Origin of the sequence: Streptococcus sp. 20925_1_22 (assembly GCF_041431685.1) — a bacterium.
In the GTDB taxonomy this organism is placed as follows: domain Bacteria; phylum Bacillota; class Bacilli; order Lactobacillales; family Streptococcaceae; genus Streptococcus.
Window position 1 is genome coordinate 57,672 of the sequence record NZ_JAPVYE010000005.1, and the last position, 230,686, is coordinate 288,357.

General features: G+C 42.8%; 235 protein-coding genes, 4 pseudogenes and 1 other annotated feature (2 of these 240 only partly in view). Of the genes and pseudogenes, 34 read left to right on the plus strand and 205 right to left on the minus strand.

What is annotated here, in order from left to right; translation table 11 throughout:
* From glgA to O3621_RS08040, 7 genes are all read right to left on the minus strand, one after another.
* Nucleotides 1-396: the 5' portion of a glycogen synthase GlgA gene (glgA, locus tag O3621_RS08010; protein WP_371514044.1), read on the minus strand. The gene continues 1,035 nt to the left of window position 1, outside the view; only the first 396 of its 1,431 coding nucleotides appear in the window; it begins with the start codon at nt 394-396; its stop codon lies off the left edge, out of view.
* Complete coding sequence (gene glgD, locus O3621_RS08015; protein ID WP_002925406.1) at nt 393-1,532, minus strand: glucose-1-phosphate adenylyltransferase subunit GlgD; 1,140 nt, start codon at nt 1,530-1,532, stop codon at nt 393-395. The genes glgA and glgD overlap by 4 nt, the downstream gene beginning before the upstream one ends.
* On the minus strand, nt 1,522-2,664 hold the full coding sequence (locus O3621_RS08020) for a glucose-1-phosphate adenylyltransferase (protein WP_002904142.1): 1,143 nt from the start codon (nt 2,662-2,664) through the stop codon (nt 1,522-1,524). The genes glgD and O3621_RS08020 overlap by 11 nt, the downstream gene beginning before the upstream one ends.
* A gap of 6 nt (nt 2,665-2,670) precedes the next feature.
* Complete coding sequence (gene glgB, locus O3621_RS08025; RefSeq protein ID WP_002897915.1) at nt 2,671-4,581, minus strand: 1,4-alpha-glucan branching protein GlgB; 1,911 nt, start codon at nt 4,579-4,581, stop codon at nt 2,671-2,673.
* A gap of 385 nt (nt 4,582-4,966) precedes the next feature.
* Nucleotides 4,967-6,391 carry an NADP-dependent glyceraldehyde-3-phosphate dehydrogenase gene (locus tag O3621_RS08030; RefSeq protein WP_048771677.1) on the minus strand — a complete coding sequence of 475 codons (1,425 nt, stop codon included), beginning with the start codon at nt 6,389-6,391 and terminating at the stop codon, nt 4,967-4,969.
* A gap of 235 nt (nt 6,392-6,626) precedes the next feature.
* On the minus strand, nt 6,627-8,360 hold the full coding sequence (gene ptsP / locus O3621_RS08035) for a phosphoenolpyruvate--protein phosphotransferase (protein ID WP_002896016.1): 1,734 nt from the start codon (nt 8,358-8,360) through the stop codon (nt 6,627-6,629).
* A 1-nt stretch (nt 8,361) separates the two neighbouring features.
* Entirely contained in the window at nt 8,362-8,625 is a 264-nt protein-coding gene (locus O3621_RS08040; protein WP_002896017.1) for a phosphocarrier protein HPr, read from the minus strand.
* 599 nt (nt 8,626-9,224) lie between these two features.
* Between O3621_RS08040 and nrdH the strand changes: the two genes are divergently transcribed.
* From nrdH to nrdF, 3 genes are all read left to right on the plus strand, one after another.
* Nucleotides 9,225-9,443, plus strand: coding sequence for a glutaredoxin-like protein NrdH (gene nrdH / locus O3621_RS08045; RefSeq protein ID WP_002897920.1), 219 nt, complete (start codon nt 9,225-9,227; stop codon nt 9,441-9,443).
* A 162-nt stretch (nt 9,444-9,605) separates the two neighbouring features.
* Nucleotides 9,606-11,765: a class 1b ribonucleoside-diphosphate reductase subunit alpha gene (gene nrdE / locus O3621_RS08050; protein WP_314448332.1), complete on the plus strand. Its 2,160-nt coding sequence runs from the start codon at nt 9,606-9,608 to the stop codon at nt 11,763-11,765.
* Between the two features lie 156 nt (nt 11,766-11,921).
* Nucleotides 11,922-12,881, plus strand: coding sequence for a class 1b ribonucleoside-diphosphate reductase subunit beta (gene nrdF / locus O3621_RS08055; protein ID WP_002910202.1), 960 nt, complete (start codon nt 11,922-11,924; stop codon nt 12,879-12,881).
* 58 nt (nt 12,882-12,939) lie between these two features.
* On the opposite strand, the gene O3621_RS08060 is transcribed toward nrdF, so the two are convergent.
* The 34 genes and pseudogenes from O3621_RS08060 to O3621_RS08225 form a co-directional block, all read right to left on the minus strand.
* On the minus strand, nt 12,940-13,245 hold the full coding sequence (locus O3621_RS08060; RefSeq protein ID WP_002900763.1) for a hypothetical protein: 306 nt from the start codon (nt 13,243-13,245) through the stop codon (nt 12,940-12,942).
* A gap of 77 nt (nt 13,246-13,322) precedes the next feature.
* Nucleotides 13,323-13,937 carry a DUF6287 domain-containing protein gene (locus O3621_RS08065; RefSeq protein WP_002900765.1) on the minus strand — a complete coding sequence of 205 codons (615 nt, stop codon included), beginning with the start codon at nt 13,935-13,937 and terminating at the stop codon, nt 13,323-13,325.
* Nucleotides 13,938-14,031: 94 nt separating this feature from the next.
* Nucleotides 14,032-16,455 carry a GBS Bsp-like repeat-containing protein gene (locus O3621_RS08070; RefSeq protein ID WP_002902691.1) on the minus strand — a complete coding sequence of 808 codons (2,424 nt, stop codon included), beginning with the start codon at nt 16,453-16,455 and terminating at the stop codon, nt 14,032-14,034.
* A 181-nt stretch (nt 16,456-16,636) separates the two neighbouring features.
* A complete protein-coding gene (locus O3621_RS08075; protein WP_002904132.1) occupies nt 16,637-17,572 on the minus strand; it encodes an XRE family transcriptional regulator in 936 nt (311 codons plus the stop codon).
* 352 nt (nt 17,573-17,924) lie between these two features.
* Nucleotides 17,925-18,842, minus strand: a complete 918-nt coding sequence (locus O3621_RS08080) for a diacylglycerol kinase family protein (RefSeq protein WP_009659911.1) — start codon at nt 18,840-18,842, stop codon at nt 17,925-17,927.
* Nucleotides 18,843-19,003: 161 nt separating this feature from the next.
* Nucleotides 19,004-19,657 (minus strand): lysostaphin resistance A-like protein, encoded by a 654-nt coding sequence (locus tag O3621_RS08085; protein ID WP_371514045.1) that lies wholly within the window; start codon nt 19,655-19,657, stop codon nt 19,004-19,006.
* Between the two features lie 21 nt (nt 19,658-19,678).
* Nucleotides 19,679-20,380: a CPBP family intramembrane glutamic endopeptidase gene (locus O3621_RS08090; RefSeq protein ID WP_002921799.1), complete on the minus strand. Its 702-nt coding sequence runs from the start codon at nt 20,378-20,380 to the stop codon at nt 19,679-19,681.
* Complete coding sequence (locus O3621_RS08095) at nt 20,377-20,919, minus strand: DUF3267 domain-containing protein (protein ID WP_002921805.1); 543 nt, start codon at nt 20,917-20,919, stop codon at nt 20,377-20,379. Before O3621_RS08095 ends, O3621_RS08090 begins: the two co-directional genes overlap by 4 nt.
* A 28-nt stretch (nt 20,920-20,947) precedes the next feature.
* A complete protein-coding gene (locus O3621_RS08100) occupies nt 20,948-21,712 on the minus strand; it encodes a DUF3169 family protein (RefSeq protein ID WP_002921806.1) in 765 nt (254 codons plus the stop codon).
* Nucleotides 21,713-21,803: 91 nt separating this feature from the next.
* Nucleotides 21,804-22,013 carry a helix-turn-helix transcriptional regulator gene (locus tag O3621_RS08105; protein ID WP_002921807.1) on the minus strand — a complete coding sequence of 70 codons (210 nt, stop codon included), beginning with the start codon at nt 22,011-22,013 and terminating at the stop codon, nt 21,804-21,806.
* 18 nt (nt 22,014-22,031) lie between these two features.
* The gene (locus tag O3621_RS08110) at nt 22,032-22,364 is read right to left on the minus strand and encodes a hypothetical protein (protein WP_002921810.1); all 333 of its coding nucleotides are present in this window, start codon (nt 22,362-22,364) and stop codon (nt 22,032-22,034) included.
* A gap of 146 nt (nt 22,365-22,510) precedes the next feature.
* Nucleotides 22,511-23,653, minus strand: a complete 1,143-nt coding sequence (locus tag O3621_RS08115) for an acetylornithine transaminase (protein WP_314448347.1) — start codon at nt 23,651-23,653, stop codon at nt 22,511-22,513.
* Nucleotides 23,654-23,655: 2 nt separating this feature from the next.
* The gene (gene argB / locus O3621_RS08120; RefSeq protein WP_061592683.1) at nt 23,656-24,393 is read right to left on the minus strand and encodes an acetylglutamate kinase; all 738 of its coding nucleotides are present in this window, start codon (nt 24,391-24,393) and stop codon (nt 23,656-23,658) included.
* Between the two features lie 11 nt (nt 24,394-24,404).
* Nucleotides 24,405-25,598, minus strand: coding sequence for a bifunctional glutamate N-acetyltransferase/amino-acid acetyltransferase ArgJ (gene argJ / locus O3621_RS08125; RefSeq protein ID WP_061592682.1), 1,194 nt, complete (start codon nt 25,596-25,598; stop codon nt 24,405-24,407).
* A 17-nt stretch (nt 25,599-25,615) separates the two neighbouring features.
* Nucleotides 25,616-26,638, minus strand: a complete 1,023-nt coding sequence (gene argC, locus O3621_RS08130; protein WP_061592681.1) for an N-acetyl-gamma-glutamyl-phosphate reductase — start codon at nt 26,636-26,638, stop codon at nt 25,616-25,618.
* Between the two features lie 241 nt (nt 26,639-26,879).
* Complete coding sequence (gene alaS / locus O3621_RS08135; protein ID WP_125340768.1) at nt 26,880-29,498, minus strand: alanine--tRNA ligase; 2,619 nt, start codon at nt 29,496-29,498, stop codon at nt 26,880-26,882.
* A gap of 38 nt (nt 29,499-29,536) precedes the next feature.
* On the minus strand, nt 29,537-30,118 hold the full coding sequence (locus tag O3621_RS08140; RefSeq protein WP_314448352.1) for an LURP-one-related family protein: 582 nt from the start codon (nt 30,116-30,118) through the stop codon (nt 29,537-29,539).
* 140 nt (nt 30,119-30,258) lie between these two features.
* A complete protein-coding gene (gene prsA / locus O3621_RS08145) occupies nt 30,259-31,266 on the minus strand; it encodes a peptidylprolyl isomerase PrsA (protein WP_002897941.1) in 1,008 nt (335 codons plus the stop codon).
* 113 nt (nt 31,267-31,379) lie between these two features.
* Nucleotides 31,380-32,063 (minus strand): O-methyltransferase, encoded by a 684-nt coding sequence (locus tag O3621_RS08150; RefSeq protein WP_314448356.1) that lies wholly within the window; start codon nt 32,061-32,063, stop codon nt 31,380-31,382.
* Between the two features lies 1 nt (nt 32,064).
* Nucleotides 32,065-33,867, minus strand: coding sequence for an oligoendopeptidase F (gene pepF / locus O3621_RS08155; RefSeq protein WP_371514046.1), 1,803 nt, complete (start codon nt 33,865-33,867; stop codon nt 32,065-32,067).
* A gap of 189 nt (nt 33,868-34,056) precedes the next feature.
* A pseudogene (locus tag O3621_RS08160) lies at nt 34,057-34,442 on the minus strand (DUF1310 family protein).
* Nucleotides 34,443-34,758: 316 nt separating this feature from the next.
* Nucleotides 34,759-35,145 (minus strand): DUF1310 family protein, encoded by a 387-nt coding sequence (locus O3621_RS08165; RefSeq protein ID WP_314448361.1) that lies wholly within the window; start codon nt 35,143-35,145, stop codon nt 34,759-34,761.
* A gap of 152 nt (nt 35,146-35,297) precedes the next feature.
* Complete coding sequence (locus tag O3621_RS08170; protein WP_314448363.1) at nt 35,298-35,705, minus strand: DUF1310 family protein; 408 nt, start codon at nt 35,703-35,705, stop codon at nt 35,298-35,300.
* A gap of 203 nt (nt 35,706-35,908) precedes the next feature.
* Entirely contained in the window at nt 35,909-36,031 is a 123-nt protein-coding gene (locus O3621_RS08175) for a hypothetical protein (RefSeq protein ID WP_265333619.1), read from the minus strand.
* 9 nt (nt 36,032-36,040) lie between these two features.
* Entirely contained in the window at nt 36,041-36,436 is a 396-nt protein-coding gene (locus O3621_RS08180; RefSeq protein ID WP_125340745.1) for a DUF1310 family protein, read from the minus strand.
* A gap of 210 nt (nt 36,437-36,646) precedes the next feature.
* A complete protein-coding gene (locus O3621_RS08185) occupies nt 36,647-37,033 on the minus strand; it encodes a DUF1310 family protein (protein WP_314448367.1) in 387 nt (128 codons plus the stop codon).
* Between the two features lie 160 nt (nt 37,034-37,193).
* On the minus strand, nt 37,194-38,153 hold the full coding sequence (locus tag O3621_RS08190) for a competence protein CoiA family protein (protein ID WP_314448369.1): 960 nt from the start codon (nt 38,151-38,153) through the stop codon (nt 37,194-37,196).
* Nucleotides 38,154-38,252: 99 nt separating this feature from the next.
* Entirely contained in the window at nt 38,253-39,602 is a 1,350-nt protein-coding gene (gene celB / locus O3621_RS08195) for a PTS cellobiose transporter subunit IIC (protein ID WP_314448372.1), read from the minus strand.
* A 43-nt stretch (nt 39,603-39,645) separates the two neighbouring features.
* Nucleotides 39,646-40,149 carry a hypothetical protein gene (locus O3621_RS08200; protein ID WP_314448373.1) on the minus strand — a complete coding sequence of 168 codons (504 nt, stop codon included), beginning with the start codon at nt 40,147-40,149 and terminating at the stop codon, nt 39,646-39,648.
* 9 nt (nt 40,150-40,158) lie between these two features.
* Entirely contained in the window at nt 40,159-40,485 is a 327-nt protein-coding gene (locus O3621_RS08205) for a PTS cellobiose transporter subunit IIA (RefSeq protein ID WP_125330545.1), read from the minus strand.
* A 67-nt stretch (nt 40,486-40,552) separates the two neighbouring features.
* On the minus strand, nt 40,553-42,544 hold the full coding sequence (locus O3621_RS08210; RefSeq protein WP_314448376.1) for a PRD domain-containing protein: 1,992 nt from the start codon (nt 42,542-42,544) through the stop codon (nt 40,553-40,555).
* A gap of 48 nt (nt 42,545-42,592) precedes the next feature.
* Nucleotides 42,593-42,907 carry a PTS cellobiose transporter subunit IIB gene (locus tag O3621_RS08215; protein WP_314448378.1) on the minus strand — a complete coding sequence of 105 codons (315 nt, stop codon included), beginning with the start codon at nt 42,905-42,907 and terminating at the stop codon, nt 42,593-42,595.
* Between the two features lie 113 nt (nt 42,908-43,020).
* Nucleotides 43,021-43,260, minus strand: coding sequence for a SemiSWEET transporter (locus O3621_RS08220; protein ID WP_314448379.1), 240 nt, complete (start codon nt 43,258-43,260; stop codon nt 43,021-43,023).
* 89 nt (nt 43,261-43,349) lie between these two features.
* Nucleotides 43,350-44,783: a 6-phospho-beta-glucosidase gene (locus tag O3621_RS08225; protein WP_314448382.1), complete on the minus strand. Its 1,434-nt coding sequence runs from the start codon at nt 44,781-44,783 to the stop codon at nt 43,350-43,352.
* A 195-nt stretch (nt 44,784-44,978) separates the two neighbouring features.
* Here O3621_RS08225 and O3621_RS08230 point away from each other — a divergent pair, with 195 nt between their 5' ends.
* Nucleotides 44,979-45,338 (plus strand): hypothetical protein, encoded by a 360-nt coding sequence (locus tag O3621_RS08230; protein ID WP_314448385.1) that lies wholly within the window; start codon nt 44,979-44,981, stop codon nt 45,336-45,338.
* 127 nt (nt 45,339-45,465) lie between these two features.
* Here O3621_RS08230 and O3621_RS08235 read toward each other — a convergent pair whose 3' ends face one another.
* The 3 genes from O3621_RS08235 to O3621_RS08245 form a co-directional block, all read right to left on the minus strand.
* The gene (locus tag O3621_RS08235; protein ID WP_314448387.1) at nt 45,466-46,635 is read right to left on the minus strand and encodes an MFS transporter; all 1,170 of its coding nucleotides are present in this window, start codon (nt 46,633-46,635) and stop codon (nt 45,466-45,468) included.
* Nucleotides 46,636-46,729: 94 nt separating this feature from the next.
* Nucleotides 46,730-48,085 (minus strand): DUF1958 domain-containing protein, encoded by a 1,356-nt coding sequence (locus O3621_RS08240; RefSeq protein WP_371514047.1) that lies wholly within the window; start codon nt 48,083-48,085, stop codon nt 46,730-46,732.
* Nucleotides 48,086-48,235: 150 nt separating this feature from the next.
* Nucleotides 48,236-48,943 carry a glucosamine-6-phosphate deaminase gene (locus tag O3621_RS08245; RefSeq protein WP_314448390.1) on the minus strand — a complete coding sequence of 236 codons (708 nt, stop codon included), beginning with the start codon at nt 48,941-48,943 and terminating at the stop codon, nt 48,236-48,238.
* Nucleotides 48,944-49,077: 134 nt separating this feature from the next.
* Here O3621_RS08245 and O3621_RS08250 point away from each other — a divergent pair, with 134 nt between their 5' ends.
* From O3621_RS08250 to O3621_RS08260, 3 genes are read left to right on the plus strand one after another with little or no spacing between them, the layout of a single operon-like run.
* The gene (locus O3621_RS08250) at nt 49,078-49,257 is read left to right on the plus strand and encodes a hypothetical protein (protein WP_314448393.1); all 180 of its coding nucleotides are present in this window, start codon (nt 49,078-49,080) and stop codon (nt 49,255-49,257) included.
* A gap of 9 nt (nt 49,258-49,266) precedes the next feature.
* The gene (gene queA, locus O3621_RS08255) at nt 49,267-50,295 is read left to right on the plus strand and encodes a tRNA preQ1(34) S-adenosylmethionine ribosyltransferase-isomerase QueA (RefSeq protein WP_314448397.1); all 1,029 of its coding nucleotides are present in this window, start codon (nt 49,267-49,269) and stop codon (nt 50,293-50,295) included.
* Between the two features lie 16 nt (nt 50,296-50,311).
* Nucleotides 50,312-50,782, plus strand: a complete 471-nt coding sequence (locus O3621_RS08260; protein ID WP_002929798.1) for an arginine repressor — start codon at nt 50,312-50,314, stop codon at nt 50,780-50,782.
* Between the two features lie 140 nt (nt 50,783-50,922).
* Here the strand turns inward: O3621_RS08260 and O3621_RS08265 are convergent, their stop codons facing one another.
* The 17 genes from O3621_RS08265 to O3621_RS08345 all read right to left on the minus strand — a co-directional run bounded on the left by O3621_RS08265 (nt 50,923) and on the right by O3621_RS08345 (nt 68,981).
* Complete coding sequence (locus tag O3621_RS08265) at nt 50,923-52,260, minus strand: dipeptidase (protein WP_314448402.1); 1,338 nt, start codon at nt 52,258-52,260, stop codon at nt 50,923-50,925.
* 21 nt (nt 52,261-52,281) lie between these two features.
* A complete protein-coding gene (locus O3621_RS08270; protein ID WP_314448404.1) occupies nt 52,282-53,793 on the minus strand; it encodes a YfcC family protein in 1,512 nt (503 codons plus the stop codon).
* Nucleotides 53,794-53,996: 203 nt separating this feature from the next.
* The gene (arcC, locus tag O3621_RS08275; protein WP_314448407.1) at nt 53,997-54,944 is read right to left on the minus strand and encodes a carbamate kinase; all 948 of its coding nucleotides are present in this window, start codon (nt 54,942-54,944) and stop codon (nt 53,997-53,999) included.
* 166 nt (nt 54,945-55,110) lie between these two features.
* A complete protein-coding gene (gene argF / locus O3621_RS08280) occupies nt 55,111-56,127 on the minus strand; it encodes an ornithine carbamoyltransferase (protein ID WP_314448410.1) in 1,017 nt (338 codons plus the stop codon).
* A 50-nt stretch (nt 56,128-56,177) separates the two neighbouring features.
* Entirely contained in the window at nt 56,178-57,407 is a 1,230-nt protein-coding gene (arcA, locus tag O3621_RS08285; protein ID WP_002897955.1) for an arginine deiminase, read from the minus strand.
* 289 nt (nt 57,408-57,696) lie between these two features.
* Entirely contained in the window at nt 57,697-58,383 is a 687-nt protein-coding gene (locus O3621_RS08290) for a Crp/Fnr family transcriptional regulator (protein WP_314448417.1), read from the minus strand.
* 47 nt (nt 58,384-58,430) lie between these two features.
* A complete protein-coding gene (locus O3621_RS08295; protein WP_314448419.1) occupies nt 58,431-58,928 on the minus strand; it encodes a DUF1648 domain-containing protein in 498 nt (165 codons plus the stop codon).
* Nucleotides 58,915-59,196 (minus strand): autorepressor SdpR family transcription factor, encoded by a 282-nt coding sequence (locus O3621_RS08300; protein ID WP_002900829.1) that lies wholly within the window; start codon nt 59,194-59,196, stop codon nt 58,915-58,917. The genes O3621_RS08295 and O3621_RS08300 overlap by 14 nt, the downstream gene beginning before the upstream one ends.
* Nucleotides 59,174-59,962 carry a YhfC family intramembrane metalloprotease gene (locus tag O3621_RS08305; protein WP_032913370.1) on the minus strand — a complete coding sequence of 263 codons (789 nt, stop codon included), beginning with the start codon at nt 59,960-59,962 and terminating at the stop codon, nt 59,174-59,176. The genes O3621_RS08300 and O3621_RS08305 overlap by 23 nt, the downstream gene beginning before the upstream one ends.
* A gap of 190 nt (nt 59,963-60,152) precedes the next feature.
* A complete protein-coding gene (locus O3621_RS08310) occupies nt 60,153-61,232 on the minus strand; it encodes a serine hydrolase (protein ID WP_312022685.1) in 1,080 nt (359 codons plus the stop codon).
* A 135-nt stretch (nt 61,233-61,367) separates the two neighbouring features.
* Nucleotides 61,368-61,973 (minus strand): superoxide dismutase SodA, encoded by a 606-nt coding sequence (gene sodA, locus O3621_RS08315; RefSeq protein ID WP_002896081.1) that lies wholly within the window; start codon nt 61,971-61,973, stop codon nt 61,368-61,370.
* Nucleotides 61,974-62,035: 62 nt separating this feature from the next.
* A complete protein-coding gene (gene holA, locus O3621_RS08320) occupies nt 62,036-63,082 on the minus strand; it encodes a DNA polymerase III subunit delta (RefSeq protein WP_061592069.1) in 1,047 nt (348 codons plus the stop codon).
* Between the two features lie 250 nt (nt 63,083-63,332).
* Nucleotides 63,333-64,442, minus strand: a complete 1,110-nt coding sequence (locus O3621_RS08325) for a DUF805 domain-containing protein (RefSeq protein ID WP_314448422.1) — start codon at nt 64,440-64,442, stop codon at nt 63,333-63,335.
* 124 nt (nt 64,443-64,566) lie between these two features.
* Nucleotides 64,567-66,807 (minus strand): DNA internalization-related competence protein ComEC/Rec2, encoded by a 2,241-nt coding sequence (locus tag O3621_RS08330; protein WP_314448423.1) that lies wholly within the window; start codon nt 66,805-66,807, stop codon nt 64,567-64,569.
* A complete protein-coding gene (locus O3621_RS08335; protein ID WP_314448424.1) occupies nt 66,791-67,471 on the minus strand; it encodes a helix-hairpin-helix domain-containing protein in 681 nt (226 codons plus the stop codon). The genes O3621_RS08330 and O3621_RS08335 overlap by 17 nt, the downstream gene beginning before the upstream one ends.
* 148 nt (nt 67,472-67,619) lie before the next feature.
* Nucleotides 67,620-68,168: an HXXEE domain-containing protein gene (locus O3621_RS08340; RefSeq protein WP_032905510.1), complete on the minus strand. Its 549-nt coding sequence runs from the start codon at nt 68,166-68,168 to the stop codon at nt 67,620-67,622.
* A gap of 72 nt (nt 68,169-68,240) precedes the next feature.
* Entirely contained in the window at nt 68,241-68,981 is a 741-nt protein-coding gene (locus O3621_RS08345; protein ID WP_002897977.1) for a 1-acyl-sn-glycerol-3-phosphate acyltransferase, read from the minus strand.
* A gap of 157 nt (nt 68,982-69,138) precedes the next feature.
* Here O3621_RS08345 and O3621_RS08350 point away from each other — a divergent pair, with 157 nt between their 5' ends.
* The 4 genes from O3621_RS08350 to O3621_RS08365 all read left to right on the plus strand — a co-directional run bounded on the left by O3621_RS08350 (nt 69,139) and on the right by O3621_RS08365 (nt 73,467).
* Nucleotides 69,139-71,478 carry a cation-translocating P-type ATPase gene (locus O3621_RS08350; protein WP_314448428.1) on the plus strand — a complete coding sequence of 780 codons (2,340 nt, stop codon included), beginning with the start codon at nt 69,139-69,141 and terminating at the stop codon, nt 71,476-71,478.
* 130 nt (nt 71,479-71,608) lie between these two features.
* Nucleotides 71,609-72,355, plus strand: a complete 747-nt coding sequence (locus O3621_RS08355; RefSeq protein WP_004187770.1) for a tRNA1(Val) (adenine(37)-N6)-methyltransferase — start codon at nt 71,609-71,611, stop codon at nt 72,353-72,355.
* The gene (locus O3621_RS08360) at nt 72,345-72,608 is read left to right on the plus strand and encodes a GIY-YIG nuclease family protein (protein ID WP_004187779.1); all 264 of its coding nucleotides are present in this window, start codon (nt 72,345-72,347) and stop codon (nt 72,606-72,608) included. Before O3621_RS08355 ends, O3621_RS08360 begins: the two co-directional genes overlap by 11 nt.
* The gene (locus tag O3621_RS08365) at nt 72,601-73,467 is read left to right on the plus strand and encodes a DapH/DapD/GlmU-related protein (RefSeq protein ID WP_004187782.1); all 867 of its coding nucleotides are present in this window, start codon (nt 72,601-72,603) and stop codon (nt 73,465-73,467) included. Before O3621_RS08360 ends, O3621_RS08365 begins: the two co-directional genes overlap by 8 nt.
* Before the next feature lie 45 nt (nt 73,468-73,512).
* Here O3621_RS08365 and O3621_RS08370 read toward each other — a convergent pair whose 3' ends face one another.
* The 3 genes from O3621_RS08370 to O3621_RS08380 form a co-directional block, all read right to left on the minus strand.
* Nucleotides 73,513-74,046 (minus strand): isoprenylcysteine carboxyl methyltransferase family protein, encoded by a 534-nt coding sequence (locus O3621_RS08370; protein WP_314448433.1) that lies wholly within the window; start codon nt 74,044-74,046, stop codon nt 73,513-73,515.
* 182 nt (nt 74,047-74,228) lie between these two features.
* Nucleotides 74,229-74,975, minus strand: coding sequence for a DeoR/GlpR family DNA-binding transcription regulator (locus tag O3621_RS08375; RefSeq protein WP_002897983.1), 747 nt, complete (start codon nt 74,973-74,975; stop codon nt 74,229-74,231).
* A gap of 385 nt (nt 74,976-75,360) precedes the next feature.
* Complete coding sequence (locus O3621_RS08380; RefSeq protein WP_371514048.1) at nt 75,361-76,932, minus strand: DEAD/DEAH box helicase; 1,572 nt, start codon at nt 76,930-76,932, stop codon at nt 75,361-75,363.
* A gap of 357 nt (nt 76,933-77,289) precedes the next feature.
* Here O3621_RS08380 and O3621_RS08385 point away from each other — a divergent pair, with 357 nt between their 5' ends.
* On the plus strand, nt 77,290-77,688 hold the full coding sequence (locus O3621_RS08385) for a hypothetical protein (protein WP_371514049.1): 399 nt from the start codon (nt 77,290-77,292) through the stop codon (nt 77,686-77,688).
* A 31-nt stretch (nt 77,689-77,719) separates the two neighbouring features.
* Here O3621_RS08385 and icd read toward each other — a convergent pair whose 3' ends face one another.
* From icd to O3621_RS08555, 34 genes and pseudogenes are all read right to left on the minus strand, one after another.
* Nucleotides 77,720-78,916, minus strand: coding sequence for an NADP-dependent isocitrate dehydrogenase (icd, locus tag O3621_RS08390; protein ID WP_371514050.1), 1,197 nt, complete (start codon nt 78,914-78,916; stop codon nt 77,720-77,722).
* Nucleotide 78,917: 1 nt separating this feature from the next.
* Nucleotides 78,918-80,036: a citrate synthase gene (locus tag O3621_RS08395; protein ID WP_002900853.1), complete on the minus strand. Its 1,119-nt coding sequence runs from the start codon at nt 80,034-80,036 to the stop codon at nt 78,918-78,920.
* Nucleotides 80,037-80,038: 2 nt separating this feature from the next.
* Nucleotides 80,039-82,702: an aconitate hydratase AcnA gene (acnA, locus tag O3621_RS08400; protein ID WP_371514051.1), complete on the minus strand. Its 2,664-nt coding sequence runs from the start codon at nt 82,700-82,702 to the stop codon at nt 80,039-80,041.
* 212 nt (nt 82,703-82,914) lie between these two features.
* A complete protein-coding gene (locus tag O3621_RS08405) occupies nt 82,915-83,823 on the minus strand; it encodes a magnesium transporter CorA family protein (protein WP_314448449.1) in 909 nt (302 codons plus the stop codon).
* 169 nt (nt 83,824-83,992) lie between these two features.
* Nucleotides 83,993-84,727: a hypothetical protein gene (locus O3621_RS08410; protein ID WP_314448450.1), complete on the minus strand. Its 735-nt coding sequence runs from the start codon at nt 84,725-84,727 to the stop codon at nt 83,993-83,995.
* A gap of 1 nt (nt 84,728) precedes the next feature.
* On the minus strand, nt 84,729-85,412 hold the full coding sequence (locus O3621_RS08415) for a DarT ssDNA thymidine ADP-ribosyltransferase family protein (RefSeq protein ID WP_125445238.1): 684 nt from the start codon (nt 85,410-85,412) through the stop codon (nt 84,729-84,731).
* A gap of 12 nt (nt 85,413-85,424) precedes the next feature.
* The gene (locus O3621_RS08420; protein WP_125445239.1) at nt 85,425-86,789 is read right to left on the minus strand and encodes a UvrD-helicase domain-containing protein; all 1,365 of its coding nucleotides are present in this window, start codon (nt 86,787-86,789) and stop codon (nt 85,425-85,427) included.
* A gap of 53 nt (nt 86,790-86,842) precedes the next feature.
* Entirely contained in the window at nt 86,843-88,387 is a 1,545-nt protein-coding gene (locus tag O3621_RS08425; protein WP_371514052.1) for a peptide chain release factor 3, read from the minus strand.
* A gap of 172 nt (nt 88,388-88,559) precedes the next feature.
* A pseudogene (locus O3621_RS08430) lies at nt 88,560-88,853 on the minus strand (hypothetical protein).
* Nucleotides 88,854-88,920: 67 nt separating this feature from the next.
* On the minus strand, nt 88,921-89,607 hold the full coding sequence (locus O3621_RS08435; RefSeq protein WP_002896107.1) for a TIGR02206 family membrane protein: 687 nt from the start codon (nt 89,605-89,607) through the stop codon (nt 88,921-88,923).
* 18 nt (nt 89,608-89,625) lie between these two features.
* Nucleotides 89,626-90,312, minus strand: a complete 687-nt coding sequence (locus tag O3621_RS08440) for a TIGR02206 family membrane protein (RefSeq protein WP_371514053.1) — start codon at nt 90,310-90,312, stop codon at nt 89,626-89,628.
* Nucleotides 90,313-90,419: 107 nt separating this feature from the next.
* A complete protein-coding gene (locus O3621_RS08445) occupies nt 90,420-91,031 on the minus strand; it encodes an NUDIX hydrolase N-terminal domain-containing protein (protein WP_371514054.1) in 612 nt (203 codons plus the stop codon).
* Entirely contained in the window at nt 91,021-92,391 is a 1,371-nt protein-coding gene (murF, locus tag O3621_RS08450) for a UDP-N-acetylmuramoyl-tripeptide--D-alanyl-D-alanine ligase (RefSeq protein ID WP_371514055.1), read from the minus strand. The genes O3621_RS08445 and murF overlap by 11 nt, the downstream gene beginning before the upstream one ends.
* A gap of 75 nt (nt 92,392-92,466) precedes the next feature.
* Entirely contained in the window at nt 92,467-93,513 is a 1,047-nt protein-coding gene (locus O3621_RS08455; protein WP_032910468.1) for a D-alanine--D-alanine ligase, read from the minus strand.
* Between the two features lie 218 nt (nt 93,514-93,731).
* The gene (recR, locus tag O3621_RS08460) at nt 93,732-94,328 is read right to left on the minus strand and encodes a recombination mediator RecR (protein WP_002897999.1); all 597 of its coding nucleotides are present in this window, start codon (nt 94,326-94,328) and stop codon (nt 93,732-93,734) included.
* A 103-nt stretch (nt 94,329-94,431) separates the two neighbouring features.
* Nucleotides 94,432-96,498 (minus strand): penicillin-binding protein PBP2B, encoded by a 2,067-nt coding sequence (gene pbp2b, locus O3621_RS08465; protein WP_293834980.1) that lies wholly within the window; start codon nt 96,496-96,498, stop codon nt 94,432-94,434.
* A gap of 208 nt (nt 96,499-96,706) precedes the next feature.
* On the minus strand, nt 96,707-97,399 hold the full coding sequence (locus O3621_RS08470) for a phosphoglycerate mutase (RefSeq protein WP_002898001.1): 693 nt from the start codon (nt 97,397-97,399) through the stop codon (nt 96,707-96,709).
* A 149-nt stretch (nt 97,400-97,548) separates the two neighbouring features.
* Nucleotides 97,549-98,292 (minus strand): hypothetical protein, encoded by a 744-nt coding sequence (locus O3621_RS08475; RefSeq protein ID WP_314448469.1) that lies wholly within the window; start codon nt 98,290-98,292, stop codon nt 97,549-97,551.
* Between the two features lie 468 nt (nt 98,293-98,760).
* Entirely contained in the window at nt 98,761-99,204 is a 444-nt protein-coding gene (locus tag O3621_RS08480; protein ID WP_371514056.1) for a Fur family transcriptional regulator, read from the minus strand.
* Between the two features lie 203 nt (nt 99,205-99,407).
* The gene (locus O3621_RS08485; protein WP_002896121.1) at nt 99,408-99,728 is read right to left on the minus strand and encodes a hypothetical protein; all 321 of its coding nucleotides are present in this window, start codon (nt 99,726-99,728) and stop codon (nt 99,408-99,410) included.
* Between the two features lie 238 nt (nt 99,729-99,966).
* Nucleotides 99,967-100,116: a hypothetical protein gene (locus O3621_RS08490; RefSeq protein ID WP_185761232.1), complete on the minus strand. Its 150-nt coding sequence runs from the start codon at nt 100,114-100,116 to the stop codon at nt 99,967-99,969.
* Nucleotides 100,117-100,349: 233 nt separating this feature from the next.
* A complete protein-coding gene (locus O3621_RS08495) occupies nt 100,350-100,625 on the minus strand; it encodes an HU family DNA-binding protein (RefSeq protein ID WP_002896125.1) in 276 nt (91 codons plus the stop codon).
* A gap of 112 nt (nt 100,626-100,737) precedes the next feature.
* The gene (locus O3621_RS08500; protein WP_314449725.1) at nt 100,738-101,571 is read right to left on the minus strand and encodes a DegV family protein; all 834 of its coding nucleotides are present in this window, start codon (nt 101,569-101,571) and stop codon (nt 100,738-100,740) included.
* 283 nt (nt 101,572-101,854) lie between these two features.
* Nucleotides 101,855-102,583, minus strand: a complete 729-nt coding sequence (locus O3621_RS08505; RefSeq protein WP_314449724.1) for a metallophosphoesterase — start codon at nt 102,581-102,583, stop codon at nt 101,855-101,857.
* Between the two features lie 51 nt (nt 102,584-102,634).
* A complete protein-coding gene (gene recN, locus O3621_RS08510; RefSeq protein ID WP_314449723.1) occupies nt 102,635-104,293 on the minus strand; it encodes a DNA repair protein RecN in 1,659 nt (552 codons plus the stop codon).
* Nucleotides 104,294-104,301: 8 nt separating this feature from the next.
* Nucleotides 104,302-104,733, minus strand: a complete 432-nt coding sequence (locus O3621_RS08515; RefSeq protein WP_002915680.1) for an arginine repressor — start codon at nt 104,731-104,733, stop codon at nt 104,302-104,304.
* Nucleotides 104,726-105,541 carry a TlyA family RNA methyltransferase gene (locus tag O3621_RS08520; protein WP_314449722.1) on the minus strand — a complete coding sequence of 272 codons (816 nt, stop codon included), beginning with the start codon at nt 105,539-105,541 and terminating at the stop codon, nt 104,726-104,728. The genes O3621_RS08515 and O3621_RS08520 overlap by 8 nt, the downstream gene beginning before the upstream one ends.
* Nucleotides 105,534-106,409 carry a farnesyl diphosphate synthase gene (locus O3621_RS08525; RefSeq protein ID WP_314449721.1) on the minus strand — a complete coding sequence of 292 codons (876 nt, stop codon included), beginning with the start codon at nt 106,407-106,409 and terminating at the stop codon, nt 105,534-105,536. The genes O3621_RS08520 and O3621_RS08525 overlap by 8 nt, the downstream gene beginning before the upstream one ends.
* Nucleotides 106,406-106,618: an exodeoxyribonuclease VII small subunit gene (locus tag O3621_RS08530; protein ID WP_002896137.1), complete on the minus strand. Its 213-nt coding sequence runs from the start codon at nt 106,616-106,618 to the stop codon at nt 106,406-106,408. Before O3621_RS08530 ends, O3621_RS08525 begins: the two co-directional genes overlap by 4 nt.
* Nucleotides 106,596-107,936 carry an exodeoxyribonuclease VII large subunit gene (xseA, locus tag O3621_RS08535; protein WP_371514057.1) on the minus strand — a complete coding sequence of 447 codons (1,341 nt, stop codon included), beginning with the start codon at nt 107,934-107,936 and terminating at the stop codon, nt 106,596-106,598. Before xseA ends, O3621_RS08530 begins: the two co-directional genes overlap by 23 nt.
* Before the next feature lie 155 nt (nt 107,937-108,091).
* A complete protein-coding gene (locus tag O3621_RS08540; protein WP_371514058.1) occupies nt 108,092-108,934 on the minus strand; it encodes an NAD(P)H-hydrate dehydratase in 843 nt (280 codons plus the stop codon).
* A 107-nt stretch (nt 108,935-109,041) separates the two neighbouring features.
* Entirely contained in the window at nt 109,042-109,815 is a 774-nt protein-coding gene (locus O3621_RS08545) for an HAD hydrolase family protein (protein WP_371514059.1), read from the minus strand.
* Nucleotides 109,812-110,666: a bifunctional methylenetetrahydrofolate dehydrogenase/methenyltetrahydrofolate cyclohydrolase gene (locus O3621_RS08550; protein WP_371514060.1), complete on the minus strand. Its 855-nt coding sequence runs from the start codon at nt 110,664-110,666 to the stop codon at nt 109,812-109,814. The genes O3621_RS08545 and O3621_RS08550 overlap by 4 nt, the downstream gene beginning before the upstream one ends.
* Before the next feature lie 189 nt (nt 110,667-110,855).
* On the minus strand, nt 110,856-111,086 hold the full coding sequence (locus O3621_RS08555) for a DUF1797 family protein (RefSeq protein ID WP_002896146.1): 231 nt from the start codon (nt 111,084-111,086) through the stop codon (nt 110,856-110,858).
* A 249-nt stretch (nt 111,087-111,335) separates the two neighbouring features.
* Between O3621_RS08555 and O3621_RS08560 the strand changes: the two genes are divergently transcribed.
* A complete protein-coding gene (locus O3621_RS08560) occupies nt 111,336-113,606 on the plus strand; it encodes an ATP-dependent Clp protease ATP-binding subunit (RefSeq protein WP_314449717.1) in 2,271 nt (756 codons plus the stop codon).
* A gap of 48 nt (nt 113,607-113,654) precedes the next feature.
* On the opposite strand, the gene O3621_RS08565 is transcribed toward O3621_RS08560, so the two are convergent.
* Entirely contained in the window at nt 113,655-114,269 is a 615-nt protein-coding gene (locus O3621_RS08565; RefSeq protein ID WP_314449716.1) for a GyrI-like domain-containing protein, read from the minus strand.
* Between the two features lie 59 nt (nt 114,270-114,328).
* Nucleotides 114,329-115,228, minus strand: a complete 900-nt coding sequence (locus O3621_RS08570) for a YafY family protein (protein WP_314449715.1) — start codon at nt 115,226-115,228, stop codon at nt 114,329-114,331.
* 224 nt (nt 115,229-115,452) lie between these two features.
* On the opposite strand from O3621_RS08570, the gene O3621_RS08575 reads away from it, so the two are divergent.
* Nucleotides 115,453-115,902 carry an NUDIX hydrolase gene (locus O3621_RS08575; protein WP_002929704.1) on the plus strand — a complete coding sequence of 150 codons (450 nt, stop codon included), beginning with the start codon at nt 115,453-115,455 and terminating at the stop codon, nt 115,900-115,902.
* A gap of 67 nt (nt 115,903-115,969) precedes the next feature.
* On the plus strand, nt 115,970-116,272 hold the full coding sequence (locus O3621_RS08580; protein ID WP_002898025.1) for a DUF1827 family protein: 303 nt from the start codon (nt 115,970-115,972) through the stop codon (nt 116,270-116,272).
* A gap of 25 nt (nt 116,273-116,297) precedes the next feature.
* Here the strand turns inward: O3621_RS08580 and O3621_RS08585 are convergent, their stop codons facing one another.
* Nucleotides 116,298-116,732 (minus strand): GNAT family N-acetyltransferase, encoded by a 435-nt coding sequence (locus tag O3621_RS08585; protein WP_314449714.1) that lies wholly within the window; start codon nt 116,730-116,732, stop codon nt 116,298-116,300.
* 22 nt (nt 116,733-116,754) lie between these two features.
* On the opposite strand from O3621_RS08585, the gene O3621_RS08590 reads away from it, so the two are divergent.
* Complete coding sequence (locus O3621_RS08590; protein WP_314449713.1) at nt 116,755-117,210, plus strand: MarR family transcriptional regulator; 456 nt, start codon at nt 116,755-116,757, stop codon at nt 117,208-117,210.
* Between the two features lie 148 nt (nt 117,211-117,358).
* Here O3621_RS08590 and ileS read toward each other — a convergent pair whose 3' ends face one another.
* The 13 genes from ileS to typA form a co-directional block, all read right to left on the minus strand.
* Nucleotides 117,359-120,151: an isoleucine--tRNA ligase gene (gene ileS / locus O3621_RS08595; RefSeq protein WP_371514061.1), complete on the minus strand. Its 2,793-nt coding sequence runs from the start codon at nt 120,149-120,151 to the stop codon at nt 117,359-117,361.
* 282 nt (nt 120,152-120,433) lie between these two features.
* A complete protein-coding gene (locus O3621_RS08600) occupies nt 120,434-121,228 on the minus strand; it encodes a DivIVA domain-containing protein (protein ID WP_002907042.1) in 795 nt (264 codons plus the stop codon).
* Between the two features lie 9 nt (nt 121,229-121,237).
* On the minus strand, nt 121,238-122,023 hold the full coding sequence (locus O3621_RS08605; protein ID WP_371514062.1) for an RNA-binding protein: 786 nt from the start codon (nt 122,021-122,023) through the stop codon (nt 121,238-121,240).
* Nucleotides 122,020-122,295 (minus strand): YggT family protein, encoded by a 276-nt coding sequence (locus O3621_RS08610; RefSeq protein WP_002929696.1) that lies wholly within the window; start codon nt 122,293-122,295, stop codon nt 122,020-122,022. Before O3621_RS08610 ends, O3621_RS08605 begins: the two co-directional genes overlap by 4 nt.
* A gap of 5 nt (nt 122,296-122,300) precedes the next feature.
* On the minus strand, nt 122,301-122,888 hold the full coding sequence (locus O3621_RS08615; RefSeq protein ID WP_002896164.1) for a cell division protein SepF: 588 nt from the start codon (nt 122,886-122,888) through the stop codon (nt 122,301-122,303).
* Nucleotides 122,889-122,897: 9 nt separating this feature from the next.
* Nucleotides 122,898-123,569 carry a YggS family pyridoxal phosphate-dependent enzyme gene (locus O3621_RS08620; RefSeq protein WP_002915703.1) on the minus strand — a complete coding sequence of 224 codons (672 nt, stop codon included), beginning with the start codon at nt 123,567-123,569 and terminating at the stop codon, nt 122,898-122,900.
* A gap of 8 nt (nt 123,570-123,577) precedes the next feature.
* Nucleotides 123,578-124,855: a cell division protein FtsZ gene (gene ftsZ, locus O3621_RS08625; RefSeq protein ID WP_011836648.1), complete on the minus strand. Its 1,278-nt coding sequence runs from the start codon at nt 124,853-124,855 to the stop codon at nt 123,578-123,580.
* Nucleotides 124,856-124,871: 16 nt separating this feature from the next.
* Complete coding sequence (ftsA, locus tag O3621_RS08630; RefSeq protein ID WP_314449710.1) at nt 124,872-126,230, minus strand: cell division protein FtsA; 1,359 nt, start codon at nt 126,228-126,230, stop codon at nt 124,872-124,874.
* A gap of 121 nt (nt 126,231-126,351) precedes the next feature.
* Nucleotides 126,352-127,563, minus strand: a complete 1,212-nt coding sequence (locus O3621_RS08635) for a cell division protein FtsQ/DivIB (protein WP_061592101.1) — start codon at nt 127,561-127,563, stop codon at nt 126,352-126,354.
* Nucleotides 127,560-128,630, minus strand: coding sequence for a UDP-N-acetylglucosamine--N-acetylmuramyl-(pentapeptide) pyrophosphoryl-undecaprenol N-acetylglucosamine transferase (locus O3621_RS08640; protein ID WP_371514063.1), 1,071 nt, complete (start codon nt 128,628-128,630; stop codon nt 127,560-127,562). Before O3621_RS08640 ends, O3621_RS08635 begins: the two co-directional genes overlap by 4 nt.
* A gap of 1 nt (nt 128,631) precedes the next feature.
* On the minus strand, nt 128,632-129,984 hold the full coding sequence (murD, locus tag O3621_RS08645) for a UDP-N-acetylmuramoyl-L-alanine--D-glutamate ligase (RefSeq protein WP_101771132.1): 1,353 nt from the start codon (nt 129,982-129,984) through the stop codon (nt 128,632-128,634).
* A 230-nt stretch (nt 129,985-130,214) separates the two neighbouring features.
* Entirely contained in the window at nt 130,215-130,484 is a 270-nt protein-coding gene (locus O3621_RS08650) for a DUF3165 family protein (protein WP_002898040.1), read from the minus strand.
* Between the two features lie 23 nt (nt 130,485-130,507).
* A complete protein-coding gene (gene typA, locus O3621_RS08655; protein WP_002932699.1) occupies nt 130,508-132,355 on the minus strand; it encodes a translational GTPase TypA in 1,848 nt (615 codons plus the stop codon).
* Between the two features lie 180 nt (nt 132,356-132,535).
* Here typA and O3621_RS08660 point away from each other — a divergent pair, with 180 nt between their 5' ends.
* The gene (locus O3621_RS08660; protein ID WP_125330355.1) at nt 132,536-133,261 is read left to right on the plus strand and encodes a pseudouridine synthase; all 726 of its coding nucleotides are present in this window, start codon (nt 132,536-132,538) and stop codon (nt 133,259-133,261) included.
* 32 nt (nt 133,262-133,293) lie between these two features.
* Here the strand turns inward: O3621_RS08660 and O3621_RS08665 are convergent, their stop codons facing one another.
* The 4 genes from O3621_RS08665 to O3621_RS08680 all read right to left on the minus strand — a co-directional run bounded on the left by O3621_RS08665 (nt 133,294) and on the right by O3621_RS08680 (nt 134,830).
* Nucleotides 133,294-133,533, minus strand: coding sequence for a DUF4190 domain-containing protein (locus O3621_RS08665; RefSeq protein ID WP_101771131.1), 240 nt, complete (start codon nt 133,531-133,533; stop codon nt 133,294-133,296).
* 89 nt (nt 133,534-133,622) lie between these two features.
* Complete coding sequence (locus O3621_RS08670) at nt 133,623-134,003, minus strand: rhodanese-like domain-containing protein (RefSeq protein WP_002900929.1); 381 nt, start codon at nt 134,001-134,003, stop codon at nt 133,623-133,625.
* A gap of 1 nt (nt 134,004) precedes the next feature.
* Nucleotides 134,005-134,223 carry a YqgQ family protein gene (locus tag O3621_RS08675; RefSeq protein ID WP_002898045.1) on the minus strand — a complete coding sequence of 73 codons (219 nt, stop codon included), beginning with the start codon at nt 134,221-134,223 and terminating at the stop codon, nt 134,005-134,007.
* Between the two features lie 91 nt (nt 134,224-134,314).
* A complete protein-coding gene (locus tag O3621_RS08680; protein ID WP_061592105.1) occupies nt 134,315-134,830 on the minus strand; it encodes a DNA starvation/stationary phase protection protein in 516 nt (171 codons plus the stop codon).
* A gap of 166 nt (nt 134,831-134,996) precedes the next feature.
* Here O3621_RS08680 and O3621_RS08685 point away from each other — a divergent pair, with 166 nt between their 5' ends.
* Entirely contained in the window at nt 134,997-135,659 is a 663-nt protein-coding gene (locus O3621_RS08685) for an A24 family peptidase (RefSeq protein WP_061592106.1), read from the plus strand.
* On the opposite strand, the gene O3621_RS08690 is transcribed toward O3621_RS08685, so the two are convergent.
* Complete coding sequence (locus O3621_RS08690) at nt 135,653-136,102, minus strand: effector binding domain-containing protein (protein WP_081102952.1); 450 nt, start codon at nt 136,100-136,102, stop codon at nt 135,653-135,655. The genes O3621_RS08685 and O3621_RS08690 overlap by 7 nt on opposite strands.
* A 78-nt stretch (nt 136,103-136,180) precedes the next feature.
* On the opposite strand from O3621_RS08690, the gene O3621_RS08695 reads away from it, so the two are divergent.
* A complete protein-coding gene (locus tag O3621_RS08695; RefSeq protein ID WP_061592108.1) occupies nt 136,181-137,080 on the plus strand; it encodes a YafY family protein in 900 nt (299 codons plus the stop codon).
* 205 nt (nt 137,081-137,285) lie between these two features.
* Here the strand turns inward: O3621_RS08695 and trpA are convergent, their stop codons facing one another.
* The 15 genes from trpA to O3621_RS08770 form a co-directional block, all read right to left on the minus strand.
* Nucleotides 137,286-138,065 carry a tryptophan synthase subunit alpha gene (gene trpA / locus O3621_RS08700; RefSeq protein WP_061592109.1) on the minus strand — a complete coding sequence of 260 codons (780 nt, stop codon included), beginning with the start codon at nt 138,063-138,065 and terminating at the stop codon, nt 137,286-137,288.
* Nucleotides 138,058-139,281 (minus strand): tryptophan synthase subunit beta, encoded by a 1,224-nt coding sequence (gene trpB, locus O3621_RS08705; protein ID WP_061592110.1) that lies wholly within the window; start codon nt 139,279-139,281, stop codon nt 138,058-138,060. Before trpB (O3621_RS08705) ends, trpA begins: the two co-directional genes overlap by 8 nt.
* Nucleotides 139,271-139,858: a phosphoribosylanthranilate isomerase gene (locus O3621_RS08710; RefSeq protein ID WP_004187907.1), complete on the minus strand. Its 588-nt coding sequence runs from the start codon at nt 139,856-139,858 to the stop codon at nt 139,271-139,273. The genes trpB (O3621_RS08705) and O3621_RS08710 overlap by 11 nt, the downstream gene beginning before the upstream one ends.
* Nucleotides 139,845-140,612, minus strand: a complete 768-nt coding sequence (trpC, locus tag O3621_RS08715; protein ID WP_011836635.1) for an indole-3-glycerol phosphate synthase TrpC — start codon at nt 140,610-140,612, stop codon at nt 139,845-139,847. The genes O3621_RS08710 and trpC overlap by 14 nt, the downstream gene beginning before the upstream one ends.
* Entirely contained in the window at nt 140,609-141,613 is a 1,005-nt protein-coding gene (gene trpD, locus O3621_RS08720; protein WP_002911946.1) for an anthranilate phosphoribosyltransferase, read from the minus strand. The genes trpC and trpD overlap by 4 nt, the downstream gene beginning before the upstream one ends.
* A gap of 10 nt (nt 141,614-141,623) precedes the next feature.
* Nucleotides 141,624-142,187, minus strand: coding sequence for an aminodeoxychorismate/anthranilate synthase component II (locus O3621_RS08725; RefSeq protein WP_011836634.1), 564 nt, complete (start codon nt 142,185-142,187; stop codon nt 141,624-141,626).
* Nucleotides 142,184-143,542, minus strand: coding sequence for an anthranilate synthase component I (trpE, locus tag O3621_RS08730; protein WP_314448889.1), 1,359 nt, complete (start codon nt 143,540-143,542; stop codon nt 142,184-142,186). Before trpE ends, O3621_RS08725 begins: the two co-directional genes overlap by 4 nt.
* Before the next feature lie 401 nt (nt 143,543-143,943).
* Complete coding sequence (gene trpB, locus O3621_RS08735; protein WP_061592114.1) at nt 143,944-145,125, minus strand: tryptophan synthase subunit beta; 1,182 nt, start codon at nt 145,123-145,125, stop codon at nt 143,944-143,946.
* 61 nt (nt 145,126-145,186) lie between these two features.
* Nucleotides 145,187-145,422 (minus strand) — a binding site (T-box leader).
* Between the two features lie 69 nt (nt 145,423-145,491).
* Complete coding sequence (locus O3621_RS08740; protein ID WP_061592115.1) at nt 145,492-146,031, minus strand: VanZ family protein; 540 nt, start codon at nt 146,029-146,031, stop codon at nt 145,492-145,494.
* Nucleotides 146,018-147,106 (minus strand): 23S rRNA (adenine(2503)-C(2))-methyltransferase RlmN, encoded by a 1,089-nt coding sequence (gene rlmN, locus O3621_RS08745; RefSeq protein WP_002911938.1) that lies wholly within the window; start codon nt 147,104-147,106, stop codon nt 146,018-146,020. Before rlmN ends, O3621_RS08740 begins: the two co-directional genes overlap by 14 nt.
* Nucleotides 147,103-147,684 (minus strand): YutD-like domain-containing protein, encoded by a 582-nt coding sequence (locus O3621_RS08750; protein WP_002900949.1) that lies wholly within the window; start codon nt 147,682-147,684, stop codon nt 147,103-147,105. The genes rlmN and O3621_RS08750 overlap by 4 nt, the downstream gene beginning before the upstream one ends.
* A 181-nt stretch (nt 147,685-147,865) precedes the next feature.
* Nucleotides 147,866-148,909 (minus strand): SepM family pheromone-processing serine protease, encoded by a 1,044-nt coding sequence (locus O3621_RS08755; RefSeq protein WP_002925587.1) that lies wholly within the window; start codon nt 148,907-148,909, stop codon nt 147,866-147,868.
* Nucleotides 148,896-149,390 (minus strand): pantetheine-phosphate adenylyltransferase, encoded by a 495-nt coding sequence (coaD, locus tag O3621_RS08760; protein WP_061592116.1) that lies wholly within the window; start codon nt 149,388-149,390, stop codon nt 148,896-148,898. Before coaD ends, O3621_RS08755 begins: the two co-directional genes overlap by 14 nt.
* Nucleotides 149,380-149,928 (minus strand): 16S rRNA (guanine(966)-N(2))-methyltransferase RsmD, encoded by a 549-nt coding sequence (gene rsmD / locus O3621_RS08765; RefSeq protein ID WP_061592117.1) that lies wholly within the window; start codon nt 149,926-149,928, stop codon nt 149,380-149,382. Before rsmD ends, coaD begins: the two co-directional genes overlap by 11 nt.
* 69 nt (nt 149,929-149,997) lie before the next feature.
* Complete coding sequence (locus O3621_RS08770) at nt 149,998-150,486, minus strand: YcxB family protein (protein ID WP_061592118.1); 489 nt, start codon at nt 150,484-150,486, stop codon at nt 149,998-150,000.
* Nucleotides 150,487-150,628: 142 nt separating this feature from the next.
* Here O3621_RS08770 and O3621_RS08775 point away from each other — a divergent pair, with 142 nt between their 5' ends.
* Genes O3621_RS08775 through O3621_RS08790 form a run of 4 tightly spaced genes read left to right on the plus strand, consistent with a single transcriptional unit; the run spans nt 150,629 to nt 153,368 of the window.
* The gene (locus tag O3621_RS08775) at nt 150,629-151,306 is read left to right on the plus strand and encodes an XRE family transcriptional regulator (RefSeq protein ID WP_061592119.1); all 678 of its coding nucleotides are present in this window, start codon (nt 150,629-150,631) and stop codon (nt 151,304-151,306) included.
* Between the two features lie 4 nt (nt 151,307-151,310).
* Nucleotides 151,311-152,726 carry a Y-family DNA polymerase gene (locus tag O3621_RS08780; protein WP_314448901.1) on the plus strand — a complete coding sequence of 472 codons (1,416 nt, stop codon included), beginning with the start codon at nt 151,311-151,313 and terminating at the stop codon, nt 152,724-152,726.
* Entirely contained in the window at nt 152,723-153,097 is a 375-nt protein-coding gene (locus O3621_RS08785; protein WP_314448903.1) for a hypothetical protein, read from the plus strand. Before O3621_RS08780 ends, O3621_RS08785 begins: the two co-directional genes overlap by 4 nt.
* Nucleotides 153,075-153,368, plus strand: a complete 294-nt coding sequence (locus O3621_RS08790; RefSeq protein ID WP_223310843.1) for a DUF5960 family protein — start codon at nt 153,075-153,077, stop codon at nt 153,366-153,368. The genes O3621_RS08785 and O3621_RS08790 overlap by 23 nt, the downstream gene beginning before the upstream one ends.
* A gap of 305 nt (nt 153,369-153,673) precedes the next feature.
* On the opposite strand, the gene O3621_RS08795 is transcribed toward O3621_RS08790, so the two are convergent.
* Nucleotides 153,674-154,204 carry a DUF177 domain-containing protein gene (locus O3621_RS08795; protein ID WP_295345325.1) on the minus strand — a complete coding sequence of 177 codons (531 nt, stop codon included), beginning with the start codon at nt 154,202-154,204 and terminating at the stop codon, nt 153,674-153,676.
* Between the two features lie 98 nt (nt 154,205-154,302).
* Here O3621_RS08795 and O3621_RS08800 point away from each other — a divergent pair, with 98 nt between their 5' ends.
* On the plus strand, nt 154,303-155,172 hold the full coding sequence (locus O3621_RS08800) for an Rgg/GadR/MutR family transcriptional regulator (RefSeq protein ID WP_295345327.1): 870 nt from the start codon (nt 154,303-154,305) through the stop codon (nt 155,170-155,172).
* Between the two features lie 349 nt (nt 155,173-155,521).
* The gene (locus O3621_RS08805; protein WP_314448915.1) at nt 155,522-156,766 is read left to right on the plus strand and encodes a transporter; all 1,245 of its coding nucleotides are present in this window, start codon (nt 155,522-155,524) and stop codon (nt 156,764-156,766) included.
* A gap of 133 nt (nt 156,767-156,899) precedes the next feature.
* On the opposite strand, the gene O3621_RS08810 is transcribed toward O3621_RS08805, so the two are convergent.
* From O3621_RS08810 to O3621_RS08825, 4 genes are all read right to left on the minus strand, one after another.
* Nucleotides 156,900-161,417, minus strand: a complete 4,518-nt coding sequence (locus O3621_RS08810) for a glycoside hydrolase family 70 protein (RefSeq protein ID WP_314448918.1) — start codon at nt 161,415-161,417, stop codon at nt 156,900-156,902.
* 69 nt (nt 161,418-161,486) lie between these two features.
* Nucleotides 161,487-162,368, minus strand: a complete 882-nt coding sequence (locus O3621_RS08815; protein WP_002896237.1) for a helix-turn-helix domain-containing protein — start codon at nt 162,366-162,368, stop codon at nt 161,487-161,489.
* A 459-nt stretch (nt 162,369-162,827) separates the two neighbouring features.
* On the minus strand, nt 162,828-163,724 hold the full coding sequence (htpX, locus tag O3621_RS08820; RefSeq protein ID WP_111676219.1) for a zinc metalloprotease HtpX: 897 nt from the start codon (nt 163,722-163,724) through the stop codon (nt 162,828-162,830).
* Nucleotide 163,725: 1 nt separating this feature from the next.
* The gene (locus O3621_RS08825) at nt 163,726-164,295 is read right to left on the minus strand and encodes a LemA family protein (protein WP_002915741.1); all 570 of its coding nucleotides are present in this window, start codon (nt 164,293-164,295) and stop codon (nt 163,726-163,728) included.
* Nucleotides 164,296-164,448: 153 nt separating this feature from the next.
* Between O3621_RS08825 and O3621_RS08830 the strand changes: the two genes are divergently transcribed.
* The 5 genes from O3621_RS08830 to rsmG all read left to right on the plus strand — a co-directional run bounded on the left by O3621_RS08830 (nt 164,449) and on the right by rsmG (nt 170,319).
* Nucleotides 164,449-165,066 carry a TetR/AcrR family transcriptional regulator gene (locus O3621_RS08830; RefSeq protein WP_314448928.1) on the plus strand — a complete coding sequence of 206 codons (618 nt, stop codon included), beginning with the start codon at nt 164,449-164,451 and terminating at the stop codon, nt 165,064-165,066.
* A gap of 62 nt (nt 165,067-165,128) precedes the next feature.
* Nucleotides 165,129-166,412 (plus strand): MFS transporter, encoded by a 1,284-nt coding sequence (locus tag O3621_RS08835; protein ID WP_314448930.1) that lies wholly within the window; start codon nt 165,129-165,131, stop codon nt 166,410-166,412.
* Nucleotides 166,387-168,723, plus strand: coding sequence for an FtsX-like permease family protein (locus O3621_RS08840; protein ID WP_314448932.1), 2,337 nt, complete (start codon nt 166,387-166,389; stop codon nt 168,721-168,723). The genes O3621_RS08835 and O3621_RS08840 overlap by 26 nt, the downstream gene beginning before the upstream one ends.
* 57 nt (nt 168,724-168,780) lie before the next feature.
* Nucleotides 168,781-169,524 (plus strand): ABC transporter ATP-binding protein, encoded by a 744-nt coding sequence (locus tag O3621_RS08845; protein WP_314448934.1) that lies wholly within the window; start codon nt 168,781-168,783, stop codon nt 169,522-169,524.
* Nucleotides 169,525-169,605: 81 nt separating this feature from the next.
* A complete protein-coding gene (rsmG, locus tag O3621_RS08850; RefSeq protein ID WP_314448937.1) occupies nt 169,606-170,319 on the plus strand; it encodes a 16S rRNA (guanine(527)-N(7))-methyltransferase RsmG in 714 nt (237 codons plus the stop codon).
* An 85-nt stretch (nt 170,320-170,404) separates the two neighbouring features.
* Here rsmG and O3621_RS08855 read toward each other — a convergent pair whose 3' ends face one another.
* The 23 genes from O3621_RS08855 to O3621_RS08965 all read right to left on the minus strand — a co-directional run bounded on the left by O3621_RS08855 (nt 170,405) and on the right by O3621_RS08965 (nt 189,104).
* The gene (locus O3621_RS08855; RefSeq protein ID WP_314448942.1) at nt 170,405-171,256 is read right to left on the minus strand and encodes a CPBP family intramembrane glutamic endopeptidase; all 852 of its coding nucleotides are present in this window, start codon (nt 171,254-171,256) and stop codon (nt 170,405-170,407) included.
* Between the two features lie 19 nt (nt 171,257-171,275).
* Nucleotides 171,276-172,112: an energy-coupling factor transporter transmembrane component T gene (locus tag O3621_RS08860; RefSeq protein WP_314448944.1), complete on the minus strand. Its 837-nt coding sequence runs from the start codon at nt 172,110-172,112 to the stop codon at nt 171,276-171,278.
* Nucleotides 172,105-173,790, minus strand: coding sequence for an ABC transporter ATP-binding protein (locus O3621_RS08865; protein ID WP_314448946.1), 1,686 nt, complete (start codon nt 173,788-173,790; stop codon nt 172,105-172,107). Before O3621_RS08865 ends, O3621_RS08860 begins: the two co-directional genes overlap by 8 nt.
* A gap of 9 nt (nt 173,791-173,799) precedes the next feature.
* The gene (locus tag O3621_RS08870; RefSeq protein ID WP_314448949.1) at nt 173,800-174,561 is read right to left on the minus strand and encodes a nucleoside phosphorylase; all 762 of its coding nucleotides are present in this window, start codon (nt 174,559-174,561) and stop codon (nt 173,800-173,802) included.
* A 218-nt stretch (nt 174,562-174,779) separates the two neighbouring features.
* Nucleotides 174,780-175,040, minus strand: coding sequence for a SemiSWEET family transporter (locus O3621_RS08875; RefSeq protein ID WP_002898091.1), 261 nt, complete (start codon nt 175,038-175,040; stop codon nt 174,780-174,782).
* Nucleotides 175,041-175,220: 180 nt separating this feature from the next.
* Complete coding sequence (locus O3621_RS08880; protein WP_314448951.1) at nt 175,221-176,138, minus strand: DUF4299 family protein; 918 nt, start codon at nt 176,136-176,138, stop codon at nt 175,221-175,223.
* Between the two features lie 294 nt (nt 176,139-176,432).
* Nucleotides 176,433-176,792: a TfoX/Sxy family protein gene (locus O3621_RS08885; protein ID WP_314448953.1), complete on the minus strand. Its 360-nt coding sequence runs from the start codon at nt 176,790-176,792 to the stop codon at nt 176,433-176,435.
* A gap of 9 nt (nt 176,793-176,801) precedes the next feature.
* On the minus strand, nt 176,802-177,215 hold the full coding sequence (locus tag O3621_RS08890; RefSeq protein WP_002919495.1) for a VOC family protein: 414 nt from the start codon (nt 177,213-177,215) through the stop codon (nt 176,802-176,804).
* Between the two features lie 56 nt (nt 177,216-177,271).
* A complete protein-coding gene (locus O3621_RS08895) occupies nt 177,272-178,075 on the minus strand; it encodes an AraC family transcriptional regulator (RefSeq protein WP_314448956.1) in 804 nt (267 codons plus the stop codon).
* A gap of 238 nt (nt 178,076-178,313) precedes the next feature.
* Complete coding sequence (locus O3621_RS08900; RefSeq protein ID WP_002903981.1) at nt 178,314-178,622, minus strand: putative quinol monooxygenase; 309 nt, start codon at nt 178,620-178,622, stop codon at nt 178,314-178,316.
* Nucleotides 178,623-178,637: 15 nt separating this feature from the next.
* Nucleotides 178,638-179,624 (minus strand): rhodanese-related sulfurtransferase, encoded by a 987-nt coding sequence (locus O3621_RS08905; RefSeq protein ID WP_002915762.1) that lies wholly within the window; start codon nt 179,622-179,624, stop codon nt 178,638-178,640.
* Between the two features lie 138 nt (nt 179,625-179,762).
* Complete coding sequence (locus O3621_RS08910) at nt 179,763-180,254, minus strand: DUF6773 family protein (protein WP_314448960.1); 492 nt, start codon at nt 180,252-180,254, stop codon at nt 179,763-179,765.
* 14 nt (nt 180,255-180,268) lie between these two features.
* Nucleotides 180,269-180,466, minus strand: coding sequence for a helix-turn-helix transcriptional regulator (locus O3621_RS08915; protein ID WP_125434198.1), 198 nt, complete (start codon nt 180,464-180,466; stop codon nt 180,269-180,271).
* A complete protein-coding gene (locus O3621_RS08920) occupies nt 180,450-180,647 on the minus strand; it encodes a hypothetical protein (RefSeq protein ID WP_125434199.1) in 198 nt (65 codons plus the stop codon). Before O3621_RS08920 ends, O3621_RS08915 begins: the two co-directional genes overlap by 17 nt.
* A 135-nt stretch (nt 180,648-180,782) precedes the next feature.
* Nucleotides 180,783-181,325: an ECF-type riboflavin transporter substrate-binding protein gene (locus tag O3621_RS08925; RefSeq protein ID WP_002900998.1), complete on the minus strand. Its 543-nt coding sequence runs from the start codon at nt 181,323-181,325 to the stop codon at nt 180,783-180,785.
* An 11-nt stretch (nt 181,326-181,336) separates the two neighbouring features.
* A complete protein-coding gene (locus O3621_RS08930) occupies nt 181,337-182,182 on the minus strand; it encodes an S-adenosyl-l-methionine hydroxide adenosyltransferase family protein (protein ID WP_002911906.1) in 846 nt (281 codons plus the stop codon).
* Between the two features lie 31 nt (nt 182,183-182,213).
* A complete protein-coding gene (locus O3621_RS08935) occupies nt 182,214-182,807 on the minus strand; it encodes an MptD family putative ECF transporter S component (RefSeq protein WP_268697786.1) in 594 nt (197 codons plus the stop codon).
* A 16-nt stretch (nt 182,808-182,823) separates the two neighbouring features.
* Entirely contained in the window at nt 182,824-184,206 is a 1,383-nt protein-coding gene (locus tag O3621_RS08940; RefSeq protein WP_268697787.1) for a M20/M25/M40 family metallo-hydrolase, read from the minus strand.
* A 117-nt stretch (nt 184,207-184,323) separates the two neighbouring features.
* Nucleotides 184,324-185,151 (minus strand): amino acid ABC transporter substrate-binding protein, encoded by an 828-nt coding sequence (locus O3621_RS08945; RefSeq protein WP_314448969.1) that lies wholly within the window; start codon nt 185,149-185,151, stop codon nt 184,324-184,326.
* Between the two features lie 118 nt (nt 185,152-185,269).
* Entirely contained in the window at nt 185,270-186,412 is a 1,143-nt protein-coding gene (locus O3621_RS08950) for a M20 peptidase aminoacylase family protein (RefSeq protein ID WP_314448972.1), read from the minus strand.
* A 112-nt stretch (nt 186,413-186,524) separates the two neighbouring features.
* The gene (locus O3621_RS08955) at nt 186,525-187,631 is read right to left on the minus strand and encodes a DUF4352 domain-containing protein (RefSeq protein WP_185760137.1); all 1,107 of its coding nucleotides are present in this window, start codon (nt 187,629-187,631) and stop codon (nt 186,525-186,527) included.
* Nucleotides 187,632-187,754: 123 nt separating this feature from the next.
* Nucleotides 187,755-188,471 (minus strand): YebC/PmpR family DNA-binding transcriptional regulator, encoded by a 717-nt coding sequence (locus O3621_RS08960; RefSeq protein WP_002901009.1) that lies wholly within the window; start codon nt 188,469-188,471, stop codon nt 187,755-187,757.
* A gap of 267 nt (nt 188,472-188,738) precedes the next feature.
* Nucleotides 188,739-189,104 (minus strand): hypothetical protein, encoded by a 366-nt coding sequence (locus O3621_RS08965; RefSeq protein ID WP_002919499.1) that lies wholly within the window; start codon nt 189,102-189,104, stop codon nt 188,739-188,741.
* On the opposite strand from O3621_RS08965, the gene O3621_RS08970 reads away from it, so the two are divergent.
* Nucleotides 189,103-189,255, plus strand: coding sequence for a hypothetical protein (locus O3621_RS08970; RefSeq protein ID WP_002919500.1), 153 nt, complete (start codon nt 189,103-189,105; stop codon nt 189,253-189,255). The genes O3621_RS08965 and O3621_RS08970 overlap by 2 nt on opposite strands.
* A gap of 75 nt (nt 189,256-189,330) precedes the next feature.
* Here O3621_RS08970 and O3621_RS08975 read toward each other — a convergent pair whose 3' ends face one another.
* The 11 genes from O3621_RS08975 to O3621_RS09025 all read right to left on the minus strand — a co-directional run bounded on the left by O3621_RS08975 (nt 189,331) and on the right by O3621_RS09025 (nt 197,284).
* Nucleotides 189,331-190,134, minus strand: coding sequence for a DUF6612 family protein (locus O3621_RS08975; protein WP_004187994.1), 804 nt, complete (start codon nt 190,132-190,134; stop codon nt 189,331-189,333).
* 205 nt (nt 190,135-190,339) lie between these two features.
* Nucleotides 190,340-191,434: a nucleotidyltransferase gene (locus tag O3621_RS08980; RefSeq protein ID WP_371514064.1), complete on the minus strand. Its 1,095-nt coding sequence runs from the start codon at nt 191,432-191,434 to the stop codon at nt 190,340-190,342.
* Nucleotide 191,435: 1 nt separating this feature from the next.
* Nucleotides 191,436-192,170: a class I SAM-dependent methyltransferase gene (locus O3621_RS08985; protein WP_125330659.1), complete on the minus strand. Its 735-nt coding sequence runs from the start codon at nt 192,168-192,170 to the stop codon at nt 191,436-191,438.
* A 74-nt stretch (nt 192,171-192,244) separates the two neighbouring features.
* Nucleotides 192,245-192,610, minus strand: coding sequence for a ribosome silencing factor (gene rsfS / locus O3621_RS08990; RefSeq protein ID WP_371514065.1), 366 nt, complete (start codon nt 192,608-192,610; stop codon nt 192,245-192,247).
* 9 nt (nt 192,611-192,619) lie between these two features.
* Nucleotides 192,620-193,123, minus strand: coding sequence for a cysteine hydrolase family protein (locus O3621_RS08995; protein WP_371514066.1), 504 nt, complete (start codon nt 193,121-193,123; stop codon nt 192,620-192,622).
* Entirely contained in the window at nt 193,120-193,719 is a 600-nt protein-coding gene (gene yqeK, locus O3621_RS09000) for a bis(5'-nucleosyl)-tetraphosphatase (symmetrical) YqeK (RefSeq protein WP_371514067.1), read from the minus strand. Before yqeK ends, O3621_RS08995 begins: the two co-directional genes overlap by 4 nt.
* Nucleotides 193,716-194,348 (minus strand): nicotinate-nucleotide adenylyltransferase, encoded by a 633-nt coding sequence (locus tag O3621_RS09005; RefSeq protein ID WP_371514068.1) that lies wholly within the window; start codon nt 194,346-194,348, stop codon nt 193,716-193,718. Before O3621_RS09005 ends, yqeK begins: the two co-directional genes overlap by 4 nt.
* Nucleotides 194,349-194,376: 28 nt before the next feature.
* On the minus strand, nt 194,377-194,688 hold the full coding sequence (gene yhbY, locus O3621_RS09010; RefSeq protein ID WP_125330663.1) for a ribosome assembly RNA-binding protein YhbY: 312 nt from the start codon (nt 194,686-194,688) through the stop codon (nt 194,377-194,379).
* Nucleotides 194,689-194,795: 107 nt separating this feature from the next.
* A complete protein-coding gene (yqeH, locus tag O3621_RS09015) occupies nt 194,796-195,902 on the minus strand; it encodes a ribosome biogenesis GTPase YqeH (protein ID WP_371514069.1) in 1,107 nt (368 codons plus the stop codon).
* A 2-nt stretch (nt 195,903-195,904) separates the two neighbouring features.
* A complete protein-coding gene (locus O3621_RS09020) occupies nt 195,905-196,432 on the minus strand; it encodes a YqeG family HAD IIIA-type phosphatase (RefSeq protein WP_005592391.1) in 528 nt (175 codons plus the stop codon).
* Between the two features lie 183 nt (nt 196,433-196,615).
* Nucleotides 196,616-197,284 carry a hypothetical protein gene (locus O3621_RS09025; RefSeq protein WP_260468379.1) on the minus strand — a complete coding sequence of 223 codons (669 nt, stop codon included), beginning with the start codon at nt 197,282-197,284 and terminating at the stop codon, nt 196,616-196,618.
* A gap of 196 nt (nt 197,285-197,480) precedes the next feature.
* Here O3621_RS09025 and O3621_RS09030 point away from each other — a divergent pair, with 196 nt between their 5' ends.
* The gene (locus O3621_RS09030; protein ID WP_126435846.1) at nt 197,481-198,107 is read left to right on the plus strand and encodes a TVP38/TMEM64 family protein; all 627 of its coding nucleotides are present in this window, start codon (nt 197,481-197,483) and stop codon (nt 198,105-198,107) included.
* A 45-nt stretch (nt 198,108-198,152) separates the two neighbouring features.
* Here O3621_RS09030 and O3621_RS09035 read toward each other — a convergent pair.
* The 15 genes and pseudogenes from O3621_RS09035 to O3621_RS09105 form a co-directional block, all read right to left on the minus strand.
* A protein-coding gene (locus O3621_RS09035; protein ID WP_371514070.1) for an IS3 family transposase occupies nt 198,153-199,504 on the minus strand; the annotation gives its coding sequence in 2 pieces (ribosomal slippage) (nt 198,153-199,063 and nt 199,063-199,504; 1,353 coding nt in all).
* Nucleotides 199,505-199,615: 111 nt separating this feature from the next.
* A pseudogene (locus O3621_RS09040) lies at nt 199,616-200,537 on the minus strand (DMT family transporter).
* A gap of 97 nt (nt 200,538-200,634) precedes the next feature.
* Complete coding sequence (locus O3621_RS09045) at nt 200,635-201,681, minus strand: 2,3-butanediol dehydrogenase (protein WP_125330666.1); 1,047 nt, start codon at nt 201,679-201,681, stop codon at nt 200,635-200,637.
* Between the two features lie 121 nt (nt 201,682-201,802).
* Nucleotides 201,803-202,159 (minus strand): hypothetical protein, encoded by a 357-nt coding sequence (locus O3621_RS09050; RefSeq protein WP_125330667.1) that lies wholly within the window; start codon nt 202,157-202,159, stop codon nt 201,803-201,805.
* Nucleotides 202,120-202,503, minus strand: a complete 384-nt coding sequence (locus O3621_RS09055) for a hypothetical protein (protein WP_260468384.1) — start codon at nt 202,501-202,503, stop codon at nt 202,120-202,122. The genes O3621_RS09050 and O3621_RS09055 overlap by 40 nt, the downstream gene beginning before the upstream one ends.
* The gene (locus tag O3621_RS09060) at nt 202,503-203,765 is read right to left on the minus strand and encodes a hypothetical protein (protein ID WP_126435847.1); all 1,263 of its coding nucleotides are present in this window, start codon (nt 203,763-203,765) and stop codon (nt 202,503-202,505) included. The genes O3621_RS09055 and O3621_RS09060 overlap by 1 nt, the downstream gene beginning before the upstream one ends.
* 940 nt (nt 203,766-204,705) lie before the next feature.
* Nucleotides 204,706-205,107, minus strand: a pseudogene (locus O3621_RS09065) (transposase); the annotation flags it as partial.
* Between the two features lie 305 nt (nt 205,108-205,412).
* Nucleotides 205,413-206,846 (minus strand): Asp-tRNA(Asn)/Glu-tRNA(Gln) amidotransferase subunit GatB, encoded by a 1,434-nt coding sequence (gene gatB, locus O3621_RS09070; protein ID WP_125331190.1) that lies wholly within the window; start codon nt 206,844-206,846, stop codon nt 205,413-205,415.
* Complete coding sequence (gene gatA / locus O3621_RS09075; protein ID WP_371514071.1) at nt 206,846-208,312, minus strand: Asp-tRNA(Asn)/Glu-tRNA(Gln) amidotransferase subunit GatA; 1,467 nt, start codon at nt 208,310-208,312, stop codon at nt 206,846-206,848. The genes gatB and gatA overlap by 1 nt, the downstream gene beginning before the upstream one ends.
* Nucleotides 208,312-208,614 carry an Asp-tRNA(Asn)/Glu-tRNA(Gln) amidotransferase subunit GatC gene (gene gatC, locus O3621_RS09080; protein ID WP_242758750.1) on the minus strand — a complete coding sequence of 101 codons (303 nt, stop codon included), beginning with the start codon at nt 208,612-208,614 and terminating at the stop codon, nt 208,312-208,314. The genes gatA and gatC overlap by 1 nt, the downstream gene beginning before the upstream one ends.
* A gap of 203 nt (nt 208,615-208,817) precedes the next feature.
* Nucleotides 208,818-210,554 (minus strand): aspartate--tRNA ligase, encoded by a 1,737-nt coding sequence (aspS, locus tag O3621_RS09085; protein WP_371514072.1) that lies wholly within the window; start codon nt 210,552-210,554, stop codon nt 208,818-208,820.
* Nucleotides 210,555-210,865: 311 nt separating this feature from the next.
* Nucleotides 210,866-211,423, minus strand: coding sequence for a cysteine hydrolase family protein (locus tag O3621_RS09090; RefSeq protein WP_002913844.1), 558 nt, complete (start codon nt 211,421-211,423; stop codon nt 210,866-210,868).
* The gene (gene codY, locus O3621_RS09095; protein WP_002896308.1) at nt 211,423-212,211 is read right to left on the minus strand and encodes a GTP-sensing pleiotropic transcriptional regulator CodY; all 789 of its coding nucleotides are present in this window, start codon (nt 212,209-212,211) and stop codon (nt 211,423-211,425) included. The genes O3621_RS09090 and codY overlap by 1 nt, the downstream gene beginning before the upstream one ends.
* A 201-nt stretch (nt 212,212-212,412) precedes the next feature.
* Nucleotides 212,413-214,998, minus strand: a complete 2,586-nt coding sequence (locus tag O3621_RS09100) for an SEC10/PgrA surface exclusion domain-containing protein (RefSeq protein ID WP_371514073.1) — start codon at nt 214,996-214,998, stop codon at nt 212,413-212,415.
* Nucleotides 214,999-215,318: 320 nt separating this feature from the next.
* A complete protein-coding gene (locus O3621_RS09105) occupies nt 215,319-216,533 on the minus strand; it encodes a pyridoxal phosphate-dependent aminotransferase (protein ID WP_223323192.1) in 1,215 nt (404 codons plus the stop codon).
* Nucleotides 216,534-216,876: 343 nt separating this feature from the next.
* On the opposite strand from O3621_RS09105, the gene O3621_RS09110 reads away from it, so the two are divergent.
* Complete coding sequence (locus O3621_RS09110) at nt 216,877-217,329, plus strand: universal stress protein (protein ID WP_002896311.1); 453 nt, start codon at nt 216,877-216,879, stop codon at nt 217,327-217,329.
* Between the two features lie 200 nt (nt 217,330-217,529).
* On the opposite strand, the gene O3621_RS09115 is transcribed toward O3621_RS09110, so the two are convergent.
* The 15 genes from O3621_RS09115 to O3621_RS09185 all read right to left on the minus strand — a co-directional run bounded on the left by O3621_RS09115 (nt 217,530) and on the right by O3621_RS09185 (nt 226,532).
* Nucleotides 217,530-217,829, minus strand: a complete 300-nt coding sequence (locus O3621_RS09115) for a hypothetical protein (RefSeq protein WP_002910434.1) — start codon at nt 217,827-217,829, stop codon at nt 217,530-217,532.
* A 12-nt stretch (nt 217,830-217,841) separates the two neighbouring features.
* Nucleotides 217,842-218,135, minus strand: a complete 294-nt coding sequence (locus tag O3621_RS09120; RefSeq protein ID WP_032912520.1) for a hypothetical protein — start codon at nt 218,133-218,135, stop codon at nt 217,842-217,844.
* A gap of 130 nt (nt 218,136-218,265) precedes the next feature.
* A complete protein-coding gene (locus tag O3621_RS09125; RefSeq protein ID WP_125342768.1) occupies nt 218,266-218,646 on the minus strand; it encodes a hypothetical protein in 381 nt (126 codons plus the stop codon).
* Nucleotides 218,647-218,668: 22 nt separating this feature from the next.
* Nucleotides 218,669-218,803, minus strand: coding sequence for an EndoU domain-containing protein (locus O3621_RS09130; protein WP_080556616.1), 135 nt, complete (start codon nt 218,801-218,803; stop codon nt 218,669-218,671).
* Between the two features lie 5 nt (nt 218,804-218,808).
* Nucleotides 218,809-219,054 (minus strand): hypothetical protein, encoded by a 246-nt coding sequence (locus tag O3621_RS09135; protein WP_002910442.1) that lies wholly within the window; start codon nt 219,052-219,054, stop codon nt 218,809-218,811.
* A 199-nt stretch (nt 219,055-219,253) separates the two neighbouring features.
* The gene (locus tag O3621_RS09140) at nt 219,254-219,688 is read right to left on the minus strand and encodes an NADAR family protein (RefSeq protein WP_002910445.1); all 435 of its coding nucleotides are present in this window, start codon (nt 219,686-219,688) and stop codon (nt 219,254-219,256) included.
* Nucleotides 219,675-220,319, minus strand: a complete 645-nt coding sequence (locus O3621_RS09145) for a hypothetical protein (RefSeq protein WP_002910447.1) — start codon at nt 220,317-220,319, stop codon at nt 219,675-219,677. Before O3621_RS09145 ends, O3621_RS09140 begins: the two co-directional genes overlap by 14 nt.
* A 9-nt stretch (nt 220,320-220,328) precedes the next feature.
* Nucleotides 220,329-221,087, minus strand: coding sequence for a hypothetical protein (locus O3621_RS09150; protein ID WP_239683260.1), 759 nt, complete (start codon nt 221,085-221,087; stop codon nt 220,329-220,331).
* Nucleotides 221,088-221,324: 237 nt separating this feature from the next.
* A complete protein-coding gene (locus O3621_RS09155) occupies nt 221,325-221,753 on the minus strand; it encodes a DUF4304 domain-containing protein (protein WP_002898143.1) in 429 nt (142 codons plus the stop codon).
* A 6-nt stretch (nt 221,754-221,759) separates the two neighbouring features.
* The gene (locus O3621_RS09160) at nt 221,760-222,182 is read right to left on the minus strand and encodes a DUF4304 domain-containing protein (RefSeq protein WP_002910450.1); all 423 of its coding nucleotides are present in this window, start codon (nt 222,180-222,182) and stop codon (nt 221,760-221,762) included.
* A 60-nt stretch (nt 222,183-222,242) separates the two neighbouring features.
* Entirely contained in the window at nt 222,243-222,566 is a 324-nt protein-coding gene (locus O3621_RS09165) for a hypothetical protein (RefSeq protein ID WP_002898147.1), read from the minus strand.
* 11 nt (nt 222,567-222,577) lie between these two features.
* On the minus strand, nt 222,578-224,353 hold the full coding sequence (locus O3621_RS09170; RefSeq protein WP_002910451.1) for a hypothetical protein: 1,776 nt from the start codon (nt 224,351-224,353) through the stop codon (nt 222,578-222,580).
* A 2-nt stretch (nt 224,354-224,355) separates the two neighbouring features.
* On the minus strand, nt 224,356-224,703 hold the full coding sequence (locus tag O3621_RS09175) for a DUF3958 family protein (protein ID WP_002910452.1): 348 nt from the start codon (nt 224,701-224,703) through the stop codon (nt 224,356-224,358).
* Between the two features lie 3 nt (nt 224,704-224,706).
* Nucleotides 224,707-225,057: a TIGR04197 family type VII secretion effector gene (locus O3621_RS09180; RefSeq protein WP_002910455.1), complete on the minus strand. Its 351-nt coding sequence runs from the start codon at nt 225,055-225,057 to the stop codon at nt 224,707-224,709.
* 77 nt (nt 225,058-225,134) lie between these two features.
* Complete coding sequence (locus O3621_RS09185; RefSeq protein WP_048774157.1) at nt 225,135-226,532, minus strand: Cof-type HAD-IIB family hydrolase; 1,398 nt, start codon at nt 226,530-226,532, stop codon at nt 225,135-225,137.
* Between the two features lie 180 nt (nt 226,533-226,712).
* On the opposite strand from O3621_RS09185, the gene O3621_RS09190 reads away from it, so the two are divergent.
* Nucleotides 226,713-227,675 (plus strand): asparaginase, encoded by a 963-nt coding sequence (locus O3621_RS09190; RefSeq protein ID WP_125435120.1) that lies wholly within the window; start codon nt 226,713-226,715, stop codon nt 227,673-227,675.
* Between the two features lie 716 nt (nt 227,676-228,391).
* Here O3621_RS09190 and recG read toward each other — a convergent pair.
* A complete protein-coding gene (gene recG / locus O3621_RS09195; RefSeq protein ID WP_371514074.1) occupies nt 228,392-230,407 on the minus strand; it encodes an ATP-dependent DNA helicase RecG in 2,016 nt (671 codons plus the stop codon).
* A gap of 105 nt (nt 230,408-230,512) precedes the next feature.
* Nucleotides 230,513-230,686 carry the 3' end of an alanine racemase gene (gene alr / locus O3621_RS09200; protein WP_032912074.1) on the minus strand. 933 nt of this gene lie beyond the right edge of the window, so only the last 174 of its 1,107 coding nucleotides appear in the window; the start codon falls outside the window, past its right edge; the stop codon is at nt 230,513-230,515.

Sequence of the window (230,686 nt, forward strand, 5' to 3'; positions counted from 1 at the left end):
GTGAACATGCAGAACATCTGGAATGAAATCAATCCGCTCCATCAACTCTACGGCTGCTAACTGGAAGTAAGCAAAGCGCTCACCGTCATCAAAGTCCCCGTAAACATGGCCGCGGAAGAAATAATGCTGATTGTCAATAAAATAGAAGGACACACCATTCAAGACCAGTCGCTTGACCCCAACGTATTGGCGACGCCAGCCAACACTGACTTCAAAGTAGAAAAGGTCTTCCACCTGATCGCCAAATTTGGCATCAGTCATGTCATAGTAAGGCAGAATGACACCAACTTCATGGCCAGCCTTGACCAGTGATTTGGGGAGAGCGCCGATAACGTCTCCCAAACCACCTGTCTTAGAAAATGGGGCTCCTTCTGCTGCTGCAAATAAAATCTTCATCGAATTATGTCCTCTGTAACTTTTTGGCCCTTCTTGACTACGATTGGATCTTCCGCAGTTCCGCGAATCACCACTCCTTCGCCAATTTCAACACCCTTGTCCACAATCGCGTACTCGACAGTTGCATTTTCTCCAACTTTCACTCGAGGGAAGAGAACACTGTGTTTGACACTGCTTCCAGTCTTAATCTTGGTATTCCGTGAAATCACAGAATCGATGACCTCACCTTCCACAATGCTTCCTGACGCAAACTGGGAGCGAGATACTTTTGAAGACTCAGCATAGTAAGTTGGCTCTTCATTCTTAACCTTGGTGTAAATCTTTTGGTTCGGACTGAAGAGAGAGTAGAATTTCTTACTTTCAAGCATATCGATATTGGATCTGTAGTAGGTCTCTACAGAATAGATATTCGCCAGATAGCCTGTATATTCGTAGGCAAATGCCCCTTCCTGAGTCGCTAAATCACGCAGAACATAGCGCAGTTTTTGTGGATGCTCTTTCTTGGCTTCTTCTTCCAGCTTTTCAATCAGCCATGGAGTATCCACCACAAAGATGTCTGTAGACATATTAAAGAGCTCAGCATCTTCTCGACCATCAAAGAGTTTATGCCCTCTGACATGGTCTGTCTCATCAATATCTAGGACAGCATTTACATCTGAGATATTTTCCTTATGCAATTTCTTGTAGACAACTGTAATCGGCTGTTCTGTTGTATTGTGCAAATGGAAAACTTGATTGAGGTCAATATTGACCAAGATATCGCAGTTAAGAGCGACCGTTTGGTTGGAACCAGAGCGTTTCAGGTAGGTCAAAAGCTGATCATAGTATTCCTCACCGACTGTAGAGCTTTCAACACGGGTATTGTAGATTCCCAAGTAATAGTGGCTAAGCAAAGTAGACAGACCCCACTCACGGCCAGAACGAATGTGGTCAAAGACAGAGCTGATATTGTCCTGCTGGAAGATACCAAAGACACTGCGGATACCAGCATTGGCAAGACTTGAAAGCGGGAAGTCAATCAAGCGGTATTTCCCACCGAATGGCAAGCTGGCTACTGGACGATGATTTGTCAGAGTTGACATATCATGGAAGCCGACTGTGTTTCCTAAAATTGCTGAGTATTTATCAATCTTCATCTTTTGGTACCCCCACTTTCTCGTTGTATCCGACAACATATACTTCCTCTGTACCATCAATCTCTACACCATCAGAGATGATAGCACCTTCGCCGATAATGGCCCGCTTAATCTTAGCGTCTTTGCCAATAACAGCTCCACTCATGATGACAGAGTCTTCAATAACTGCGCCCTTTTTAACTTGAGCACCAGTAGAAAGAATAGAGTGTTTTACTGTACCGTCAACGAAACATCCATCAACGACCAGCGAATCTTCTACATGGGAATTTTCACTGATAAAGTTTGGCGGAGAAATCAAGTTGCGAGAATAAATCTTCCAGCGACGATTGCGGCTGTCTAGAGCATTTTCTGGGCTGATGTATTCCATGTTGGCTTCCCAGAGAGACTCTACTGTACCAACGTCTTTCCAATAGCCTGCAAAGTCATAAGCATAAACGCTTTCACCAGATTCAAGATAGTTAGGGATAACATTCTTACCAAAGTCAGACATATCCACATTACTCTTCTCAGCAGCTACCAGCATATTACGCAGACGCTGCCAGTCAAAGATATAAATCCCCATAGAAGCCTTGGTGGACTTAGGATTTTCTGGTTTTTCTTCAAATTCAACAATCCGATTATTAGCATCTGTATTCATGATACCAAAACGGCTGGCTTCTTTGAGAGGCACATCCAGAACGGCAACTGTCAAGCTGGCATTGTTGTCCTTGTGAGATTGAAGCATGTCATCATAGTCCATCTTATAGATATGGTCCCCAGACAAAATCAGGACATACTCAGGATTGATGCTGTCGATATAGTCGATATTTTGATAAATCGCATGGCTGGTACCTTCAAACCAACGATTTCCTTCGCTCGCAGAATAAGGCTGAAGAATGGACACGCCTGAGTTTATACCATCGAGACCCCAGCTAGAACCATTTCCGATATGACTGTTCAGAGCTAGTGGTTGGTATTGAGTAATGACACCGACATTGTGAATACCGGAGTTGGCACAGTTAGACAAGGCGAAGTCAATAATACGATAGCGACCGCCAAACTGTACCGCAGGTTTTGCGATACTCTGTGTGAGCTTTCCAAGACGAGTTCCTTGCCCGCCGGCAAGAATCAAAGCTAGCATTTCATTCTTCATAGACTACTACTCCTTTGTGGAATCTTTTTTAACATTTTTGCGAGCAATCCGACGCTTGATCTTCCAGATGCTGGCCCCAAGAGCCGGCAAGGTAAAGGTCAAGGTCTGTGGATAATCTTTCCAAAGTCCTTCTTGAGACTGAACTGTTTCGTTATGTTCCTTCCAAACACCTCCCCATTCTTCTAATTCAGTGTTCCATACTTCTTCATAAATGGCTTCCACTGGAACACCAATGGTAAAGTTCTTCCGCTCTACCGGCGCCATATTGAATACACAAACTAACATATCTCCTTTTTCCGTCTTACGGATGAAGGAGAGGACACTTTGATCGGTATTATCCGCATCAATGATTTCGATGCCATCGTAGCTCAAATCAATTTCCCAAAGCGGACGATTGTCTTTATAGAAGGCATTGAGTGCAGCAGTGAAGCCCTGCATCTTCTTGTTCATCTGATCGTCCAGATTAGACCATTCTAGCTGCTCTTCCGACTTCCATTCTAGGAACTGACCAAATTCTGATCCCATAAAGAGCAATTTCTTACCCGGATGACAGATTTGGTAAGTCAGCAAGTTGCGGAGCCCTGCAAATTGATTGTAACGGTCACCCCACATCTTGTGCATGAGACTCTTCTTACCGTGAACCACTTCGTCGTGCGAGAATGGCAGGAGGAAGTTTTCAGAGAAAGCGTACATAAAGCTAAAGGTCACTAGATTAAAATCGTACTTACGATAAATCGGATCTTCTTCGTAGAAACGAAGGATATCATTCATCCAGCCCATATTCCACTTGTAGTCAAATCCAAGACCACCCAACTCTCTCATACCAGTAATCTTGGTTTCTGAGGAGCTTTCCTCTGCAATCATCATGACATCAGGATGAGCTAATTTGATAACCGTATTGAGGCGCTGCAGGAAGTAATAACCTTCATAGTTGCGATTACCGCCATCTTTATTTGGCTGCCATGGACCGCTGTCATAGTCCAGATAGAGCATATTGCTGACCGCATCAACCCGAATCCCATCCAAATGATAGAAATCAATCCAGAATTTAATACTGGAAATCAAGAAAGACTGAACTTGATTCTTGCCCAAATCAAAGTTGAGAGCTCCCCAGCCATAGTTATGAGCCCGGTCGTGATCCTGATACTCGAAAGTCGGTGTCCCATCATAGTAGGCCAGAGCATCATCATTAATAGTGAAGTGACCTGGCACCCAGTCCACAATGACCCCGATATTGTTCAAGTGACATTCTTCGACAAAGTCCTGAAATTGCTCAGGCGTCCCGTAGGTGTGCTCGAAGGCGAAGTAGCCCATAAGCTGATAGCCCCAGCTAAGTCCCAGCGGATGAGCCATAAGCGGCATGAATTCCACATGTGTGTAGTTCATTTCCACCAGATAAGGAATCAAGTCTTCTTTTAACTGGGCAAAGCTATAAGGACTGCCGTCTTCATTGCGTTTCCACGATCCGGCATGCACTTCATAGATATTGACCGGCCGAGAGAAGAAGCCCCAACGCTTCCGGCGTGCCAGCCAAAGACCGTCTTTCCACTTCTTCTCGGGAATGGTGCGAATAACCGCTCCCGTTCCCGGACGTTCTTCCAGATAAATAGCCAACGGATCAATTTTCAAAATTTCCTGACCGCTGCTGCGCTTGATATTGTACTTGTAAATATCTCCTTCCTTAGGCAGCTCTGTGAAGACTTCCCAAACACCCGCTTCATTTCGGACCATAGGGATCTGCTCTTCATACCAATTGGTGAAATCTCCAATCAAATGGACACTCTGAGCATTAGGCGCCCAAACTCGGAAAGAATAGCCAGACTTGCCGTCCACTTCATCCTGATGCGCCCCTAGATAATGCTGTAAATGAAAGTTTTCACCTGTTGTAAAGGTTCTTAATGCTTCGTTCTTATCCATGCAATCACCTTTCTATTTGTAAGCGTTTTCTATAATACTATTCTACATTATTTTTATCTCTTTTTCAAGTAAATTTCAAATATCCTTACGGAAAATTACTAAAACCGAACATTAGCTGAAATTAGTAATAAATGAGAGAGAAAACACTGCATTTTGTGTCTCTCGATATGTTTTAATTCCTTTTTCACTAAATATAGGAGCTATCCAAAACAAGAAAAAGATGAAAATTTTCATAAAGATATAGACCAATATGTAAATTTACATTTTAAAATAATAAGCAATTAAACATATAAATGATTAATTCTTTTAAAATCATGATGTAATCTTATTAGATTTACAAGTTCATCAAGGTAAGAAAAAAGACCGCACAAAGCCGCCTTTCTCATTATTTCACATCAAACACGATGGATTTCACTTGTGTCATCGCTTCGATACTGTAACGAATCCCTTGCACTCCTGCTCCAGATCCCTTAACACCAAGGAATGGGAAGTTATCTGGACCACGTTGGGTCTTATTATTGATGTGTACAGTACCCACTTCCAGTTTCTCAGCAATTTCAAATGCTTTAGGGAAATCATTTGTAAAGACTGAAGATTGAAGACCAAACTCTGACTGGTTACAGATCTGAATAGCCTCTTCAACGGAAGTCACACGAATAATCGGAAGAACAGGACCAAATGGCTCTTCCCAAGCTAATTTCATATCCAGTGTCACATGGTCAAACAAGGCAGGCCAGATGAGATTTGCTTCACGTTTGATTTCTGTCAAGGCTGACGCTCCTTTTTCTTGAGCATCTTCAATCAAGCCCCAGATGAAATCTGCTGATGCATTATCAATGACTGGTGTGATATCCGCATTATCAAAGGGATCACCAACCGTCAGTTTCTCTACCTCTGCCTTAATCAGCGCCGCTAATTTATCTGCTACGCTCTCCATGACAATGACACGTTTAATAGCCGTACAGCGCTGACCGGAATAACTGTATGCCCCGCCAACAATTTGCTTAGCTGCATGCTCCAAGTCAGCATCTTCCAGTACAACTGCAGCATCCTTACCACCCAATTCTAGCATAATTGGACGCATACCAGCCAACTTACCGATGCGTTCACCGATTGGAGTAGAGCCAGTAAAGTTAATGTAGTTTACTTCCTTATGCTCAATGATGTAATCCCCGATTTCTGAACCGCGACCAGTGATGGTATTGAAAACACCAGCAGGCAGACCAGCCTCAGCAAAAGCCTGAGCCAAGAGCAGACCAGAGATTGAACCTTGAGTAGGTGGCTTAAACATCACGACGTTTCCGCCGATAAGGGCAGGAGCAATCTTAGAACCAGACAAGTTGACTGGGTAGTTAAATGGCGCAATGGCTAGTACAACTCCTACAGGCTCACGACGAACCACAGCCAATTTTTTCTTGCTGGCAGCTTCAAAGCCGCCGCCTTCCATAACCTGACCGTGAATACGAATGCCCTCTTCAGCCGCATAGCGAATCAAGTCTGCTGTCCGGACTACCTCTCCGACTGCCGCTTTGATCCCCTTGGCAACTTCTTTTGCAAGAATTTCGCCAATCTTCTCCTGATCGCGCTCCAAAATATCCGCAACCTTATGCAAATAAGCTGCACGCTCAACTGCTGAAAGAGCTCGCCAAGCTGGCAAAGCCGCACGAGCGCTCTCCATCGCATAGTCAACCTCTGCCTGAGTCATGGCAGGCACAGTTCCTAAAATCTCATTGTTGATAGGAGATGAGATGGTAATTTCATTTTCAGAAACTTTCCACTCTCCATTTATATAGTTTTTATATTGTGTCACTTGTCCCCTCCAAAATGTTATTAAATATTATTTTACCAAATTTTCTGAAAATTTCAACCAAAAGTTATAAATTTAAAGAATTTTTTCACAATTAAGATAGATTATCTAAGTTTGTTCATATTAGATCTGCTTATTTTCTGTTTTCTTTGATTTCAACTTTCTTCACAAACTTCACTATTCCCTTGAAGAAAACTAAAAAAGACCAGGAAAATCTCCCTGATCTTAATTTTTCAGATTAATCGAAGTCTAGATATTCTTTTTCAAGTTCAAGAACTTCTTCCATTGTTGCACATTCAGTCAGTGCACGCTGAGCCAGTTCTTCCATCTTCTTCGTATCCAGCTTCTTCATGAGGCTACGAGTCCGAAGAACTGAAGTCGCACTCATAGAGAATTCATCCAAGCCCATACCTACGAGCAATGGCACCGCTGTTTGGTCACCGGCCATTTCTCCACACATACCTGCCCACTTGCCTTCAGCATGAGCTGCCTTGATAACATTGTTAATCAAGCGAAGGATAGATGGGTTGTAAGGTTGATAGAGGTAAGAGACTTGCTCATTCATCCGGTCAGCTGCCATAGTGTACTGGATCAAGTCGTTGGTACCGATAGAGAAGAAGTCAACTTCCTTGGCAAATTGATCCGCCAACATAGCTGCTGCTGGGATTTCAATCATGATACCCACTTGGATATTGTCTGCTACTGCAACGCCTTCAGCTTGCAGCTTAGCTTTTTCTTCGTCATAAACCGCTTTAGCTTTGCGGAATTCTGTCAGAAGGGCTACCATTGGGAACATGATACGCAATTGTCCGTGTACAGAAGCGCGCAAGAGTGCGCGGATTTGTGTACGGAACATAGCATCGCCAGTTTCAGAGATAGAGATACGCAAAGCACGGAAACCAAGGAATGGATTCATTTCATGTGGCATATCGAAATAAGGAAGTTCCTTATCTCCACCAATGTCCATCGTACGAACAACAACTGGTTTTCCATTCATGCCTTCAAGCACAGCCTTGTATGCTTCATACTGCTCATCTTCTGTCGGGAAGTCTTGAGAGTCCATATAAAGGAACTCAGTCCGGTAAAGACCAACTGCTTCTGCACCGTTAGCATTGACACCTTCAACGTCTTTTGGTGTACCGATATTAGCTGCCAATTCGAAGTGCTTGCCATCTGCAGTCACAGTCTGAGCATCTTTAAGCAATTCCCATTCAGCTTTTTGCTTAGCATAAGCCTCACCAGCTGCTTTAAATGCTGCGATTTGCTCTTCAGTTGGGTTGATAATCACTTCACCAGTGATACCGTTAGCTGCAATCACATCGCCGTCTTTTACAAGCTCAGTAATGTTATTAGTTCCCAATACTGCTGCGATTTCAAGCGTACGTGCCATGATAGCAGAGTGGCTTGTACGGCCGCCGATATTAGTTACAAAAGCTTTAACAAATTTCTTATCCAGCTGTGCTGTATCAGAAGGAGTCAAGTCATGAGCAATCACAACTGATTCTTCATTGATAGACGCTGGGTTTGGCAATTTCTTGCCCAGAAGGTTAGCAAGAACACGTTTTGTCACGTCGCGGATATCTGCTGCACGTTCCTGCATATATGGATTGTCGTCCATGTTTTCAAAGAGAGTGATAAACATGTCCGTTACTTCTTTCAGACCAGCTTCTGCATTGGTCTTTTTCGCACGGATTGTTTCTTTGATTTGCCCAACCATTTCAGGGTCAGCAAGTACCATTAAGTGAGCGTCAAACACCTGAGCGGCTTCCTCACCAAGGCTATCTACTGCTTTCTCACGGATAACAGAAAGCTCGTTCTGTGAAGCTTCAAGAGCTGCATCCAAACGAGCCTCTTCTGCATTCGTATCTTCGACTGAAACAGTCTCAAATGATAAATCCGGTTGAACTAATAGATATGCCTTAGCAACGGCAACACCGTCAGATGCTGCAATTCCTTTAAGCATTTCTGTCATATTAAGCCAATCCTTCTTTTTCCATTGTTTCAGAGATTGCAGCGATAGCATCGTCTGCATCTGCACCTTCAGCTGAGATCTTAACATCAGCTCCTTGGCCAACACCGAGACTCATAACACCCATGATAGATTTCAAGTTTACTGATTTACCTTTGTATTCAAGCGTAATGTCTGAAGCGAATTTGCTAGCAGTTTGAACCAACAAAGTTGCTGGACGTGCGTGAATACCTGTTTCTGCTACAATGTGGAAATCTTTAGAAGCCATAGTTAGACTCTCCTTTTAAATAATTCTTTTTGAGTTATTGTGATAACCCTTACAAGTTGATATTATATCACCTTTTGAAATCTTTTTCAAGAATTTTATAGCCCGCTTACAAAATATTTCTTAGGAAATGAAAACTCTTCTTATTATATTGAAGAGAGAATTTTCGAGCTAAATCCCACATTCCCCAAGCTTTATTCAAAAATGGCTTCCACTAAGTTTTTAATCATAAATTTCTTATTTTTATAGTAGTTAATTTCCATAAATTAAGAATATAAACTCCTCCCTCCACTCCTGCTAGTGATTACCTAAATTCTGTAACACAAGATATTGGATTTTGGTTTTTGAGAGGAAAAGCCACCAGTCATTTGTCTAAAGTTTTAAGACTTGTTTAAGCATTGCTGCATCAGCATTTTGCTCCTTTTCTGCAATTTTTCACTTCTTTTCACCGCTTATACAAACACTATATATTGTATTGTAATCTATCCTATAACAAAATATCACACAATATTTAGTTCAAAACTATTGACATTCTATTTTCTTTTAGATATACTAGTTTCGTATTATTTAAAAGAAAAAACGAAAGTTTAGAGGAATTTTTAATGGTAACTATTTACTCAAAAAACAACTGCGTTCAGTGCAAAATGACCAAGCGCTTCTTAGATACTAATCATGTAGAATACCGCGAAATCAACTTGGATGAACAGCCAGAATTCATTGACCATGTCAAAGATCTTGGTTTCAATGCTGCTCCTGTGATTCAGACAGCAACTGAGGCATTTTCTGGTTTCCAACCTGGTAAATTGAAAAAACTGTCTTAATGTAGTTTATTTTGAGGGCAGCGCGCCTTGATCGGGAGATAAACTAAAAGACAGATTATCAGGGCAAACTGCAGCTCCTATGCTCATAGGAGCCGTTTCTTTTGTAAGGCGGAACTTTTTCTGCCAGCTAAATAATCATTACTTATATAGAAAAGGAAAAACATGGGACTCAAACATTTAGAGGATGTGACATACTTCCGACTCAACAACGAAATCAACCGTCCAGTTAATGGTCAGATTATGCTTCATAAAGATCAAGAAGCCTTAAAAGCTTTTTTTAAAGAAAACGTTGAGCCGAACACCAAGCAATTTTCTTCTATTACAGAAAAGATTGAATATTTAATAGAAGAAAACTATTTGGAGAAGGAATTTATCCAGCTCTACTCTCCGGAATACATCGAGGAGCTGACTGCTTTTATCCATGCTCAAGATTTCAAGTTTAAATCTTTCATGGCTGCTTATAAGTTCTACAACCAGTATGCACTGAAGACCAATGATGGTGAATACTATCTGGAAAGCATGGAAGATCGGGTACTCTTCAACGCCCTCTACTTTGCCAACGGAGATGAAGCTATTGCCAAGGATATTGCTAATGAAATCATCCACCAGCGCTATCAACCGGCGACACCAAGCTTCCTTAACGCTGGTCGGGCTCGTCGCGGCGAATTGGTGTCCTGCTTCCTCATCCAAGTAACCGATGATATGAACTCAATCGGCCGCTCCATCAACTCTGCCCTGCAATTGTCTCGTATCGGAGGCGGGGTCGGTATTTCCCTCAGCAATCTGCGGGAAGCTGGAGCACCTATCAAGGGTTATGAAGGAGCTGCATCTGGCGTTGTGCCTGTTATGAAACTCTTTGAGGACAGCTTCTCCTACTCTAACCAGCTGGGCCAACGTCAGGGAGCTGGGGTTGTTTACCTCAATGTCTTCCACCCAGATATCATCGCCTTCCTTTCTACTAAGAAAGAAAATGCTGACGAAAAAGTTCGGGTTAAAACCCTCTCACTCGGTGTCGTCATTCCAGATAAGTTCTACGAGTTGGCGCGTAAAAATGAAGAAATGTACCTCTTCAGCCCGTATTCTGTTGAACGTGAGTACGGTGTGCCATTTGCCTACCTTGATATCACTGAAAAATACGATGAGTTGGTCGCTAATCCAAATATCACTAAGACCAAAATCAAGGCCCGTGATTTGGAAACAGAAATCTCTAAACTCCAACAAGAATCTGGCTATCCTTATGTCGTAAACATTGATACGGCCAATCGTTCAAATCCAATTGACGGTAAAATCGTCATGAGTAACCTTTGCTCTGAAATCCTGCAGGTACAAGAGCCTAGCCTTTTGAATGATGCGCAAGAGTATCTCCACTTGGGAACAGATGTGTCATGTAACTTAGGCTCTACCAACGTTGTCAACATGATGACTTCGCCCGACTTTGGAAAATCCATCCGGACTATGACACGCGCCCTGACCTTTGTCACAGACAGCTCACACATCACAGCTGTGCCATCTATCGACAATGGTAACAGTCTGGCACATACCTTTGGTCTGGGAGCTATGGGACTGCACAGCTACTTAGCACAGCAGTTGATTGACTATGGATCAGCGGAAGCTGTAGAGTTCACCAGCATCTACTTTATGCTCATGAACTACTGGACCTTGGTTGAGTCTAATAATATCGCTCGCGAGCGCGGTGTGACCTTCCATAACTTTGAAAAATCTGACTATGCTAATGGCACTTACTTTGACAAATACCTGACGGGTGAATTTGTACCTAAGTCTGACCGTGTCAAAGAACTCTTCGCAGGTATCTTTATCCCGTCTGCAGAAGATTGGGCAGAGTTGCGCGACAAGGTCAAGGCTGATGGTCTCTACCACCAAAACCGCCTGGCCGTTGCGCCAAATGGCTCTATCAGCTACATCAATGATGTTTCTGCTTCAATCCATCCAATTACTCAGCGAATCGAAGAACGTCAAGAAAAGAAAATCGGTAAGATCTACTATCCTGCTGCTGGTCTGTCAACTGAGACTATTCCTTACTACACCAGTGCCTATGACATGGACATGCGAAAGGTTATCGATGTCTATGCAGCCGCAACTGAGCACGTGGACCAAGGTCTTTCCCTGACTCTCTTTATGCGCAGCGATATTCCTAAAGGCCTCTACGAATGGAAAAAAGAAAGCAAGCAAACAACCCGCGACCTTTCTATCCTGCGTAACTATGCCTTCAACAAGGGTATCAAGTCCATCTACTACGTCCGCACCTTCACTGATGATGGGGGCGAAGTAGGTGCCAACCATTGTGAAAGCTGTGTCATCTAGCAAGAGATTTTAGAAAAAGAAAAGGAAATTCGACCATGTCATAATTTTACTTTCCTCATTATGGACAGGAAGGTAAAATCGTGGAGTATTGGGGTAGTATCCAAGAAGTGATAGCTGATACCCCATCAGGTCGTACCATCTACTAAAGGAGAAAGAATGCAAACTTACTACAAAGCCATTAACTGGAACGCTATCGAAGATGTCATCGATAAGTCCACCTGGGAAAAACTGACTGAGCAATTTTGGCTGGATACGCGGATTCCCTTATCCAATGACCTGGATGACTGGAGAAAGCTGTCCCACAAGGAAAAAGACCTAGTCGGCAAGGTCTTCGGTGGCCTGACCCTGCTGGATACCCTCCAGTCTGAGTCTGGTGTGGATGCCCTGCGCAAGGATGTCCGCACAGCCCACGAAGAAGCTGTCTTCAACAACATCCAATTTATGGAGTCCGTTCACGCCAAGTCCTACTCTTCTATCTTTTCTACGCTCAACACCAAGTCAGAAATCGATGAAATCTTTGACTGGACCAACACCAATCCATACCTGCAAAAGAAAGCTGAGATTATCAATGAGATTTACCTGAACGGTACAGCTCTGGAAAAGAAAATAGCCAGCGTTTTCTTGGAAACCTTCCTCTTCTACTCTGGTTTCTTCACTCCGCTCTACTATCTGGGTAATAACAAACTGGCCAACGTTGCTGAAATTATCAAGCTGATTATCCGTGACGAGTCTGTCCATGGAACCTATATCGGCTACAAGTTCCAGCTAGCCTTTAACGAGCTGCCAGAAGACGAGCAAGAAAAACTCAAAGAATGGATGTACGACCTGCTCTACACCCTCTATGAAAATGAAGAAGGCTACACTGAAAGCCTCTATGACACAGTCGGCTGGACTGAAGAAGTCAAGACCTTCCTGCGCTACAATGCCAACAAGGCTCTGATGAATCTAGGGCAAGATCCGCTCTTCCCTGACTCAGCAGACGATGTCAATCCTATCGTCATGAACGGTATCTCAACCGGTACTTCCAACCATGACTTCTTCTCCCAAGTGGGTAACGGCTACCTGCTAGGCGAAGTTGAAGCCATGCAGGATGACGACTATAATTACGGTTTATAAGACAAAGACCCCCTCTTTCCAAAATACGGAAAGAGGGGGTCTTTGACTGACTATTAATCTATTGACTATCATAGATATATTCTTCCAGATGTTCTGCGACTGTAATCTCAACTCCAACATCAGATGTTAGATAAATCACGGTACAGTCATGAGCTGGGACAATAGGAAATAAAAAGGGCTTCATATTTTGATAAATTCTATACATCCGCCTTTGACTCGTTGGATTTTCAAGATAAAGCTTGCTGTCACCACCAGAAAAGTCAGCTGGCAGAAGGGCATAATAAGCTACCAAAGCTCCATTTTCATCCAATACTCTAGTCTTATTTAAATCCTCAGCTATTTTTTTCATCATTAAAGTAGCCATCTTTTCCTCCCTTCATGTTTTTTATCCAAATAAAGGTGGAGCTAGGAACATCATCCCTAACTCCACTTATGCAGTCACTAATTAGATACGCGATAATACGGATGCTGGGAAGCAGTGATAGCATCTTGTCCAACTCGAATCTGTGCTTTAGGATTCTCGTTTCCAGTATCAGGCAAAACAGCTCCTTCTGGAATTACTAAAAAGGTTGCGCTACTGCTACCAGCAGTATAAGCAAGAGTAGATACATAACTACCATCGCTTACTTGACCTTTTAGTAAAGTATAATCGCTGGATTCTTTTCCATTCAGAGTATGAGAAACGACCCCTTGATTATTCAATACTATCGCATCCCCCAAATCATTTTGCCAAGTACCGGCTACAGTCGAAAAATCTCCTGCTGCCAAAGCATTGACATCGATACCCGCTGCTGGAGTGGCTGGGTCTTTCGTGTCAGACTTTGTTTCATTTTTAGGCTGAGCTTCAGAAGATACTGACGCTGCATCAGTTTCATCTGGGCTAGCTGATGGAACAGCTTTCGCTTCAGACTTAGAATCTGATTTAGAAGTTTGAACTGTTTGGCTAGAGCTATTACTTTGAGATGTTTGCTTGTCCTGCTGTTTACTGCAAGCACCAAGCAAGATAATGGAAGAAGTGAGTGCAGTCGCAAGAAACATTAATTTTGCATTTTTCATAAAAGAGGCCTCCTCATGAATTAATACCTTTTTGTAATCTTATTGTAACATTTTGAATTAATAAAATCAATAATCATATTGAAATATTATAAAATTAATTTATTGCTACATAACGACGGCTACCACTATACCCAACATAGCTAATCCACTGATGACCATCTGCAATAAAAGTTTGATCATAAAAGACTGTGCTCCCTTTGTCAAAGTTTGCTAGTTCTGGACTTGATATTTTAGCTTCAGACCGAATAGAAGCATAGCCTTGAAAAACGTAATTCCCTTTTGATGGAATAGATATAGTTGGTAATGCGACTTCCGTAGTAGCTGAGCCGGCACCTACAAGTTTTCCATCATCCTGAACGTAGTACAGGTGGACGTTGTATTTCCCTGTGGAATTTTTATGATCACTTACTTTAATAGTCTGTTTGTAAGTCCCATCTGGTTGCTTGCTAGCAGTGTACCAAACCACGTCATCCTGGTCATTGGCAGCAGACCATGTAGGTACCTTTACTTCTTTTACACCACCAGGATTAGAAACATTAGACACAATAATATCAAAGGTACCTGTCTTTGAAGTATTATTCCGAATAGTAATAGTTCCTGTCGGCCGGATTAATTCCTTATCCAAGGAGACTTCTGTCGTCGTTCCTGTTACACAAATCATTTGGCCATTATTTTGAACATAGTATAAATGCACATTATATTTTCCAGTGGAATATTTATGATCGCTAGCCTTTATTGTCAATTTGTAAGTGCCATCCGATTGTCTTTTAGGAGTATACCAAATAATATCATCTTGATCATTCGCACTAGACCATGTAGGTACTTTTACTTCTTTTACACCACCAGGATTGGAAATGTTAGATATAACAACATCAAAGGTTCCTGTTTTTGAATTATTATTTTGAATAGTAATTTTCCCTTCAGGCTTCTTAATAGAAACGGTAGTCTTCGTTCCCCCAGCTCCAACCATTTCCCCATTATTTTGAACATAATATAGATGGATATTATACTCTCCCGTAGAACCTTTATGTTTATTTGCATTGACAGTTATTTTATATGTTCCATTAGGCTGTTTAGCAGCAGTGTACCAAACAATATCATCTTGTCCATTTTCACTTGACCAAGTTGGTAATTTCACTTCTTTCACACCATACGGGCTAGAGACATCAGATACAATGACATCAAAAGTCCCTGTCTGAGCATTATTGTTTTGGATAGTCAAGGTTCCCTTTAAAGGAGCCTTTGTCTTTGTTACTCCAATGGCAATATATCTACGATTTCCAGCAAAGGAGAGATAGCTAATCCATTGATGGCCATCTGCTTCCAATTTACGATCATATGTAACAGTTTGTCCTGCATCATAATAAGCTAATTCAGGACTAGACATCTTAGGCTCAGCTTTAATGGAGGCTCTTTGAGTGAAATGATACACTCCACTGGCAGGGATTCCTTGATTATCAGAAGGCTGGGAAATCGGTGTGGATGTACCTCCAATGATATCTTTAAAATGTATAAAGCCTGAGATTGAACTTGCAGCAACTACTCTGCGATTATAACTTTTACTCCAAGCATAGTTATATTCTTCAATTTCTACATTATTTCCCAATACATTGGACACCCATGCTACATGTCCGTAACTTCCATCATCAATCCAAGCGACTGAGCCAAGAGCTGGATGATTATCTACCCTATATCCTTCTCTTCTTGCCCGATATCCCCATTCACCGCCATTTCCGTACGCACGAGGAATGTTAAAACCATTAACTGAACTTAATCTATAAGCAGTAAATGAAGTACAATTTTTAACAATAAGTCCCCAATCGTCCGCAGCATAATCAGGGAGATTTTTAAACCTTACTGGATAATCATCGCCTCGAGCGATTGAACCATTCCCTGTAGCCAGTAAAGTCGTATGTCCAGTCCCGTTTGCAACTTTACCAACAGTTGTTTTGAGAGTTGTTTTTTCTTCTTTAGTTGCACGGCGGCGGCTGACATCATTAACAATTGAGGTGGCTGGCTTATCTACATTCGAAGCGGCATAGCCACGTGTTACTAAATGTTTAGGATTAGTAGGATCATCTATAACTGGATTTATTTCAACAGTTTTCTGTTTTTCATTAACTGTTGAAGTTTGATCAGAAACAGGCTCAGTGTTGATTGGAATATCATTTGCATTTGTCGCTTTATTTTCAGTTTCTAGTGGTTCAGGAACTTCAGAAGTTACTCCATTTTCAATACTAACTAAATTGTTATTTACAGCATTTTTTGTTTCCGATTCAATATCAGAACTTACTGTTGCATTTGACTTTTCTGAAACACTCTGATTTGTGTCCACAGCTATGTCAGAAGGTGCTGTAGAAACTACTGAATCAGTACCAGTTGGCGAAATTACTTGATCAGCAGCAACTGTTTGAGTCCCTGCAAATAATAATGTTCCTAGAAGCACTGAAACTGCTCCTAGAGAATATTTACGAATAGAAAAACGTTGAACCTGCTTATTAAAAAATTGATTTTTCATTTTATTTGCTCCCTTTATTAATCTTTGTGCACGACAACATTTAATTTCCTAAAGCCAAAACCAAATCATGGCGAGATAATAAGAAATCCTAAACATGTGATTCTCTCCTTTCCTATTTAACTTTTTCCATGTTTCAATTATAGACTCAATTACAAATAAAAAACAGGACATAGATGTCCTGCTAGCCTTGATGATAGAGCCGAAGTTCTTTATTCCACTCCTCAGCCATTTTTTTAGATAGAAAAGTATGACCTAACAATCTTGCCAGTGTCAGTCCCTCTTCATAGTATTGTTGAGCTTTTTTCTCGTCCTTGTGTACGAAAAGCTCATATTCTCCCTCTAACATTCTTATCAGCGGTTTCTTTTGATAGTCCTCTGTCAATTCCATGATTACATTAAGTTTGTTGAGCGTATCTTTTGTATAAATGAACTCTTTTCGCTCGCACTCAATACCTGGGATTGTCAGTAGAGCATCTCGCATGAGAAAGAGATATTCATTTGGAATATAGTCAACTGACTGCAGTAATCGCTGAGCGATTCTTGCATATAATTCCTTATCAAACTTAGCTGACCGAATCTCCTCTTCATCTCCCACATAGATCTGATAGAGCTGGATGTAGAGTAAATCATTCACGTCATAATGCTTTTTACTCTGCAAATCGTCCAAATGCTGGGCAAAGAGAGTCATTCCATACTTATGGAATTTCTCAGAAGTATAAGTATAAATCTTTGATTGCAAGATATCCATTACATTCTGCTCAGCTTCTGGCAAATCATCATAATAAACTTCAAAAATTTCATCTATGATATGCTCCAATTCGAACAAAGCTTCGGTATTGCCATAAGTGGTCGTCCGAATCAGCTTATACTTCAAGCGCTGATAGTCAGTAGGTAGAGCTACATCTTCTTTTTTACTTCCTGTCAAAGTTGTCAAATCGACCTCTAGACAGAAAGCCAGATATTCTAAAGTAGAAAGAGTAGGCTGGGAAATGCCTGACTCCAAACGGGTTAACTGCCGTATAGAAAGCTTTGACTCATCACCACACAATTGCTCCTTAGTCCAGCCCCTATTTAATCGAAGCTGTTTCAAATGCTGTCCAAATTCTTTTCCTTGCATCGTCAATCCCCTCCCAAATAAATCAGGAAACTTTTGGTTATGTTATCATGTTATTCTAGATTTATTATAGCATAATTGGAAAGATTTTACTAATAAAATTCCAAAAAGATTACTTCCTTTTCTCAGTGATGAAATCTACCTAACTGTTGCAACAGTTAGGTAGAGCGGAGCTATTGAGACCTTAGGCTCAATAGCTAGTCATGGAACTCTGCAGGAGGTCGCTGACATCCGCCATCACTTGAGAAAAGCATGTAAATCTAAAAATTAGTATATTACAAGTATTAAAGGACCCCAAACTTAAAAGTTTAGAGTCCTTCTACCATATTCTTTTTTGAGTCTAAACACAAAAAAACTAGTAATACACATTCAAGTGAGAAGGCAAGACACGAATCGTTACTGGCAGTTGGTCACCCTCATCTCCGTCAACGTTGACGCTGAGCTCTGCCTTGTCATCAGCCAACTCAACTGTGATTTCCCTAAAGGTCAGATACTCGATATTATCACTTTCTTCTCCATTGCCCGAAATCAAATCCGGCACAGAAACCAAGGTGTCCAAGAGATTTTTATCCTTAAGATACAAAAGATGGAGCAAGCCGTCATTGACAGTAGCTTCAGGGAGAATGCTCTCGAAACCTCCGATAGAGTTGGTAGAGCCAATCAAGAGTGTACTGCTCTTTATCGTACGCTCTTCTCCATCAATATTTAAGTGAAATTCGTAAAAACTAGTATCCATCAACTGCTTGAAACCAGAGATAAAGTAGGCAAACTTGCCCCACTTGGTCTTGTCTTCTGAATCTACGTTGTTGATTGACTCAGGAATAGTTCCAATGGCAACCACATTCATAAAGTACTGGTCATTAATCTTGCCGATATCAAGTGGCTTGACTTTGTTGATATCCAGATTCTGAATGGCTTCTTCAGCGTCTAGAGGAATGCCGAGAGCACGCGCCAAATCATTGACTGTACCAAGTGGAAAGAAACCAAAAGTCGGACGATAGTCTAGTTCAGCCAGGCCGCTGATTCCTTCATTGACTGTTCCATCGCCGCCCATGACAAAGACGCTATCATAATGGTCTTCTGCTGCTTGCTTAGCAAAAGCTGCTGCGTCTCCGCCTTTTTCAGTATGCTTGACCACTACCTCATCGAAACATTTTGCCAGCTTTTCCCTTGCCAAGTCTTCATAGGACTTGGCTTTTTCGCCTCCCGAGCTAGGGTTGACAATTAATAGGACTTTAGACATAAGGAAACCTCTTTTCATTTGATAGCTCATTATACCATCTGGAAAACACTTTCACAAGAATTTGAAACTGCTGGCTTTCGAGAGACCAGAAAAGCAGTTTAGCATTTAAACGCCATTCCACAGAAAAACACTTCTGCTGTTAGATTTTTCTGTCTAACTTTAGAAGTGCTGTCTTATATTTCGTTTTTCTATTAAAAGAAGACAATGAGAACAAAGGCAATTAGGTTATTGACCAGATGTAGACCCATTGAGTAGCGCAGGTCCTTCTTAGCTAGATAGCCTAGGCCGAAAATTGCTCCCAAGATGAAGTAAACCAGAAACTGGACAAGATTGCCCGGCATGTGCAGAAGAGAGAAAAAGCTGGCAGATACAGTTAAATAAAGCAGAATTTTTGCCAAGCTATTTTGGTCGGGAAAGAGAAACTTAGCCAAAAACCCTCTTGTCAGCAACTCCTCAAGAATAGGAGCAAAGATTACCATGTATAGGAAGGCAAAGGCTGGCTGCTGCTGAATCAATTGTACAGCAGAATTCTGATTGGCAGAAGATTCAATAGGAACGAGCTGCTGGAAGATGATAAAAGTAAGCAAGAGGGCGCTGGGAAGCCAGATAGAGCTGGTCAGCTTGGTATTTTTGATTTCCAGTTTCAAATCTTTCTGGTACCATTTCCACATGGCAAAAGAATAGAGACTGGCAAGTATGACAAAAATCGGCAAAATCAATAGTTGAGAAGATCCCCCTGTCAGAGAACCTATAGTGAAGACAACTATAGCCGAAAAGATATAGGAATAGGCCAAGAGGACAAGAATATAAAGGCCAAAATTAGTAAAGAAAGTTTTTAATTTCATAGTGATTCCTTATAGATTGATTTACTTAAACATAGCTAGCAGCAGTATTATAGCCATGGGGAGATTGTTCAGGATATGAACCAACATGGAATCTTTTATATTCCCCCGACGAGCATAGGATAAATAAAGAACCAGCCCAAGTGCGAAATAAATTGGAAACTCAGTCAATTGGGTGATATGAGGCAGGGTGAAGACCACAGAAGTCACAATGGCAGCCAAAACTTTTTGATTATTTTTGAAAAAGAAGGCAGTCCCAAAACCGCGGAAAATTAATTCTTCCATGATAGGAGCGATAAAAGCAATCGTTGCAACAAAGAGCAAGGCAAAAAAGATATGCTGCGAAGACATCATTCCCCCTAGCCCTTGTATGGCGCTGTCATTACTGGTCTGGGAATTGCCGCTCAGGATGAGATTGAGATAAACACCGACAATAGCAGCCACTCTGGCAAGGAAAAAGAATAGAAAAGCAAAACCGATGTCCTTGCCAGACTGTTTGAATTTTTTCTTTTCTTCAGGCACATGCTTCTGATAACGCCGCCACAAGCTACGAAAAATCAGGAAAACTAAAATCAGATACAAGGCTACCAATAAGATTTCTGCATATATAGGTAAACTCTTCCCGAGCCTCAAGAATAGCATCGGAGCAATATTTATAAGGAGGCTAAGAGCAATTAAGCCTATCCATTTTACAAGTCCTAAAGCAGTTGATTTGAAGTTGTTCATTTTGTACTCTCCTTTTGATAAATATTAATACCGACTTCCGTATCCTCAACAGCGATATCACCCTTCTGCCGGAGAATAGCGACAGCCAGAAAAAAATCTCCTGCACAGCCGGCTGCATGGAAGCTAGCAAGAACGATATAAGAGGTCGCAGTCAGAATATGCAAGGCATAGATCAAGGTCAGGGCTAGGCTAATCAGAAAGAATGGTGCCAGGATAATGACGAGCATCCTTTTCCGACTGTAACGACTGCCTGGGCTAGTCGCATAGGCCATGCCGCTCTTAAAACCAAACTTGACCTTGGTATTTTCATCCCCCAAGACCTTAAAGAAAAAGCCGTGGATCAGCTCATGGATGACCATTAGAACAAGGAGGTAGAATAAGTCAAAGAAATGAAAAACTTCGCTGCCCTTGCCATACATTAGAATAGCAATCCAGGTAAAGAGGGCTAGAAAAGGGAAGATCAGCAATACGGCCGTTATATTCAGAGCCAGATTGACCTTTTTATTATGGATAAAATCAAGTTCTTTCAGTAGTTTCATAATTTCCGCCTTTCATCGGGAAATAAGCTTATTTGAAATATTTTCTTACCATTGGATAATACATAAGATTGATATAGATATGGATCACCACTAGGACGACAAAACCAGAAACGACATTGAGGGGTGTGAAAGTTCCCACTATCCCTAAAATAACATAGAGGGCTGGCAGAAGTCTCTGATTTACATTAAAGAGAATAAGATAGCACTGTTCATAATTGGCTTGCAGCTCTGATTCATCATAAGAGAGCACAAATTCTTTTATTTCCTCAGTAGTCGGGAAGGCTGATAACTTATAGTGCCGCACCTTCTGAACTGTCTTTAAAAAGACAACTTGCAAAATAAAATAAAGAAAGGCAATCGAATAATCTACAAGACTCCACTGAAGCGGGCTCTTATGATTAGTGATATTTCCGATATAAACGACTCCAACTAAAATCGTAAAAAGAACGATAGCACTGCTGATATTAAAGACAATAGTCGAGTATTCCAAATTTTTAAATGTTAAACAGTACCATTCATAATTCTTATCCTCATCTGCTTCTTTTTCATAGGCTTCATTGTATTTACGAGTCCGATAAATCAAGAAAAAGGTTAAAGGATAAAGAATAATTAGACTAGCCCGACCTAACTGTCGCAGCAGTTGAACAGTAAAAATAGTCGACCAACTGATATTTTTTAGCAGACCAGTTTCAGAAAACAAAATAGACAGACCACCTATAAAAGCTCCAGCTAGCAATATAAGGACATTATATAAAACTCTTTTCTGTTTAGATATACGTTTTTGCTCTTTCACGACTTCTTCTCCTTTATTTTTTTACAATAGATGATACAGGAAGGCAGATAGACTATTTTAGTTCCTGTTGAAATGAATCTCAATTGCTTCTTCATTCTTCTTCCTCCACCAGCCGAAAGACATTCTCAACATTTTCGTTGAAAATATGGGCAATCTTAAGGGCAATCACAATCGATGGGGTATATTCGCCTCTCTCTATAAGGCTGATTGTCTGCCTGGAAACACCGGCCAGCTTAGCCAGTTCTGTCTGGTTGAGACCGTCACGCGCCCTCAACTCCTTGAGTCGATTTCTTAATTTCATTAAAATCCCCCACTTCTCCTAAAGCTCGATAGACCGAATGTCTTCAATACGAATCAGCTTGGTCTTGGTCTGACCTTTTTTATCTGTCATGCTCAGCTTGACCCATTCTTCATCCACATCCACTACCAGCCAGTTTACCAGCCAGTTATTGGTTCCAATTGACTCGCTCATAATTGTCGGCTTCTTTCCAATCATTTCTTTTAAAAATTGTGACATTGTTTTGTTCCCCTTTCTTTTTCTTTCTAAAGACTTTATCCGTCCCTGCATCCGTTTTAGCTTATTGGAAGAATCAATCCCAAAGATAAAAACCATAAAAGTCATCGGAAGCAAGAACCATAAGAATGCATTCATAAGCGTCCCTCCATTTCCTGTTCAAAAGTATTGTAACAGATTCTTTTCTTTTTGACAAGTATCTTTGTCAAAAAAATAATAATCATTGTCAAAAACGCTATTACCATAGACAAAAAAGAATCCAGCTCAAACTGAATCCTTTTCCTTTATTCATCTACTTGAGAAAATACTTCTTTTAAAATAGCAATCCCCTGCTGAATTTCCTCCCTGCTGACAGTCAAAGGCGGCAGGAGACGGATAACATTCTCTCCGGCGGTCAGGATAATCAATCCCTTCTGACGAGCGGCTTCAACAATCTTTGACAGACTGGCACTTGTTTCAATCCCAATCATCATGCCCAGACCTCGAACAGCAGAAATCTTTGGATGGTCCTGAAAAGCAAGCTGCAGCTGCTCCAATAAGATATCACTCTTAGACCTGACTTCTTCTAGAAAGCCCGCTTCTTTCATGATATGCAAGGTCTCCAAGGCGGCTGCCATGGCTAATTTATTGCCACCAAAGGTAGAGCCGTGACTGCCAGGTCCAAAAGCTGGAGCCAAGCTAGATTTTCCTAATAGAGCGCCAGCGGGCAGGCCATTGGCCAGACCCTTAGCCAGTGTCACAATATCCGGTATAATCCCATAATGCTCAAAGGAATAAAGCTGACCAGTGCGCCCCATACCTGTCTGGACCTCATCAACAATCAGCAAAATCCCCTCTCGTTGGCAAAAATCAGCCAAGTCTTTGACAAGGGTTACTTCTGCTGGACGAACCCCCGATTCTCCTTGGACTAATTCCAGCATGACAGCTGCCGTATCCTGATTGACTAGCTTTTCTACGCTGGCTAAATCATTGTAAACCGCATAGCTGAAATGGGGAACCCCATCACCAAATCCTTCCTTGATCTTATCCTGTCCTGTTGCGGCCATAGCGCCAAAGGTCCGACCGTGAAAGGATTGCTGAAAAGTGATAATGCCTTGCTTGCCAGTAGCTTTGCGGGCTAGCTTAATAGCTGCTTCATTGGCTTCCGCTCCGCTATTGCAGAAAAATGCCAAATAATCATAAGAACCAGCCAGTTCCTGAGCCACCTGCTCTTGCAGAGAGCTAAGATAGAGATTGGGACTGTGCCAGATGCGCCCGGCCTGCTGGATCAAAGCCTGCTGGACCTGCGGTTGAAAGCCAAGATTGGTTACGCCAATCCCCGACGAAAAGTCCAAATAAGCCTTTCCCTCACTGTCAATCAGATAGGAGCCCTCTGCTTTAACAAACTCAATGGGTGCCCTCTTGTAGTTTTCAAATAAATAAGTCATCGTTATCCCTCTGCTATCAAGGTGCCCGTCAAAAGATTATCGCCAATCAAAACCTGCCCGACACCGGAAAGCACAGTCTGAACAGCACTCTCGATCTTAGGAATCATGCCGCCCTTGATGACACCTGTCTGAATCTTCTTGGAAACCTGACTGGTCAGAAGCTGGGGCAGGACTTTTTTGTCCTCTAGAACTCCTTCTATATCTGTCATCAGGATTAGCTTCTCTGCCTGCAAGCTGCTAGCAACTGCCGCAGCCAAATAGTCTGCATTGATATTTAAGAGCTCACCAGCATCATTTTCCCCCAGCGAAGCCAGCACCGGTACCATGTCCGCAGCCAGCAGCTGCTCTAGATAGGCAGTTTGAATCGTCTTCACCTGACCGACATAGCCATAGAGGTCTTTATCGATAAAATCTGCCGAAACTGTCTTTCCCAAATGTGAAACCAGCTGAAGACTTTCAATATCTGAGTCGTTCAGTTCTTGTGTCAGCGTTCGGCCGACTTGACCTAGCAAGGCCTGCTCAATGATAGGCAAGTCAGACTTAGCTGTCACCCGTAACCCCTTAACCTTGCGAGTAGGCAGCTGGCGCTCTTTCATAAGTTGGTTAATGACCAGACCGCCCCCGTGAACGACTACAATTTTCTTACCAGCTGCTACCCACGCTTGCATTTGCTTGATAAACTTAGTAGACAGCTTTTGCGCAGCAACACCGCCAATTTTTATAACAATCACATCTTTCATTGCATTTCTCCTTAGGTTCTATAGAGGGCATTGATTTTCACATAATCATAGGACAAATCGCAGCCCCAGGCCTGAGCTTCAGCGGCCCCATCGTGTAGGTCAATGGTCAAGGTCAGCAGCTCCCCAGCCATGGCATCACTAGTCTCCTCTGGGTCAAAAGCCACAGGGCTAGAAGTCTGCATAACTGGAATCCCCTCAATCCAAATATCAATGTCATCAACCGAGACATCTGCTCCCGCATAGCCGATAGCTGCTAAGATTCGACCCCAATTGGGATCTTGACCAAAAATGGCGGTTTTAACCAAGCTAGAGCCAACAACACTCTTGGCAATCATACGGCCACTCTGTTCATCCTTGGCATGCCGAACATTGACTTCAATCAGCTTGGTCGCTCCCTCGCCATCCTTGGCAATTTTCTTAGCCAAGTCAGCCATAAGATAGTGGAGCATCTTAGAAAACTTTTCAAATTCTTCCGTATCTGGCAGAATTTCTTCATTTTGCCGGCAGCCATTCGCCATGACTAGCACCATGTCATTAGTCGATGTATCTCCATCCACCGTGATTTGGTTGAAAGTTGTCTCCACATGCTGGCTGAGAGCCGCTTGCAAGGTAGCACTGGAAATATTAGCATCACAGGTGATAAAGGCCAGCATGGTCGCCATATTCGGATGAATCATGCCCGAGCCCTTGGCTACTCCCGCCATCGTCACCAGATCTGAGCCAAACTCTTCTGTGACTACACAGGTCTTGGTACAAGTATCCGTCGTCAAGATAGCCTCAGCAAAATCTTCTGCCTTACCACTCACCAAAATCTTTGACAGGCCATTTTTCAGAGCATCCATTGGAAGCTGCTCGCCTATGACTCCTGTAGAAGCCAGACCTACCAACTCGGGCTCAACCTCCAGCTTTTGGGCAGTCAATCGCTGCATCTCATAGGCGGCGTCCAGTCCCTGCTGACCTGTACAGGAATTGGCAACACCAGAATTAACTACTATTGCTTGCAATTTCTGGCTCTTTTGGATCGATGCTTTAGTCACTAGAAGCGGAGCAGCAATGACCTTATTGGTCGTATAGACTCCTGCCACACTGGCTGGTACTTCTGAGACAATCCAGCCAAAATCCAACTTCTTTTTCTTAAAGCCAGCGTGTAAACCGTCAGCCGAAAAGCCTAGCGGACTGGCAATTGTTCCATCAATAATCTTCATATCTAACCCTTTCTCATCTAGACATAGGACGGTTGACTGAGCAGGCCATCTGTTTCAGGAAAGCCCAGCATCAGATTCATATTTTGAACTGCCTGACCAGCAGCCCCCTTGATTAGGTTATCCAGCACAGCTACGACAGTTAAAATATTTGTCACAGGATTATAGTCAAAACCAATATCTGTATGATTAGTACCAACAACCTGGTGCAGACTCGGCAGAGCAGCTTGGATACGAACAAAAGGCTTGTCCTGATAGCATTCCTGATAAATAGCAGTCAGTTTTTCCCTAGTCAAAGGTTCTTTTAACTTGCTGTAAACCGTTGCTACGATGCCACGATTGACGGGAATGAGGGAAGTTGAAAACTGAATCTGCTGCAATCCCTCATCAAAACGCTGTAACTGCTGCACAATCTCAGGAATATGCTGATGTTGATTCAGCTTATAAGTCACATAGTTGTCGTGCACATGGACAAAATGGCTGGATGCAGCTGGATTTTTCCCTGCCCCTGTCAAACCGCTCTTGGCATCGACAATAATAGAGTCCAGCTCAATAGCCCGAGCCTGTAACAAGGGAATCAAGGCCAACTCTGTAGCCGTCGCATAACAGCCAGGATTGGCAATAAATCGCTTCCCTCTGATATCTGTAAACTCTGACAGCCCATAAATAAACTCTTTTTGAACATGATCTTCAGCCGGCTCTTTCTGATACCATTTTTTATAAATATTCTCTGGCAAACGATGATCGCCAGATAGGTCAATAACTGGAAATCCCGCTTCTACAAAATCTTTTGACAAATCTTTAGCCACTCCGCTTGACGTTGCAAAGAAAACAAGATTTGCTCGTCGCATAATTTCCTGACTGTCGAAAGCTTCTATTTTCAGGTCGCAAATCCCCTTCAAATGAGGATAAAGCTCTGACACAGGAGCCTCAATATCTTGGCTGGCATGAAGGGAAACGACTTCTGCCTGCGGATGCTGCAGTAAAATACGAAGGAGTTCCATACCTGAGTAACCAGTAATTCCTACAATCGAAATTCGCATATTTTTAAAAAACCTCCGTATAAATATGCGTTTTATTTTACTCGTATATTTTCCCTTTGTCAAGTATTTTCTGTATTTTTATGCAATATTTTTGAAAATATCATTATTTATTCTAAAACAATTCATAATTTCTTGCCGAAAAGCGGCCTATTTGCTTCTCATATAGAGAAGTAAGAAATCTAAGAGCACAGAAAAAGATCTGCCCAAAGAGGAGACCTTTTCATCTATCTTTTATCTAATATTACAACTTCTCAGCCACCGCTGCTAGCAAGTCTGAAATAGCTGATTGCTTGCCGCCGCCGGCCATAGCCATGTCTGGCTTACCGCCGCCTCGACCATCTACAATTGGTGCCAATTCCTTAATCAGATTACCAGCATGGATGTCCTTGGTCTTGCTGGCTGCAAGAACATTGACCTTGTCACCAATTGCTGCGACCAGTATAAGAACATCTGAATAGTCCTTCTGCTTCCAAGTGTCCGCAAAGGTACGCAGGGCACCTGCATCAGAAACAGAGACCTGACTAGCAATAAAGCTATGTCCATTTGCTTCTTGAACATTCTTGAAAACTTCACCAGAGGCCGCTGCTGCTGCCTTTTCCTTGAGCTCTGCATTCTCTTTTTGCAGTTGACGCAGCTGCTCTTGCAGCGCTTCTACCTTGTGAGGTACTTCCTTGATTTGCGGTGCCTTGAGAGTCGCAGCGATAGCCTTGAGCGCCTCTTCTTCCTCACGGTAGGCTTCAAAGGCTTCCTTACCAGTCACTGCCAAGATACGACGAGTACCTGAACCAATACCTTCTTCTTTGACAATCTTGAAAATACCGATTTCAGAAGTATTGCCTACGTGGGTTCCTCCGCAAAGCTCAACAGAGTAGTCGCCGATGGTTACGACGCGAACTTCTTTACCATATTTTTCTCCAAAGAGCGCCATGGCACCCATTTCCTTAGCCGCGTCAATATCTGTCTCTACTGTCTCTATGGCAAGGGCTTCCCAGATTTTCTCATTGACTTCTTGCTCGATAGCACGCAGCTCTTCTGCTGTCACCGCTTGGAAATGCGTAAAGTCAAAGCGCAGGAATTCTACTTCGTTCAGAGAACCAGCCTGGGTTGCATGGTTACCAAGAACATTATGCAGGGCTGCATGTAAGAGGTGAGTCGCCGTATGGTTCTTCATAACACGATGGCGACGGCTGTGGTCAATTTCTAGTTTATAGCTTTGACCTAGAGCCAAAGGGGCCAAGACTTCTACAGTATGCAACGGCTGACCATTTGGTGCCTTTTGTACATCCCTTACTTTCGCTACCAGATTGCCTGCCCCATCAAAGATTTGACCGCGGTCGGCCACCTGACCACCCATTTCTGCGTAGAATGGCGTTTCTGCAAAGATGAGGGCAGCTGAGCCTGTCTCAACAGACTCCACTGCTGCATCATCTGCTACAATAGCAAGGAGTTCAGCAGTCAGCTCTTCTTTTTCGTAGTTAAAGACACTCTCTACAGTGATGGCCTGCAGGGTTTCATTTTGCATGCCCATTGATCCGCCCTTGACAACAGAAGCACGTGCCCGATCTTGCTGCTCTTTCATAGCCGCTTCAAAGCCAGCCCGGTCCACAGTCATGCCTGCTTCTTCAGCGATTTCTTCGGTCAACTCCAGCGGGAAACCGTAAGTATCGTAGAGTTTAAAGGCATCTTGACCAGCAATAACAGTTTGTCCCTTAGCTTTCAAATCTGCCACGATTGTTTCTGCAAAATGTTGACCAGAGTGCAGAGTACGAGCAAAAGATTCTTCTTCACTCTTGATAATCTTTTCGATAAATTCTTGCTTTTCAAGAACTTCTGGATAGTAGCTTTCCATAATCTTGCCCACAGTTGGTACGAGTTTGTAAAGGAAAGGCTCATTGATCCCCAGCTTTTGACCATGCATTGAAGCACGACGAAGCAGACGGCGAAGGACATAGCCACGGCCTTCATTTCCAGGAAGAGCGCCATCACCAATGGCAAAGGAGAGCGAGCGGATATGGTCTGCGATAACCTTGAAACTCATATTGTCGCCATCTTGGTCATAGACCTTGCCAGACAGCTTCTCTACTTCGCGAATGATTGGCATGAAGAGGTCGGTCTCAAAGTTGGTCTTAGCCCCTTGGATGACAGCCACCAAACGCTCCAAACCTGCGCCCGTATCAATGTTCTTATGTGGCAATTCCTTGTACTCGCTACGTGGTACAGCAGGGTCAGCATTGAATTGTGACAAGACGATATTCCAGATTTCGATATAACGGTCGTTCTCAATATCTTCTTCTAAGAGACGAACTCCAATATTTTCTGGATCAAAAGCCTCACCCCGGTCAAAGAAAATCTCTGTATCCGGCCCAGAAGGTCCCGCACCGATTTCCCAGAAGTTGTCCTCAATCGGAATCAAATGACTAGGCTCAACGCCCATAGCAATCCAGCGGTTGTAAGAGTCCTTATCGTCTGGATAGTAGGTCATGTAGAGCTTGTCTTTGGGAAAATCAAACCACTCAGGGCTAGTCAAAAGCTCGTAAGCCCACTCAATCGCTTCATCACGGAAATAATCACCGATAGAGAAGTTACCCAGCATTTCAAACATAGTATGGTGGCGGGCAGTCTTTCCGACATTTTCAATATCGTTGGTCCGAATGGCCTTTTGAGCATTGGTAATTCGAGGATTCTCTGGAATAATGGTTCCGTCAAAGTATTTCTTGAGCGTCGCTACACCAGAGTTAATCCAGAGCAAGGTTGGATCATTGACTGGCACCAAGCTGACAGATGGTTCTACTGCATGACCTTTAGTTGCCCAAAAATCCAGCCACATTTGACGAACCTGAGCACTTGACATTTGTTTCATGATTTTTTCTCCTTAAATTTTTTCTAAAAATAATTGCATTATGAGGACGAACTTTCCAGCATTTCAACATAATCAATAGCGACACAGAGGGAAATGACCAAATCTGAATAAGTCTCATCATAGACACTCACCTGATAAGTAGAGGTTAGATGGAAGAGCTCCTTGGTAATCTCTGCAACGACTTGATTGCTGTTATCCAGCAGACGAAAGTTTAAATCCCAGATGTTCCCTTCAACTCGTAGACCCAAATTATCAAATTTATATTTATCACGCAAAAAAGAGAATTTCTTACGGATATAAAAGCTATGCCCGCTGCTGAGTTTGATTTCAAACTGGGGCAGGAGGGTTATAAGGGTCTTGGTAATCTGACTGACGATTTGACCCTGACTATCATAGATAGTAAAGGTCTTAGGAATCTGGAAGAAAGAGCCTTCCACTTGATAATCCACATTTCCTCGATCGTCCTTGATATCAAAGCGTTCGCCGCCTAAGCGAAATTTCTGTTTGACAAGATAGGTTTTCATTATGTTACCTCCATAGTCAACATAAAAGACAAGTTCCTTGTCCGAAGGGCGAAAAACCGCGGTACCACCTTCATTCAATGAACTTGTCATTCTCATTTCGTATTCTATTTTGCTAGATGAGTAGCATGATTCTCCGTCTCAGATGGCTCGCAGCACCGCCAATTCTCTGAACTAAGAACTTGAAAAATCAATTCTCACCAGTCTTATTATACTTGCTTATTGTCTTTTCGTCAACCTTATTCTGCGGCTGATGATGAAGCTTCTGCTGAACTGCTTTCAGCTGCTGAGCTAGACTCAGAAGTCTTTGAGCTGCTAGCAGCACTTGATGAAGAAGTTGAAGAACCTGTCGTTTCGATATACTGAGCAAAGACAGATTGGAAAGCACTATCCTTAACCTTGATGTTGGCATCTTTCAGCTCTTTAGCCACAACGCTTTGGATGAAGCTAGTATCTTTTTCTTTTTGCGCAATGATAATCTTTTTCAGCTTGTCTTTGTAATCTTTCCAGTTAGAAGATTTCTCTGACTTCTTGACCAGCTTAACAATATAGTAGCTTGCTGAGTATTGTGAATCTGGCACAGTCACAAGGTCTGAAACGCCATTTTCTTCCAAAGCAAAGGCAGCTTTTTTGACTGCATCTGGAACATCAGTAGAGCCAGAGTCAAACTTGATTTCTCCGCCTTTTTCCTTAGTGGCAGCATCAGTAGAATTTTCCTTAGCGATTTGACTGAAGTCTGCGCCTTCTGCTTTAGCTTTTTCGAGAACTTCCTTACCTTTGTCTTCGCTGTCAACCTTGATGATTTGAGCTGTTACTTCTGGCGTGTAGTTTTCAAAGGCAGCCTTGTAGTTTTCGTCAGTCAGCTCTTTTTCAGCAGCCTTCTTAACGGCATGCTCTACCAGCATATTGGTGCGGATTTGCTCCTTGTAGGCATCTTCGGTCAAGCCGTTTTGAGCCAAGACTTGGGCAAAAGCTGTACCATAAGCCGTTTTAGACTTTTCGAAAGCATCCTTAACATCCTTGTCTTTGACGTCTTTGCCGTATTTTTCTTCAAAGATGTCTTTGATAGCCATCTGCAGCAAGACCTGCTGAGCTGCACCATTGTTTTTCACTTGATCGTAGAATTCATTGACAGTAATCGTGTTTCCTTTCATGGTCACGATGTCCTTGCCTTCTGAGTTAGAACATGCTGCTAATACAGCGACTGACAAGAGTGTCACAGCTCCTGCAAATATTTTTTTCTTCATTTTATATTGACTCCTTATTCTTAAAAGTTCACGTTTTCTATTGTAGCACAAATTTGAATTGATATCTTAAATTTTACTAAAAATTTTTGGAAATTAGGAAAAAATCAGAGATGTCATTTTTTTCTAATCATAAGCAGTCCATCTCCCAAGGGAAGCAGACTAGAAGTTAAATCTGGACTGTCCAAAGTTGCGTCAAAAAGACTATGCAGACCTCGGTAAATAGCCCGTTGGCCACGCTTAATATCCTCAAAAGGCTTGGCAACATCTCCTCCTTGGAAGATATCATCAATGAGGACTAGGCCACCAGGATTGAGGCGCTTGAGGACTTGGGGCAGAAAGACCACATACTTGGACTTGGCAGAGTCCATAAAGACAAGGTCGTAGGAATCCTCTAGTGTCTCAAGCAAATCCATCGCATCACCTTCCAGCAGAGTGATCTGCTGACGGCTGTCATATTTTGCAAAATTAGCCTTGGCCAACTCAATCATCTCTGGATTGCGGTCAATAGTTGTAATCTGAGCCCGAGGCGCATGCTCCGCCATCAAAAGGGCCGAAAAACCAATAGCCGTACCGATTTCTAAAATCTTCTCTGGCTGAAGACTTTCGAGTAGCAGGCGGAAGTAAGCCACTGTCTCATGAGGAATAACGGGCACATTTTCAGCTCTGGCAAAATCCTCCAGCTCCTTGAGTCCACCAGTGACCTGCTGGAGACGCTGTCTCATAAAGTCTACAATTTCTTCTTTGACCACTGGCCGGCGCATATTGGGATTAGAGTTTTGATTATAAGTTTCGACCATTTTATGCCAGTCCCAACTTTTCTACCAAGGCTTCGAATTCATCCAGACGACGCTCAAAGACAGCAAAAGCAGCATTTAGGTAGTCTTCTTTTTCCATATCCACCCCTGCTTTTTTGATGACATTGAGGGGATAGTCAGAGTTCCCAGCTTTCAGATAGTCCAGATACTTGTCCTTGTCTTCCTGACTGCCATGGACAATCTTTTCAGCCAAGGCAGAAGCCGCTGAAAATCCTGTCGAATATTGGAAAACATAGTAATCATAGTAGAAATGCGGAATCCGAGCCCATTCGTACTGAATCTGCGGATTGTCTTCTTTATTCAAACCGTAGTATTTCTCGTTCAAATCAGCATAGAGTTCATTGAGAAACTCGCTGGTCAGAACTTGACCTTCTTGGTCAGCCTTGTGGATAGCGTGCTCAAACTCCGCAAACTGGGTTTGACGGAAGACTGTGCCCCGGAAGCCATCCAAGAAGTGATTGAGGATAGCAAAGCGGGTCGTATCGTCTTCTACTTCTTCCAAGAGCTTCTCTGTCAGGATGTTTTCGTTAGTCGTCGAAGCAATCTCAGCTAGGAAGATAGAGTAGTCTTCATAGACATAAGGCTGGGTCTCACGGGTGTAGCTGGAATGCATACTGTGGCCTGTCTCATGCACCAAGGTAAAGAGATTGTCCAGCGTGTCCTGCCAGTTGAGCAACATAAAAGCATTGGTATCATAAGAACCGCCTGAGTATGCTCCTGAGCGCTTGCCTTGATTTTCATGAACATCAATCCAGCGCTCTGAAAAAGCTGTCTTCACTCGGCTCAAATAATCCTCACCCAGAATAGCCAGAACTTCCTCAGATTTAGCCAAGGCTTCCTCATAAGTGAACTTGTAGTCTGTCTCTGACAAAGGTGTGTACATATCATACATCTTCAAGTCAGAAATGCCTAAAATCTTCGCTCGTAAAGCGATATAACGTTGCAAGAGAGGCAAATGCTTATTGACAGCTGAAACTAGGCTGTCATAAACACTTTCTGGAATAAAGTCAGCTGACAAGGCTGCTTCACGGGCAGATGAAAACTTGCGGGCTTTCGCATTGTAATTGTGAACCTTGACATTGGTCTGCAGAGTCTTAGCATAGGTATGCTGGTACTGCTCGTAGACGCTGTAGAGAGCCTCATAAGCTTCCTTACGGACCTCTCGATTTTTAGACTCGACCAAGGTGATATAGTTGCCGTGGCTGAGCTGAACTTCATTTCCATCTTCGTCATGCACCATCGGAAAGACAATATCCGCATTATCCAAGATAGCAAAGGTTTCGCCCGCTGCGCCAAAGATTTCACCAGCACCGGCCAATAGCTCCTCTTCGCGCTGTGTCAGGATGTGGGCTTTCTTTTTCAAAAGCTTGTCAAAATAATGCTGATACAGCTTCAGGGGTGGCTGCTCAGCCAAGAAAGCCTGGTACTGCTCTTCTGTAATCGCCATAAATTCGGGCTCATAGAAGGCAAAGCTTTGACCAAAATCGCTGTAAAGAGTCATGCCTTTGGCCTGATACTCTTGGTACTTAGCCACACGTGTATCCTGGTCATTCTTCATGTGAGCATAAGAATAAAGCTTTTCAATACGACGCATCAAGTCTAACTGTACTTCAGTCGTTGTTAAGAGACTGTCCGCTGAATCCAGCAAATGCCCAGCCAGACTAGCTGCTTCCTTCACTTCTTCTGAAACCTGCGCCAATTCTGCTTCAAAGGCTTCATCTGTTGGGAAAATGGTCCTCAAATCCCAAGTATATTTTTCTTCAATTTCATTTCTTTGTTTTGCCATAAAAAAATCCTCCGACTCCCCTATTCTATCACAAAATTCCACTTTTTATAAAACTCAAGTACCAAAATCACATAGTAGCTAGGCAGACTGACTTAGTTTTAAAAAACTCTTTGAACCTAATTCCTGACCAAACAAAAATTAGATTCCAAAGAGTTCATTTTTTCTTATCACTTAATGCTTTATCATATGTCATTCTCCCCTCAACTTCTTTGCAAGCTCACCAGAAATTACGTACCCTGTATGTTCTAACTTCCCATCAGACTCTTCCATCAATGTTGTGGTAATTGTTAATTCCGGGTCATCGTTTATTATAAGCTCAACTATTAAGCCACCCATTGGATTATATTTAAGATTTTTTTCATTTATTGTATATTTTTTTATTATCCCCTTTTCTTTTAATGCTTTAGAATCTTCCTGTCTCACTAATTCTTCTATTGCTCTCTGCGCTTTCTTCCCCTCCACAATCCGAATCATTTCTTCTTTTTCGACCGACTGCTTTTCATACTGCAGCCTCCTAAAATAATGCCTGAACTGACCGTGATGATACTCAGAAAAATGACAAAATATTTCTTCATGATAGCACCTTTCACTTCTCCTCTTTGCTAAAACTGATGCCTTAATGAAAATGAGAAACCAATTTTAGATTAACGTCTTATATTAATTGTTATACTATTTTTCCAAAGAATATGAAAGCGGAATTATTTTTAAAGATTCGTAAAGATAAAAGCTTGTTCTTCATTGTCATGTGCATTATCGTATACCTGAGAAAGATTACCAATGTATCAATTCTTACCTGCTATTGGGTAATTTTTCCCAAATTCTAATTCACGATACTCTACCAAAGCTACTGCAACATTCTGCTTATCGTTGTACTCTGCCTTATTAGCCATGTTAATCCTCTCCTAATAACTCACTCAATTCTTGTGGAATACCATATGATACAACTTCATATTCTCCAATATCTTCTTCTTGAACAGTCATATTTATATATAGTTTTTCTTCCCCGTTAATTATTATATAAACATTTAGTCCACCCATAGGATTATAATCTAACTTATTCTTTTGAATTTCATAGGATTGAATCTTTCCTTCTGGCGTCAAAGCTTTAGGATCCAATTCCTTAAGAAGATCTTCCAAGGCTTTCTTCATCTTTTTACTTTCCGCAATCTGAATCATTTCTTCTTGTTCTGACCTACTATTTAGCATACTGCAGCCTCCTAAAAACATAGCTGAACTGATCACGATGATACTCAGAAAAATGACAAATATTTTCTTCATGATGGCTCCTTTCGCTTCTCATTTTTGATAAAACCAATGCCTTAACAAAAGCGAGAAGGCGAATTTAGATTAATTTTTTATATTAATTATTATACTATTTTTCCAAAGAACATAATAGCGCAATCATTGTTAGGAAGTTATCTAGAAAAACCTTATTCTTCATTGCCATTTACATTTTCTTCATCCATTAGTTTTGTAAGCTTCGGTGAGCACACAGTCCCATCTCTGTGAAATTTCCCATTTTCGTCCTCTCCAATGACATATCCTAGTGTTACTTCTTCGTCGCCATTAATGATTAAATCAAACATTAATCCTCCCATTGGGTTCTGAGTTAGTGACTTCTTATTAATTTCATAACTTTTAATTTTCCCTTCAGGTGTTAATGCTTGAGGGTCAATCTTTTTCAGCCCTTCCTCAATAACACTCTTCATCTTTTTACTTTCTGCAATCTGAATCAGTTCTTCTTGTTCTGACCTACTATTTAGAATACTGCAGCCTCCTAAAAACGTGGCTGAACTTAGCGTGATGATAGTCAGAAAGATGACAAAAATTTTCTTCATGGCGGCTCCTTTAACTTGTTATTTTTACTAAAGCTGATGCCTTAACGAAATGGGAAACTGGATTTGAATCAAAGTTTATATTATCATTGTTATACTATTTTTTTAAAGTTCCAAGGACTACGCTACGTATAAAGAGTTGTAAAGACAAAAACTCATTCTCTCTCACCCTTAATATTGTCGTAAATTTGGGAGACCGTGCCAACTTAGGTTTCACTCCCCTCTTCCCTAATTACCTCATCTTTAGTTTTCGAATCAATATGATATTTTTTTAATGTAAAATCCACATGTTGGTTATCATTTAATTTTTCGTCCTCTATTAATACCATGCTAAACTCCTATCTTTCCAATGCTTGAGATAACTTATCAGAATAAGTGGCACTTGTGCTTTCTATCTCTCCATCACTATTTTTATTTATATTGCAGCTAATAATAAAATCAGAATCTCCATTTATTATAATATCGAAATCTATCCCGCTCATTGGATTTTTTGAAATTGAGTTTCTATCTATTTCATAACTTTGTATAAAGCCTTCTTTTTTAAATGCTTGAGGATCAACATAAGTGAACCAATGATAAAATGCTTTTTCAGCCTCTTTACTTTCTACAAGTTTAATCATTTGACTATTTTCATTTTCTTTCTCTGAACGACTGCTTGGCATACTGCAGCCTCCTAAAATAATGCCTGAAATAATCGTGATGATACTCAGAAATATTACAAAACTTTTCTTCATGACAGCTCCTTTCGTTTCTTGTCTTTGCTAAAGCGGATGCCTTAACGAAAATGGGAAAATGGATTTGGATTAATGTTTGATATTATCATTTTTATACTATTTTTTTAACATTGCGAGAGCGCCACTACGGATAAAGAGATATAAAGACAAAAACTCGTTCTCCATCATCTTTTATACTGTTGTAAATTTGAGACACGGAGACTATGTATTCTATTTCACCAATAGATCACTAAGTTTCGGACTTCTTGAATTTGTGGCAATTTCATAGTTACCAGTAGTTGAATCTTCTACTACTGTTACACTTAAACTTATATTCTTATCTCCGTTAATAAACATTTGAATCATTATCCCTCCCATGGGATTATAATCTAACCTATCCTTTTGAATTTCATAGGATTTAATCTTTCCTTCTGGTGTCAAAGCTTTGGGATCCAATTCCTTAAGAAAATCTTCCAAGGCTCTCTTCATCTTTTTACTCTCCGCAATCTGAAGCATTTCTTCTTTCTCTGAACGACTGCTTAGCATACTGCACCCTCCTAGAAATATAGCTGAACTGAGCGTGATGATAGTCAGAAGAATGACAAAAATTTTCTTCATAATGGTTCCTTTCGCTTCTTATCTTTGCTAAAGCCTGCTGGATTAGCACGATTTAGAATTTTTAACTGTCTAACTTATTACTTTATTATATTATACAGGATTCTAAAATATTCTAAAACTGAAAGGATAGCTAAAAGTTTATGGCTTCATCAATGGGAAACTAACGATACTTAGCATTTTCTCTTATCATCTCATAAAAAGCCGGTGGATAAACAATTTGCAAATTTTTTTGCTGGAGATTGGCATAATAGTTCCCAAACTGCTGGTAATAGCCAGTCAGGTTAGTAGTTATCTGACAGAAGGAGGCTGCTTGTATTGGCCGAATCTGTGGATAGAAATCCTCTGCAGTCTTAGTCAAGAGATTATCGCCATTCTGGTAGAGCTGGGCCTGCAACCGCATCCATCTAGGCTGCTGGTAATAAAGCTGACGACGGATATAGCTGCAGATGTGCGGATCTTGCTGGGCCAGAAAGCTGTTCATCTCCTGCTTTTGAAAGGGCAAACGTAAAATATCCAAAAGCCGACCGTGACCAAAGGGAAAGTTCTTGGTCTTGTGCTGGACTTTTCCATGCAGATCCTCGTGAATCAGGTATTTGAGACGCAGAACTTGCTTTTCTTGATCCAGCTCCCAGATATGAAAGCCCATATTTTTACTAAAATAGAGAAAATCCTTCTGCAGGCGGGTTAGGGAATCCTTGAGCCAAAGTTTTCGCCCCAAGAGCCAGAGGACCTGATAGCCATGCTGGCGGTAAGAAAGCGTCCGTTCCTGCAGCCGTTCTATACTTAGGGGACTGCACTGGACTTCAAGCGCAAGTTTCCCGTCAACCAGCAGATCAGCAATCTGCTGCAGTGCAGGCAAAAAAGCCTCCACCTCAACTTCTTCTGTCTGGACAGCCCAGCGAAAAAGCTCTGCCTTAAGGTTCAGGTGCTCAGCGCTCTCATTTTCCCTATAAAAGCTACACTCTTCTAGCGAGACATGCGCAAAATGCGGCTGCATAACTTTACCTTTTTTAAAACGGACTGCCCCCGAACAAGCTGGGCAGACAAAATCAGCCCCCTTCTCAATCTTCTCCTCTAGAGCATTACACAAAACCCCCTTATGATTTCGCGCCACAAACATATCCTAGCCCCCTCTAAAATTTCTCTCTTTTACTAAAATATTCGCAAAAGAAAAGAGAAACCTCAAAGGAGATTTCTCTTTGTAATTGATAAGATAACATTAGCTAATAGCTGACTCTGCAGCGATTTCCATCTCTTCCTTATGAAGCTTAGTGTCATACATTCTGATGAATGGATACCAGATGACGAAAGCTGCTACAGCACAGATGATTGCAACGATAAATGCTCCTAAACTTCCGCCTGAACCTACATAGGCTCCTAAACCAACAGGAGTTGGCCATGGTGTTTGGGCAATAGCTTTACCAGCAATACCAAGTTGAACAGCCCAGTAGCCAATAGAGGCTGATACAACTGGTGCTAAAATAAATGGAATCGTTAAGATTGGGTTATAAACAATTGGAAGACCAAAGATAATTGGCTCATTTATATTAAAGATGGCAGGCCCCATTGATGCTTTCCCAAGCATACGAAGCTGCTCTGATTTAGCACGGAAAGCAATATAAATACATAGAAGTAAAGTTGCCCCAGAACCACCAATAGTTACATAGGAGTTCGTAAATTCACCAGCGTAAGCAATGAATTTTCCGTCAACATTTTGCGCCATGTTAGCCAGAAGTATTGGATTTACCAGTCCCATTACAATGTTGGCACCATGGATACCAACAATCCAAAGTGCGTGCACTAAAAGGTAAATGATAACAATGCCAAACCAAGTATTTGTAATATGACTTACAAAAGCAAAAGGAACCGCAATAACTTTATAAATATCTGTACCAAACATGATAAAGATACCGTTTATGAAAAGCACCACAAATGCAATCATAAAACCAGGAATCAATGCTGTAAACGAACGAGAAACCCCTTCTGGAACAGCTTCAGGCATTTTTATAACCCAGTTCTTTTTCACACAAAGCTTGTAAAGCTGCACAGCCAAAATAGACATCAAAATAGCTGTAAACATACCCGATGTAGAAAGACGAGTCAGACTATCTCCACCAACAGTCCATCCATTAATTGTTGATTCGCCAGTCACCGCTGAAATAGCGCCTTTAGAAAAAGCTAATTCTGGTATGGTTAAGAAATAAGCAAATACTGCCAAAAGTCCACCATTGAGAGGATTGAGATTCAAGCCTTCCTCTTCTACATATATCTTTGTATATTCATAACCGATTACTACTGCAAAGTAGAGAGACAAAATCCCCATTGTACACTTATAGGCTAACAAGTATAAGGCTTGAATTTTATCAAAAGAATTGGCCCATAAATCAATAATAAATTGTATATTAAAGGCTTGCGGAATAACGCTTAGAACCAAGAAGGCTGATCCTACAATGGTAAAGGGAATACTGGCCATACCAGCAGCCACGATAGCACGAACAGGACGCCAGGTCGAAACCTTACCCATAGGTCCCATAAGATATTTTTCTAAAAATGCAAACATTTTATCCATTACATTTCTCCTCTGATATTGATAGACTTAGTATTTTTTCTTACTACTGAAGGCTGGCCATATACTTTTGAATGCGTTGATATTGTTTATCAGCCCTGTGACTAATACGATTCAATTTAGCAAGCATTAAAAGGTTTAAAAGGATGCCAACTGAAAGAATCATAATTAAAAAGACTTGCGTTGCTGATCTGGCTGTAAAGAAAGGGTATAGCAATGAAAATCTATTCAAAAGAACCAGCAAAATAAGCAGCACATTTAGTGAAAGAGAGATACCATAAAAAAGTTTAGTCAGTTTTGCCTCTCTTTGATTTATAGTGTACATTCGCGTCTGCTCCCACATAGCTAGAGCTGCAAAGAGAGCAACTGCCATCGGCAGCATCATAGCCAATCTGGCATTTGAAAGATAGAGCATCAAGGTCCAGTAAAGATTGACAAAAAAGAAAGCAGCTGTCGCATACCGAACGGAAAAGTACCGAGTATAGTACATGGTTTTTAAAGCTGATTCTTTCCTCCTTGCTTCTAATTCTTGTTTTTCCTTATCCGTCATCTTCTTCTCCTAGCTGTTGGTCTCTTCTACCTTACGGTAGAGGTTGAGCATTTCAAGTGCAACTTCGCGCAGGGTCATGGTCGTCATGAGATGATCCTGAGCATGCACCATGATGATTTCAATCCTAATTTCAATTCCGCTAGCATAGTCCTGTAAGAGCTTAGTCTGGGCATGATGAGCTTCCAGCAGAGATTCATTGGAGGTTTCCAGCTTTTCTGCTGCTGCATCATAGCGACCTTCACGCATATCAGCAAAGGCTTCATGAACAATGGTGCGGGCTGTCCCGCTGTGAAGAATAATTTCAAAAGCGGCAACTTGCAACTCTTCTTGGTTCATAGATTCATTCCTTTCTTGAAATCTTGTTAGTCTCAGCAGTTTATCTCAGAAAAAACTGCTCAGATTTTTATTTGATACTTAAGAATATTTGTTTAAATTCTTCAAAGGTCTGACTGGCTCGTATCTGCTGCTGCAGGTCTGGCTCTTCCAGCAAATCAACAATTTTGGAAGTCAACCTGTCCATCCCTTCATTGTCATAGATGGATGGCGAAGCTAGAAAAATCAAGCTAATCTCAGGATAATCCTCAGACCAGTTCAGGCCTGACTGGACGATTGCCAGTCCAATCCTGTGCTTCTTGGCGCAAGGCTTGATAGGGTGAGGAACAGCTATAGTATCCGAAAAGACAACGGAACTCATGCGCTCGCGCTGCTCCATCAAGCTGCGCATTTGAGCTGGGAATTCTTCCTCTTCTCCAACTGCCATTTTCTCCAAAAGCTCTGTCAAAGCTTCGTCCTTATCGGCTTGATCCAATACTATAAAGCACTCCGGCGAGAAATAATCGTCAAAGACCGCTTCCAAGTCTGACACTTCCTCTAAGCCCTTAATATCCATCCGACAGCCTTTCGTAGTCTTCAAATTTGCCATCTTCTGCTTGATTTCCTTAATTTCCTCGGGTTTGAGGAAAATACTAACCGTAAAGACGGGCATTGTAAAGACCAGATTGGACAAGTCGATTGAAGAGATGATAAAGTCAATATTATTGAGACGTTCATCATTGAGCTCATAGTAACCAATCACATCTACGATGTGAACAAGATTTCCCAACTCATGGTCAATCCGATTTTTCAGCATCTGAGCTGAACCATAACCAGTTGCGCAGATGACGAGGATGTTGAACTTCTGCTTCTCCTTATGTCGCTCCATAGCAGCCATAAAATGCAGAGCAACATAAGCAACCTCATCATCTGGCAACTCCTCGTCACCAAACAAAGGCATGGCCGCCAGAAGGTCCCGTGTCATAGCCAGCACAGGTGAATATTGCTGCTGAATATCTGCCAACAAAGGATTATCCATTCTGACATGATTTTTCAGGCGGATAAGCAAGGTGGAGAGATGGGTGACCAGACCTTCCACCAGCTGAAAGTCGGACTGAAAGGCATAATCCCTAAGAGCTTCCTCTTCTTCCAGTGCTCTTGAAAGCTGAGCACGCAGCTGATCTACTATGTCCCCTTTTTCCTGCTTGTCTAGCTTCAAACCAGCCTTGGAAATCAAATGCAAGGTGATATAATCCACCTCTTCTTTGGGAAATTCTAAGCCTGTTGCCAGATGAATCCGATCCAAAATTCGCTGCGCAATCCGACTTTCTGCACTATAGTCTTTTAGATTGCAGCCGTCCAGCTGGCTAATTTGAAAACCTTCACCAATGCGCTTAAGGGACAGCGCGATATGGATGACCAGATTTTGAATAACAAAGTCCGACACTCTCAGCTGGCCTTCACGGCATTCGTCCAACACGATAATAGTCAACTCTTCCAGACTAATCGGCCGGCCAGAAATCTCGATAGCGATATAGTTATGCAAGACATGAAAGAAATTATCATGGAAAAAATAATCCATAATAAAGCGGCGGATATTGCGCTCGCTGCCTTTAACATAAACACCGCGCTTGGCCTTGCTTTCAATCTGCAAATCGTACTTGGCCAAATCCTGCCGAATCTTTTTGAAGTCCGAAGACAAGGTCGAGCGACTGACAAAGAGTTCGCTGACTAAATCATCAAAATAAACTTCTTCTTGCTCAAACAAGAGCTTGTTCAAGATATAATTATAACGGTCTTCGATGCCTTCCAAATTAGTCTGCGCAGCTTCCATCAAAACCTCAGCTTTGAGAAATTCCTGATAGATTTCTCTATCACTGATTTTCAACTGGTAACCATAGCCCTGTTTGGCCGTGATGACCCAGCCAGTCTGCTCAGGCTTCATAGCCATCAAAATTTTAAGGTAGCTTCTTACTGTACGGTCCGAACAAGATAAATGGGCAGCCAATTCCTTGCTAGTGACGAATTGGTCCCTATTGTCCATCAAATACTGAAGAATGTGTTTTTCCTTTTGATGCAACACACTTCTTCCTCCTTCCGTCTATGACAAGTTACTACCTTTATTATACTATTAAATATTTTCCTTAATCAAGTTAGCCATTTTTTCAATACCCATAGGGATAGGAATATAGGCCTGAGGGGGGATTTGGGCGATGGGATTGCCAACCTTGGCAGCCGCTTCTTCAAACTGCTTATAGTACATCTTGGTCTGCGGACTGATGAGATAGAGATCAAATTCAGCTGCCGCTATGGCCTTACCGCCTTCTGTCGCGCTGATCGCATCCACCTCGATATCATCGCCCTTGCTTTTAAAAAATTCTGTCGTTTTCTTCGCCATAAGTGAAGAAGACATGCCTGCTGCGCAGATAATCAATGCTTTAGCCATAAGAGTTTCTCCTTATAAAATAATTTTATTGACACTTTAATTATAAATGAAAACGCTATCAAACTCCATCTTGTTTTTTTCCGTATTGAAACGGAAGTAGTTCCTAAATAACTTTACTTATATTTAATCTTATATGCTAAAATAGTGGCTGATAATATCAGTGATATACTGTTGGCCGCAATTAAAGGCAAATCTTGAATGACCAATCCATGCACCAACCAAAGACCAATACCAACTACTTGCATGAGATACATACCAAGCGCTATGGATTCGGTATCTTTAGTTTTGATGATCTTAATGACCTGGGGCAAAAATGCGAAGGTTGTTAAAACCGCTGCAATACTTCCAATCATGTTTTTCTCCTAATTTTTCCAAAAAAAGAGGCGGAAAGCAGCAAACTTGCCATCTCCTCCTCTGTATTTTTTAGTTTTCCTATACTCAACTATAGACTAGCCCCATTTGATGCAATGACTTCCTTATACCAGTTAAAGGACTTCTTCGGTGAACGTTCATACGTTCCCTCACCATCGTCATCCTTGTCGACATAGATAAATCCGTAGCGTTTGCGCATTTCACCCGTACCTGCTGATACTAGGTCAATACAGCCCCAAGGCGTGTAGCCCATGAGATCCACACCATCTTCTACTACGGCCTTTTTCATCTCGCGGATATGGGCACCCAAATAGTCAATCCGGTAATCATCGTGTACCATACCATCTTCTTCCACCTGGTCAATAGCTCCAAAGCCATTTTCCACAATGAAAAGCGGTAGATGGTAATGATCGGTAAACCAATTGAGAGCATAGCGCAGACCTTCTGGGTCAATCTGCCATTCCCATTCAGAAGCCTCTACGAAGTTATTTTTAACCAAATCTTCAGTCTCTATATAGTCGAAGTAAGGGTTATTCTCTCGATGGGAGTCAATAGCAAAGGACATGTAGTAGCTAAATCCAATATAGTCAACAGTGCCCGCCAGCAAGTCTTCCTGATCCTGCTCGCTAAAGTCCACCTTGTTTCCCTTTCTTTCCCAGTATTTGAGAATATGCTCAGGATAGCGACCAAAGACATGCACATCAGTGAAGTAATAGCGCTTCTGCATAGCTTTCATAGCCATGAGAATATCCTTCGGATTGCAAGTAGCCGGATAAATAGGGCACATGGCAATCATACAACCAATTTGGAAGTCAGGATTGATTTCGTGACCAACCTTAACCGCTCGTGCTGAAGCTATCAACTCATAGTGAGCAGCCTGGTACATGATTGCTTCGCGATCATCGCCTTCCTTGTAGACAATCCCAGAGTTAGTGAAGGGAGCAAAATCCTCCTGATAATTAGCTTGGTTATTGATTTCATTGAAAGTCATCCAGTATTTGACTTTATCCTTATAACGCTCAAAAACAACTTCTGCAAAGCGAACAAAGAAATCGATCACCTGACGGTTTTTCCAACCGCCATACTCAGTTACCAAATGATAAGGCATTTCAAAGTGAGACAAAGTGATGACAGGCTCAATACCATACTTGAGGCATTCATCAAAAAGGTCGTCGTAAAATTGCAGGCCGGCTTCATTAGGCTCCGTTTCGTCTCCTTTAGGGAAAATCCGCGTCCAGGCAATGGAAGTCCGGAAACACTTGAAGCCCATCTCTGCAAAAAGAGAAATATCTCCCTTGTAACGATGATAAAAATCAATAGCCTCATGGTTAGGATAGTACTTGCCTTCTAAGACGCCCGGCGTAATTTCCCGAGGCACTCCATGGCGAGCTGCAGTCATAACATCAGCCACGCTGATCCCCTTCCCACCTTCTTTCCAGCCGCCTTCCAGTTGGTGGGCTGCAACAGCTCCACCCCAGAGAAATCCATCTTTAAATGTTGACATGCTGTATTTCCTCCTGATATTTGATACTACAATTATAAGTTAAGAAAGCGCTTTTTTGAATAGCGAGAATTTCCGCAGCGAAGCGGAAAATCTTCTCTATAACTTTCTTTTTAGAGCTCTGTTCTTTTTGTTGACAACGCTTACAAACAGGCGTATAATAATCCAATAAGCTAGATAAAGAAAGGAGTTTTCAATATGTCAATGTTGATTTTTATTGCCAGTTTTTTAGGAATGGTTATCTTGGTTCCAGCCATCTGGTATGGCCTCTTTCGACTTGGGATTTTTCTGCGAGCCAATATTCTTGCTCGGGGAAAATTCATCTATACTCTGATTCATTTTCAACATCTAGATAGCAAACCCCAGCTGATGGATAATCCAAACTTTCTCAAGACGGGCAAATGGGAATATATCCCAGAAGCTGATTATTACAAGGGATTTTCAAAACTTTCAGACCGTGACTTGCGGCTCTGGCTACAAAACGAATACCAACTCAAACCTGAACAAGTTATTATTACTGTGCCAGAAAGCATGAAAGTCGCTTCTGCCGGCTTCTAATCCTCTTCGAGAATGGCTTTAAATCGTGCCAGCATAAACTTTAGCTAACTCATTAGTCTCTTATTGATTTTCAATAGCTACACCACCAAAAACGAGTCGAGAGAACATCTCTCCGACTCGTTTTTCATTATCCAAATAATTGATTTCCTTTTCGTTCTGGCAATTTTAGAAAGAGGGACAACAAGCAGACTAGACAGATGACAGCAGCTAGAAATAAGTTCATCCCTTCATAACCCCAACTGTCCAGAAAGTGACCCGCAAGATTTTGAATGAGAATGGTCCCTAAACTGCGGGCTGTCTGGACCAGAGCAATGGCAGTGACCAAGTATTTTTCATCAACCAATCTAGCTACGATTTTCAGGGTCACCATAATCAAAACCATGCCTGTCACGTGCTTGGAAAGGAGAGTCATCCCGATTTTCGAAATCAAACCTAGGTCTAAAGCATAGACGCTGTACTGGAGAAAGATGATTCCCAGACAGATATAAAGAAGCTTTTTCATCGAAATCTTGTCCATAAAGAGATAGGAATAAAAGATAAAAGGCGCTTCAACCAGAACTGATAAGGCAACGACAGTCGAAGCCATATCTACCTCTAAGCCACTATGCTGTAGCATGGCAGGGATATAGGTATGACCAGTATTCCCCACCCCAGAGTAGAGGGCAACCAAAAGCAGGTAAAAGAGATAGGTTTTGTTGGTCAAGAGCTTCCCCAGACCTATCTGCTTGTGAATGTCTTTTTTATCTAGGGCTGCTCGGTCGTGCTTGGGCTGGATTCCCAAAAGTCCTACGCTGCTGATAAGCATCATACCAATAAAGACTGGGAAAATAGCCTGCGGTGCGACTCTTTGATAGATCAATCCTGCCAGCTGAGAGCCTAGTGCATAGCCAATGGTTCCCCAAATCCGAATCTTACCATAAGTATAAGGACTTTGAGCCGCCAGAACATCCATGACTGGATTGACTCCGTTGATTAACATGAGCACTAGACTATACCAGACCAAGAGCTGCCAAAGCTGAGTCGCTTTCATGAAAAATACGGCCCCGACCATCATGGCTAGAAAGCTAAAAAGGAAGATCTTTTTAATCCCCAAAGCATCACTGAGAACTCCAAAAATCGGCTGAGCCAACATGGAAGCAAAGAAGGAAGCTGACACTACCATCGATACTTGGGCATTAGAATAGCCTAAGTCCTGCATATAGACTGATATCAGAGTCGAAAAAAGAGAATAGGCTAGAAAGAAAAAATTAAAGAGTAAAAAATGAGCTAGATAGCTGTTGTGAAACTTTTTTCGCATGAAAATCTCCTTAAAACAGAAAGAAAACTCAGAAAAAGAACTGAGTTTTAGCTTGGAAAGTCATTCCGTTCGTATATGATAGAGGACATTCCATTTATTCAACATCTGTATTTCTGCGACGTTCCTGCTTTGCAGCCTTGCGTTTTTGACGACTGCGGTATTCAAAGTACAGAATGATTAGCAGGATGCCAACAGGTAGCAGAATCAACATCTTATCGCTGAAGAACACGCCATACCAAGGCTTGCTTTCTGATTTGCTGCCAGTCACATTTTCAATAGCCTGAGCAACTGGATTCTCAACTTTCTCGACTTTCATTTCATCAGAGATCTTGCTCGACAAGGTCTTCAAGCCATTTTCAGCCTTGAGAACATTGTTTTCAACCTTGACTTTAGGCTCGGTTCCCTTTTTAACAGTAGCGTAGAAATCCTCAGGCAGCTTATATTTCTGTCCATCAATCTCCTGCTCACCCTTGGATAAGAGTTTTTTGTACTCATAGTCCGTATAAGCCTTCTCAATCAAAGCATTACCAAAAGGATGGCGGTAATACTCACCGTCTTGGTCAGACCAGTCACCGACTCCCATAATCACAGCAATCATGCGCTGATCTCCACGCTTAATGGTCGCGATATAGTTGAAAGCACCGTTAGGACTAGAGCCCGTCTTCATACCATCTACGCCCTTGAGCGCGTATTTAGCACCCGGCAGAGAGTAATTATAGGTTTCAAAGGTCTCCTCGTAAGGAGTTCCAGCTTTAACCGTAACCTTGGCTTTATTAGTATAGTTTAGAATTTCAGGATGGTGATTGACAAAGTTATAAGCCAGAATCGCCAAATCACGGGCTGTTGTTTGATTGCTGGCATAATTATCGTAGTTTTGAGGGTTATAATAGCCCTTAAAAGAAACCGCCGCTGCACCGCTGGCATTGAACCACTTGGTATTGGTCATGCCCAGCTCTTGAGCCTTGGCATTCATCCGATCCAAAAAAGCATCTGGATCATTGTCAGATAGATAATTGGCCAGCATGACAGTTGTCGCATTGGATGACGGCACGATTGTCATGGTAATCAGCTCAGATACGGTATAGTCCACACCAGCGACAATTTTATTATTAGAAATTTCATAAATATTAGCGGTAGCCTGATCCTGAGGTGTAGCTGTAATAACCGTCTTTTCGCTGATTTTTCCTTCCTTAATCGCTTCAAAGACTAGGTAAAGGGTCATGAGCTTACTCATACTGGCTGGGTCACGCACCTCATCGACATTATCCTCCCATACAACATCACCTGTACTGCCGTCAATAACGAGAGAAGACTTGGGACGATTAATCGCCTGAACATTATCATGCGGATACATCTTTTTAGCCATATCCACCAATTCATCAGCCCTAGCAGCTAGTGGTGCTAACGAGGTCAGAAACACAATTCCCAATAACAAAAGCTTTTTCTTCACAGGATCCTCCAAAGAACAATTATACCTATCTAGTATATCATATTTTACGCAAAGTCAACCATAAATCTAAAAATCCTACCTAAAAAATAGATAGGAAATTAAGAGACTTTTATCTGGCAAAGCTAGTTTTATAGCAACAACATTAAAATCTTAGTGTTTTAACAAGCTAAGTGCTTCCTTATCAGCGATAATTACAACATCCGGATGCTTCTGGAGAGCACTGCCTGGCAGCTCCTCTGTCACCTCACCCTCAACAGTCCCTGCTATGGCTTTGGCCTTAGCAGAACCATAAGCAAAGAGAATGATGGACTTAGCATTGAGAATGTTGCCAATCCCCATGGAAATAGCCTGAGTCGGAACATCTTCCATCTTGTCGAAGAATCGAGCATTGGACTGAATGGTGGACGGTGTCAGATCTACTAAATGAGTCTGACTGTCGAAACTGGTTCCCGGCTCATTAAAACCGATATGACCATTCGTACCGATTCCCAAAATCTGCAAATCAGCTGGATGCTCTGCTAGAAGATGATTGTACCGCGCCACTTCTGCTTCTAAATCTTTCGCTGCGCCATTGGGCAGGAAGCTTGCTTTAAAAGGCTTTTGGTTAAAGAGGTGCTGGTTCATGAAATAGCGATAAGACTGAGGATCGTTCTCTTGCAAACCAACATATTCATCCAGATTGACACTGAACATCTCTGAAAAATCAAGGTCGCTCTCAACAATCTGCTTGTAAAATTCTTCTGGGCTGCTGCCTGTAGCTAAGCCTAAAGTTTTTGCCCCCTGAGCCAGCTTTTCTTTGAGCAGCTCGAGAGCCACTTTACCACCTTCTACTTGGTTTTCCACTTGAATAATTTTCATTTTCCACCTCCGCATCTTTTCTTAATTCTATTATATGGTATAGACCAATTTTTGTCAAGAAAAAGTATGTAAAATAGACATACTTTCTAGTCGTGCTCGCTTCCTTTTGCAGGAAATCGTGTTATAATAGAGACATGTTTTTACTGATTGTTTTATTGATTTTATTTTTTGTCGGAGTCTTACTCTGCAGCTTGAGTTTCCTCATAAAAAAACAGCGAGGCTGGCAGATCTTAACCTTGATTTTGGGTGGCTTGCTTACAGCTAGTCCCTTCCTACTAGCCGCCTACCTACTCTGGCTAATGAAAACAATATAAGGAGATACGATGAATACCGCTGATTTTGATTTTGACTTGCCCGAAGAACTGATTGCCCAGACGCCTTTAGAGAAAAGGGATGCTTCCCGCTTGCTAGTGGTCGATAAAGAAACGGGAGCCTTCTCCGACCAACACTTTGACCAGATTATTGATCAACTCCAGCCCGGCGATGCCCTAGTTATGAATAATACGCGTGTCCTGCCTGCCCGCCTTTATGGTATCAAACCTGAGACAGGGGGCCATGTCGAGCTGCTGCTGCTGAAAAATGTCCAGGGTGATGACTGGGAAGTGCTAGCCAAGCCGGCCAAGCGCCTCAGAGTGGGTGCTCAGATTTCCTTTGGCGATGGCCGCTTAACTGCTACTGTGGTAGAGGAGCTTGAGCATGGCGGTCGAATCGTGCGCTTTGGCTACGAAGGGATTTTCCTAGAAGTCCTGGAAAGTTTGGGAGAAATGCCGCTTCCGCCCTATATCCACGAAAAACTGTCAGACCGCGAACGCTACCAGACTGTCTATGCCAAGGAAAACGGCTCTGCCGCTGCGCCAACTGCTGGACTTCATTTCACAGAAGAGCTGCTGGAGCAGATTGCTGCCAAGGGAGTCAAACTGGTCTATCTGACCCTTCATGTCGGACTGGGAACTTTCCGACCAGTTTCTGTGGACAGCTTAGATGATCACGAGATGCACTCCGAATTTTACAGTCTGTCCGAGGAAGCTGCCCATACACTCCGTCAGGTCAAGGCAAATGGCGGTCGTGTCATTGCAGTCGGCACAACATCTATCCGCACCTTGGAGACAATTGGCAGTAAATTCCAGGGGCAGATTCAGGCTGACTCTGGCTGGACCAATATTTTTATCAAGCCGGGATACGATTGGAAGGTCGTTGATGCTTTTTCAACCAACTTCCACCTGCCCAAGTCAACTCTTGTCATGTTAGTCTCTGCCTTTGCCGGACGTTCCTTAACACTTGAAGCTTATGAGCACGCTATTGCTGAGCGCTATCGCTTCTTCAGCTTTGGTGATGCTATGTTTATCAAATAACTATAGGTGAAAATTTATGAATAAAATTGAAAGCAGACACCGTCTCATCCGCTCCTTAATCATGGAGAAAAAAATCCATACCCAGCAAGAACTTCAGGAGCATTTGGAAGCAAACGGCGTCATTGTAACCCAGTCCACTCTTTCACGAGATATGAAAGCACTCAATCTGGTCAAGGTCAGTGAAAACGATACTTCCTACTATATCATCAACAGCATCGCACCATCCCGTTGGGAAAAACGCCTTCGTTTCTATATGGAGGATGCTTTGGTCATGCTACGACCAGTTCAAAATCAAGTCGTCATGAAAACCCTGCCTGGGTTGGCCCAGTCTTTCGGTGCCATCTTAGATGCCTTAGAGCTGCCACAGATTGTTGCTACTGTCTGTGGAGATGACGTCTGTCTGATTATCTGCGAGGATAATCAAGGTGCTCTGGACTGCTTTGAGAAGCTCAAAGAATTTACCCCACCATTTTTCTTTAGTAAATAAAAGCTGAGACAAAATTGCCTCAGCTTTTTTCTATTTTCGATTTTTGTCTCAGTGAAACCCATTAGTAACTCAGCAAGCCATACTTGACTAAAGCAATGCTGTACAAATAAGATTTGAAGATGCTTTCAAAAAGGCAGCATTTAAGGTGTCGTAGCCAAACGATAAATGGCTTCCGCGTAAATATCCATGGCCCGATACAGATCATCTAAGAGCAATCGTTCATTGACCTGATGCTCTGTCTGATCAGCTCCCGGAAAGAGAGCGCCGAAAGCAACACAGTTAGGCATAGTACGAGCAAAGGTCGCTCCACCTGAAGACATAGCTGGACTGTTGTCTCCTGTTTTCTCCTGATAAATTGCCATCAGGGTGCTGACCAACTCACTGTCCAAAGGTACGTAGAGCGGAGCCAAGTAGTCAAACTCCTGATAAGTCAGCTCGTATTGACTGGCTATTTCTGCTAGCTTTTCAACCAGCTTTTCCTTGTCTGCCAAGACCGGAATCCGCATGTCAATCCGAATCTCAGAGCGGTCAGAGGTTAAAGTCAGACCAGCAACATTAAAGGAAAGAAAGCCCGTCGGTTCATCAGACACAGGCCCAAAAAGATGACCGCCTGTCGCATCTTCACCAACCGCCTGAGCCAGAAAGGCGAGAGCCGGATGCGAATCCAAGGGCTGCAAGACCTTGGCTAGGCGAATAATGGCATTGACTCCTTGGGCGGCATCCTTGGCGTGCTTGGGCAAGCCAATAACCGTTACTTCTTCTGCCGTTCGCTCATATTCATAGCCTAAATCTTCCAAGCCAGCAACGACGGACTCCAGTAGGCTGCCTGAATAGGAAGCCTTGGCAGGAACGACATTAAAAGCTTGGCCAGCTTCGAGCTCTAAAGTATCAGAGCCCGGCCCCACCAACTTAAGCTGCAGAAGCCCTTTCTCAGCATAGGTCAAAGGGAAGGAAGAGTCCGGCGCAAAGCCAAGTGCAGCCTGCTCTTCTAGCTGGTTATACCTACCCATACAGCGCCAAAGCGTCTCCTCATCTGTACCAAAGATAAAGCGAACCCGCTTTTTAAATTCCACTCCGCTATCCAGCAATGCTTTTACAGCATAAAGAGCGGCCATAGAAGGTCCCTTATCGTCCTGAACCCCACGACCGAAAATCCAGCCATCTTTGACAGTGGCTTCAAAGGGAGGTGTCTGCCAGTCCGACTCATCACCTGATGGAACAACATCCAAATGACAGAGAACGGCCAGGAGCTGGGCTCCATGACCGATTTCTGCATATCCGTAATAACCTTTAGGGTCGAGGTAGGTTGTAAAACCTAGCCCTCGACAGATTTCTAAAGTTTTTTCTAGGACATCTTGGATAGCTTGTCCAAAAGGTGTTCCATTTTGACCTTCATTCAGTACTGAAGGATAAGAAACGATTGTTTTCAAAGATTCAAGAAAATCTTCTTTAACCTCTTCTGTTATAAAATTTTTCATGGAATCACCTCAGCTTCTAGCTTATAGGAACGGTAAGAAAGTTCCTAGGAGTAAGAGACCAATACTGATAGCAATGATAGCTACAATCAGCTTGCCGATAAATTTCCACCAAGTACCGATATTGATACGTCCAAGTGCCAAAGCTCCCATAACGATACCAGAAGTTGGTGCAACCAGATTCAGCACACCTGAAGCAGACTGATAAGCTGTGATGATCAAGCTAGCCTTGACATTGACAAATTCTCCCAAAGGAGCCATGATTCCCATAGTCGCACTGGCCAGACCTGATGATGATGGGATAAGGAAGGACATCGGCAGGTAGAAAATGTAAGTCAAGACGATAAATACTTGTGATGATAGACCGCTGAGTCCTTGTTTACCCCAATTGAGGATAGTGTCTGTAATCATACCATCATTCATGATAACTTGGATACCACGGGCGATTGCTACGATCAGGGCTACGCTAAGCAGATCAGCTGCACCGTTCATAAAGGCTGAGATAATCTTGTCTTCCTTGAGACCGTAAACAGCGCCAATCAAGATTCCCATGAAGGCAAAGAGCATAGCTCCTTCCGGGAAATACCAAGTCCCCAGTGCGGAAGTAGATGAGCCAATAATCTTACCGAGTACTGGAAGACCTGTCAGCCAGGTATTGACGTCCTTAAAGATAGTAATACCGAGATCTGTCCAAGGAATGAAACTCAATACCATAAGGACAAATGTCATAATGAACAGGAATAGAACTGTTCTTTGTTTTTTGCTCAGAGTTGACTCAACAGATGAAGAAGTTTCAACATTAAAGTGTTTCAAATCTTCTTCGCGAGTGCTGTAAACCAATGACTTGGTCGGATCTTTTTGAATCTTATCTGCATAGCGGTAAACAAACCAAGTGCTGAGAGCAGTCATGACAACCAAGAAGATGAGACGAAGGACAATCCCTTCACCAGTTCCAACACCAGCAGTCTCTGAAGCGATAACAGTTGCAAATGGATTTAGCGTAGAAGCCAAACATCCGATTTGCGAACCAAGCAAGATAATAGCCACCCCAGTCAGACTGTCAAAACCAACCGCCATCATCACCGGTACCAAAAGCGGATAGAAGGCCATGGTTTCCTCACCCATACCATAGGTAGTACCTCCGAGGGCAAAGAGAGGCATCAAGACAACAATCAGCATCTTTTCGCGCCCCTTGTACTTCTTAACGATGGAGGCAATTCCCACATCCAAAGCACCAGTTTCATTGACAACACCAAGGAAACCACCGACCATAAGGATGAAGAAGGCAACATCTATCGCAGCAGTAGTCTCCTTGATCAAGGAGCCTTTCTCAGGATGCGTACCCAGCATAGCACGAATCGGTGCCATCAGAACATCCCAAATTCCTTGCGGATTTTGCGCTTGTTTTTGATACACACCATCTATAAAAGCCCCAGCCGGGATAATCCAAGTCAGCACTGCCATAATGGCAATGATTATCAACAATACGGTGTAAGATGAAGGCATCTTAAACCCTTTTTTTATTTTTTCACTCATTTGTTTTTCCTCCTAAACGTTTTTTACGAGGTTACAAACCTGCATTTCCCTGCATGAGCAAACAAGAAAACGCTTACTTTATTTATATTTTACCATATTAACATTGAAAAAGCCAGTGTTTTTGAAAATAATCAAAGATTTTCAGGAAAAGACTTCCATCAGCAATAGAGATTACTTGCTATCGCTTTTCAGTCAATTCTATGCTATCCTTTTTCAATAATCGTGCCGCTCTCAGACTCAATCAGAGCACCCAGATTTTCCAGAGATGTGATAACTGCTTTACCTTCTGGACGGCCGTTAACAAAGGCGATAGCTGCTTCTACTTTTGGAAGCATGCTGCCTGGTGCAAATTGTTCTTGCTTGATGTATTCTTCCAATTGAGCAACATTCACATGTTCCAGCTTTGCTTGGTCAGGTTTGTTGTAGTTAACAAAGACATAGTCCACACCAGTCAAGACGATGAAGAGGTCTGCATCAACCAACTCTGCTAAGCACTGAGAAGCAAAGTCCTTGTCAATAACGGCTTCAACACCAGTAAGATGGCCATTCTCTTCTTTGACGACAGGAATTCCGCCGCCACCCGCAGCTACTACTACTTGACCTTGATTCAAAAGCGTACGGATTGTTTCAATTTCCTTGATATCCACTGGTTTTGGTGAAGCAACAACCTTACGCCAACCGCGGCCAGCATCTTCTTTGAAAGTCGCTCCGCTCTTTTCAGCTTCTGCTTTAGCTTCTTCTTCTGAGTAGAAAGGACCGATTGGCTTGCTGAGGTTGACAAAGGCTGGATCGTTCTTATCCACCACTACTTGCGTCACAACAGAAGCGACATTCTTTTCGATTCCTTCATCCAAGAGAGCATTTTGCAAAGCATTTTGTAGCCAAAAGCCAATGCTTCCTTCTGTCATAGCCACAAGAGAGTCTAGTGGGAAAGCAGGATTCTTCTCAGAGTTCGCTGCCAACTGTTGCAGCAGCAAGTTCCCTACTTGCGGACCATTTCCATGGGTGATGATAAGGTCATCCCCGTTTTTAATCAATTTCACCAAGTGTTTAGCAGTTTCCACCAAGGCTTCCTGCTGTGCTTTCGCAGATGGGTCAGATGAAAGGATGGCGTTTCCTCCCAAGGCTACAACTATTTTACGATTTGCCATTTAATTTTCCTTTATTGCACTCCAAAGAATGCACTTCCAATTTATTATAGTAGATTTTCAAATTTTTGATAAGGAAATAAGCATTTCTTATCATATAAAAGAGGGCCGGACTAAAGCTATTAGTCGCAGCCCTCATAGCTGTTGGTAGACGGTTTCTTATGTAAGATTATACTTTTGGAATGTAGAGGTTTCCAAGAGTTGCAGCCATAACCGCTTTGATTGTGTGCATACGGTTTTCTGCTTGGTCGAAATGACGAGCATATTTGCTGCGGAAGACTTCGTCTGTTACTTCCATTTCCTCTACACCGAATTTTTCAGCGACATCTTTACCGTAAACAGTATTTGTATCGTGGAATGCAGGTAAGCAGTGCAAGAAGATAAGATCTTCATTGTCAGTTTTCTTCACCAAATCCATGTTTACTTGGTAAGGTTTGAGGAGGGCAACGCGTTCTGCAAACTTGTCTTCTTCACCCATTGATACCCAAACGTCTGTGTAAAGAACATCTGCACCTTTAACTGCTTCGTCAGCATCTTCTGTAATCAATACACGAGCGCCGCTTTCTTTAGCAAAGCCTTCTGCCAATTCAACGATTTCTTTTTCTGGGAAGAGTTCTTTTGGTGAGAAGATGTGAACGTTTACGCCAAGGATAGCTCCTGTCACCAGCAAGCTGTTGGCAACGTTGTTACGTCCATCACCACAGTATACCAATGTCAAGCCTTCCAGACGGCCAAAGTTTTCTTGAACAGTCAAGTAGTCAGCCAACATTTGAGTTGGGTGCCATTCGTCAGTCAGACCATTCCATACTGGAACACCTGAGAATTCTGCCAATTCTTCTACCATACGTTGGCTGAAGCCGCGGAATTCAATCCCGTCAAACATACGGCCCAAAACTTTCGCAGTATCTTCTGTAGATTCTTTCTTACCAAGCTGGATATCGTTAGCACCAAGATATTCTGGATGTGCTCCCAGGTCAATGGCTGCTGTTGTAAAAGCTGCCCGAGTACGAGTAGATGTTTTTTCAAACAAGAGAGCGATATTCTTACCAGCAAGATAATGGTGTTGAACATTGCGTTTTTTCAAATCTTTCAAGTGAGCTGAAAGACCGATAAGGTATTCTAACTCAGCACGGCTAAAGTCTTTTTCTGCTAAGAAGCTACGTCCTTGGAATACTGAATGTGTCATTCTATTATTTCCTCTTTCTTTTCTTTATGTATTTGTTAGCACTTGTATGCTTAAATTTCTTCACGTTCAAACGGCATAGACATACAGCGTGGTCCACCACGACCGCGAACCAATTCACTTCCGCGGATCTTAATCAAACGCAAGCCGTATTCTTCCAAAATCTTGTTAGTAACTGTATTGCGGTCATACACCACTACCACACCAGGTGCGATGGTCAAGGTGTTAGAACCGTCATTCCATTGCTCACGCGCAGCAGCTACGATATTGCCACCGCCACAGCGAATCAGATGAACTTTTTCCACACCAAGGTTTTCTGCCAATATTTCTGCCAAATCACCTTTTTCTTCAACAATCTTAAGTTTGTCATCAACATAAGTCACAGAGTAAACGCGAAGATCACCTTCGATTTCTGGGTGAATCGTGAACTTGTCATAGTCAACCATAGTGAAGACAGTGTCCAAGTGCATGAACTTACGGTTGTTAGCAAATTCAAAGGCCAAAACTTTCTTGAAGCCAACATTTTTCTTGAAGATATTGACCAAGAGTTTTTCGATAGAAGCTGCGTCTGTACGTTGTGAAATACCAACTGCCAGCACATCTTTTGAAAGAACCAACTCGTCCCCACCTTCGATACGTGTATCTTCTTCACGGTTGTAAACAAGTTCAACATTTCCACCGTATACTGGGTGATGTTTGAAGATGTATTTACCGTAGAGAGTTTCACGATTACGAGTGTCTGCATACATGTGATTGAGCGATACAGCATTACCAATTGTAGCAAATGGGTCACGAGTGAAGTAAAGGTTTGGCATTGGATCAATAGCAAATGGATAATCAGATTCTACCAAGTCCGTCAAGCCTTTTGCTTCTTCAGGAATTTCTGGTAATTCAACTTTTTGAACTCCTGCCATCGTTTTTTCAACCAACTCTCGGTTATCTTTGATACCACGGAGCAGTTCGCGAATAGCCTTCTTGGTTTCACGGCCACGAATATTGGCTTCTTCCAGATATTCTTCGATGAATTGCTCGCGGATTTCTGGAGAAGTCAGTGACTCAGCAGCCAGCTGCTCAAGATAGAGCACCTCAACTCCTTCATTACGAAGCGCTTGAGCAAAGTTATCATGTTCTTTTTGTGCATCTTCCAAGAAAGGAATATCGTCAAAAAGAAGACGTTCTAAGTAGTCCGGCTGCAAGTTTTCCAACTCCTTGCCAGGACGGTGCAACATAACTTTTTTCAGTTTTCCAATTTCTGAGAAAACACGAATTGGATGTGTAGACATCTACTATCCTCCTTTTTCTTTGCGGTTTAGGTTTTTCTAAGCCCGTTTACATGTACTATTCTAGCATTTAATGCTACCGCTTTCAAGAAAAAGCCTACATTACAAATGCCAAATCCTTTGCTTTTTTCTATTTTTATTTTTATAATATTCTTCTTTAAAGCGTTTTCTTTGAATATTTTACGCATTATATTATTTTTGTGAATATTTATTTTTTAAAATAAAATTAGTACACGGTTAATATTAGAATATTTTGAATTTATTAAGCAAAAAAGAAGCTAATCAGAACCGATTAGCTTCCAGCAAGGTATTTCATGAAATACTCTTTCTCTTTAAAAGTTAATTTTTTATGTTGGTATTCAATCCGACCTTCATCTAAGAGCTTTTTCAGAACTTGATTGACCGTTTCCCGAGTTGTGGCTCCTAGCTTAGCAAGTTCTTTCATGCTGATAGGAAAGGGCAGGCTATCTCCTACCTTGCACAAATCCATGCAGAGCAGAGACAAGGACTGAACCACACGCTCGCTGGCACTAGCTGCTACGACATTACGCAATCTCAATTCCTGAAATTCCAAGATTTGCGATAGCCGCTTGGTAATGAACAAAAGCTGATCCACACTCTTCTTTGAATAATCTTCAAACAAATCGATAGGAATGGACAAATATTCGACATTGGTGACAGCGCTGGCTGTGTAATGATAGCGCTCATCAAAAAACATACCTCCATAGGGGAAAACACTGTCTTTCTTGACATAATCCATATAAGAAAATGTGTCTGTCGAATCATACTGCTCAATCCGCACATAACCTTGAGACAAGAGGAAAAGACGCTCACGCCGATCTCCTGCAAAAAAGATAATTTGTCCTTTAGGAATCTTGCGATACTGAATCTCCACTGCTAATTTATCGAAAAGCTCCACTGGCAGATTGACAAAGGCAGGGTGCTGCCGGATATATTGATAATGCTCCTTGGTAATCATGATAACCCTTTTATTTGATACTTGATACCATTATAGCATAAATCCGCTTACAAATAGAAAATGCTGACTATAAAAGTAAGAAATCCTAACAAAACAAAGAGGTGTGCCCATTTTCTATTCATGGAATTTCTGTCAGCCTGTACTTTTTTGGGCAAGTAATTGCCTACAATTATGAAAACCAAAGCAACCACCATTGCTGCTGTTTTACGGATATCAAATTCCTCATTTAAGCCCCGATAAATAGTAGCTAGATAGAGCGAAACAAAGGTAAGAGGAAACATCCAGCGAATAAGGTGTTTAAAGGTTCTATTTAAGATATCTTTGGCAATGGTTGTCCAATAGATCATAACTTCTAGCAGCATCATGACAATTGGAAAAGCCGAAACTACTAAAAACTTAGGTAAAAAAGCATTTCCTTTTCCAGATAAGTCAAAGTGAATAGCCAAGTTTTCTGGTAATGTTTGATAGACCCAGATGGCATATAAAACTGGCAAGAGCATGACGCCAAGCGCCCAACCTAATTCTTGTAAACTATTTTTTTTCATTTTCGTTTCCTCCTCCAAGAGATTGAAACCAGGCAAGAATTTCTTCAAAAACAGTGACATCTAAGCTGTAATAAATAAAGTTCTTCTGCTTTTCTTCTATGAGCAGACCGGCTTTCTTTAGCTGAGAGAGGTGGTAGGATACCGTCGCAGGAGTCAGCTCAAAAGCTTGGGCAATTTCCCCTGCAGACTTCGGACCATGCTTGAGCATTTCCAGAATCCCCCTTCGAACTGGGTCAGCTAGAGCTTTAAGCGTTTGACTGATCCCCATGATTAGACCTTTCTTTCAGGTAAACTTTCAAAATTTTCTTGGTCAGAAAGACTAGTGCCACTACCTCTACCAAGAGCAGAGCTTCAACTGCAAGTGGCGGAAGAACGCCTACCTGAGCCAGAGCAGGCGCTAAGTCAATCAGGGCGTGAAGTCCCAGAGCGGCTAAAAAATACACTGGAGCCTTCTCCTTGACCGCTTTCCAAACCCAGAAGGTCAGAAGGATTTGAATGAGAATAGCCAAGATCCGTTCAAAAGCCAAAAGATAGATGCTGCCAGCGTTCATGGAACGGACATTGTCAATAATTGCTTGAGGAATTTGAGCCAGCGTCTGAGCATTCCCCTGAGTTACTACTTGAGCTATAACCCAAAAGTTTAAGAGACTGACAATACCAACAAACAGAGCCTCAATACCACCATGCCCCAAGCCATAGGCTATACCATCCCTAAAGGTCAGTGGGCGCTTCTTTTGCAACCAGTAAAAGATGACCCAGCGGGCTGTTTCTTCAAAAATAGCTGCCGCAGCAATAGCATAAAGAACGTATAGCCAAGGATTTTCCGTCTGCAAAGCGATAGTTCCATCAGCCTGAGGCTGTAAAACGATACGATGCAAAATATTTTCCAGAACCTGACTAGAAAGATAAAAGCCGACCCCCCCTAAAAGAAAGACTAATAGAGAAATGTGCTTGGTCTTTTTAAAATAAACCAAAGGAACAAGGACTGCTCCTAAAATAAGCAGCATAGCAATCAAGATATGAATGGAAATCATCGTTTTTCTCCTGAACTGTTTAGATTTTTTTCTAAATAGATTATACATCTTTCCTTTCTTTCTGTCAAATCTATTTTGATTTTTTTCTAAATAGATTTCAATCTAAAAGTCATCAAGCTTTACTGCATTTTAAAACAAAAAATACGCCCAGATTTTCATCTAAAGCGTATTTTTTCTGATTTCTATTAGATTAGTTCATATTAACCCGATGCCATTCATTGATGACGTAGGCTAACTGACCAACTTGCTCAATTCCGACACCACTGATCTCATCACTGGCCTCGGTGCTACCACCTAAATAAGCCGTATAGAGAGCTATAATATAGGGCTTCTCTTCCATGACTAGAGCATCCACATTGAGCGCTTCACGAACATATCCTGGCTTTTGATAAATGGTAATGTCACGCAGATAGCGCTTATAATACTCACCTGGGAAGGATTCGCCTATATAATAAAGGATATCCTTGTACTTTTCCTGATTTTTAGACAAATACTCAAGGACCTGAATATAGTAGTCCGTCGTGGTCTTATTATTCTCACGGCTGATCGTCTTAATATCAGCCTTGGACTGACCGTAGCGACTAAACATATCATAGGCCTTTTCCATGCCGCCTAGACGCTCTGCTAAAGCGTAGGCTGGAGTATTTTCAGAATAAACCAAGGAATATTCCTGCATGTCTGATATTCTCATAGCACCGTTGAAAGCACCAACATAGTTATCATGCTCGCCCCTATATTCATAGTTTGTATTGGTAATATCAAACCGCTCGTCCATAGAAAGTTTGCCCGCAGCAACTTCGTCAACTACCAGCATATTAAGAGGGAGCTTGTAGGTCGATCCCGCAGTCATAGGCTGGGTATCATTCATTGCAAAGGTCTTGCCAGTCGTCAAATCCTTATATGAAAATGCAACCTGGGAGGGTTCAATTCCCATTTCAGTCATATAAGCCTGAATGACCTGAGTCAAATCCAAATTTGCATAGTCAAATCGAAGTCCTAAAGCATCCATAGTCGGGCCGTCCGCCTCCATGACCTTCTGCTTCTCCTCTGGACTTTTTTCAACAGGCTTGGGCTTTTCTTCAACTGGTTTGGAATCAGGCTTGACTTTCTCTTCTTCCTGTTCTTGCTCGCCAGACTTTGCAAGTTGGGCAGCCTCTTGTGCTTTCTTTTCAATAGCCTTATTTCGTTGGGTTATAAAAAGGAAGATGAAGCCCAGCAGACAAAGACAAGAAAGGACAGCTACGATAATCGTTACAATTTTTTTACTCAAAACATTTCTCCTAGCATTTGTATTATAAAAAATTATGAGGAAAATAACAAGTGAAACCCAGAAAAAAGGCATTTTAAGCATCAAAAAAGGCAAATCATTAATCGATTCGCCTTTTTATCTATTGAAACTGCCTGTTTATTTAGCAGCAGCGTAAAGTTCGTCAACCTTTTTCCAGTTAATAACTGAGAAGAAAGCTTGGATGTAGTTCGGACGAAGATTGCGGTATTTCACATAGTAAGCATGTTCCCAAACATCCAGTCCCAAGATTGGAGTTTTACCTTCTGAAATAGGAGTATCCTGATTTGCTGTTGAAGTTACTTCCAACTTGCCTTCTTTGTTGACAACCAACCAAGCCCAGCCAGAACCAAAACGAGTTGTAGCCGCTGCAGTGAAAGCTGCTTTAAAGTCTTCAAATGATCCAAAAGTAGCTTCGATATCCGCTGCCAACTCTGCAGATGGTGATGTTTCTGCTGGTGTCATCAATTCCCAGAAAAGAGCGTGGTTAAGATGACCACCACCGTTGTTGATGACTGCCTGACGGATATCAGCTGGGATAGACTCCACATCAGCCAATAATTTTTCCAAGTCTTCACCAATTTCAGGATGTTTTTCAAGCGCAGCATTAACATTCGTTACATAGGTATTGTGGTGCTTGTCATGATGCAAGTGCATTGTTTCTTCATCAATGTAAGGCTCTAACGCATCGTAAGCGTAAGGAAGATCAGGTAAGATAATTGCCATTTGATAGACCTCTTTTTCTATATGATTATAAAAATGATAACGCAATCATTAGAATTTTTCAACTATTTTGCTTGTAGCTCACCCGTCGCAATCTTGAGCAGAGCCAAATCAAACAGGTAATCTTTATCATACAGCCCCGACTTAATCTGGTAATCTGTTTCGATTAGACAAGCCATGGTCTTTTTAAGAAAGGCTAAACTCAGTGAGCGAGCATCCTTTAAAGCAAACTTGACTTGATAAGGATTAACCTTGCGGCCTAGATAATCGGACAAATCAGACACAATCTGACTCTCAGCTCTGCCATTTTCCGCTAAAACCTTAACCTGCGTAAAGATACGAAACTGCCCCAGCATAATGGCAATAAGCTTGATTTCATCCTCACCTTGAAGAGTCAAATCTCGTACCAAGGTTCTGGCTTCATCAATCTTCTGTTGCAAAATCAGCTGGGTCAGGTCAAAAATATTGTCCTGAAGAGTCTTGGGAATAGCCTCGGCAATGTCTTCTAAACCAATCTGACCAGACTCTTTATAACCTTTCAGAAAGGCTAAATTTTTACTAACTTCACTGAACTGAAAACCTGATTTCAGCAGCAACTGATCGAAAGCTGTCGGAGCAAATTGTAATCCTTCTGCCTGCGCTTCCTTGCTGAAATAAGCCCGTAGATCTGCTTCCTTGAGTTCTGCAGCCTCAAAAATTTTCCCGTCCCGTTTCAGTAGTTTAACCAGACGGCGCTTGCTATCCAACTTACCTTCTGCGAAGATAACCAGACGAGTTGTATCCGCTGGATTTTCCAGATAATTTTCAAAAGATTTGAGTTCTTCATCAGTCAGATAGCGCTTCTTAGCTGTTGTCAAATCAGCAAAATGATCCAAAATCACGATTTTTTCATCTGCAAAAAAAGGCAGACTGACCAAGTCCAACTCCACATCCTGGTAGTTTGCTTCTTTCATATCAAAAATAGCTGTGTTCAAATCACCTGCTTGAAACTGAATCTGGCGGAGAAACTGCTCTTTCAGCAACTCAAACTGACCCATGTCATCTCCAGCCAAAATGGTCAAAGCAGGAAGGTTACTTGGCGTGATTTTTTTAATTTCCTCAATAGCTAACACAGAAAGTCTCCTCTGCTTTATATTTCTTGTCAATTTTTTTCATGTATTGATTGTAACAAAAAAGAGTCGGAAAGTCTGCTATTTTCTTTCCAAACAAAATCTAATTTTTGAGTATATCTGCTATATACATATGAACTGTTAGTAGCTTCATTTTTCTTTGTTATGAAAAGCAATCAATGCCTCGTTCTGTTAAAACTTTTCTGCGAGCGATAGAACAAAAAGAGCTGGAAAAATTCCAACTCTTCTTTGTTTATTCTTGATTTTCAGTTGTATCCTCTACACTGTTTTCAGCTGGAGTAGAAGCCTGCTCCTCTTGAACCGATGAAACAAAAGGATTATCTTGAACAGGTGCTTGAGTTCCAAAATCCTGAGGTGTTGACTGCTCAGGTGTTTCAGCAGTAAATGGATTTTGAACTGGTTCTGCTTGCTCCACCGCTTGACTTTGATCAGAAACAGGTTGTTGTGGCTGTTGACCAAACTGCTGTTCTTGGAAGCTACCTTGCTGTGGTTGTTGACCAAATGGTTGATTTTGGACAGGTTGCTGTGGTTGCTGACCAAACTGTTGTCCTTGGAAACCACCTTGTTGTGGTTGTTGGCCAAATTGCTGATCTCGGAAACCACCTTGCTGTGGCTGTTGGCCAAATGGTTGGTTTTGGACAGGTTGTTGTGACTGACCAAACTGTTGGCCTTGGAAACCACCTTGTTGTGGCTGTTGACCAAATGGTTGGTTTTGGACAGGTTGCTGTGGTTGTTGACCAAATTGCTGACCTTGGAAACCACCTTGCTGTGGCTGTTGACCAAACTGCTGACCTTGGAAACCACCTTGCTGTGGCTGTTGGCCAAACTGTTGTCCTTGGAAGTTTTGCTGGCCATATTGCTGACCGTTTGAATTTCCAACCATTTCAGGCTTAGATCCTTGACAAAGCAAAACAATCAAAGCAATACTACATGGAAGAGATACTATTCCTGCAATAATATTTAGAACTGGAATAAATGATAGAAAAAAAGGACCAACATACAAGAAAAGGAAAGCCCAATGATAACCAGCATCACGTAAACGACGGACAATGATAGCCAAATTAGGTACAAAAGTTGCCAGAGCATATAGAATTAAGATGAAAATAAAGATTACAGCGAATCCTGCTCCAGCCAAGATTGCTGATGGATCTGATTCATATCCATATGTTGAGTCTTGAACTGCTGCTGAAAGAATACTTCCAAAAGCAGATGCCCAAAAAATGATAAATAGCGGTGCAGTAACAATAACATGGCATAAAACTACCCACCAATAGTCTGACCGGCTAGACCGGCTTGAAAAATCAGCATAATGTGTCCAGAATTTTTTATATGCAGCAAACATAAAATTCTCCTCTATAATTTTTTATACCCATTATCTTATCACAAATGCATAAATAAATCAATATGACTTCCTGACTGAAGCTAAGCAGTCTACAAAGTATGAGTTGGCATCTTTAGCGCTGCTATCAACGAACCGTTTCAATCCTCCAGGAATTCCAACCAGTAAACCGAATGGCCCCCTGCTGGTCAGTTCGATAGATAGCTGTATTAAACTTCTCAAATCTTTGCAAGGTTTCCTGATGGGGATGACGATAACGATTATTCTGACCGGCTGATATCAAGGCCAGTTTCGGCTGAATTTGCTCTAAAAACTCTGGACTGGACGAGCCTTTGGAACCATGGTGCCCTGCTTTTAAGACATCTGCTTTCAGCTGAGGGAAGCGCTGCAGCAGTTCGGTTTCTCCTTGTCTTTCCAAATCACCTGTAAACAAAAATTTTGTCTGAAAGAACTCTCCGTAGAGTACAATCGAATCATCATTTCCACCGTCGCCTGTCCCGCTGGGATAGAGAACCCGCAAAGCTGAGTCAAATACCGGAATCTCATCTCCAACTTTTACGACATGGACAGAAGTTTCTATCTGCTCCAGCTTTTGAACAAAATCAGGCTGAGTCAAACTTCCTTTGGAAACATAGATTTCCTTGATGGAAAAATGCTTAGCTACCTCCAGCATATCGCCCATGTGGTCGGTATCGGTATGAGTCAGGACCAATACATCCAGACTAGCAACACCACGATTTTTGAGATAGGGAATCAAGGTCTTTTCTGCATTGGATGAAGTCTGTCGCTCCTGCCAAGCCTCCTTCTTTCCTATCTCGACTCGTCCTCCTACGTCAATCAAAATCGTCCTGCCCTGCCAGTCCCTGAGAAAAATGCTATCACCTTGACCAATATCCACCACTGTAATCTCATTTTGCAGCGGATGCTTTGTTAGGAAAAATAAGAGAAGAGCTAGGAAACTAAAAGACAAAAGCCAGCTTTTCTTTCTCCGAAAGTCATAGATTAAAGCCAAAACTAAAAGGAGGGCAACAAGTAGCCAGAGGTTGGGCTTCCCAAAAATCAAAGGACGCGGAGCAAAATCAGCTACCCAACGAATCACATCTTCTAGCAACTCAAAGAAAAAATTGACTTGAGTGATTTTTAAAAGTGGCGACAAAATAAAAATGAGGGTTAAGCCTGGCAGCATCAGCAGATCAAAGAGTAGTGAAAATAGAAAAGTTAAAATCACGGACCAAGGCTGAAATTCAGAAAAATAGTAGATTAGTATAGGCAAAATCCCCAATGAAATAGTCAGACTTTCCGCTAAAAGCTTACGAATCGGCGGTAACTTTTCAAAATCCATCATAGAAATCAAAAAGGCATAGGCGCAGGACAAGACACCGCCTGCTGTCAGAAGAAAATTGGGCATGATGATAAAGAGAACCATCAGTGTCAGAGCAAAGTTATCTAATCTGGTCAGTCCTTGCTGGGCCAACAACTTCTGAACTAAGCTTCTGACGACAGAAACAGAAAAGCCTGTCAGTCCAGCGTAGATAAATGAAAAAGGTAGCTGCAAGGCGTTTACTGTCTCCCTCTTCATCCCCAAACGTAGAAGAATCCTGCGAAAACCATCCAAAAAGAAACCTACCTGCATACCAGACAAGGCAAACAAGTGGATGATACCCAAGCTAGAATACAGATTGCTCATTTCCGCAAACTCCGTATCTAAGTCACCAAACAAGAGTCCTGTCATGTAATGGCTCATTGGACTAGGAAAATTACTTCGAATATAGACCAGCGCTTTTCTGCGCCAGACAGACAGCCAATCCAGTGGATTCAGGCTGGAAATTGGTCTTAGTGACTGAATCTTATTGATTTTTAAGGTACGGTAAATTCCCTGACTCTTTAAATAAGCCTGATAGTCAAAGCCCGAAAAATTTCGTTGTTGCTGGGCATGTTCAAACTCTCCTTCAATATCAAGTACGACCAAATCTGTCAAATGCTGAAAAGCTTTCTTTTCACTGGCTGATTTGATCTTGTAGAAGACCTGATAAAGCCGACCGTCCGTTCGCCCTCGAAAGGATAGGGAATCTCCATTGACTTTGATCGTATCCGGCAAAACTTGAACCGAGCTAGCTGAAGGAGGTTCCTGCCTAAAGGCCTGCTCTGCCATTTCCCGACGAAGCAAGAAAAAGAGGACAAAAAGGGACAGGAATGCCAAAGCAGCTAGACTTTTTTTGAGGGGATAGCTGAAAAAGAGACGAAGCAAAAGGACACCCAGCCCTAAATAAGCCAAGGAACTGCCAGAATAGACTGCAAAATAGGCCCATACAAGGATGAAAGCTAGAAAGATAGGGGTGAGGGGTAGCTTTTTAATCCACTGTGACATATTCTTTCAGCTTTTCTAAGGTCTTATCTCCAATCCCTGACACTTTTTTCAGATCATCTACTGACTTGAAGCGGCCATTGCTTTCGCGATAGGCGATGATGTCTGAAGCCCGCTTCTGCCCGATGCCTGAAATAGTCTGCAGTTCAGTCTCTGTCGCCGTATTTAGATTGACCTTGTCCGACTTTCCACCACTGGCACCAGCAGAATCAGAAGATCCTGCTTGATGCTGGCCAGTCTGTGTGACATCAGCTCCTTCTTCACCAATCTTTGCAACATAGATTACTGCTTCATCCGTTAATTTTTGTGCCTGATTAATGGACTTAGCCTCGGCGTCTGCTGTCAATCCGCCAGCTTTTTGGATGGCTTCATGGACTCTCGCTCCTGCTCTCAGCTCATAGACACCAGGATTCTTAACTGCGCCTTTAATATCCACAGTGACTTGCTCGCTCTCCTCTTCGTCCGACTTAGCCTTAGAAACAATCCTTTCGCTTTCTTCATCAGCTGAGCTGGATGAGGAAGTTAGCTCTTGGCTCAAGGCGGCTACCTGATTTTGTGGCTGGTGATTTCCTTTGATGAGGAAAAAGCCACCTAGCATAGCGCCAACTACTGCCAGACCGACAAAGAGCTTGTATTCTTTCAGCTTTTCAATGATTTCTTCAAGCATATTTTTCTCCTTTGTCTTTTTATTCGTAAAAGATTGCAAAAAAATAAAACAAGCCGAGAATATTTTCAGCTTGTCATATTTTAAAATCTTTATTTTGCAAGAAGTCGTATAGATAGAAGGGTCATTGATGAAAATAGGAGCTATAATATCAATCTACTTTTCTTATCCTGTATATCCAAGCTTCTAACTTTTGAGCTCTGCTATGCAAAAAAGCAAGATTTGCCAAAAGAAAAGCCATCACTAGCACGCTTAGAATCAGAAGCAGCGGCCAAGAAACTGACTGCTGACATAGATAAAGGATGAAGACTAAGATGAGTATAGGAAAAGTCGTCAAAGCTGTGAAGCCGCCCGGTACCCAGCGACGAAAGCGAAACACTTGCATGATATGGCCCAGCAGATGGAGAGTATGACAGAAGCCAATAGCCAGAGCCAGCTCGGGAATGCGAAATAGAATCGCAAGCAGCAAGAGTATAAAAGCCAGCAGAAATTCCTCCGCAATCATCAGAGCAATGCTTTCAGCAGAAAGATAACTTCCTCTTCTAGCAATGAACATCTCCTTTTGATAGCCTTGATGGTCTTGATTCTGAGAAATCCAAGGCCGAACCAGGATAATCTCATCAAACTCGTGCAGCATAAACAGTGATAAGGTTACAAAAGATAAAAAAGCAAGAGACATAGCATCCTCCTTATAAAACATACCTACATTATAACTCACTCACATACAAAAATCAGCTCCCAAGCAAGATTGCTCAGGAAGCTGATTAGTATCTTATTTTCTATGCTTATCTGGATCCCAGACAAAGCTAGCAAAAAAGCTGAAAATGATGGTCAAAATTCCAATCAAAATAGCAGGAATAAAGACAAAGGCACGTAAAATCCGTAAGAAGATATTGCCTTTCTTTTGTGTCTGGTAAGGGGCCACTTCAGCATCCAGACGATCAAACTCAGCATGAATACGGCGAGCTACTTCCTCAACTCCCTCATCGTTCATCTTCTTAATGTCTGAAATATCAATTGGATTACCAAAATTCATGTCCACACGCTCCCCAGCCGCCAAGCCTTTAAGGCTCATGGGACCAGCATAGACTACTGGCATGATACGAACTTTAGCCATCTTAGCGATCACTGCCACTCCTCCCTTGACATCCGTAGAATGGCGACTGCCGCTTGGGAACATAATCAGGGAACGATTGCTCTTTTTCAGCATATTGACAGGGTATTTGATAGCTGACGGACCAGGATTTTCCCGGTCAATAGGAAAGGCACCACACATGCGAATCCACCAGCCGAACACCCGATTTTCAAAAAGCTGTTTCTTGGCCATGAAAATGAACTGCTTGGGCTTGGTCGCAAAAGCCATGTAAACTGGATCCCACCATGTCCGGTGAGGGGCAACCAAGATATAATTTTCATCTTTTGAAGGAATCTTTTCTTTATTGTGGTAATGTGCATTGCCGTTCAAGGTCCACAGGATAAAAATCACTAAACCTCGCAAATAAGTATAAAACATAAACTCTCCTTATTTCAAACCAAAATTATACTTGAAATTTATTACATCCTTTCCCATTATACCCTATCCCATTATAGTCTGCAATATTTTTCCAAACTTTGGCTGTAACAGCTGATTCTGATAGCCATTTCCATAAAAAAATGGTATCATTAATCTCATGAACAAGAAAGAATTAATCGGTTTAAACCAAACCCAAGTAGATGAAAAAATTTCGCAGGGCTTGACCAACGATTTTACAAGTGACACCAGTACTAGTAACTGGCAAATCGTTAAGCGGAATGTTTTCACCCTTTTTAATGCCCTTAACTTTGTTATTGCTGTAGCCTTGGTCTCTGTCCAAGCCTGGAGCAATCTAGTCTTCTTCGCAGTAATCAGCTTTAACGCCGTCACTGGTATTATTACGGAACTGCGAGCCAAACGCATGATTGACAAGCTCAATCTGGTCAGCCGAGAGCTGGTCACAGTCATCCGCGAAGGCCAGGAAGTCAAGATTCAGCCAGAAGAAATTGTACTGGGCGATCTGATCAAGCTGTCAGCTGGTGAGCAAATTCCCAGTGATGCCCGTGTGGTAGAGGGGGTTGCCGAGGCCAATGAAGCCATGCTGACAGGGGAGAGCGACTTGGTTCTCAAGGAAGAAGGCGCTGAGCTGCTGTCTGGTAGCTTTCTGGCTAGTGGGCAGATTTATGCTGAGGTACACCATGTCGGCGCGGACAACTATGCCAACAAGCTCATGACTGAGGCTAAAACACTCAAGCCTATCAACTCGCGCATTCTATACAATCTTGCGAAAATTTCCCGCTTTACTGGAAAAATCATCATTCCTTTCGGATTGGCTCTCTTCTTTGAAGCCCTAATGATAAAGGGACTGCCTGTCAAAAACTCTGTCATTACCAGCTCGACAGCCCTTTTGGGTATGCTACCTAAGGGAATCGCCCTGCTGACAGTCACGTCACTTCTGACAGCTGTCATCAAGCTAGGTATGCGCAAGGTTCTTGTTCAGGAAATGTATTCTGTTGAAACTCTGGCTCGGGTGGATACTCTCTGCCTGGACAAGACCGGGACAATTACCCAAGGTAAGATGACTGTTGAAGCCTTACATAGCCTTTCAGATAAGTTTTCTGATGAGACCGTCAGTCAAATCTTAGCAGCCTACTTCCAAACCAGCGAGGATAATAACCCAACAGCTCAGGCTATCCGCAAGGGCTACGGCCATTTAGAGCACACCTATACTAGCGACAATGTCATCCCATTTTCTAGTGACCGAAAATGGGGCGCTATGCATTTATCAAGTGTCGGAACTATCTTTCTGGGAGCTCCCGAAATGCTACTGGACAGCAATCCTGCAGCGGTTGGAGAGGCTCAAAAACGCGGATCTCGGGTTTTGGTACTGGCTCACAGCGACCAAGTGCTAGACAAACACAGTATCCAATTGCCTGAAGATATGACTGCTCTGGCTGTTCTGGAAATCACTGACCCTATTCGTGAGGGAGCGGCCGAGACACTGGACTACCTACGCTCTCAGGATGTTGATCTGAAAATCATCTCTGGTGACAATCCTGTGACCGTTTCTCATATCGCAAGCCAGGCTGGATTTGCCAACTACGACAGCTACATCGACTGCTCTAAAATCAGCGACCAAGAACTGGTTGAGCAGGCCGAAGAAACAGCTATCTTCGGCCGTGTTTCTCCCCATCAAAAGAAGCTGCTCATCCAGACTCTTAAGGCCGCTGGTCGGACAACAGCCATGACCGGAGATGGGGTTAATGATATCTTGGCCTTGCGTGAAGCAGACTGCTCCATCGTCATGGCCGAGGGCGACCCCGCAACTCGGCAAATTGCCAACTTGGTCCTTCTTAACTCCGACTTTAACGATGTCCCTGAGATTCTTTTTGAAGGTCGCCGAGTCGTTAACAATATCGGCCGGATTGCTCCGATTTTCTTCATCAAGACCATCTATTCCTTTATCCTAGCTATCATCTGTATCGCCAGTATCCTGCTCGGAAAACCTGAATACCTCTTGATTTTCCCATTCATCCCAATTCAGATCACCTTGATTGACCAGTTTGTCGAAGGTTTCCCACCCTTTGTCCTCACCTTTGAGCGCAATATTAAGCCGGTTGAAAAGCACTTCCTCAAACGCTCCCTGCAGCTGGCTCTGCCAAGCTCCCTCATGATTGTCTTCAGCGTGCTATTTGTCCGCATCTGGGGCAGCAGTCATGGCTGGAGAGATATAGAAATGGCAACCCTGACCTATTACTTGCTAGGCAGCATCAGCTTCCTGTCCGTCATTCGGGCCTGTCTGCCACTCAACCTCTGGCGCAGCCTGCTCATTATCTTCTCTGTCTTTGGCTTCTATCTATCAGCCTTTGTCCTGCAGCACCTTTTGGAAATTGCAACGCTGACAGCCGCAACTTTGCCAGTCTATCTGATTCTCATGGTCGTTTTCGGGCTTGTCTTTGTTGCCTGCACCATCAAGCAGAAATACAGATTTGATTAAGGGCTAGCTAAAAATAGAATTAGCATTTAAGCTCATGGAAACATGCGAGAACCCTCGCATGTTTTTTTGATTGTGCAAAAACTTCCCATATCCCTTTGGAATCCTTGCTAAATCATGCTATAATTGACTTATGAACGAAGCAAAACTAAAAGACGGAGAACGCGTCAACCAGCTCTTTTCGACGGATGTCAAGATTATTCAAAACAGTGAGGTCTTCAGCTATTCAGTAGACAGCGTGCTGCTTTCCCGCTTTCCCAAGCTGCCTCAGCGGGGTCTAATCGTTGATCTCTGTGCTGGAAATGGCGCTGTTGGACTTTTTGCCAGCACTCGCACCAAGGCCAAGATTCTAGCAGTCGAGATCCAGGAACGCCTGGCAGACATGGCCGAGCGCTCCATTGAGCTCAATGATTTGACTCAGCAAATGCAGGTCATTCAGGACGATTTGAAAAACCTAGGACGCTATATCACTGGCAGCAAGGTTGATATGATTCTCTGCAATCCGCCATATTTCAAGGTTGACAAGAAATCCAATCTCAATGAAAGCCAGCACTACCTTTTAGCCCGCCATGAAATTTCAACCAATCTGGAAGAGATTTGCAAGATCGCCCAGCGAATCCTCAAATCCAATGGTCGCCTTGCTATGGTTCATCGACCAGAACGATTTTTAGATATTTTAGATACCATGCAAGCCCACAACCTGGCTCCCAAGCGCATCCAGTTTGTCTATCCAAAGCTGGGTAAAGAGGCCAATATGCTGCTTATCGAAGCTATTAAAGATGGTTCCCGCGATGGTCTCAAAATCCTGCCCCCTCTCTTTATTCACAATCAGGACGGCAGCTACACTCCGGAGATTCACGAGATTTACTATGGAAAATAAAGCCTATATGTACGTGCTTAAATGTAGGGACGGCTCCCTCTATACCGGCTACACAACAGATGTCCAAGCCCGACTCAAAAAACATCAGGCTGGCAAAGGTGCTAAATACACTCGCGCTCGACTGCCAGTTACCTTACTTTACCAAGAGGAACACCCTAGCAAGCCGGCTGCCATGTCGGCTGAAGCACTCTTTAAAAAGAAAACTAGACAAGCCAAACTGGCTTACATCAAAGAAAGGACTCAAAATGCCTGAAATCCAGTTTAAAGGCGACTTTCATCATATCGAAATTTCCCCAGATGCCCAGCTTGATATCGGCCAAGATGTCATCTTCCAATCTTTTACTAGCCTAAATGTAGCAAGTGGCGCACAACTCAAGCTAGGAACCCGGGTTTTCTTTAACGACCACTGCACTGTCCGCTGTCAGCACTCTATCGAAATCGGCAAGGACACCATGTTTGGTGATGGCGTCCGTATTTTTGACCACAATCATCAGTATTCTAATTACCATATCGAGAAGATTGATTATAGTGTTGCGCCAGTCAAGATTGGAGCTAACTGCTGGATTGGGGCCAATACTGTGATTCTCAAAGGTGTGACCATTGGTGATAATGTCATCATTGGAGCCAACAGCTTGATTTTCCAAGATATTCCCAGCAACTCTATCGCTATGAGCAAGGAAGAGCTTAGCATCAAGGAGCGTCCACAGGGCAATTTCCATGCCTTTACGCTGACGGCTTCTGATACTTTGGAACAACTGGCCTATTTAGCAGAAAATCTGCCAGAATTAGAATTTCACATAGCTGCTAAGACCAATATTTCTCCTTACTTGGCTAGCTTTAAGGACTATCCCAATATCAACCTCTACACCAATATCCACCAGGATGACTTTATTGAAGACTTGCTCGATAGGGCGGATATTTACTTGGATATCAATCACTGGGGAGAGGTCGACCAGATTGTTCAAAGAGCTATCAGCAAGGGGAAGCCAGTTTTAGCTTTCAGCCAAACTGCCCACCAGCCTGAAGAAAATACTTTACTTTTCGAATCGGACCAACCCCAGCAAATGGCTGATGAAATACGAAAATTAATGCAAGAAAAGTCTAGGACATAAAGATCCTAGACTTTTCTTTTGCAGTCGATATGTATTTTATTAACTTTATTCACCAGCAATTCCATTTGGAATGATAACTTCCTTGAGTAACTGCTCTTCTTCTTTGATACGGACATAGAGGGTGATACAGTAGAGCGGGAAGAGGATGAACAGAGCAAAGTAGGCATGACTGAGCAGGGCCAAGCCCACCAATTCTGGTACAACATTCAGGAAATAATTAGGGTGTTTGACATTACGAAAGAGCCAGTGGTCAACAAACTTATGATCCTTAACCAGCATGAGCTTGATGGTCCAAACTGGTCCTAAAAGCTTGGCAACAAGGTAGAGCATAAACATAGAAAAGAGCAACAAAATAGCTCCCAATAGGCTCACCAAGCCAAAAGCTGGCTTTTTCAGCAGCAATTCCAGAAAGCAAACCGCATAAAAAAGCATGTGCAGGTACTTCATGATAGTTGAGTTTTTCACCCCGTACTCCATGCCACCCTTAGCCAGAATATCCTGCTCATTCTGAGAGGATTTCCTCAAAAACACCAAACGAAAAAGCGACACAGCCACAAAAATCACTATATTGATTGTCATAAGACCTCCTAAAATTTAATAATACATTTTATTATATAAGGAATTCCGCGGCAAAGTCAAGACTGTTGTTTACAAAATCGACTAAGATATAAAAAGGCTGTGACCGGAATTTCTAGACAAAATCCCAGTCACAGCATCTATAAATTATTCATTTGAGCCAGGTTTCTCTCATCGGTCAGACATCACAAAATTTCAACATAGGTGCTGTATTTTTCCTTGACTTTCGGAGCGATATTATCGTCCGTCACAACTGCACTGAGGTTGTCCAGCCGGTAAAAAGAATAGAAAGAATAGCTGTCAAACTTGCTGTTATCGGCTACAATATATTTGCTGATGGCATTGTTAAGGATAATCGCATCGCCATTACCTTCCTCTTCATTGCTTGTCGTAACATTATGACCGTCAATGCCATTCGCCCCAATAAAGGCCTTAGAAACCTTGATTTCTTTCAAAAGATTATTGGCAAACTGACCGACAAAGGTTTGAGTCTTAGCCCGATAACGTCCGCCAATCAGAATTAAATCTAAATTGGCTCTTTCTTTTAACTTTTCAAAAATTGGCAGCGAATTGGTGACAATGCTGATATTCTTGCCATCCAAATAGTCTCCGATAAAATCCGTTGTGGTTCCTGAACCAATAAAGACCGTATCCCCGTCAGCAATCAAATCCGCACATTTACGGGCAATCTGCTTCTTCTCCTCTACATTCAGCATTTGCTTTTCTGAGTGGGAAATCTCGTTGAGGGCATTCTTGACCTTCTTATGGGCTCCGCCATGAACACGGGTCAGCATTCCCTGCTTCTCCAAGTCAATCAAATCCCGACGGATGGTCATATCCGTGACGCCCAGCATTTCTTTGAGATTTTTGACAGCAACCACACCTGTTTGATCCAGTTCTTGCAGAATGATTCTATGTCTACTTTCTTTCATTTTACATTCTCCTTTTGCTCCTGAATTTCTTACAGACTCACCTTCACTTTATTATACAACAGTTCCAGCATATAAACAAAGATTTGTGAATTTTTTTATTTTAAATAGCTGATATGTTGAATTTTGATGTCGAAATTAGTTGAAATACTTTGAATCCTGTTCTATAGCAAGAAGACCAAGAACTGTTCACAGCAGAAGTAAGGGGACTATAATTTACTTTGAAAAACAGGGCAAGTTCAATCAGCATGATTAAGGAAACTACATTGGCTCATACATATATTTCGGCAGGACTGAGAATAAGAAGATTTATTGAACAAACAAAAAGAGAGAACTTATACTCTCTCTCGACGCTAAAATTGTCGCCAACTCTAGTTAACACCTCGCTTTATTTATCACCCTTGTTACGGATAACAAAGCCGGTTTTCTTTTCGCTAGAAGTATTGCGTGGCTTCTTGTGGTCCTTGCGGTAGCGATTTTCTTTATCAAACCGCTCTTCTTTACGACCTTTCTTAAATTGGTCGCGACGGCCACCTCGGTCACGGCGATTGTCATTGTTGCGACGGTTGCTATTTCCGCCACGACCGCCCTTGCCTTTTCCGCCAAAGCCACCGCCAGACGGTTTAAATGGCAATGGTTTTTCACGGGCAATTTCTACTTCAGGAAGAGCATCTGGATCCTGCACCGTCAAGCTGAGGATATACATAGCCAGCTCTTCTGGGCTGAATTCTGCTGCCAGCTTGCGGGCATCCTTGCCGAATTTCTCAAAGTTAGAACGGATGCTTTCATCCGCAAAATCGCGTTCAATCTTCTTAAGAGCAACTTTTTTCTTAGCTTGGAAAGCTTCCTCTGCAGTCGCTGGCTTAAGGCCTTTCATACGCTTCTTGGTCAGATTTTCGATGATCTGCAGATAGCCCATTTCATTTGGCGCCACGAAAGTGATAGACTGACCTGACTTACCGGCACGACCTGTCCGGCCAATCCGGTGAACATAGCTTTCTGGATCCTGAGGAATATCATAGTTGTAGACATGGGTCACACCAGAAATGTCCAATCCACGCGCGGCTACATCTGTCGCCACCAAGACATCCAAATTGCCGTTTTTAAAGTCGCGCAGAACGCGGAGGCGCTTGCCTTGGTCCAAATCACCATGGATACCTTCTGCTCGGAAACCGCGGATTTTTAGGCCACGAGTCAGCTCGTCCACCCGACGCTTGGTCCGGCCAAAGACGATTGACAGCTCTGGCTGCTCCACGTCCATCAGGCGGGTCATGGTATCAAATTTTTCATTTTCCTTGACACGGATATAATACTGATCCACCAGCTCCGTCGTCAGCTCTTTAGCAGCAATCTTGACATGCTCAGGCTCCTTCATGAACTTGACACCGATGCGCTTGATAGCATCCGGCATGGTCGCTGAAAAGAGCAAGGTCTGACGCTCTTCTGGCACACGGGAAATGATAGACTCAATATCTTCCAAAAATCCCATGTTAAGCATTTCATCCGCTTCGTCCAAGATTAAGGTTTCAATCTGATTCAGCTTAAGTGCCTTGCGCTTTATTAAATCCAAGAGACGACCAGGTGTTCCTACGACGATATGAGCACCTGATTTGAGGGCCTTGATTTGTTTTTCGATGCTGGAGCCACCATAGACAGAACGCACCTTGACGCCCTTGCTGCGGCCAAAACGGAAAAGCTCTTCCTGACTCTGCACTGCCAATTCACGGGTTGGGGCAATAATCAAAGCCTGCACAGCAGAATTATCTGTATCAATCTTCTCCAAAGTCGGGAAGCCAAAGGCCGCTGTCTTTCCTGTCCCTGTCTGGGCCTGACCAATGACATCCTTACCTGCCATAGCAAGTGGAATCGTCTGCTCTTGAATGGGGCTTGCTTCTACAAAGCCAGCTTTTTCAATCTCTGCTAGTAATTCAGTAGATAAATGTAATTCATTAAATTTCAATGTTCTTCTTCTTTCTAAAGGCGGTGCGAAGCCACCTTATAAGGCTTTTGATACTCACCTATCGAAACATCCCAAGTTCTTTTCCCTTGCTAAATCTCGATTTTCTGAGAGTATTCGCTCTTCTCTTCATAAATATGGGCTCTCAAGTCCAGGCACTAAAAAAGCGCCGACTCGGTCGCTAGCTCCCACTGAATAGAAAAACTGTATTTCTGCAACTAATCTAGTATACCACAAAAGCACCTAAAAAGATAGGACTTGCCTGTAAAATATTTTATTAGAGCTTTCTTTTGTAAAAAATGAAAACTTGAAAATCATTTTCAAAAACATTATAATCTACAAATAAGAAAGGAGACAGGTATGAATAAATTTTTACGAGTGACTTTCATTTTACTGATCTTAGCTATGCTGGGCGCAGCTATGATCCAGATTTTCCAGCCCCTGCTATTGGGCAATGAGTCCATCTATGGCCTAGCTCCCTACTGGCAGCGGGAAATTGGTTTCTGGAATCTGGCTATTCTGCCTTTAGTCATTGCCGCCAACATAAAGTATGATTGGTTCTATCTGCGTATGACCTTGCTAGCACTGATTCTGGGCGGGCTGGGCTTTGGCACCAACCATCTGCTAGGCTATCTGGAAAAGGCGAATCAAGCGAATCTACTGGGCTGGATTGAAAATTATCTGCTCGTCTTTTGCTGGATCATCGGCTGGGGACTGGAATATCGAAAAAGACAAAAAAGTGATGAAGAGGCTTCCTAAATAGACAGCTTCTCCATCGCTTTTTTCTTCATTATGAACACTTCTCTATATTAGCCAGTAGCTCCTCGGCAAATTGACTAGTGGTCAAAGCCGGCACCCCTTCCAGCTGACTGGCAAAATCGCCTGTCACTTTTTGCTCAAAGAGAGCCTTCTCAATAGCCTTAGTCAGGAGCTGAGAGACCTCTGACCAACCAATATGATCAAAGAGCATGGCGCCCGATAAGAGAAGAGAACAGGGATTAGCCCTATTTTGACCCGCTATATCTGGCGCCGTCCCATGAGTAGCTTCAAAAATAGCATGACCGGTCTCGTAATTGATATTGGCTCCTGGCGCAATACCAATCCCGCCCACCTGAGCAGCCAAGGCATCGCTGGCATAGTCACCATTTAGATTGGTCAAGGCGACAACATCAAATTTCTCTGGATAGAGCAAAATCTGTTGCAGAAAATTATCCGCAATGATGTCCTGAATAACTAGTTTTCCAGAAGCTAGCTCGTCCACATACTCTCTTTGAGCTAGTTCATAGCCCCATTTCCGAAAACCGCCCTCTGTAAATTTCTGGATATTGCCCTTGTGGACCAGAGTCACCCGGCTCAGTCCTTTGGCTAGTGCATAGTCAATAGCCGCCCGTATCAGCCGCTCGCTTCCTTGCTTAGAGATAGGCTTAATCCCTATAGCAGAGCTTTCTGGAAAGCGAATCTTGTCAACCTGCATATCCTCCTGCAGGAAATCGATAACTTTTTTGACTGCATCCGTTCCACTCTCCCACTCAATCCCTGCATAGATGTCTTCTGTATTTTCCCGAAAAATCGTGATATCAGTCTTCTCGGGGTGCTTGAGCGGACTGGGAACTCCCTTAAAATAACGAACCGGCCGCAGACAAGCATAGAGATCCAATTCCTGTCTCAGGGCCACATTCAAGGAACGAATCCCTTCTCCGACTGGGGTTTCTAGCGGGCCCTTAATGGACACTAGATGGCTCTTAATCGTTGTCAGCGTTTCATCCGGCAGCCAGTTACCCGTCAGGTCTGCTGCTTTTTTCCCAGCCAAAACTTCCTTCCAAACAACCTTTTTCTGGCCGCCATAAGCCTTTTCCACTGCCTTATCAAAGACCAGCTGGGCATTTTCCCAGATATCAACCCCAATCCCGTCACCTTGGATGTAAGGAATAATAGGAGCATCCGGTACCAGCAACCGCCCTTTCTTAAACAAAATCTTATCTGCCATTTTATCTCCTTCCTATGGGAAGATACTCCAAACCTTGAGCACCAATATAGTTAGAACGTGGCCGAATCAGCTTATTGTTCTTGCGCTGTTCCTGAATATGGGCAATCCAGCCAGCCACCCGGCTCATAGCAAAAATCAGGGTGTAGATACTGCTGTCAATGCCCAGTACATGGTAAACCGTAGCCGAATAAAAATCGACATTCGGTATCAGGTGCTTGGCATGCTTCATATAAGCTTCAATTTCCTCTGAAAGCTGATACCAGACTTCGTCCTTGGTTCCCTGTGTCAAGTCTTTGGCCATTTTACGCAGGTATTTTTCACGCGGATCTTGGGTCTTGTAAACCCGGTGACCAAAGCCCATAATCTTCTCGTGAGAGGCCAGCTTGCGGTCTAGATAGGCCTGGCAATTTCCTTCTGCTCTAATCTCTTTCAGCATATCAAAGACACATTCATTAGCGCCGCCATGAAGCGAGCCCTTGAGCGCTCCAACAGCTGCTGTCACGCAGGAATAAATATCGGTCAAGGTTGAGGCGCAGACTCGAGCCGCAAAAGTTGAAGCATTGAGCTCATGGTCGGCATGGAGCACCAAGGCACAGTTAAAGGCTTTGACTTCAAGCTCACTCGCCTCTTGTCCTTTGAGCATATAGAGGAAATTGGCCGCAAATCCCAAATCCTCCCGTGGCTCTATCGGAGTCTGACCTGACCTCAGTCTGGCAAAAGCCGCAATAATAGTCGGCATCTTTGCCATAAGCTGGATGCTCTGCTCATAGGTCGCTTCTAGAGAAGCTTCCTCAGCATGGACATTATAAACCCCTAGAAGACTGACTGTTGAGCGCAAGACACTCATAGGATGAAGGTGCTTGCGGGACTGTATAAGGATGCACTGCTCCACCGCATCGCTAATGGCATAATTAGCTCGCAGATCTTCTTCAAAATGCTTAAGCTCAATCTGAGTCGGCAAATGCAAATGCCACAGCAGATAAATCACCTCTTCAAAACTCGCATGGTGCTCTACCAATTCAGAAATATTGTAGCCTGCATAAGACAAAGAATCATCCACAATCTGGCTAATCCTGGTATCACAGGCAATGGTATTTTTCAAACCGTCCGTCTGACTCATGCTCACACCTCCTCTAATTTCTTTCTAACGACCATGGGCAAAATCCCCCCATTTTCATAGTAACGGATATCCGCCTCTGCATCAAAGCGCAGCCGAGCTTGAAAAGCTATTTCTTCAACACCTTTCCGAGCTATCACATCAACTAGCTGACCAACTTGAGGATTCTGTGGCAGATTGATGTCGAAAGTCTCCTTGCCTGTTAAGCCCAGACTAGCCGCATTATCGCCATCTAGATACTGCAGAGGAAGAATCCCCATCATGACCAGATTGGACCGGTGGATGCGCTCAAAACTCTCTGCCAGCACCACCTTGACACCCAAAAGATTAGCCCCCTTAGCTGCCCAATCACGGCTGGAGCCCATACCGTAGTCTTTGCCAGCTAGGACAATGGTGTCAATTTGCTCTTCTTTGTAACGCATGGCCGCCTCATAAATGGATAGCAGCTCTCCTTTATAATCTGTGTAACCACCAATTTTCCCATCCGCCAGTTCGTTTTTTATTCGAATATTGGCAAAAGTCCCCCGCATCATAACCTCATGATTACCCCGACGGCTTCCATAGGAATTAAACTCTTGGTAATCCACTCCATGCTCCATCAAATAGGAAGCTGCTGGGCTGTTTCTGGCAATATTTCCTGCTGGGGAGATATGGTCTGTCGTCACCGTATCCCCAAATTTTGCCAGCACAGCAAGATTTTTCAGTGGCTGAATGACTAAATCATCAGCCAAGCCATCAAAGTAAGGTGGATTTTGAATATAGGTCGAAGCCTGATTCCACTGATAATTTTGAGAAGAGGATGTCGGAATCTGATTCCATTTTTCATTGTCATCAAACACATGGGCATATTCTTTTTCAAAAAGCTGGCGCGTCACATATTTTTGAACATAGTCAGCTACCAAGTCGTGCTCCGGCATCAAATCCATCAAATAAACTGGCTGCCCCTTTTGATCATAACCTAGCGGCTCGCTGGTCAGATCAATATTGGTATTTCCAGCTAGAGCATAGGCAACTACCAAGGGCGGACTAGCTAGGAAATTAGCCTTGACCAGTGGATTAATCCGTCCTTCAAAATTCCGATTTCCTGAAAGAACAGCACTAGCCAGCAAGTCAGTATCCGTAATCGCCTGAGCCACTTCCGGTCGGAGATCGCCTGAATTTCCAATACAAGTGGTGCAGCCATAGCCGACAAGATTGAAACCAAGCTGATCCAGATAGGACTGAAGACCACTCTTCTTGAGGTAGCCTGTGACCACCTTGCTGCCCGGAGCCAAAGAAGTCTTGACAGTCTTTGAAACCTGTAAGCCTTTTTCTACTGCTTTCTTGGCTAAAAGTCCTGCCGCCATCAGGACATAGGGATTGGATGTATTGGTACAGCTAGTAATGGCAGCGATAGCCACATGACCGGTCTTAATCGTCTCCTCATGATCAGAAAATTGGACTACTGCTGACTTTTCCAGCTCGCTCTCATCTAGACCAAAGCCTCGGACCCCCGCTTCTCTGACTAGACTAGCTTGAAACTCCTCTTTAGCAGCTGTTAATTCAATCAAATCTTGGGGACGCTTGGGGCCTGAGATGCTCGGCACAATGCTGGACAAATCTATTTCGACTACCTTGGTATAGTTCGGCTCAATCTTTTCGTCATAGAAAAGGTGATTTTTTTGAGCATAGAGATGGGTCAGCTCGATATGATCTTCTGATCGATTGGTCAGACGCATGTAATTGAGCGTTTCCTCATCTATCGGAAAATAACCACAGGTAGCACCATATTCTGGCGCCATATTAGCCACCGTTGCCCGGTCAGCCAGACTTAGATGAGACAAGCCTGGCCCAAAGAACTCGACAAATTTACCAACAACATTTTCCTGCCGCAAGATTTGCGTGACCTTTAGAGCCAAATCTGTCGCTGTCGCAATCTTAGGCAGCTTGCCCAAGAGACGAACACCAATCACCTCAGGAACCGGGAAATAAGAAGCCTCACCTAACATGGCTGCCTCGGCCTCAATCCCACCAACACCCCAGCCCAGAACACCAATACCATTGATCATGGTCGTATGGCTGTCCGTCCCAAACATGCTGTCCGGATAGAGTTGGCCATCCTTTTCAATGATGACATCACTGAGAAATTCGATATTGACCTGATGGATAATCCCAGTAGCAGGGGGAACCGCACGGTAATTATCAAATGATTTTTCTGCCCACTTGAGAAATTCGTAGCGCTCATTGTTACGGACAAACTCTTGATTCATATTGGCCTCTAGAGCTGTGTCACAGCCATAAAAGTCCACTTGAACACTGTGGTCAATAACTAAATCAACCGGAATCTCCGGATTAATCTGATTGGCCTGACCTCCCTGTCCAACAATCGCATCGCGCATACTAGCCAAATCTACTACAACAGGAACACCCGTAAAATCCTGGAGAATAACTCGGCTTGGTTTAAAAGGAACTTCTCCGCTTGGTGATTTAGCTTGATAATGCATCAAAGAAGCAATGTTATCTTTTGTTACGTCAACACCATCTTCCTTACGAAGAACACTTTCTAATAATATTCGTATAGAATAAGGAAGCTCTTCTATATCTCCTCCTAGTAGAGCTGAGGCTTTCCCAAGGTCATTATATCGGTATAATTTGCCTTTATAATTTAAATTGCTTAGGTATTCTGCCATATTTCTACCCCTCACTTATTTTAAATTGTTTTATATTATACTTTATTATGAAAATTTATGCAATAAAAATTATAATTTTTATGTTATATTTTATTACATAAAATAACAGTTTTTAAAATATAGACCAACTGTACCAATCATTTTCTTTCCTAAGTAAGAAAAAAACAAGCACCATTCTCAGTGCTTGTTATAGGTAAAATAATTTCAAATGCTTACTTCTTATTGGCTAACCATTTAAGAAGCTTGGTTAGAAGTCCCCAGATGATCAAACTAATGACAACAATATAAATCCAGGCGTTTTTATTATTAGACAAGGGCAGAGGAACATTCATACCAAAGAAACCCGTGATAACTGCGAGTACTGCCAAAAGGACCGAAATAATGGTCAAGACCGTCAAATTGTCATTCAGATTGTTATTCAGGATATTATTGTAGGAGCCAGAGAGCTGGCTGAGAACTTGAGCAATCAGATCAGTCATCGAAACGAGCTGACGAGCCTCAATCATAGCATCCTCAAACTGCTCGGTTTCTAATTCATCAAAACGTCGGTAAATGCCATGACTTTTGATATGCTCTAGGAGCATGCGATTCTGCTTAGCTGCAGCAACTAGATAGACCATAGAAGTTTCCAAGTCAGACAGAGCAAAAAGATGCTTTTTGGTAGTTGTCTGACGCAGGAGAGCATTAATCTCATCTTTACGCTTGTCCATCCGCTCAACAACCGGATAGTAAGAATTGGAGATTAACTCTAGACTAGCAAAGAGAAACTTATAGACCGATACTGGCTCATGGCACTCAGTATAGGCTTTCATCATGTCCACAACATAGGCATTGTCTTGGTTGCTGATAGTAATGAGCCGCCCCTGCTGCACTACAAAGGTCATGGGAATCGTTTCATAATATTCCTTATCTGTCGCTAGATTAAGGACATTGTAGATAAAGACAACTGTTCCATTCTCACGATTGTAGTCCATGTGAGCCCGCTCGTTCTTATCAAGCGCATACTCGATGGTCTCTTTATCAATCTCATAATCCTGATAAATCCGGGCGTTCTTTTTGAAACTATCTGAGTCAATGTTGATCCAGACAGACTGATCTTTTAGTTTTCTTTCCAAAAACATGGAGCTCCTTTCTATGAGGAACACTTAGTGCTCACAAAATTATCTTACCTTCTATCTTTTTGAATATAAATGCATGTTAATCCAATTATAAAAGTTGCCTTTTCTTTTAGTTTTCTCATTAATTGCTAATAATTTCTAATTCTTTATTTTGAAAATTGTTGCTATTTTTTTAAAAAAGGGTCAACTGTTCTCCTTCAATATCTGTTTCTGTTTCGCTTTCTATTTCTCCTAATTCAGAAATAAATTCTTTATCTTTTTTCCTATAAACGAGCTCTAAAAATTTTTTAGGACTTCGAATTGAATCGTTTAATAAGGAATTCTTAGCCAGATATAAAAATATTGAGCAAGCCTCAGCCTGGCAATTTATAGATTTGTTTGGATTAAAATTTATATCGGTAAAAGCATCGTATTGAAGAATGAAATTAGATAATTCTGTATTTTGAAATAACGCATTTACGTATAACCAGTTATAAAAATAAGTACGTGGTAGCAGAGGAAATTTTACTCCTAAAAAATCGAATTCAATTAATTTATCATTTACCTCAATTGAACGAACTTGTCTCTTTACTGCCTTGGCATCTAAATCCAAATCTTGATTTACAAGTCCATAATTCTTAAACACTTTAGAAGACTGAAATAAAGATTCTACAGAGTATTTATTACCATTACGCAATGTAAGTTGAAGATTAAAGGCACTACATTCTTTCCCAAACTCTTCTTCAGAAGCAGTGGAAACTTCTAATACTTTTAAATTCCCAAATTTTTCTTTGAATTCTTTGTGAAGAGAATGTATAGATCTTTGTTTTTGCGAAACTGAGAAACCCGGATACCAATTGAATTTTATATTCTCTTTTTTAAAACTGTTTGAACTTGATTCATATATATAGACAAATCTCTCTGCCATTCTACTCCTCCAATTCGTATAATTTTAATACTTTTCCTTGCATAATACTGTATGCTGAATTTCTCTTAAACCATTCATGAGAGTAATATATTTTTAAATTCCTTAATTCTATCTGACACAACTTTAATCTTAACACTTCATCCCTAGCTTGCTTTTTGCTACTAAAAACCAAACCTATTATTTTATCTTTCGGAATCATATCTGGAGATAAAACTTCTGCTTGATTATTGGTTGGTATATTAGGTAACATTGAGACACTACGATTAAGCCCTAGAACCTCTGTATTAAATAACTCCATAAACTTTTGGCTCCCCTTACCTATATGAGCACCTCTGTTTTTTGCAGCATTGACAGGACAAAAATATGTCTCTTCATTAATTATACTAGGCGAAATTAGCAAGACAACCCAATCATTCAAAAGCGATTCTTTTTCTTTTTCAATTGATTTTTCAAAAAAGAAAAAGTTTGGATACTCTACGGAAAGACATATCAATTCAGGGCGATTATCATAACGATGAATATCATTTAATTTCAAAAACTTGCATTCAGAGTCTCTAATCGCTTTATTAGAAATAATACCATTAGCCTCCTCATCACCAATTCCTAATATATAAGGAAGATTGGAAGACTTTGTAAAATGGCAAAGACGAGTTATGCCTTTTTTAAAAACAATTTCTTGATTCACATTAACCTTCCCCTATCCACCAAGATAAAAATTCATATCATAGTTTTGATATGTTAAAGCCAAATTAGTAGTTGCCCTAGTAATTGCAACATATAATTGTTTTGCAACTTCATTATTTTCATTATCTTCAAGATTGCTATAATCTTCTATGTATTTGCTTTTATCTATATCAAGTACTAAGACATTATCAAATTCTAAACCTTTGACTTGATTAATAGTATAAAGCTCAACATATTTATCTAAGTTCAGACCCTTTAAAATTTTTGCTATAGTTTTAAAAGAAGTTGGATCCATTAGAATAATTCCATTGCTACCTATTTTATTCGTAAAAAAATTCGAAATAATGTTTTTGTATACTTCAAAACTATTAGCCTGTTGTAATTGTGGTATTTCTCCATCTCTTCTAGACGAAACTCGGCTAATTTTTTCATCCTCTTCTTCCGTTATAAAGCCCTTTTCAATCAATATATTTGCCAAATTACTAATTTGTTTTGTATTCCTATAATTTTTAACAAAAGTCTCTTTGGATATATTATTGACACCTAATTGTTTAAAGGAAATCTTAGTTCCTAAAATTTGTTGAGCATAATCCCCTAATAAAATACAAGCTCCATTTTCCTTAGTTAAATAGGTTAAAGATTGTATCTTCGCTTTATCCATATCTTGAAATTCGTCTATAATTAAGAAATCAAACTTATCTTTATCCGGTATACGCTCCTTTCTCTCCTCTAATTTCCAAGAAATATCATCATAATCAAAATATTTAGGTGGATTCAATTGACTTCTATAATATTTATACCCTTTAAATATCCTATAAACTAACTCTCTCTCCTCTCCTTTGTTAACTGGATTTTTTCGTCCCCTTCCTGTTCTTTCAAGTTCTTGATATTCTTCTTCCGTTTTAACCATCATTCCTTGCAGCCAGGAAATCTCTTCTTTAAAAAAATCTATTTCTCTATTAAGAATTCTGCTGTCTGTATACTTTTCTATTTCTGCCAGTTTTTTTATAGAATCGTTTATACATTTTTCCTTTTCATCAACTTTTATAAAATCTAAACATTTTATTTCGTTGCCTGAATTTAATTTTCTTAACGTATTCCAAACTAGGCTATGGTATGTTGTAACAGAAATATTTCTTGGGACTTGAATCTGCAAATTCTGACATAATTGTGGTAAATGTTGTGTTTTAATTTGCTCAATGATAGGTTTATTGAAGCAAACAATCCCTATTTTTTTACTTGGATACTTTATAGCTAAATAGACTGATTTATATAAAGCCACCAAGGATTTTCCGCTTCCAGCGGCACCTAGAATAACCAAATTTTTTTCATCTGGCAAATAAAGAATTTTCGTTTGTTCTCCCGTAAGTTTCTTCATTATATCCCCCTAAACTATCATGATATTACAAAGCAAACTATTTCCTATTAGAATCACATCTTCTCTTCCAATTTAACATCTGGATATTTGTCCGCGAACCAGCGCAGGGCAAAATCGTTTTCAAAGAGGAAGACTGGCTGATCAAAGCGGTCCTTGGCTAGGATGTTACGGCTAGAAGACATACGCTCGTCCAGGTCATCTGGTGAAATCCAACGGACAGTCTTTTTGCCCATAGGATTCATAACCACTTCAGCATTGTATTCATTTTCCATGCGGTGCTTGAAGACCTCAAACTGGAGCTGACCGACAGCGCCCAGCATGTACTCGCCCGTCTGGTAGTTGGTATAAAGCTGGATGGCTCCCTCTTGCACCAGCTGCTCAATCCCCTTATGGAAGGATTTTTGCTTCATGACATTCTTGGCTGAAACCTTCATAAAAATCTCTGGAGTAAAGGTTGGCAGTGGCTCAAATTCAAACTTATTCTTGCCTACAGTCAAGGTATCACCGACCTGATAAGTCCCCGTATCATAAACCCCGATAATATCACCAGCTACAGCATTGGTCACATTTTCCCGACTTTCTGCCATAAACTGGGTAACATTAGACAGCTTAGCAGACTTGCCAGTGCGTGGCAGATTGACACTTATACCTCGCTCGAACTCGCCAGAAACGATACGAACAAAAGCGATACGGTCGCGGTGGCGCGGGTCCATATTGGCCTGAATCTTAAAGACAAAGCCTGAAAAGTCTGGGCTGAGTGGCTCGACTACCTCACCGTCTGTCTTCTTGTGGCCATGCGGTTCCGGAGCAAACTTGAGGAAGGTTTCCAGGAAAGTCTGGACGCCAAAGTTGGTCAGGGCCGATCCGAAGAAAACAGGTGTCAGCTTGCCAGCCAAAATCGCTTCTTCCGAGAATTCATTCCCAGCTTCGCTCAAGAGCTCAATGTCTTCCTTAACTTGCTCATAGAAAGGGTTAGAAGCAAACAGTTGATCTCCTTCTGCCAGAGTTGCAAAGCGCTCCTCACCCTTATAAAGCTCCAGCCGCTCATTATAGAGGTCATAAAGACCCTCAAAGCTCTTCCCCATCCCAATCGGCCAATTCATCGGGTAGCTGGCAATGCCCAAAATATCTTCTAGTTCTTCTAGCAAGTCCAAGGGCTCGCGACCGTCACGGTCCAGCTTGTTCATAAAAGTGAAGACCGGAATATTCCGATGCTTGACAACCTCAAAGAGCTTCTTGGTCTGGGCCTCAATACCCTTGGCCGAGTCAATAACCATGACCGCAGCATCCACTGCCATCAAGGTCCGATAGGTATCTTCTGAGAAGTCCTCGTGCCCCGGTGTATCCAGAATATTGACCCGCTTGCCATCGTAGTCAAACTGCATGACAGAGGAAGTCACTGAAATCCCCCGCTGCTTCTCAATATCCATCCAGTCAGACTTGGCAAAATTACCAGTTTTTTTTCCCTTGACTGTCCCAGCCTCACGAATCTCGCCCCCAAAGTAGAGCAACTGCTCCGTAATAGTCGTCTTCCCCGCGTCCGGGTGGGAGATAATGGCAAAAGTCCGGCGTTTCTTAATTTCTTCCTGTAAAGTCATCTTCTTCTCTTTCTTTCATTTAGGATAATGGTGAATCTTAGTATTTGTTTTTTTATTTTACATCGGAGTATTTCAATCCTTTCAACCTACCTATTATAGCGGATTTAGCGCTTTTTTTCAATTATCTAAAGAAGATAAAAATCGCCCTTTCGAGCGATTTTATTCTCCTATGTCAATGAAATTTCCTTAAAACCCTGACAATGACACTGCTAAAGAGGAAAATTGCAAAGATTAAGATTAAAACCAGTAAATAGAGCAGGCGTTTTTTCTGATTTCCAGTTCTTCTTTTTCTTCAGATGTCATGGAAAAAATGGCCTTATTCCCTTTCAAGAGATAGAGGATCAAGCCATCCGCCAGTTGTTAAGAAAGCCTAAAATTTGGGATGTTTCATTCCGCTAATAGAATCGTCTAGTTGAACTAGCTTAAAGAGTTGATAGACAAACAGCCCATTTGTTACTAGAAGCAAAGCAAGTCATAATTAATAAAAAAATCCTGCCACATTAACTTGACAGGAGCTACAAATTCGAAGTGAATTAACTGCGGACCAGACTTAACTGCTTTTTCCACCGTTTCTTAAACAATATATCAAAGAGAACCAGGGCTAGAGAAAGGATGACTGACACAAGAAGATACTTTAGCCATAGGGGTGCGTTAGGGATAAAAGGCGGACTTTTTAGCAGACCGTAATTGCCTCCTGTCACTTGATTAACGCCGACTAGGAAAAGATTGAGCCCAAAGGTGTAAGCTACAATCATATATTTCTTGAGCAGGCTCTTGTCGTAGTGATTCATCAAATAAATCAAGGAATTTACCAAGAGAGCATAGTGGCCAATCAGGAAAGAGAAACTGGTAATATGCGGGAAATCATAGGGGTCAAAGACTGGATAGCCCAAGGCAAAGACCGCTCCGCTGGCTCCTAATAGAGCAAAATACTGCTTACTGCGCCATTTGTCTGGCAAAAAGACCACCGCAAACATAGCCAGGCGGCAATGATAAAAAGGTAGACTATTGGAAAAGGGAATCCTAAAACCAAAATACCAGCTATAAAGCATCAGCAGTTGAGCAATCTGAATCCACTTAAAAGCCTTGACAAAACGCGGATTATCATGGTATTTGAGCGAACTCCAAATAGACAGCAAGACCAGAGCAATCATCACAGCATACCATAAAATCGAGATGGGCGGTGCCACCGTTTTTGTCGTAGTTAAAAAATCTTTCATAAATCCTCCATGAGATGATTAGGTTAGAGTGACTGTCTTGGTCTGCTCCACGCGCTTAAAAATGTTAGAAACCAAACAGATTGCTGCACTTAAGACGATTGAGACAAGCAGATAATTGAGCAGGAGTCCGTGATTGCCAACAAGCGGCGGATCTGTGAGAAATCCATAAGAACCCTTTGTCAACATATTGATAACAAGCAAAAAAGCATTCATCATAAAGGTCGTCCACACCACTCGCTGCCAGCTCATAGAGAAAGTATGATAATATCTGAAAAGATAAATCAAACAATTTCCCAAGAGCGCTAGATGGCCAATAATAAAGGACAAAATAGTGATATGAGGAAAAGGATAGGGATCAAAAATTGGATAAATAAAGGCTACAATCGATCCAAAAGTCCCCAAAAGCGCAAAATAAAATTTATACACTGAGCGATTAGGCAGAAACATCAAGGCAAACATAGCCAGGCGGCAATGATAAAAAGGCAGACTCTCAGACAGCGGGGCAGCAGTCAGCATATACCAAGAATAGAGGCCTATAAGTTGGCAAGCTTGCATACCGACAAATAGCTGCTGGTAAGACTTCCGATTGTAGTAGCGATAGGAAAGCCAGATAATCGCAAAGACCAGCCCCAAAAGAACAAAATACCAAAGTCCCAGTTGAGGCGGTTCGGTTTTATAGGTTGTAAACATATCTCTTATTCCCATCTCCTAGGCTCCCATTCTAATATAAGATTTGAACAAGGCTGAGTTTGCCTGTTGTTGCAATAATTTCTAGCTTTTTCAGACAAAAAGTATCCCAGAAACTTACTTAACTAATCCAAATACTGTTCTCTATCTCCTTGACAAATCTCCCAAAGGATTTCCAACTGTTCTTTTGTAGTCCGCTTAGAAGATAATTCTGGTAAAGATTGGATAGCAAAGAAAGCTAACTCTTCTATTTCTGTATTAGGCTGAAAATCTCCATCCTCTATCTGACACTCGAAGACCAGTTTAGCATATTGCTTACTCTGAAATTGAAATTTATTAGTATCAAAAATTGCAAGCAGACGAGAAACTGAAACATCAAATCCCGTTTCTTCTTGGACTTCCTTGACGATATTTTCCTTAGGAGATAGGCCGACTTCACAAAAGCCGCCAGGTAAAGCCCAAGTTTTCTCATTTTTACCCTTGACTAAACAGACTTTTCCGTCTCGAACCAGTAAGGCGCGGACATCAATCAAGGGAGTGGCATAAAAATACGTTGGGCGCAACAGCTCTGCCAATTCTTTCCCATCCAAATCTGACCAATCAGCCAGGAGGTGTCCCAAAAGCTGACGGAGTTCTAAGTAACGTTCTCGATCAAATTCATCACAACTAAATGCTAGACCTGTCTCTGTAATAGAAAGGAGACGTTGAATGGTTTTTGCAATTTCTTTAGTTTCCATCTTCCAAGTCCTCTACCAGCTTCGCCAGATTCATGGAATTACTGCCTTTGAGAAGGATTTGGTCGGTAGGGGTCAGACTCTCTCTGACAGCTTGTTTCAGCTGTTCAAACTGGTCTTTCTCGTCATTTTTGATAAAGTAATGCACCTTGCCTGGAGGGTAGATTTCCTTGGCATAGTTATAGAGTGCTTCCATATCCTGTCCATAGAGGAAAAGGTCGGTCACAATTTCTGGATTGAGGCTGGTAATCATCGAGCCATGCATGGACTTAGAGTCCGCTCCCAGCTCTTTCATATCCGCCAGCACCGCCAATTTTCGTCCGCCTGGATTGGCCGGAATGGTCGAGAAAGTCTCAAGAATCAAGCGCATAGCTGTTGGATTAGCATTGTAGACATCCGATAGGATATCTGCGCCATTACCAGCTTTCTTCCACTCTGTTCGATTGCGGGTCAGCTCTAGCTCAGAAAGGGCTTGAGCAATAGCCGCCTCAGATACCCCCTCCTGCAAAGCTGCATAGGCTGCAATCATGGCGTTGGTCGCATTGTACTTGCCAGTTACAGGCAGGTCAATCCTCTGCTCCAAAAAGTTGCATTCAAAGCTCAAGCTGTCCTTGCGCTCTTCCAGACGCGTCAGGAAGATATCCGCATCAGGACCAAAGCGAACCAGTTTGCAGTCTGCTGGCAGAAATTCATTGACAATCTTATCTGCCGGAACGATCAAAAGACCTTCTTTTCTCAAGCCATCTGCAATCTGCATCTTGCCTTGGGCAATCTCAGCTCGGCTGCCGAAAAATTCCAGATGGGCTTCTCCGACCAGAGTTACAATGCCCGTCTTAGGTTTGGCAAGTTCCGACAGGAGATGGATATCGCCCAAGTGATCCTGCCCCATTTCTAAAACAAGTTTCTCTGTGTCCTCAGGCATGTGAAGAACCGTATAGGGCAGACCGATTTCGTTATTGTAATTACCTTGTGTCTTATAGGTCTTGTAGCTGGTTGCTAGTAGCTGAGCCAGCATATCCTTAGTTGTCGTTTTACCGTTGGAGCCTGTCACCGCCAGCACATCCACCTGCATCTTTTCCAGATAATACTGAGCCAAGCGCTGAAAGGCCGTCAGGACATCATCGACCAAGATATAAGCCCCCTCTGCCACTGGATGCTCAGATAAGGTGGCAGCAGCACCCTGAGCAAAGGCTGTTGGGATAAAGTCATGGCCATCACGCGCCCCCTTGAGTGGCACAAAAAGGTCACCCGACTCAATCAAGCGGCTGTCAAACTCAGCATTTCTAAGCGCAACATTTTCAAACTGAGTCACATCATTTTTCGCAGACAGGACTTCTGCAATTTCATATAAATCTAATTTCATACTTCTTCCTCGTTTTTCGGTTTGCTTGCAAAAAGAAAGGACCGAAAATTTTCAGCCCCTCTATTATATCATATTTTAGAGAAGATGCGCCTCTCTCTTAGCAAATGCCTCTTCAGCTAGACCAACTAACTTCTCAATCAAATCAGGATAGGCCAGCCCCATATTTTCCCAAAGCAGTGGATACATGGACCACTGGGTAAAACCTGGCATGGTATTGAGTTCATTAAGGAAGACCTGACCATCTTCTGCATAGAAGAAATCACAGCGGGACAGTCCCAGACCACCCAGAGCTCGGAAAGCAACCTCAGCATTTTGACGCATCAGGCTCACCACTTCTTCTGGAATCTTAGCCGGAATATCCATGGTAATCTTATTATCAATGTATTTGGCTTCGTAGTCATAAAAAGCCACGTCCTTGACCACTTCTCCAGGCAGGGTACTCTTGACATCAACATTGCCCAGAAGTCCAACCTCAATCTCGCGAGCCGTCACTCCTTGCTCAACCAGTACCCGGCTGTCGTATTTGAAAGCCAGGTCCAGAGAAGCACGCAGTTCTGCTTGGTTTTCAGATTTAGAAATGCCGACACTGGAGCCCATATTGGAGGGCTTGGTGAAAACTGGATAGGTCAATTTCTCTTCGATTTCTTGAATCTTTTGCTCTAGATCCTCTCCATCAACCAGCGCTACATAAGGCACTTGGGCAATGCCTGCCGATTCCAGCACTCGCTTGGTCGTGATTTTATCCATGGCTAGGCTAGAAGATAAAATATTACAGCCGACATAAGGCATTTTGAGTACTTCTAGGAAGCCTTGAATAGAACCATCTTCGCCCATGGGACCATGCAGAACTGGAAAGACCACTGCTCCATCTTCGTAAATATCGCTAGGCTTAATCTTCCGAGACATATCAACTGTCGCATTGGTCATCAGCTTTTCATCAGCCGCTGGCTTTGCTTCAAATTCCTGAGTTTGGATAAAATCTCCATCCTTGGTGATGAAGTAAGTTTTCACCGAGAATCTATCATAATTGACAGCCCGCATGACGCTCTCAGCTGATAAAACCGAAACTTCCCGCTCTGCACTGCGTCCGCCATACAATAAAATCAATCTTTGTTTTGCCATGATTTTTCCTATCATTTTCTAAAAATAGTACAATTTACAAAAGCTGCCAGCCCGAGAAGAATCAAGTTCAAAAGCTTGGTTTTGCATCTACCTAGCTAGTCGATTCTTCTAAGCAGGAGCTTCTGTATCAGTCCGTTTTAGTATATCACAATTCCCAGTATTTTTGAACAGAAAAAAGGACTCTTCCAGCCAGCTAGAGCCAGAAAAATCCTTGATGTTTATAATTCCGTCCGATTTTCGATAGCGCGAATCAGCGTAACCTCGTCCGCATATTCAATGTCGGAGCCAACCGCCAAACCACGTGCTAGGCGAGTCACCTTAATCCCAGCAGGTTTCAAGACCCGTGAGATATACATGGAAGTCGCTTCGCCATCCGCAGTCGCATTGGTCGCGACGATAACTTCCGTCACCTCACTATCCATCAGACGAGTGATCAGACTTTTGAGATTGATATCGTCCGGTCCAACGCCATTCATAGGCGAAATCAAGCCATGCAGGACATGATAAAGTCCATGGTATTCTTGGATATTTTCCATGGCTGACACATCTCGGCTGTCCTCAACGATCAAAATAGTTGATTGATCACGTGACTGGTCTTGACAGATGGCACAAGGGTCTTCATCCGTCAGGTTGCCGCAGACAGAGCAGTAGCTCAGCTCACGCTTAGCAGCCAGAAGATTCTTGGCAAATTCATTGACATCATCATCACTCATGCCAATGGTGTAAAAAGCCAGACGAGTGGCTGTTTTAATGCCAATGCCGGGCAGCTTGGAGAAACTGTCAATCAGCTTGGCAATAGGGGTTGGGTAAAGCATAAAATCCTTTCTCTATTCTCAAAAAATCTCCTCAAACCAGATTGCTCTACTTGAGCACTGACAGCTTTAGCTTTCTCCGTTTGCTGATGATTTTCATTGAGCACTAATTCATAGGGTGTTGTTGATTGTAAAGATTAATAATATCGCGAGTGATACTGTGGCTGACAGTAGAAGATAGATCCGTATTGTGAGGGAACACTACCGCCACTGCAATCTGCGGCTTCTCACTCGGTGCATAGGACACGACATTGGTATTGATGGCTTCTTTCTTACCCTTGTCCACAAAGGTCTCAGCCGTACCAGTCTTGGCACTAATTGGCACGCTCTCTCCCTGGGAAATGGTCCGGCCGGTCGTAAAGCCGCTGCTTCCATGAACCACTTGATAGAAGCCTTGCTTGATAATGCTCATATCCTCGTCAGAGATATTGACCTGGTTCAGCTCCTTGGTGTCAATTTTCTGCACCAAATCACCGAGTCCTCCTTGATCACTGTTGCCGTAAATGCCTTCAACGATATGCGGAGCCACACGCTTGCCGTTATTAGCAACTGTTGAGGCATACTGGGCCAGCTGAAGCGTCGTATAATTGTCAAACTGGCCGAACGAATTGGTCAGATAGTTGGCAAAGGTAAACTTGTCTGGAAGATAGCCCGTGGATTCATTAGGCAGGTCAATCCCTGTCGAAGTGCCTAGACCATATTCTGCAAAAGTCGACCGCAGCTTTTTCATGGACGGATCCAGCTCATCAAAATCCAGTTTCATATCCGCAGAATAAGGCGTTCCCATCATCTTCAGCGCCACCTGTACCATATAGGTATTGGAAGAGTATTCCAAGGCCTCTTGGGCTGTGATGGCACGTGAACCATACTGGGTAAACCAAGAAGTGATACTGTCCGTACCGCCAAAGCTAATCGGCTGGTCTGTCAGGACTTGGTTGCCGCTAATGGCATTATTCTCCCAGCCCGAGGTCAATGTTGCAGCCTTGACCACAGATCCCGGATCAAAGACATTGGTCATGGTTCCCAGAGCATCGATTGAGCTTTCTCCTGTTTCCAGGTCGTGCCGGACGCCTGCCATGGCCAAGACGGCGCCGGTATTTGGATCCATAGCTACGGCATAGACGCCCTCAGAGTAGGTCGCATTGCCACTAGCCAACTCTGCATTAAAGGCATTTTTGAGAATGTCCTCCACTCCCTGCTGGAAGCTCAAGTCCACCGTCAGCTTGAGATTGTCTCCCTTGCTGCCGTCAGAGATATTTTCCACACTCTCCATATTACCATTTTTGTCCAGATGAATCTCTTTCTCAGCTCGCTTGCCTTGTAGGACTGACTCATACTGCTTTTCCAGATAGGAGGTCCCCACCCGGTCATTGAGGGAGTAGCCTTTTTTCAGGTAATCATCCACTTCCTCAGCCGGAAGTCCAGTCTTTTCTGTCGAGATATTGCCCACGATAGACGCCAGTGAGGTATCTAAGACCTTGCGGTCCCAGCCCGTTGAGACACTGATACCTGGCAACTCCTTGCTGCTGGAAGCCAGTACAGCCACCTGCTCTGTTGTCAGCGGATCTGTCTGGATGGTCCCCGTCGCAAAGTTGGAAATGGCATTCATCTGACTAAAGAGAACGATGGCCTTCTTTTCCTCATCCGTATAGCCCAGCTGTTTAGGGTCAATGCTTTCAGCTGCCGCCTTATAGATTTTGGACTCAGGCAGGCGGTTGCCGTCTGTATCAAATTTCTTGTCCTTGGGCAGCTTTTCCACCACTTCCTGATAGACTGCGCTGTCCGCCAAATAATAATCCACCTCTTGGCGGTCTGTCACCTCTGTATCGCTGACACTGACATAGGTCAGGAGCTTTTGAGCAGTCGCTCGAATCTCTCCAGCCGTCAGACGATTATCCCGTGTATAGGTCACCACCTGCTTGGTCGTATTTTCCACCAAGGGCTTGCCGGTAGCATCATAAATCTGCCCACGCACTGAGCTAGTGGTAATCTTGGTCTTGCTGGCCTTGGCCAACTTATCCGTATAAAAGTCCTGATTGACCACCTGCATATAGCCCAGACGGGCAATCAAGGCTAAAAACAAAAGCATCACGATTCCAAACAGCAGATAAAGTCTTCTGGTGATGGAATGACTGTCAAATTTTCTCTTCTTCCTTGCCATCTTCTCTCTCATTCTAGTAAAAGTTCTGACCTTTATTTTACCACAAATCCAGCTCGATGAATGTTTCAAAACTGATAGAAAATCTGAAAATATGGACGAGTTAAGAGGAAGTCTGCCAAACTACTGAACCTAAAAGACTTCCGGCTAGGCTTCTAACAATCCTTGTCCTTCCTCTCTGGAAAAGCAAAGAACCTGAGAATAATCTCAGATTCCTTTAAGCTTATTTTCCAAGGTAGTATTCTTTTACTACGTTCAATTTTTCGTCAAATTCGAATACCAATGGTGGGAAGTTTGGAATTTCCACATCCATGATTTCATCGTCAGACAATTGTTTGATGTGCTTCACAAGGGCACGGATTGAGTTACCGTGTGCACCTACAAAGACATTTTTGCCATCTTTCAAAGCTGGAGCAATCTTGTCTTCCCAGAATGGAAGGGCACGCTCAAGCGTAACTTTCAAGTTTTCAGCATCTGGAATAACTGAGTCGTCAAGTGAAGCATAACGACGGTCAGTGTGTGCTGAGTGCTCATCATCGCGATCCATGTTTGGAGGCAATACATCGTATGAACGACGCCAGATATGCACTTGCTCATCACCAAATTGTTCAGCTGCTTCTGCCTTATTTTTACCAGTCAGTCCGCCATAGTGACGCTCGTTCAAGCGCCATGATTTTTCAACTGGTACCCAAAGCTGATCAGCTGCTTCCAAAGCAAGGTTAGTTGTCTTAATCGCACGCTTCAATACTGAAGTGTAAGCTTGGTCAAACTCGATACCAGCTTCTTTAATCAGTTTACCAGCGTCGATTGCTTGCTGTGTACCTTTTTCAGACAAGTCAACATCAGCCCAACCAGTGAAAAGGTTCGCTTTGTTCCATTCAGACTCACCGTGGCGAGCAAAAACTAATTTTACCATTAGATGGATTCTCCTTTTATTTTCCGAGGCAGTCCCCGTTTATCTATTCTATTTTACAAAATTTTCGCCTAAAAAGCTAGCCTATTTCGTCAAATCAGACCTTTTTCAGCAAGAAAGCGTTTTTGTATTTCCGAGCGAAAACCTTTGCCTTAGCACCCGCCAGACAGATAAGCCTCATTAGCTTCCTTGAGCCACCAAGTCCGCCGCCTGTCTATCAACTGATAAATAAGCAGTAAGCCAGACACAATCCAGATAGAGAGCATATTGACAAAAATGAAAAGCTCTACCCCCCTGACGTGCTGATCCGAAGTTAGGTAATCATACTTTGATATGTAATTATCTCCAATCACCTTGTAGACGCCTGGCATTACTTGATTAATCCCAGCAAATACTGCCAAGAAAAAAGCTAGCTGCACAGGTAAGGAATAGATGATTTTATGAAAACGAACGAAGCCCAAAGAAAAGCTAGTGAAACGCCTAGAACGCTCTCCAATAAAAAAGAAGATAAAAAGAGGAAGATAAGCAATGTAGGTAAAGTCAGATACTAGCGGTGTATGAGGTGTAATAGGAAAAAAGTCTCTAAAACCATAGTCTCCATTCCTCAAAAGCCAATTACTAAAATCTATTGGAAAACTATAAGATATAAATGCAATTAGAGTGATTATAATAAGTTTCCATTTCATAATCCAGAGTCGCTTCACTTTTTGATAAATCAGATAAAGACGTGAGCGATCCACACTGTTTTGAGGAAGATTTTCCTTTATTAGCTTGCCGCAAGAAGGACAAATGGGATAGCCAGCTTCCTCTTCAAAAAGAAGATGACGGCATTCCAAAAGAGGTGATTCATCACTGTCTGACAACTCATCCAGCCATTTCTTTCTCCACCAGAACATAAGACCTCCTAAAAATCTAACCTACCCACAAAGTAATACCCCTTAAAGATTTCGATACTACAGACTTATGGCGAATTTACCTATTTTGTAAATCCTTCAGAACTCTTTGAATCTCTTTGTACAAGGCTTTATTCTGCTTTCATTATATCAAAAGAGAATTCGCCTGTAAAATAATAGCATAAGTATATAAGGGGTTACCCTTAAAATATCTGATCTTGCTATGTGCTGTACTTGACTAGGTATCAACGTCTCTAAGCTCAGATGATATCCTGCGAACATGCCTTGCTAAAACACATAGAAAAAGGCTAGGAGACATAAGTTCTAGCCTTGCTTTTTATTAGAAATAGAATCTTGACGCAATAGATGATTGCTCAAATTGCTGCTTTGAGGTTACAGATTGAATTTGCAAAGCGAGTCATAACTTTGTTCGTCTTTGAGGCTCCAAAAAGCTGCTAATCATCCTCACAGTCACATCGCCTCTTGCTGGCATTGGGGGCATAAGCCATAGACAGTCGTTTGGCTTTGGGTGATGTGGTAGCCAGTCTGCGCTTCAGCCTCATGCTTCACATCCGGAAGTTCCAGCTCCATATCAGCAATACGGCCACATTTTTCACAGATGACATTGAGATGCTGATGGCCCATAAAGTCAAAGTAGGTCGTCGTATCATTGCGAACCTTGAGCTCAGCGACAAAACCCTCATCAATCAGAACCTTGAGATTATTATAGACTGTTGCCAGACTCATATTAGGAAAATTGGGCTTCAAGTCCTGATATATCATTTCAGCGCTAGGATGGTCATGACTTTGGATAATATAGTCAACTACCGCCTTCCGCGTTTCTGTAATGCGCACACCCTTGGCGCGCAAATGGCCAATTACTTGGTCAAAATCATGCTGATGTTCTTGTTTCATTATTTACTCCGTTATAGCCTCTCATCTAAGTCATTACCATTATACCATGACTAGGCTTACTTGGCTATTAAGAATGATTGTAAATAAGCTAAAAAGAAAAAAGCAGGACAGAACTAACCAAAGTTCATCATCCTGCTTCTGCATGATTGCTTATCCATTTAAGGCAATGCAAGCTTTAAACTAGTATTTTTTCAATCCTCGCTCTATGCTTGGAATCTCTTCAAGCTTGCTAAATAAAGGGAACCGCCTATGATAGAAAGAATAGCACCAATCCAGCCCAAGAAGTCATTAAAGGTAAAAATTCCACCTACAATCATCAAGATAGAGCCTGCTGGTCCCACACGATTGTCATCCTTATAGTAGACAATACCAGCAATTCCCAAAGCTAGGATTGCAATTTTCAGGATGTCAAATACACCTAGCATAAAATAAATAACCCAAATGAAGAAAGGCCACAAAAGTAGAATAATACCACCGATAAGTCCAACAAGTCCATTTACGAGTGCTAATGTTTTTGTCTTCATCAACAGTCTCCTTTATATAATTTTTTACTAAAATAGTTTACCATACTTGCTAGAAAAATACAAGCTTATTTTTAATTTTATGAACAATTCAAGCATTTGACTGCTTATAATGCTTATCTTTCCTTGAAAAATAAAAAGCCTGCTATTCCCAACAAAAGTTGAGATAACAGACTTCTCATATATTCTAGATTTTCAAAGCTTTTTACTGCAGCTTAATCTTAGTCACGCTGACGTTTGGTCAAGCCAACTGCTCCTCCAAAGCAGCCAATGTCTGCATGAGGAGTAGAAAGATTGAAAAAAGCACGACAAACAATCCCATCAGCAAGCGAAATTTGCTGCCAAAAGGATTAACAGGAAGCAGTGAGCCCTGAAGTGGTTTCCATTTCATTTCTCACCTCCTAAACTTTTTATTTCACGTCTTTAAATATGTTTGTCCTTTATCATTCTCTTTTGTTTAGAGACAAATTACTTCATTTTACTGCAAAATAAAAACTCCAAGAAAGTTCATCAATCAACTTTCTCGAAGCACCTAAATCTCTTATTAAGCTCAAGAAATGAGAGCAAAAATAAAAACCTGACATACTCGCCAGAGGCAAGTGTATCAGGCTTTATTAACCAAAATTATTTTACAGCGTCTTTAAGAGCTTTACCTGCTTTGAAAGCTGGTACTTTAGAAGCTGCGATTTTGATTTCTTTACCAGTTTGTGGGTTGCGACCTTTACGTGCTGCACGCTCACGAACTTCAAAGTTACCAAAACCGATAAGTTGAACTTTTTCACCTTTTGAAAGGTACTCAGTTACAGCTGCGAATACAGCGTCAACTGCTGCTGCTGAATCTTTTTTAGTCAATTCTGTAGCTTCTGCTACTTTTGCGATCAAATCTTGTTTGTTAGCCATTTAACAAATCCTCCAAATTTTTTCTGGGTTGATAACCCTAACAAATATTATCATATCTAAAAATAGCTTTCAGGTCAAGTACTAAGCCGCTATTTTCTAAATTATTATGGTTTTATTCGTAACGAATCAGCACAGCCCAAGCATTTTCCCCTGTATGTGTCTGAATAATGGACCCTGTTTCCAGCACTGAAATAGGATTCTTGACATACGGCTGTAAACTTTCCTTCATTTCTAGTGCCAATTCTGGACTGCCTGCATAGGAAATTCCAATTTCAGCCACTTGCTTAATTTGCAGACTTGCTGTCAAATCATCCAGCCATTTCTTAAAGGTCTTAGCACCCCTCCCCTTGACAATGGGCTCTAGCTGATGGTCCTTCATTTGCATGATAACCCGGATATTAAGCAAGGAGCTAATCAGACCGGAAACTCGACCTATGCGGCCTCCTTTAACCAGATTTTCTAAGGTAGAAAGACCGATGTAAAGTTCTGTCTTTTCTTTCACTTCCTCAATTCTAGTCAGAATCTCCTCTAGGCTAGCTCCTTCTTTGGCCAGTTTAGCTGCTTCAGTGACCTGGAACTTCATAGCCTGATCAGTAAAAGAGCTATCAACAACCGTCACATCAGCATTAGCCAAAGTCGCTCCCTGACGGGCTGCTTCGACAGTCCCTGACAAGGCATGAGACATGTGAATGGAGATAATCTGTGCTCCATCCTCTGCCAAACGCTCAAAAACATCAGCAAAGACTCCAACAGGCGGCTGGCTGGTTTTAGGAAGGTTGCGACTAGACTGCATAAGACGAAGAAACTCACCTTCCTCTAAGTCTGCATCCGAATAGACCACCCCGTCCACCATAACAGAGAGAGGCACAATTGTAATGTCTAATTCCTTAGCAACCTCTGGTTCAATGGTTACAGATGAGTCTGTTATGATTTTTATTTTTGTCATAGATTTCCTACTCTGTATCTAAATTTTAACTTCTTATTACACTACATTATACCAAATTTTTATGGTTTTGTGGGGGAATATTCGCTAAAATCACAGCTCAGGCCAAGCGTTTCCTAAATTTAATCTGCTTGTTTTAGTTTTTTAATCTTTTTGCGCTTCTTTAAAATTAGATGAAAAAGTGTTTACATGCAGCTTTTTTAGCTTTATTGGGGAAAATTTTAGGAAAAAGCTGGTTTTCAAAGAGAATCTCCGCAAAAAAAGATTGGGAAAATCCAATCTTTTTTCAGTCTTCGGCTAGCAAACCATCATTTTTTATGGCATACCGCCCTATGATGCCATTATGACCAAAGAGAACTCCGTGGAGGACTCCGCCATAAACAGCTCCGCCATCCATGCCAATCTTGCCATCCTCAGTCATCCATAGCTGATCAGTTCCCGGTGCCTTATGCAAGAGGTAAAATGTTGGTGTATGGCCAAAGACAATCGTTTTGCCAGTCTGATTGCTGCCTTCGTGAAAAGGCGCGCGTATCCAAACCTTTTGATAATCACTGGTCTCTCGCCAGTCTTTCAACTCCAAATCTAGGCCAGCATGGACAAAAATGTACCGCTCTGTCTCCAATAGGAAAGGCATCTGACGAATAAAATCTACTAAATCTGCCGCCTCCGTCTTAACACGTTCCGCGTCTGCTAGTCCATCTACAGGAGCATTGAGAGGCCGGCCTAAAAGCGAATTAATCGTCGTATCTCCGCCATTGCGTCGGTAGTGGTCATAAGACTTTTCAGGATTGTCCAGCCAGGTCAGAAACATATACTCATGATTGCCAGACAGACAAACAGCTCCTTCTTGGTCCACTAGGTCCTTGACCCGCTCCAAAACTGCTCGGCTGTCCTCACCACGATCTATCAAGTCGCCTAGAAAGACTAGTTGGCTGCGACCATCCCAGTGCTGGAGCAGCTCATCTAGCATACTAGCCTTACCATGGACATCACCAATTGCAAAATATTCTGTCATATGCGCTCCTCCTAAAGGAGACCGAAACACTAGTGTCTCAGCCTCGCTTGTTTATTTCTTTAATAATTCTCTGGCTTGAGTCAAGGCAGCATCCGTTACATCTTCGCCAGCCAGCATCTTAGCAACTTCCTGAACACGCTCGTCAGCCGTCAGCAAGCGAACCGTTGAGACGGTTGAATTCTCATCCGAAATCTTCTCAATAAAGAACTGATAATCGGCAATCGCAATGACCTGCGGCAAATGGGAAATAGCCAAGACTTGCCCGTTGGAGCCAATCTTGTGAATCTTCTGAGCAATAGCCTGGGCCACTCGGCCAGAAACGCCCGTATCCACTTCGTCAAAGACAATGCTAGTCTTACCTTCCTTACGAGAAAAGGCAGACTTGATAGCCAGCATGAGACGGGAGAGTTCCCCGCCAGACGCAACCTTCACCAGAGGTTTGAAATCCTCACCCGGATTGGCTGAGATGTAGAATTCTACTTGTTCATTGCCTTCACGGTTAAACTTGCCCTTACTGAACTGCACTTTAAAGCGCGCCTTTTCCATATAGAGGTCTTGCAGCTCTTGCTTGATTTCTGCTTCCAGCTGGGCTGCTAGGCCGTGACGAGCCTGACTCAGCTCCTGAGCAAGCTCTACCAGCTCTCTCTCCAAGACCTTCAGCTCTCGATCCATATCCTCTGAGGACAAATTACTTCCGGTCAAAAGGCTGTATTCTTTGGAAATCTGAGCAAAGTAATCCAGCACATCATCTACTTGGCCGCCGTATTTACGCGTGATGCTGTTAATCAAGTCTAAGCGACTCTCCACCTGTAGCAGCCGATCTCCGTCAAAGTCCAGTCCATCTAAAATATCCTCTAGGCGCTTGCTGACATCTTCCAAGACATAATAAGTCTCTGACAAGCTGCCTGAAAGCTCCTTGTAGGCTGGATCGTAATCCTCGATAGACTCAAGGTCATTCATAGCTGAGCGGACATTGGTCAGACTGGAAAAATCTTCATTATCCAGCATGGTATAGGCGTTGGTCAGCGTATCGGCAATGAATTTGTGGTTGAGCAAGCGGTCCCGCTCCTGATGCAGGGCAGTATCTTCACCGCTTTTGAGGGCTGCGCTCTCAATCTCTGCCATCTGAAACTCCAGCATCTCAATTCTGGCCTTATGCTCCTGCTGATTTTTCTGTAGAGTCAGCACTTGCTTACGTAGACTTCGATAGCGGTCAAAGGTTTCCTGATAGCGACCCTTGAGATGCAAAAAGTCTGCTGAGCCAAACTCATCTAGCATGGCAATATGAAGCTGGGGTCTCATCAGCTCTTCCTGATCATGCTGACCATGGATATCAACCAAATGCTGGCCGACAGCCTTTAGAACAGACAAATTAACCATCTGGCCATTGATACGGCTAACACTTCGGCCATTTTGCAGAATTTCCCGACGGATAATCAGCTCATCGGTCAGCTCCCAACCTTGCTCCTCAAAAATCTCTCGCAAAGCTCTGCTATTTTCCAGCGAAAAAAGTCCCTCTATCTCAGCTTTTGGGGCACCATGACGAATAACATCCGTCGTAGCACGGCTGCCCAGCATCATGTTCATCGCGTCAATAATAATAGACTTGCCGGCTCCGGTTTCCCCGGTCAAAACCGTCATACCTTGCTCAAAATTAAGGGAAATCTCCTCAATAATGGCAAAATTTTTAATCGAAATTTCTAATAACATAGGCTTTCCTACCAATGGTGAATGATGGTCGCAATCCTTGCGGCTGCTTCCTCTGTCATCATAACCATCAAAATACTGTCGTTGTCTGCCAAGATACTGAAAATATCTTCAGCAAATTCATTCCTAAGATGACGCTTGACCAGTGCTGTGCTCCCCGGTACCAGACTGAGATTGATCATATTTCCCAAAACCTGACAGGACAGGATATTATTTTCTGCCAAACCCAGACTGCTGGTCATGGTCTTAGGCAGCTCGTAGATATAAGTGTTGTCCTTGAGCGGTATCTTGACAATGCCCAGCTCTTTGATATCCCGAGAGACCGTAGCCTGGGTCGCTGTAATCCCAGACTCCCTGAGATGTTCTACAATTTCCTCCTGTGTGCCAATGTCATAGTCACTGACAAAGCGTCTAATCTTTTCTAATCTATCCTTCTTATTCATCCTTAAATTCCTTGTGTGCTGCCTCTACGACAGCTGTCATTATTGCTGAATCAAGAGGCTGCGGCTCTGTGCTCTTTTCTAAATAGGCCAGAAATTCTACATTGCCCTGACCGCCCTGAATAGGCGAAAAATCCAGTCCCCTGACAGAAAAGCCAGCCTCCATCATAAATTCCGTGACCTTTTCCAGAACTACCAAATGGACCTTTTTATCCTTGACAATCCCTTTTTTCCCAATCTGCTCGCGTCCCGCTTCAAACTGGGGCTTGATTAAGGCGACCACTTGGCCATCCCGCGCCAAAATCTCATGAAGTGCTGGCAAAATCAAGCTCAGCGATATAAAGCTAACATCAATACTGGCAAAGCTAGGCTCCTGCTCAAAGTCAGTCCTTTGGGCATAGCGAAAATTAAACTGCTCCATGCTGACAACCCGCTCATCCTGTCTAAGCTTCCAAGCCAGCTGATTGGTGCCTACATCCACTGCATAGACCAGCTTGGCTCCGTGCTGCAGCATGACATCTGTAAAACCGCCAGTCGAAGCTCCGATATCTAAGGTCACTCGGTCAGTGACCGAAAGTTCAAAGACTTGCAAAGCCTTTTCTAGCTTGAGGCCGCCTCGGCTGACATATCTGAGTTTCTCACCTTTTAAGCGCAGTTCTGTTCCTGTGTCAATCTTTTCACCTGGCTTGTCAAAGCGCTGGCCATTGGCCGCAGCAATAACCAGTCCAGCCATTACACCACGCTTAGCCTGCTCTCTGGTCTCAAAGAGCCCTTGTCTGTAGGCCAGCACATCTACTCTTTCCTTAGCCATTCAATCTCAAACTTTCTATTATCTGTTGAATTTCTCCGCCTGAAAACTCTGTCTTTTCTTCCAAGTCTTTCAGAATGTCCACAGCTTCATCAAGGGTCTGATTGAAAAAGTTCTTAGCTCCATCCAGTCCCAGAAAGGCTGGATAAGTCGACTTGGCTGCAGCTAAATCTTTCTGTGGGGTTTTACCCAGCTCTTCAAAGCTGGCTGTCACATCCAAAATATCATCCCGCACTTGAAAGGCCAAGCCCAAGAGCTCTCCAATCCTACGAAGCTTGTCTTGAACAGACTGTTCAACCTCAGCAATCAAACCAGCTGCAACAAAAGGAAACGTTAGAAGTTTTCCAGTCTTATTGGCATGGATGTTTTTTAAATCTTCTAAACTAATTGCTTGTCCTTCGCCTTGCATGTCCAGAACTTGTCCTGCGACCATACCAAAGCTCCCTGCTGCCAGAGACAACTCAGAAATCAAGTCCACCTTGACCTGACTAGGCAGATCGGCTCTTGCCAACAGTCCATAGGGGTCCAAAAAGAGAGAATCACCCGCCAAAATAGCCATATCCTCTCCAAACTTCTTATGGCTAGTCAGGCGTCCGCGACGATAGTCGTCATCATCCATAGCTGGCAAATCATCATGGATAAGGCTGCCAGTGTGAATCATCTCAAGAGCCGCCGCAACCTGATAGTGGGCCTCAGCCAGCTCTAGGCCAAAAGCTTGAATCAACTCCAATAGCAATAAGGGACGAATTCGCTTACCGCCTGCCTGCACCGAATACAAAATAACTTCTGATAAATCCGACGACACTTGCTGAGACCTATAAAAATCTTCAATCGTCAGACCAATTTTTTCCAGTTTCTCGTTTCTTGTCATTCCATTTCCGTTTCTGTGCCGTCTGCCTGCATGACCTTCACTAAGGTCTTTTCAGCCTTGTCCAGACTAGCCTGGAGTTCCTTTGAAAGCTTCATTCCCTTTTGAAATTCCGCAATCGCCTCTTCCAGCGCTACATCACCGTTTTCTAGCTTTTGGACAATGACTTCCAAGTCTGCTAAGTTTTCTTCAAATTTCTTTTCTTTGGACATGTTTTACCTCTACTTCCAGCTGCCCATCCCGCATAAGCAGGGTCAGCTCATCTTTTTCTTTAATGGCTGCGCTTGATTCAACAACCTTTTGATTCTTTTGGACAATAGCATAGCCACGCGCCACGATTCGACTGGTATCCAGCATAAGCAAGGCCTCGGACAATCTCCTGACTTGAGCCACCTTGTTATCATAAATGACCGCCATGTTGCTGCGCAGCAAACGCTCCTGCTGGGCAGTCTGCTCTTGAAAATGCTGAACGCGACTGAGCGGATTCAATGCTTCCAAACGGTGCTGCAAGATTTTGACCCGCTGTTGCTCTTCACTATAATATTCGCGAATTTTTTGCTTCAGTCGCAGGTTGAGCTGGTCTAATTTCTGCAGATGGCCTTCGTAAAGACGCTCTGGCTGTCGGAAGATAACCGACTGGGTCAGCTTATTCAATCTCTCCCAATAATAGCTCAGGCGATTGGAAATCGCTCGTGACATGCGGTTTTCCTGCTGCTGCAAATGCCCCAGCAGATCCAGCTTGGTGACTGGTGTTGCTAGCTCAGCCGCAGCCGTTGGAGTCGCAGCCCTTCGATCTGCTACAAAGTCCGCCAAAGTCGTATCTGTCTCATGGCCGACACTAGAAATAACTGGAATTCGAGACTCAAAAATAGCCCGAACTGTTTCCTCTTCGTTGAAAGCCCAGAGATCTTCGATAGAACCGCCACCTCGACCAATAATCAGCACATCCAAATCTGACCGCTCATTGGCCAGTCTGATGTGGGCAGCAACCTGAGCTGCAGCCCCATCTCCCTGTACCTTGGTAGGGTAAAGGACAATCTCCACTCCCGGAAAGCGACGGCTGACCGTCGTGATAATATCCCGGATAACCGCTCCGCTGGGACTGGTTACAACACCAATTTTCTTAGGAAACTGGGGCAAGGCCTGCTTGAATTTCTCTTGAAAAAGCCCTTCTTCTCCCAGTTTTTTCTTGAGCTGTTCAAACTGGATTGCCAAAGCTCCGATACCATCCGGCTCCGCTTTTTCAATGATGATAGAATAGGAACCGCTCGGCTCATAGAGCTGCACCCGACCAATTACATTGATTTTCATGCCTTCTTCCAGCTCAAAGCCCAACTTCTGGTAGACACCAGACCAAATCGTAACCTGAATGACGGCCTTCTCATCTTTTAATGAAAAATATTGATGATTAGGACGTCGGCGAAAATTGGACACTTGGCCAGTCAAATAGACCCGCTCCAAATAAGGATCCCGCTCAAACTTCATCTTCAAATACTTGGTCAAGGTCGAAACCGACAAATATTCTGGCATGCCCTTTTCCTTTCTTTTCTAGTTTTTCCGTAACTTTTATTATAACAAAAAACTGCATAAAAAACCGATTACAAAGTCTAAAAATCCCCTGAAAAGCAAGAAAAAAACTGGGCTTCCACAAAAGAACCCCAGCTGCCTTAAAACCCAAGAAAAGTCTACTGACTCATCTTCTTCATCCACCTTGGAATGGCTCTACTGATTGCCGTTGGCAGGACGACATAAGCTTCATGACTCAGTTCATCTGCGATAAGAGAGTGAAGAAGAGTTGCAGCCGCTACTCGCTCAAAGAGACTGCTTGACTTGAACTGTCCAGCAAATGCGGCAATCATACCAGCCAACGTATCTCCCATGCCGCCAGTTGCCTGATAAGGTCCGCCTACTGTCAGCTCAAAGACCTGCTCTTGCCCACTTTGATAGATGGTCGTCCCATGCTTTTTCTGTACGACAATACTGCCCAGAGGCAGTTGATTGACCGCCGCCTGATTGGCTGCCGCTGTCTGATCTGACAAGCTCAAACCCGATAAGCCTTCCCACTCCTTCTGGTGAGGGGTAAAAACTGTTTGGGCTTTTGGAAATGGCAAAGCTCCTTTGCTAAAAAGTGAAATGGCGCCGCCATCCATGATAAGTATCTGCTGTTCTGCCACAGTCTGGATTACCTTTTGTAGGATATTTAGACCTAGTTGATTCTCTGCTAGACCTGGACCAATCAAGACTAGATCTGATTTGGTCAGCTGCTCTGTCAATCGGTCTTGCTCCTCTAAGTCAAAGGCCATGGCCTCCGGTAAATGACTGTGCAGAGGGGCGATATTGTCTCTATCTGTAGCAACAGTCACCAGACCCGCTCCGCTATTGACCGCAGCCAAAGCTGCCATGATGATGGCACCCCCATAAGGATAGGTCCCCCCAATCAGTAAAAGACGACCGTAATCGCCCTTGTGACTGTCCAAGGGGCGTTTCCGAATGACTTTTTTTAAAATATTTTCAGCATTTTTTGACATGATATTCTCCTAGACCAACTCCATCTTGCACCTGACTCAACATCACCAAACCTATCTTCATTATACACCAAAAGGCACCTAAACAGGTGCCTCGTATCGCAAGAAAGTTATTTTCTTCGGAAATCTGCAAATTTTTGTAAGATTCTTGCTGCGACTGCCTTGGGTAAATTTTCCTGAAAGGCGACCTGCTCATCCGCATAATCGCTCAAGCCTGGGAAATCACCAACCTGCACAGCGTAGAGAGAATTCTTAAAGAGCTGGATATCATTTTGATCATTACCAAAAGCTACATAATCCGAACCGCAGAGTTCCTTTACAGTTGAAGCTTTATTGGTTTCAGCCGGATTAATATAAAAACATTTCTCATGTTCATGATAGTCTAGACTCAGATTAGGCAAGTTTGCAAAACGAGCCTGTAAATCATCTAAGAGTTGCTCATGATTCCCCATGTAAATAACAAGCTTAATAGGATGCTGGAGTTCAGTCAGTTCCAGCCGTCTTGCTCGCTTGAGAGGATCTACACTGGCAATAAAAGGGATTTTTTCTAAAATCTGGCCACTGTAGTCAAAAGTATTGTCAACGAAAAAAGGCAAATTATAGGTCAAACAAGTATCTAGAATGACTTGGTAACTTGACTGATGCAGCTGACGCTCAAACATCAGCTGTCCATTCTGATAAGCCACTCCGCCGTTCAGGCCAATCACTATCTGCTGGCTCAATTCCAGACCTAATAGTCCCAGACAATCTCGATAGGAGCGCGCCGAAGCAAACAGAACTTCATGCCCAAACTGAGAAGCCGTCAGCAGAACCTGCTTAATCTCCTCATCAATCGTCATATAATCAAAGGACAAGGTCCCATCCAAATCAAAAACAAATTTCATGATTCAAGACTCCGTTTAAAGGCTTGGTAGGTCTGCTCCATCAGCATGGTAATGGTCATAGGCCCAACACCTCCAGGTACAGGTGTAATCAGACTGGCAATTTCAGACACTTCATCAAATTGAACATCGCCAATCAGCTTGCCATTTTCATCTCGGTTCATACCGACGTCAATGACGACAGCCCCTTCCTTGACAAAGTCCTTGGTCACAAAATGTCCACGTCCGATAGCCACCACCAAAATATCTGCCCGCTTCGCAGTCTTAGCGAGATTGTGAGTCCGCGAATGCGTCAGAGTAACCGTTGCATTCTTAGCTAAAAGGAGTTGAGCCATGGGTTTACCGACAATATTGCTTCGCCCGATAACAACTGCTCGCTTACCTTCCAGTTCAATGCCATATTCATGGAACATTGCCATAATGCCCGCAGGAGTAGCCGGAATCATAACAGGATGACCGCTCCATAGCTTGCCCATATTAAGGGGATGAAAGCCATCAACATCCTTGTCTGGATCAATGGCCAACAACACAGCTTCATCATCGATATGTTCAGGCAAGGGCAGCTGGACCAAAATCCCATGCCAATCAGGATTTTGATTATAAGTTTCAATCAAGCTCAAGAGCTCTTCCTGGCTAGTCTCTTCTGGCAGACGTTCTACCTTACTCCGAAAGCCAGCAGCCAAGGCTGAGCGCTCTTTATTACGCACGTAGATTTGACTGGCTGGATTATTTCCCACCACAATCACTACCAAGCCCGGTACCTGACCTGTTTTTTCTTTGAGGCGAGCCGTTTTTTCGGCTAATTTTTTCTGAAGCTTCTCTGCCAAACCTCTACCATCAATAATCTGCGCCATGTCATTCTCATTTCTTTTTCATTATCTTTTTCATTATACCAAAAAAATCTGTGCTCAGCCTATAACTTTTTCTTATACAAGGTTATAAAACGTGGTTTCATTGGCACCTAGTGGTAAAATTTTCAGACCTACTAAATCTTTTTCAAAATAAGATAAAAAGGGTAAAAATAAAAAGCAGCTAAGTGCTTTTTAGTAGAGTAATTCATAAATTTCCATTGCAATCAAATCGATGCTGTCGAAAGTATAGGTCTCACGCGCTGCAACGTCACGCAAGGTGAAGACAGAGCCGTTTTCTTCGTCGTAACTGTAAGCTACTTCTGCTACAACCACTCCTTCACGCTCAAAATTACGTTTTAAATTTCCGCCATCCTTAGCCATAGCTTCTAAGCGGTTGATAATTCTAACTAAATGTGATTCCATTTTGTTTCTCCTATTTACTTAGTTCCCTCTTATTTTACCATAAATCATAACTGAAATACCACTAAAAGCCAATTTTTTGTAATTTTTCAAGAATTTGTTTTCATTCTGCTCGGTCTAAGAGAGGATTTTGTAGTAAATTCTTGCAAAGTTCGAGAATACTGATATAATGAAACTATAAAACTTTGACTATTTTTGACCTTTAATTATTTCTATAAATAGCTTGCACACTAAAAGAAAAGAGGTATCTGCATGCTTTGTCAAAATTGTAAAATCAATGAATCTACGATTCACCTTTATACTAATGTAAATGGCCATAAACAGCAGGTGGATTTGTGCCAAAACTGCTACCAAATCATGAAAACAGACCCCGAACACTCCTTGTTCGGCGGAATTGCTAATGCCAACAATCACGGAACAGATCCTATTGATGACTTCTTTAACAGCCTCAGCAATTTTCAACAGCCTCAGGAACCAACTACTCCTCCTACCCAATCTGGCGGAGCCTATGGAGGCGGTGGCGGCTACGGTTCCAATCCTAGCAAGGGTGGTCAGCCTCAGCCAAGTCAGCAAAAGCCAAAAGGCCTGCTGGAAGAGTTTGGTATCAATGTAACTGAGTTGGCTCGCCGAGGCGAGATTGATCCTGTTATTGGCCGTGATGAAGAAATCGTCCGTGTCATTGAAATCCTCAACCGCCGCACCAAAAACAATCCTGTTCTCATAGGAGAGCCAGGAGTCGGAAAAACTGCCGTGGTGGAAGGCTTAGCCCAAAAAATTGTTGATGGTGATGTGCCTCATAAACTCCAAGGCAAAGAAGTTATCCGCCTAGACGTTGTCAGCTTAGTACAGGGAACTGGTATCCGTGGCCAATTTGAGGAACGGATGCAGAAGCTCATTGATGAAATTCGTTCTCGTCAGGATGTCATTCTCTTCATTGATGAAATCCATGAAATTGTCGGAGCAGGCTCAGCTGGCGATGGCAATATGGACGCTGGGAACATCCTAAAACCAGCTCTGGCTCGCGGAGAACTCCAGATGGTTGGAGCAACCACTCTCAATGAATACCGTATCATTGAGAAGGATGCTGCACTGGAGCGCCGTATGCAGCCAGTTAAGGTAGATGAGCCGACGGTAGAAGAAACGATTACCATCCTCAAAGGGATTCAAAAAAAATACGAAGACTACCATCATGTCAAGTACACAGATGCGGCCATTGAAGCTGCTGCGCTTCTCTCCAACCGCTACATCCAAGACCGCTTCCTGCCAGACAAGGCTATTGACCTCTTGGATGAGGCTGGGTCCAAGATGAATCTGACCCTCAACTTCGTTGATCCCAAGGTCATTGACCAACGTCTGATCGAAGCAGAAAACCTCAAGGCTCAGGCAACCCGCGACGAAGACTTCGAGAAGGCGGCTTACTTCCGTGACCAGATTGCCAAGTACAAGGAACTGCAGCAGACAAGTGTGCTAGACAAGGATACTCCGATTATCAGCGAGAAAACGATTGAGCACATCGTAGAGCAAAAGACCAATATCCCAGTTGGCGACCTCAAAGAAAAGGAACAGTCTCAACTAGTTAATCTCTCTAGTGACTTAAAGGCCCATGTCATCGGTCAAGACGATGCTGTGGATAAGATTGCCAAGGCTATCCGCCGCAACCGTGTCGGACTAGGAACCCCTAACCGCCCAATCGGCAGCTTCCTCTTTGTCGGACCTACTGGTGTCGGTAAGACTGAGCTGTCTAAGCAACTAGCCATTGAGCTCTTTGGCTCGGCTGACAGCATGATTCGCTTTGATATGAGTGAATACATGGAGAAACACAGCGTGGCCAAGCTGGTCGGTGCCCCTCCGGGCTATGTCGGCTATGATGAAGCTGGTCAATTGACTGAGCGCGTCCGCCGCAATCCCTACTCACTCATTCTGCTGGATGAGGTGGAAAAAGCCCATCCCGATGTTATGCACATGTTCCTGCAGGTTCTAGATGATGGCCGCCTGACCGATGGCCAAGGCCGGACTGTCAGCTTCAAAGACACCATTATCATCATGACATCGAATGCTGGAACTGGCAAAGCTGAAGCCAGCGTTGGCTTTGGAGCAGCGCGTGAAGGCCGCACCAATTCCGTTTTGGGTGAATTGGGCAACTTCTTCAGTCCTGAGTTTATGAACCGCTTTGACGGCATTATCGAATTCCAGGCGCTCAGCAAGGACAACCTGCTGCAAATCGTCAACCTGATGCTGGACGATGTTAATCAACGTTTGGCAACCAATGACATTCATCTGGATGTTACGGAGAAGGTCAAGGAAAAATTGGTTGACCTGGGCTACGATCCAAAAATGGGTGCTCGCCCACTGCGCCGTACCATTCAGGACCATATCGAAGATGCTATTACTGACTTTTATCTGGAAAATCCAAGCGAAAAAGAGCTCAAAGCTATCATGACCAGCAATGGCAAGATTCTCATCAAGTCAGCAAAGAAAACTGAAAGCACAGAGTCAGTTCATTCATCTCAAGAAGAAAAATGAATTTCGACAAAATAGAGCAGAAAACAGTTAGTTTTCTGCTCTATTTCTTTATTGATTTTTCTGAACCCTATAGCGCAGAATTGTTTTCAGTTTGCTAGGGTCTGTCCGATTCAGATTATTGAGATAGATTTCCCTATGAGTATTTGAAATCCGTGTCAGCTGGTGATTCTGGCAAAAGGCATCCATTTTAGCGAAGGATTGAGGTTCTTCGTCAAAAGGACCCAGATGCAGCATGGCGACACACACTCCTTCCGTCATTTCTTCAAAACGAATCTCATCATAGAGAGGATTAGGCTTTTTGACACGGACTTGTTCCAGAGCCTTTTTCACCATCTCTTCAGTGATAAAGTCCGGCTGCCCAATCATAATAGTATAAATCAATTCTTCTTTAATGAGTTCTCCTACTTGCTCTTGTTGCCAAATCCCTTCCAAGGGATAGACTGTAAAATCAGTAAATTCTTGCTCGGCCGATGTCTTTTTGTAGTTCATCTTGATAGCATAGGCTAAACCGTACAGAGCACCAACTCGTTCTGAAAAGTCAGCAGCATTAGGATTTCCCTTGCCGTCAATCATGATAAAAGACTGGGCAGGAACATCTATAAGACAGGGTGCAGACTTGATTTGATAGATTTCTCGATTGGCTTTTCTCCATTCATATTTCATGAGAGAGCCCTCCTTTCTTTACTACAAACAGTATAGCAAAGAAAAGCTGACAACCTCTGTCAGCTTTTATAAATATCGGCAATAGCTTTTAACTTTTCTTTGAATTCTTCCCGTAACCGAGGCGGCTCCATGATTTCAACTCCATCCAAAAAGGATAGCAAGTAGGTATAAAGACTATCGTGACTCGGCAAATGCGTCTCGACATAAATGCCCCCATCAGTCTCCTCTATCTCTGCTTCTGAAAACTCCTCGTACACTCGAAAGGCATGTTTCTTGTCAAATTTCAAAATGACTTTTACAGTATCTCCTAGCCGCTCCTCGGGGCTAAATTTCTCATTCAAGACTCTCTGCTTAAATCGTTCCTCTAACATTTGACAATCTCTCATTCTGCTGAGTTTAAAAAAGCGCGGAGCTTGTCTTAAGCGACAAAAGCCAGCAACATACCAGTTTTGGCTTTTAAATACTAACTTCAGTGCCTCTATCTTGCGCTGCTCTCTCTCTCCCCGCCCATTCAAATAAGAAAAAGACAAGACTCTTCTTTGCAAGATTGCCTGCTTAATGGTATCAAACAGTTCTTTCTGATCTGCTTTCTTGCGCCAGTCAGTGAAATCCACCTCCAGCCAGGAAGTTGCCTGAACTTGAAACAAGGACTGCAACTTAGACAGGGTCTCTACTTGCTCGCCATCTGTTAAAATCTGCAAGCCTTGAAGAGCTGCTAATAGCTCATCCCTCTCAGACTCTGAAAACAGGGCCTTGTCTAAGACAAAATCCTTCATCAGAAAAATACCCCCACCCTTGCCTGGGCTGCAATAGATGGGAATTCCTGCCAAACTCAGCTTGTCTACATCTCGATAGATAGTCCGAATAGATACTTCAAATAGTGAGGCCAATTCGGGAGCTGTTTTGCGGCCCTGCTCTAAAAGAAGATATAAGATTTTAAAAAGTCTGCTTTCTGTCATAAAACCACCTCGCTCCTATTATAACAATTTCTTCTATAAATGTTTTATCATTCCCATAAAGAAAAAATTTTTAAACAGTCGAAGGACAGAATTTATTATTTGAAGGGGATTTCTTTCAAGGACTATCATTCTTTTTCTGTCCAATAAACCGAGTAAATTCTTGACAGCTGGGCCTTAGTCCATTATGATAGATAGTAAACTGACTAGAGATTGAGGATATTAGAATGACAAATCCAACCTTTGGTGAAAAGGAAGCAAATGTAGAATATGTGACCCGCTACGGAGTCTATGCCGTTATCCCAGACGAAAAGAAAGAAAAGATTATTTTGGTTCAGGCGCCTAATGGGGCTTGGTTTCTGCCCGGTGGAGAGATTGAAGAGGGGGAAAACCATCAGACTGCCCTTGAACGCGAGCTGATGGAAGAACTTGGGTTCACAGCCCAGCTTGGACGCTATCTTGGACAAGCTGATGAATATTTTTACTCCCGCCATCGCGACACCTATTTTTACAACCCAGCCTACCTGTATGAGGTCACCTCTTTCCAAGAAGTCCAAAAACCGTTGGAAGATTTCAATCAGCTTGCCTGGTTCCCAGTCGAAGAAGCTATTGAAACACTCAAACGCGGCAGCCATAAATGGGGTATCCAAGCTTGGAAAAATGCGCTTAAAGCTTAAAGAAATCATTCACAATTTATAACAAACATGTTATAATAATAGCAGGTATAAAGCAGGAGGAAATCGTATGAAGCTTATTAATACAACAAACAGTCATGCTGACCTTGTCAAAAGCCAATTGGAAAGCACCGATGCGATATTAGTCGAAGTTTACTCTGCTGGAAACAGCGATGTTGTTTTTACACAAGCTCCTCTTCACTATGAAATTTTGATTTCAAACATGCACCGTGCTGTACGCGAACAGGAAATCGAAAAAATCAGAGAATTTTTCTTGAAGAGAAAAATTGATGCAAATACTATTGATAGAGCTGCTATCCGAACGATTTACGCTAATAATCTAATCGAAATTTCCATTCCTGTGAAACAGTAAAAACTAAGGCAATCGCCTTAGTTTTTTATTGCTTATAGATCATGGTAATGTGAGGCGTCGATTCAAAAATAAAGGGTTGGCCAACTGCCTTAAAGCCATACTTTTCATAGAGAGCAGCCACCTGAACCTGAGCCTCTATTTCGATTTCCTTTCCTGGCCATTTTTCAGCACATAATTGTAAGATTTCTCTGATAAGCTGTCCACCTATGCCCTGTCCTCGTGCTGACTGAGCTGTGACTACTCGACCAAAGACTAAATGCGCTCCCTCTTCAAAGACCCGAGCATAAGCATTGATTTCCCCTTGTTTATTAGTATGGTAAACATGCTCGGCTTCTAGGTCCTTCTCATCCAGTTCATGATAGATGCGCTCCTGCTCCACCACAAAGGTATCGATGCGCAATTTTAAGATTTGATAAAATTCTATCGGGTTCAGCTCTGTTAATTTTTTCCTAGACCACATACTTGTTTCCTCTATCTTTTTAATGTATAATAAATGCAAATGCAACTATCAAGGAGTTCCTATGGATTACCGTCAACTTTTCCGGCAAATGGGCTTTATTTCTAGACAGGCTATGATGAAAATGAATCAGAAAGCCAGTAACTATGGCCTAGACAATAATTTGTTTCTACTGCTCATTCGCATCGTCGAAAATGAAGGTCTCAGCCAATCACAACTGGCAGAGATGGTGCAGATTGACAAGACCACGCTCAGTCGATCCCTAGGAAAGCTGGAAGATAGAGGCTTGATTATCAAAAAGACCAAAGCTCAAAACAAGAAGTTCAAAGAGCTCTATCCTAGCAGTCAGGCTCTCAAACTCTATGACCAACTGATTGGCTTTGAAAATACCTACGCCAGTCATGCGCTGCAGCAACTGACTTCCTCTGAGCTCTTTCAGCTCCAAAACATTTTGGCTAAAATAAGCACTCCTAAGTTATAAGTAGTATAACAGAAAACAGTTGCAAACGCAACTGTTTGTGTTTTCTAATTTAGTTTTAATTTAACAAATTAACAAATTTTCAAATCAATCCATCTATCTAAAAAATGGCTTACCACTAAAGGGTAAAGCCATTTTTTATTTTGGAAACTTACTTGCTCTCAAAGCCTTCTGCAACTGCTTCCGAAAAGTTTTCTTCTAAAATTTCTGCACAGTGGTCACAGACAAGGGCTTGATAACTGCGCTCTTTAACTGTTGTATCAATGCGGCGACAACGATCACATACTTGTCCCTGAGCATGCTCCACTGTAAAGGCTACATCTTCAAAGACGACAGCGCCTTCTGGAGCAGGTCCTTCAGCAATCGTTAATTGTGAAACGATAAGAAGCTGAGCCACATCACTGTTGACTGCCTCAAGCAAGGTCTTGATGACTTCATTTGGATAGACAGTCAGGTGCGCTTCCAACGATTTCCCGATAACCTTCTCATTGCGGGCTTCTTCTAAAGCTTTCTGAGCTTGACTGCGGAAGTCCATAAAGGCAGACCAAGTGTCCAAAATTTCTTCTTGATTTGGGAAAGTCTGAGCTTCAGGCAGTTCGGATAACTGAACAAATTCTTCACCTTCATGCTCCAAGTAAGACCAGATTTCTTCTGCTGTGTGTGGCAGAATTGGTGTCAACAGCTTGGTAATCTTGACCAAAATATCATAGAAGACAGTCTGCATCTGACGACGTTCCAATGATTTTGCTGCTTCGATATAGACGACATCTTTGGCAAAGTCCAGATAGAAAGCGGACAAGTCAACAGTCACAAAGTTGACAATCGCTTTATAAATAGTCAGAAACTCAAAGTCCGTATAAGCCTTACGAATAGTTTCTACTAATTGATTAAAGCTGATAGTCATGTATTTATCAACAGATCGAAGTTCTTCGTAAGCTACGGCATCCTCAGCTGGATTAAAGTCAGAGGTATTGGCAATCAAGAAACGCAAGGTATTCCGAATCTTACGGTAGGTTTCAGAAACTTGGCTCAAGATATCCATAGAGATGCGAACATCGTTGCTAGAATCAACACTGGTTACCCAGAGACGCAAGATTTCCGCACCAAATTGTTTTTCCACGTCACTTGGAGCAATGGTATTTCCAAGAGATTTGGACATCTTCTCACCCTTACCATCTAGGGCAAAGCCTTGTGACAAGATTTGTTTGTAAGGGGCCACGCCATGGTTAGCAACTGATGTGATAAGGGATGAATTGAACCAACCACGGTATTGGTCTGAACCTTCTAGATAAAGATCAGCCGGGTAAGTCAATTCCGGACGGTTGACCACTACCCCATTCCATGATGAACCTGAGTCAAACCAAACGTCCATGATGTCCGTTTCCTTGGTAAATTCACCATTTGGAGAACCTGGATGAGTAAATCCTTCTGGTAAGAGGTCTTTGGCTTCACGCTTCCACCAGACGATAGAGCCGTGCTCCTCAAAGAGCTGAGCTACGTGCTCGATGGTTTCGGCCGTCATGATTGGTGTTCCGTCTTCGGCATAGAAGATTGGCAACGGCACACCCCAAGCCCGCTGACGAGAGATAACCCAGTCACCACGGTCACGAATCATATTGTAGAGGCGTACTTTCCCCCATTCAGAATGGAATTTAATCTTGTCAATTTCATCTAAAATTTCTTGACGGAATTTAGAAACAGATGCAAACCACTGAGGTACTGCCCGCCAGATGATTGGCTTCTTAGTACGCCAGTCAAATGGATAAGAGTGAGAAATTTCTTCCTGAGCAAGGAGCAAATCACCAAGCTTTTCAATAACCGTCGGCACAACCTTATCATAGAACTGGCCTTCAAAGTCAGGACCAGCATTTTCCATCATGATACCGCGCTCATTGACTGTCACAGCAACTTCCAGTCCATTGGCTACACCGACATGGTAGTCGTCCTCACCAAAACCAGGCGCAGTATGGACAATACCAGTACCAGAGTCAGTCGTAACGTGGTCACCCAAAATGACCAACTCATCTACAGAAGTATCCCATGGGTGAACTGTCACGATGTGGTTTAATTCTTGACCACGGTAGGTATCCAAAACTTGAACATCAGTCCAGCCAAATTTCTCTGACAGACTATTCAACAATTCTGAAGCAACCACAAACTTACGAGATTCACCAGCTGGTTGAACGACTACGTAATCAATATCTGCTCCAACAGTCAAACCACGAGAAGCTGTAATAGTAAACGGAGTTGTTGTCCATACGACGATGTAAGTATCTGTGTCCAGTACCCCTTTTCCGTCTTTAACACGGTTAGCATAGTAGAGAGAGGTGGAAACCAAATCATGGTATTCAATTTCTGCTTCAGCAAGAGCTGACTCAGAAGACCAAGACCAGTAAACTGGCTTAGCGCCACGGTAGATGTAGCCTTTCTTAGCCATTTCGCCAAAGACACGAATCTGAGCCGCTTCATAATCAGAAGTCAAAGTAACATAAGGATTATCCCAGTCACCAGAAACACCCAAACGCTTGAAGTCCTCTTTTTGCTTTTCGACTTGGCTAAGCGCATAGTCCCGACACATGTTGAGGTATTCTACCAAGTCCAACTCTTTGCGCTTAACGCCTTGTTTTGCCAATACCTGCTCAATCGGAAGACCATGCGTATCCCATCCTGGAATGTAAGGCGCATAGTAACCAGCCATAGACTTTGAGCGAACAATGATATCTTTGGAAATCTTGTTCATAGCATGGCCGACATGAATATTCCCGTTAGCATAAGGAGGGCCATCATGCAGGATAAAGTGCGGCTTGCCTTCGTTCAGTTCCTGACGGCGTTGATAAAGCTTAGCTTCATCCCATTCCTTCTGCCAGATTGGCTCCTTATTTGGAAGACCGGCCCGCATAGGAAAAGCAGTTTTTCCAAGGTTAAGTGTTTCTTTCAGTTTCATTCTATTCCTCTTTATTTTTAAAATTACAAATTAAAAACCGCAAACTTCTCCAAAAAGGACGAAAATTCGCGGTACCACCTTTGTTTAGGCAAGACAATAGCATAGTGCTCCTCTTGCCCCTCTTTGTCCGTAACGTGGACTGCCGTCTCATCCTACTGATTTCAGACGAAAGTTCTGTAAAATGATAGCCCAAGCAAGATGGACTGCAGATCTCTCACCATCATCTGCTCGCTGAAAGTATTTTGCTTGGTCTGTGTTTTTACAATCTTATCTTCTTTAAAATTATAAAATATTTACTGGAACTTTTTGTTCCCCATTTGTATCATCATCGTGATGGTCAGCTTCTGAGTTCTCTTCAGCTGCGTGAGCTTCTATATCTTCATCGCTGAGCGGAGAAAAAGCTTGGGTCGCAGCTAATTCACGGTTAGCAGCTTCAATGCGCTCTTGCAACTCAGCCATTTCCTCTGGAGAAAATTGACGAGTAACATCCACTTCTTCCTCACGAACAACTGCTTCTTCTCCCAGAACCTCAGATACAACTTCCTTGAAAGCTTCATCGCTGGTTTGCAGATAAGTAGCTGTCGGACGAAGGATTTCTTCCCATTCAGACGAATCCACAATGCTGAGTTGGCTCTCAATGGTTGATTTCAAACGTTGATGGAAGACACGTGTTTTGTTTTTCAGTTCTTCTGTTTCAATAGCTACTTTCTTAGCATTGTCAGCCGCCTGACGCAAAATTTCATCAGCCTTGTACTTAGCTCCATCCAACAAATGCTGTGCATCCTGCTCTGCCTGACGGACAATATTTGTAGATCGCTCGTTGGCAGCAACTTTAACACGCTCAGCCGTATCCTGAGCAATCAAGACAGACTGGCTAAGAGAGTCTTTCATCTCATCAAAATATGTCAAACGTTCTTCCAGATTGCGAATTTTTGCTTCTTTTTCGTGGTTTTCACGAACCAAGTCCTCATAATCACGGACAACGATGTCAAGGAATTCATCTACCTCTTCAACATCATAGCCTCTAAACTTGGTTCCAAAGGATTTATCTTTAATTTCTAATGCTGTAAGTGTCATAGTTCCTCCTCATTTACTAGCTAATAATTCAACGATTAACTTATGTTTTCCATTCTTGGAAAGGCCATTTTCTCTTAAAACCTTAAATCTTCCAAATCGTCTAACGCTTATCAAGTCTTCAAGCCCGACCTGCTGGCTGGGATTGTCATTAACAGCATAGTTCATTTTCACATGCTTGCCAGAAATCAGCTGAGCAGCCTGGCTCCTCGATAACTTAAAAGTGCTGGCTACCAACTTATCCAAGCGAAGACTAGATGCTAAAATTTCTCTGGTGACAACCTGCTTCTGCTCTTTCAGCTGCTCTGCAAAGGAAACTTCCTTTAGTCTGACAGGCATCTTTGCTATTTTAGTGACATGGTCTATAAAATACTGAGCAAGTCTTTTATCTACAAAGAACTGAGCACGGTCTCCAACCACAAGAATATCGCCAAAAGTTCGTCTTTCAATCCCTAATTGATTGAGAAGTGTGCCCATAATCTGCGAATGACTGATTTTATAAAATTTGCTTGCATAGGAAATTTCCAGCAAGCTCAATTCAAAATCATCCATATTCAGTTGGTAATAAGAAGGCGCCACAAGAACTCTTGCCAGTTCACTTGGAAAATAATCCGAACTAGCAAAGACTTGCACATCATATTGTTTGCCAATATTCTTCAGTATCGAAACCTGATGGGGATTCAGAAAAGACGTTGTTTCAAAGGCATAGGTATCTTGAACCCGCTGAAGCAGCTCCAAACTCCTATCAATAAACTCTCGATCCTCAGGCGAAAAGTGCTGATATAAATCTTTCATCATAATAACATTAGTAAGATGCTTATTAAATAAAAGACTACACGATTTAAAAGGTTTAAAGCCAGAATTGCAACCCAAACGGTAAAGTCCAGCCCTGCAAATTGCAAGGGAAGACGGCGGAAAAGTTTTAAATACGGTTCTACAATTCGTGTTAGAAACTCTCCGAATTTGGTTTGATAGGCTCCTGGAAACCAAGATAGAAGTGCATAGACAATCAAGGCGATGGTATAAAGATCGAAAAGATTAGAGATGGCACGAATTACAAAATATAACATATCTCTTATCTACTGCGCTTCATATCAAAGTCGAATTCGCTGATTTCAACATCGTTTGGCAGGCGGATATCTTCCACATTTACCACTACATTAATCGGAGTCAGCAAATACATAGTGCTTGCAACTTTTTTCAAATTTCCAGCCAAAACATAACGAGCACCGTCTAGGTAGTCTAAACAGCGACGAGCCTGTACCTCAGTCATATACTGGAAGTCAATCAGGATGCTTTCATTGGCCAAAAGCAGGTCAACAATTTCAGTCGCTTCCTCATATCTCCTCGGATAACGAACATCAATCGTAATCTTTTCATCCGCATTTGCACGGTGCTGAGCCAATTCCTGCTGACGTGCATGCAGTCTGGTAATATTCTCTGTCGAAGATTTCTGTTGTGGCTGTGGTTTAGGCTGTGGCTTGGCTGCAGCAACCGGACGAGGAGCTGGCTTGCTCTCTCTGACTGGCTTAGGCTGAACCAATTCAGGCTTCTGCTTAACAGGCGCTGCAGGTCTGCTGACAGTCTGCTCCTGAACCTCAGTCTCATCTCCATCTTCTGTAAAATAATCTATAAATTTATCAAATCTATCTTTTAATGACATATTTCTTTCCTATTTAAAAAATGCTGTACCAATTCTGACATAGGTCGAGCCATGGGCAATTGCTTCTGGATAATCACGGCTCATTCCCATGCTTAATTCAGAAAAGGGCATATTATTTAACTGTTTCTTTTTTAATTCTTTTTGTAGTTGATGAGCCTTTTCAAAAATTTGGTTCAGCTCCTCATGACTAGCTTCAAACGGAGCCATAGTCATCAATCCCACAATTTGAACATTTTCTAATTTTTCAAGTTCAGGCAGGACAACTTCAAGTTCTTCAATCAAAAAGCCATGCTTGCTCTCTTCTTTAGAAATATTCACCTGCAGGAAACATTTAATCACATGTTGGGCTCGTTTGTCAATCTCCTTGGCCAATTTCACAGAATCTAAAGCGTGAAAGTAATCAACATAGTTAATCACATCCTTGACTTTTCTCCTCTGCAAACTGCCGATCAGGTGCCAGGTCAGATTCTCATCTTTCAGAGCATGGTATTTATCTAGAAATTTATCTACCCGATTTTCTCCAATATGCTGAATACCTGTACGAACAAGCTCCTGAGTTGTTTCGCAGTCAACATATTTGGTAACTGCAATGATATTTACTGAATCTTTCAAACGCTGGGCTTGCTCCGCCGCTTGAGCGACGGATTGAAAGACCAACTCTTTATTATTCTGCAAATTCATGATTTAGATTAACGATTTCTGAAGAACGGAGGTGTTTCCAATTCATCATCATCTTCATTAGTTTCTGCATAGCGCTCCACGCGGGCTGACGAACTTGGTTCAGCCTGACGAACAATCGCTTCGCGGCGAAGATCCCAATCACCAAAGGCTGAACCTTTAGGCGCATCCGTTCTTTGACGGCTTGGAGCCGGAATATCAACCGTTTCGGTCATATCAAAGTTTCGTTCAAACTGCCCTGAGCGAACTTCGCGGTTTGGCTCAACTTGCTGCGGACGGCTTGGACTAGTAGGTTGTGGTGTCTGACGAATGCCGCTGACCTTTTCAACCTTATCCTGACGGACACCAGTAGCTACAACAGTCACGCGGATTTCATCCTTCATAGACTCATCAATCGCAGTACCGAGCCAGATGTTCACACCATGACCTGCTGCTTGGTTGACAATTTCTGAAGCTTCTTCAGCTTCAATCAAGGTCATATCTAGGCCACCAGTAACGTTGACAATTACGTCCTCTGCACCATCAATGGTTGTTTCCAAAAGAGGTGAGTAGATAGCTTTGCGAGCAGCTTCGATAACGCGTTCTTCACCGCTACCAACACCAATTCCCATCAAAGCATTACCCTTGTCTGCCATAACTGTTTTCACGTCGGCAAAGTCAAGGTTAATCAGTCCTGGGCTGGTAATCAAGTCAGTAATCCCTTGGACACCTTGGCGAAGAACATTATCTGCTTCACTGAGTGCTTCAAGGAGCGGAGTCTTCTTGTCTACAATTTCAAGCAAGTTGTTATTTGAGATAATCAAGAGTGTATCTACATGTTCGCGAAGTTCGTTGATTCCTTCTACTGCAAAGGTTCCACGCTTACTTCCTTCAAAACCGAAAGGACGTGTAACTACCGCAACAGTCAGAGCACCAACATTTTTTGCGATACGAGCAATCACTGGAGCAGCACCTGTCCCAGATCCACCACCCATACCAGCAGTGATGAAGACCATATCTGCTCCTTGCAGAGCTTCGGTCAGGACTTCTTCGCTTTCTTCAGCTGCCTTACGTCCTACTTCAGGCTGACCTCCGGCACCGAGCCCGCGAGTCAGTTTAGGACCGAGCTGAATCACTGTTTCAGCTTTGGCACTGCTAAGAGCTTGAACATCTGTATTTGCTGCGATGAATTCAACACCAGCAACACCTTCATCAATCATTCGGTTGATGGCATTACCGCCACCTCCACCGACACCAATAACTTTAATTACTGCGCCTTGTGCAGCAGCAGCGTCAAATGAAAATGTCATATTCTCTGTATTCTCCTTAATCAAACATTTTGCCAATTAGGTTGCGCATCCGATCTGTAATACCGGTTTTTGGTTCTTGGTTTGGCACATCAGCACTGGCAACTGGAACTTCTTGGACCGGCTCCTCAGGAATCTCATCAGCTGGTTGAGGTTCAAAGCGTGGTACTGACTGAGCAGGACGGTCAAAGGATACAGGTCGATGGCGCAGTTGCTCATCACCATGAACAGCAACCTGAGCCAGCATATCCACATCTGTTAAGTTTCCGGCATACTCTGACAGGCTGATAACATGTGCAAAGGCTGGATTGCGAATGCCGATTTGATTTGGCACATAAAGCTTGACATTCACGCCAAACACTTCCTGAGCCAGCTCAACCACTCCTGGAAGAATAGCTGCTCCACCAATAATCACAATACCGCCTGGCAACTCTAGAAGATGCCTTCTATCCAAATCGCGTTTGATTTGCTCAAAAATGTGTTGGATACGAGCAGAAATAATTTCAGCCAGATACTTTTCAGTTACTTCAACCGGCTCAATCTCGCCAATCACTTCTACTTGGAAGGACTCTGTGCCAGCTTCAGGAACATAAGCAGAACCATAGTTAAACTTGAGACTTTCAGCCAACTTTTGCGAAGTCTTCAAAACCTTGGAGATGTCCTTGGTTACATAGTCGCCACCTTCTTGGTATATATTCGTATATTGAAGCTCTTGACCTCTAACAGAAGCCACTGTAGTTTGGCCGCCGCCCATATCAATGACAGTTGCCCCAAACTCACGTTCCCCTTCGTTCAAGATTGACTTAGTCATAGCCAATGGGGAGATAATAACGTTCTCAAGCTGAACTCCCGCACGCTCCACTGTCTTACGGAGGTTGTGGAGAATAGTCCGTGGTCCAGTGTAGAGAAGTCCACGCATTTCTAAGCGAATCCCCATCATACCGCGTGGGTCACGAATCCCTTGGAAACCATCCACTACAAACTCTTCTGGGATGAAAGTAATCACTTCGCGGTCAGGAGTCATACTCTTAGTCAGAGCAGATCTAACAACATTCTCTACATCTGTATCTGTGATTTCCTTAGAATCACTAGTCACAGGAATCATACCCTGAGTAGGCTCAATCTGTAAGAGATTAGCCGGAAGTCCGACGTTAACTAAACCAATTGAAATGCCTGCCTTTTCTTCTGCTTGAGAAATAGCTGTCTTAATGGCAGCAGCAGCAGCCTCAATATCAACAATAATTCCATCTTTAACGCCAGCGCTTTTTGCATTGCTGACCCCAATAACATTCATTTCATCGTTGATGTGCTCTGCCACCAACACTTTAATTGAGCTAGTTCCTATATCTAATCCAGTAAAAAAGCCGTCTCTAGCCATTACACCAGTCCTCTCTATCTTCCATGTTTCCGGTCTATACTAATAACGCTAAAAATTAGAGTTACCCAAGCTTTATTATAACATAAAGAAACTGAAAATGCGCAGTTTTTCTACATATAATTTAGCGATTTTCGGTATTTACCGGGTTTTCTGTCGAATTTTGCGGCTCTGCAGGTTCTTCTTCCTGACTTTCTGTCACCTGCCCAGCCGCTTGCTCTGTTTGCTGTCCAGTCGGGTCCTCTTCTGTTTTCTGCTTTTCTTCGTCAGAAGAAGACGGCTCGTTTTGAGCTCCTTCAACATAACTAAAAATCCCTGCTTCCATATCTACAACACTAGGTACCCCCTCTTCCAGCTGCGATTGGATTCCCTTGTAATATGGCAGTTTTTTGGCAATATGTGAAATTGGTACCAAAATTTTATTGCCATCATGCATGGTCAGCGTAACCAAGTCCGGTGTCACCTTGCTTGGAGTCAACTGAACTGTCTTAATATTTTTCTTGATCGAAGCCGGTACCTTTTCAATTTGAAGGGCAAATTCCTTAATCAATTTTTTATCTGAAAACTCTATCGAAATATGGGTTTCCGGCATAGAATCTACAGCAGTCGGGTCCGAAATAATCTCCCCATTTGTCAGAATAGGATAATACTGGCCACCCTCATGCAGATAGGCCAGAACTCCGTACTCCTTGACCTTTACCTGAAAAGTAATCGGAAACTGATAAGCCATCTCTAGGTTGTTAATCCAAGGACTAGACGCTTTCATATTGCGGATATGATTGCCGCCATTGATAAAGGTTGTTAAAGTATAGTCTTTCTCATCAATCTTACTGCTTTTGAGCAGGTCTTCCTGACTGACCATTTGATTCCCTGAAAATTTGATAGTCTTCATGGTCGCCAGTGGTGTCAAAAAATAAACTGACATGATAAAAATCAAGCCACTGCCCAGCAAAACCGGCAGTGCTCGATAAATATGAACCCTTGAAATATTCACCTTAGCAGCTTCTTTTTCTGCCTTTTTCTGAAGTTTCTCCAGTTTTTTGCGCTCTTTCTCGCTCAATTCAGTCTCTAGCTCAGGTTCGGATGAGTCATCTTCCAAATATTCTGTTTCTTCCTCTTCATAGGATGAGTCATCTTCTTCCGTCTCTTCAGCTATTTCTCCGCCTTCGATTGAGTTCCCAGCTTCAGCTTCTTTTGCTTCCTCTTTTTCCAGCTCCTTTTGTTTACTGGCCTCTTCCTGAGCCTTCTTTTCAAGATATTCTTTATTTCGTTTCTGCCATTCAGAGAGGTGCTCACTTACCTCTTCCTTTGGCTCATCATTGTTTTTCTTGCTCATTTCTTTCCCTTGTCAATATCCGCTTTCAATAAAGCATAAAATTCATCTACAGACTTGATTTCCTGAGAATTTTTCATAGCTTGATGATAAGAAGCTTGGTTCGCCAAAAGGTCATCAAGAACTGTCTGTAAATGGCTCATATCCAGCTGTTCCTCTGCCAATTGCTTGGCATATCCCTTTTTCACAAAATAATCCGCATTTTCAATCTGATCGCCGCGGCTGGCTTCGCGTCCCAGAGGAACGATAATATGCAGCTTAGCCATAGCCAAGAGCTCAAAGATTGTATTGGAACCGCCGCGAGTCACCACTACATCTGCCAAGTCCATCAAAGGCTGGTAGAGCTCTGTCACATAGGCTCTGCGAAAGAGACGGTCAGACAGAACATCCAAACTTGCATCGCCTGTCAGATTGATAACGTTGTAGCGTTCGGTCAGCACAGCTTGATTCTGGCTGACAAAGTCATTAAAGACCTTAGCACCAGCAGAACCACCGACAAAAAGCAGAGTAGGCAGCTCTTTATCAAAATACTGACGGATTTCTTCTAGTTCCTGCGGTGGGACTGACTCTTGGTTACCGACCTTGGTCACAGCTCCGACATGCTCAATCTTGGTCAGACTGGAAGGTTGCTCAAAGGTCGCATACATCTTGGTCGCACACTTATAGGCGATTTTATTGGCCAAGCCAATGGATAGATCCGACTCATGAACATATACAGGCACTCCTGACAGTCGGGCTGCAATCACGGGCGGAACGGATACAAAGCCTCCCTTAGAAAAGAGAGCCTGCGGCCGTACCTTGAGCATAATACCCAGCGACTGGAAAATACCCCAGACGACCTTAAAGCCATCCAGCAGATTCTGCCATGAAAAGTAGCGGCGAAGCTTGCCCGTAGCTACCGAATGGAAGGTCACGTCTAGTCCAGACTTTTGGATTTCCTGATACTCAATCCCATGCTTATCACCAATATAGTGGACCTGCCAGCCTTCTTTGATAAATTTCGGAATCAGGAGAAGGTTGAGGGTTACATGCCCGACCGTTCCTCCACCTGTAAATACAATCTTTTTCATCTTAAACTTTTAATTCTTCAAATGCAGCGAGAAATTCATCGCCACGGACTTCAAAATTACTATACATATCCCAGCTGGCATTGGCAGGACTAAGCAAGACAATGTCTCCTGGCTCCGCTTGCGCAAAGGCCTTATGAGCCGCATCCTGGACATCAGTCGCATCCAGATAAGAAACGCCAGCCTGATCAGCCGCTCTCTTTACACGCGGAGCTGATTGTCCTAAGATAACCATTTTCTTGAGCCCTTTGAGGTCAGGCACCAACTCGTCAAATTCATTGCCACGGTCCAAGCCACCCGCAATTAGAATCACCTTGCTATTGTCAAAACCAGATAAGGCTTTCTGGGTTGCCAAGATATTGGTAGACTTACTGTCATTGTAAAAGGCAACCTCATTTACCTGCCCCACATACTGAAGACGGTGCTTAACACCCCCAAAAGCTGACAAGACTTCTTTAATCGTCTGATTGTCAATGCCACGCAGTTTGGCCACTGCAATCGTAGCCAGAGCGTTTTCAACATTGTGACTGCCAGGAACGCCGATTTCAGCCACCTGCATAATCGCTTCTCCACGGAAGGTCAAGACATCACCCTCTAAATAGGCACCATCCACCTTTTCAGTCGTTGAAAAAGGCATAACAGTAGCCTGAGTCTGGCTAGCCATTTCCTTGGCCCAGTCTTGATTGAAATTCAAAACCAGATAATCATCAGCTGTCATGTTTTTCTGGATATTCCACTTAGCAGCTGCATATTCCTCAACAGAGCCGTGATAATCCAAATGAGTCGGCATGAGGTTGGTAATAACAGCGATTTGCGGATGAAAATCTTCAATCCCTATCAACTGGAAGGAAGACAGTTCCATGACCAACGTATCTTTGCTGCTGGCTGTTTGGGCTACCTGACTAGCAGGAAAGCCGATATTACCAGACAAGAGACCATTTTGACCACCAGCTGTCAAGACTTGCGCAATCATGGTTGTGGTCGTCGTTTTGCCATTTGAACCCGTAATACCAATAATCGGCGCTTCTGAAATGAGATAAGCCAACTCTACTTCAGTGATAACAGGAATCTTCTTTTCAAGAGCTCGAACGACCATAGCATTGTCATAAGGAATACCTGGATTTTTCACCATTAGTTCAAAATCTTCGTCCAGCAACTCCAAGGGATGACCTCCTGTCACCACTTTAATACCTTCTTCTAGCAAAGATTGGGCAGCAGGATTTTCCTCGAAAGGTTTACCGTCATTAACCGTCACGATGGCTCCTAATTTATCTAAAAGGCGAGCTGCTGACTCACCCGACTTGGCCAATCCCAGGACCAAGACCTTCTTATTGGCAAAATTTGCTATTTTTTTCATAAGCAACCTCTTCCATTCATACTTCACTCTATTTTACCTTTTTTTGTGAAAATAAAAAAGACATAGGAGTCTTTTATTTTCGACTGTAAGCAAGTTTTGAAAAAAATGATATGTTTTCATCTATTTGAAATATTTTGTAACATAAACCTATTGTTTTTGTAAAAATATAAATTAACAAAAAAGCAAGATCTCAAAACATCTATCCGACCTTCTAAGTTCTTGCTCATTTATTATTCTTCATCAAAATTCTTTTTTGATTTTTTAGGCGGCTTGAGACGATTAATATCCCGCAAAGCCAAGACGGTCACTACGGATAGGCCGAAACCTACAAAATATTCAGCCGGCAACTGGAAAATTTTAAAAATGCCTAAGCCAAATAAGATAATCAAGGCCACAATCAGTAAAACCATAGTCACAGCATTAACAGTCCCTTTAATACTGGATGGAACAGCAAAAATGTAGAAAAAGAGGATTAAAATCCCAATGATAAGATAAACCATCTTGCTGCTCCTTTCCCTTTTGCTTATTCAGCTGCAGCTGATTTTTTCTTTTTATTGGCTTTTTCGCGTTCTTGTTTGTTCAAAATTTGCTTACGTAGACGAATAGATTCTGGTGTTACTTCCATGTACTCATCGTCGTTCAAGAATTCCAAAGATTCCTCCAAGGTCAAGATACGAGGTGTCTTGATAACTGCTGTCTGGTCCTTGGTTGCAGAACGAACGTTAGTCATCTGTTTAGCTTTGGTGATATTAACAGTCAAGTCATTTTCACGAGAGTTTTCACCGATGATCATTCCTTCGTAAACCTCAGTACCTGGGTTGACAAAGATAGTTCCGCGCTCTTCGATAGACATGATAGAGTAGGTCGTTGCCTTACCAGCATCAATAGATACCAGAGCACCGCGGTGACGGCCACCAATTTCACCTGGAATCAATGGCAAGTATTGGTCGAAGGTATGGTTCATGATACCGTAACCACGGGTCATTGACAAGAACTCAGTTGAGTATCCGATCAAACCACGCGCTGGAACAAGGAAGACCAAACGAGTTTGACCATTACCAGTTGAAATCATATCCAACATTTCACCCTTACGTTCAGAAAGACTTTGGATAACAGATCCTTGGTATTCTTCTGGAGTATCGATTTGGACGCGCTCAAATGGCTCGCACTTAACGCCATCGATTTCTTTTACGATAACTTCTGGACGAGATACTTGCAACTCATATCCTTCACGACGCATGGTTTCGATCAGGATTGACAAGTGCAATTCGCCACGACCTGAAACGGTCCACTTATCTGGTGAATCTGTTGGATCAACACGAAGGGATACGTCTGTTTGCAGTTCAGCTTGCAAGCGTTCTTCAACCTTACGAGAAGTTACCCATTTCCCTTCGCGACCAGCAAATGGTGAGTTGTTTACCAAGAAGGTCATTTGAAGTGTTGGTTCATCGATGTGAAGGATTGGAAGAGGTTCAATGGCATCTGTTGGAGTAATCGTTTCACCAACAAAGATATCTTCCATACCTGAAACAGCAATCAAGTCACCTGCTTTGGCTTCATTGATTTCACGACGTTCCAAACCAAAGAAACCAAAGAGTTTTGTGACACGGAAGTTCTTGGTGGTGCCATCTAGTTTAGAAAGAGTAACTTGGTCCCCAACCTTAACAGTACCACGGAAGACACGCCCGATACCGATACGACCTACGAAGTCATTGTAGTCCAAGAGTGAGACTTGGAACTGCAAAGGCTCATCTGAGTTGTCCACTGGAGCAGGGATATGGTCGATAATGGTATCAAAGATTGGTGCCATTGTTTTTTCTTGATCAGCTGGATCGTCTGACAATGAAGAAGTTCCATTGATAGCTGAAGCATAAACAACTGGGAAATCAAGCTGATCATCATCTGCACCAAGCTCGATAAAGAGTTCCAAAACTTCGTCCACTACTTCTGCTGGGCGAGCTGATGGTTTGTCGATTTTGTTGACAACAACAATTGGGACAAGGTCTTGTTCCAGAGCTTTTTTCAATACGAAACGAGTTTGTGGCATGGTTCCTTCGTAGGCATCTACCACCAAAACAACACCGTCAACCATTTTCATGATACGCTCAACTTCTCCACCGAAGTCCGCGTGTCCTGGTGTGTCCATGATATTGATACGAGTTCCATTGTAAGCAACGGCTGTATTTTTAGCAAGGATCGTAATACCGCGCTCTTTTTCGATATCGTTTGAGTCCATAGCACGCTCTGCCAACTCTGTACGAGCATCAAGAGTTTCAGACTGCTTCAATAATTCGTCAACGAGGGTTGTTTTCCCGTGGTCAACGTGGGCGATAATCGCAATGTTACGGATATCTTCTCTTAATTTTGTCATGATTTCCTCTGAATTTTTAAATTTTATTTCTAACTGAACAATTATACCACAGACGCAGGCAAAAAACACGGCTTTGATAAGTGTAAATGTTTTCATTAAAAAATATGGGAGCTGCATGAGTATTTGCATTTCCCATCCTGAAAATTTATGATATGATTTAGAAAAAAACAAGGAAAACAGATGCGCCTCGACCAACTGCTGGCTGCCAATCATATCAGCCGAAAAAAGATGAAACAAAGCCTTTTGCAAAAACAGATTTTAGTGGATGGTAAGCCCGCCTGCAAACTCAGCCAAAACGTTGATACCGGCCTGCAGCAGATTACTTTTCAAGGAAAACAGGTCAGCGGTCCTGCCCACCATTACTACATGCTGAATAAACCCGCAGGTGCAGTCACTGCCAATCGTGACGCTGAAAAATTGACTGTCCTGGATTTGCTGGATAAGGAGATAGAAAAAGAAAATCTTTACTCTATCGGACGGCTGGATAGAGATACAGAAGGACTTCTTTTGATTACCGATAATGGTCCTTTGGGATTTCAGCTGCTGCACCCTCAATATCATGTCGAAAAAACTTACTATGTAGAAGTCAATGGACCTTTAACCTCTCAGGATAAAATTGCCTTTCAAGAAGGCATTCGCTTTTTAGACGGCACCATCTGTCAGCCCGCCCAGCTCTCTATCCTCTCCAGCAGCTCCAGTCTGAGCCGTGCTACCGTCAAGATTTCCGAGGGGAAATTCCACCAGATTAAAAAGATGTTTCTGGCAATTGGTGTCAAGGTCACCTATCTCAAGCGAATTCAATTCGGAGATTTTACATTAGACCCAGATCTAGCAAAAGGCGATTACCATGCTTTGAACCAAGAAGAATTAGGGATTATTAAAAAACATTTAGAGAAAAGTCGGTAAAACAAAAAAGCTTTAAAAATAAAGCTTTTTTGTTAGTAGCCTGCTCCGTTCATAAGTACCATGACATTTAGAATCCAAACAATTACGGAAATTACAATCCCTACGATACCCAGAATTTTTTCTGTTTTATAGTCTAATTTAGACTCTTTTTGCTGTGAATTAGCCAACACCAAACCTATAATACCCAAAATAAGACCTACCAATGGAATGAAAAAACCAAAGATGATAGATAGGATACCTAAAACAAGAGAGGATTTTTTCTTTTCTTGCATGTTCTAAAAACTCCTTAAAATTAATATTAATTTATTATAACATAAGAAACTGGCTTTGTATATATAATGCGACAAATTTTTGATTTATGTTAACTAGCCTTAACCTTGCCATTCCAAGAATCCAACCCATAAGAAAGAATATAGATTTCTTTAAATCCTTGTTTTTTCAGATACAGAGCCGCATTGGTTACGCGCTGACCACGACTATTTTCATAGAGGAGAACAGCCTTGTCCTTGCGAAGTGCACCGACACTATCCTTGAGCTGCTGAGATGGAATATTGCGAGCGCCTAAGATATGCTTCCGGTGAAAATCTGATGGATCCCGCAGATCAACCAACTGACCTTGGCGAATCAAATCTTCAAATTCCCCGTTATCCACGATTTTTGCTGCCTGACGAAGGCGCAAATAATTAAAGCCCATCCAGCCAATTATTCCTAAAAGTACCGCCCACAAAATCCAAATTGTCATCTCAAGTCTCCTTTTTCTTTTCTAAATATTCTAACTCTAAGCGATGTTCTCGGCGCAAGACAGCCTCCGCCTCAAAATAAGCTAGCTTATCCATTAGACCGGCGTCGTAAATTCTCTTCAGCTCGATTTTCATCATTTCAATATCGTAAAGGCGTTTGCCCATATAGATAATGATTCCGAAACTTTTAAGAAATTGCTGAACATCATACAGGGTTTTCATGAGCTATATTTTATCAGATTTTCCAGCGCTTTTCAAGATGAAAAAAGCAGAAAGGAAAGCCTGTTTCCTTTCTGCTTCGCATGGATCATTTTTATAAACCTGGTGCTTGACCAATTTCAGCTGTCAGCATCCAGATAGTCTTTTCAAGGTCAGCCTTGGCACCGACAAAGATATCATTGGTTACATCGTCCCCTTCTTCGTCTGTTACATCCAAAGCTTCTTGGTAAAGACTTGTCAGATAACGGAAAATCTCAATCACACGCGCCAGACTTTCTTCTACATTCTTGCTAAATTCACCAGCTTTTTCTTCGATCTTACTATGTTGGATAAACTCGGTCAAGGTAGAATAAGGCTTGCCTCCCAGTGTAATCAAGCGCTCGCTAACTTCATCCAAGGTTGCATCCAAAGTTTCCATATATTCATCCATTTTTGGATGCCAAACCATGAAACCTGCGCCACGCATATACCAGTGAACTTGGTGAAGAGCAATATGAGCTGTATAAAGGTCTGCCACTACTTGATTAAGAATAGCCTTAGTCTTTGGCAAAGCCTTTTGATTGCTGAAAGTTGCTACGTCAGTTGCTGCACCATTTTTTACTTGTGTCATTGTATTTACCTCGTTTTTATTTATAATGATTCTAATCTTTTTAGATTATGATTTAATTATAATGCTTCTAAATAAGAAAGTCAAGACAAAAGATTCAAAAAAAGACTTTATTAGAAAAGTTGCAAAATTTCAGAATTTTTCTGTTTAAAATTACGAATAAATAAGTATGATTCACCTATACTTTTTTATCGTTGGTACTGTCTTTGCCTCATTCCTAGGCTTGGTCATCGACCGCTTCCCAGAGCAGTCTATCATCGCTCCAGCTAGCCATTGTAATGCCTGCGGGAAAAGACTAGCCCCCCGTGATTTGATTCCTATTTTTTCTCAAATCTTAAATCTTCTTCGTTGCCGCTTCTGTGGAGACAAGATTCCCTTACGCTATTTATTTTTTGAATGTATCTTGGGCGGTCTTTTTCTGGCAACCTCACTTGGCACGATTTCCCTCAGTCAACTCCTACTACTCACCATGGGCTTAAACCTAGCCATCTACGATCAAAGAGAGCAGCAATATCCCCTGATGGTCTGGCTGGTTTTTCAGCTCTTGCTGATGATGACAGCAGGCGTCAATCTTCTCATGCTCTTCTTTTTAGCCATAGGACTTCTAGCCTTCTTTTATAATCTTCGTATTGGAGCTGGCGACTTTCTATTTCTCGCTTCTTGCTCAGCCATTTTCAGCCTAACGGAGACTCTCATCCTTATCCAAATCGCTAGCTTCGCTGGTCTCGCCTGTTTTTGCTTTAAAAAGAAAAAAGACAGGCTAGCTTTTGTACCTTGTCTTTTGTTTGGTGTGGTAGTGATTATTTCTTATAAATCCCTACTCTTTTACTGAACCGGAACCCAAAGCTCAACTTCTGCATCCATAGGATTCCCGTTTAAAAGTATTTCTAAGATAATTCCATCTTGGTAAAGGGAACTGCTTTCTTCCTCAAAAAAGTTATCCTCCAATTGGTCAAACAGGAGTCTTGATTTTTCACTACTGGCTGAACTTACTAAATAATCTTTCTCTGGGACGAGAATGCTTTCGTAGCCTGCCACAGCATTCTTTGCCGCAACTCCTGCATAGTATTGAATACCATCTTTATGAGGAACAATCAAAGCATAGCCTTTTTTGTCTAGAGAATGGGGCATCAATTTCCCGAGCATTCCTTCTTTAAATAACTGAGCATAGAACGCCGTTTTCTCTTTAGAATAGTGCTGTTCATGAACCGTAGTTCCTTCTATCAAAATACTCCTGCCAATCAGGGTAAACGATGGTTTGGTTTGATGTTTCATTATATGAACTCCTTTCTTTATGGTATAATCATAACAAAAGTAATATGACATCTATCTGTCATATTTAAGGAGAAAATCATGAAAATTGACCGTCAAATGGGAATCATTTCTCATTTAGTAAATCAACGAAAAACAACAGCTAAAGAACTATCAGAACTTTTTAAAGTCAGCACCCGAACTATTATGAGAGATATTGATGATTTATCTCTTGCAGGAATTCCTCTCTATGTAATGAAAGGAAAAAACGGAGGCATTTTTCTTATGGAAGACTTCCAAACTGATAAACCTCCCCTGACCCAATCCGAACGACTTTCAATAGAATCCGGTTTAAAAAGTCGCTATCAAGTTTTGGAAGACGCCTCTACTTTCAACGCTATATTGAAATTAAATGCTACCAATACATACTCTGATTTCGAAATTGATTTGTCTCTATCTCAAGGGAACTTGGAAATACGAACTTTGATTTTTAAGTTATTGGAAGCTATCAGAGGTAGAGTAAAAATAAAATTTTCCTATATTAATTCACAAGGACTGGTGAGTCAAAAAAATTGTGAGCCTTACCGTATCGTCTATAAGGACCGGAGTTGGTATATGGATGCCTACGATACTGAAAAAGCGCGTTTTTCTGTTTTTAAAGTTTCTAGAATTAGTGAACTTACTCTCTCTGATACTTTTTCAAAAAGACATTTTACACCACTTCCCTATGATGGTGGTACATGGATGAATGAAAACAAAGTACCTGTCATCCTGCATGTCCAGAAAATTGTCCTTGACCGGTTTGTGGAACTCTTAGGCTATAATGCCATAAAACCTATTAATAGCGATATTTACGAGATTACTTATCCTTTAAACGACAATGATTGGGGATACAATACCTTGCTTGCTTTTGGAAAATATATCACTGTTATATCTCCTAAGCATTTCTTGAAACATTTCACCATCTATATAGATACCATTCATAAGCAATATCCAAACTAATATTCAATCAACATAAAAAATCAAACGTTTCTTAAAAATGAATTATACGAAACTTACTTTTTTATGGTGATAAAATTCAAGAACATGGGTCAGGCTCTAGTTCTTATCCAAATCGCTAGCTTCTCTGGCCTCGCCTGCTTCTGCTTTAAAAATAAAAAAGACAGGCTGGCATTTGTACCCTGTCTTTTGTTTGGTGTGGTAGTGATTATTTCTTATAAGCTGCTGCTTCTTGGATAAAGGCTGCTATGCTGGCGTCCTTTTCATGAAGAGCTTTGACAATCTTAGATCCAACAATAACTCCATCTGAGACTTGATTGAAGCGGTCAACATCCTCTAAAGTTGAAACGCCAAAGCCCGTCAGTACTGGAATCTCTGCAATATCATGGAGTTTACTCAAATGCTGGTCCAAATCATTGCGGTAGCTTCCGCTCTTACCTGTCACACCGTTGATAGCTACAGCGTAGATAAAACCTTCTGCTTCCTTGATCAGCTCCTGCTGACGTTCTACGCCAGTCGTCAGGCTTACTAAAGGAATAAGAGCAAGATCTGAATCTTCCAGCAGAGGCAGAATAAAGTCCCTGTGCTCATAGGGCAGATCCGGAATAATCAATCCTTTAACCGGTGTCCTAGCCAAATCCTTGACAAAATCTTTGAGACCGTATTGGAAAATAGGATTAAAGTAGGTCATGATGATAAGAGGCAGCTGAGTGTCCAACTTCTGCAAGCTTGCCACTAAAGACTTGGTCGAAGTATGGTGACCCAGGCTCCTCAGACCAGCTTCTTCAATAACCGGCCCATCTGCAACAGGATCTGAAAACGGCAGACCGATTTCAATGGCTGACACGCCCAAGTTTTCCAAAAATGAGATAGTTTCTGGTAATCCCTCTAAACCTTTCTCATGATCACCAGCCATGATATAAGGAAGGAAAATTCCCTTACCTGATTTTTTGATGGCCTCTAAATGCTGAGTGAGTGTTTTAGTCATGGGCACCTCCTTTTTGAGCCGCTTCTTTTTCCAAGCGTTCCTTTACCTGAACGACATCCTTGTCACCACGGCCGGATAGGCAGACAATCATTGATTTATCTGGTCCCAACTCCTTAGCCAGCTTAACTGCGTAAGCAATAGCGTGGCTAGACTCTAGAGCAGGGATAATCCCTTCAATACGAGACAAAAGCTGGAAGACTTCCAAGGCTTCTTCATCCGTGACTGGCACATAAGTGGCGCGCTGGATAGCATTAAAATGAGAATGTTCAGGACCGATGCCCGGATAGTCTAGCCCGGCAGAGATAGAGAAAGCTTCCAGAATCTGCCCTTGCTCATCCTGCAAGACATCCATCAAGGCTCCGTGTAAAACCCCCGGGCGGCCCTTGGTTAAGGTCGCAGCATGTTCATCTGTATCCACGCCCCGCCCAGCTGCTTCTGTTCCATACATAGCAACTGAGCTATCGTCTACAAAGGGATAAAAGAGCCCAATAGCATTGGAACCACCGCCAACGCAGGCGACTAAAGCATCGGGTAAGGCACCTGCATTTTGCTCAGCAAACTGACGCTTGGCCTCACGTCCAATCACACTCTGATAGTCGCGGACAATCTCTGGGAAGGGATGGGGCCCCAAGGCTGAGCCCATAATATAGTGAGTATCATCGACCTGAGCCACCCAAGCTCGCAAGGCAGCATTGACTGCATCCTTGAGGACTCGAGAGCCATCGGTCACAGACTCTACCTTGGCTCCCAGAAGTTCCATACGAAAGACATTGAGTGCTTGGCGCTTGACATCTTCTTCACCCATGTAGATAGTACAGTCCATGTTGAAAAGGGCTGCAGCTGTGGCGGTTGCGACTCCATGCTGACCCGCACCAGTCTCGGCAATAATTTTCTTCTTGCCCATCCGCTTGGCTAATAGAACCTGCCCTAGGGCATTATTGATTTTATGGGCCCCGGTATGGTTGAGGTCTTCCCGCTTCAGATAAATCTTAGCACCGCCAGCATAGGCTGTCAGATTTTTAGCAAAATAGAGAGGATTCTCCCGCCCTACATACTGTTTTAGCAACTCATCCAGCTCAGCCTGAAAGGCTGGGTCTTTTTTACTCTCACGGTAGGCTTTATCCAGCTCCAAAACTGCTGTCATCAGCGTTTCTGGAACAAAACGCCCGCCAAACTCACCGTAAAATCCTTCTTGATTGGGTTGATTATATACCATATTTCACTCTTTCTATAAATTCTGTTATCTTTTCTAAATCCTTCTGGCCGTCAGTCTCGACCCCGCTTGAGACATCTACTGCGTAAGGGGCGAAGTGCTGAATCGCTTCTCGGACATTCCCTGCATTCAAACCACCGGCGATAAAGAAGGGCTGGTGGATTTGTTCTTTATCAAAAGCTTGCCAGTCAAAGGTCTGACCACTACCAGCAAGTGGGGCATCAAAGAGCAGGTAGTCCGCTTGTTGGCTGACTCCTTTTAAGGCTCCCTTGACCTGATAAGCTCGAATAACCGGACGGCCGATCTCAGTCAGAAGCTCTTCATTAAAATCGCCATGAATCTGCACCAAATCCAGATTTGCCACCGAAATAGTTTCCTGCAGCTCCGCCAAACTCGGAGAGACAAAAACTCCCACCTTTCGGACAGCAGGCGGCACCAAGGCAGATAGCTTCTGAGCTTGCTCCAAACCGACCCTCCGACGGCTCTCAGCAAAGACAAATCCAATGTAATCCGCACCACTCTGGCATGCCGTTTCCACAGCGCTGGCCGTTGATAAGCCGCAAATCTTAACCTTTGTCAATTTTCAGCTCCTTGATTTTTTCTGCTACATTCTCAGCCTGCATCAGGGCTGTTCCGACTAAAACCGCATGGAAATAAGGAGCTACTAGCTCAGCATCTTCCTTGCTGAAAATAGCGGACTCAGACACGTAAACCCTGTCATCTTTGAAATGGGCAGATAGCTGAAGACTTGTATTGATATCAGTCTCAAAAGTAACTAGATTGCGGTTATTGACACCTATTATCTGTGCTCCTATTCTATGGGCAGTTTCCAGCTCCGCCAGATTATGGGTTTCGACCAGAACTTCCAAGCCTAAACCTGTCGCAAAATCATAGAGTTCTTGCAGCCGCTTTTCAGACAAGGCAGCCACAATCAGAAGAATAACTGTCGCTCCAGCATTGCGGGCACGAACAATCTGCTTTTCATCAATAATAAAGTCCTTATTGAGGGTCGGAATGGTCACTTGACTGGAAATCTCTCTCAGGTAATCCAGATGTCCTTTGAAGAAAATCTCATCTGTCAAAACCGAAATCATAGCTGCACCGCATCGTTCATAGGTGCGAGCCTGCTCAACAATATCCACACCGAGATTAATATCTCCCAGACTTGGACTGGCTTTTTTGACCTCAGCAATTAACTGCAGCTCTTGAGGATGGTTTTTAAGATATTCATAGAGGGAATAGGTCGAGCGCAGAGGTTGCAGCTCTTCATAGGACATAGCCGCCACTTCCTGCTCTTTTTGCTTTAGAATGGTCGGGAGAAATTCTTTGCTCATTTCTGATACTCCTGTAGTTGCTTGAGTTTTTCATAGGCTACGCCACTAGCGATCACTTGGCGGGCCAAAGCTATTCCTTCTTCTATGCTGTCTGATTTCCCATTAGCATAGAAGCCCAATCCCGCATTCAGCACTGTCGTTTCTAGATAGGGGCTGGCTTGATTTTGCAGGACAGATAGCAGAATTTCTGCATTTTCCTTGGCATTGCCTCCACGAATCACTTCAAGAGATATTTCTTCCATGCCAATATCTGATGGCAGAAAGCTGTGCAGGCTGATTTGCCCATCTGCCAGCAGAGCGTACTGGGTTCGGCCATGAAGACCTGCCTCGTCTAGACCATCTGGCCCCGACACGACTACTGCACGCTTGCGGCCCATATTTTTCAAAACTTCTGCTGTGCTCTCTAGCATATCTGGCCGGCTGGTTCCCAAAAGCTGAGTTTCTAGACTCATGGGATGGATGAGCGGACCAGTTAGATTCATGATAGTGGGAATGCCGAGGCTAAGACGGGCTGGCATGATGTATTTCATGGCTGGGTGCATATTCTTTGCAAAGAGAAAGACGATACCTGTCTGCTCAAAAACCTTGCCCAAGCTAGCAGCATCCAAGTCTAGATTGATACCCAGAGCTTCTAAGACATCAGCTGAGCCTGACTTAGAAGAAATGGAGCGATTTCCGTGCTTAGCCATCTTAATCCCGCCACCTGCCAGTACAAAAGCTGCCGTAGTTGAAATATTGAAGCTGAAAGACTTATCCCCGCCCGTACCGCAATTGTCCATGGCAGTGCGAATAGTGGTCGGAATCTGCTTAGCGTGGCCTCGCATTACCTGCGCCAAAGCCGTTCGTTCCTCAATTGTCTCCCCCTTCATCTTGAGCCCCAGCAAGAAAGCTACAATTTGAGACTCTGTCACCCGTCCGGTGACAATACGCTCAATCACATCTGTCATCTCAGCGCTGCTTAAATCCTTAAAATCAGCTAGTTTTGCAATAATCTCTTTCATACACGCTCCTTTATTTTACTAAATCGATGAAATTCTTGATAGACGACAAGCCGTCCGGCGTGCCAATACTTTCTGGATGATACTGAAAACCATAAATAGGCAGGCTCTTGTGCTGGATAGCCATGATTGAGTTATCATCAGCTGCCCGAGCCGTCACTTCAAAGTCCTCCGGCATCTCCTCAATCAAAATCGAATGATAGCGCATGACCGGCTGGCCATCCTCTATCCCTTGATAGATAGGAGATTTTCTCTCAAAGCGCAGAATACTTTGCTTACCGTGCATGACTTTGGGAGCCAAGCCTAGCTTTCCGCCAAATACTTCTGCAATGGCTTGGTGCCCCAAGCAAATCCCCAAAATCGGCTTCTTACCAGCAAAATCACGGATAACTTCCTCCATCCGTCCTGCATCTGCTGGCCAGCCTGGACCCGGAGAAAGAACCAAAGCATCAGCTTCTTCTGCCGCTTGATAAAGGCCTGCATCATCATTTCGCAAGACCTTAACTTCTGCAAAATTGCCGATATACTGGGCTAGATTGTAAGTAAAAGAATCATAATTATCAATCAATAAAATCATTGCATCTCTCCTATCTTGGTCATTGATTTGGCCTTGTTGATGGTTTCTTGGTATTCGTTAGCAGGGATCGAGTCATAAACAATACCCGCTCCAGCTTGAACGTAAGCTCTGCCATTTTTCAAAATCATAGTGCGTATAGCGATGGCAAAATCCATATCCCCTGTCGCAGACAGATAGCCAATAGCCCCCGCATAAACGCCACGTTTTTCCTGCTCCAACTCGTAAATACGCTTCATGGCCCGAATCTTAGGTGCGCCTGAGACTGTGCCGGCCGGCAAGGTCGACTTGAGCGCATCCATGGCTGTCAGTTGGGGCAGAAGCTGACCACGAACTACACTAGTCAGGTGCATGACATAGCGGAAATACTCCACTTCCATGTACTTAGTGACTTCCACGCTGTTATTCTGGGCAATTTTACCGATATCATTACGTCCCAAATCAACTAACATACGATGCTCAGCCACTTCCTTCTCGTCAGCCAGCAACTCCTCTGCCAAGGCTTTATCTTCTCTTTCATCCTTCCCACGCGGTCTGGTTCCAGCGATAGGATTGGTCGTAACCTGACCCTGCTTGACAGAAACTAGACTCTCTGGGCTAGCTCCAATAATCTGATAATCCCCGAAATCATAAAAGTAGAGATAGTTGGAAGGGTTGGTCACGCGCAGATTGCGATAGTGATCCAGCGGTCTACCAGAATATTCTGCTGAAAAGCGTTGACTGAGCACACATTGGAACATGTCGCCCTGCCGAATCAAGCTGCGCGCTTCTTCCACCATTTTTTCAAAAGCTGCCTGCTTGATATGGCTCTGGAAGTTCAAGCTGGACAGTTCCAGCGGTGAAAATTCATCTGCTGCTGGCTGCGCCAGCTCAGCCATGATACGCTCCAGACTAGCAGCCAAATCAGATTCGCTTCTATCGCTGTAGAGGGCCTCCTCGACGATATAGACCTTGTCTTTTTTATGGTCAAAAACCATGTAACTCTCATAGACGAAAAAGTGCATATCAGGCGTTCCAATCACATCAGCTGGAATCTGGCCAATCTCCTCATAGAGGGAAATCATATCGTAGCCAACAAAACCGATGGCTCCGCCTCCAAAAGGCAGGTCTGAATGATGAGCTTTTTTTACTGCCAACTCATGCAGATAGTCCAATGGATCTGCCTCGATAACTTGCCCATTCTTTGTTAAACGGCCATTTTCATAGCGGACTTCAAAGACTGGATTATAGGCTAGGATAGAAAAACGAGCTGTCTCGCTATCTCTCGGAATACTTTCCAAAATCACCTTGTGGTCGCCCTGAATCCGCATATAAGCCAGAATCGGCGATAAAATATCAGCTGGTAAAATCTTTTGCATAATTTTTCTTTCTATTTAATCAGAAGCGTTTAAGGAGGAGTAATTTGCTAGCTATGACTGCATTCACAAGAACAGATAGCACCTGTCCACGGTCATAACTTGCCCCAGAACTACAGAAAAACGCCCGCACAGTTCATCCTGTGAGGGCGTATCATCGCGGTGCCACCTCAGTTATGGAGTTTTCAGGCTCCACATCTCATTTACTTATTTACAGTCATTTAGATTCCTTTTAGTAGAAGGCAGCGTACTGGCTCATAGCAAAGTAAGCTAACAAAGTAATAAAAGTTCAACTAAAGGACTAAATGTTGACTCCAACAGCCCATTTCATAACTTCTCCTGCCTGTTTACAGCACCACAGACTCTCTGAAAGGAGAGATGTTACTACTCTTCTGCTGGGTATTTTATTTTCGTTTTTCTAGATAGTCGGCAATGGCTGCCACATCCTTATCTCCACGACCAGATACGTTGATAACAATGATTTGGTCAGATGACAATTGCGGAGCTCGCTTGATGGCTTCAGCAATAGCATGAGAGCTTTCGATTGCTGGCAAAATTCCTTCCTTTTGCGTCAAGAGAAGCAAGGCATCCACAGCTTCATCATCTGTCGCTGCCACGTATTCTACTCGACCAGAATCTTTAAAGAAAGCATGTTCAGGACCAACTCCAGGATAGTCCAAGCCTGCTGAAATGGAGTAAACCGGTGCCACCTGACCATCTTCAGCAAAGACAGCGTAGGTCTTCATACCATCCACTACTCCGACGCTTCCCTTGGTCATGGTCGCCGCATGCTGGTCTGTATCAAGACCCCGTCCAGCTGCTTCAACACCAACCAGCTTGACTTCTTCATCCGCCACATACTGGGAGAAGGCGCCGATAGCATTAGATCCACCACCTACACAGGCAATGACATAGTCCGGCAAGCGGCCTTCCTTATCCAAAATCTGACGGCGTGATTCTTCACTAATCACCTTTTGGAACTCATGGACAATCGTCGGATAAGGGTGAGGTCCGACAGCCGAACCCAAAACATAGAAGGCTTCCAAATCACTCATCCAAGCTCCAAAGGCTGCATCCACTGCATCCTTGAGGGTTTTGGTGCCTGTTTCCACAGCGTGAACAGTCGCACCCATCATTTCCATGCGGAAGACATTAAGGCGCTGGCGTTCTACATCCTCTGCACCCATGTAAACATCGCACTTCATACCAAACTTAGCTGCGGCTGCCGCAGTTGCCACACCATGCTGGCCAGCTCCAGTTTCAGCAATGACCCGGGTCTTGCCCATGCGCTTAGCTAGAAGAATCTGCCCCAAAACATTATTGAGCTTATGAGAGCCCAGATGATTGAGATCTTCCCGCTTTAGATAAATCTTAGCTCCGCCCAGATGCTGGGTCAGACTTTCTGCAAAGTAGAGCGGGGTTTCCCGACCTGAATAATCTGCCAAATAATGTCGGTATTCATTTAAAAATTCTGGGTCATCCTTATACTTCTCAAAAGTCGCTTCTAATTCATCCAGCAAGGCCTGGATAGGCTCTGGTACAAAGGAGCCGCCAAATTGTCCAAAATATCCTTTAGTTTCTGTCATCTTGATTGCCTCATTTCTTTATTTTCAAGCAAAACAAAAGCCCACACACAGAAAAAATCTGTGTGAGGGCGTATAATCGCGGTGCCACCTCAATTATGGAGCAAAGTATAGACTGCCTCCATATCTCTGTCTTGTCTAACAACAAGCTGCACTGTAAGGTGTGCTCACCGAATTTTTATTGCTTCAAATTCATTTTTTGCATCAGCCCACTTCATAATCTTCCACTGCCTGTTTCCACCAACCACAGGCTCCCTGAAAGTAGAAAAAATTATTACTTTTCTGATGATTTATTTTATTATAGGCCTTTCCCTTTTTCTTGTCAAGAAAAAATTTAATTTTTTCTCCTAAATCCGAACCTTTCTCTCGCTAATCTCTTTTGAAAGCGTCGCCTTGACGATTTTCCCAGATTTTCTGACCAAGCTGAAAAGCCCGCCAAGCCAGATAACCACCCAAAGTATTGGTCCAGAGATCATCAATCTCAAAGACTCGATTGGCGTTGATAAGAAGGTCCAGCAGAATCTGAGTCGCTTCAATAGACAGACTCATCCCAAAGCTCAAGCATACAACCTTCTTTGTCTTCCGCAATTTCGGAAAGAGGAAAAGCAATTGAAAGATTAAGGGCGACAGCAGAAAGATATTGGCTAGATTTTGGATAAAGACCTTGACCAGCTGGATCCAAGAAGTAATCTCGCCAATATTGACAAAGGAATTAAAAGGGATTAACAAAACTACTATTCGGCCAAAATACTGGATTCCAGGAGTTTCCATTCCTGGCTCTGGAACCTGAGGAATAAAGCACAGAATGCAAAGCATCAAGAAATAGAGCCAGCTTCCCCCTACCAGCAATTTCCGCCCTTTGGCTGTTAGCTCACCGTCTGAAGTCAGATAGTTCTTAAGGCTGAACATTTTCTACCAATGCTTTCTCGCGATCACGCTTCATAGTATTAGAACGCAGCTGACCGCAGGCTGCATCAATATCTGTACCATGTTCCTGACGAACCACGCAGTTGACTCCGTTTTTCTTGAGGGTATCATAGAAAGCCATCACGCGCTCTTTGGGACTGCGGCTGTATTGGTCGTGCTCGCTAACGGGGTTGTAAGGAATGAGATTGACATAAGATAGCTTCTTAATGTTCTTGAGCAGCTCTGCCAATTCCTTGGCCTGCTCTACCCCGTCATTGACTTCATTGAGCATGATATATTCAAAGGTCACCCGGCGGTTGGTCGTCTCGATATAGTATTCGATAGCTGCAAAAAGCTTTTCGATAGGGAAGGACCGGTTAATCCGCATGATGCTGGTCCGCAAATCATTATTCGGAGCATGGAGCGATACAGCTAGATTGACCTGCACACCTTCATTGGCAAAGTCACGAATCTTATGAGCCAACCCTGAAGTCGAAACCGTGATGTGGCGGGCACCGATAGCCAAACCTTTGTCATCATTGACCGTCCGAACAAACTTGAGCACGTTGTCATAGTTGTCAAAAGGCTCGCCGATTCCCATAACCACGATATGGCTGACCCGTTCATCCTGACCACGCTCATCAAAATACTTCTGAACCAGCATAATCTGAGCTACAATCTCACCGTTATTGAGATCGCGTTGCTTTTTAATCAAGCCAGAAGCACAGAAGGTACAGCCGATATTGCAGCCAACTTGGGTGGTCACACAGACAGAAAGTCCATAATGCTGGCGCATGAGCACCGTCTCAATCAGCATACCGTCCGGCAGCTCAAAGAGGTACTTGACCGTACCGTCAGCAGACTCTTGGACGATGCGCTGTTTAAGCGGATTGACGACAAACTGATCATTTAGCTTGGCAATCAAGTCCTTGGACAGATTGGTCATCTCTTCAAAAGACTGGACCCGCTTGCGGTAGAGCCACTCCCAAATCTGGGCAGCACGGAATTTCTTTTCTCCCTGAGCTTCCGCCCATTCAATCATTTCCTGACGCGTTAAGCTATAAATAGATGGTTTCATTTTTCTCCTTTATTCTGGCGAATCACAAAATGGCGATTGCTGTCTTTTTGCTTTTTCTGCCTATCTTGCTGGGAATTGTTGCGAGAGCGCTTATTGTCCCTTTTAGAACGACTGTCTCGGTCTCGGTCACTTCTGCGATTGCGGTTGCCGCCCGAACGGCTATTGCGAGAACGTTTTGACCGACCTTCTGCCTCTTTCTTGCCATGCGATTTCTTATCAAAGGAAGCGCGCTGGGGATTTGGATTTTCCAAGACAAAATAGGCACAGCCATAGCTGCAGTACTCTAGCAAATAGTCTTCTAAGCGGCTTATTTTCTCATCGCTTTCATTAGCCCGCTCGTCCTTGTAAAAACCACGCAGGCGCAGCTGCTCATTGCCCCAGTCGCCAACAATATAGTCAAACTTAGTGAGAATTTCTGAAAAGCGCTGATGAAAGGCCGTCAAGTCAAAGCCTTCCTTATAGTTCTCAATCAATTCAAACTCGAATTTTTCTGCAACAATCTTGCTGTCAATCTGTTTAAACTCTGGTCCTGGGAATTTATTATAATTATACAATTCAGGTGAAATATCTTTACGCATACTCTTCCTTTAACGTTCTTGGATAGTTTATCTACAACACTTTATTTTATCATAAATCAGCCAGTATTTCGCGGACTTTTCATCAAAAATATCTTTCTGAAAAAAGTCAGACGATTTAAAGCAGAGAAGACCAGCTGATCTTGTCTGTCTCACAAGAAAAATCTTAGCAAAAGCTAAGATCTTACTTATTCTTTTTCAGATAGTCAATGGCGTCCTGCAGCGTTTTAACTGGAACAATTTTCATATCCGTTTTAATCTTCTTGGCTGTCTCCAGAGCCGTTTGGTAGTTATTCTTCCCATTAGGAGAAAGCTTCTTCTCTTCTTCTGTGAGTTCATTGTTCGGTGCAAAGAATATATCTGCTCCGCTTTGGGCTGCTGAAACAACTTTCTTATCAATTCCGCCGATTTCACCAACTTCGCCTTCTCGGCTGATGCTGCCGGTCCCTGCAATATCGCGGCCGTCACGAAGGGTCGGATCAGCCAACTGGGTATAAATAGCGAGACTGAACATGAGACCAGCACTAGGACCGCCGATACCCTCAGTTGAAAATGTAATCGGAATATTACTGCTGACTTCCGTCCGGTCTATCAGACTAATCCCAATCCCGTTCTTACCGTTCTCCAACTTGATAACCTTACCAGTTGCCGATTTCTCCTGACCATCTTCTTGGAAAGTCACCTTGATTTTATCCCCAAGCTTCTGCGAGTTGACATACTTAACCAGCTCCTCAGAGCTTTCAAATGTCTTATCATTGACACCAGTTACCGTATCAGCAATATTGAGAACTCCCTTGAAGGTTGAGTTATCAGCCACCTGCAAGACATAAACTCCCAGATAGTCCATTTTGATCTCTTTACCAGCCGTTGTCAACCCTTGATATTTAGCCATATTTTGTGATGTTTCCATGTAAAACTGGTTGATCCGATTGAACTCCTCATCCGTGGATCCACCCGTCATATCCTTGGCAGAATAAATATCTGTAAAAGGGGTCAGCCAAGCATAGACCAGATGAGCAAAGGTTGCCTGCTCTACTCCGACCGTCACAAAGTTGTAGGAACCCGCTTCCTTGTCGGCCTTATTATCAACCAGCAAGACCTGACGAACATCCTCGGCACCACCAGGAACTTCTATATAATAAGGCAGACGAACGTAAAGAGCTGCTATAAAAAAGGCAATAGTGACGCCAATGACCGTCGGCAATATAAACTTCTTAATTCTTTTCATTGTTGATTCTTTCTAATTCTTTGATTACACTTTGAGGCACATAGGCCGCGATATCCTGCTGAAAAGCAATCAGCTCACGAATACGTGATGAACTGATATGCTGATAGGCCGGCTTGCTGAGCAAGAAAATCGTCTCCAGCTCCTCTGCCAATTCCTGATTGAAAAAGTTCATATTGGCTTCATAGTCTAGATCTTGACTGTTACGGAGACCGCGCACAAAGGCCTGAGTTCCCAGTCTTCTGGCCACTGTCACTGCTAGCTCATTCTGAGAAGTGATGACCTCAACATTATCCAAATGCTGCAGAGCTTCTTTGACCATGCGTTCTCTGGCCTCAATTGTGAAAAAACCAGACTTTTCTCGGTTATAAAAAATCCCTACATAGAGCTTATCAAAAAGCCTGCTGGCCCGCTCAATCAGGTCCACATGACCCTTGGTCATCGGGTCAAAAGACCCTGTGAATAATCCAATCTTATCTGACATACACCGTCACCTTTGAAATTCCATATATCTTTTGCTTCCAAATACCCAGCCCAGCAATTTCTTCTGGTAATTCCACTTCCTTGTCTGTCTCACAGACTACCAGGACATCTTGGCTCAAGAGCTGGCCTTCCTCCAACTTCTCAAGGTCTGCCACAATCTGCTCCTTGGCATAAGGCGGATCTAAGAGGACTAAGTCAAAAGCCCCCGTCAACATTTCCAAGGCTCGGCCAGACTCCATCTTGAGCAAGTCAAAACGTTCCGGCTCCTTGGTCATCTGAATATTCTCTGAAATGATAGCCTGAGCTCTGCGATCCTTTTCGACTAAGACAGCTGTCTCCATACCTCGCGAAATAGCTTCAATGGCCAAACTTCCGCTGCCGGCATAGAGATCCAGCACCCGACCGCCGTCAAAATAGGGACCAATCATATTAAAAATTGCCCCCTTGACCTTATCGGTCGTAGGTCTAGTCGTCTTGCCGTCCAAAGTCTTGAGGGGCCTACCCCCGTATTTACCTGCAACAACTCTCATAAAAAACATTATAACACACATCGCACAAGAGGCCAATTTTTTGAAAACTTGACAGATAAAAAATAGAAGTCCCCCAAATTAGAGACTTCTGCTTTCTTTTAGTTTTAGTAAAAAATCAATTAATTCAGGATGACAGTCTGCCTTATCCAAGATCAGCCCCATTGACCGGCCAACCATGATATAAAAAGTTTCTGGCTTGTCTATAATCGCCACAATATCTTGATAGTCAAATCTGGCATTGTTATTCCGATTAACGACACGAAATTCTGTCTCATAGAAGCTAAACTCCTGCTCTATATCATGCCAGAGGGGGTTGCCTCTATAAAACTTTTTAATATGTCGATTCATGGACAGATAGTAAAGAAAAGGAAGGACTGCCACAGTAACAAGAAAAGCTACGCCTGGCAAAGGTTCCCCGATGAAAAAACAGATTGCACTGCATATCAGCACCACTATCTCAGGGAGAATCAGTGAGAAGATGCCATTCTTTTTATACCAGAAATTGGTCCAAGCGAAACGGCGATAAGCTTCTTCTGTCATGATCGTTTTTGCTGTCATAGGAAACATCTCTCTACCTCCAAGTCATATTCCTCCCTACAGTTTACCACACTCTTGATGGAAATAACAATATTCAATAAAGAACTTGCTTTTCTCTATTTCATCTGTTATACTATATGTGACTTTTAAAACGTTACATAGGAGGTGTGATATGTTTTCGCATGAAAAATTAAAAAAACGCCGGATGGAGCTTAATCTGACCCAGTCTTCCATTTACCAAGAGCTCGGAATTTCCAGAAAGACGTACTCTGCTTGGGAAAATGGTCTAGCAGAACCCCACGCAAAAAATCTCAGGAGGTTAGCCACCTGTCTCAAGGTCCAAGAGAACTACTTTGTGGATGAGACCAGTGCGCTCTACACCTACCCTTTACTAACCGCACCACATAAAAAGGAAGTCGACCAACTCGCTAGTCGGCTCTTAGAGAGACAGCGTAAGATTAGCTCCCTTACAGCCTATAAGGTTCTTTCTGTTGAGCTGGCTGCGGGTCGCGGGCACAGTTACTATGACAATGAAACAGACTATGAAACTGTCTACTTTGATCAGGATATCCAGCACGACTTTGCATCCTGGGTCTCTGGGGATTCTATGGAGCCTAAGTATCCCAATGGCTCTGTTGCCCTTATGAAACAGACAGGATTCGACTACGATGGTGCAGTCTATGCTCTTATGTGGAATGGCAAGACCTATATCAAAAAAGTCTACCGAGAAGCTGAAGGTCTACGCTTAGAATCTATCAATCCTGACTACGAGGATCTCTTTGCTCCTTACGAAGACCAACCTAGCATTGTTGGTATCGTCGTCGGACATTTTCTGCCGATTGAGGTGTAAAACTATGGTCCTATTTGATTATTCACGCGAGCCTCGTTCAGACATCGCTTTTGTGGATATGAAAAGTTTTTATGCCTCTTGCGAATGCATCGCTCTCGGTCTCGACCCTTTAAAAACCTCGCTCTGTGTCATGAGCCGAGTTGAAAATTCCTCTGGACTGATACTAGCTGCCACCCCTCTCTTTAAAAAGAATTTCGGCAGCCAGAATGTCAGCCGAAGCTATAATCTTCCTTTTGATGTCCACACCCGTAAGTTCAACTATGCTGCTGCCCACAAGCAGGGACTACCAATTACAGCAGATTATGTGCGCTTTATTGAAGATGCTGCTCAAAAGACCTTATTGGTCCCACCTCGGATGAACTACTACATCCAGAAAAACATGGAAATTCAAAAAATTTTCCAGGATTTCGCAGCTCCCGATGATATTTTCCCCTACTCAATTGATGAAGGCTTCCTAGATTTGACAAGCTCTATCAACTACTTCATTCCCGATCAGACGCTGGACCGCAGGACCAAACTAGACCTGCTGGCTGCCCGCATTCAACAGGCTATCTGGAAGAAGACTGGGATTTATGCATCTATCGGTCTGAGCAACGCCAATCCACTTCTCGCCAAGCTAGCCTTAGACATTGAAGCCAAACACACAAAAAAGATGCGGGTCAACTGGTCCTATGAGGATGTTCCCAGAAAGGTTTGGACTATTCCGACAATGACTGATTTTTGGGGCATCGGCCACCGAACAGCTACCCGTCTTAAAAAGCTAGGCATCCACTCCATTTATGATTTGGCTCACTTTAACCCCGATATTCTCAAAAAAGAAATGGGGGTCATGGGCCTGCAACTTTGGTTTCATGCTCACGGCATTGATGAAAGCAATGTGCACAAGCCTTATCAGGTCAAGTCACATGGCCTGGGCAACTCGCAAATTCTCCCCCGAGATTATAGACAACAGGCAGAGATTGAACTCGTTTTCCGAGAAATGGCTGAGCAGGTCGCCATTCGGCTCAGACGCTCTGGTAAGAAATGCCAGCGTGTCTCCATCTATGCCCGTTACTCCAAGCAGGAGCTCCTGCCTTCCATTCATACACAGAAAAAAATTGAGCCCACTAACAACAGTGACCGATTGGCTCAAATCGTCGTTCAGCTTTTTCGTTCCAAATATCAGGGCGGGGCTATCCGCCAGATTGGCGTTTTTTACAGTGATTTTGTCAATCAAGGTTATGGTCTAATTTCTCTCTTTGACGATCCTCTGCAAATTCAAAAAGAAGAGGAGCTCCAGCTGACGATTGACCACATCAGAGATAGCTTTGGCTTTACCTCTTTGCTTAAGGGAGCCGCCTTGCTGGACTCCTCCCGTGCTATTGCTAGAAGCAAGCTAACCGGTGGCCATTCTGCTGGAGGTTTGGAGGGCTTATCATGACCGACCGCTCCTACCTCCCCTATCAGTCGGCTCGTGATTTTCAGGATCGGGGTATGGCTAAGTGGGCTGGCTTTTTTCTCTCTGAGCATAGCACTGCTTTGGCCAAAAAAGAACTAGATATCAGTCGTCTGGCCCAGCTTGACAGACAGGAGAAATTCCACTTGCTCAGTCAAGCCTACAGTCATCAAGTTCCCATCAGAATCACCTTTCTTAATCAGGGAAAGCTGACCGACATTACTGCTACCGTCTTTCATCTGGACTGCAAGCAGGTCCTCCTGCAGGAAGGTGACCATTACAAAGGCCTTGCTATCCATCAGATTCTTTCGATACAAGCTTCAGGAGGCGCAGATGACCACTCAAAATGTACATGAGGAACTTCAATTTGACTATTTTTCCCAGAACTACCATCAATTTCAAGAGGATTTTTATCAATTTTCCAATCTTCCCCAGCCTCTGATGGTCATGGAAGATGACATCCTACTCCACATGGCCAGCCGCCAAGCCACTTATTTCAAACTCTCCAAGACCAAAAGCTTGGATAAAAAGGATCATTACTTCCACTTTACCGTCAGTCGTCCAGACCAAGCAAACCGACTCTGTATCTACCACTATCAAGGCCAAACAGAAGATATAAATCAATAAGCTCCCAAACTTAGTTTGGGAGCTTATTGTAGGGAACTGGCCATCTACTAGAATCTTCTCAATTATTTATTGCTTTAAGTCAGGTAAATAACATTAAAGATTTGAGCCAGCTATATTGTATTTGCAACTAATTTGAACTCGAGAAGCGCCATTCTTTTTAGGTTATCTATTCAGTTCATTTGTATAAACTAATTTCATACCCAAAACACCCCAATCGTCAGATTTTCTGTCTAACTTTTGGGGTGCGGGTCATAGCAATTTGTCTTTTCTTTTATTTTTTATCGGTGTCAAAATTTTTACAAGAATTATTCATCAAACAGTCCTTGCAAACCGGCGAAAGGATTGTTCTTCTCTTTTTGAGCTTCCTGGGCAGCGGCAAATTCCTCTTCCGTCATAACCTGCCAGTCCTGACCTGACAGAAAGCCTTGGCCGGCTTCTTCCTCAGCTGTTAGAATTTTCAGCGGGATATTCATCAGGATATTATCAGCCACACTCTCGGCTAAGTTAATCTCGCCATTTTCAATTGGTAGCACCAAGTCCTGATCAATCATATCCTGCGATGCAGCCTGTCCTTCTTCCATGAAAATTTCGTTGACTAGATAAGACTCCTTGAGCTCCACGGGCTCCATACTGCGACTGGACGTCAGAGTGATGGTATAAGATAGGTCATAATCCAGAAAATAGAGGTCATCTTCATATTGAACTTTTCCTTTGGCTACAATATCCTGAACATCTAAAATCTCAGGATTACGCTCTTTTAACTCTTCTGCCAAGTCCAGCTTTTTCTCAAAAGCTAGACCATCTGGATTCTTCCGAATTTCTTGAATATGCAACATAAGTTCCTCTTTGTTTTTTCTTTATATTATATCATGTTTGGGCGCTACGATGTTATTGAAAATTATTTTGTTATAATAAAATGCAAGGAGGGAAGACAATGGAACATCTAGGACAGGTTTTTAGATTTTTTCGCGAGGCAAGGCACATCTCTTTATCCGAGGCGACTGGCGGAGAATTTTCAAAATCTATGCTCTCTCGCTTTGAAAATGGGCAGAGCGAACTTTCGGCACAGAAACTTTTTAGCGCTCTCAGCGCCATCCGCACGGAAACGGAAGAATTTACCGTTGCAGCCGGCATCCAGAATCATCATTCTCACAAGGAACTCTTAAGCCAAATTCAAGACCTGTTGCAAGCCAATCAGCTTGAACTCTTAGAAGAACTTTATCTGAAAAAAGAAAAAATCACTCAAAAAAGCAAGCATGCTAGTGATTGGGTTGAACGCCTGATTGTAAAGGCCTATCTCTGTGCCCTCAAAGAGTCTGAGAAGGCTAGCCCAGGCGAGCTGGATTTCCTGAATGATTACCTCTTTTCAGTTGATATTTGGGGGCGCTACGAGCTCAATCTCTTCTCTGTCTGCACTCCGGTTTTATCCCTAGACTTGTTTTCCCAATACACCAAAGAAATCCTCTCAAGAAAGGATTTTGCCGCCTTATTTGCCAACAACCGCAACACCCTGCACACTACCTTTCTTAATGGCTATCTTCTGGCCATCAGTCAGGAAAATATCACTCAGGCAGACTATTTCCAACAAGTCATTGAGCGACACTTTTATGAAGAAAATGAGACTTACTTCCGAATTGTCTATCTCTTTGCTCAGGGAGAATTAGCTTGTTTGAAAGGGCAAACAGAGGAGGGGCTCGCGCAAATGAAGCAAGCTGTCGATATTTTCCGAATCTTGAACTGTCAGCATAGCGCTGACTACTATCAAGAAGCTCTTGATACTGCTTTTCAAAAATATAGCAAATAATGCAAATCTCCACTTTTAAGCTCAGCGATGTTGAGTTGGAAAGTGGTTTTTTGATGTAAAATACACTCCAACTTACTCATCTTAACAATTGCACAAAAAAATCGTTGAATATATGCAATATTTCCTGCTGCTTAGATTTTCTATTTTATACTAAAAGCAGAAAGAGCTAGCGCAAGTCACTTTCAGAATTTTACCACTTACTTATGAGACCTAACCAGTTGCCGAAAAGCCCTTGTTTTTGGCTTTAAACGGTCTATAATGGTCATCAGAAAGAGAAAAACAAAAGCCAGATTACAGATGCACCCAATCAGCTTTTAGACAATCTTGCAGTTTAGAAAAGGAGTCTACGATGAAATTATTCTTTAAAAATGGGGTCTATGCCTCACTCAGCCTTTCCCGGATCTTCAACACCTTGGGAGCTTCTATTTTCAATATTGTTTTTGTGGTATTTGCTTCCAGCATGCCCAATCCCAAGTTCGCTATTGCTGTGGCTAATTTTATCGTCCTGGTTCCGACATTCTTTACTATCTTTGCTGGTATCAAAGCTGACAAGACCATCCATAAAGCTCGTTGGCTGATTCATTTTGGTTATCTTCAAGCCCTGCTCTTTGTCCTCGTTGCCTTCATGACTCGATCCAGCTCTTATCTAGCCTTTTCTGTCGTCTGCTTGATGAATATTCTTTCAGATATCATCAGCGACTATCGCAGCGGCCTGCAAATGCCGATTTTGAAAAAGAATGTTCCAGAGAAAGACCTTATGGAAGCCTTCTCTTTTACCCAGCTTATCAGCTTTCTCTGCAGCCTGGCCGGACAAGCTTTGGGAGTTTGGCTCTTAACGGTCAGCCAGCAAGACTTTTTCTTAGTTGCTTTGGTTAACGCTTTGACCTTTCTCCTATCCTCCACCATCCTCTACCTAGTCCGTCGCAGATTGACCCATGACCCAGTGGCAATTTCTGAGAGAAAAGCTCCTCTGAAAGAAGAATTGAAGAAAATGTACACATCGTCCAAGCTCATTTTTGAGCAGGAAGGTTCTAACAATTTTCTCAAACTGCTGGCTCAAATCCTGATTGTCAACGCTATGGCAGGTTCTCTTATAGCTCTTTATAATCTCTACTTGCTGGACAATCCCATCTTCCAGCTGTCCTTTAGTCAGTCTCTCTTGGTTCTTCAGACAACTCTTGTCCTAGCCATGATTGCAGCCAGTCTGACTCCCAACGATTACTTTAGCCGCCTATCGCTTAATCAACTAACCCTCTGGGCTGCTCTTACCATGATTCTGCTTGCTGTCAGCAATTTCTTGCATCTGCCTGTTTTCGTCGGCATTGCTTTTGGATTTTTACTAGCTTATATCTCCGGTAAGATCAATCCCAAAATCAACACCCTCTTACTGAGCAAATTGCCTTCTGATGTTCTCGCTCAGACTTCCAGCTTTCTGAGTCTGCTCTTTTCTTTCTCTGTTCCCTTTGGTACTATGGTCTTCAGCAGTCTGGCCCTCTGGAATATGAACGCTAGCTGGCTCATCTTCAGCATTATCGGTGTAATTGCTCTGCTCCTATCTATTGAAAAAAAGAAAGATGTTAACGAAAGACGATAGCTTCAATCTTGTTTCTTTTAAATCAAAATTTATTCGCCTGTAAGACAATAAAAAACGATAACTTCAAAATAAGAAGTTATCGTTTTTGTCTATTAGAAAGATAAAGATTAAGTTTCAGCTATTTCTATTGCTATTAGTTCCAGCCGAAGCGTCTGCCTCTACCATTGCGGTCAAAGTACATCCAGCTTCCATCTTCCAGCTGAATCCATTTATTGCGCGCCATTTCTCCTGAATTGGCATCAAAGTAACGGTTAGCACCATTGACATAGACAATCTTACCTTTGACTTGCTTGCCATTTTGGTCGAAGTAAAGGGTTTGTTGGCCAATCTGCTGCAAACCTGTCACTGCTTTACCAGCCTGATCGAAGTAGTACCATTCGTTCTTAGCACCTTCAACAAACTTATTAGCTGCCATTTCACCAGAGTTGGCATCAAAGAAACGGATACTCTTGTCTGCAAGTGTCACGATTTTACCTTTGACTTGCTTGCCATCTTGATCAAAGTAAAGTGTTTGCTGGCCAATCTTCTGAAGACCTGTCACTGCTTTACCAGCCTGATCAAAGTAATACCATTCGTTCTTGGCACCTTCTGCAAACTTGCCGACTGCCATTTCTCCTGAATTAGCATCGAAGTAACGGATAGTTTTATCAGCCAGAGTCACTACTTTACCTTTGACTTGCTTACCATCTTGGTCGAAGTAAAGAGTTTGCTGGCCAAGTTTTTGAAGACCTGTTACAGCAACACCATCTGCTCCGAAATAGTACCAGTCACTTGGATTATCTCCTTGGGCAAAGCGGTTAGTAGCAGCATTACCTGAATCCTTATCAAAGTAACGAAGTTTACCATCTTTGGCACGCGCAATCTTGCCCTTGACTTGGTAGCCGTTTTGGTCGAAGAATTGCTGATTGCCACCCATGGTTACCAGACCTCTAGCCATGACACCCTTGGCATCAAAGTAACGCCAGTTTTGGCCGTCTGTAGTGTAGTAACGGTTAAGAATCTTGGCACCGGTCTTATCATAGTAATACTGATTGCCATTTTCATCTTCACGGAGAGAGTCACGTAACTGAATACCATTCTTGAGGAAGTAGAGCTGTTTGCCGTCAATTTCTTGCGCGCCTGTCACCAGATAGCCGCGGTTGTTGAAGTAATACCAATTTCCATTTTCATCTTGGATAAAGGAATTCTTAGCCTCATATCCACTAGTTGAATAGTACTTAGTACCACTAGCATCACTAACAAATCCAGTGGAAGCTTTCTTATTGACTAGTTGCTTAGGCAGTACCATCTCACCATTCTTGTTGTTGAGGTATTCGTTGCTAGCCCAGTCTTTAAGAACATAGTAAGCACCACGACCTAAGATATTGGTACCGTTGAAGTGTTTAGCTGACCACTTGGTAATCTTCTCATCAGTCGTCATCTTTTGACCGTTGGAAATCTGTACTCGTTCAAAGATTTCTGGGTATTTAGCTTTGAGTTCATCCAAGAAGGCTCCACCATACTTGCCTTGATAGTCTGTACCATTCGTTCTAGTATTGGCAACGTAAAGTTTTTCCTTGATTTCTGCGCCTTCACGGTAGGTTCCGTAGTTGTTGACACGAGTTGCCGTTACCACTTCTTTACCTGGCAGGTTGTAGATTTGGTCTGGCACCCAGTCCGCAATGGCTTGGATATTGACACTGTGAAGTGCACGGAGAGCATTGAGCAGGTCATTTAAAGAACCATATTTATTGTTTTTGCTCATTGCCATATCATAGCGATCTTCAAAGGCATAACCATTCTGGATGATAGAGTCTAGGAAAGTCCCATCTTGGCTAGATACATACTGAGGCGGCAGCTCAAATGAAGTCACTCCCCATTCCTTGAAGAGGTTGACATTTTTAGCAATGACTTTATTGGTATATTGGTCATCACGAGTTGCAAAGTCTTGGAAGTTAGAGAAGCCTTCGTAAATCAGCTGAGAATCAAGAGCTGCGCTAGATTCGTAAACCTGACCGCTGGCATTTTTCTTCTTGCTGGCTGTTACACGAGCATCCTGATCTGCCTTAGCACCAACTGGTACCCAAACAGCTAGATAACCAGAAACCTGGACATTGCTGTAGCCTGCGATATCATTCATATCAAAGGTCAAAATACCATTAGCATCCGTCTTCTTCCAGAGCGATTGCGGCACTTCTTCGTCAGTTAAATAGCGGGAAATACCATCTTTGGTCGTCAAGAGCACAGGGCGGTAGTATTGATTCTTATGGGCTGCTCCCATATTGACTTGCAGTTTATCCCATTCGTTCAGTTTCAGATTCGGATTATTAGAAGCAATAACTGCCATCCCTTGGGTACGAGTTTCTGCTGTTCCTTCATCTGTTGCTTCGTTAGCACCAGTACCGTAACGAACAGAAGTCAAAATACCATTGTAAGACCATTTATCAGCCTCACGAGGTACACCCATATAGGTGACTTTCATGTCCTGTCCACCAGCTACATACTTAATCCGAGCACGCAACAGGGCATCAATAGCGTCGTGGTAAGGAGATTTTTTCTCCATGTATTGACCGTCATCTGTATAGAGATCGCCATAGTAGACCCGAGTGATGGAGTCTTTGTTGGAGAGCATAAGAGCATGAGCAGTTGGAATATTGAACTGCGTATACTTCTTGTCCGCCTTGCGCATATCTTCGTTGTAGATCTTGAAGGCTTGCTTGAGCTCATCCATGGTAAAGGTCAAACCATCCGTATTTGGATTGATATTTTCCCGGATGATATCAGCAATAACGGTTTGCACTTCACTATCATGAGCCCGAACAAAGATATAGTTGGCCATCCGCTCGCCATTTTTCTTTTCAGTAGAACGGTCATTCAGACTATTGGTAATCGTTGGCTCCACACCACTACGGATAGAAAGCTTACGCATGAACGAATAAAGCAAGGACAGACGAAGCTTATTATCAATCGGCAATTGTGCACCCTTGGTGTCTTTGTTGTAGTCAGGGTCGTTGTCAGACCAAGCTTCCAAGATAGACAGATGCTTGATGGCTTCTTCTTCACTTTCTCCAACCTTGTAGCGAGACTTGAAGTAGTCAGAGGCAATTTGGAGCAAGTCTGCATTGACATTGTCTACCGCATCGACACGAACTCCGTCAAAGTTAGCAGTCGGATCGTTGGCTACGATGCTTCCGAAGTTCATCATAAAGTGCAGCCAGTTGAGTTGCTCAGCCTGAACAGCTGGATTAGAGTTGTCAAAGTCGTTAGCTAGCAGGAACTCATAACCACCATTTGACTTGTCAATGAAGTACTTAGGTGTACCAGTTTGGTTGGTAGGTGTGCGGTTAAGGATGCGGTACTTAGAATTAGCATGAGAAGTCTTATCACTATTGGTATAAAGCAGAGCTCCGCCTTGCAAGTGGTCCTTATTAGTACCAGTTGTTTCAGACTCTGTCTTAATGTTCCAGTTTGGCTGAGTTTTGACAAATGCGCCCATCAGTGTTCTCAGCCATTTAGTATCGCCTTCTTTACCGATTCTTTCTTCGATTTTGCGCTGAACCTGCTGAGAAGCACCTGTCAGGATAGCTTGTTCCACTTTGTTTTCAAAAGCTCCTGCTCCCAGACCTTGCTGGTTCATATAGTTGAGATAGCTAACCTGCGTTTGCTTATCAGGCCACCAAGCCATCAAAAGCGGACGTAGGTCTGTTTCTGTCGATGCTGTCCATGTTTTTCCGTCTTTCAAGATGAACTTTGGACGATACCAACTATCTGCTGTCAGGTAGCCGTCAACTGTTTCAATATCCTTTTCCGTAGTGCCATGGAAGGCATTCTTTTGAGTGAATTCATTATTGAGACTGCTAGTACCTTGCTGGAATTGATACTCAGCTGAATCAATCAGTGCTCCAGTCTCTGCATCGAAATAAAGAATTTTTCCATTGAGCTCAACAGCGAAATTCTTTTTAACTGTACCGTCGTCCTGAACATAGTATTTCTTACCATCAATCGTCTTGATGTGAGATAAGACATCATCATCATGCTCAGTATTAACAGGCGCTGCTTGGGCTTGAGCAGCCACCATTCTTTCAGCTATCGCTCCCTGTCTTTGAGCCGGTTCTGGCAAGCGATCTTTCTTTGCAACCTTTGGATTTGCAACGATCTTGTCTGTAACAGTCTTCTTTGCTTGTTTGTCAGCAGTTGCGGGACTTGCTTGTATATCCTGACCAGCTGCTTCCGGTTTAGCAGTTTCTGATGTTGCATTAGCTACTTTTGCTTCTTCAGCAACGGCTGCTTTTTCTGTAGTTGCTGCTTCTGCTACTGCCGGCTTAGCTAGCTCTTGAGCATCTGTTTGAACCGCTGCTTCCGTATTTGCTGCAGTTTCAACAGTTTTTTCACTGGCTACAGCAGTATCAGTCACCTTGTCTGCAGAAGTTGCTTTTTCTGCTTCCAACTGAGAAGCTGAGTTGGCTTGTACTTGAACCGGCTGCCCTGAGCCACTATCCTGAGCTGCAGTTGGTTCTTGAACTGCCACCTGCTTAACATCATCAGCGTGGACAAGACCTGCTTCGAGACCAAGTACTTTTGGTGCTACGATAAGTGCTAAGGTAGTCACACCGATGGCTACCCAGTTCTTCTTAACTTTATGCATCTTATAATGAATTTTTTTCTCCATCATAAAACCTCCTTCTGAATTTGGTATAAAGTTATACTCTTATTCTAGTATATTTTTGGAAATGAGTCTATTTTATTTGCACATCTGCAACTGAGAACGGCAAATTCTTTCAAACTGAGCTTTGAGCTTCTGGGCAACACCGAAGGAATCTAAGAATTCCAAAAAAGATAAGCATTGCTCAATATCACTTAGAGCATGGCTATTTCCAACCTTGTAGGAATAAAGAGCCCTATGATACTTAATCAGCATCCGTTCATAGAGATCTGTCTCAGGGATTTTAGAATGATCAAGATAATTGAGGAATCTCATAGCAACCTGCAAATGGTTTCCCTCTATGCAGACGCTGATAACATTAAGCAACATCTTAATAATACGCCGGCGGTTCTCTGGTAGGTCATTATAAAACTGGGTACGGTTAATCATCTCACTAGCAAAGGTTTCCAGTGTTTCCAAGGTCAGTAGATCGACACTATTAGTAAAGAGCCAGAGCTCATAACGTCCCCACTCCTCGACGGAAAAGAGATAGTCAGTCAGCAATTCTGTATCTTTCTTGCTAATCTGAAAATCTGGACTGCAGGAAGACAATACTGCTCTAACAACAATTGTATTGAGCCTATAGTTCTTCTTCTCAGGGAACTTTTCAGCCAAAGCTTCTGAGCTAGCCAAAATACTTTGGAGCTTGACAACATTGTTTTCCTGATAAGCATCAGCTACTTTTTTCGAGAAGAGCGCATCATCTGCCTCAATGTAGTTATGGTAAACATACTGGAACTCGTCTAGAGAAACAGCCATATTCTTCAAGCAGCAATAGAAAGAATCAAGCGTGATACCACTGACTCCCCGCTCAAAACGGGACAATTGAGCCACTGAAATATCTCCGGCCGCCGCTTCTTTAAGAGACATGTTTTTTGATTCTCTAATGACTTTGAAAATTTTTCCAAATGTTTTCAACATACCGAACCCCCGGTTTCATATATGCAATAAAATTTTTTACTAAATTTAATATACTAGTAATATATTTCTGTTTTGTTACAAAAAAACTACTTTGTATTTCTAAATGATACAAATAGATTAACTTGAACAATAAAATAACTCAATATAGTGATTTTTTCTGAAAATTTTATGGTTTTTAAGAAAATGCTAATTTTACAAGAAAGTCAGGAGGGTTCAACCTGACAACTTGAAAACACTGGCTTTTTTAAATCTAGCCTCCTTACTTATACAAAAATAAACTTGGATAATCTAAGGTTTATAGATGACTGAAATAAAATTGTAACACAATCTGAGTGAACATCTTTTAGACATGAGTTAAAGGAAGCAAAATGAAAAGGACTTAGTCCTTGACAATACGGAACTAAATCCTTTTACTAGTTATTTATCTAACTTTTGGGAATAATTTAAGTTTCCCAGTTTTTACATCTGTCTCAAGCGCTCCACTCGTTCTGAGATAGGAGGGTGCGTATAGAAGAGTTTCTTCAGTCCGCCTTCTTTCTTAGGGTCGCTGATATAGAGAGCTGCACTGGCATCATCGACATGATGTTCCATAGGCTCGCTGCGATCCAGCTTGAGCAGGGCATTAATCATCCCTTGCGGATTGCGGGTCAGCTCTACACTGGAAGCATCAGCCAGAAACTCCCGCTGACGAGAAATGGCCAACTGCACCAAGGTAGCTGCCAGAGGAGCTAAAACGATAGCAATCAGTGATACGATAAGGAGAATAATTCCCAAACCACTATCGTTATCTCGATCATTACTACTGCGCCGTCCGCCACCAAACCACATCATACGGCCAGCCAGGCTAGACAACATGGTAATAGCACTGGCCAAAGCCACAGCAATCGTTGAAATTCGGATATCGTAATTGCGAATATGACTGACTTCATGGCCTATCACTCCCTCAAGCTCCTCACGATTCATGATTTGCAAGATACCTGTCGTTGCTGCGACAGCCGCATTTTCAGGCTTAGAACCGGTCGCAAAAGCATTGGGAGAGGGATCCTCTACGATATAGACACGTGGCATAGGAATCTGAGCGACCATGGCCATATCTTGAACAATATGATAGAGCTCAGGTGCTTCCTGCTCAGAGACCTCGCGAGCCCCGTTCATAGCCATGACCACTTCTGTAGACTGAAAAATCATCACTCCGGCATAAATCGCGCCGATAATTAAAGCTAGCAAGACACCACCTAGAGCAGACCGCAGCCAGAGATAGCCAATAGCTGCTCCAACAAGAGCCAAAAGGCCGAAAAAAGCGATAAGGAGGAGCCAAGTCCTCCTTTTATTACTGGCAATTTGATCAAATAGCATCTTAGTCACCTAGTCCAGTGCTGCCAAAGTCAACTTTTGGCACAGCCTTTTCTTCTTCTGGTGTCTTGAGGAAGTCCGCAGCTTTAAAGCCAAACATTCCTGCAACAATATTGCTTGGGAAAGTTTCCAACTTTACATTGTAGTTGCTAGTTACTGAATTATAAAGCTGACGAGAATAAGCGATTTTATTTTCAGTATTGGTCAGTTCTTCCTGCAACTTCAAGTAGTTGGTATTTGCTTTCAGATCTGGATAGCTTTCAGCTACTGCAAAGATTCCAGAAATCTGACGAGAAAGGGCGTCACTGGCTTGCATGGCTTCAGCTGGTGAAGCAGCTGAAGCTACCTGGTTGCGCAGTTGGGTTACCTTTTCCAAGGTTGCCTGCTCGTACTTGCCATAGCCTTTGACCGTTTCCAAGAGGTTAGGAATCAAGTCATTTCGGCGTTTAAGCTGCACATCAATCTGACTCCAAGCTTCCTGAGTCTGCATACGGCTTTTAACCAAGGTATTGTAAGCACCAACGACAAAGAACGCTAAAACCGCGACAATAATAAGAACAATAATAAAAGTCATGATATACTCCTTCAATTTTGATTAGACTTATTATATCAAAAAATAGTAGAACTGTCTTTATTCTTGACATTGATTTAGAAAAGATGTACGATAAAGGAAAAAATAAACCGACTGTCGGTCGAATAAAATTTTATCACCAAAAAGGATGCAAGCATGGCTAATAAAAAAGACTTTATCTTAGATACCGCACAAAAGCTTTTTATGGAGCAAGGCTTTGACCAGACCTCTATCTCCCAGATTTTAGAAGCGACTCAAATCGCCCGCGGTACTCTCTACTATTACTTTTCTTCTAAGGAAGAGATAATGGATGCCATCATTGAGCGAACTATTGAACAAGCATTTACGGCTTCTCAAGCCTTTGCTGATAATCGTGAACTGACTATCATAGAACGCTTGGCTGGCAGCATAGCTGCACTGAATCTCAATCACCAAGAGGGAGAGGAAGTGCTACTGCATCTAAATCAGCCACAAAATGCGCTCCTGCACGAAAAGACCAATCAAATTCTTCTTGAACGGGCGCCTCAGATTTTACTTCCCATCATCCAAGACGGCATCACCGCTGGAGATATGAGGACCGACTATCCCTACGAAAGTCTAGAAATGATTCTTACTTATTCTCTACAAGCTTTTGGCAGCAGTTTTCAGGCTCTACCCCCAGAAAAACAGCAGCAAAAACTTCAGGCTTTTCTCTATCTTTTAGAAACTCTTTTTCGCAGCCGGCAAGGCTACTTCAATCCCTTTCTATCTTTGATTCAGACACAAAGCAGCTAGACAGCTAATTACTAGATTTACTATTTACACTTACTTGACATTGCAAGCATAAGGAGGCAACTATGAAACAATCAGGCTTTAGACTCTTTTTATTGATTTGGATAGGGAGCCTCATCTCGGAAATCGGCTCTGGTATGACTTCTTTCGCTTTAGGAGTTTATATCTTCCAGCTGACCGGTTTGGTTTCTGTTTCTTCTTTTGTTACGCTTTGTGCTTTTCTACCCGGTCTTTTGGTTACTCCTCTAGCTGGAATTCTGGCCGATCGCTATGACCGAAGATTGCTGATGGCTCTGGGAGATGGCTTGTCAGGCTTAGGAGTTCTCTGGATTTACTTTAGTCTGAGGAATCCTGCTTTGATTTTTATCTGTATCGGAGCTGCTATTAGCTCGCTCTTTTCAGCCTTGGTCAATCCAGCCTTTCGAGCTACGATTTCCGACTTGCTGCCGGAGGATCAGTTATCAAAAGCAACTGGTTTGTCCCAGATTAATGGCATTGCCCGCTATCTGATTTCACCAGCCTTGGCTGGAATGATTTTGGCAAGTGGACATATCAGCACGATTCTGTTGCTGGACTTTTCAACCATTTTCGTGACAGTAGCCTGCACCTTGCTCGCTCGTAGGGCCATTCACACACAAGTTTATAGCAGTGATAGCCGGTTCTGGGCGGATTTCCTTAAAGGTTTTCAAATCGTCTATGAAAAAAAAGGCATCTGGATTTTAGTCCTAGCCGGAACAGGCTTTTCCTTCTTTTTGGGAACAGTCCAAATCCTGCTTTCTCCCTTGGTGCTAGCTTTCACAGATGCCAAAACAGCCGGCTTGGTCATGACCATCTCCAGCAGCGGGATGCTGATAGGAGGCTTGGTTCTGGGGATAGTTGCTATCAAAAAACACTTCCATCGTATGCTCTGCTTCTCACTATTTCTACTAGGACTCTTCATGGTTGGGCTGGGAATGAAGGAAAATTTCATCTGGATTTGCTGCTTTGGCTTTTTCCTCTTTGCAGCCCTGCCTTTCGCCAATACGGCCATTGACTATCTGGTCCGCATAAATATCAATAAAGCGGATCAGGGCAAGGTCTGGGGGACCATCGGGATTATTTCTCAGCTAGGCTATGTGCTAGCTTATGCCGGCATGGGTTGGGTCGCGGACACTCTTTTCAAGCCCTCACTGACTTACTTTGGCTGGCTGGCAAATTCTGTCGGAAAAATCATAGGTGTCGGAGGAGGCAGAGGCTACGGTCTGCTCTTTATCCTATCCGGTATCTCTATCAGCATCGGCGCTTATCTGCTCTCCCGAGCACGTTCAGTAAAGGAGCTGGAATATGTTTCAACGCTTGATAAAAAATGATTTAAAAGAAAATAAAGTCAGTATGCTGGTCATCGGGCTTTTCCTGCTCCTAACGCTGACCCTAAGCTTTGCAGCAACGCGCCTGACCGTCAGTCTTACCAACTCGATTGAGCGCTTTGTGGAGACAGCCAAAAGTCCTCATCTCCTGCAAATGCACAGCGGCAGCATTGACCGAGAACGCCTGAAAAACTTTGTCCAGCAGCATGCTGAAATTGCCTCTTGGCAGCTGACAGACTTTGTCAATGTAGAAGGGTCAGCCATCCACATCAATGGACAGGACTCACTTCAGGACAGCTCGCAGGATAATGGCTTTTCCAATCAGAACCAAAACTTTGACTTTCTGCTAGATCAGAATAACCAGCCAGCCCAAACTCGGCCGGGGCAAGTCTACATTCCGCTCTACTACTACAACAGCGGAAAAATCAAAATCGGCGACAAAATAAGAGTCGGCAAGCTAGAGCTGACTGTCCAGGGCTTTATTCGAGATGCCCAGATGAATGCTGGTCTAGTCTCCTCTAAGCGCTTCCTCATTTCACAGACTGATTTGCAGACTCTAAAAAAAGAAGCATTTGCATCTAACGAGAACCTGATTGCCTTTCGAGTACATAAGCTTAGTCAGATCTCTACCATCGAGCAAGCATATAAAAATGCCGAGCTTGAGTCCAATGGACCGCCTATGATTACCTATCCGACGATCAAGATGATTAACGGCTTCAATGATGCTCTAGTCATCCTAGTCATGGAGCTGCTGGTTGTTGCTATCATTGGCATCACCTTTCTCTGCATGCGCTTTGCCCTCTTGACCAAGATTCAAGAAGAACTGCAGCAGATTGCCGTTATGAAAGTGATGGGACTGCCCCAAAGCTTTATCAGCAGGGTCTATATGACCAAGTATTATTTCTGCCTGGCTCTGGCAACCATCGTAGGATGGGGACTGTCCTTTCTCCTGAGTACTCCTTTTAAAAAGCAGATGGCACTGTCTATGGGGCAAAACCCGACGCCATCCTACAGCTATCTTTTGGAAATGCTAGTGGCTCTGCTACTCTGTCTCTTAGTCTTCTGGCTGACTGCCCGGCCTCTCAGCTCCTTTAAGAAACTGACTCCCGGACAAGCTTTAAGATTAGCTTCTTCCAACAGTCTAACCGAGGCTCGTTCTACTCTGAAAATGGGCTTACCGACTATCCCCTTCTTAGACAGACCCTATTTCGCTCTGAAAACGATTCTCAGTCATAAAAAACTCTATTTGACTATCTTGTTCATTGTCAGTCTGATTAGCCTGCTCATTTTGCTGCCAGCCAGTCTCTACAGTACGGTGACGGACAGACATTTCATCCAATATCTGGGAGCTGGTCAGGCAGATGTGTTGGTTGATATTTCTCAGACTGAAGATATCGATACCAAGACTGCCCAGCTTCTGAAAGAACTGCGGGTAGACAAGGATATCGCAGAGATTAATCAGTACCAGAGCCAGAATTTCTCCTATCAAGACCAGCAAGGTCAGACTCAGCAGTTGCGGGTAACTCTGGGAAACCATGCGGGATTTCCAGTCAAATACAGCCAAGGCCACTATCCTAAAAACGAGCATGAAATTGCCCTCTCCAAGCTGAAGGCAGAAGAGCTCAAGCTAAAAGTAGGAGACAGCTTGACCTTGACGGTAGACGGTCAAGCCAGAAAACTAAAAGTAGTCGGTATCTACTCAGACCTGACCTACGGCGGCAAGACCGCCAAGGCTGTCTTTGTGACAAAGCAAGCGCAAACGCTCAATAGTCTGACGACCATCCGACTTAAAGATGCTAGCAACAAAGCTAAAAAAATCAACGAGTGGAAAAAACACTATTCCAATTATAAATTAACCGACGTAGAAGACTTTTTCCATCAGACTTTTGATGACACTCTAGCCATGCTCCGCTTGATTCAGACCAGCGTTTTCTGGACAGGACTCGGCATTGTCTTCATCCTAATGACTCTCTTTGTCTATATGATTTTCACCAAGGACCAAGCTGACTTGGCACTTTATCGGATGTTGGGATTTGGCAGTGAACGACTCAGGAGCCACTACCTGCTCGCTGTCTGCTTCATCTTGATGCTGGCTCTGGCAATAGCCGATCTGCTGCTCCTTAGTCTGGGGCAAGAAGTCTGCAGTCTGCTGCTCAACAGCTTCGGTATCAGCAAACTCCAGCTCATCATCAATAAGTCCCTTACTTTTCTATGGACACCGCTGGCTCTGCTTCTTAGCGGACTCACAGCAGCACACATCAGTCTCCGAGCGCTGAACAAGCTGGAAATTGGACGTTATCTCAAGGAACATTGACCTTAAGCAGATAGCTTTCGAGCACTTAGCATTTATTTTACATCCGAGGAGAAGCCTATGTTATTAGAAGCACACAACCTCAGCAAAAGCTATCAGGGAAATCAGGAGCCCATTCTCCGTGATTTGTCGCTAGAGATTGAGAGCGGCCAATTCATCGCCATCATGGGGCCGTCTGGCTGCGGGAAATCCACTCTTCTCAATCTTCTATCCACCATTGACAGACCTGACCAAGGCCAGATTCTTTACCAGGGACAGGACTTGCTAGCTATGAAAGATAAGGACTTAGACCGCCTTCGCAGAGAGGCTTTCGGTTTTGTCTTCCAGCAGGCAACCTTCCTGAAAAATCTCAATATCCTAGACAATATCTGCCTACCGAGTATCATTGGTAAGAAAAGCAGCGAGCGAAAGGTAGCCTATAAGCGAGCCAAGGAGTTAATGGCTCTGACTGACATTAAGGACATTGCTCACCGCTCTATCCATCAGGTATCGGGCGGCCAGCTCCAGCGAGCCGGCATCTGCCGGGCTCTCATGAACCAGCCTCGAATCATTTTTGCTGACGAGCCGACAGGAGCCCTCAACTCTCAGGCTGGCCGTCAAGCTATGAAACTCATGCAGCACTTCCACCAGCAGGGCGCAAGCATTCTCCTAGTGACGCACGATGCCAGCGTGGCTACCTATGCCGACAAGGTCCTACTCATTTTAGACGGCAAGATCAAAAAAGAAGTTCTATTTGACCAAACCGCTAATCAGGATGGGCGACGCCAGCTGCTCTTGGTGGAGCTCAATCAGATTGGCATATAAGAAAAGAGGCCCTTTGGCAGAATGCTGGGGTCTCCTTTTTATGATATAATAGGATGAATACTGACAAACAAGGATGAAACTATGACACCGCAAGAATTTTACCAGCTATTGAGCCAGCAGGGGATTGAACTGACTGACCGCCAGAAAGACCAGTTTGAGCGTTATTTTGAACTCTTGGTCGAATGGAATGAAAAAATCAACCTCACAGCTATTACAGAGAAAAACGAAGTCTATCTCAAGCATTTCTATGATTCAATAGCGCCCGTTTTGCAAGGTCTGATTGATAATCAAAAGCTTAAGCTGCTGGATATCGGCGCCGGTGCCGGCTTTCCCAGTCTCCCTATGAAAATCATCTGTCCTCAGCTGGATGTGACTATCATTGACTCGCTCAACAAACGCATCAACTTCCTCAAACTGCTGGCAGAAGAGCTCGGGCTGGACAAGGTTCACTTCTACCACGGCCGCGCAGAAGACTTTGCTCAGGACAAGGTCTTTCGGGCCCAATTTGACCTGGTCACTGCCCGTGCAGTCGCTCGGATGCAGGTCCTATCCGAACTGACCATTCCCTATCTAAAAGTTGGCGGGAAGCTTTTGGCGCTCAAAGCTTCTAATGCTCCAGAAGAACTGGAAGAAGCAAAAAATGCCCTCAATTTACTCTTTAGCAAGGTCCAAGACAACCTCAGCTATGCCCTACCAAACGGGGACCCCCGCTTTATCACAGTGGTGGAAAAGAAGAAAGAGACCCCCAATAAATACCCCCGCAAAGCCGGCATGCCAAATAAAAGGCCATTATAAGAAGAAAAGCAAGCAATTCAGTAATTGCCTGCTTTTTAAATGCCTCGTTAAGATAAGTCGAAAAGAAAACTGAGGTATAAAGAACTCAATGGCGCGACCGCTTTCGTGTTTGATAGTAGATTAAAAGCACTAAAAATGACAAGGTCTGAGCCACGGTGATTCGGAGACTCAGTAGCTGATCTGTTCCGTTTTTTGATAGGATATGAAGCAGATTAACCACCGTGTTATTAACAAAATGAACAGCCATGCCCATATAGAGACTGCCCGTCATCTTAGCCATAAGAGCAAACTGAAGACCAATCAGAAAACTAGTGAGAACTAAAATCAAACTATTAATCCAAAAACCTGTCAAGCTCATTTCCCCATCAAGCAAACTTCTGAAGGGTGCCATGATATGCCAGAAACCAAAAAGGAGACTGGACAAAAGAGCCGATTTGATAAAGCTGTATTTTCTTTCAAAAACTTTTTGAAAGAGTCCACGGAAGATTCCTTCTTCCATGAGGACATTGATGAGATTGCCCGCCAGACAGATCAATAGAAAAAGAAGGCCCCTTTGCTGGCCGATATTGCCATTGACTGAATAAGCAGATACATAGAAATCAAGCCCCAGAAAATTTCCTTGACTCAGCAATACAGCGATTTCTATCAGATAAGCTAAAGCAAAAAATAAACTCCCCCAGATTAGACCTAGACTAACACGACGGAACAAGTTTTTTGTCCCCAAGCCAATTTGTTTGAAATTCAGGCCGTAAAAACGCAAAGCTGGAACCAGGAGTACCAGCCCTAGGAGTTTGTGGACAAAAGATTCTCCCCAAAATGTCTGATCCGTCCTCAAAATCATGTATTCTGCAATCCGCAGAATACAGCAAACCAAATAAATAATCAAAACAACTTGAATCTGTCGGACATATTGGTCTTTAATTCTTTTTATTTTCATACTTTCTTATTCCCTTTTCCTACCTCCACGGATTATAAAAGCGTCCATGGTTGACTGCGAAGAGAGCAAAGCAGAGGAATAGAAAGACTACTGCCAGTGTCAGCACCAGCATATCTCTCCTGCTTAGAGCCTGATAGGTGTACCAGGTTCGTTTTTTATTTTTCCCAAATCGGCGCAGTTCCATGGCGGTGGCAATGGTGTTGATACGCTCTAGTGAGCTGAAAATCAACGGAATGATAATCTGCAGATTTCCCTTTACGCGCTGAGTAAGTTTGGCTTTCTTGGATAATTCCTGCCCGCGCGCTTCCTGAGACATCCTGATGAGGAAAAATTCTTCCTGCAAATCTGGAATATAGCGGAGCGTCAGACTGACCGCGTAAGCAATTTTATAGGAAATACCAAGCTGATGAAGGCTGGAAGCAAACTGACTGGGATGGGTTGTCATGAGGAAAATCACTGCCAGAGGTATGGTCGAAACATACTTGAGCAGGAGATTAAAGAGGTAGAACAGCTCCTGAGCTGTTAGATTATAAGCTCCCCATCCGGTCCAGAGGACATCTTTGGCTCCATAGATATCGACACCATACTGAGGGGCAAAAAGATAGACCATCACTAAATTAAGAGCAGCAAAGGATGCCGCAAAGACTAAAACAAATGAAATGTCTCGAATGCGGATATGGGATAGCCGAAAGAGACAAAGGGACAGCAGGGCTAGCCCCAGCAAAAAGCGAGTATCATAGCTAATCATGGCTGCCACTGATACCAGAACGAAGAAGAGCATCTTGCTGGCACCGGACAGACCATGAAGAAAAGTCTCGCCTGCATGGTAGCCGATTAATTTTCGCTGATTAAGCATGCTTGTCCTCCTTCTTTTGCATATAAAACTCGGTCAAAGCCAGAGGGTCGGCACCAATCTTCTCAGCCAGAGCAAAGATTGACGTTTCCTTTAGATGAGCCGCCGCAATCAACTCTTGATCTGTCAGCACCTGCGCAGGCGCCTTATCGGCTAAAATCTGACCATCCACCACAACCACTGCCCGATCTGAATAATCCAGCATCAGCTGCATATCGTGGGTAATCATGATAATCGTATGTCCCTGCTGATTGAGCTCGTCTAGAAAGTCCATCATCTCGGTATAATGGCGCTGGTCCTGACCAGCTGTAGGCTCATCCAAGAGGATAATCTCCGGATTCAGCACCAAGATAGAAGCAATGGTCACCCGCTTCTTCTGGCCGAAAGACAGGGCCGAAATCGGCCAACTACGGAATTCATAGAGTCCACAGGTCTTGAGAGCCGCATGGACTCGCTCTTCGATTTCCGCTTCTGCCAGTCCGCGCAAGCGCAAACCTAAAGCCACTTCATCAAAAATCATGGCTGCAGAAATCATCTGATTGGGATTCTGCAGGACATAGCCAATCCGCTCAGCTCGCTCCTTGATGGAGTCTCCCTTGATGTCCTGACCCTGCCAGCTATAGCTCCCCTCAGTCTCGATAAATTGACAGAGAGCCTTGGCCAGGGTTGACTTACCAGCTCCATTTTTACCAACGATGGCTATCCGCTCACCCTTGAAAATCTTCAGGCTGATATCTTGCAAAATAGGCTTGCCGCCGCTCTGGTAAGCAAAGGACACATGCTCCAGTTCCAGTAAGGGCTCCTGAGGCTCTTTGTCAGAGTCAGACCAGTTTCTGCCCTCAAAGGTCACATCTGCCAGCTGCAGCTGATCCAAGCGGGACAATCCCTCCGCTTTTTCTACATCAAACCCTAGCTGGCGCAGGGTCGTAATGTAGAGCGGCTCGCGGATTCCATTTTCAGCCAGCAACTGGGTTTTGAGCAGGTCATCCGGCTGTCCATTAAAGAGAATGCGTCCGTCATTGACAAGCACTAGCCTATCTACAGGCCGATAGAGGACATCTTCCAAGCGGTGCTCGATAATCAGAGTCGTCGTTCCCGTATCTCGATGAAGCTGGTCAATCAAATCAATGGTATCCTGACCCGACTTGGGATCCAGATTGGCCAAGGGCTCGTCAAAGAGCAGAATGGGACTTTCATCAATCAAAACCCCAGCCAGACTGACACGCTGCTTTTGACCGCCTGATAGATCCTGGGGCCGATGCTGCAAAAGCTCAGCTAGATCCAGCTTTCCAGCCCAAGTTTGGACTTTTTCGCGCATAAGCGATAGCTCCATGACATCATTTTCCAGCGCAAAGGCCAAATCTTCTGCTACGCTAAGCCCGATAAACTGGCCGTCCGTGTCCTGCAAGACCGTGCTGACTAGATTGGACTTATCATAAATGCTGGATTCAAAGGCTGGCTGCCCCTTAATCAAGAGCTGACCACTGGCCTCACCTTTATAAATGTTGGGGATAATCCCATTGAGGCACTGACCCAGCGTTGACTTACCAGAGCCAGATGGACCGACAATCAGAACCTTCTCCCCCTCGTAAATAGTCAGATTGATCTGCTTGAGGGTTGGCTCAGACTGGGCCTGATATTGAAAGCTAAAGTCTTCAAATTGGATAATTGGTTTTTTCATCTTATTTCTCTATAGTGCCAGAGCGATTTGAATCGCGAGATTGGCAATCTTATCTTTTTCGTCTAAGTCAGCGTGGTTAGCCAGATTGCGCATATCCCAAGCTTCCTCAGATAAGTGGTCAGCTGCATAGAAGAACTGGCAGACGGATATCTCTCGAAAAGCTGCTAAGGCAGCTACAGCTGAGCATTCCATATCCACACAGATAGCTCCCTCAGCCTTTCTCTGGCGGAATTTAGCTGGCGTCTCACGGTAAATGCCGTCTGTCGTCCAGACCTTGCCCTTGCTATGAGAAATACCGCGCGCATCTAGAAAATCCGTCAAAAAATCTTTCAGGCCAAGATTGACTTCTTGCTCACGGCTAGCTGGCTGGTAGTGATAACTAGTCCCCTCATCGCGCAGGGCCTCCGTCGGGATAATGACGGACGTTTCCTTAATCTCCTCATCCAAGATACCGCAAGTACCGAAAAGCACCAGCTTCTTCATGCCAAAAGCAATCAAGTCTTCCAGAATAGCCACACAGGCTGAAGCTCCAACAGGTGCATTGAAGAGAGCCAGTTCCCGTCCATCTGCGAAAACACGATAGATAGGAATTTCAATATTAGCCATACTAGTCGTCATAATCAGCTCATGTTCAAAATCCGCCAACATCCGGGCGAAAGTCTCTCTGGCAAAGCAAGAGACAGCCGTCTCCGGAAAACCCTCTATGGATTCATTCAAGTCTTCTGGGTTGATGATGGCCTTGCGACTTTGGTCAAATTCTTCAAGTATCATAGGCTTGCTCTCTTTTCCCTTTCTTCCTGATGAAACAGCCAGCAGAACTCTGCTGACTTCATCTTACCATTGTATCATAAAAAGACGGTCTGCTGAACGCTGCCTGCATATTTTCTACATAGCCAAAGCCATAGGCAGACTTTATAGCGAGGATTGCAGTGAGTGTATTTCAAAGATTAACCCACAAAAAAAGACTGGGAACAACTCCCAATCTTATCTTACATAAGGGCTGTAGCAGCAGTAATCAAGCCAAATACGATGCCCGGCATATTAGCCGCTGCCAAAGGAATGTCCCGTTTCTCTTTAAATAGACCATAAATGACCCAGAGAGTACAGTTTAGAGCAGCTACTGAAGGCTGGATAAAGTCACCCTTATTGCCAGCTAGATTATTCATAATCTGTGGGATATAGGAAACATACATCATAACAGACATAAAAGTAGCCACCCAGCCCAAGATCAGCATGTGTTTTTCTTTCATTTCGTTCTCCTTTTTATAAAACTGACCTCTATTCTATAGCTTCTTTATGAAATTTTCAAGATATTTTCAACAATGTCATCAAAACGAAAAGAGTCACAAAATTGTGAGAACTGCTGACAGACCTAAAAAAGCTGCCTTTTGGCAGCTCTGTTAAGATTCAAAAAGTAAATTTTCCTAGCGCTAAAACTTCGGTTCTCCATCGGGAAGCTGGTCCAAAATGGCTTCCAGTTCCAGCCGATTGAGTGGCTGAATCCGGATCTGACTGGAATCCAGATAGGTGCGGTGAGTGTCTGGAATTTTCTCCAAAAAAGCCTGCAAGTCCTTTGTTGTCAGATATTTATAGCCCTGCGGACTGCTGGCATCCTCTATCAGGATATGAAGATGCCATTCCATGTCTTGACTAGCACCGCTCTCAATCATCTCTTTAATCAGGTAGCCCTTGGGCATGGGCTGAGTCGGAAGGACTGTCTCCACTCCTTCTGTCAGAACATAAGAACCCAGGTATTTCCCACCCTGATCCTTATAATACTTCGGAGTAGAAAATTGACTCTGAACCTGCTGCATCTCGGCCATCTGCCTGCCAAACTCCTCCACAGGATCTTCAGCTTTGAATAGTTCCAGAAGCTTTTCCTGCGATATGTACAAATCATGAGCATAGCCTTCGAAAACATGCATAGGCGCAGCTGCAACTCTGGCATCGTTCAGGCCGTAGAGAATATCCGCTTCAAAATCAATATTAAAAATCCCGTCAGCAGTGTAAGTATTGCCGTATTCATCGACAATATCCTGCTTCATCTTCTGAGCCAAACGACTCATGAAGAGAATAGCCCCTTTCCAGTCGCCCACCGTTGATGGTGTCAAGACGCGGACCTGGTAGGTTTCCCGGTCTGGTAGATAATAAACTTCAAACCCTCGGCCTGCCCCTTCCCAGTAGACAGCCAGAAAAGTTCCGACCTGATCCAAGGATTGATAAGCCTTATCGCCCTCGAGGCCTACAACCTCAAGACCTTCTACTAAGGAAACCAAAGACAAAGGTGTTTCGACGGCCTTATAGCTAAACAAGCCCTTTCGGTTCTGAATGTAAAAAGAAATACTCATACCATGCTCCTTTCTAACTACAAAAGCCTTTCAGAAAGCGAGAAAATGCAAAATCAAAACTCAGTACTGGTACAAACTAGCTTTTCTCTAAGGCTTTTAGGGATAAACCCCATTCTTAAAACGGACTCTGGTATTAGTATAACATTTTTGGAAGAAAAAGACGAAAAAACCTGTATCCATGAAGAGATTTTCCGACTGAAAGCTTCATCAATACAGATTCTAAGAATATAGTTGAACTTCATAAAAAAGCAATGAATAAACTTCTAAGAAAGCAAGACTCATTCTGAGCACTTCTTATTTTTTATCCTGCTGTGTCAGCTCCTGATTGTAGGACAAGGATAGACCAATCCAGTAAGACAGTTCTTTTTGTCCTTCGCCATCTAAATCAATATAGCCATGATAAAGCCTATTCTTCATCACTGTGACACTGGCACCATTTTTAGGTAGGACCTGCTTTTCCATTTCCTTACCGATGCGTACCATGACAAGATCTTGGCTTCTCGAACTCACAGTAACGGTCATCTTACCTCGAACCATGAAAGCCAAGCCACCAAACACCTTCTTCTCTTCTACCTCTTCTTCAAAAACATGAGGAGGAAGTTCAGTAGCTAAAATGGCACGGACTTGCTGGGCTAAGGATTCACTATAAGCCATCCTTCTACCTCATTTCATCACATCCCAACCGATACCAAAACGGTCAATCAAGCGGCCATAAAACTCTGCGAAAGCTTGTTCCTCTAAAGGATAGAGAATTTGTCCACCTTCAGCAAGCTTAGCAAATAGCTCATCGGCTTCTTCTCTACTATCTGGACTCAGAACTAACCATTGATTGGGCTGATGATTGCTAGGAATAGATAGGTCGTTAAAAATGCCTACATCCTCACCATTCAGGGTCAAGTTTTCCGTATCTAAGGCAATCCAGGCAATCTTATCCCGTTTTTCTGCAGGAAGGTTTGCTGAATCCATCATCTCAATGGCTCGTACAAGTCCCTTTATCTCTGTCTGAAAAAGATCTGCATAAAAACGAAAAGCTTCTTCGGCCTGACCATTAAAACTTAAAAATACGTCTAATTTCATTATTGTTCCTCCAATTTTTTATATCTGAGAATAAATCTCTAGTATCAGTTTATCAATTAAGATAAAAATTTTCTTATTCTCAATTGCGCTTGTTTGGCTAGGGAACGCATGATTAAAACTGGAAGATTAACTGTAATAGGTGGATCGCTGGGCAAGGGCCTGCGCATGATGATTTCCTCCTGATAGATGCTATCGCCTGAAAAAGTGAGAGGCTCATCGCTGCCCCAGCGAAAGTTATGCTTCAAGACATAGTTTTTAGTTAGGCGTAAATCCTCCAGCAATTCACAGGCCAAAAGATAGTAGTGACCATCGGGTACATTTTCAAAAGTAAACCGGCTCTCCCGACTCAGTGCTACTCCGATAACCGGCTCTTCTTTGGGAATGCGGGTTTTAAAAAGCCCGACACAGCTGATTCGAGGCTCATACCCCTCAGGATAAGATAGCGCCACTGTCAACCGATTGCCACTTTTACAGTCGGGATCCTGATGTAACAAAGCTCCCTTCTCATCCAGCTGTTTGATCATAAAATCATAAGCCTTGGTTGATTCTTGATAGTATTTTTTAGGCGAAAGTCCAGTATGCCGCTTAAACGTATTGGAGAAGCTGCCTAGACTATCATAACCAGCTTCCATAGAGGTCTCGGTCACATTTTGCCGACCTTCCACAATTTCCTGAATCCCTTTTTCCATCTTAAGAGCTTCCACATATTGCTTGATAGAAAAGCCCATCTTTTTCTTGAAAGTTCTGGATAGATGGGAAGGACTATAATGGAAATACTGAGCCAAATCGGTCAGACTCAGCTCTTGATCTGTATGCTGACGTAGATAGGCCGCCACTTCTTCCATGATAGCTTTAGACATAGACTTGCTCCTTTCCCATTTATTTAAGCCCATTATATCACATCAAAAAGAAAGGACAAAAAATCAGAACTGTGGAAAGAAAACCAGAAATCAAGTGATAATCCGCGAGATGCCCCAAGAATCGGCGGAAATAGTCTGCTTTCCCAAATCTCTGTCCAACAAGACTTTTACCTGTAGATAAATGAAAAAAAACTTTAGACGTTTGAATCGTCTAAAGTTTTTAGTTTTTCTTAGGAATTTAGAAACTTGCCTTACCATCAAAAATAGTCAGCTTATGCAAATTTTCCATGCCTGCAATAATGGGTCTAGCTTTTGCAATGAGATTTTGAAAAACTTCCAAGGTCAGACTGTCATTGTGAGCTTGCTCGCTCTCCCAAACTTCGTAAATATAGATGCTGTTGGGTTCATCTGCCTTCTCACCTAAGATATAGCAGAAACAAGTGTCAAGATTTTGCATTTCTTTGACAACTTCTTGCATGTAAGCAGTAAGTTCCTGCACCTTTCCTTCTTGGGCCATTAATTTCCCATAAACACAAAATTTTTCCATTAGGATCTCTCCTTATTACTGAGCTACCAATGTTTCCAAGCTTTCCCCAATCGCAGCCAAACGCTCCATCACTTCTGCCTGGCTCAAGCCGTTTTCAGCCACATAACGGTTGCGAGGGTGAACACGACATTCGTGAGAACAGCCACGGAGGTACTTGTCTTCATTTTCTTCAGAGGTCAGGATGCGACGGTTACACTCTGGATTGCCACAGTTGACATAGCGCTCGCAAGGAGTACCGTCAAACCAGTCTTTCCCAATCACAACTGGATCAACATGGTTGATATCAACGGAGATACGCTCATCAAAGACATACATCTTGCCGTCCCAAAGCTCACCTTGAACTTCTGGATCCTTGCCGTAAGTCGCGATACCGCCATGAAGCTGACCGACATCCTTGTATCCTTCACGTACCATCCAGCCTGAGAATTTCTCACAACGAACACCACCGGTACAGTAAACAACCACGCGCTTGTCCATGAACTTCTCTTTGTTATCACGGACCCATTGCGGCAATTCGCGGAAGTTGCGGATGTCTGGACGGATGGCTCCGCGGAAGTGGCCTAGATCGTACTCGTAGTCGTTACGAGTGTCTAAGACAACAGTGTCTTCGTCCAAAAGGGCTTCCTTAAATTCCTTAGGTGACAGGTAAGCTCCTGTCGTCTCCAACGGGTTGATGTCATTGTCAAAATCATTGTCTTCCAAGCCCAAGTGCACAATTTCCTTCTTGTAGCGAACAAACATTTTCTTGAAAGCTTGTTCATTTTCTTCGTCAATCTTGAACCAAAGATCTTCCATGCCCGGTAGGGAATGCACATAATCCATGTATTTTTGAGTGGTTTCATAATCACCAGAAACCGTTCCATTGATTCCCTCATCTGCCACCAAGATACGGCCTTTCAGACCGATAGATTTACAGAAGGCCAGATGATCAGCTGCAAATTTCTCAGCATTCTCAATCGGAACATATTTGTAGTAAAGTAGGACGCGAATATCTTTTGCCATAAGATTTCAACTCTCTTTTCTCTATAAAATTTTCTGAATTTTTTAATTCATCTATATATTATAACCTGATTAAAAAAACTGGGCAAAATATTTGTTTGAAAAATAGCAGAGCTGGAAAGTTTAAGCGAGAAGGACAGCTTATCTCTCTTCTTCCAATTGGTCCAAATACTTCTCAAAGCGCTTTTTCTGCCATTTATTTATATACTCCAAGAAAATATTGACCAGCAGCATAAAGGGAAAGTTAATGACAAAAGTAATTAAAATAACGAATAGAAACATGGGGTGAAAAACACTATTATGATAAATAGCATGATTCAGTTGGAAATTCTGGCAAGCAATCAAGAAGGTCAGAAAACCTGTCGAAACCAGTAAGCCCCAGATAGTCAGACTGAAACTATTGTAATAATTAGCTCCCAGATACTGAGTTCGACACATGAAATAAAAACTGGTGATGAGAATCAAAAGCAAGAAGGGCTGATAGTGAACGACTCCCCCATTCATTGCTACAGAACCAGCATATAAGGCTAAACCACCATACAAGAAGAGACTAAAAGACTCCATACCAGCCTTATTAACCAGCTGCTCTTCCCGCTCGTCCAAGATCTGTCGTTTAATAAGTTTAATTTTCATGACTAGTCCTTTCTCTATTCAATCCAAAACAATTGATCCAACGTCTTATTGAGACATTTGCAAATCGCTAAGCATAAACTGAGACTGGGATTGTACTTACCTGCCTCAATCAGGCCAATGGTCTGGCGGGTCACTCCGATAGCATCTGCTAAATCGCCCTGAGTCATATCATGCTCGACTCGCGCCATCTTTAGCTTAAGATTTTTTGCCATGATCATTGTCCTTATCATTTTTCTTCTTAGTTGCTATGCCTAAAAGTGCACAACCAATTGTAATATCACTGCCAGCAAAAATAAGAAAAGTCTGATTTTGATTGTTCAGTCCTATAACCAAAAAAATGATACCCAAAACAAGCCAAATAAGTGGTGAATATATATTTTTGATGTTTTTCATATCGCTTCTCCCTTCATTTTTATAAGTCCATTATACAATATATTTTAAATAATGCAATATATAAATTACATTTTGTTTTTTATTTTGTACAAAAAAAGACCAGGAATTCTCCCAATCTTTCAATTTTTGATGTAATCAATCTTTTTTGAGACTTCCTGCGCGTGTGCGGGTGCGAGCGTAAGCAGTCAGCAAGACAGTTCCGATGACTGCTACTGTCGCAGAATTCACCAGAATTGCTACAATACTTTGAGCAATGACCTTATTGACCGGCTCACCAGATACAATCACATCACCAATCGGGCCGATTAGCCAAGCGATTGCATTGGCTCCAAACTGGATTAGGTTAAAGCGGATAATATCCTTGACTTCAAATTTGCCTTCTTCCACTTGGAAGAATTTTCTAAAGAAGCCAACTAATAGACCGAAGACCCCGCTGCCGGCAATCCAGAACCACCAAAGTCCGCCACCGCTCATAGCGTCTTTAATGGCGTGGCCAATGAAGCCCATCAGGAAACCGACGATTGGTCCAAAGATGACGCTAAAAAGAGCTTGCAGAGGGTATTGGAGCTGGATGCTGGTATTTGGTACAGGCGTTGGAATATTGATCATTCCGATGACCACGAATAGGGCTGCTCCAATGCCTGTTGCGACTACGTTTCTGATTGTATTATTTTTCATTTTCTTCTTCCTTAATTTTCAATTCTTTTGATTTCAATATGCCATTGGGCACCGACACCAACATTGTAGGCCTTAGCAAAGGAACCTTGGTTAATCGCTAAGCCGACCCGATAGAGGGAGTTAATATAAAGGATAGGCTGACCGATGCGGACATCCGCAAAGGACTTGCCATAGGTTACTTGGTTTTGATAAACCAGCATATCATTGTTGTAGATGGTAACCTCGAAGCGGTCGCCAAATTCTGGTTTTAAGGTGCAGAATTCCTCACGGGTGATAGAGGTCCAGAGAGAACCAAAGCGGACATCCAGGATATCAATAGCTCCGCTAACATAATTATCCGCTAGCGTAGTTTCGACTACCTGAATTTCGACAATGTCTTCAACTTTAAGCTCTGGTCCAACCTCTTCAAAGCTGATATGGCCGCTGGCTAGCTTAGCACCCGTATAGGCATAGACATCACGGCCGTGGAAAGTATAAGAATGCTCCGTATCCTTGCGACGATTTTCCACCTCAGAAATTTCCCGAATGGCCTCAATGCCGACATGCTTCTTGATGAAAGACAGGGTGCCATTGTCAGGCGTAACGATGTACTGACCTTTTTTAGTCTTGGCTACCACACTCTTACGCTTGGAGCCCACACCCGGATCCACTACTGACACAAAGGTCGTTCCTGCCGGCCAGTAATTAACTGTCTGAAAGAGACGATAGCTTCCCTCAAAGATATTGTAAGGGGTGATATCGTGAGTCAGATGATGAATTTTCAGAGTGGGCGACTCTTCTAGCGCCACTCCGATCATGGCTGACACAGCTCCATCTACCAGACCAAAGTCCGACTGGAGTACGAGTAAATTGTTCATATTTTCTCCTTAGTTATATTTTCGATGATATTTAGACCGAAGCTGACTTAGAATGTCTAGCTTTAAGGATCTTCCTACCTAACAGGGCTCCAAGTAAAGCCCCCAGAAAAATGCTGGCTACAAACCAGAGGACTAAGCTGGGTTCTGGCTTAAGCATGACCTGGTCGATATAAGCCTGAGTCTTTCCTCTGGCAAGAAGACTAGCTTCATACTGCTTGGGAGCCAGCCACATTAGGAAAATAGGACCCGCTGTGCTAAAGCTGAAAACCATAAAAGCCAGCAAGTTTCTAACAGTCTTTTGATAGCTACCTGACCGAGCTATAAGATCCGCTAAAACACCACAAATCAAACCTGGTAGAAAGGCTCCAAAGCCATGTCGACTGAGCAGAAAGAAGAAACCTAGCAGACAGCCTAAGCCGCTGATCAGACCGAAGGTCTTTATTTTCTCTGTATAGAAGATGAACAGAACTCCGCCAAAGAAAGCTGTAAAAGCTGGAGCGTAAAACATATTGCCGGAGTGGTCAAATAGAAGCCCAACCAAGACGCCTAAGATCATGGCTAGGAAATAAAAGAGGTAAAAGAAGCCAGCCTGCTTCAGTTTGTCTTTTCTTATAGAGTATAGCATAAGCCTTCCTTTCCCGCTAGTCAGCTCGACGATAACTGCCAATCAAGTCTTGAATGAGCTCTATGTGAGTATAGTAGTCAGCAATTTTCACATTCTCATCTCCGCCATGATCTCGACTATTGGCATTGCCGAGTCCGAAAGCCGCCATAGGAACCTCCAAGGCCTCATAGACCGTGTGCATCGGACCAGTTCCAGCTGAAGTCGGCAGAACAGATATGCCCTCTTGGTAATAATCTTTAGCCAGTTCGATAAGATTGAGAATGGAAGGTGCACTCATGTCGCTTCGATAGCTCATCTCTCCCAAGGTATAGGTCAGCTCAACCGCTGGATAGCCATTTTTATCCAGCTGCTGACGAATCTTGTCCAAAACATCTTGTGGTTCCAGACCTGGCACCAGACGAACCTCCATCTTGGCCTGGGCATCTGAAGGTAAAATGGTTTTTACTCCTTGACCCTGATAGCCTGATCCGAAGCCTTCAATATTCAACGAAGGTTCAAAGTAAAAGCGACGGAGAAATTCCTTCCGCTCGTCCAGCAAAACCGGTAATTTCAAGCCATAGACTTGACTCAACTCTTCAGGAGTCCGCAGGGCATATTCCTCAATTAGGGCCAGCTCACGCTCGTTGGGCTCTTGAACCTGCTCATAGATGCCTTCAACTAAGATGCGACCGTCTGGACTGCGCAAGCTGGATAGAGCATTGAGCAAATACCAGGAAGCGGAATTGATAACCCCACCGAAGCTGGAATGGATGTCTACATCTGCACTTTTGACCGTCATATCGAAGGTAACAATTCCCTTGTTACCGCCTGAGATTTCCAGCTGACCTAGATTGTTGCGGCTGCCTTGCTCCCAGACCAGCAAATCTGCTCCTCGCAGGCGTTTGCGATGCTTGGCCAAATATTTATCCAAGTCTGTCGAAGCGGACTCTTCTGCTCCTTCCATCATAAAAATGATATTGACCGGCAAATCACCGTGCTCTCGAATATACTTACGAACGGCCGTCAAACGAGCGGTAATGTGCCCCTTGTCATCATCCACTCCTCGCCCATACATAACCCCATAATGAACTGACAATGTAAAAGGATCATTTGTCCATGGCTGGTCATCGTCTGCCGGCACTGTATCGTAGTGGTTGTAGAAAATAATAGTCTTAGCAGCAGGATTTGAAGAAAGAAACTCCGCCAAAATAAATGGAGCAGTATAGCTATCATCAATCATGACCTTGGCACCTGCAGCTGTAAAAATCTCTCCTAAATAATTGGCTACTTCCTGCAGACCAATCTGCTGGGCAAAGATTGATTTTTTAGAAATCAAGGTCCGCAGCACTTCAAAATAGTGCTGGGCTACCTCGTCGTTTTCAAATTTCTTGATTTGTTCAGTCTCAGTTGAGAAAGGCATGCGTTACTCCTATTAACAGCAGATAAAGGGCTGGGGAAATAAGCTTCCCCGCCCTTATCGTATTTCTTGTATCAAAGTCTAGTCAGCCAAATTGCAGACTGGACTTGATGGGATTTCTTACTTGATGTCTTTTGCATCTGGCAGGTAAGAGCCGCCAAAGAATTCTTGTGATAGTTTTTCAAGCGTACCATCCTCATAGAGTTCTTTGATTCGCTTGTTGACAAATTTTTGCAAGTCTTCCTGACCGCTTGCAATAATCGGATAGACATAAGGCTGCTGGTCGCTTGGAAGCTCAATCACTTCCAGATTATTCAAGCCTTGGTCCTTGATAATAGACTCTACAGTTATGCGCTCAAAAATCTTATAGTCCGTACGGCCGTCATTGAGATTGGCCAAGATTTGCTGAATGGTTCCGTCCGTATAATTGATTTTTGTCGGTTTGTCGCTATGCTCCTTGTTGTAGTCCTCTAGTTGCTGAGCTGTTGAAGTCCCCTGAACAACCTCAGTAGACTTGCCGCCAATGTCATCCAGTGATTTGATTCCCTCGCCCTTACGGACAACTAGAACTGTTGGATTTTTCGCATATGGACTAGCATAGAGATATTTGTCAGCTCGTTCTTCGGAATAGCTGATATTATTTGCACCAATCTGGTAACGGTCACTGTCCAGACCTGAGAAAATAGAAGCCCACTTGGTCTTATTGAAATTGACTTCATACTTGTCTGATCCCTTAAAAATAGCACGAAGGACTTCGATATCGTAGCCAGTCAGTTTACCGTCTTTATCCTCGTATGAAAATGGTTTGGTCGTTCCCACTGTTCCGACTTCTACCTTTGTTTTCTCTGTTTTCTTCTCACTTGATGATGAGCAAGCCACCAAGGCACCAATGGCCAAGACACTGACGGCTGCCAGAGAGAAGTATTTCAAGGTTTTCTTCAGGTTCATATTTCGAATTCCTCCTAAAAAGTCTTTCTTTATCATATCAAATAAGGAGAAACTTGACCATTATATATTTTTTATGGAGGTGATAGCTTTTCTTTATCAGCTTTGAGGCAGTCATTCACTAGACTTTCTGCCTGTAGTGTTGCAGGAGAAAGAGGGCACTTTCGACATAGTAAGGAACGGAAACTTTAAAGGCTTCGTCGTCAATGACCATGCTGTCGTGATGGAGGTCAGGAGCATTTTCTGCCCCATTTGAGCCGATAAAGGCAAAAACGCCTGGAAGCTTCTCCTGATAAAAGGCAAAATCTTCTCCAGCCGAGGATGGATTGGCAGGCAGGACCTCTGCCAGATTCTGTGAGTGCTCATAGAGCAGCTCAGCCAATTCGGTGTCATTATAGGTCACTGGCGGAGTATGGTCCCAAGAAATCCGGACTTGAGCCCTAAAATTCTCAGCTGTATTCTCTACAATTCGGATAAAGTCTTCTTTGAGACGCTGCTGCAAGGTCGGATTGAAGCTACGGATAGTCCCTTCAAAAAAGCCCGACTGCGGCAGTACATTCCAGGTCGCTCCTGCTTCGATATGAGTCACAGATAAGACAGCCGCTTCAAAAGGAGACACTGTGCGGGTCACTAGCGCCTGCAGATTTTGAATCATACTGGTCAAGGTCAATACTGTATCAACACCCAAATCTGGTCTAGCCGCATGGCTGCTGACGCCTTCCACCTCCACCTTGAACTTCTCAACCCCAGCCATCATGGCTCCTGCTTTAAGTGCTAGCTGTCCCGCCTTAAGCTGGGGCATATTGTGAAAGCCGATAATAGCAGACACACCGTCCAGCAAACCAGTCGCAAGAACCTGACTGGCTCCCTGAGAAGTTTCCTCAGCCGGCTGAAAAATCAAACGAACCGTTCCTCTCAAATCACCTTCCATAGCCTTGAGCAGCTCCGCTGCCCCCAAAAGGCTGGTCTGATGAAAATCATGGCCGCAAGCGTGCATGACGCCTGCATTCTGACTGGCGTAAGGCAGACCAGTCTGCTCCAAAATGGGCAGAGCATCGATATCTGCTCTCAGGGCAATAACTGGCTTGCCAGAGCCAACTTCGGCAACTAGGCCGGTTTTCATACCGGATTCTAAAATCCTAATCTCCAAATCTTCCAGATAGCTTCTTAGGAAAGCTGTCGTTTCAAATTCCTGCCCAGACAGTTCTGGATGCTGATGAAGATAATGCCGCGTTTGCATCAGTTTATCATAAAATTTTTTCATGGCAGACTCCTTTACTCGAATACACCTATCTACCATCCAGTATAGCACAAAGCAAGACGAGGGCACAAAAATAGAGAGCAAATAATCAATAATCAGCCCTCTAATTTTGCTATTATGAGATATCGCCTTCGAAAGAAATGACAATGGATTCATAAGAAAAATCACGCTCCAAGACCCATTTGCCATCTGTCTTGACAAATTTCAGCTGATAATCTCGTTCTGGGGTGAGAAGCGGCCGTGAGTCCAATCCAGCCATCATGTCATCAGCATAATTCTTATCCTGTGCTTTATAGAATTCCGAAAGATTCGCATACTCAGAACGATGCTTGTCAGAAAACTCTTTACTGTAGTTCAGGATGGTTTTACTTAGACTGACCGTTCTCGGTTTAATCTTGATCACTATCTCGTTCGGCATGTACTGGGCTACTGTATAAGAAATTTCGGAGCGTTTTGCATTATTTTCCACATAGGCATCGATAAAGGTATTGACTTCCTTATCAGTAAAGGGATAGTCATGCAATTTACGTTTGAAGTCTTCAGCAAAAGCTGCTCTAAAGTCATTTTTATCTTGCTCCAAATTACCGCCCAAGACAAAATCTTCCTTGCCCTTGGATGACTTTGCCTTGTCTTTGCTTTTGGCGTCTCCACCTAAGAAAACGGCATTCAGATAATCAGAAGCTAGTTTCTTTGAATCTTCGATTTGATCAGGATAGCTCGAAGGATCAACATTTAGCTTGATTTCTTCTGTTTTCTCATCAGCATCATAAGTTTTCTTCTCATAGTGCAGCTCATATTTTTTATCCTTTTCAACCTTAAATACAAGATAACCAGAAAGAGTCTTTCCCTTAGCTAAATCTTCATATTTCAGTATTTTAAAGTTTTCTGCATCATCATAAACTCCGACCGGCTGGATTTTCTCACCTTCTGAATCATAAAAGCCAATGTCTGAAGAGGAAATCATGATTTTTTCATCTGTTTTATTCTTAATTTCCAATGACAAAGCTAAGTATTTTGAATCAGCGGCCCCATTGCTTGGCAAAATAAACTGGCCTTCCTTAATCTTGATATCTACCTGTCCATTGCTGGCTACTTTCTTGTCCTTCTTCTCCTGACTTTGCTTACTTGTAAGATCCTGATTTGGAGTCGGAAGCAAGGCACAGGCAGTTAAGCTCATTCCTGCTAAAAGCAAGGTTGTGTATTGAAATACTTTTTTCATCATTGTCTCCTTAATAACTTAATAATATGACCTTTCTATTTCACCATACTTAGCTGCGCTGGTAAATACAGTTTGAGGCTTCTCATCACAGAAAAACCTGTAGCTCCAACTACAGGTCAAGTATCTTTAGAATCCATCTACATTCGTATAGATTTTTTGGACATCTTCGTCGTCTTCCAAAACGCTATAAAGTTTTTCAAAGGTTTCGAGGTCTTCACCAGTCAACTCTACTTCAGACTGAGGAATCATTTCAAGCTCAGTTACTTGGAATTCTTGAATGCCAGATTCACGCAGAGCCACGATAGCCTTGTGAAGGTCAGTTGGCGCTGTATAGACAGTGATGCTTCCTTCTTCTGCTTCAACATCATCAACATCCACATCCGCTTCCAGCAGCTGTTCAAAGACACTGTCAGCGTCGTCCCCAGCAAAGACAATCACGCCTTTATTATCAAAAAGATAAGATACAGAGCCGCTAGCTCCCATATTACCGCCATTTTTCCCAAAGGCTGCACGAACATTGGCTGCAGTCCGATTGACATTTGAAGTCAGAGTATCGACAATCAGCATAGAACCGTTTGGCCCAAATCCTTCATAGCGGCCTTCAGTAAAGGTTTCGTCCGTGTTTCCTTTTGCCTTATCAATGGCCTTGTCAATGACATGCTTAGGCACCTGAGCCTGCTTAGCTCGATCAATAACGAATTTCAAAGCTGTGTTAGACTCTGGATCTGGATCACCTTTTTTAGCTGCTACATAGATTTCCACACCAAACTTAGCATATACTTTTGAGTTCGCGCCGTCTTTGGCCGTTTTCTTTGCCACAATATTGGCCCATTTACGTCCCATTGGAGATTCTCCTTTTGATAAATTACATTTTTAATCTTTCTTATTATAACACAGGGAATCAGAAAAATCACTAAGAAAAAATGATAGCTCCTAGAAGATTCTGGTTGTATTGTTCAACTCCTGCTGGACTGAAATCGAGACAAAATTGATTTCTGTTTTCCTTTCATAAAAAATCCAGTCGCTAAAAGAGCAACTGGACGGTACATTCTATTTCCCGAAACCGGCAGGTCTGTCATAACGGACCTTTACCGAAATCCATCAATAATATCACTGATAATTTTTCACAATAGATAAATCCGGTTTGCACCTGCTTAAACAGTCAAAAACATCCTCTATTCTGCCATCTAAAAAAGTGACATCTACTCGAACGGACTTGCCATGATAAGGCTTGACATATAGGTAGTCTCTCCGATAGCGCCTGACCCCCAGTCGAAAAGAAGGCTGCCCATCAGAAGTTCTGCCCCAAGCCGGCCGGTAAAAGACACTTTCCAGCTGATTCCAAGCAAAGCTATGCTTTTTCAAGAAAGCACCTCGCACGGTTAGGCCCCATTCTGTTCCTGCAAGAACAAAGCACTTTTTACTCAGCTTGCGTCCCGCATGAACTATTGCAAATATTTCGATTACAGCAGTCATGAAAAAAGCAAGTATAAAAGGCAAACTGAACGAGCGTATTCCTGCTCCAGGCATGGCTTTATCAATTGAAAACAAGAGCAAGGAAGCTAAGGCACCGAAAATGATGCCTGAGACTAAGAAGACAGATGCCAAGATGACTATGGTCAAATAGAGTCCTCTACGGTAGCGAAATGAAAACAATAAAGGCATGACTTTTCCTTTCTCAGCTAATAGTTTTGCTTATGCTTTACTGAGGCGCCTTAAATTCATCTTCCTCTACATTATTCCAGTCAGAATATTGAGTATCTGTTTGAACATCCAAACTGCCTTCTTCACCTTTATAAGATAGACCTAGCTTGAAGTCTTTTAAGAATAAGGTCTTTTTATCCAAGCGTACTTCTAACGTTTTATCCATATCAGCCTGAGTAACACCTGTCAGCTCTAGTTTGAATTCTTCACCAAAAAGTCCTAGCAAATCAGCATTTTTGCTACTTAATTTAAAGATATATTCATCACCGCTTTCCTTTACAGTGACATCATCAGCCATTTGATAAAAGCCATCCATAAGTTTGAAATAATCGGGCTGAACATAATAATCTGCCCCGCTTCCCATTTCTTGCTTAGACCATGTTCCATTTTTAGAAGAACGAGTATACAAAAGTTTATTCTCTCCGCCTGGCATAATCGCTTCTTGATAACTCTCCTGACCGCTCTCTTTTCCATCTATGATTAAATGCCCCTTGGCCAGCTCATCCGTGCTTTTATCATAGAGAAGATCCCCGCTCATCGTTTGAGTTTTATTGGAACCATCTACAGTGATAGATAGTTTTACCTTCATTTTCATTGAAGTTAGATCTTCATTCGCAGTTTCTGCTTTCTCCAAGAGTTCTTCAATATCGTCAGAAGAAGTATTCTTTTGGCTCTCACGGGAGCTATTCTCAGTCCCACCCTGATTCTTTTGAGAATGCTTCTGCCCAATCAAGCTACAAGCCCCTAAACTAAGCGTAAGCAAGGCTGTAAGGGCCATAAAGGTAATCTTTTTGAATTTCATGAGTCTTCCTCCTTTGAGACATGGATAGGAAAGATAAGCATTCAATCAGCACAGCAATGTTTTATTGACCGAATGCTAGCTTTCATACCTACAGTCAAACCGCTAAAAAGCAAATCATGCTTCTTAGTGAAAACAAGTTTATTTGTTTATTATACCATTTTTTATTTACCGTCGCAAACAAAGCAAAAAGGCTGAACATTCAGCCTTACTTGTCTTTCATAATCGGAACCCGTCCAAAATTCTGTTCCATAAGTGCAGGATTGCCTAGCTGATAGACCTTATCAGCCTGCTGGGTTAGACTATCCCATGGCTCCTTGCCGATACGGCTGACCAGTTCAACTTTTCCCTTAAGCTGGGACAAATGCTGGCGCCCCTGCTCGGAAAAGCCTAAAATATGAACACCTGACGGAAGTTCTTCTTGTCTAGCCCCGACCAGGATATAGGTCAGCAGACGCCGAACCCGAGCCTTGGTATAGCGCTTGGTCGCCACCTGCTCAACTAGCTCTTCTATGGCCTCACTGCTTTTCAAGGCCTCTCTAATCCTAACGGCCAACTCCTGATTGACCTGATAAAAGTCCGTTAAATCCGGACAAGTCGTGATTTGGTAACGGAGGTAAGGAAAGAGGTCTTCCCAAGTCACCTTTGCTGCCTTCTCGAGCAAGTGATGGGCTGGAGTGAATTTTTTGAGAAAGTCTGGCTGATCTAGATTCTGACGAAGGGCAGTTGCGGAGGCGAATTCTTGATCAGCCGATAAGGAATGATAGCCGGCTCCCTGACGTTGAATCGGGCACAGCTTGATAGCCTTTCCTGCCACAGCCTTGGCATAGGCCAAGCCTAAGATATGATTGGGGGTAGAGCCTGAGAAATTGAGCCCTGCAAACTCCTGCCACATGGCCTGAGTCTTCTGGGGATATGATAGGGAATCAGGCAAGCCAGCCAGATAAGCCTCCATCTGCTCTGCCTTCTCGCCATAGACCCTCGAAATACTCCCATAGTCCAACACTTCCTCAGTTCCAAAAGTCAGATGCTCAATGCCCAGTCTCTCTAAGATGTCTACTGCCCCCTTAGCGAAAAAGTCTGCCGCCTGAACGCTGACCAAGAAAGGCAACTCAAGGACCAAATCCGCTCCAGCTTCCAAAGCCATCTGTGCCCGAGTCCACTTGTCCACGATAGCCGGCTCTCCGCGCTGAACAAAATTGCCACTCATAGCAATGATTTTCAGACTAGAAGCCTGCTCCAGCAGATATTTGTGCCCATTATGAAAAGGATTAAACTCTGCGATAATACCCGTAACTGTCATCTCATTTCTCCGCCACAAAGAACCAACGAGCGCTCTTGTCAGTTGGCTCCTTGTCCTCAAAGTCCGCATAAACCTTGACGTTCTTAAAGCCTGCCTGCTCCAGCAAGATATCATAGGTCAGAATCTCATAGGTCCGCTCCTCATGCACCTCATCATGGCGCGTGAAGCGCCCATCCTCGTCTTGGACAAAGAAGGTCAGCTCATGCACGATAGAATGAGGCGGTTCGTCCGCATAGGAATCCCATACCATAGCAAAGGTTTCAGCATTTTCGTGATAGGAATAGCCAGGAAAAACCTCGTCAATCTGGTAAATCGAGTGTACGTCAAAGATAAAGCGGCCGCCCTCATTTAGATGCTGGTAGACTTGAGTGAAGACCTGACCAACATCGACTTCGTCCTCCATATAGCAAATCGAGTCTGAATAGCAAGTCACCAAATCAAACTGACCGACGCCACTCAAATCCAGCATATTGCCCTGGATAAAGGGAATATCCAAACCGGCCTCTATGCTACGCTTCTCTGCCAAATCCAGCATTTCCTGACTCAGGTCCAGCCCTGTCACCTCAAGACCCGCTTGCTTAAAATAAATGGACTGGATGCCCGTACCGCAGGCTAGCTCCAGCAGTTTTTTCTTATCCTTGGGAAAATAACGCAGGCTGAAATCCGTCCACTTCTCATACAAAGAATCATCCATAATCGCATCGTAAACCGACGCGAAGGTTTCATAAGTTGCCATACTTTTCCTTTCAAAAATAGCCCAGCCAGCAGGCTGACTGAGCCGAATTCTACTTTCTGTCTAAGGGCAAAAAATTACTTGTTTTTTTCTTCCAATAAGGCTGCAACATCCACACCAGTTGCTTCGTGCCACAACTTTTCCAGATTGTAATGCGCCCGCATTTCCTCAGAAAAGACATGGACAACCACGCCACCCAAGTCTAAGAGAACCCAGCCACCAGCTGCATTACCCTCAACATGACCAGCAGAAACACCCGCCGCTGCAGCTTTCTCACGGATATTTTCAGCGACCGCATCCAGCTGACGACTGTTCATAGAGCTAACGATGACAAAGTAATCTGTCACCGTAGTCAGACCTTGCAAGTCTAAAGCCACAATATCTTCTGCACGCTTTTCATCAGCCGCTTTCACGACCAGTTCCAATAATTCTTGTTCTTTCATAGTTCCTCTTTAATTAAAAATGTTTTTGTAATCTAGAACATCCGCAAAACGTCCGTCCCAAATTTTTTGGTAAAAAGTATTTATTTTTTCTGCCGAAGCGTCTTCTCCATCAAAAGTTGTAAAAGCACCTTCTGGAATGACAAGTTTATAATCAAATTCAAATCCAACTTTAACTGATGCATCTACACAATATTCTGTCTGCATTCCACATAAAACTAGACGGCCAATATCTTCTTTATCCAAGTAGTCTTTTAAACCAGTCTCTTTAAATATACTATTATATTTCTTCTGAAAGACCTTTTCGTCTGACTTCCGATTTAAGAGAGGAGACAACTGCCAATCTTCCAATGCACTGTCTTCTGGATTTTCAATATGCTGAATATAGATAATTTCGACACCTTTACTCCTAGCCTGAAGTTGCAGAAAGGAAATTTTATCCATCATTTTATCAGACTGAAAACCTGTCTCCACTAAGATATTTTGTACATCTATAATGATTAGAGCTGTTTTCATTCTTCTATTTCCTTTAAATACCCTACAAAGGTATTGTAAGTCTCCAAGGTTTGCGGATAGATGGGCATCCCCTTATGGGCTAGATGCTCCACCGTCCTTGCTGTTTCATAGGCCACAGCTAAATTAAGCGACCGCTGAGCCAAGTCTCTAGCCTTGTCTACTCCCGGAAAATCCCGGTTGTGCTCAATATAGTCGGCGACATAGACGACCTTGTCCAGCTCAGACATGGTAGCGCTCCCTACTGTATGAATCTTGATGGCTCGCAGAATCTCAGCATCTTCGATGCCTAAATCTTCCTGAATCTTGTAAATGCCCACCATGCCATGCCAGACATTATTGCCCCAGTTTTTCAGGTCAGGATCCAGCTGATATTTATCAATCAAGGATAGGAATTCCTCATCCGAGACTTTTTTAGCATAGTCGTGCAGGAGTCCTGCCAAACCCGCTTTTTCAACATCAAGACCGAAGTGCTCCGCTAATTCACGAGCAGCCTTTTCCACACCTAGACAATGCCGCAGGCGTTTCTCAGGCATGACGGTTTCCATCTTAGCCAGTAAGGCCTCACGACTCATGCTGATATAGCTTTCATAGGTCATAGGTAAAGTCCTTCTTTCTCAATATAGTCTAAGACCGGCTGAGGCAGCAGGAAATTAGGAGTCCGTCCCTGAGCAAGAAAATCCCGCACCATACTGGAGGAAATATCCATAAGGGGCACATCCACCCAGATGACAGGGTAAGAAGTCCCCGCCTTGTAGCGCAGCCGCTGAACACCGACAAATTGAACTAGCTCAACCAGCTCATCAATCCGGTACCACTTGGGCAGATAGTCCACCATATCCGCACCGATGATAAAGTAATAGTCCGTATCGGGATGTTGCTCTGTCAGGAGCTTCATAGTGTCGTAGGTATAGGAAATTCCCTTACGCTCCAGCTCAATGGGCTCAATCCCTAGACCTTCAATGCCCTCGATAGCCAGTTCCAGCATTTTCAGCCGATGCTTTTCATCAATGGTCTCTTTCTTGTCCACATGCGGCGGCTCGTACTCTGGCATGAGCAGGACCTGATCCAAGCCCAACTGTTGCCGGACCTGATCCGCCACGACCAAATGAGCATTGTGGACAGGGTTGAAATTGCCACCTAAAATGCCAATCTGCTTGCGTTTTTTATCTTTAACTTCTGGTTCTAAATCCACCTTGGTAAAGGGGGTCAGTAATTCAATAGCCATAGGCTGACATCTCCACAGAAATTTTTCCTTACACTTGTTTAACTTTGACCGAGAGTTTGCGATTTTCCTTCTTGCTGGACTGCTTGTAGAGAATCAAGATCCGGCCAATCTTCTGCACCGTATCCACTCCGATTTCCTCTTCCAGAATCTCCGCAACTTCATGGATATTCTCATCCGTATTTTGCAAGAGGGTAACCTTGATCAGCTCTCGCGCATCCAGCGCCTGACGGACACTGGTTTTGATTTGGTCGTTGAGTCCATTTTTCCCTATCTGAATGATAGGTTTGAGACTATGCGCCTGACTGTTGAGAAAGGCTCTTTGTTTTGATGTTAGTGTCATGTTCTTCTATAAGGCTTGATACAGCTAGGATTCGCTTTACTCCCCACTGTTCATAGCCTTTTCCTTCCTTATTTTAAGGGAATTTCTTCCCCTTGGTGTCTTGAGTATTATATAATAGCTTTCCGAGTGACAACTGCCACGCCTTCTGGTGCCCATCCGGCTACTCTGGCAGGACCACTGACGCGAATCCAACCCAGACCAGAGAAGACGATATCCGTCTTGTCCTTGATGGTAAATTCATGCTTGACCAAGGCTGGAAACTCTTCCTTTTCCTTGCCAACCGGCGGCACCAAGAGACTGCCGACATGCTTATCATAAAAGTTGCTAGCACACTGCAACTTGGTCCGGTGGAGCTTAAGCTCATTGTCAAAATAAGCCGTGAAGCCTTGCTTGTCACCTGCCACAAAGTCGAAACGGCCTAGACCACCCAAAAAGAGGGTTTGATTTGGATTAAGCTGGTAGGTTTTGGGCTTGATTTCCTTTTTGGGACTGATATATTTGAGATTCTTAGCAGAAAGATAGTGAGCCATCTGGTGACGATGGATAATGCCCGGCGTATCATAGATATGACTGCCATCTGCCAAAGGAATCTCGATTTTATCCAAAGTTGTGCCCGGGAAGCGCGAAGTCGTAATAATATCCTTGTCGCCTGTGATTTCTTGAATAATGGCGTTAATCAAAGTAGACTTGCCCACATTGGTCACGCCAACCACATAAACATCACGTCCCTTGCGGCAATGCTCGATTTTGTCAATCAAGTCCTTGATCGCCTGCTTGTTCTGAGCAGAGGTCAGGACCACATCAACTGGACGCAAACCTTCTTCATGAGCTCGCTCCGTCAGCCATTGGGTCACCTTGCTATCCTTGACCGACTTAGGCAGAATGTCCTTTTTATTCCCAACCAAGAGAACATCGTTTCCAGCAACAAAGCGAGGCAGGCCAGGGATGACCGATCCATTAAAGTCAAAAATATCGACAACATTGACGACCAAGGCGTCGCTATCTCCAACCTCATGCAGAAGCCGCAGAAAGTCATCATCCGTCAGCTGGACATCGCTGATTTCATTATAATGGCGCAGTCGGAAACAGCGCTGACAATAGAGTTCGCCTGTCTCCAAGCCTTTTTCCAGAGCTGACTGAGGTGTGTAGCCCAGCTTGCCCTTATCTTCTGTCTGAATAGGGGCTCCGCAGCCGATACAGAGAAGTTCTTCCATGCTTAAATTCCTTTTTTGTATTGAATTGGGCCGTATTTTTCAGTAATTTTCTTGAGCACGCGGCGTTCACGCGCCCGATTGATCTGGGTCTTGATAGAGTCGTGCTCAACCAGCGGTTTGACCAAAATCGAACGAATCCCGGCCCGATGTGCTGCCCGAATATCCGTCATGAGCTGGTCACCCACCATGACCACTTCATTTTTTTCGAAATGAAAAAGCTTGAGTGCTCGATCAATTCCCCAAGTGAAGGGTTTCATGGCCCAGTAGACATAGTCAATTTCAAACTTTTCAACAGCCCGCTTGACCCGTTTTTGGTTATTATTGGACACCACGATTATCCGAATGCCCGCGTCCCGCAAATCATGGAGCCACTTCTTCATCTCTGGAGTCCCATCAGGATTATTCCAAGCAATCAAGGTGTTATCCAAATCCACCAAAACCGCTTTGATCCCCTGTCTTTTCAAACTCTCTACTGTCAAATCGTAAACTGCCTCGACCGCAAAGTCCGGCATATAATCTTCAATCGCCACATCTCTCTCCAAAAATTCGTATTCTCATTATTATAGCATAAAATAGGCTTTTTGGCACTCATGCTCCTATTTCTTCTAGAGCGAATAGGTAATGTTCACTTTTCTATTTTTCAAGCAAATGAAAACAGCTTCCTAAGTGGGAAGCTTCATTTAAAATGGAACAAAAATCATGCCATAAGACCACTATCTATTTTTTTCGCTCTCTAACTTTTTTTCATAAAATTTTTGAAGTTTATAAATAATACCGGTAGCACCCTCTGCTTCATCTTTTTTTATGTGAAGAACCTTAGAAAATTTCTGAAGATCCTTTTCTTCATCACCAGGGGCAATGCGAATGTCAACAGATTGCCATTCACCATCTTTCTCTTCGTAGCCTACTAAAGCAACTAAAAACTGTTTCCCCTCTATATGGCTACGTGTAAAGAAATCCGCTGTATCACTAAAAAGACCATCGTGATATTGAGGATTAGCTTCTGCAAACAGTATAACATCTGCTTTCTTAAGCTCTCCATCAACACTAGATAAGAGTTGCTCATCTACATACTCAATCTGTAAGCGCATTTCTACTACTGGAAATAACCAAAAGGATTGGTTATAACTTGAATCTGGACTCATAATTTTGTCATAGCTATTCACAAACTCTGCGACTCCTCCCAAAAGGAACAAGGAGAAATAACTAACTATAAATAGTAAAGTACATTTTTTTTCGAAATATACGTAACAGATTAAGAAAGAAATAATTAAAAATAATACAAAGAAAATAATTGTATGAGGGTGGAAAAATGTTCTTATGAGATTCTCATATGCAATCTCCCACAATTTTTGATGATATAAGTTTAGAAATTCTTCCACTATAACTCTCCTAACTCCTAGAATTTTTAGTTCGAGCACAAGCACTCTCTCTAATTTTTGAATGCTTATAGATTATTGCTTACCAGTCATATCATTATATCATCTTTCATACTTTTTAGCACCTATAGCTTCAAAGCTTACAAAAATGGCAAAAGATGCTATAGTAGATATAAGAATAATTCTCTTGGAGGTGCCTATGGCAAGCAAGGATCGAGAAATGAAAACTGTTTCTCCCTTTTTGCAAAAGATTATCAACTGGTCGTCCGCCATTGGCGCTCTAGGAACGGTGGCCTTTTGTCTTTGGGCCTATTTCGCAGGCATTCTCCAGTCCAAGGAAACTCTCTCAGCCTTTATCCAGCAGGCTGGCATCTGGGGGCCTCCTCTCTTTATCTTCCTGCAGATTCTACAGACGGTCGTGCCCATTATCCCTGGCGCCCTAACCTCTGTCGCTGGTGTTTTCATCTACGGCCATATCGTTGGCACCATTTATAACTATATCGGTATTGTCATTGGCTGCGCCCTGATATTTTATCTGGCGCGCACCTATGGTCCGGCTTTTGTCCAGTCTGTCGTCAGCAAGCGCACTTATGATAAATACATCGGCTGGCTGGATAAGGGGAATCGCTTTGAGCGCTTCTTCATTTTCATGATGATTTGGCCCATCAGTCCAGCCGACTTTCTCTGCATGCTGGCGGCCCTGACCAAGATGACTTTCAAAAAGTACATGCTGATTATCCTTGTCTGCAAGCCCATCACTCTCGTCATCTATACCTACGGACTGACTTATGTCATTGATTTTTTCTGGAAAATGGTCTCCAAATAAAAAGAAGTTGAATGTGTACTGACCCCAAAAAGTTAGAAAATTAATTTACCCAAAGGATTTGGTTCTGTATTGCACAGGACTGAGTCCTTTTAGTTTTACCTTAATTCGTTTATTGTTGTAGTAATCAATATAGTCTACAATAGCTTGTTCCAATTGGTTAAGCGACTGAAATGACCTCTCATAACCATAAAACATCTCCGATTTCAGAATGCCAAAGAAGGACTCCATCATCCCGTTGTCTGGGCTGTTACCTTTACGTGACATGGATGCTTGAATTCCCTTACTCTCTAGGAACTGATGATAAGAATCGTGTTGGTATTGCCAACCTTGGTCACTATGGAGAATCGTATTTCCATAGTGTTTCTCTGTGAATGCCTGTTCCAACATCGTTTTTACTTGTTCTAAATTAGGCGAAGTAGAAAGATGATAAGCAATAATTTCACTGTTAAATCCATCTAAAACAGGCGATAAATAGAGTTTCTGTGTGCTATTTGGAATGGCAAACTCTGTCACATCCGTATAGCACTTTTCCATTGGTTTCGATGCTTCAAACCGGCGTTGAATGAGATTCTCTGCTTTCTTGCCAATCTCTCCTTGGTAGGAAGAATACTTTCGTTTCCGACGAATCCGAGCTGTTAGACCAAGGATCTTCATTAGACGTTGAACCCTCTTATGATTCACTACAAAACCGCGATTTCTTAGTTCAAGAGTAACTCTCCGATAACCATAATTTCCTTTATGCTCACTATAAATGGCCTGAATTTCAGCTTTAAGTTCTTGATTCTTATCTGGTTGATCTAGCTGTTTTAAGTGATAGTAGTAAGTTGAGCGAGCTAAATGTGCCGTTTCAAGAAGTAAATCTAATCGAAATCCTCCTGAAACCATTTCTCTAACTGTCTCTGCCTTTCTCGCTGTAAGGCTTCGTCCCTGTCTTCTAGCTCTTTTAACTTTTTTAGGTAGGCCACCTCAGTACGTAGACGCTCATTCTCCTCTTGAAGTCGCTCTAATTCTGTCATTTCTTCCCAAGTTTTCTTCCGTTTACGTCCCATTTTAGCTGGTCTCCCTCTTGTTTTCTCAACAATAGTATACCCGTTTTTCTTGTATTGTGCCAGCCAATTTGGAAGTAATCCACTACTTGGAAGAGCATAATCCAGAGATACGCTTAGTTGCGAACGACCTTCAATCAAAACCTTATTGATGATTTCTTGTTTTAATTCAGGAGAGTAATAACGGTTTTTCCCTTTTTTGACACTATCTATTCCGTAGCGATCAATCAATCGAATTAAGTAGTCAAGATTTGAAAGGTTCATCCCATATTTTTCTGAAAGTCGCTTTAAGCTGATTCCTTGTTTTCTTAGTTTATAGATTCGAACTTTATCCTCATAAGTTAATTTCATTTAAAAACACCCCAAAAGTTAGATTTTTTCTGTCTAACTTTTGGGGTGCGGTTCAATGAAGTCAACTCCTTTTTTATTTATCCTTTTTGTCTACCATATATAATGGTTCAACTAGGAGAGGCTGCAGGACTTTTTCTTCTTTTGCAACCATAAGTCTTTAAGGGAAATGAGCGAAACAACTATTAAAATCATAGCAATCCCTACCAGATCAAGGACATAAAAACGCTCATTCATCAGAAAAAAGGCAAAGAAGACCGCTGAAATAGGCTCAGTGGAAGCTAGAAGACTGGATTTGACAGGTCCTATCAGGGAAGTACCCTTTAAAAAGACCGTGTAGGAAAAGATGGTCCCAACTACCACGATTCCCACCAAGGCTAATAGAATATTAGGACTGAGATCCCACTGGTGCTGAGCTAGACCGCTAATGGGAAGCAAGAAAAGCCCTGCCATGGTCATTCCAATGCCAATCACCAGTATACTGCCCCATTTCTTAATCAAGTCAATAGAGAGCAAGATGTAAAGCCCATGTGTAAAAGCTGAAAAAAGACCAACCAATAAACCTTTAGGAGTAATGGCTAACTGATTCAGCTGACAGTGGGTCGCAAATCAAAAAGGTTCCGACAATCGCTAACAGCATAGAACAAAGCTCCGATATTGTAGGCGCAACCCGATCCTTGATACAGACATAGGCTAAGATGCCTATTGGGCAGAGGTATTGCAAGACCGTCGCTGTCCCTGCATTGGTTTCTCGAATGGCCTCCAAGTAGGCAAATTGGTTGAGAAACAAAGCAAAGAGGGCAAAAATAAAAATAGAAAACAAGGAAGACTTATCTTTTAAAAGCTTCCGAAAATGGTCCCGATTTGCCAAATAGGCCACACCCATCAAGGCAAGGCCTGAAAGCAGCAAGCGGAGATTGGTCAGCGCTAGCGCAGAAAAACCATGCCCTAGCAGATATTGGCCGCTCGTGCCAGACAGCCCCCAAGCAATTCCAGCAGCTATTGTGTAAATGGTCCCTTTCAAAACTTTTGACATCCTAAACCTCTTTCTATATCTTTGCTTATTATAGCACAATCCATAAAGAAAAATCAGCCAGTTTTGACTGATTTTCATCTCATGATTAAGCAAAGATTTATTCTGGCGATACCAAAATCTTGATCTGCGCCTTGTCCTGAGTCAGCTCGATAAAACCTTCTTGCACAATATCCTCCAGCTTAATCTTCTTGGTCACAAGCTTGTCAGCAGAGAAATAGCCCTGCTCCATCAGTTCCAGCACCTTAGGGAAAATATGCCGATAAGCGATAATACCCTTGAGCGTTTTTTCTTGAATGGCAAATTCATTAGGATTGACGCTGGCTTCTCGCTCCCAGATAGAAACAACCATACATTCCCCAGCCTTGTGAACAGCAGCCAAAGCCTGTCCCAGCACAACCGGCACCCCGGTCACTTCATAAGACACATCTGCCCCGCCACCAGTTAAACGCTGAATAGCAGCTACCACGTCTTCGCCTTCTTCTGGATGCACAATGATGGCCCCAAGCTCCTCAGCCTTGGCTTGGCGTTCTGGAGATAACTCGACACCATAAATCTTAGAGGCACCGACTGCTCGCAAAGCCTCAACTATCAAGAGCCCGATTGGCCCCAAACCGAAGACAACCGCTGTATCGCCCGTCTTAAGAGCTGACTGACGGACTGCGTAAACAGCTACAGCAGCAGGTTCTGTCAAAGCTGCCTGCTCATAGCTAAGGCTGTCTGGAACTTTGTGAACAATGTCTCCGTCCAAAACACAGTATTTGGCAAAACCACCGTCTGCCGCCAGACCGACAAAGTTTAGATTAGGGTCCAGATTATAATCACCGACAAGATTATGCTTAGCCAAAATGGGCTCAACTGTCACCCGGTCGCCAACTTTGACCCGTGTCACGGCACTGCCGACCTCAACAATTTCCCCAGCAAACTCATGTCCTAAAGTTACAGGCGCTTTCTGGCCAGAATAGACATGCTCTGTTTCTGTCGGAATAAAAATCGGTCCGTCTAAGTATTCATGCAAGTCAGTTCCACAGATTCCTGTGAACTTGACCGCAATTTTAACCTGATGCGGTTTGACTTCCGGTACATCCACTTCTTCAATACGAACATCTTTAGCGCCATACCAACGCGCAGCATTCATTTTTGCCATAAACATACCTCGCTTTATAATTTGTTAGTTTTATTGTAAACCCTTTCAGAAATCTTGTCAAAAGATTAGCTACATTTTCAAAAAATAACATACAAAAAACCAGCATCAGCTGGTCTCAAGTTTATTCTGCAATTCTAGCAGAGTAGAAAGGAAGAAGGAACATTAAAACAATAGAAAGAATCAAGAGAATCGCACGAAGCAATCCACCAAATAGAAAAGCAACTACTAAAGTTCCCAAGCAAATAGAAAAATTAGTAAAATTTGTTTCAATCAGCAAGGTTTGCCCTGATTTAACTGTCACTGGCTTAGTTTTCATAGGAGCAGATCCAGCACGGACTTCTGCTTCATTAGCTGCGATTGGAAAAACAGCCTCTTCTCCGTTTTTGATTGCGCCAACTTTCTGACCATTGATAAAGATTGGAAACTTCCCAATAATCCCTACAAAACCTGTCTCGCGTTTGATTTTAATTTCTGACATAAAGACTCCTTTGTTTTTTTAATTATTTTAACACAACTGATGGCTAAAGAAAAGACGAAATAAAAGGCTGTGATATTTAAAAATACTAAGATATTCATCGTCAGCAACATGAGAAGCATATACTCTCCTGTATTATCAGGTTTTAAATAAACACTCCTTGATATTTTACTATCAGCATTTTCATCCATCATAAAAATTTTACTGCTATATAATTTTACATTTGACAAATCTTTCTTATCTTCCGCTAAAAAGTCAAACAGTGGCTGAAACTCTTTCTCCAACTCATACTGTTCTTTTGTGCGATTTTCTGGTATTTTCTCTCCGCAGGCACTCAACGGCTGCACTATTTCTTCAAGTGAATATTATTAAAGATTACTGCCTTTAAATTAATTAAAAGAATATTACCTAAACTAGGTATATCTGTATTATCGAAAACCTCCAGTAATATCGCTAAAATATCCCTCAAAACAAATTTTTCAGTAGACTTGTCAATCTTCTCTTCAGTTTTTAATAAACAAAGATTACGTTGTATATGGTCAATAAAGTCCATCATAAAAAAATTATTAATATCATCTAATGAATCAAAATAACCAATTTCTGTAGGTGAATTATTGATAATATAAGATTCTTTATTCAATATGTACTCTAATCTAAAATCAAATTTTTTAATTTCATCAAAACAATCTGTGTTGTATTTTACAATATCTAACACATCTTGCAATACTGAATACACACTGGAAAGTTCCACTGTATTTGCTTCAATTTCATAAGAAAGCAACTCAAATAAGGAGTTTAAGAGTTCATTAAAATTCCTTGAATCAATAATGCCTTTCATTTTATTTGTGTTCAGAAAAATCTTTTCTCTAATTTCGTATGTGTTATAAAAGAAAATTTCAGATAACGTTGAATCAGTCGGCACACTAATATTATTGTAGTCTCCCCAATCTTTAGAAGATGATATATCACTATAATTTCCAATACCAGGATATAATGCATTCCCCTTCGATTTTAAATATTTATAAATCTTTATGCCTCCATTTAGATACCCAAAAAGAATTTCCTCACCAATTATTGTTGTAGCAGTAATATAAAATGAACGTGGTATCTTCTTAGAAACAACATCTCCCGACTTTAAAGATACTTTACTAATACAATTTTTCGTATTATCGCTAGAATCATAATACTTTACATTCTCTATATATAAAGTATCTTCTCGCATTATCAAGATTATACCTTTAGTAGCATCAACCACAAAACTAGGTCTATAATGATCTTTATATTGCTCTAATTCTTTTTCCTTTTCTTTTACATTTCTTTCACGTTCTTTTTCACGTTCTTTTCTATCATCACGGTATCTATTCCTTTCATTACTGACAAACACAAATACTGTGAAACTAATAGTTAGTGCAGTTGAATAAAACGAAAAGTTCTCAACCACAACATTCAGTGCTAACTTCCAAGGCTCTGAAGGAATTATAAGACCATAATAAGCGAAGTATCTAAACATCTTCACTATAATCGGGAAAAAGAATATAAAAGCAGTAAATAATCTAACTGGCCAAGTGGTGAGCTTAAAATCATCCTGTTTATTCGTCGTATTTCTCAAAATATTATCTCCTTTTTATAATGATTAATTAATAATTAACAATAAAAATATTGTTATTTTAGTAAATGTTTTTATTCACATCATTCCAGATTGAACTACAGCGCTTTGAAAACTATACGGTACTGTCTCATTTATTACTTTAATTTAAATTTTGACGATCCTCAGGAATAAACACATGAATTGTCTCTTCATCTGAATTGCTATCACTTTTTAAACTAATATAAATTCTACGTCCTAAAATCAATGCCCCTTTTCTATATTCTTCAATTTCATAGTAAACTTCTCCTTTAGAATTTTTCTTATCATTTAAGAAATTCTGCACTCTCTGTTCGAATTTTAATTGTCCAACATAATCTTTTGAATTTCGATTGGCCTTTGGGTCTTGAGGTGTTATATTTTTCTTGTTTCCTTTACTAAAAAAATTATTAATTTTCAGTTTTTCTTGATTATTAATTTTTTTTACTGATGGTATCAGATATTCTTTAAAACAATTCGGAACAAAATGTCCTCTATCTTTGCCTTCAACTCTTTTATCATTCTGTAATTCATAATTGTCAAGCGCGTTTTTAAAATAGTCTTGAGATGGGTTATTAGTGAGATGAAATTTCCAAACTATTGGATTTTCTGAAAAAAATGGGATCTTCCTATCTTTATATTTAGAAACTTTGTATACTTTCTTATCAGTTCTATTCAGTAATTCATAATACTTCCCCTCAGGAATATATTTAAATTCTATTCTAGGCTCTTTTTTTTAAAAAATTCTAATATCTCTCTAGTTGTAATATTTTTTTGTTTCATAGATATCAATTTCCATTCTAAACCATTAACTTCTTAATTAATAATTATATCATTAATTAATAATATATTTTTTAAGTAAATCTCTCTATTTTATGATACTGTCAACAATTTTGTGTAAACACTCAAGCAGAGTTACGGATTGTTAATCAAATAAGCTTTCAAGGGTATCAGAACATTGGCCAAACCCTTTATGAGTTCGTTGACTATGCCTGAAATTATAATCTTCAAGCAAAGTAACTAAATAACGTTCCAGAGCCTCCTCGTTAGGGAAAAGAACCTTCTTTTTCGTTTGACGTTTTATTTCTTTGTTGAGAGATTCAATAAGATTTGTCGAATAAATGCCGTGCCAAATCTGGTAGGGAGACTGATAAAAAGTTAAAAGATTATCCGTATTCTCTAGACTCTCCATTACTTTCCTATACTTTGGTTTCCATTCAGCGACAAAGTCCTCTAAAGCTTGTACTACCATTTCTAAATTTTCAGCACGATAAATTGTCTTAAACTGTTCAAGAATGATTGCTCTATCTACTCGTTTCACTTTTGTTTTTCTATCAGTTATGTAAATTGAACTATAATAAATTTTTACATTTGACAAATCCTTCTTTTCTTCCGCTAAAAAGTCAAAAAGTGGCTGAAACTCCTTCTCTAATTCGTACTGTTCTTTTGTGCGATTTTCTGGTATTTTCTCTCCACATGCACTTAATCCTATCATTATCAATATTCCAGCTAGTAGGAGAATAATTATTTTTGAGACTTGTTTCATATCTATAGCTCCTATGTTTTTTTCTATTTTATCATATTTATTCTCCACAAAAGAAAACCAGCCTCACGACTGGTTTTCACTTATTTCTATAATTTCTCCAATTCTTCATTGAGTAGTTTTTGTGCTACTTGTGGGTTGGCTTGGCCCTTGGTGGCCTTCATCAATTGACCGATCAGGGATTTAGCAGCATTCTTGTTGCCGCCTTTATAGTCATTGATAGCTTTTTCATTGTTTGCAAATACTTCTTGGATGATTGGAAGAAGCTGGCTAGGGTCTGAGATTTGAATCAGGCCTGCTTTCTGCACATACTCTTTAGCAGAGCCGCCATTTTTGGCTAGATGGACAAAGACCTTCTTAGCAATCTTAGAGGAAATCGTTCCGTCTGCAATCAGAGCAATCATCTCAGTCAGATTCTCAGGTGTCAGCTCAATCTCAGAGATGGTCTTGCCTTCGGCATTGAGATATTGGGCTACATCTCCTTGGAGCCAGTTAGAGACAGCCTTGGCGTCACCGCCTGCCGCAAGAGCTGCTTCAAAGAAGTCTGACACAGCCTTCGTCGCTGTCAGCTGCTTGGCATCGTAGTCAGACAGACCGTAGTCGCCCACGTACTTGGCTCGGCGTTCTTTTGGAAAGGCTGGCAGACTGCTACGTACTTGCTCAATCCAAGCATCCTCAATCTCAAAGATAGGCAGATCAGGCTCTGGGAAGTAACGGTAGTCCGCTGAACCTTCCTTAACCCGCATAAGCAGAGTTTCGCCAGTCGCTTCGTCATAACGACGGGTTTCCTGACGGATTTGACCACCGCTGCGTAGGATTTCTGCTTGGCGTTTTTCCTCAAATGCTAGACCCTTGCGGACAAAGTTGAAGGAGTTAAGGTTTTTCAGCTCAGTCTTAGTACCAAACTCTTCCTGGCCGTAAGGACGGATAGAAATATTGGCGTCGACCCGCATGGAGCCCTCTTCCATCTTGACATCCGAAATACCCGTGTACTGGATGATTTCCTTGAGGGCAGTCAGATAGGCATAAGCTTCTTCTGGACTGCGCATATCTGCTTCCGATACAATCTCAATCAGAGGCACCCCTTGACGGTTGAGGTCCACATAAGAGTAGCCATCGCTGCCGTGGGTATTCTTTCCAGCATCTTCTTCCAAGTGGGCCCGCTCGATACGGATTTTCTTGGTCGTGCCATCTTCTAGCTCAATCTCAATCCAGCCATTGTAGCCAATCGGCTCATCAAACTGAGAAATTTGATAGGCTTTTGGATTGTCCGGATAGAAGTAATTCTTGCGGTCAAAGTGCATCTTCTGGTGAATATCCATGTTCAAAGCCAGAGCAGCCTTGATACCATAGTCAATAACACCCTTGTTCATAACAGGCAAAACACCTGGGAAGGACCAGTCAATGATATTGGTGTTGGCATTTGGATCTTCACCGAAGTGAGCTGGAGCCGGAGAGAAAATTTTTGAATTGGTCTTCAATTCAACATGGACTTCCAGTCCGATAACTGTTTCAAAGTTCATTATTTTTCACCTCCAAAGATAACTGGCTGCTGTTTGTGGTAGTCAGTCGTTGCTTCAAATGCTGTGGCTGCCTGATAGATGGTCTCTTCATCAAAGTGGTTCCCAATCAGTTGCAAGCCGACAGGAAGACCATCTGCAAAGCCAGCTGGGATTGAAATGCCCGGCAGACCAGCCAGATTGACTGGAATGGTCAAAAGGTCAGCCAGATACATGGCCACTGGATCCTGGTTTTGACTGCCCAAGTCATAAGCAACCGTTGGTGCAGTTGGACCTAAGATCAAATCATATTTTTCAAAAACCTTAGCAAAATCCTGCATAATCAAGGTCCGAACCTGACCAGCTTTCTTGAAGTAGGCATCGTAGTAACCAGATGACAGGCTGAAAGTTCCCAACATGATGCGGCGTTTCACCTCTTCACCAAAGCCTTCGCTGCGAGATTTGACATAGACATCTTCTAGATTTTCAATTCCTTCCGCACGGTAGCCATAGCGAATACCATCAAAACGCTGCAGGTTAGAGCTAGCTTCAGAAGAAGCAATGATATAGTAAACAGCCACGCCGTACTTGCTGTGAGGCAGACTAACTTCCTCAACGATAGCTCCTAGACTTTCCAAGTGCTTCGCCGCTGCTAAAATCGTTTCCTTGACTTTGCTGTCAATTCCCTCACCCATGTATTCCTTAGGCAAGGCAATCTTCATACCCTTGATATCTTGGCCAATCTTGCTGGTAAAGTCTGGCACTGCCTCTTGTGATGATGTCGAGTCCTTAGGATCATTACCAGAAATAACATTCAAGAGCTGAGCATTTTCCTTAACCGTCTGAGAGAAAGGACCAATCTGGTCTAAAGAAGATCCAAAAGCAATGAGACCAAAACGAGAAACCCGTCCGTAGGTTGGCTTGAGGCCTACTACACCGTTAAAGGAAGCCGGCTGGCGAATGGAACCGCCTGTATCTGAACCCAGTGATAGACGAACCTGACCAGAGGCAACCGCAGTCGCTGAGCCACCAGATGATCCACCGGGAACCTTGCTGCTGTCCCAAGCATTCTTAGTCGTCTTAAAGTAAGAGTTTTCGCTGGATCCCCCCATGGCGAACTCGTCCATGTTGGTCTTCCCGACGATAATCATGTCCTTACTGTAAAGCTTCTCCACGCTGGTCGCATCGAAAATTGGCTTGTAGTTGTAGAGGATCTTAGAAGCAGCTGTCGTCAAGATTCCCTTGGTTGAGATATTGTCCTTAACCGCCAGCGGAATCCCACTCATGAGATTATCGGCGTCAATGCCCTTAGCATCTAAAGCCGCAGCCTGAGCTAAAGCTTCTTCTTCACTGACAGTAATGAAACTGTCCACAGCTGCTTCACGTTCTTTGATGTCTGCCAAAGTTGCCTGAGTTAACTCTACCGCAGAAATTTCTTTCTTGACCAGCAAGTCGTGCAGTTCTTCAATGGTCTTGTGATTAAAAGTCATTAGGCATCTCCTCCGTCATCTAGGATGGCAGGCACTTTGATGTAGCCCCGCTCTTTTTCAGGTACATTTTGGAAAAGCTCTTCCCGACTCCAGCCTGGCTGAGCCACATCTTTTCGCATATAGTTGATATTGGCAGCTACATTAGAAGTGAAAGGCACACCCTCCGTATCCACTTCATTGAGCAATTCGACCATGTCGACAATCTTGGTTAAGGTCGTCGCAAACTCAGCAGTTTCTTCTGGTGAAAAAGCCAGTTTTGACAGCTTAGCAACGTGACTTACTTCTTCTTGAGTAATCTTCATCTCTGATTCCTTTCATAAGATATGTGAGCTTTAGCGACTGAAAATAACAATTTCTAGATGACATCTTTATTTCCAAGCTTCAGCTCACCTTTACTTTGACAAGCCAGGGACGCTGATTTATTTGCCATCCGCTAGCTCTTTTCTTCAGCTTCTTCCTGCTATTCTTCAGGAATTCGCATCATTTCATTTTACCATATTTCAGGCTAATTCTTCAATTCCAAATGCAGTTCTTTGAGCTGTCTTTGGTCCACTAAACTTGGACTCTCCAGCATAGGATCAAAGCCAGTACCATTTTTCGGAAAAGCGATGACTTGGCGGATATTTTCTTCCCCAGCCAAAATCATAACCAAGCGATCTAAGCCCAGAGCCAAGCCGCCGTGCGGTGGGAAGCCGTACTCTAAGGCCTCTAGGAAGAAACCAAAGTCCCGCTCATAGTCTTCTCGGCTCATGCCCAATAGCTCAAACATCGCTTCCTGAGCCTTCCTGTCATGAATCCGTAGACTCCCACCGCCGATTTCATAGCCATTCAAGACGATGTCGTAAGCGTGACTGCGGAATTGATCTGGCTCCTGACCTTCTTCAAAAATGCCCTGTGTGAAAGGATGGTGCATGGCTTGATAGCGGTTTTGGTCTTCATTCCACTCCAGCAGCGGCCAATCCACAACCCAGAGAAAATGAAGCAAACTCGGGTCAATCAAATCCAAAGCTTTTGCGACTTCTATGCGCAGATGTCCCAAAGCTTCCTGAGCCCGACGCTTCTTAGCCATGACTAGCAGAACGAGGTCTCCATCTTTGGCCTCAAAACGTGCCAGCAACTCCTGACTCTCAGCCTCAAAGGTGCTAGCCAAATCTCCAACTAACTGGCCATTTTCAACCTTTAGACTGGCGAAACGACTGCAGCCAAATTCCTTCATTTCCTGATAGTAGTGACTCAGCTGTTTCTTGCTAAAAGCACTAGCCGCATCTGGAATACAGATTCCCATCACTTCCTCTTGATTATCCAAGGCTTTCTTGATGAGAAGAGAGTCATTGGACTGGCACAAATCCGTCAGATTCTTCAACTCTAAACCAAAGCGTGTATCTGGCTTATCAGAACCAAAGCGGCTCATAGCCTCTTCATAGCTGATAGTTGGAAAAGCTTCTGTCAACTCTAAACCATGAGTTTTCTTAACAACAGCCTTGAGCATGGCTTCAACCAAAGCTCGGATTTCTTCCTCGCTGGCAAAACTCAGCTCTAAGTCCACCTGGGTAAACTCTGGCTGGCGATCGCCCCGCAGATCTTCGTCACGGAAGCAACGAACAATCTGATAATAGCGCTCGAGACCAGCTCCCATCAGTAACTGCTTGAGCATCTGCGGGCTCTGAGGCAGCGCATAGAATTGATTTTTAAAGACCCGACTAGGCACCAAGAAATCTCTAGCTCCTTCAGGAGTTGACTTAGTCAGATAAGGCGTCTCGACTTCCAAAAAGTCCAAACCATTCAAATATTCCCGAATGGTTGATGTGACCTGATGACGAAGTTTAAGGTTATGTGTCATCTTCTCACGGCGCAAGTCCAGATAGCGGTATTTCTGACGCAGGTCTTCCCCAGTATGAGCATGCTGGTCCAGCTCAAAAGGCAATGCCTTGCTGCTAGCAATAACCTCAATCTTCTCTGCCCTCAGCTCAACCTGACCAGACTTGATGGACTTATTGACAAAGCGTTCTTCCCGCTGAACGACTTGCCCCGTCACAGCAATGACATCCTCTTTGCCAATGTCTTCCAGCTTAGCAAAATCTTCAATCTCACCGCCAACGAAGACCTGAAGCAATCCCTCGCGGTCCCGCAATTCAATAAAGGCCAGCTTACCGTGATTGCGGATATTGGCCACCCAGCCAGTTGCGGTCATGGTCTGTCCGACCTGCTCTAAACCATAGTTTCCGATAAAAATTTCTTTCATGTTCTTTCCCTCTCAAATCAATTCGTAGCTCCACCCTGCTGTTCAGGATATTTGAAGCATTCTTCTACCATCTTCACTGGACCTACTGCAAAATAAAAAGCTTTCGTCTCTAAAACAGACGAAAGCCGTGGTACCACTGTTATTCACCGCCCTAAAAGGCAGCCTCTGAGCTCGTAACGTGAGCGACGTTTGTGCTTAATCACACAAAAGATTACGAAACATGTTTTTCGGTTTTTGCTTTCTTGGTGCTGCTCTCAGCTATCAGCACTCTCTGTGCAAGTCAGCAAGCCTACTCTGCTTCTCTTTTACTCTTAAATTGTATCTATTATAGTCGAACCCAGAACATTTTGCAAGTGGTTTAAGGCAAATTTGTGATTTTCCTCTGACAGAGAAGCCACAGCCGGTTCTACCACCTGAATCTGATAACCAAGATTATAGGCATCAATCGCTGTATGCAGGACGCAAATATCCGTCAAGACTCCAGTCAAAATGACCGTATCTACCTTTCTTTCCCGCAATCGAATATCTAAATCCGTACCGGAAAAGGCAGAATAATGGCGCTTATCCATCCAAAAGACTCGAGAGTCTGCTTGATGCTTCTCATAAAAATCAGCCAAAGGGCCATAAAGATTGCGACCGCTAGTTCCTTTGATATTATGAGGCGGAAACAGCTTGCTTTCTGGGTGAAAGGCATCATTATCATCATGGGCATCAATAGCAAAGAAGATATAATCACCTCGGTCAAAAACTGCCTTAGTTACTTGAGCAATGGCTTCAGAAATTGCCTGTGCTGGCGCTCCTGCTGTCAACTTGCCCTCATCTGCGACAAAATCAACTGTATAATCAATGGAAATCAGTGCTTTAGCCATTAGTAGTCCCTCTTTTTAATTTCATCAAAGACATCTGGAATCAGAACTTTCAGATAAGTTCCCTTCATTCCCAGTGAGCGGCTTTCAATAATCCCAGCACTTTCCAGCTTGCGCAAGGCATTAACAATCACTGAGCGGGTAATCCCGATACGGTCAGCAATGACAGATGCTGTCAGCTGGCCTTCATTGCCATTAAGCTCGCCCAAAATTGCTGAAACAGCTCTCAGTTCTGAGTAAGACAGAGTATTGACTGCCATGGTCACTGCCGTCCGGCGGCGGATATTTTTCTCATCCTCTTCCCTCTGGAAGTTAAGCAGCTGGATACCAACCACTGTGCTGGCAATCTCAACCAAAATCAGATCATCGTCCGCAAATTCCTTGTCATTACGCCAGATAATCAATGAGCCCAAACGAATCCCTGAAACATGAATGGGAGCAATGGTAGTCAGGCCATCTGGAAAATCATCCTTGGTCTCCACTGGGAAAATTGTCAAATCATGCGTAACCGGCAGATTAGCTTCCGTTTCATAAACCAGATTGGCTTCTTGGACATACTCCTCTGGGAAATTCTTATCTTGGAAAAAAGCTTCTACGCGGTCATTATTGGTCTTATAGCGCATGAAATAGCCTAGAAGACGTCCCTTGCTATTGATAATACAGGCATTGCAGTGGATAATATCAGCCAACTGACGCGTAATAGCATTATAGGGCAAATCTTCCTGCATCTGCTCTTCCGAGCGCTTCAGAATAGACGTAATTTTTCGTGTTTTTTCTAGTAAATCGGCCATATTTTTACCTCATATTTATTAGCTTCATTGTAACATAAAAGCAGTGAAATTTCAATAATTATCTGAAAATTTTTTATTGAAAAACAATTACATACAATTCTATAAAATAAAGAATTTTTCAAGTATATGACTTGATATGTCAAGTTATATTAAACAAAAAACAGTCAAGAATTTGACTGTTTTTGATTACTTTTGTTCTTTCTAATCAAGAGAACGTTTCTTGTAGAACAATTTCATAGCCATGAGCAGAAGCATTTGGCCTGCTAGAAGAAGCCAAGAAGAGTTTTCTCCTGTCTTAGGCAAGGCATGACCTGAAGCAGCTACCTGCTTATGATTTCCAGGGCTAGCACTTCCAGCATTTCCAGTAGTTCCAAGAGCTGTATGCTGAGGATCTCCTACTTGTCCAGCAAGCGGAGAGCGAGCGAAACGCTCCTCTGTGTGAGCCAAAACAGATTGGTAATAGCGAATATCTTCTTCCTTATTCTGCTCAGCATATGTTTGAGCTAGCAAGTCGTATGTCGCCTTAGCTTGTGCTTGAACAGCAGTTAAAACTGCTACTTTTGCTTCTTGATCTGTTTGAGCTGTAAGAGCTGCTTGGTAAGCAGCCTGAGCTGCGGCTAATTTAGTTTTAGCTTGTTCCAAGTTTTCTTCTGCATTCTCAAGATTTGACAATGACTCTTTAGCCATTTGCAATGCTGCTTCAGCATCTGTAACAGCTTTTTCAAGATTAGTCTTTCTTTCTTTTGCTACATTCAAAGCTGCTTCTAGCTGAGCCAACTTATCTGATTCAGTTTTTAGAGCTTCTTGAGCGGCAGCAACTGTCGCTTGAACAGCAGTCAGAGCATCTTGGGCCTGAGTTAATTTTTCCGCTTTGGTCTTGTCATCCAAGTTTGAATTTTGCAGGGCTGCTTGTGCTGCTGCCAAAGCCGCTTGATCAGCTGCCAACTTCTCTTGAGCTGCAGCAAGAGCTGCTTGGGCCTGAGCAGTTGCTGACTCACCTGCTTGAGCTTGGGCCTGAGCCAGTTGCTGATTGGCTTGCTCTAAGGCTGCGGCCTTCCGATTGTAAGTGGTTTGAGCAACTCCCTTAGATGCCAGAGCCAGTTGATTGGCTTTGAAGGCAGCGTCATAGGCAGTTTGAGCCTGAGCTACTTCCTGCGGATCTACTTTTGCTGTTGGAGCTTTTCCTGTAATAGGGCTGGCATTGAAGTTCTTTTTGCTAGCATATTTGATCTGATCTTCTGACACCATGGTGAAATGAGCCATAGTGATGTCGCCTTCCATTGAGAAATCAACTCCCAGATAGTTTTTCTGGCGGCCAGTATTGAGACCTGAGATAGATGTAGCATGCAGCCATTCGTAGCCATTGAACATGAATTCAACAACAGAATCATAGACCCGTCTCTTCATTTCAGCCACACTCATTTGACTAGCATTTTCTCTCCAGATATAAGCGTTTTCATAATACTGAAGACCTTTGCTTTCTTGCTCAGCACTTGTGGTCATTAAACCATATTCACGTGCTACGCGGTTGATTCCTCTAGCATCGTGATGGTATTTCTCCATCAAATCCCAGTTCCAGTTGTCCTTGCGGTATTCTGTTGCTACCTTATCTGCAAACTCAATGGAAGATGGTGTCACAACTACTTCACCTGTTCCCATCTGAGCACGCAGCTGGTTGATGAGTTCTGAAGCAAACTGTGAAAGTTCCTGACGAACATTCTGTGGAATATTGTTGGTATTAATCAAAGCTTTGCTATCTGTAGGATCAGCTACATAACGATTGAGAGCCTTAGCACTGGCATTCAGTGCAGCCAGTCTATTTTGAATCTCATTAGTTTTTTGCTCTGATAAATTCGGTGCAATTAACTCTCTCAAGGCTGCAATGTATTCCGGAGTCATTGACACACGGTTTTTATTGCTAGAAGCTTCAGTAGTAATTGTTCCAACTTGAGCCTTTTGCAAAGCCTGTTGAGCTTGGTTCAAGTCTGACTGAGTCTTCTCAGCTGCAGCAGTTTTGTCCTGCAAGTTCTTCTGAGAAGCATCACGTGCTGTCTTAGCCTGAGTCTGGTTGGTCTGAGCTTTTGCAACCTCAGCCTGCTTCTGACTGTCAGTCTGACGAGCTGTAGCTACTTTTGCTTGAGCTGTTTCAACAGCAGACTGGTCAGCTGCCACCTTGTCTTGGGCTGCTTTCACATTTTTTTCTGCTTTAGCTGTAGCGTCCCCACTTAGGTTGGCCTTAGCTTCCTTCACGTCATTTTGAGCTTTAGCAAGGCGTCCTTCTTGAGTTTTCGCTTGCTCTTGAGCTTCTTTAGTCTTGGCTGCCTGAGCATCGCGCTCAGCTTGAGCCGTCTTGGTTGCTTGGTCAGCTTTAGCCAGTTCTGACTTGTTGCTTTCCACTTGAGCTTTTTGATTGCTCTCTTCTTGCTTAGCTGTTTCAATAGCTTCCGGACCAGCTTTATCAGCTGCCTCCTGTGCCCGGTTAGCTTCAGCTTGTGCTTGCTCGACCTGACTTTGAGCTGCAGCAGTATTTGCCTGAGCTTGAGCCAAATCAGCTTTCCCTTGTGCAACATTGCTGTCGGCTTCTTGTACAAGAGCCTGAGCAGCGTCTACCTGTTCTTTCGAAACAGATTCATCCTTCTGTGTGTTTTCTGCCTGTGGTTGGCTTTGACTAACGGGCGCATCAGAATAAGACTGATTATCAACTAATTGATCAGCCTGAACTCCTTCTGCGAGCACCAAAGACAATGCCGCTGCACTGACAGAAAAAGCACTAAGTGTCTTTTTCATTGTCAATATAATCTCCTCCACTTTTTCATCATTGTTAAAAACATTGACAAACACATTCTACCATGTTTGTCTTCTGGAAGGAAGACGCTAACACATTTTTTTAAGCATTTTTGGACAGATACATAAAAAATGTTGGACAAATTCCTAAAAAATGTCGGTAAAACCGCCTATAATTTTTACCAATCGACCTCAAATTCGATTTCCAGAGCATCTTAATTTTTTATTTTTGCAATTTAAAGACAGTCATTGAACTAAAAAATATGTAAAATAGATAAGAAAAAGGCCGGAATATTTTCCAGCCTTTTTGTAACATCCGCTTATTAACGGCGATATTGGCGCAAGAAGCGCGTCATTTTCTCTTGGATTTGAGCTAGCTCATCTACTCGAGGCAGATAAACGATGCGGAAATGATCTGGTTCCTGCCAGTTAAAGCCTCGTCCATGGACGAGAAGGACTTTCTCCTGTTTGAGAAAATTGAGCACAAACTGCTCATCATCGTCGATGTGATACATGTTCCGGTCAATTTTCGGGAAAATATAGAGACCAGCTTTAGGTTTTACAGCTGATAGCCCCGGAATATCCTGAATAGCCTGATAGATGAAATTACGCTGCTCATAGATACGGCCACCTGGCAAGAGCAGTTCATCCACAGATTGATGACCGCCAAGTGAGGTTTGAACGACTTGTTGAGCTAAGACATTAGAGCACAGGCGCATGTTGGAGAGCATGTTCAACCCTTCAATATAACCCTTAACATGATGCTTAGGCCCAGATAGCACCATCCAGCCAACCCGGAAGCCTGCAATGCGATGCGACTTAGAAAGACCATTCATGCTGACACAGAAGATATCCGGAGCTAGACTAGCCACAGGGGTGTGGACATTGCCATCCATCACCATGCGGTCATAGATTTCATCCGCAAAGATAATGAGATTGTTCTGGCGAGCAATTTCCACAATTTCCAGCAGAAGTTCCTTAGGATAAAGTGCCCCCGTTGGATTGTTAGGGTTGATGATAATGATAGCCTTGGTATTAGATGTGATTTTTGACTTGATATCGTCAATATCTGGATACCATTCTGCCTGCTCATCACAGACATAGTGAACAGCATTCCCACCAGCCAGACTGACTGCAGCCGTCCAGAGCGGGTAATCTGGCATCGGTACCAGCACCTCGTCACCGTCATCAAGCAGTCCTTGCATGGACATGACAATCAGCTCGCTGACGCCATTTCCCAGATAAATGTCATCAATATCTACATTAGGAAAATTCTTAAGCTGGCAATACTGCATGATAGCCTTGCGGGCTGAAAAAATTCCCTTGGAGTCAGAGTAGCCCTCACTGTCACGCGCATTCATAATCAAATCATGAATGACCTCATCTGGAGCGGTAAAACCAAATTCAGCCGGATTCCCTGTATTGAGGCGGAGAATCTTTTCACCATTGGCCCGCATGCGCATAGCTTCATCCAAAACTGGACCGCGAATATCATAGGCAACATGTTCCAGCTTGCTGGACTTGTCAAATTCTTTCATTCTTATTTTTCCTCTATTCATCAGAATGTTATCATTATACCACCAGAAAAAGCGATTGACAACAAAAAATAAACTCACTTTTCATGTAATTAAAAAGAGAATTATAGGACAAAAAGCCCCATTCTTTTTCTAATCCCTCAAAGTAAAGGAATCTTTTTCGGCTTGCAATTTTCTGACAGCATTTCCATTTTATCTTTACTTTTTTTCTGAAAAGGGTTACAATAGAAACAAGAAAATAGTTGCAAATCACTCGGACGTTATGGACTGATTGATTTTTGGTCAGCCCAATCATTCTGTGAATGATGCGACGTCCTTTGCCGACCATTTTAGAGGAGGTAGCTCTATGACTCAGAAATATGAAAACATTATGGTTGCTGTGGATGGTTCTCACGAATCCGAACTAGCCTTTGAAAAGGGTGTTAACGTAGCTCTCCGAAACGGCTCTCGTCTCACTATCGCCCACGTCATTGATACCCGGGCTTTGCAAAGTGTCTCAACCTTTGATGCAGATGTTTACGAGGACTTACAGGAAGATGCCAAAAAGCTGACAGCTGAGCTGAAAGAAAAGGCTCAAAAATCCGGTATCAAGTATGTTGACATTGTCATTGAGATGGGCAATCCCAAGACTCTCTTGGCTACAGATATCCCAGAAGAGCATAAGGTAGATCTAATCATGGTCGGTGCTACCGGTCTCAATGCCTTTGAACGGCTGCTAGTTGGATCTTCATCTGAATATATCCTGCGCCACGCCAAGGTTGACTTGCTGGTGGTCAGAGACCCAGAAAAAACTTTATAAAAACTAGAGCAGATGACTGCTCTAGTTTTTTGTTTATGCGAGGTATTTTTATCTATCTTAATCTGTATTCCATTTCTGAAGACTTCGTTTACATTTTGCAAATATTTTTTAGAATTAGACTGTAAATTATTAAATTGATTTCCATGTTTGAAAAAATAATTTATATACTCACCACCCATTTTCGTGATAAAATTTATCAACTATCCCCAGTCGTAATCAGAAATAGCTGAACTATTTTTTGTTTCTCTTAAGTCAATCCCTAATTTTCTTAATGCGGCTAAGGACATATGCTCCAAACAAATTGGACCTAAAACTGAATCTTCCATCGAAAGTCTGACTGAAATTTCTTTTAGTTTATTTATAACATCAACATCACAGATATCACTATCAACGACTTCTCTTATTATGTGATAAGACACAATTGGATTTAAATCTATATTATTTATTAAATCATTATTTTTATAGGCTTTAGTTTTAATTTTTTTAAGAATATTCACCATTAAATTATTTTGTTACTGTTCCAGCAAATAATCAGCAATTGTTTTCGTTGAATCTGATATGACTTCATTAACTGTTTTTCTTGTTCCAAAGTCGTTATGCCAATAATGAATATCTGATAAACCACCGCGTGGTGGAAAAAGTTCTTGATAAAGAGTAAATTTTTCCCTTGTACTTAGCTCGTCATTGGTATTCAAAGATTTTTTTAAATATTTTAAATCCTCTACTTGCGGATGAACGTTTTTAATCTTATATCTGTCAATTATTGATAACAAATCATCAATTGCTTTTAAAACTGTTTCTAACATACTAATATTTTCCTGTCCTAGAGTCATATTCAAAACGTTTTTACTCGAAGTTAGGATCGTGTTTGCTTAACAAATCTACGAGACGAAAAGGGCAAGGAAAGCATCCTACCCTAAAATTCTTTATACTATATCAATCTTCTAAAATCACAGGAAAAATATCTTCCCCTCTATGCATTTTTTCTTCCATTTCTTTCCACTCTAAAACCAATTTATATAGTTCATCAGTTGAAATAAAGCAAGGTTCCCCAAGACTTTCATCATCCATTTGATAGTATACTTCTGTTTCTTCTTTACCTATATCAATATTTAGCATATTACCGCCAAAGTCTGATTCTTCTTTTTGACCAGTAACAACTGCCTCTAATTCTTTTTGAATATGGGTGTAAAAATTATGAACCTCAGAATTTAAAAAGTCTGACAATGATTGAAATTTTTGATCAGTAAACTTCAAAATTAACATTATATCATTTTCTTCATTTCCAAAAACCAAAACTGAATATGTTCTCTCCATTAACCTTACCTCTAAACTCATTTTACTCCATTGGGAATGCTGATATAATCTTTCCATCAGATTCTCTTATATACATTCCAATCTTTAATCCATTATGACTTTTTCCAATGTATGTGTTTCCATAAGCTAAAACTTTATTAGAATATGCCTCATTAATGGTATCTACAGATTCTCTGCGAGCTTACTTCGATAATAGATTTCAGCAGCACCGGATAACTTCATATCATTGACAGCCTTGTCTATAGCATGTTCTTGTGGTGTCCGACAATCACTCTTTGAAACAGTCTGAATCTCTTGAGCCTTCATCTTAGCAGACCAACTCATATCTATGCCATCAGTAGAGTAATTACCCTCACTGCCTACCAATACCTGACTAAGCTGCGTCGCTCCTTGAATAGCTAAACCCAAAACCTGCAGACTATCTGTGAAATAGCGGCTAATCAGCTCTAAACTTAGAGGAAAAGGGCAAAAGATTTATCTCGCCCTTTCACTTTTTACGACAACAAACACATATATATCTATTTATCGGGATTTTTTTATCTTTACAGACTGAACTAGGGGAATTTAAAACCTAACTGAATAGATTGTCTTTGTTAGTAGTTTGTATTTAACGAAGTTCTGCCCGTACTTCCATCAGAATTTTCCCCAGCATATTTTTTCCTGTACCATCGCCACCATCAGCCCAGTAGCTATCATTTTTCGTATGTTCAATGATGATACTATCTCCAGTCTCTAATAAATCTTCCATAATTACTGTGTTTTGACGGAATTTCTCACGAACAGCATAACGCATAATATCATCCTTGACATCTTCCCAGTCCTTTCGTAACGGATTATGGCGATTGCGTCCCTCCAAAGCAGCATCCATAGGTGACTCCAGCAGGCGAATTTTTTCCTGAATTTCTGGAACCAAGAATTTCTGAGCCTGGAAATAATGTTCCGATGTAGGCCAGATTTTATTTCCATCCGAAAAAGGATAAGGAGCAAAATTGGACATATAACCGTAAGCATCGTTTACCTTATAGAATTTAATTTCCTTCATTCTCTTCCTCCAATCCGAAATCAGCTAGTGATTTATCTTTCTCCTCCAGAAGTTTTTCCACATAATCAGGTTCTATCTCTAAAAACAGTTTCAAAGTATCATGAATTCGCCAATAATTATCTTCTGGCTTATCCATAATAACAGATAGAAAGTGCTTTAGGTAAGGGATATATTCAGAAAAGCCATTATCTTCAACTAGATAGTAAAAATATGAAAGATCATAATAACCTTTTTCCGCCTGCTCTATAATTTTGCAGACATAAGGGAATATGTCTTGCCTTGCTTTATCACCATTGCCAATATCTGATTGATTAGCCCAATAGCTAGTAAGAGCATCTAATATAATTCGATTTGTATCATCATAACTATATAGCCGATGAGGAATGTAGCCTTCCAATTTCCCTTCAACAAACATCTGAGTCAACACATCAAAACCTTCTTTCAGCCCCCAAATAGTTAAAAGCCTAGAAGCTTTATAGCGCAAAAAATCATCATCGCTAGATAATAAAGAGATAAGTTTGTTAATCGTTTCTTCTGGCACATCTTCTAAGTCAACTTCTTCAAGCAAGTCTGCGTAGTCTACACCATTAGGGACTTTGTAAAATAGATTATCAAGTTCTTCTCTAGTCATTTTTTCTCCTTATTCAAAAGTAAAATATTCGGGTGGAATACTTCCTTTTATCAATACTTCCCCATCACGTTTAGTATTGAATAAATCTTTTTTAGCATCATTTAGCCTTCTCGTATTTATATCATTTGGATTTTTATTATATCTCACTTGTGCTTGGACAACTCGTTTTTGCAAATGGTCAACTATTTCTTGGTGTGTTATAACTTCTACGTTTTTAAGTTTTCCTGTCTCAATATCATGCTGAATTTGCTTGGAATCAATCCTTATCCTATCTGATCCATAATTTTTGGGAGTTGTACTGAATTCTGGATCTGTTGTTGAAATATAAGGTGTACGATCAGAATTACCACCTCGTATTTGAGAATGGATAGGAAGATCTCCCTCAGGATTTACTGACACTAGATAACCATCCTCATTGATATAAGCTTTAGGGTTTCCTTTATAATTTCGAGTATCATAGAAATTGTTATCGTTTCGAGTTACAAAATCCGGAACAGTTTTTTCAGTAAAAGCTCTAGTATTCACTTTAGCAGCCGGCACCACGCTCTGAGTCCTTACCGCATCCTTAATCTGATAATACTCATTAATCTGGGTATCAGCCCTTTGTATTTGTAAATCCTTATTATAAGCCCGAGTACTCCAAGCTGCTGCACTTACCATTAGGAAGTCATAACCCGCTTTTATACTCGGTGCGTACCTGGTATAGTTTGTGGCATAATTCAGGAGTTCCTCATCAGCCTCTTTGCCTGTGACTGGATCAAGGCCCATTTCAGCGATATACTCAAAACGTTTTTGCTCGAAGTTAGGATCGTGTTTGCTTAACAAATCAATGATACGAAAAGGGCAAGGAAAGCATCCTACCCTAAATTCTTTATACTAGATTAATCTTCTAAAATCACAGGAAAAGTATCTTCCCCTCTGTGCATTTTTTCTTCCATTTATTTTCATAAGCAAAATCCTGTGATTTTAAAGTTTCACTAACAATTTTTTTGAATTCTGCTTTGTTCATTTGTAGGCGGAATCTAAATATTCCTTTACTGTCAAAGGAAGTCTTCGTTTTAAGTGAGGATACATTTCCAAATAGTCATCAATCCCTTTCTCAAAGGCTGGTTTAATAAACTTCTCTGTATTCTCTGAAAGACTTTCCTTCGTCAGATCAGATAGTTTATAATCTCCAAGCATTTTGTCGTTATCATTGTAAACAAAGCGACCTCCAAAATCTCCAAAGCCATGACTCAACTTCTCTAATTTTTCATGAAGCTTTTTTATAAAAAAGCCGTAATTGATATAAAAAGAGTTCTCAAAGTTAGATTTTTGAAAGCCAACAAATACCTTTAAATCAGTATTTTCAAATGTATAATATTTATTTTCATAAGCAAAATTTTGTGATTTCAAAGTTTCGCCAACAATTTTTTTGAATTCTGTATTATTCATTAAAAATTAGAAGCCCAGATATTCTTTCACACGTTTTTTACAAAGAAACTTGAAGTGAGGGTACAACTCAAAATAGTTTGCTAGTCCATCATCAAAGGCAGGATGAATCAACATTTTGATATTACTATTAATAGAAGCCACTAAACTTTCTGAGGTTATCTTCTCTAGATTATAGCTATCTAGGTTCTGATAAACAAATCTACCACCAAAGTCTTCCAAACCTTGTTTATATAGAGGTAATTTCCCATCATAAATGCCTTTGATTAAAAAGCCGTAATTGATATAGAAAGAGTTCTCAAAGTTAGATTTTTGAAAGCCAATAAATACCTTTAAATCAGTATTTTCAAATGTATAATATTTATTTTCATAAGCAAAACTATGTGATTTCAAAATTTCGCCAACAATTTTTTTGAATTCTGTTTTGTTCATAATTTACCTCTTTATTAGTAAGTATCTAAGACACCCTTATCTTTCATAAATACAATTCACTCAACAAGACTTTAAAAATTGTGAGAAAGGCTCAGGAATTAAAATAGCTTCTGAAAACAAAACTGGAACATATTTTTCTGGATTTCTAAAAACCACTTCCTGATAAGTATTATCTTTTTTCCATTCAATACGGTCGTATTCAATTTGCTCATCGCTAGAATTAATAATAATAAGTATATTCTCTCTCAATCCAATTGAGATAATATCATTCAATAAAGCAATGTTATAATTTTTCTTTAGGCAAAAGTATGAAAATATTCTACTCACTATTGCATCTTCTTCTAAAAATGATTGTAGTAATTCAATTAAATCTATTTTATCCATCTTAATTTCCTTTATTTTTGTAATGGAATTCTAACAATTTCCCCATTATAGGTAGTCTTCAAATATGGCTTTCCATGTATATTATCTGTCGCATTCTCATATCCATAATTTAATTGCCATGAATTTCCTTTACCGTCATAATATCTCACTCCATCGCCCCTTTTCAAAGGCGCTTTCCTATAACCTTGAAGTTCATTGTCTAAAAAAGCTTCAACACTTTTAATATTCGCGTTATCAAAGCTATCTATATCATTCAAATTAAACTTCAAATTATTGGAAACTTCTACGCCTCCAGTGTTTATAGCAGGAGCATCAGTATTCCCTCCTGGATTAATCTCCGACACCATCGACTGACTTCCCATAATTGTCTTAGTTTCAACTTTCGGCAATTCTAGTGTCCAATTCTTTGATGGAAGTTGAGGACCAAAAACTGTCTGACTACTTACGATTGGATTCCTTAACTCACCTGCAAAATTTGTATCAATTCCATAAACAGGCTTCCCATTGTAGACTTGATGCCCCACATAAGATCCAACCATCATATCTGTCCAAGCAACCGTATCTGGAATAGCTTTGACCCATCCGTAGTTTTTTGCTGTGATGATTTCAGCTTCTGTAGCCGGTTCATTAGTACTTGGATTTTTTCCTGTTTCAAGAATATATTTATTCCGCTTTGCAGCGTAATCTGGATCACGCCAATCAATCGGTTCAGCGTTCATTAATTGGTTGAAGCGAACATAACTATAATCTTTCTTTGCTTTTTCCTCATCTGACATGAAGATATAGTCAAATTCGATACTTATTCTTCCACGTAAAAATTCTGGATACTTATCCGCTAGCTCAACTAACGACATACCATCTACTTCTTCTTTATCAGATGCTAGAAGATTTGCCTTCATTTTTTTTGAACTTTCACTTTCAATATATATCGCACCTCCCCCTTCTCTCAAATACTGATATCGAGAATAAATATAATTAATTTGTTCTGCAGTCAAATCGGCTCTTTGAGGAAAGTTATAACCAGTATTGAGATAGCTTTCGTACTCACTGATAAGTTTACCATATCGCTCTTCCATCTTGGAAAATGACAATTCGTCAATATATTTCACGAAAGACTGTTGACTCTTCGTCTCCTCTATTCTCTCCTGCCGCTTAGTCCATCCAGTATTGATGGTACCTTTCCAGCTGAGATCAGCATCTCGGCGAGGAGGAAGATAAGTCTGAGTAGATGCATCCCAGCTCTGTGCTGCCTGAGACAGGCCAGTAGATGCGGCTACTAAATAAGTCTCTGCTTCCGCGAAAATAGTTGGCGAACTCTCATTAAAAGTAAGCAAATTATCCAGAATTTCTTGGAAGACTTGCCTAGCACTTTCTGCAACAGCGATGGAAGCACTGAAATCCACAATAGACATACCCTTATTATTTGAATAGAGTTGCGATTTGCGTTCCAACTCTGCCAGTTGCTGTTCTGCAAAACGAATTTTCTCTTCCAGTTCTGATTGGCGCCAGCTCTTACCGTCTACTTCTGCCGTGTAGTTACTAACAAAATTTTGACAAGCTAAGGCTATCGCTTCCTGATAGAGAATGACTCCCTGAACAATCGGGATGACCGTTCCGACAACATGATTTTTGGCAGAATCATACGCTTTACCTTTTAGTTCATCCTCATTATGAAAAGCTGATAAAACGCTTATTAATTTAAGATTCTGCCCCAAACATTGTTCAACCGCTCTTCCAAGGCTTTCTGCCTGCGTTCGAGCAGCTTCTAAATACATATCAATACTCATCCTTACTCCTCGCCAGCTAAGGCACGCTTCTCTTTGTAGACTTCTTCTAGTTGATTTTCTGCGTTTTGATGAACTTTCCGCAGTTTTTGTATCTGATCCTCTATATCAAGCTTTAGCCGTCTACTTCGATGAGAAAAATCTAGCTGATAATCTGTTATCTTACTGTAATATCGACTTCCTTCGAAATCATAAGACAAATCATGAAACCACGTCCCCATAGAATCCAACTGACACAATACATCTTCTTCTTGAGTTTTTGCCTGTCCCAACTTTTGATAGAGTTCCCATTCATGATCAGCAAGCCTCCGCTCCTTGGCCAACAAGGCAGTCCATCGCTTATCTTCCTGCATTGATTATTCCTCCAAAGCAGTCAAGGTATTCAGACCTAAATCTTTTTTAGTGACTGTCGGTTCCTTTTTAGGCGGTAAATAGTTAGTAGTCAGACTTTGACGAATCATAGCATCCTTATCCTCAAACTCTGCTGCTACACTATGAACATTCTGAATAATACTTGTAATGTGTGCCCCGAGCTGCCCTTGTAGGTTCTCAACATTTGAAATCCCTGCATTTGCATTAGAATTTCCAGCAACGGTTGTCTGCGAATCTCGAGTAATAGCCATCATCTGCAGGAAATTTGCATCTCCGATTGCTGTTGCATGACGGGCTGCTGTTGATAGGTCGCTCTTAACTTGGTATTGATCCATCCGTCCTCTCCTCTACATTTTTTTCTTATTGTACCATAAAATAAAAAAAGAGCAAAAAATTTCTGCTCTCCAAACATTTATTCTTTGTTTTCTTCTTTCTGCTCTATGGTACGCTGGTAGGCCTGAATCTGTCGTTCCAGTTCTTCTTTGATAGCTCCTTCAGGAGCGTATTTTTCTTCCCAATCATCTGGTTTGAGAATTTTATGGGTGACGGGGTCAAAGTGAGCCTTCCCATCTGGGAAAATCTTGCCCATATTAGCCCGATGGACAATATCGAATAGTTGCTCTGGATCTACTCCCATCAGTACAAAACTGCCATAAGTAAAATAAAGAGTATCAATCAAGGCATCTACCTGACCGACTAGAGAAACCTCAGCCTGACTCTTGGAGCGAACCTTGTCAGCAGCCTTGTCAAGCGCTTGATGGAGATAGGCTACAGAACTGTTAAAGTCTTCCTCTGAGTTACTAGCTGCTCGCAGAAACTCAACCAACTCTTCTAGCTTAAAACCTGCCCGATAGCGAGCGTCCTGAGGCGACCAAGCAATCGGCTCTTCCTGAGTGCTTTCATCCATGACACTATGGAACTCTTTAACCTTATTAAAGTGATGGTCACTGCTGGTAAAGACCTTTTCCCTCGCTAGGATACCAAAATGCTCCAAAGCCCTGTGAATCCCATCCTGACTATTGCTGCTAGTTGTATGCTTGGCCACTTCCTTGACCGAGCTGGTGCCATTTCCCATAGCAATGGAGAGACCAACTCCTGATAACATTTCCAAGTCATTGTCAGAGTCACCGAAGGCCATGACCTGATGAATGTCAAAGCCATATTCCTTGCCTACTCGGCGAATCCCCTCTAGCTTAGACGTGTCTTTATTGATAATATCGACCGCATAGGGGCTACTGCGGGTAAATTTCAAATCAGGAAAGTCTGCTTCAATCTTACGGCTTTCTTCCGGGCTGGCCAAAATCAATGCTTGGTAAATCGGCTCTTGTATCAGCTGTAGAAGATCCTTTTCATGCTGGGGCAAGGCCTTGCTGATGACCTTATTAAATCCATGACTGACTGTTCGCGCCATTCGCTTAGGGATGAAGCGGCTAGTCCACTGGGAGAAAGGGCTCATGCCGAAGGACATAATCTTGGAGCCCAGCATAGCCTCAGCCGTCCCCAAGGAAATTTCTTTCCGATGCTTCTTAGCATAGGCGATTAAATTCCGCAAACTCTGCTTGTCGATGGGACTAGCAGAAATCACCCTGTCTCTTGAAAAAATGTATTGGCCATTATAGGTCACAGCAAAGTCTAAGTCCAATTGCTCCATAAAAGGTTTGACAAAGAAAGGACCGCGGCCGGTTGCCAAACCGACTAATATTCCTTGCTCCTTTAAACTCTGAATAGCCTTTTCTGTAGATTTCAAAACCGTTCGACTGTCATTGACCAGTGTCCCATCAATATCAAAAAAGACGGCCTTTACTTCCATTGATTTTCTCATTCTTTCCTTTTATGATACAATAAATTATAACACAAAAATGACATACAATCACATGAATTGCAGAAAAGAAAAGCTGGAGTAATACCTATGCAACAGGATTGAAAACTCTATGAAAACAGAATGTAAGTTTTCGAATCTGCATCATGACTACAAGGAGAAAAAGGATTTATGACAAAGAAAATCTTGGTCCTGCACACAGGAGGAACCATTTCCATGCAGGCTGACGGCTCTGGGGCTGTCGTTACCAATGCTGATAACCCTATGAACCATGTGACTGTTCCGCTTGAGGGGATTGAGACGGAAGCCGTTGACTTTTTTAATATTCCCAGTCCTCATATCACGCCCCAGCACATGCTCAAACTTTACCAGAAAATCAAAGCCAGTGCTGACCAATTTGACGGAGTAGTCATTACTCATGGGACAGACACTTTAGAAGAGACGGCTTACTTTCTGGATACTATGCAGCTGCCAAAGATTCCGGTCGTTCTGACAGGAGCTATGCGCAGTTCCAATGAGCTGGGGAGTGACGGAGTCTATAACTACCTGACAGCCCTGCGGGTAGCTAGTGATGAAAAAGCCAGTGATAAAGGCGTGCTTGTCGTTATGAATGATGAGGCACATGCTGCCAAGTATGTAACCAAAACCCACACGACCAATGTCAGCACCTTCCAAACGCCGACTCACGGACCGCTTGGCTTGATTATGAAGCAGGAAATTCTCTACTTTAAAACAGCAGAGCCTCGGGTCCGCTTTGACTTGAACAGCATTTCTGGTCTGGTGCCCATCATTCCAGCTTATGCCGGTATGAAGACAGATCTTCTGGACATGCTGGATTTAGACAAGATAGACGGCCTCATCATAGAAGCATTCGGTGCTGGCAACCTCCCCAAGGAAGTAGCTGACAAGCTGGCTGATATGATAGCAGCCGGACTGCCAATCGCTCTGGTCTCTCGCTGCTTCAACGGGATTGCTGAGCCAGTCTATGCTTATGAAGGAGGTGGCGTTCAACTGCACCAGGCTGGTATCTTCTTCGTCAAGGAGCTCAATGCCCAAAAAGCCAGAATCAAACTGCTCATCGCCCTGAATGCTGGACTCAAAGGTCAAGAACTCCGAGATTATATGGAAGGCTGAGAGAAAAAGTTCCTATTTATGTTTTTTAAATCAAAAAGTGCTAAGACTGCTTAGCACTTTTTTGACTCTTTCGTATTCTAAAGCTGGGCAAACTTCATTGAATCGCTGGACTTAGAAGATAACCTCAAACAGAGACTCTAGAATTTCAAAAATATAATCACTTACCATAGGTCACCTCCATTTTCTGAGCTTGCTTAAATGTCTTCGGATAGTGGACTTTGATTGTAACTTTCATAACTTTTACCTCGCTTATCATTCATTCTTTAAGAGCAAAAACGAATCTCTTGGAGTGTTTGACCTCAAGTTTGGTCCCTAATCTTTTTGTTCTTACTTGGATATAAGGATACAGCCCTAAACTTAAGAATCTCTTATAGATTTCTTAGGGAAAGCTTATAGTCAAAGAAATCCGGCAGCAATCCCTATCTACTATTTGAAACGAACAAGTCTTTTCAACCAAATACAAAAAAAACTTCACCGATTGGGTGAAGCTTGTGATTTGTTAGGAGATTTATGATGAAAAAATTCTAAATTATTCTTATTCTTTGAGTGGCTCATACCTCGCAGGTCTTCTAATCTTCAAGCTTTGGTTACAGGATTTTAAGGGATGTTTACATTGTCATTGGTCCTACCTCCTTCTTTGATATGACAATAGTATAATCCCTCAAACTTAAAGCCTACTTATAAATAACTTGCAGGAAACTTAATCCAAAGAACTCTTAATCTAGGTAATCTTTCTTGTCCAAATGAAGAGCAATCAAGTGCCAATTAGGATCTGTCCGCCAGTTCGGATCAGCTGTAATCTGGCTGGCAACCTTTCTGGCTTCTTCTAAAATCGGATAATCTTCTACGATGTCTGCCACTTGAAACTCAGGAATACCAGACTGCCGAGTGCCAAAGATTTCTCCAGAGCCTCGCATTTTCAGATCCTCCTCAGCCAGCAGGAAACCGTCGGTCGTCTCAGTCATGATTTTCATGCGGCGCTTGCCCGACTCCGTCTTGGGATTGGCAACAAGGACGGCATAAGACTGCTTGCTCCCTCGGCCAACACGGCCTCTTAGCTGATGAAGCTGGCTGAGTCCAAAGCGGTCCGCATCCATGATGACCATCACCGTAGCATTAGGGACGTTGACTCCGACCTCAATGACCGTGGTAGAGACCAGAATATCAGTCTGTCCTTCCTTGAAGTCCTGCATAATCGCCTCTTTTTCCTCACTCTTCATCTTGCCATGAAGCAGAGCCACTTTGGCCTGCTGTTCAAAATAGGCTGTCAGTTCTTCTTCTAAGGCAATGGCATTCTTAAGATCCAGCGCTTCTGATTCCTCAATCAAAGGAGAAATAAAGTAGACCTGAGCGCCCTTGTGGAGCTCTTTTTTCAGCCAGTCCAGGACGACTTCCAGCTGCTCATGCTTGACCCAGCGGGTGATAATAGGCTTGCGTCCCGCAGGCATCTGGTCAATAATAGATACATCCATATCACCAAATGCTGTAATTGCAAGGGTTCTGGGAATAGGCGTCGCCGTCATCATGAGGACATCAGGATTGTCTCCCTTTTCCCGTAAAATCCGGCGCTGCTCCACCCCAAAGCGATGCTGCTCGTCAATAATGACCAAGCCCAATGCATGGTAACGGACTCCTTCCTGAATCAGGGCATGGGTTCCGACAATCATGTCCACCTGACCGTTTTCAATCGCTGCCAAGGTTTCTCTGCGTTCTGTTGCTTTCATCCCACCAGTTAGCAGGGCCAGATTCAATTCTGGAAATAGCTGAGCTAGGCTGTCAAAATGCTGCTCAGCCAAAATTTCTGTTGGAACCATCAGAGCTGACTGAAAGCCAGCTGTATAAACAGCATACATAGCCAGACCAGCGACTACTGTCTTTCCGCTTCCCACATCGCCCTGCAGCAGGCGATTCATGTGGCCAGGCGATCGCAAATCCTGCAAAATCTCTGTCAGACTGCGCTCCTGAGCTGAAGTCAGTTCAAAAGGTAAGCTCTTCTTTTTCTCGGCCACAGCATCCAACTGCCAATCAATTTTTAATCCATTGCTGACAGCCTTGGTTTCTCTCTTTAAGACCTGCAGCCGCATTTGAAAATAAAAGAGTTCTTCAAATTTAACCCGCCGAAGAGCCTGCTTGTAGTCCGCCAAGTCCTTTGGAAAATGCATAGCCCGCACAGCCTCAACTCTGCTCACTAGCTGGTAGCGTTCCAGCAGGGGCTGGGGCAGATTTTCCTCTAAGAGCAAGTCTAATCCCTGGTCAAAGGCAGTCTTAATCAGCTTGACTAGACTGGCCTGACTAATTCCCTGAGCCAGCCGATAGACAGGCTGCAAGTCGTCCTCTACCTGAGTCAGAAGTTTCATACCAGTCAGACTGGCCTTGGCTTTGTCCCACTTTCCAAAGATGGCTATATTAGCTCCCACTTCAATCTTGTCTGCCAGATAAGGCTGGTTAAAGAAATTAACTGCCAGAGCGACTTCTCCCTGCTTGATGGTAAAGCGCAGGCGATTGCGTTTGTATCCGTAATACTGGACATTAGCCGGGGTTACGACCTGACCAGAAACAACCGCCTTTTCTCCATCCTCCAAGTCTAGGACATTCTTACTCTTAAAATCCTCATAACGAAAAGGAAAATAAAGCAGCAAATCCTGCAAGGTTTCTAGACCCAGCTTGGCAAATTTTTCTGCTGATTTCGGTCCCACACCAGGCAGAACCGTCAAAGATTGGTGTAAATTCATAATTCCTCTTTCAGTTCTGATACTGCTGCGGATATAAAATCACAGACAGGGGGACCAAGCTAGAACATTATCAAATACTTCAAGTGGTTCCCTGCATTAATCTTCTTAGTCTTTATAAACCCTCGGTACACGGTCGCTAATCAGGCAAACCACCTCATAGTTAATGGTGCCACGCTTTTCTGCCACATCTGTCGCCGTAATGGTCTCCGCTCCGCTATTTCCAATCAACACAACCGGCGTGCCAAGGGGATAAGCCTGAGGCAGGCGCACTGTAATCTG

Bases quoted from the DNA above. Each gene is read 5' to 3' on its own strand.
- O3621_RS08695 (WP_061592108.1), top strand. From the start codon at position 136,181: ATGAAAATTGACCGTCAAATGGGAATCATTTCTCATTTAGTAAATCAA.
- rsfS (WP_371514065.1), bottom strand. From the start codon at position 192,610: ATGAAAGAACAAGAATTATTGGAACTGGTCGTGAAAGCGGCTGATGAA.
- celB (WP_314448372.1), bottom strand. From the start codon at position 39,602: ATGGATAAAATGTTTGCATTTTTAGAAAAATATCTTATGGGACCTATG.
- O3621_RS09100 (WP_371514073.1), bottom strand. From the start codon at position 214,998: ATGAAAAAGACACTTAGTGCTTTTTCTGTCAGTGCAGCGGCATTGTCT.
- pbp2b (WP_293834980.1), bottom strand. From the start codon at position 96,498: ATGAGAGAGAAGATGGCAAGGAAGAAGAGAAAATTTGACAGTCATTCC.
- O3621_RS08410 (WP_314448450.1), bottom strand. From the start codon at position 84,727: ATGGCAGAGAGATTTGTCTATATATATGAATCAAGTTCAAACAGTTTT.
- O3621_RS08225 (WP_314448382.1), bottom strand. From the start codon at position 44,783: ATGTCAACATTTAAAGATGGATTTCTCTGGGGTGGAGCTGTTGCAGCC.
- O3621_RS08260 (WP_002929798.1), top strand. From the start codon at position 50,312: ATGAATAAAATTGAAAGCAGACACCGTCTCATCCGCTCCTTAATCATG.
- O3621_RS09190 (WP_125435120.1), top strand. From the start codon at position 226,713: ATGACAAAGAAAATCTTGGTCCTGCACACAGGAGGAACCATTTCCATG.
- O3621_RS08250 (WP_314448393.1), top strand. From the start codon at position 49,078: ATGTTTTTACTGATTGTTTTATTGATTTTATTTTTTGTCGGAGTCTTA.
- O3621_RS08190 (WP_314448369.1), bottom strand. From the start codon at position 38,153: ATGTTTGTGGCGCGAAATCATAAGGGGGTTTTGTGTAATGCTCTAGAG.
- typA (WP_002932699.1), bottom strand. From the start codon at position 132,355: ATGACAAAATTAAGAGAAGATATCCGTAACATTGCGATTATCGCCCAC.
- O3621_RS08545 (WP_371514059.1), bottom strand. From the start codon at position 109,815: ATGAAATTTGTTTTTGATTTGGATGGGACCTTGTCCTTTGATTATATG.
- O3621_RS08360 (WP_004187779.1), top strand. From the start codon at position 72,345: ATGGAAAATAAAGCCTATATGTACGTGCTTAAATGTAGGGACGGCTCC.
- O3621_RS08680 (WP_061592105.1), bottom strand. From the start codon at position 134,830: ATGACACAAGTAAAAAATGGTGCAGCAACTGACGTAGCAACTTTCAGC.
- yqeH (WP_371514069.1), bottom strand. From the start codon at position 195,902: ATGGAAGAACTTCTCTGTATCGGCTGCGGAGCCCCTATTCAGACAGAA.
- O3621_RS09160 (WP_002910450.1), bottom strand. From the start codon at position 222,182: ATGAACAAAACAGAATTCAAAAAAATTGTTGGCGAAATTTTGAAATCA.
- O3621_RS08740 (WP_061592115.1), bottom strand. From the start codon at position 146,031: ATGTTCAGCCTTAAGAACTATCTGACTTCAGACGGTGAGCTAACAGCC.
- O3621_RS08805 (WP_314448915.1), top strand. From the start codon at position 155,522: ATGAAATTATTCTTTAAAAATGGGGTCTATGCCTCACTCAGCCTTTCC.
- codY (WP_002896308.1), bottom strand. From the start codon at position 212,211: ATGGCCGATTTACTAGAAAAAACACGAAAAATTACGTCTATTCTGAAG.
- O3621_RS08220 (WP_314448379.1), bottom strand. From the start codon at position 43,260: ATGATTGGAAGTATTGCAGCGGTTTTAACAACCTTCGCATTTTTGCCC.
- O3621_RS08920 (WP_125434199.1), bottom strand. From the start codon at position 180,647: ATGAAAAACATCAAAAATATATATTCACCACTTATTTGGCTTGTTTTG.
- O3621_RS08780 (WP_314448901.1), top strand. From the start codon at position 151,311: ATGGTCCTATTTGATTATTCACGCGAGCCTCGTTCAGACATCGCTTTT.
- O3621_RS08065 (WP_002900765.1), bottom strand. From the start codon at position 13,937: ATGAAAAATGCAAAATTAATGTTTCTTGCGACTGCACTCACTTCTTCC.
- O3621_RS08105 (WP_002921807.1), bottom strand. From the start codon at position 22,013: ATGAAATTAAGAAATCGACTCAAGGAGTTGAGGGCGCGTGACGGTCTC.
- recR (WP_002897999.1), bottom strand. From the start codon at position 94,328: ATGCTTTACCCAACCCCTATTGCCAAGCTGATTGACAGTTTCTCCAAG.
- O3621_RS08610 (WP_002929696.1), bottom strand. From the start codon at position 122,295: ATGTTATATTTTGTAATTCGTGCCATCTCTAATCTTTTCGATCTTTAT.
- argF (WP_314448410.1), bottom strand. From the start codon at position 56,127: ATGACACATTCAGTATTCCAAGGACGTAGCTTCTTAGCAGAAAAAGAC.
- O3621_RS08845 (WP_314448934.1), top strand. From the start codon at position 168,781: ATGTTATTAGAAGCACACAACCTCAGCAAAAGCTATCAGGGAAATCAG.
- O3621_RS09155 (WP_002898143.1), bottom strand. From the start codon at position 221,753: ATGAATAATACAGAATTCAAAAAAATTGTTGGCGAAACTTTGAAATCA.
- O3621_RS08270 (WP_314448404.1), bottom strand. From the start codon at position 53,793: ATGAGTGAAAAAATAAAAAAAGGGTTTAAGATGCCTTCATCTTACACC.
- O3621_RS08970 (WP_002919500.1), top strand. From the start codon at position 189,103: ATGAAAAAAGCAAGTATAAAAGGCAAACTGAACGAGCGTATTCCTGCT.
- O3621_RS08550 (WP_371514060.1), bottom strand. From the start codon at position 110,666: ATGGCGCAGATTATTGATGGTAGAGGTTTGGCAGAGAAGCTTCAGAAA.
- O3621_RS08060 (WP_002900763.1), bottom strand. From the start codon at position 13,245: ATGGCTACTTTAATGATGAAAAAAATAGCTGAGGATTTAAATAAGACT.
- O3621_RS08755 (WP_002925587.1), bottom strand. From the start codon at position 148,909: ATGAAAAGAATTAAGAAGTTTATATTGCCGACGGTCATTGGCGTCACT.
- O3621_RS08070 (WP_002902691.1), bottom strand. From the start codon at position 16,455: ATGAAAAATCAATTTTTTAATAAGCAGGTTCAACGTTTTTCTATTCGT.
- icd (WP_371514050.1), bottom strand. From the start codon at position 78,916: ATGGCAGATAAGATTTTGTTTAAGAAAGGGCGGTTGCTGGTACCGGAT.
- O3621_RS08475 (WP_314448469.1), bottom strand. From the start codon at position 98,292: ATGTTCTGGTGGAGAAAGAAATGGCTGGATGAGTTGTCAGACAGTGAT.
- O3621_RS08040 (WP_002896017.1), bottom strand. From the start codon at position 8,625: ATGGCTTCTAAAGATTTCCACATTGTAGCAGAAACAGGTATTCACGCA.
- O3621_RS08810 (WP_314448918.1), bottom strand. From the start codon at position 161,417: ATGATGGAGAAAAAAATTCATTATAAGATGCATAAAGTTAAGAAGAAC.
- O3621_RS08840 (WP_314448932.1), top strand. From the start codon at position 166,387: ATGTTTCAACGCTTGATAAAAAATGATTTAAAAGAAAATAAAGTCAGT.
- aspS (WP_371514072.1), bottom strand. From the start codon at position 210,554: ATGAAAGAAATTTTTATCGGAAACTATGGTTTAGAGCAGGTCGGACAG.
- O3621_RS08995 (WP_371514066.1), bottom strand. From the start codon at position 193,123: ATGAAAACAGCTCTAATCATTATAGATGTACAAAATATCTTAGTGGAG.
- O3621_RS08290 (WP_314448417.1), bottom strand. From the start codon at position 58,383: ATGATTACCAAGGAGCATTATCAATATATCCGGCAGCACCCTGCCTTT.
- O3621_RS08425 (WP_371514052.1), bottom strand. From the start codon at position 88,387: ATGACTTTACAGGAAGAAATTAAGAAACGCCGGACTTTTGCCATTATC.
- O3621_RS08605 (WP_371514062.1), bottom strand. From the start codon at position 122,023: ATGATGAAAGATTTATATCAGCACTTTTCGCCTGAGGATCGAGAGTTT.
- trpB (WP_061592114.1), bottom strand. From the start codon at position 145,125: ATGACAGAAACTAAAGGATATTTTGGACAATTTGGCGGCTCCTTTGTA.
- O3621_RS08925 (WP_002900998.1), bottom strand. From the start codon at position 181,325: ATGAAAAATAATACAATCAGAAACGTAGTCGCAACAGGCATTGGAGCA.
- O3621_RS08775 (WP_061592119.1), top strand. From the start codon at position 150,629: ATGTTTTCGCATGAAAAATTAAAAAAACGCCGGATGGAGCTTAATCTG.
- xseA (WP_371514057.1), bottom strand. From the start codon at position 107,936: ATGCCAGAATATTTGTCGGTTTCGACCTTGACCAAGTATTTGAAGATG.
- O3621_RS08420 (WP_125445239.1), bottom strand. From the start codon at position 86,789: ATGAAGAAACTTACGGGAGAACAAACGAAAATTCTTTATTTGCCAGAT.
- O3621_RS08940 (WP_268697787.1), bottom strand. From the start codon at position 184,206: ATGCCTTTCTCAACTGAGACTGAACAAATCAAGAAATTTGAAAACGAC.
- O3621_RS08665 (WP_101771131.1), bottom strand. From the start codon at position 133,533: ATGCAAGAAAAGAAAAAATCCTCTCTTGTTTTAGGTATCCTATCTATC.
- O3621_RS08560 (WP_314449717.1), top strand. From the start codon at position 111,336: ATGCTTTGTCAAAATTGTAAAATCAATGAATCTACGATTCACCTTTAT.
- O3621_RS08945 (WP_314448969.1), bottom strand. From the start codon at position 185,151: ATGAACCTGAAGAAAACCTTGAAATACTTCTCTCTGGCAGCCGTCAGT.
- O3621_RS08295 (WP_314448419.1), bottom strand. From the start codon at position 58,928: ATGAAAAAAAATAGTTTACAAGAATTAGGTTGGGCGCTTGGCGTCATG.
- O3621_RS08485 (WP_002896121.1), bottom strand. From the start codon at position 99,728: ATGAAGACAAAAACATTAGCACTCGTAAATGGACTTGTTGGACTTATC.
- O3621_RS08660 (WP_125330355.1), top strand. From the start codon at position 132,536: ATGCGCCTCGACCAACTGCTGGCTGCCAATCATATCAGCCGAAAAAAG.
- O3621_RS08180 (WP_125340745.1), bottom strand. From the start codon at position 36,436: ATGAAGAAAAGTTTTGTAATATTTCTGAGTATCATCACGATTATTTCA.
- O3621_RS09105 (WP_223323192.1), bottom strand. From the start codon at position 216,533: ATGAAAGAATTTGACAAGTCCAGCAAGCTGGAACATGTTGCCTATGAT.
- O3621_RS08555 (WP_002896146.1), bottom strand. From the start codon at position 111,086: ATGGAATCACATTTAGTTAGAATTATCAACCGCTTAGAAGCTATGGCT.
- O3621_RS08855 (WP_314448942.1), bottom strand. From the start codon at position 171,256: ATGAAAATAAAAAGAATTAAAGACCAATATGTCCGACAGATTCAAGTT.
- ftsA (WP_314449710.1), bottom strand. From the start codon at position 126,230: ATGGCTAGAGACGGCTTTTTTACTGGATTAGATATAGGAACTAGCTCA.
- O3621_RS08580 (WP_002898025.1), top strand. From the start codon at position 115,970: ATGAAGCTTATTAATACAACAAACAGTCATGCTGACCTTGTCAAAAGC.
- rsmD (WP_061592117.1), bottom strand. From the start codon at position 149,928: ATGTTTTTTATGAGAGTTGTTGCAGGTAAATACGGGGGTAGGCCCCTC.
- O3621_RS08880 (WP_314448951.1), bottom strand. From the start codon at position 176,138: ATGAGTATTTCTTTTTACATTCAGAACCGAAAGGGCTTGTTTAGCTAT.
- O3621_RS08165 (WP_314448361.1), bottom strand. From the start codon at position 35,145: ATGAAGAAAATATTTGTCATTTTTCTGAGTATCATCGTGATCAGTTCA.
- O3621_RS08785 (WP_314448903.1), top strand. From the start codon at position 152,723: ATGACCGACCGCTCCTACCTCCCCTATCAGTCGGCTCGTGATTTTCAG.
- O3621_RS08230 (WP_314448385.1), top strand. From the start codon at position 44,979: ATGTCAATGTTGATTTTTATTGCCAGTTTTTTAGGAATGGTTATCTTG.
- O3621_RS08965 (WP_002919499.1), bottom strand. From the start codon at position 189,104: ATGACTGCTGTAATCGAAATATTTGCAATAGTTCATGCGGGACGCAAG.
- O3621_RS08095 (WP_002921805.1), bottom strand. From the start codon at position 20,919: ATGAAACTACTGAAAGAACTTGATTTTATCCATAATAAAAAGGTCAAT.
- O3621_RS08185 (WP_314448367.1), bottom strand. From the start codon at position 37,033: ATGAAGAAAATTTTTGTCATTCTTCTGACTATCATCACGCTCAGTTCA.
- O3621_RS08435 (WP_002896107.1), bottom strand. From the start codon at position 89,607: ATGAAAGATTTTTTAACTACGACAAAAACGGTGGCACCGCCCATCTCG.
- O3621_RS08365 (WP_004187782.1), top strand. From the start codon at position 72,601: ATGCCTGAAATCCAGTTTAAAGGCGACTTTCATCATATCGAAATTTCC.
- O3621_RS08470 (WP_002898001.1), bottom strand. From the start codon at position 97,399: ATGGTAAAATTAGTTTTTGCTCGCCACGGTGAGTCTGAATGGAACAAA.
- O3621_RS08770 (WP_061592118.1), bottom strand. From the start codon at position 150,486: ATGTTTCCTATGACAGCAAAAACGATCATGACAGAAGAAGCTTATCGC.
- O3621_RS08865 (WP_314448946.1), bottom strand. From the start codon at position 173,790: ATGAAAAAACCAATTATCCAATTTGAAGACTTTAGCTTTCAATATCAG.
- gatB (WP_125331190.1), bottom strand. From the start codon at position 206,846: ATGAACTTTGAAACAGTTATCGGACTGGAAGTCCATGTTGAATTGAAG.
- O3621_RS09145 (WP_002910447.1), bottom strand. From the start codon at position 220,319: ATGACTAGAGAAGAACTTGATAATCTATTTTACAAAGTCCCTAATGGT.
- O3621_RS08540 (WP_371514058.1), bottom strand. From the start codon at position 108,934: ATGTCAAAAAATGCTGAAAATATTTTAAAAAAAGTCATTCGGAAACGC.
- O3621_RS08835 (WP_314448930.1), top strand. From the start codon at position 165,129: ATGAAACAATCAGGCTTTAGACTCTTTTTATTGATTTGGATAGGGAGC.
- queA (WP_314448397.1), top strand. From the start codon at position 49,267: ATGAATACCGCTGATTTTGATTTTGACTTGCCCGAAGAACTGATTGCC.
- argJ (WP_061592682.1), bottom strand. From the start codon at position 25,598: ATGAAGATTATTGATGGAACAATTGCCAGTCCGCTAGGCTTTTCGGCT.
- O3621_RS08980 (WP_371514064.1), bottom strand. From the start codon at position 191,434: ATGACAGTTACGGGTATTATCGCAGAGTTTAATCCTTTTCATAATGGG.
- ftsZ (WP_011836648.1), bottom strand. From the start codon at position 124,855: ATGACATTTTCATTTGACGCTGCTGCTGCACAAGGCGCAGTAATTAAA.
- O3621_RS08615 (WP_002896164.1), bottom strand. From the start codon at position 122,888: ATGTCATTAAAAGATAGATTTGATAAATTTATAGATTATTTTACAGAA.
- O3621_RS08075 (WP_002904132.1), bottom strand. From the start codon at position 17,572: ATGCAAGGAAAAGAATTTGGACAGCATTTGAAACAGCTTCGATTAAAT.
- O3621_RS08355 (WP_004187770.1), top strand. From the start codon at position 71,609: ATGAACGAAGCAAAACTAAAAGACGGAGAACGCGTCAACCAGCTCTTT.
- trpC (WP_011836635.1), bottom strand. From the start codon at position 140,612: ATGAGCAAAGAATTTCTCCCGACCATTCTAAAGCAAAAAGAGCAGGAA.
- recN (WP_314449723.1), bottom strand. From the start codon at position 104,293: ATGTTATTAGAAATTTCGATTAAAAATTTTGCCATTATTGAGGAGATT.
- argB (WP_061592683.1), bottom strand. From the start codon at position 24,393: ATGAAAGATGTGATTGTTATAAAAATTGGCGGTGTTGCTGCGCAAAAG.
- murD (WP_101771132.1), bottom strand. From the start codon at position 129,984: ATGAAAAAAATAGCAAATTTTGCCAATAAGAAGGTCTTGGTCCTGGGA.
- O3621_RS08585 (WP_314449714.1), bottom strand. From the start codon at position 116,732: ATGTGGTCTAGGAAAAAATTAACAGAGCTGAACCCGATAGAATTTTAT.
- alaS (WP_125340768.1), bottom strand. From the start codon at position 29,498: ATGAAACAAATGTCAAGTGCTCAGGTTCGTCAAATGTGGCTGGATTTT.
- O3621_RS08530 (WP_002896137.1), bottom strand. From the start codon at position 106,618: ATGTCCAAAGAAAAGAAATTTGAAGAAAACTTAGCAGACTTGGAAGTC.
- O3621_RS08515 (WP_002915680.1), bottom strand. From the start codon at position 104,733: ATGAATAAGAAGGATAGATTAGAAAAGATTAGACGCTTTGTCAGTGAC.
- O3621_RS08445 (WP_371514054.1), bottom strand. From the start codon at position 91,031: ATGGAAACTAAAGAAATTGCAAAAACCATTCAACGTCTCCTTTCTATT.
- O3621_RS08675 (WP_002898045.1), bottom strand. From the start codon at position 134,223: ATGAAAACCCTGTATGATGTTCAGCAATTTCTTAAAAGTTTCGGAATC.
- arcC (WP_314448407.1), bottom strand. From the start codon at position 54,944: ATGGCAAATCGTAAAATAGTTGTAGCCTTGGGAGGAAACGCCATCCTT.
- O3621_RS08245 (WP_314448390.1), bottom strand. From the start codon at position 48,943: ATGAAAATTATTCAAGTGGAAAACCAAGTAGAAGGTGGTAAAGTGGCT.
- O3621_RS08620 (WP_002915703.1), bottom strand. From the start codon at position 123,569: ATGAATTTGCAGAATAATAAAGAGTTGGTCTTTCAATCCGTCGCTCAA.
- O3621_RS09175 (WP_002910452.1), bottom strand. From the start codon at position 224,703: ATGCAGGAAGATAAGCGATGGACTGCCTTGTTGGCCAAGGAGCGGAGG.
- trpB (WP_061592110.1), bottom strand. From the start codon at position 139,281: ATGGTATATAATCAACCCAATCAAGAAGGATTTTACGGTGAGTTTGGC.
- O3621_RS08885 (WP_314448953.1), bottom strand. From the start codon at position 176,792: ATGGCTTATAGTGAATCCTTAGCCCAGCAAGTCCGTGCCATTTTAGCT.
- gatC (WP_242758750.1), bottom strand. From the start codon at position 208,614: ATGAAGATTACTCAAGAAGAAGTAAGTCACGTTGCTAAGCTGTCAAAA.
- O3621_RS08915 (WP_125434198.1), bottom strand. From the start codon at position 180,466: ATGGCAAAAAATCTTAAGCTAAAGATGGCGCGAGTCGAGCATGATATG.
- O3621_RS08085 (WP_371514045.1), bottom strand. From the start codon at position 19,657: ATGAAATTAAAAACTTTCTTTACTAATTTTGGCCTTTATATTCTTGTC.
- nrdF (WP_002910202.1), top strand. From the start codon at position 11,922: ATGCAAACTTACTACAAAGCCATTAACTGGAACGCTATCGAAGATGTC.
- O3621_RS09120 (WP_032912520.1), bottom strand. From the start codon at position 218,135: ATGTTAGAAACAGTTTTAAAAGCAATTGATGATTTGTTATCAATAATT.
- O3621_RS08690 (WP_081102952.1), bottom strand. From the start codon at position 136,102: ATGAAACATCAAACCAAACCATCGTTTACCCTGATTGGCAGGAGTATT.
- O3621_RS08215 (WP_314448378.1), bottom strand. From the start codon at position 42,907: ATGGCTAAAGCATTGATTATCTGCGCAGCAGGCATGTCTTCTTCACTT.
- O3621_RS08650 (WP_002898040.1), bottom strand. From the start codon at position 130,484: ATGGTTTATCTTATCATTGGGATTTTAATCCTCTTTTTCTACATTTTT.
- arcA (WP_002897955.1), bottom strand. From the start codon at position 57,407: ATGTCTACACATCCAATTCGTGTTTTCTCAGAAATTGGAAAACTGAAA.
- O3621_RS08860 (WP_314448944.1), bottom strand. From the start codon at position 172,112: ATGCTTAATCAGCGAAAATTAATCGGCTACCATGCAGGCGAGACTTTT.
- O3621_RS08455 (WP_032910468.1), bottom strand. From the start codon at position 93,513: ATGGCAAAACAAAGATTGATTTTATTGTATGGCGGACGCAGTGCAGAG.
- O3621_RS08950 (WP_314448972.1), bottom strand. From the start codon at position 186,412: ATGAAAAAATTTTATGATAAACTGATGCAAACGCGGCATTATCTTCAT.
- O3621_RS08520 (WP_314449722.1), bottom strand. From the start codon at position 105,541: ATGGCTAAGGAAAGAGTAGATGTGCTGGCCTACAGACAAGGGCTCTTT.
- O3621_RS08670 (WP_002900929.1), bottom strand. From the start codon at position 134,003: ATGACAATTTGGATTTTGTGGGCGGTACTTTTAGGAATAATTGGCTGG.
- O3621_RS08790 (WP_223310843.1), top strand. From the start codon at position 153,075: ATGACCACTCAAAATGTACATGAGGAACTTCAATTTGACTATTTTTCC.
- O3621_RS08335 (WP_314448424.1), bottom strand. From the start codon at position 67,471: ATGCTTGAAGAAATCATTGAAAAGCTGAAAGAATACAAGCTCTTTGTC.
- trpA (WP_061592109.1), bottom strand. From the start codon at position 138,065: ATGACTAAAACACTCACTCAGCATTTAGAGGCCATCAAAAAATCAGGT.
- ptsP (WP_002896016.1), bottom strand. From the start codon at position 8,360: ATGACAGAAATGCTTAAAGGAATTGCAGCATCTGACGGTGTTGCCGTT.
- O3621_RS08480 (WP_371514056.1), bottom strand. From the start codon at position 99,204: ATGAAACAAGAACATCAGCATGATTTTGACCAAGTAATTGGCCATTTG.
- O3621_RS08525 (WP_314449721.1), bottom strand. From the start codon at position 106,409: ATGACAAGAAACGAGAAACTGGAAAAAATTGGTCTGACGATTGAAGAT.
- pepF (WP_371514046.1), bottom strand. From the start codon at position 33,867: ATGGCAAAACAAAGAAATGAAATTGAAGAAAAATATACTTGGGATTTG.
- O3621_RS08110 (WP_002921810.1), bottom strand. From the start codon at position 22,364: ATGAATGCATTCTTATGGTTCTTGCTTCCGATGACTTTTATGGTTTTT.
- O3621_RS08330 (WP_314448423.1), bottom strand. From the start codon at position 66,807: ATGTCACAGTGGATTAAAAAGCTACCCCTCACCCCTATCTTTCTAGCT.
- O3621_RS08725 (WP_011836634.1), bottom strand. From the start codon at position 142,187: ATGATTTTATTGATTGATAATTATGATTCTTTTACTTACAATCTAGCC.
- O3621_RS08385 (WP_371514049.1), top strand. From the start codon at position 77,290: ATGAATAAATTTTTACGAGTGACTTTCATTTTACTGATCTTAGCTATG.
- O3621_RS08830 (WP_314448928.1), top strand. From the start codon at position 164,449: ATGGCTAATAAAAAAGACTTTATCTTAGATACCGCACAAAAGCTTTTT.
- O3621_RS08750 (WP_002900949.1), bottom strand. From the start codon at position 147,684: ATGCGTAAAGATATTTCACCTGAATTGTATAATTATAATAAATTCCCA.
- O3621_RS08500 (WP_314449725.1), bottom strand. From the start codon at position 101,571: ATGACAAAAATAAAAATCATAACAGACTCATCTGTAACCATTGAACCA.
- O3621_RS08590 (WP_314449713.1), top strand. From the start codon at position 116,755: ATGTATAATAAATGCAAATGCAACTATCAAGGAGTTCCTATGGATTAC.
- O3621_RS08370 (WP_314448433.1), bottom strand. From the start codon at position 74,046: ATGACAATCAATATAGTGATTTTTGTGGCTGTGTCGCTTTTTCGTTTG.
- O3621_RS08495 (WP_002896125.1), bottom strand. From the start codon at position 100,625: ATGGCTAACAAACAAGATTTGATCGCAAAAGTAGCAGAAGCTACAGAA.
- O3621_RS08395 (WP_002900853.1), bottom strand. From the start codon at position 80,036: ATGAGTCAGACGGACGGTTTGAAAAATACCATTGCCTGTGATACCAGG.
- O3621_RS08875 (WP_002898091.1), bottom strand. From the start codon at position 175,040: ATGAAAGAAAAACACATGCTGATCTTGGGCTGGGTGGCTACTTTTATG.
- O3621_RS08890 (WP_002919495.1), bottom strand. From the start codon at position 177,215: ATGAAATTAGACGTATTTTTAAGTTTTAATGGTCAGGCCGAAGAAGCT.
- argC (WP_061592681.1), bottom strand. From the start codon at position 26,638: ATGCGAATTTCGATTGTAGGAATTACTGGTTACTCAGGTATGGAACTC.
- O3621_RS08955 (WP_185760137.1), bottom strand. From the start codon at position 187,631: ATGATGAAAAAAGTATTTCAATACACAACCTTGCTTTTAGCAGGAATG.
- O3621_RS09050 (WP_125330667.1), bottom strand. From the start codon at position 202,159: ATGTCAGAAATTAAAATCAAACGCGAGACAGGTTTTGTAGGGATTATT.
- O3621_RS08200 (WP_314448373.1), bottom strand. From the start codon at position 40,149: ATGACGGATAAGGAAAAACAAGAATTAGAAGCAAGGAGGAAAGAATCA.
- glgB (WP_002897915.1), bottom strand. From the start codon at position 4,581: ATGGATAAGAACGAAGCATTAAGAACCTTTACAACAGGTGAAAACTTT.
- O3621_RS08440 (WP_371514053.1), bottom strand. From the start codon at position 90,312: ATGGGAATAAGAGATATGTTTACAACCTATAAAACCGAACCGCCTCAA.
- O3621_RS09045 (WP_125330666.1), bottom strand. From the start codon at position 201,681: ATGGCAAAAATGAATGCTGCGCGTTGGTATGGCGCTAAAGATGTTCGT.
- O3621_RS08170 (WP_314448363.1), bottom strand. From the start codon at position 35,705: ATGAAGAAAATTTTTGTCATCTTTCTGACTATCATCACGCTAAGTTCA.
- O3621_RS08565 (WP_314449716.1), bottom strand. From the start codon at position 114,269: ATGAAATATGAATGGAGAAAAGCCAATCGAGAAATCTATCAAATCAAG.
- O3621_RS09170 (WP_002910451.1), bottom strand. From the start codon at position 224,353: ATGAGTATTGATATGTATTTAGAAGCTGCTCGAACGCAGGCAGAAAGC.
- O3621_RS08300 (WP_002900829.1), bottom strand. From the start codon at position 59,196: ATGGGGATCAGTCAAACGCTTAAAGCTCTAGCTGACCCAGTTCGAAGG.
- O3621_RS08960 (WP_002901009.1), bottom strand. From the start codon at position 188,471: ATGGGACGTAAATGGGCCAATATTGTGGCAAAGAAAACGGCCAAAGAC.
- O3621_RS09115 (WP_002910434.1), bottom strand. From the start codon at position 217,829: ATGGTGAATATTCTTAAAAAAATTAAAACTAAAGCCTATAAAAATAAT.
- yhbY (WP_125330663.1), bottom strand. From the start codon at position 194,688: ATGACACTAACATCAAAACAAAGAGCCTTTCTCAACAGTCAGGCGCAT.
- O3621_RS08870 (WP_314448949.1), bottom strand. From the start codon at position 174,561: ATGATACTTGAAGAATTTGACCAAAGTCGCAAGGCCATCATCAACCCA.
- O3621_RS08895 (WP_314448956.1), bottom strand. From the start codon at position 178,075: ATGTCTAAAGCTATCATGGAAGAAGTGGCGGCCTATCTACGTCAGCAT.
- O3621_RS09005 (WP_371514068.1), bottom strand. From the start codon at position 194,348: ATGGCTATTGAATTACTGACCCCCTTTACCAAGGTGGATTTAGAACCA.
- O3621_RS08505 (WP_314449724.1), bottom strand. From the start codon at position 102,583: ATGACAGAATATTTTGCAATTGGTGATGTCCATGGTAAGGCTAGTATG.
- O3621_RS08575 (WP_002929704.1), top strand. From the start codon at position 115,453: ATGACAAATCCAACCTTTGGTGAAAAGGAAGCAAATGTAGAATATGTG.
- htpX (WP_111676219.1), bottom strand. From the start codon at position 163,724: ATGCTATTTGATCAAATTGCCAGTAATAAAAGGAGGACTTGGCTCCTC.
- O3621_RS09140 (WP_002910445.1), bottom strand. From the start codon at position 219,688: ATGAAGGAAATTAAATTCTATAAGGTAAACGATGCTTACGGTTATATG.
- coaD (WP_061592116.1), bottom strand. From the start codon at position 149,390: ATGTCAGATAAGATTGGATTATTCACAGGGTCTTTTGACCCGATGACC.
- O3621_RS09030 (WP_126435846.1), top strand. From the start codon at position 197,481: ATGGCAAGCAAGGATCGAGAAATGAAAACTGTTTCTCCCTTTTTGCAA.
- prsA (WP_002897941.1), bottom strand. From the start codon at position 31,266: ATGAAGAAAAAAATATTTGCAGGAGCTGTGACACTCTTGTCAGTCGCT.
- murF (WP_371514055.1), bottom strand. From the start codon at position 92,391: ATGAAATTAGATTTATATGAAATTGCAGAAGTCCTGTCTGCGAAAAAT.
- acnA (WP_371514051.1), bottom strand. From the start codon at position 82,702: ATGGCAGAATACCTAAGCAATTTAAATTATAAAGGCAAATTATACCGA.
- O3621_RS08090 (WP_002921799.1), bottom strand. From the start codon at position 20,380: ATGAACAACTTCAAATCAACTGCTTTAGGACTTGTAAAATGGATAGGC.
- O3621_RS08340 (WP_032905510.1), bottom strand. From the start codon at position 68,168: ATGTTTTATAAGGAGGATGCTATGTCTCTTGCTTTTTTATCTTTTGTA.
- O3621_RS08635 (WP_061592101.1), bottom strand. From the start codon at position 127,563: ATGAGCAAGAAAAACAATGATGAGCCAAAGGAAGAGGTAAGTGAGCAC.
- O3621_RS08795 (WP_295345325.1), bottom strand. From the start codon at position 154,204: ATGTTGCATATTCAAGAAATTCGGAAGAATCCAGATGGTCTAGCTTTT.
- O3621_RS08115 (WP_314448347.1), bottom strand. From the start codon at position 23,653: ATGACTTATTTATTTGAAAACTACAAGAGGGCACCCATTGAGTTTGTT.
- trpE (WP_314448889.1), bottom strand. From the start codon at position 143,542: ATGCAAAAGATTTTACCAGCTGATATTTTATCGCCGATTCTGGCTTAT.
- O3621_RS08825 (WP_002915741.1), bottom strand. From the start codon at position 164,295: ATGACTTTTATTATTGTTCTTATTATTGTCGCGGTTTTAGCGTTCTTT.
- O3621_RS09150 (WP_239683260.1), bottom strand. From the start codon at position 221,087: ATGGGCCTTGATCCAGTCACAGGCAAAGAGGCTGATGAGGAACTCCTG.
- O3621_RS08640 (WP_371514063.1), bottom strand. From the start codon at position 128,630: ATGAAAAAGATTGTATTTACAGGTGGAGGAACGGTCGGGCATGTAACC.
- O3621_RS09090 (WP_002913844.1), bottom strand. From the start codon at position 211,423: ATGGCTAAAGCACTGATTTCCATTGATTATACAGTTGATTTTGTCGCA.
- rlmN (WP_002911938.1), bottom strand. From the start codon at position 147,106: ATGAAACCATCTATTTATAGCTTAACGCGTCAGGAAATGATTGAATGG.
- trpD (WP_002911946.1), bottom strand. From the start codon at position 141,613: ATGAAAGAGATTATTGCAAAACTAGCTGATTTTAAGGATTTAAGCAGC.
- O3621_RS08905 (WP_002915762.1), bottom strand. From the start codon at position 179,624: ATGGCAAAAGATATTCGCGTCCTACTTTACTACAAATATGTTCCGATT.
- ileS (WP_371514061.1), bottom strand. From the start codon at position 120,151: ATGAAACTGAAAGAAACACTTAACCTTGGAAAAACTGCTTTTCCTATG.
- O3621_RS09110 (WP_002896311.1), top strand. From the start codon at position 216,877: ATGACTCAGAAATATGAAAACATTATGGTTGCTGTGGATGGTTCTCAC.
- sodA (WP_002896081.1), bottom strand. From the start codon at position 61,973: ATGGCAATTATCTTACCTGATCTTCCTTACGCTTACGATGCGTTAGAG.
- O3621_RS08140 (WP_314448352.1), bottom strand. From the start codon at position 30,118: ATGAGAATGACAAGTTCATTGAATGAAGGTGGTACCGCGGTTTTTCGC.
- O3621_RS08375 (WP_002897983.1), bottom strand. From the start codon at position 74,975: ATGAAAGAAAGTAGACATAGAATCATTCTGCAAGAACTGGATCAAACA.
- O3621_RS08205 (WP_125330545.1), bottom strand. From the start codon at position 40,485: ATGAACCAAGAAGAGTTGCAAGTTGCCGCTTTTGAAATTATTCTTCAC.
- O3621_RS08150 (WP_314448356.1), bottom strand. From the start codon at position 32,063: ATGGTCGAAACTTATAATCAAAACTCTAATCCCAATATGCGCCGGCCA.
- O3621_RS08985 (WP_125330659.1), bottom strand. From the start codon at position 192,170: ATGGCAACTTATGAAACCTTCGCGTCGGTTTACGATGCGATTATGGAT.
- O3621_RS08930 (WP_002911906.1), bottom strand. From the start codon at position 182,182: ATGAACAATTTACTCGTACTCCAGTCGGACTTTGGTCTGGTAGATGGA.
- O3621_RS08900 (WP_002903981.1), bottom strand. From the start codon at position 178,622: ATGGAAAAATTTTGTGTTTATGGGAAATTAATGGCCCAAGAAGGAAAG.
- O3621_RS09185 (WP_048774157.1), bottom strand. From the start codon at position 226,532: ATGGAAGTAAAGGCCGTCTTTTTTGATATTGATGGGACACTGGTCAAT.
- O3621_RS08350 (WP_314448428.1), top strand. From the start codon at position 69,139: ATGAACAAGAAAGAATTAATCGGTTTAAACCAAACCCAAGTAGATGAA.
- nrdE (WP_314448332.1), top strand. From the start codon at position 9,606: ATGGGACTCAAACATTTAGAGGATGTGACATACTTCCGACTCAACAAC.
- O3621_RS08080 (WP_009659911.1), bottom strand. From the start codon at position 18,842: ATGAGCTATCAAATGAAAAGAGGTTTCCTTATGTCTAAAGTCCTATTA.
- O3621_RS08570 (WP_314449715.1), bottom strand. From the start codon at position 115,228: ATGACAGAAAGCAGACTTTTTAAAATCTTATATCTTCTTTTAGAGCAG.
- rsmG (WP_314448937.1), top strand. From the start codon at position 169,606: ATGACACCGCAAGAATTTTACCAGCTATTGAGCCAGCAGGGGATTGAA.
- O3621_RS08175 (WP_265333619.1), bottom strand. From the start codon at position 36,031: ATGGTATTAATAGAGGACGAAAAATTAAATGATAACCAACATGTGGAT.
- O3621_RS08020 (WP_002904142.1), bottom strand. From the start codon at position 2,664: ATGAAGAATGAAATGCTAGCTTTGATTCTTGCCGGCGGGCAAGGAACT.
- O3621_RS08815 (WP_002896237.1), bottom strand. From the start codon at position 162,368: ATGTTGAAAACATTTGGAAAAATTTTCAAAGTCATTAGAGAATCAAAA.
- O3621_RS09180 (WP_002910455.1), bottom strand. From the start codon at position 225,057: ATGGATCAATACCAAGTTAAGAGCGACCTATCAACAGCAGCCCGTCAT.
- O3621_RS08910 (WP_314448960.1), bottom strand. From the start codon at position 180,254: ATGAAAATTAAACTTATTAAACGACAGATCTTGGACGAGCGGGAAGAG.
- gatA (WP_371514071.1), bottom strand. From the start codon at position 208,312: ATGACTTTTAATCACAAGACCATTGAAGAACTGCACGACTTGCTGGTC.
- O3621_RS08685 (WP_061592106.1), top strand. From the start codon at position 134,997: ATGATTCACCTATACTTTTTTATCGTTGGTACTGTCTTTGCCTCATTC.
- recG (WP_371514074.1), bottom strand. From the start codon at position 230,407: ATGAATTTACACCAATCTTTGACGGTTCTGCCTGGTGTGGGACCGAAA.
- yqeK (WP_371514067.1), bottom strand. From the start codon at position 193,719: ATGACCTATGAAAGCTATATCAGCATGAGTCGTGAGGCCTTACTGGCT.
- O3621_RS09125 (WP_125342768.1), bottom strand. From the start codon at position 218,646: ATGGAGAGAACATATTCAGTTTTGGTTTTTGGAAATGAAGAAAATGAT.
- O3621_RS09165 (WP_002898147.1), bottom strand. From the start codon at position 222,566: ATGGATAAAATAGATTTAATTGAATTACTACAATCATTTTTAGAAGAA.
- nrdH (WP_002897920.1), top strand. From the start codon at position 9,225: ATGGTAACTATTTACTCAAAAAACAACTGCGTTCAGTGCAAAATGACC.
- O3621_RS08600 (WP_002907042.1), bottom strand. From the start codon at position 121,228: ATGACACTTACAGCATTAGAAATTAAAGATAAATCCTTTGGAACCAAG.
- glgD (WP_002925406.1), bottom strand. From the start codon at position 1,532: ATGAAGATTGATAAATACTCAGCAATTTTAGGAAACACAGTCGGCTTC.
- O3621_RS08800 (WP_295345327.1), top strand. From the start codon at position 154,303: ATGGAACATCTAGGACAGGTTTTTAGATTTTTTCGCGAGGCAAGGCAC.
- O3621_RS08975 (WP_004187994.1), bottom strand. From the start codon at position 190,134: ATGAAATTCAAAAAGATTACCTTTATGGCCCTTACAGCCTTGCTTACG.
- O3621_RS08325 (WP_314448422.1), bottom strand. From the start codon at position 64,442: ATGTTTGCTGCATATAAAAAATTCTGGACACATTATGCTGATTTTTCA.
- O3621_RS08265 (WP_314448402.1), bottom strand. From the start codon at position 52,260: ATGAAAAATTTTATAACAGAAGAGGTTAAAGAAGATTTTCTTGAATCT.
- O3621_RS08490 (WP_185761232.1), bottom strand. From the start codon at position 100,116: ATGAAATGGAAACCACTTCAGGGCTCACTGCTTCCTGTTAATCCTTTT.
- O3621_RS08235 (WP_314448387.1), bottom strand. From the start codon at position 46,635: ATGCGAAAAAAGTTTCACAACAGCTATCTAGCTCATTTTTTACTCTTT.
- O3621_RS08405 (WP_314448449.1), bottom strand. From the start codon at position 83,823: ATGTTTTTGGAAAGAAAACTAAAAGATCAGTCTGTCTGGATCAACATT.
- O3621_RS08935 (WP_268697786.1), bottom strand. From the start codon at position 182,807: ATGCTATACTCTATAAGAAAAGACAAACTGAAGCAGGCTGGCTTCTTT.
- O3621_RS08305 (WP_032913370.1), bottom strand. From the start codon at position 59,962: ATGATTTCCATTCATATCTTGATTGCTATGCTGCTTATTTTAGGAGCA.
- O3621_RS08345 (WP_002897977.1), bottom strand. From the start codon at position 68,981: ATGTTTTATACTTATTTGCGAGGTTTAGTGATTTTTATCCTGTGGACC.